Origin of the sequence: Sporanaerobacter acetigenes DSM 13106, from assembly GCF_900130025.1 — a bacterium.
Classification (GTDB): Bacteria; Bacillota; Clostridia; order Tissierellales; family Sporanaerobacteraceae; genus Sporanaerobacter; species Sporanaerobacter acetigenes.
Window position 1 is genome coordinate 57672 of sequence record NZ_FQXR01000002.1, and the last position, 230686, is coordinate 288357.

The following is a 230686-nucleotide window of genomic DNA, read 5'->3' on the forward strand; positions in this document are numbered from 1 at the left end:
TCCTCCAATAATTAAGAGAACAATCATAGCAGAAATATTCTTTACAAATATCAATAAAGTAAATACTGTTAATGCTCCTACAATACCTAACAATATGGTCTTCTTTCTTCCCAATTTCGTCCCTACAAATCCAGCAGGTATGGCAAAAATCAAAAATGAAAGGGAAAAAGAAGTTAATATCATAGAAGCTTTTCCTGGATCAATACCCAATTCATATTGACCATATAGTGAAAAGAAAGTTTCTACAGCATTGAAACCTGTAAACCAGAAAAATATTGCAAACAATATGAAAAGTAAACTTTTACTTTTATCTATATCTTTTTCTTTATTTTTGACCTTTGCTTTTTCTTCTACTATTTCAGGCTCTTTTATGAAAATATATAATAATATAAGTGCCATTGTCATGATTATGGAAGACATGTAGAAAGGATAAGCAGTTCCTTTTTTATATAGAAATCCTCCCAATCCATAAGCTATAACAGCAGCCAAACCTCCCATGAAATTTATAACTCCATTGGCTTTGCTCCTAAGATGACTAGGTGTTACATCAGGCATAAGTGCTACTGTTGGAGCTCTAAATATACTCATTGCAAAATTCATAAGTATAACAAAAGTCATGAGCATAGGTAAACTATTAGCACTAGGTATAAGAGAACAAAAAATTGCTGCCAAAGGTACTCCAATCAATAAATATGGCATTCTCCTACCAAATCTGGTATTGGTCTTGTCACTTAATGCTCCAAATATTGGTTGAAATATTACTGCAAACAAATTGTCTATAGTCATTACTGCCCCTATGAGAGTAGTGCTCTTGATATAATTTTCTAGCATTATAGGTACAAAAGAATTATAAACTGGCCATACAATACTTACTGAAAAAAATCCCAATCCTAAAACAAACGTTTTCCTGTAGTCTAATTTTTCTTGCCCCACTTAACCCACCCTTTCTATATGATGATTATAATTTATATCTAATTATTCTACATATTTTTCAATAAACCTTCATTTAAAAAAATTTCTCCCTAGGGAGAAATTTTCATATTTCATCATCTTCTTTTTTTGGATAACCTAGCCTATCTAGTACTAAATTATATCCATCTGCTCCATAATTAAGAGCTCGACTGATTCTACTTATAGTAGCTGTACTGGCACCAGTTTTAGCTTCAATTTCATTGTATGTCTTATTCATTCTAAGCATCTTGGCTACTTCAAGTCTTTGGGCAATAGATTGTATTTCTTTTACAGTGCATATATCTTCAAAAAAGCGATAACATTCTTCTAAGTTTTCAAGTTTAAGTATTGCTTCAAAAAAAGAGTCTATCTGTTCATCTTTTATTTTAGAGTTGTAACTCATCAGCACACCTCCTTTATTACTTTATTCTATTCTACTTTAACTTGAAAAAACCTTCTAAAAAATATTTTTTAACACTTTTTTAATAAAATTGGCATTTTTTCTATGAGTTATAATGAGTTATAAGAAAAAATCTAGGACATTTTATCCCAGATTTTTTTATAACTCACTTTATTTAGAACAAGCCGACAATTTCTCCATTTGACAAAATATCCATATTATTTGCAGCTGGTACTTTTGGAAGCCCTGGCATAGTCATTATATCTCCTGTAAGAACTACTAAAAATCCTGCTCCAGCAGATATTCGAATTTGCCTTACTTCTATCTTGAACCCTTTTGGCCTTCCGAGTAATTTAGGATCATCTGATAATGAATACTGAGTTTTAGCCATACAAATAGGCATCTTATCTAATCCCAATTTTTCAATTTGTTTTATATCCTTAATACATTTTTGAGTAAATTCTACTCCATCGGCTCCGTATATTTCTTTAGCAATTTTTTCTATTTTTTCTTTTACAGACAAATTCACATCATATAGTGGTATAAATTCAGAAGGGTTGCCTTCAACAACTTCAACTACTTTTCTAGCTAACTCCTCTCCACCTAGGCCACCTTTTGCCCAAACTTGTGTGAGAACTGCTTCTGCTCCCAATTCCTTACATCTATTTTTCACATATTCAACTTCAGCTTCTGTATCTGTTGGAAATTCATTTATAGCAACTACTGCAGGTACTCCATATTTTTGGACATTTTCTATATGTTTTTCTAGATTTTCAAAACCTTTTTTAAGTGCCTCTAAATTTTCTTTGTTTAGTTCTTCTTTTGGCACTCCACCATGATTTTTAAGAGCTCTAACTGTAGCCACTATAACTGCTGCATCTGGTTTTAACCCTGCAAATCTACATTTGATATCAAAGAATTTTTCTGCTCCCAAGTCAGCACCAAATCCTGCCTCTGTAACTGTATACTCAGCTAATTTCAAAGCCATTTTTGTTGCCAATACACTATTGCAACCATGAGCAATATTGGCAAATGGCCCTCCATGAATAAACACAGGAGTATTTTCCAAAGTTTGTACCAAATTTGGTTTTATAGCATCTTTAAGTAATAGAGCCAATGGTCCTGCTGCATTTAAATCTCTTGCATAAACTGGTTCCCCACTGTAATTGTAAGCTACTATGATATTGCCTATTCTTTCCTTTAAATCTTGTAGATCATCAGCCAAGCAAAGAATAGCCATAACTTCTGATGCTACAGTTATATCAAAACCATCTTCCCTTGGAACTCCATTTGGTTTTCCACCAAGACCGATAACTATATTTCTAAGGGATCTATCGTTCATGTCCATAACTCTCTTCCAAGTAATACGTCTTGGATCTATATTTAGCTGATTTCCTTGATGAATATGATTGTCTATAAGAGCTGAAAGTAAATTGTTAGCTGTAGTTATAGCATGAATATCTCCAGTAAAATGAAGATTTATATCCTCCATAGGTACTACTTGAGCATATCCTCCACCTGCAGCTCCACCCTTAACTCCAAAACATGGTCCAAGAGAAGGTTCTCTAAGAGCTGATATGGCAGTTTTGCCAATCTTGTTAAGTCCCATACTTAAACCAATATTTACAGTAGTCTTTCCTTCTCCAGCTGGAGTCGGATTTATAGCTGTAACCAATATAAGCTTTCCATTTGACTTGTCTTCCATTCTCTTTAATACATCAAGGGAAACCTTAGCTTTATATTTTCCATACAGTTCTAAATCATCTTCTTCTAGCCCTACTTTTTTAGCTACTTCTACAATAGGTGCCATTTTAGCTTCTTGTGCAATTTGAACATCAGTTTTCATCTTTTCCCTCCTTGTTCTTCCTATCTTCTTATTCCATAAGATGAGTTTCTAGTATTTGTTCTATCCTTAGTCCTTCCAGCCCCAAATAGTATTCCAAGGAATTTAATAAATATTCAAGTTTAACTGGGCCAACCAATTCGCTTCCTGTAACAGCTACTCCATAACGTTTAGCCTCCTGTTTTACAAATTCATAAGCTCTGTAAAGAGGAGTTTTGGAACAGTCAAACATATTTATTGAAACTACTACTCCATCTCTTTCAGGAAATTTAATTCCTACTGCCCTTACTGTTGAAAATCCACCACTTGGTCCTCTAAGTCCCTTTGCTATAGCTTTGGCAACGTTTACATCTTCTGTATCCAAAAACACATTGTAAGCAGTTAAACCTTCCATATCAGCGCTCACAATAGTTGCTCCTGCCTTTGGATCCAATTTCCCATCTACACTTAAATCTGGTTTTCTTTCTTCATAATTGGGATCTGTTTTTTCTTCTAACAATTTTCTAAGGCCTTCATATTGGCCTTTTCTTATGAAAGAAATGCCTTTTTTGTTTTCAGTTCTTGCATTTTCAGCAGAGTAGAAAATAGGCACTTTATATTTTTCAAATAGTTCTCTTCCTATTTCTTCTGCCAATTCTACACATTCTTCCAAAGTAATATTTTTAAATGGGAAAATAGGTATAGTGTCTTGAGCTCCAATTCTTGGATGAGTTCCTTCTTGTTTTTCCATATCTATTAACTCATAGGACTTACCTGCCATGTTTATAAGAGCTTTTTTTAGAGGCTGAGGTTCACCAATAAGAGTGACTACAGTTCTATTGAAATCATATTCCGGTTCATAACTAATTAATTTTACTCCTTCTATGTCTCTAACCTGATCTACAATAGCTTCAATGACGGGTTTTCTTCTACCTTCACTAAAATTTGGAACTGCTAAAACATATTGTTTTTGGTTAATCATGAATATACCTCCTATATTATATTTTCCCTATTAGAATAGCATAAAACTTTTTTTTAAACTTTGTAGAATAATTATAAAAATTGTTCTTTGTTTAAAAAAAGCTATATATTTATATGCCTGTTTCATAAGACTACTACTCTATAGGAGGCACATCTTCTCTTATATTCATGATAAAACCCTGATTGTATATATACTATAAAGTTTTTCAAATATCTGCTATATCATTTCTATATTTCATTCCTTGGAAATAGATTTTCCCTATCCCATTATAAACCTTTTTTCTTGCCTTTTCAAAATTTTCTCCAAGACATGTAACAGAAAGAACTCTTCCTCCATCTGTCAAAAGCTTCCCATTCACTATTTTAGTTCCATTGTGAAAAAGAATCAACTCTTTATCTAAATTTTCTACTCCAGAAATTTCTTTTCCCTTTTCATATTTTTTTGGATACCCCTCCGACGTAGCTACTACTGTTACACAACATTTATCTGACCACTTTAAATCTTCTTTTCTAATAGTTCCATCTATAGTCTTCTGGAATATATCCGCTATATCACTTTCAAGCCTAGGAAGTACTACTTCTGTTTCAGGATCTCCAAATCTTACATTGAATTCCAATACTTTTGGCCCATCTTCTGTAAGCATAAGTCCTATAAATAAAATTCCTTTATAATCAATACCTTCTTCTTCCAATCCTATTTTTATATTTTGAAGAACAGTTCTATCTATTTCTTTAAGAATATCTCTAGTCAAAGCTGGATTTGGTGAAAAACATCCTACCCCTCCTGTATTAGGACCTAAATCTCCATCATATATCTTTTTATAATCTCTAGCACTCTCCAAAGGAATAATCTTCCCATTGGACACAAGACAAAGCAAAGAAGTTTCTATTCCTGTTAAAAATTCTTCTATAATAATATTTTCCCCAGCAGAACCAAATACTTTTTCACTCATCATATCTTTTATAGACTTTTTAGCTTCTTCTTCTGACTGACAAATGACTACTCCCTTTCCTAAACAGAGTCCATCAGCTTTTATAACTAATGGATATAAAAATTCGTCAAGGCCCTTTAAGGCTTCCTCTAGATTTTTAAAGCTCCTATACTTTCCTGTAGGAATGTGGTATTTTTTCATAAATTCTTTTGAATATATTTTACTTCCCTCAAGAATAGCTCCTTCCATTCTAGGCCCAAATATTCTCAAACCTTCTTCCTCAAATCTATCAACAATTCCAGATACCAATGGATCCTCTGGACCTACAACAGTTAAGTCTATACTATTAGTCTTTGCAAAACTCAAAAGAAGTTCTATATCTTTAGGATTTATATTTACATTTTCCGCTATACTACTAGTACCTCCATTTCCTGGAGCACAATATATTTTACTTACTCTTTTGCTTTGAGCTAATTTATAACACAAAGCATGTTCTCTTCCTCCACTACCTATAACTAAAACTTTCAAATATATCCCTTCTTTCTCATAAGTTTTTAGTGTTTGAAATGTCTCATGTGAGTAAATACCATGGCAATTCCAGCTTCATCTGCTGCCTGTATAGATTCTTCATCTCTAATAGAACCTCCAGGTTGAATAACCGCAGTAACTCCTACCTTTGAAAGAGCATCTATAGAATCTCTAAAAGGGAAAAATCCATCCGATGCAATGACGCTTCCCTTTACCTTTTCCATGCCATGTTCTATAGCCTGATCTACAGCCCATATTCTATTTACTTGCCCCATGCCAATGCCTATAGTTCCACCATCTTTAGCTAATACTACTGAATTGGATTTAGTATTTTTTACAGCTTTCCAAGCAAAAAGCAAATCCTTCATTTCTTCTTCTGTTGGTTTTCTTTTAGTGACAATTTCCAATTCATCTTGAAGAAGCATCTTGTCTCTTTCTTGAATCAATATACCACCTAATACCTTTTTTACATCCCAAGATTTATAATCATTTTTCATAATATGATCTAATTTAAGTATTCTTATATTTTTCTTTGAAGATAGTATTTCCAGAGCTTTCTCTGTATATGAAGGAGCTATGACTATTTCTATAAATATTTCATTTATAAGCTCTGCAACTCTCTCATCTAATTCTCTGTTTGCTGCTATTATTCCCCCAAATATAGATACTTTGTCACATTCATAAGCTTTTTTATAAGCCTCATAAATATCTTTTCCACTTCCAATACCACAAGGATTTGTATGTTTAACCGCTACCACTGTTGGTTCCTCATATTCCTTAAGTATTTCCAATGCTCCATTGGCATCATTTATATTGTTGAAAGACAATTCTTTTCCATGAAGTTTTATAGATCCGGCAATAGTACCTTGAACGTTTCCTACCTCTCTATAAAAAGCTGCCCTTTGATGAGGATTTTCTCCATATCTCAATTCTTCTTTTCCCTCAAAAGTCATACTAAGTTTTTCAGGAAATTCCACATTATCTATTTCATTGAAATAATTTGAAATAAGGCTGTCATAATGACTTGTATATTCAAATACTTTTCTTGCCAAATGTCTCCTTGTTTCTAATGTGGTTTGTCCATTGTTTTCTAATTCATTGAGAACTTTTTTATAATCTAAAGGATCTACAACTACTGTCACATATTTATAATTTTTAGCTGCTGCTCTAATCATAGAAGGTCCGCCAATATCTATATTTTCTATTATCTCTTCATGACTGACTCCTTCTTTATTTACTGTTTCCTTGAAAGGATATAGATTGTTGACTACTAAATCTATAGGACTTATATGAAGTTTTTCAAGAGTTGCTAAATGGCAACTATTATCTCTTATATGAAGTATTCCACCATGAATATTTGGATGAAGAGTTTTCACTCTTCCATCAAAAGCTTCAGGAAATCCTGTTATATCTTGAATATCTATTACATTTATGCCTTCCCCTTCAAGAACCTTTTTAGTTCCCCCAGTAGATATTATCTCCCAACCTAAAGAAACTAATTTCCTTGAAAATTCTACAATGCCACATTTATCCCAAACACTGATTAAAGCTCTTTTCACAATATCACCTCATTATGATTACTTTTCTTCCATCTAACAATATTTTCCCATCACAAAAGTATTTTACTGCTTCAGGAAGTATTTCATGTTCTACTTTCAAAACTCTTTCCTTCAAAGACTCTACCGTATCATCATCCTTCACCTGTACTATTCTTTGAAGTATTATAGGACCTGTATCTGTACCTTCATCTACAAAGTGAACTGTAGCTCCAGAAAATTTCACACCATATTTAAGAACTTCTCTGTGAACCCTTTCTCCATAATATCCACTGCCGCAAAAACTAGGTATCAAAGATGGATGTATATTTATAATTCTTCCCTTATATTCTGTGACAAATTTCTTTGATAGTACCTTTAAATACCCTGCCAGTACCACCAGTTCTATATCTCTATTTTTAAATTCTTCTATTATAGCATCATTGTATTCTTCTTCTGTAGAATACTTTTTTCTATCCATCCAAATAGCATCTATACCTTCTCTTTTTGCCCTTACAAGACCATAGGCATCTTTTTTATTTGAAAGGACCAAGGATATTTCTCCATTTATGTATCCATTTTTTACTTTATCTATGATGCATTGAAGATTGGTACCACCACCTGAAATTAAAACTCCTATTTTTACTGGTTGCATAAGATTATTTTCTCCTCTTTTCTCTGAATTTCTCCAAGAAATACTCCTTTCTCACCTTTTGCCTTTAAAAAATTCATGACACTATCAGCTTCAGTACTATCTACGGCAAATACCATTCCTATTCCCATATTAAATGTAGAGTACATTTCGTCTCTCTCAATTTTTCCACACTGTTCTATTAAGCTAAATATATAAGGAGTTTCTATAGCCTCGATATTCACAACAGCTGTAAGTCCTTCTGGCAACATTCTAGGTATATTTTCATAAAATCCTCCGCCAGTTATATGACTTATTCCCTTTATATTGAATTTTTTTATCAAATCATACATTAGATTTGTATATATTCTAGTAGGCTTTAATAGTTCTTCTCCTAATGTGGATTGAAATTCACTGAAATATTTATCAAGACTTATCTTTTCTTTTTCGAAAAATACTTTTCTCACAAGTGAATAGCCATTGCTATGAATTCCACTAGAAGATAGTCCTATGAGAACATCTCCTTCTTGTATTTTAGAACCATCTATTATATCTTTTCTATCTACTACTCCTACTCCAAATCCTGCAATATCATATTCTCCATCCGCATAAAATCCAGGCATTTCTGCAGTTTCTCCACCGATCAGTGCACATCCCGCCTTTACACAACCATTGGCTACACCTTCTACAATACTTGCCATTTTCTCTGGAATTAATTTCCCTGTAGCTATGTAATCAAGGAAAAATAACGGTTTCGCTCCTTGACACAATACATCATTTATACACATGGCCACGCAATCTTCCCCTATAGTATTATGTTTATCCATCATGAAGGCAATCTTTAACTTTGTTCCTACTCCATCAGTTCCAGATACAAGAATTGGCTCATTGTACTCTGAAGTATTTAGTGCAAACAATCCCCCAAATCCACCTATATCCGATACAACACCTTCTATATAAGTACTCTTTATGAATTGCTTTATCATACTGACTTCTTTGTATCCTGCTTCTTTATCTACTCCAGAATCCTTATATGTCAATTTCATAGTTTTTCTCCTCTCCTATTTAATTTTTGTGTATATCCATAGGATATATTCCATTTAAACATCCAGTACAATATACTCCTTCTTCTCCTGTTCCCTTTATGAGGTCTTTAAGTGAAAGATACTCAAGGGAATCTGCTCCTATACTTTCTCTTATTTCTTCAATAGATTTTTCCACAGCTATTAGATTCTTTTTTGTAGTATCCAATCCAAAATAGCAAGGATCCATTACAGGTGGAGAAGCAATTCTTAAATGAACTTCTTTAGCTCCTGCACTTTTTAGCATTCCCACTATTCTTCTCATAGTAGTCCCCCTAACTATTGAATCATCTACAAGAACTACCCTTTTCCCTTCAACATTTTCCTTTAATACATTTAATTTTAACCTGACTCCTTGTTCTCTGAGTTCTTGAGTAGGTTCTATAAAAGTTCTTCCTATATATTTGTTTTTTATAAGGCCTTCTGCATAAGGTATCCCTGATTGTTCCGCATAGCCAATAGCCGCAACTGTTCCTGAATCTGGTGCAGAGATAACTATATCCGCCTCTGCTGGACTAGCCTTAGCTAGAAGTTTTCCCGCTTCCCTTCTTGCAAGATATACACTGACTCCATCAATTTTGCTATCAGGCCTTGCAAGATATATAAATTCAAATATACAAAACTTTTTATCATATATTTTTTCGCTTTTTATGCTTTTTATTTTTCCATCTTTTATGACTACCATTTCTCCAGGTTCTACATCTCTAAAAAATTCAGCTCCTATAGTATCTAATGCACAAGTTTCCGAACTCAATATATAATCTTTCCCAAGCTTTCCTATACAAAGAGGCCCCATTCCATAGGGATCTCTCACTCCAATGAGTCTATCTGTAGTCATGAGTATCATAGTATAGGAACCTTTTATACTCTTTAATGCATTTACAATGGCCATTTCTATATCATCTTTGTGAAATCTTGCTATCAAATTTGCTACAACTTCTGCATCTGTATCTGTAGCAAATATAGTTCCCTCGTCTTCTAATTTTTCTCTGATTTCCTCAGCATTTATTATCTTTCCACTACTTGAAATAGCTAAAGCTCCTTTTTTATATCCTACTACCAAAGGCTCTGCATTTATGCTATTGGGTTCTCCATTGGTTCCATACTTTACATGAGCTACCCCAACATTTCCTCGAAGTCTATTTATGATTTCTTCAGAAAAAACTTCATGAGCCAATCCCAAATCCTTATGATAATCTATAAAACCATTATTGTTCACTGCCATTCCTGAACTTTCTTGTCCTCTATGTTGTAGAGCATATAAGCCATAATAAAGTATTTTTGAAATATCTCTGTTCTCTGTATCATATATTCCTATTATTCCGCACATTTTTTTATCTCCTTCTCACCTTTTCATCCATTTTTTCAACTTCTTCAGATATTTCCTCTTTATATTCCTTGAGCTTCTCTCTTAAGTTTTCATATTTTATAGATAGCATTTGAACAGCCAATATTCCTGCATTTTCTCCTCCATTTATAGCTACTGTAGCAACAGGAACTCCCTTTGGCATCTGTACTGTAGAAAGGAGGGAATCTAATCCATCCATAGTAGAGGATTTCACAGGAAGACCTATAACTGGCAGTGTAGTCACTCCTGCAATGATTCCCGCTAGGTGAGCAGCCTTTCCTGCCACTGCAATGATGACTTCTATACCCTTTTCCTCAGCAGAACTAGCAAAATCCATGGCTGTAAATGGAGTCCTATGAGCCGATATAACTCTAACTTCATATTCAATCTGAAACTTCTCTAAAATACCAATCGTTTTGTCTACCACTTCTTTATCCGATATACTTCCCATAACAATAGCAACTTTCATAAATATCCCTCCTGTGTTGGCTCCGCCAAAATTTTTCATATAAGTCCGAGAAGACTTATATGAAATACCCAATTCCTGCTTCAAATATCTTCTGATCTTTTTCTCCAGGGATGTTTTTGCAGATATTTTCTCCCATTCTTTCTGAATGACCCATTTTTCCTAATACTCTTCCATCAGGGCTAGTGATTCCTTCTATTGCCTCTACTGAACCATTAGGATTTATACCTACATATTGAGTAGCTATTTGTCCATTTTCTATGAGAATAGACAATTGTTTTTCATCTGCTATAAATCTTCCTTCCCCATGAGAAACAGGTATTGTATGAATATCTCCTACCTTTGTATTGTTGAACCAAGGTGATAAATTGGAAACAACCTTTGTATTGACCATAGTAGAAACGTGACTTCCTATTTTGTTGAAAGTAAGAGTCGGTGAATCACAATCTATATCTCTTATTTCTCCATAAGGTAAAAGTCCAAGCTTTATGAGAGCCTGAAATCCATTACATATTCCAAGCATAAGTCCATCTCTGTTTTTTAGAAGATTCATCACTGCTTCGCTTATATATGGGTTTCTAAACACCGTAGCTATAAACTTTCCTGACCCTTCAGGCTCATCTCCTGCACTAAACCCACCTGGGATAGCTATTATTTGGGATTCATTTATAAGCCTTACTATCTCACTAATAGAATAGTTTATATCTTTACTATTTAAATTTCTGAATACAAAAGTTTCTACCACACCTCCAGCCTTTTCAAAAGCATTTTTTGTATCCCATTCACAATTTGTACCTGGAAATACCGGTATAAAAACCCTAGGCTTTCCAATGCTCAATTTCTTATGAATCTTGTTTCCTTTCTTGTATTCTATACATCTTGGCACTTCTTTCACTTCTTCCGTGAAAGGAAATACATCTTTAAGAGGTTCTTCCCACTTTTCAATAAGTTCATCTAATTGTATTCTCTCTTTAAGAACTTCTATATATTCACCATCTACAGTAGTACCAAGTATTTCATAATTTATTCCACTTAACAATGCATCTACATTTTCATTTTCATCTATTTCAATTAAAATAGAACCATGCTTTGGAACGAAAATTTCATTTAAAACTATTTTCTCATTGAAAACAAATCCAATCTTATTTCCAAAAGCCATTTCACTTACACATCTAGCTATACCACCGTATTTAATAGTATTGGCTGAAAGTATTTTATTCTTCCCTATCAATTCATTTATTCTAGTATAATTTCTATCCAATTCTTCAAAATCTGGCATACCCTTTTCATCTATTGCAATTGGCACAAGTACTACAAAACTTCCGCTCTTTTTAAACTCTGGTGAAACAATTTTACTTGCCTTTCCCACATTTACAGCAAAACTTATAAGAGTTGGCGGAACATTTAGATCTTTAAAAGTTCCTGACATACTGTCTTTTCCACCGATACTTGGTATAGACAATTTCTTTTGAACTAAATAAGCACCTAAAATTGCATTAAAGGGCTTTCCCCACTTTTTATCATCTTCACCTAGCTTTTCAAAATATTCTTGGAATGTAAGTCTTGTATTTTTATAATCTCCACCCAATGCCACAATTTTTCCTATAGAATCAATAACAGCATACATTCCTCCATGGAAAGGACTCCATTTTGAAATTTGAGGATCAAAACCATAAGTCATTATAGAACAAGTATCTGTTTCTCCACTATAAACAGGGATTTTCCCTGCCATACCATCTACAGGTGTAAGTTTATATTTACCTCCAAAAGGCATAAGAACTGTTCCAGCACCTATAGTATTGTCGAATTTTTCCACCAACCCTTTTTGACTACAAGTATTTAAACTAGCCATATTTAAGATAAAAGCTTCTTTTATATTGTCTAAGTTTTCTTCTACATTATTTGGTACAGTTTGAAAATAATTTTTGTTCCTTGGCTCTTCTACAAATACCTTTGTCTTTTTTCTGACTCCATTGGTATCTAAAAATTCTCTACTTATATCTACTATATTCTTTCCTCTCCACTTCATAGTGAGCCTACCATCTTCTGTAACTTCTGCTACAACTGTCACTTCAATATTTTCAGCTTTTGCATATTCTTTAAACTTATCTAAATCTTCTCTATCTATGACAACTGCCATTCTCTCTTGAGATTCAGAAATAGCAATTTCTGTTCCATCTAATCCTTCATACTTTTTAGGCACTTTATCTAAATCTATATCTAATCCATCAGAAAGCTCTCCAATAGCTACAGAAACTCCTCCGGCACCAAAATCATTACATCTTTTAATCATCTTCTTTACATTTTCATCTCTGAAAAGTCTTTGAATCTTTCTCTCTATTGGAGGATTTCCCTTCTGAACTTCTGAACCACAAGTATATATAGATTCTTCATCATGTTCTTTAGATGAACCTACTGCTCCACCTAGTCCATCTCTTCCAGTTCTTCCACCTACCAGCAAAACTATATCTCCAGGTTTTGGAATCCCTCTTATGACACTTTCCTTTGGACTGGCCCCAATGACTGCTCCAACTTCCATTCTCTTGGCAATATAATTTTCATCATATATTTCCCTTACATATCCTGTTGGAATTCCTATTTGATTTCCATAAGAACTATATCCCTTCATCGCCCCTATAGTTATCTTTCTTTGAGGCAATTTCCCAGGAAGTGTATTTTCAATTTTTTCTCTTGGATCTCCACTTCCTGTTATTCTCATAGCCTGATATACATATGCTCTCCCAGAAAGAGGATCTCTTATAGCTCCTCCAAGACAAGTTGCTGCTCCACCAAAAGGCTCTATTTCCGTTGGATGATTGTGAGTTTCATTTTTAAACATCAAAAGCCATTTTTCATTTTCTCCATCCACATCCACATCTATTTCAATACTGCAAGCATTTATTTCTTCTGATTCTTCTAAATCGTCAAGAAGTCCTTTTTTTACAAGTTCTTTTTTCTCTATAGTTCCCATATCCATAAGACAAACAGGCTTTTCCTTATCCCCATATACAAAATTTTTAGATTTTAAATATTCCTTAAAAGCCTCTTCAAATATTTCTCTATAGAAACCCTCTTCAAATTTTACATCTTTAATACTAGTCATAAAAGTTGTATGTCTACAATGATCCGACCAATAAGTATCTATTACTTTTAATTCTGTAATACTAGGATCTCTCTTTTCCTCAAGTTTAAAATACTCTTGACAGTATTTTAAATCTTCAACGTCCATGGCAAATCCTATTTTTTCTCTTAAAGCTTCAAGTTCTTCAGGGCTTTTTTCTATGAATCCATCTACTATTTCTACATCTTGAGGTTCATCCCACTTAGTATCTAGTGTGATCATATCCAAAGAAACCTCTCTGGACTCTACAGGATTTATATAATAATTCTTAACTTTTTCTAATTCCTCTTTATTTATATCTCCCTCTAAAACTACTATCTTTGAAGTAGTTATTTTATAGCCGTTCTTTCCTGTAAGTATTTCTAAACATTGAATTGCCGAATCTGCTCTTTGATCATATTGTCCTGGCAAATATTCCACTCTAAAAAAATAATCACTTTCATTTATAGGAAATGTCTCTTCATAGACCATATCTACATTAGGCTCTGAAAAAATAGTGTTTACTGCTCTTTCATAGTCTTCCTTAAGTATATTTCCTATTTGATAGTGATTTAAAATTCTAACTTTTTTAAGCCCAAATATATTAAGATTTTCTCTCAAATCCCTCAAAAGTTGTTTTGCTTCTATATTGTATCCTTCTTTTTTCTCAACGAACAATTTTCTTATATTCTCCACAGTGGCCCCTCCTCTATGCTAATTTGAATTATCTATAAATATAATATCAATATTGTTTATAATAGTCAATGGATAATTTGAATATTATTTTTTATTGTTTACTATGTAATGAACATTATGTGAATTTTGTTTATTGCTGTTTTGTATATCATGAATAATTTGAATACTCGTTTTTTATAAAAATTTTTTATAAAAAATTTTTTATCATATATTTTATGTTTTCACTTTCACAATTTTAATATAAGTGTAATTTTCTTATTTTCTTGGATATAAAGAGCCATTTATACAAAAGTATGTCTTATTTGATAAAGTTGACATTTTTTTCTGTAGTGATATTATATTGTTGAAGATATATATTACTTTTTTGTCATTATTCTTAAGATAAGGAGACCACATATGAACAGTCAAGAATACATTTATAATCTTAAAAATTCGTGGAAAGAATATTTTGATATATTTGAAGATTATAATATGCATGGGGAAAACCTTTCCATATATGCAAAGTCATTTGTTAGAAACGAAAGATATATTGCCAGTAAAAAATCTGTAATAGATGCTTATGAAAATCATGAACACTGTATCGTAAAATCTAAAGATGAAATAGCAAATGCAAATGATATTATAAATTTTGCAAACTTTCTAAAATCTCTCTCCGAAAAAATCGTCACACCTGATGATGAACACATGTCTACAATTATAAATGGAATTTACATATGTAATAAGGGCTTTAGTGATGAAGCCATTAAAATAGGCAAAAAGTTCAAATGTCATAAGACTTTTGCCTTCGGACTTAAAGGTTTTTGTGATATTCGACTTTTTCTCATAGATTTAACGGAGAATAAACTTTATACAAATAAAGATGGAAAAGCAATGAAATCCTTTTATCAGTCAATTTTAGAGAAAAGTGAATAACTATATTTTTATATGAAAATATAGTTAAATATATAGAAAGGAGGATAATTTTATAACAAAATAACGAGGAGGAAGATTAAATGAATGCTGTATGGTTAGTCATTATAGGAATTGTTTTATTTTATATCGCTTACAAGACCTATGGAAGTTATTTGGCAAACCAGTGGGGAGTAAGTGATAAAACTGAAACTCCTGCTCATACAAAAGAGGATGGAGTTGACTATGTTCCAGCTAAAGCTCCAGTGCTACTAGGACATCACTTTTCATCCATAGCTGGTGCAGGACCAATAGTAGGACCTGTTCAAGCTGCAATATTTGGATGGGCACCTGTTATGCTTTGGATTGTAATAGGTGGTATATTTTTTGGAGGAGTACATGATTTTGGTTCTATTTTTGCTTCTATAAGACATGGCGGAAAATCTATAGGTGAAATAATAGGAGCAAATATGGGCAAAAAAGGTAAGCGATTGTTTTCAATTTTTGCTTGGTTGACACTACTACTCATCATTGCTGCATTTACAAATATCACAGCTAATACTTTCGTAAGTGTTCCTTCTGCAGCTACTTCATCATTATTATTCATAGTACTAGCTATATTGTTTGGATTCTTTGTATACAGAAAAAATGTTCCACTAGGAATCAGTACAGTAATCGGCGTTATATTGTTGTTCTTATGTGTATGGCTAGGAATGGTATTCCCACTTGCACTTTCAAAAGAAGCTTGGATTTTTATATTACTTGCGTACGTTTTTGTTGCAAGTGTAGTTCCTGTATGGATATTGTTGCAGCCTAGAGATTATCTAAGTTCATTTTTGCTATATGCGTTGGTTATAGGAGCAATCATTGGAATTTTCGTTACACATCCTAGTTTGCAATTAAATCCATTTGTTGGATTCAATGTAGATAATACTCCATTATTCCCTATGCTATTTGTAACCGTAGCTTGTGGAGCAATATCTGGTTTTCACTCTCTAGTTGGTTCTGGAACCACTTCAAAACAATTGGATAAAGAAAGTGACGCAAAACTTATAGGATATGGCGGAATGCTTATAGAATGTGTTGTGGCAATAGTAGCAATCATAACTGCAGGATATATAAGCCACGGAGAATTGTCAAATCTTCTTGGCGATGGAGGACCTGTAAATGTATTCTCTCATGGTGTAGGAAACTTCATGGCAAGCTTTGGAATACCTGTTGCAACTGGTACAAGCTTTGCTGCATTGGCAGTTTCAGCTTTTGCTATGACAAGTTTGGATACTTCCACTAGATTGGCAAGATTTGTATTCCAGGAATTTTTTGAAGACTTTCAAAAAGAAGACAAAAAATCTCCACTTACAAACCGTTATGTTGCTACATTGATAACAGTTGTACTTGCTGCTATTCTATCCTTCAAGGGTTGGGATGCTATATGGCCATTGTTTGGTTCAGCTAATCAATTGTTATCGGCTTTAGCTTTGATGGCTCTTGCTGTTTGGATGAGCAACTTGGGCAAAAACAACAAAATGTTTACTATACCTATGGTATTTATGTTTGCCGTAACATTGAGTGCATTGGTTCTACTAATAAAGAACAATATTGCAAGCGGACAAATTGTACTAGTTGTATTTGGTATACTATTGTTTGTATTGGCAATAGTTCTTCTCGTAGAAGCTATAAAGAATCTATCTAAAAAGAAAGCAAAAGCATAAATGAAAAAAAGGTGAGTCAAAGGACCAATGTCATTAAGTTAAGTTTTTATGGCAAATAGAATTATGGTCAATTGAAAGTTTCCGTACTTTCAATTGACTTTTTTCTTTTCAAGTCATTATTTTGGCACACAAACAAGACAGGGATATTTCTCTGTCAAAAAAACATTTTAATTTTTAGTAATTTATGCTACTCTATAAATGAAGCTAACTACCGATTTGGTTTTGACCCTGCGACAGTCTTTTCTGCCATTTCGGATAGGCAATATATTCTTTTGAATAAGTGCTTCTACATTGGGTGGTAGCTCTGCATCTTTACATTTGAAATAGTAAAGACAAACGGATATAGCTACAGTAAAATTAACTTGATAGTTATATTTCCTGTCTTTCTGCTTTATAACTACATGGGTTGTGATTATTTCGCAGAAATTGTACATGGTAAGACGTGCAAATATTTCTTGTATGATGTAGGGCACCTTCTTTGAATGAAAATTTGTTAACCCTATAGCATATTTTAGCTCTCTAAATGATGTTTCAATACCCCATCTCATGTGATATATTTCTTTAATTGCTTCTGGGGGAAATTCATCCTTAGGAAGATTTGTAATGATAACTTCATAAGCATTCTCAGCAATAGCAAATCGAACTATTCTAAAGTTCATTTGATAATTTCCTTTATCACCAACGGGAAGATAGTCAAAGTTTTGATTTGCAGGCATAAACTTATATTTTTCTGGATTTGCCTTTATTTCTTTTGTCTGTCTCCTAGTTAGTAAAATGCTATATTTCATGTCAAATTCCTTCTCATCTGAAAGAGATAATCCAGAGGTAATTCCATTACTATTTATATCTTTTACACGTATAACATATTTCCATCCCTTCTTAGCTATATGTTCGAAAACGTTGTAACTTTCATATCCACGGTCAGCTATTAAGATGGTTTTATCTTTAATATCAGAACGATCCACCATATCTGTTAGTGCCTGAAACTTATTTTTCTTCTTGCCAGGTTGAACAATCGCATCAACATATACTCTGCTGTACAAATCGTACATAGCGTTTAAATGCAGAAGATTGAATCCTTTAGTATTCTCGGTTGCATGAAAATAACTTTCTGTATCTTTTGGATTGTGTGCAATACATAAATCTGAACCATCAACAGCTAGCATTCTGTAGCCGTCATAATAATTAGGATTGATTGAAGTTGATGTAAATTTATGAAAAAGGTACTCAAGTGCTTCTGGAAGAATCTTTTCCCGCTGTTGGACAAAGGCTGAGCAGGTAGCTGTTTTAACATCATATGAAAAATAATTCATAAGTTCAAGTTTTAAGCTATTACCTCTTTTCCCTTTATGGAATCTGCAAATTCGTTCATTAGCGAACCTCCTTAAAAAATGTATACATCTAAGGGGCTTCGCCGCATTTTTTGCTCTATTTGTCAAGTTTTTTTGAAAATATTTTGAACTTTTTTATTAAATTACATAAAAAAGAACAGGGTATGCATTTTTAACATACTCTGTTCTTAAACTTTGGTTTTAATTTCTTAACTTAATGACATTGGTCAAAGGACTCACCTTTTTTTATTTACAGTAGCCTCACTATTGCAAAAAAGCTAATTAATTAGCTTCAATAATTGTTCTCTCAATATTTTTATGTCAACGTCAATGATTTCCCATATTAAATTTAGATTTACACCTTCATAGTCATGAACTATACGATTTCTTAAACCCTTTATTTTAAACCATTGAATATCTGGATATTCAATTATATATTCCTTATCTAATTTGTTGACTAATTCACCAATTTGACTTAAATTAAATACACACGCTTCCACCATCATACTATTACTTCTAAATTCATCATAAGTAATAGTATCTGTATATTTCAATATAGAATCAATGTGATTAATTATCTTTCGAATAATCTTCAGATTTTTCATATATAACCATACCTCCATCTTCAATTTCTTGCATTATTAAAGAATCTGGTTCTATATGTGATTTATCAATTAAGTCTATGTCTACTCCCAAAGTATCAACAAGAATTTCAAGTAATCCAACAAAATCAAGTCCTCTTAACTTCCCGTTTGTATCAATATACAAATCCATATCACTATTCTTAGTAGCTTCACCTTTAGCATATGATCCAAATAATATTGCTTTATTTACAGGGTATTTGCTTAATATTGGCATTGTTTTTTCTTTTATTTTTTCAATCGAAATAATATTAGAAGTCATAATTCACACCCCTCTGGGTTTATTTAATAGCTAATCTATATACTTATTATAACATTAAATATATTAAATTTACAGTATACAATTATATATAATGCTTTTTTAGGTATATAATTTAATGTCTGTTTAAATTATATCTAGCCATTATATACTCATCTCTTATTGGTCTTATTTTCAAGTTCACCCTAACCCCTTCCTTCTTTATTTCTGCAATTTCTTATCTATTATATTATTGATATAAATTGATGTATATTCTATATCTAAAATGTCCATAAAAATTTCGTCATAGGCTTTTCCAGCTACAAATTTTGCTTCACGAATTCTACCTGCCTCTTTGAATCCCACTTTTTTATAGCATTTTATAGCTTGATTGTTGAATGAATATACCCTCAAAAAAATATTATGCAAATTCAGTATATTAAAGCCAAAGTCTAACATAAGTTTTAAGACTTCCTGACCATAACCTTTGCCCCAATAATCTTTGTTGCCAATAAATAATCCTACTTCTCCTACTCTATTTAAGTGATCTAACTCTGGAAATCCACAATTCCCAATAAGCTCATCTTTTTCTATATCTACAATAGCAAAATTATATCCACTGGTAGAAATCCTTTCTAAAATCGACTTTTCAGTTTCAAGCCCAATGAGTTGAGATGCAAATATAAGTCCTCCAGCTACTTCCATGTCATTGACCCATTCAGTATATTTTTCACAATCCTCCACATTTATTGGAGATAAGTAGCATCTTTGCCCTATGATTTTTTTAAAATACATACTGATCACCTCTTTTTATAGTTTCAAACACGATTCTACAGCAAACCAAAATAAGTTTTTTCTTATGTCACTTCTTGCATTCCAATTTCTTGAATCCCATTCTTCACAACTTACATCATCTCCACCATATAAAATTTGCCCAAACTTTATACCTCTAAATTTTGCCACCGCAAAGAAAGCCGCTGCCTCCATTTCAACGGTTACACATCCTTCTTCTTTTCTCAATTTTATCTTTTGTGGTGTTTCTCTATAAAAGGCATCTGTTGTCCAAGTCTTTGATATTAAATACTTACACTTATGGCTTCCTAAAACTTCTTTTATCACTTCTACCGCCTCTTTGTTAGCTTCCACTTCCCTGCTTGGTGGAAGATAATGATACGACACACCTTCATCTCTTACTGCTAAAACTGGTATCACAACGTGTCCAACTGCAATTTCTCTATTTAGAACCCCAGCACCACCACAGACAATAAATTTATTCATACCCATTGCTATTGCATCTTCTAACACTGCAGCAGCCATTGGTGCCCCTACTCCTGGATTAAAAACAATAACTTTATTCCCTTCAAATTCTAATTCATAAATAGGATTTTCTCCCATTTCAGATTTTAAAAAAGCTATAGGCTTTAATTTACCCTGATTCTTTAATTCCTGTAAAACATCATTAAAAAAACACATTACCCCATACTCTGGTATATCTAATTTTTTTATTATATTATGAGGTTCAATAACCGCTTCTTTCGTATCATCGAATTCTAATATTGGAAACTCCTTTTTTAACAAATCGATCCCTCCTTTGCTATTCTTTCTTACCATATATTTATATATAAAAAAACCACGGAATCACTTTTTAAATAGTGACTCCGCAGGTTTAAATTTTAATCTGCGTGTAGGAAATTTCTATGTACAAGAAACTTTCCCTGTACCGCTTAAGCACAGCTCCACTTCAATCATGCCCTAGATACACTCACTTTGTAATTGTAGGATATGTTAACACATTATATAAAAACTGTCAATGCTTAAATTGAAAATTTCATATCTCACTATATCTTATAAATCAAAAATACTAATCTGTCGAGTTGAATTTTTCTGTTCAAATGTATTAAGGTAGCTAAAAACAACATTTGGATCGTATAGTATTCCATTTTGCTTACATCTTCTATAAAATAACTCCATCAATTCTTGATTGTTTTTGCTCCTAATATCGTACATATTTCCATAAGATTGTATGTACCGTTCCTTTAATCCAGGAAATTTCTCGTCTAAAGCTCTGTAAAAATATTCTCTATTTCCATTGCGCAATGTCAGCCCCATACCAAAACAGATGATGCCCTTTACCCCAGCCTCCTCGCAATAATTTAAAATTCCATTTATATTTTCCGCCGTATCATTTATAAAGGGTAAAATCGGAGATATCCAAACTACTGTAGGAATTCCATTTTCCTTCATTACTTTTAATACTTCAAATCGCTCCTTTGTAGTAGATACATTTGGCTCTATTAATCGGCATGAATCCTCATCAAATGTGGTCAATGTCATTTGTACAACACATTTAGTCTTTTCATTAATACACTTTAAAACATCTAAATCTCTAAGTATTCTATTAGATTTGGTCTGTATAGCTAATCCGAAGTTATATTTCTCAATAAGTTGTAGACACTTCCTAGTGTGTTGTAATTGTATTTCCAATGGAATATATGGATCAGTCATAGCACCTGTACTAATCATGCACTTTTCACGTTTTCGTTTTAAAGCATCCTCCAACAACTCTATGGCATTTCTCTTGACCTCTATATCTTCAAAATCGTGTTGCATTTGATAACATCTACTTCGTGAATCACAATAAATGCATCCGTGAGAACAACCACGATACAAATTCATCCCATTTTTACTAGATAAAATCCCTTTAACTTCTACCATATGCATCTTTGTCACCTTTACTTTCATAATATTTGCTAAACATTCACACAAGTAATTCTAAATCAATATTATATCAAATTAATCCGGCCGAAGGCTATAGGCTCCAATATAAAATCTGAAAATTCTCTATATTCTTTGATTTTTACTAGACAAAGTGATAGTATATTAGTATGTACTTAAATGTTTTTATAAAAAGGGGGATTTGATATGAAAAGAAAACTAGCAGCAATACTAATGACAAGCATGTTGCTATCAGTATTCTCAATGGGGGCTTTTGCAGAAGGGGATACAAAATCACCTACAGCATCTTTTGATGAAAAGGTTACATTGAATGATGCAGGAGAAATTATGCCTATTCGTAGAATTGTCTTAAATCTTGAAGATGAAGATGGACCCTACACCATTACTAGAGTTAGACTTAGAGACATGGCTTTCGCATTAAAAGACACAGAAGCCAAATTTAATGTTGATTTTGATACGAAGGAAAAGACTATTATTATTACAACTGGAGCTACATATGAACAAATTGATTTTGATAAAAGAAAAATTGATTTAACAAACGCTAATATTAAGCCTTCATCACACAAAGTACTAGTAGATGGAAAAGAAGTTAATTTAGGTGCTTTTAATGTTGACGGAGAAACATATTGCTCCATCTCTTCCTTAAAAAAAGCATTAGGGAAAAAATTCTATGTTAGAAATATTTATGAAACCGGAGACACTCTTATAAGTTTCGAGAAAAATGATGTGGAAGAATTTAACAAAGAAGCTTTTGATGCAAAAGTCAAAGAAAAGAAAATCACATTAGTTTTTGCTGGCGCTCCATGGTGCCCATGGACTATATTCAATCTTGAAGGATTGATTCCTTTCCAAGAATACATTGACAATAACGGAATAGACGCACAAATTATAGCAATGGTACATGACCATCAAGATTATTATAAAGCAGATCTTCTAAGAAATTATCAGAAAAAATCACCTAATCCAGAAAAAGAATTAACTGATTATCCATTCTACACAGTAGGTATGACAAAAGAAGCTTGGGACCATATCAGTGAAATTGCTGAAACAGAATTGAAATACCTTCCATCAATTTTCTTTATGAATGATGAAGGAAAACTCGTTAAATATATACAAGGTGGAGATCTTGGAGACGAAGAAGAAGAGGAAGAAGAACCTGTTCCTTACGATTATATTGAAATTTATAAGGAAATCATGAAAGAATTAGAAAAAGCGAAATAAAAAAAGCTTCCATTTGAAGCATTTTGCGACAGCGAGAACCGTCCCCGCTGTCGCATTTCTATATGATTTGCAGTTGATAATTTTTAGCTTGGGTTGTAAATAATTCACTATAAAGATTGTTTTGTTTCATCAAATTGGTATGACTATCAAAAGCTTTTATCTCTCCATCTTGCAACAACAATATTTTGTCACAGAAAACTGAAGAACTCATCCTATGAGATATAAAAATAGCGGTTCGCCCTCGCACTAAGCGATGGAAGTCCTCATAAATTTCACTTTCTGCCAATGGGTCCAAAGCAGCAGTTGGTTCATCTAATATAACAAGTTCACCTTGCTTTACTACAGACCTTGCAATTGCAAGTTTTTGACGTTGCCCTCCAGAAAAATCTGTGCCATCTTCATGTATATGTTTATCCAAATAAGTATCCAACCCTTTTGGCAACTCACAAATAGCAGCTTTGATATTGGTTTCCTCTAATACCTGCCAAATTTCTTCATCGGACACATTGGTCCTTCCTGCTACTATATTTTCTCTTATAGTAAATGGAAACAGCTTATAATCTTGGAAAACAACCGCAAGTATTTTCATATACTCATCATAATCATACTCCTCTATGTTTCTGCCATTATAAAGTATCTCCCCTTCATCAGGTCGATAAAAACGGCAAATTAGTTTTACAATAGTACTTTTTCCTGCATTATTTAATCCCACAATTGATATCTTCTCGCCTTTATGAATACTAAAACTAATGTTATTTAAAATCTTTTTTTCACTTTTTGGATAAGAAAAGGATATATTGTGAAATTCCAATGTTTCAAAACTTTCAGGTACAATCTCACCATGCTTTTCTTCACTTTCAGGCAAAGCCATAAATTGAGCAAAAGGCTCTAAATAATTTAGGGATTCAATAAATTTGAAATAGCTTTCAACTGCAAACATAAATGCAGTGGAAAATTGCTGACTTGCTCCTACCAAAAGTGTAAATTCTCCTATCGTGATTTTAGTCCCAAATTGCGTGGAAAGTACACGAATTGCTCCATAGGTAAAAGTTACAAATTGTGTTAAGTGATTGAGCAAACTTTGGATTGATAATATATTTGCAATTTTAATATAAAGTTTATCAAACCATCTCATAGATTCCATATTTAAATCTGCAATTTTATCAACCATCATATCACTCATATTATAGATTCTAAAATCATTTTGCTGAGAACCATTCAAACATTGCCCAACATAATAATTATATTTACGATTTATAGGAATAACTAATTGTGTTGATTTTTGAGTTTCAATAACTATTCTATAACTAAATACTAAACTAAGTGCTGATAATACAAAGATAATTAGCAAAAATAGATAATTAAATTGAATTATAATTCCACTAATTCCAACTAGAGTAAATACTGCAGTTAAAAATTTAATCATTGAATTTACAATAACCTCTAATGCACCATATGACTGGACAGCAAAAGTAGCTCGTTCCTTTAAATCCAATATGTCTGGATCTTCCAAATAACTATAATCAATAGCAGTTATTTTTTTTGCAAATCTTTTCATAGTCCTCTGATTTAAGATTCCTTTTTGATTGTTTTGTTTGATCACAATCCATTTATTTGTTTCTAATAATACATATTTTGATACTCCTATAACTAATAGCATTTTCAAGAGATAGGAAATAGTAACCTTCTTCATAACTGCATCTATAAGCAATTTGGGTATCATTATGGTCAACAAAGTATTTAGTGCACTTGCAATAGCCCCAATAAACAACCACAAATATATGGAAGGCATAATTTCTTTTATAGTTTTATTAAATACTTTCAACACTTGCCTGTTTTTCATTTTTCTCCACCTCCTGATAATACTTTCCTTGAGTTTTAAACATATGAGCATAAAGTCCATCATAATTCAACAATTCATCATGAGTTCCTTCTTCTAACACTTTTCCGCCATCTAATAGTAGTATTCGATCACAAAAAAGAGTACTTGCTAATCTATGAGAAATAAATAATGAGGTTTTTCCTTGCATAATTTGATCAAATTCACGATAAATCTTTTCTTCGGCAAGTGCATCCAATGCTGCTGTAGGTTCATCCATAATCATCATTTGTGTTCCTTTTCTATAAAGTGCCCTTGCAATCATAAGTTTTTGATTTTCTCCACCTGACAAAACGGCACCATCTTCATTAATAATCTTTAATAGCATTTGATCTATTCCCTTTTCATACTGGCTAATTTTATCCCAAAGTCCAACTTGTCTTAAAGCCATTTCTACCCTTTTCCCATCAATATCTTTAGAACTAGCAGCTACATTTTCCTTAATCGTCACAGCCAATGGCTCAATATCTTGAAAAACCACGCCAAACAATTCATGTAAATCCTCAATACTAAACTGCGTATAATCAATATCATTAATAAGGATTCTGCCTGAAGTCGGACGATAAAGTCCCGTAAGCAATTTCACAATTGTGGTTTTCCCAGCTCCATTAACACCTACTAGTGCAAGCTTTTCTGAAGGTTCAATCTTAAATGATAAATCTTCAAAAACATATTTTTTAGAATTTGGATATTTAAAAGAAACATGTTCAAATTCCACCGATATTGGTGTACCAGGTGCATAGCTTTTATCTGATTCATCTGTAATGAAATTCATATCCAAAAAACCAATTGTATCTTTACAATAGGCAAATTCTCTATGTACATTTGCAAAGTCCTCTGTAATCTCGTTCATCATAAGTGAAAATATACTAGTTGCAGTTAAATACATAACGAATTCTGAAACTTGAAATGTCAACATACCATTGGTCGTTAATATATAGTAAGCAAATAGATCGGCAAATACCAATCCTAAAATGGACAATAATGAAAATCTTCTTTCAATTAAAAACAAATCTCTATAGATACCTTCTAGGTTTTGGATTTCATTTTCATAACTTTGTAAAAAACGATCTTGAAAATTATAAATTCGAATATCTTTTCCATAACTAAAATCTGTAGTTAGATGCCCATAGCCAAAATTTCTTCTTTCTGCTTGATTTAGCTCTTCTTTTCTTTGGTAACGTGCATCCGATATCTTTGTCAATGTCCAAAATGTAAACAATACAGATAAAAAAATTACTACTACAATCCAAAAATTAATTCGAGCTAAAATAATGGCAAGTAAAATTGCACCAAGTAATTTTGCACCCAATAGATAAACCATATGATAAATCCCTTCAATTCCATTGGTATTACTTTGAACAGCAATTATACAAGATTCCATCTCATCTGCAAATTCTGGGTTTTCATAATACTTCAAATCCATAGTCATTGTCTTATGCATCAATTTCTTCAAAAAATTCATTCGAATCAAGTTAATTTTATTATATGTCCGTCTTTCAGTCTGTGTTTTAATGATTTCTAAACAAAAACCACCCAAAGATACAAGGGCGATAATTTTTATCACTTCTCCAATTTCCACATTGCTTTTTAAAATTCTACTCGTAATCCATTCCATAGAAAAAACAGATAATACAGGAATCAAACCGCCTGATATTCCATGTAAAATCATACTCCACCAAATCTCTTTGGTGATAGGTTCAACCATCCGTTGGATGGTTTTTTTCTTAGATGCAGCTTGAATATATCTCATTTTTTACACCCCTTTTCCCATTGGTCAAATAATTCTCCCAACTTTTCAATTTTTTTATCATTCACATGATAATAAACTTTTCGTCCTTTAGTAGTCATATAAACTAGCTGTGCCTTAATTAATTGTTCCATATGATGTGACACTGTAGCGGAAGTAAGACCTACAGTACAAGCAATCTCTTTTAAATAGTGTGGTTTTTGACTTAACAGTTTCATAATATTAAATCGATTTTCTTCTCCCAAAGCCTTCATTTGTTCAACGAAAAGTTCCGCATCATGTTTTTCCTTGTTAAGTAACTCCGTAAGTTCTTCAAATAGAATACCAAAAATCATATTTGGTCTTATGGATTCATCCATAATAATTGTCATTCCTAATGTACCTTTATTTATGATTGAAAAATATAAATGGATAGACTCATCACTTGGAAAATTCCAACGTTCAGCATCTATATAATTTGCAATTGGGGTGTCTTTGACATCATCTTTTCCTGAAGAAGAAAACAATTCTACTTTGGATTTAACATAATGCTCTACGTCACTATAATATTTCAAATAAATTTTTTCGATTCTTTGAATAAGTTCAACATAAGCAGAAAATCTTTCATCTGCATGTTGAAACAAATCCATCATTTTAATTTTTTCATCATTATCTAACTCAGAAGCCATAATTTTTCCTATATAATATTCTGCATCAAATGCTCTATCCTTCACTTCTTCAAGAGCTTTTCTAGTCTCTTCCATGTCATCTAAATCTACTTGTTCTGCTTCGGCATTTATGTTTTGAAGATGATAATAACAAGCATTAAAAAATTCTGTTTTCGATAGTTCATCCACTTCCTTTGCATTGGTAAACCTAGTCACCGATTCAAAAAATCCGTAATCCTCTTGGTTTGATTGGATGCTGAATAATTCTTTCCATTCTGGATAACCTTTTAAAACATCTATTGATTCATCAAAAATCTTTACATAAAACTTAATCAAATCGCTGTATTTTTCATTGATTTCATCTTCAGATAATATAAAACGATCCTTGTTTTCAATGATATGTACAGGCTCTCCTTTTTCACGATTTAAAATTTCTCTTACAATAGCATTTGCTTCCCAATAGATATTGGGTTTATTCTCAACAATTAATTTCATTATCCTACCCCTCATAATTATATTTTTCATATTTCTTTTATTATATCCCTAAATTAGATAAATGTCAAATATAGATGTATGTATGTCTTAGATTTAAAAGGCTTCGAATTATTCTTGTGATTAAAATTGTCATAAATGAGTGAAAATTGTTTGCAATTTATAGACTTTTACAATTGTTGGTGATATAATATTAACAAGCAATTAGTAGTAAAATATATCAAAATAAATAAGGGGGATTATTATGAAACTAGTCGTATTAGGTGGCGCAGGTTCTCAAGCACTTTATGGAATTAAGGATTTAATCAATCATGGTAGCATTTTCGACGAGGTAATAATTTCATCTCGTAATATTGAAAAAAATAAGAAAATTGTAGAAAAACTCAACTCACCAATAGTGAAAGCAGCAGAAGTTGATGTTTCTGACGAAGAAGCATTATATGAACTTATAAAAGATTGTGATGTAGTTGCTAACTGTACAGGCCCTTATCATCTTCTTGCCTATAAAATTATTGAAACTACAATAAAGGCTGGTAAGCACTATGTTGACTTCTGCGATGATATTGAAGCATTCAATAAAATATTTGAATCAGACTTACCAAAAAAAGCTGAGGAAAAAGGTCTTAGCATGATAATGGGTCTTGGCGCAAGTCCAGGATTTTTATCAGTACTAGCATGTAGTGCAGAACAACGTTATTTTGATTCACTAGACGAAGCTATATTCTACTTTGCATGTGATGAAAAAGAACCAGGTGGTCCTGCAGTGCTTGGACATATGTTAGAATGTATACACAATGCTCCATATATTAAAGATGGGAAAAAATTAAATGAACCTTCATTCCGTGAAGAATGGGATTTTGACTTTGGAGAACCTTATGGTGTTCGTAAAGTCACTAGAATAGGTCATCCTGAGGTATTTACATTCCCTAAATACTCACCAGGAATTCAAAACGTATCTGTAAGGTTCAGCCTTGAACCATTTTCAGCATACGAAGGCTTTAGAGAACTTAGCTTAGCAGGTCTTACATCTACTCACCAACTTAATATCAATGGAAATCCTGTATCACCACGTGACTTTGCACTAGCTGTATTATTAGCACAAAAAGCAAGCCAACCATCAATGACAGAAGAAGAACTTAAGGAATTCTTAAAGGGAGTTACTGCATGTGCAGCCACAGAGCTACATGGCAAAAAAGATGGTAAAGATATGTCTTATATAGGAAGAGTAGCAGGAAACATGGCTCCACTTACAGCAATACCATTAATCATCGCTACTGAAATGTTAGGTAAAGGTGAAATAAATAAAAAAGGTATTATGGTAGCTGAAGAAGCTATTGAAGATGCAGATAAATTTGTAAAGGAAACAGTTAAGAGAATCCGTGACGATGGATTTGGATTTACAGTTACAGAAGAACTTACTGTTAGAGAAAAGTATTAACACAGTTTAAAAATTTGAAAAATATCTTCAAGACTAAAATTAAAGTGTGATAACAGGGATGCGACAGTAAGAACCGTCGTCCCTGCTGTCACAAAGTCTAATTAAATTCTTCATTTTATTGCATATTAAATATAAATATTTCCCATCTTTCAGCTCTAAAATATTAGGCTCTTTTTTTAAACCTATAACTCCATTATACATATTTGCCCCCGACACTAACTTTTGATCATAATGTTATCCTCTTTTCCTACCATTTTTATTATAATTAATTATCTTCTGGATTGTTCGGATTTTCCCTGTATCCTTCTAAAAGTTCATCATTCTCCATAATAAACGGCTTTGCAGTTGGCTGACCCCAAGATACATCGTACTTGTTCATAAGATAATCATTAAGTTCTATACGATTGTCAAACTTAATTGCTTGATAAGGTTCCTGAAAAGATAACTTTTCAAGGAATAATAGTTTTCCATCTTCAGTTGGAATTAAAACACCTGCATGCCCAATAAACAAATAACTATCTTCTTCAAAATGGAAGAAAACAGAAATAAGAGAAACCTTATCACTATTTAAAAATTTAATATCTTTACTCTGCCAATCATCCTTTACCTTATTAAGATGAACAGATATATCTTTTGTATTTTCTGTTGGAATAAAAGAGAATAAACTTTTAAATTGTTCTTCTTCAACTTGATTAAAAATCTTTTCCGGACTATTCTCTAAAGCATCTTTATCCATGAATAAGTGACTAGTATTTTCAGTATTTGGTTTGCCAATAAAAATCATATCTTTCATTAAATCAAAAGATGTCATTCTACAATTATAACCAACAAATTCAGGGTTTTTAGCATCCCACATTTCCTGTATTGCTACCTGATCATACTCTGGTTCAAGATTATGGATAGTTTCAAATCCATCTTTCACCAAACTTTTTCCCTCAATTGTATTATTATAATTATTAACTTTTTTAAAGAAAGAATCAATGTTTTCCGGTGCAATTCCAGCTGATTCCATAGCTTTTTTTACCTCATCTTGACTTGTTGAATCTGCCAAATTTGAATATGTTAAACTCTTTTTGTACTCTTCTTTTTTATTTATTGGTTGATTAGAGCAAGCTGTTAAAGCTACTAAGAGAATTAAAATGATTAATAAAATATTAGATAGTTTTTTCATAATTAGTTTCTCCCTCTCCTTTTTATCATGTATTATTATCCATTCTAACAGGAAAACAGGAAAAATAATTTACAATTTAATTACAACAACTTTATCTGTACAGTATAATTTGTCCACAACTCTAAAAAAACTATCTCAACTATTTAAAATTATGATATAATTTTAAATATATCTTAATTTTCGGAGGGACAAATATGGGAAATTTAAAAGAATTATTCGCCCCGAAGGATCTTACAGAAGGTCCTCCCTGGAAGCGAATAATAGAATTTGCAATACCTATGTTAATAGGAAATGTTGCTCAGCAATTATATAATACTGCTGATTCAATTATCGTAGGGAGATATGTTGGTGACAACGCCCTTGCTGCAGTTGGTAGCGCTTCTCCAATATTAAATCTTTTGCTAGTACTATTTGTAGGAATTTCTGTAGGAGCTAGTATAATGGTAGCTCAATATTTTGGGGCTAAAGATCGAGAAAAACTATCCCACACTATTGGTGTCTGTTTATCACTGACAGCTATAGCCTCAATAGCAATTATGATTATTGGACCAATTATTGCTCGTCCATTACTTTCACTTCTTAAGACACCAAAATCTATTATAGATTGGTGCACAGACTATTTAACCATTTTTTTTATTGGAATTGCAGGATTTGCTTATTTTAATATATTATCTGGAGTTTTAAGAGGACTTGGGGATTCAATCTCAGCTCTTATTTTTTTACTGATTTCTACTGCTTTAAATGTAGTACTTGATATTATCTTTGTTGCTAAGTTTAATATGGGCGTTCCTGGAGTTGCATTTGCAACTATTATTGCACAAGGTTTTTCAGCTATTCTATCCATTATAAAATTAATGAAATCTAAAAATAGTTTTGATTTAAATCTGAAAATGTTGAAACTAAATAAGGAATATTCTCATAGACTAATAAAACTTGGTTTACCATCAGGATTAACACAAGCTATTTTTTCTCTTGCAATGATTGTAGTACAATCATTAACTAATAGTTTTGGTGAAATGGTCATAGCTGCTAACGTAATTATAATGCGTGTAGATGGATTTGCCATGATGCCAAACTTCTCATTTGGTAGTGCTATGACAACATATGCTGGTCAAAATATAGGAGCTAGAAAAATGGATAGAGTAGAAAGAGGTACTAAGGAAGGTACTATGATTGCTGTAGGAATTTCTACTACAATAACTATTTTGCTTTTGATTTTCGGTAAATATCTTATGGGTGTTTTTACTGACACTAAAGAATTAGTTGATTTAAGCGTACACATGATGAGAATCCTTGCAGTAGGCTATATTGCAATGGCAATAACACAAAGTCTATCTGGTGTAATGCGTGGTGCTGGTGATACTATGACTCCAATGTGGATTTCACTATTTACAACAGTTCTTGTTCGTGTTCCAATAGCCTATGGTATTGCTTATTTGACTAGAAGTGAAGCATATCCTACAGGAAGGCCTGAATCCATTTTTATTTCTCTACTTATGTCTTGGACAATAGGAGCTATTATAACTATTATTTTCTTTAAGAAAGGTAATTGGCGTAAAAAAGGTTTCATTTGATGGATTGGCTGTTCTTATACAGGAAAGTTTCAATCTTGATCCTTTTTCAAGAAGTCTATTCGTTTTTTGTAATAGAAATAAAGATAAAATTAAAATATTAGAATGCGACAGTGAGAACCGTCCCTGCTGTCGCATCAGTGAGAACCGTCCCTGCTGTCGCATCAATTGTTAAAAACAGATTGCATATTTTTTCTTACTGCTTTTAGCAATTCTTTAGGTAATTTTTCCACTTGTTCGCCGATCATTACCCCCCGTGGTTGTTTGTATCCTTCATTCCATACGAAATTAAATATTTTTTCATTTGTTTCGCTATTTTTACCTATTTGAAATGCATATATTTCAACATTCTTAGATATCAAATCTTGTACAGCTTCTTTTGCTGCCCCTGGAAAACTTGATGCTCCATCTGTAATCTCAAAGACTATCTTTATTTGTTTGCCTTTTTTTAGTTCACTTTCCTGTATAGATGTAATGCTATTAGATATTTCCCTAAGGCAACTTGCATCGTCAGTAGCTCCATCTGTTGCATCCAATTTTACAATTGAGCGAATTATATCGCTTTTTTCTTTTTCCCTCTCCCTTTTGTCGTTAAACTCTTTAACATTATAATACTTGCTGCCAAAAAACCAAGTTTCACTTAAAACTTCTACTTTTTGATTTAATTGTTCTCCATTACTTTTCAGATACCGATTGAAATCATCTATTGACAGCAATGTCACTGCCAAAGCTTTTCTTGCTGCCTCAATTTTTGACTCATTCATTGAGCCTGAATTGTCTATCACAAAAGAAATCTCTATTCTTTCAGGCAATATATCTGTTTGAGGCTCTAGTAAATATCGGTTGAAAATCGGAAGATTTTTATAATTACCTTTTTTTTCAGCCTCCACAAAATCTGGATAATAGTCAATAAAGTTATCAATATCTAATTTTCCTTTTATTTGACCATCTTTTTTTACATTTATTTCTTTTTTGGCATCTCCTATAAGCTTTTCCCAAAATTGACGCATTTGTTCCCTTTCCAATTTCATTTTGTTTGAATAAAATTGAAACAATTGCTGATCTGTTTGACTAATCCCATAAGGAGTTAAATCCACCTTACCTTCCATGGTATTTTTTACACTTGCATTTATTTCCTCTTTTTTATCTAGCATTTCTTCTAAAATTCTTTTCTCTTCTTCCCCAGTAGATTCGAATGAATCTGGTACCTCATTTACTTCAGATTGTTCAAAAGGATTTTTATTTCCTTTAAGTTTTTCTTTTTGCTGTCCTTTTGATTTATAAAATATCATGCCATTAATTTCTTCTTTCCACAATTGTTCAAAAACTGGAAAGATAAATGAACGAATAAATTGATCTCTTTCTACAATTCCCTGATCATTATTTATCTGTCTAACTAATTGATAATGAATAAAGTCATAAAAAGGCTGGTTGAAAATTTTTCTATCAAAGGGACTTTGGGTGCATCCTTCTATTTTAGGCTCTATTTTATATAATTCAACAATTAAAAAGCTATTTGCAAAAGCTCTATGTCTAGGCATTTCAAGAATTGACTCACTGGTCTTATCTATTTTTTTCATATATAAAATGATTTTCTCGAAATTTTCTTCATCCCTATATATAGGACACATCTGCAAAACTCTTAAGAATGCTACTTGCTTATCTAATATATGTAAAAAATCAAGGACTTCTTTTGTTACATAATTCGAAATAATTTTGGGTTGATAGGCCTGATCTTTTTCTAACCCTTCCTTTTTTATCCTAGCTAGAATATAAATTGTCATCCGATCAATTTCTTTCTGCCAATCTTTTTTTCTACTGAGATATTTTTTAGTTTGCCTTTTCCAATCAGGATATAGGGCTAGCTCATAGTAGATATGCCACATAATTTGATTTTCATCTAAATTTCCATCCAAAAAGCTTTGAAGCGGCAAGTACAAAACCCCTTGGGAAGGATCTAATCGAAACCTTTCTAATTTTGGATCAGGAATATACATCAAACTAGAATCTCCTGTAAATGTAGCCAATGAGCGTTGTTCGTTTTGCAAAAATTCTTCCAAATGTTTTTTGGATTCTTCGATTAAAATTTGTTCATCAAATTCAAACATGCCTCTTCACCCCCTATTGATACAGTGGCAGATTCCACAAGTCTTTTGGTGTATTAATTCGATTAATGTCTAATAGCTTTAATTTGCCTGCTATATCCATAAGCAGATATTTTGAAATATCTAATTTTAAGACATTTGTAAAAAAAATATCTTTGATTGTAGACTCTTCATTTAGGTCCCAATTCCCAAAATTCTCCTCAAATAAGTATATCATCCCATCTTCACTTAAAACTACAGCTGTACCCTTTTTAGATTGAACATCAAACAAATTGCCCTTTAGATCATCTATCTCCATTTTTATAATTTTTTCATCTTCGTATAAGGAAAATATTTTAAGCTGTCCTTTGTTTCCTACCACTATAAGAGAATCCTTTTTGCCATCTTCATTCTCTAGAAAGCTAATTTTCCTTATTTCATCATTTAGAAAATCCATTTCTTCTGTAATAATAAACTGCTTGTTCCTATATTTGATAAAATATAATCTTCCCGTCTTTGTTCCAACTACAAAATAATCATCACTTATTTTTTCCATTGTAGCCCAATTTGAAACACTACAATATATATCCTCATGAAATATCAATTGATATTCATCTTTTTCTTTTATTATTTCGAATAAACTTAACTTTTCTTCTCCATTCTCAACTACAAATAAATCATCATTAATTGCTAAACATCTTCCAAACCCATCAAAATCAGAATCCATTCCAATCTTTTTAACTTCAATTTGTCCGTTGACATCAGGTATTTGCTCAAAATTATCACTTGAAATTAAATAGCATCCTCCTATTGCTCCAAAGAGCAAAATTTCTTTATCATTTAATTTATATATGAATGAAATTCTCTCCTTTATCTCTTTGATAGGAGCACTCCACTCCACTTCAATTCGGACATCATCGCAAATATCTATATAAAAAAATTGAACACTTCTGTCTACACTAGCTGCAATAAAAAGATTTTCATTGATCCTTGATATACTTTCTAAAAAACTATCAAATCCAAAAGCCCCCAATTGTTTTGTCGGATTTACCTCCATAAAAGTCTTTTTGATATTATCTACATAAACTCTATAATATGGAATCAATTGAGTCAATAGCTCTTCTTCTATTTGGAAAAGTTTTTCTAATTGTTCTTCGAAACCCTCATCTAAAATTCCATCTGTTTGACATTTATTTAACTTTTTTCTTAGAATTTCAACTTGATTCTTGAAATATTCTACGTCTACTGACAAATTTGTCTTCATTCTTCTCCCCCATTATCTTCTAAGTATTCAAGTAAATCTTTTGAATGCTCTAAATGAGATAATTGTTGGTCTAGTTTTTCATATTTCTTTGTATCAATTGGCAATGGATCACCAATATTATATTTAAAATCTTCCATTAATTCTTTTGGCAAAGTTTTTCTAGTGGTTCCCTTCCCAAATATTAGATGAACTACATCTAAATAACTTAAAGTTTCTATTGATGGGCGAACATAGTGATATGGGCGAGTACGAATTTCATCATATGTTGTGTTTGCTTCTCCTATACCTTTTGTCTCAATCTTCCAACCTTCTGTTTCAGAGAAAAAGCCAAAACGCACTGCTTGTGAGAGAATATAATTTTGATCGTCAGGATAAGTAATTGAACTAATGAACCCATCCCACAAAGCCTTACTCAAATCTTTTTCTTCACCTTGATTCCAATTATCTAAAACGTGCAAAATATTACGGATTGATAATACAGATTCTCGAAGTTCCACTTCATTGTCCTTCCAATTCCCCATAAAAACATTTTGAGTAACTCTACACAATTGAGAAAATCGAAACAATTCTTCCAATGTCCTCTTGGAATTAGGAATATGAATATTCCCATTTTTATCCGCCAATTGTGTTAGTATTATTCTAAAAAGTTCATTTTTTTCTGGAAACTCTTGATCTTCTAGAGAACCCATTATATTTTGTGGTACATAATTATATTCAATAGTCACAAAACGTGATTTAAATGCTGGATTTAACTCATTTGTTCCTTCATAATTGACCGTTTGAGTTGACAAATTTCCTGTACCAATAAATCCAAATCCAGGTTTAATCAAAACAGGACCAACTCCTGTAATATAGGCCGTACTTCCCGCATGACGCTGCAATATATCATTCAAAGCAATTAAATTTTGCATGGCAATCGTATTTAATTCGTCTACGATTACAGGACGGCCTTCTTTTACTGCAATCAAAATCTCTTTTTCTATTTTTTTGATTTCAGTACCAAAGGCGCTATTACTTGCTACCAATAAATCAGAAAAGCTCTTCCATATTTGAATCTTAAGCTGTAACTGCTCTTCATCAGTCATCTTCTCTAGCCTTTCTTTGTGTTCATCCATCCATTCATAAAAATCTCCTATGATCATATTTAAATAATCTGAATATGAGCCTTCAGAAAAGCTGTGTTCTAGGGATAAAGTTTTCTCTACAAACATATCTTCGTAAGTTAAATTATGTGAACCAGATATAAAAAGTGGCTGTAAAAATTCTATTTCCTCTTTGCTTCCATTAGTTAAAATATTTTTATAGTAAAGTATTCTTTCTTCATTGAATTCTCTAAATTTTTGAATAGCATCTTTTTCTGTTGCATGTGGATTTCTACAAAACCAATCCTCCATTTTGTCTTCTAATTCTCTTTGGATTTTATTTTGAATAGTAAAATCCACAGCTGCCTCAATTGCTAATTGTGTCTTCCCACTTCCTAAATGTCCCACAATATATACAGGAACACCTAAATCTAGCGAATCTATTACTTTTTGTTTTGCTTTAGCTACATAAGGTACATTTACTAAACGCTGTTGATGTTGATTTTCTATATCTCCTATCAATTGACATTTATAATAAAATTCCCATGCCTCCGGAGAGCTTTCCAAAAGCGTTTCTAATTCTTTTCCCAATTTTTTTATACAATCAACCCTATATCTTGTTGCTGAATTGCTCCCATAATGACTATAATTGTTGGTTTCACTATTTACCCTTCTTTCAAATCGGAGGAAGAACTTTTCATATTGGATTAAATTTTCAATTTCTTGTATCTTTTTGCCCATATTTGCTGTTTCTTCTTCTACATAAGCTTTATATTTTTCATAATATATATTATCTTTTTTAGAATCAAAAATAATTTTATCATCTATTTCTTCAAATCTTCTAAAAGCTTTAAAAAATGATCCCTGTTCTTCTATTTTTTTACTATTTTCATATTTCAATGATTTTAAAGCTTCCTTGCGTAAATCATCTCTATACCAAATTTGCATTTCTTCTATAGTAGGAATATAAGCTTGATTAAGATTTTTATTTTGTTCTTTCATGAAAGTTTTCTCCTTTATATAGTGTTCTATTATATTTTAAATGTATCATGTGTGAATATAAATTAAAATCCCGACTTTTTTAAATTCGGGATTTTAATCATATTATTTAATTCTAGAAAGCATTAAATAATTTTATATTCTTTCAACATTTTTTCAATTTCTGTTCCAGCTACTTGTTTTTCAATTTTACGTTTAACTAGTGGTGGCAAATCAACTTCCGGTTTTTCTCCATCTAATAAACATACACCTGCATTTAGCAAATAACGGATATCATATCTCGAATTGTATACCTCAGGAACTCCTTTTTCAACTCCAGTCAATACATATACTGCTTCCATAGCTGTACGTCCTGAGTATTCAATAGTAAATACAGTATCACGTCCTGGATCATCCAATGTTTCAGCATATTGTCCAAGGAAAGCAAAATTTACTGCATTCTTTGGTACAACATAAGGACGATCTCCAAATTCACGAGGCATAAATTGAGATGTAATAAATGGCATCATAACGGGAACTGCAGTACAGCTTTCTGCTAATTCTTCTATTTTATCTATAGGAACTCCTATATGATATAACCATTCTTTTGTAATTTCCTTGCCAGTACAATCTCTCATAGATTTCTTAATATAGTCACCAGGAACATCAGTGAACAAACCATATACCCAAACAACAACATCTTTTTCAGGTTGACCATAGTATTGTTCTTGACGATTTATGGTCCAACTCATCAACCAAGAAGAATCAACTGCTGTAACTATACCACCTGTTACAGTGCGCCCAGTATATGGAGAACGTTTTGTAATCTTTTCAATATATTCAGGAACACGTTCATCATGACAAGTTACTGTACAAGACTCCCAATTAGACTTTTCTGGATCTGTACAGAATTTATCTGGATGCCCAAACTCATCACACTGAGCTGCTATATTCTTCCACAAAGTCCAACATCCTTTTGCTTCTTTGTTAAATGGAGCTGGAGTATTGTCATCACCATATCCAGAACCTTCAGTCATAGAACCATTAGTAATGAATACCAAATCATTTTCTGTTAAATCAATAGAAATATCATTTCCATTTTTATCCCTTGCAATTATCTTATTTGCAACTTTTTTATTATCTGAAATTGAGAATTCAACATTATCAACAGTAACTCCATATTCAAATTTAGCACCATGGTCTTCCAAATATTTAACCATAGGTTTTACAAATGAAGTGTATTGATCATGACGTGAGAATTGCAAAGCTGAAAGAGTTGGTAAGCCATCAACATGATGGATGAAACGATTCATATATAATTTCATCTCTAAAGCACTATGCCAATTCTCAAAAGCAAACATTGTTCTCCATATTGTCCAGAAATCAGTGTTTAAAAGTTCCTCGGAAAAAATATCTTCAATAGCTTTATCTTGAAGTTCTTCATCTGTCATCATTGTAAAAGCAGCTAATTCTTTTGCCAAGTCTTGACCCAAATTAAATTTGCCATTGTCATAGCGTTCGCCTTGATTGTGAGTAATACGGCAATTGCTAAAGTTTGGATCATCATGGTTTGTATAATAAAAATGATCTAACACAGTCATATTTGGATCTTCTGTAGATGGTAAGGAACTAAATAAATCCCATAAAACCTCAAAATGATGTCCCTGTTCACGTCCACCACGTGCCACATAACCTGCATTTTGGCGAACTTGACCGTCCAAAGATCCTCCAGGAATATCTAATTGCTCTAAAAAAGTAATCTTGCTGCCATCCATGTGAGCATCACGAATCAAAAAACATCCAGCAGCTAAAGCACCAATTCCAGTACCAATTAAATACGCCTTCTTGTCATCAATCCCCTCAGGCTTTCTTGCATTTACCAAGGAATGATAATTCCCATTTGTAAGTGTAAGTCTTTCATCATGTGTCTTTAATTTCATTTTATCTCCCTCTTTCTTATTTTTTAATAGTCTCATAAATCTGACTATTATGCCCAAAGTTCTTTTATGTTGACTCTACCATTAGTATGCCCACATAGCATTATAAATATAATTTCTGCTTTAATTTTATGAACCCTGCTATATATAAAATTTGTTTAATCTTATAATATCGCTATTTCATATGTTTTTCATTAGACAAAATAACTGGGATGTTCAAACTTTGAACATCCCAGTTATTTTGTCTAATCTTTTAAATTAACACTTCGTTCAAGAGACAGAGCAATATTTCCATCGAAGAGCTGACCTATTCGTCTAATGACAATATTAGGATCTTCCTTCATTCCAGAAGCAACCCAACGTAATAACATTTCAGTGAGAGCACCTTGATAAAATGAGGCAATCAGTTTTTTATCTTCTTGAGTAGCTGAAATACCTTTGCTTACTTTTTCTACATATCGAATCATGACAGTGCCTGACACATTATATATATAATTCTCTAATTCTTCTCTCTGCATGGAATTATATATATGATAAATAGCTGTTCTGTTTTCTAAAGCAAACTTAGTAGCCACAAGAAAGCTTTCTTCCCAGGAAAGTGTATCATTATATTCATCAATAACTGTCTGAAGTTCTGTTTGAAAAATTTCCGATAGAAGTGCATATATATCTGTGTAGTAATAATAAAAAGTATTTCTATTGATTCCACATTCTCTAACAATATCCTTAACTGTAATTTTGTTAAGTGGATGCTCATTTAACTTCTTGATGAATACCTCACGAATCATTTCTTTGGTATATTGCTGTACCAAGTTGCCACCCCCGCAATATTTTATCTATATAAAAATTATAACATATGACAATCTATTTGCAAATGCGCCAGTAAAACTCCTTACCGGCGCATAATGCTAAATTATTTTATTTATAAAAAGGGAGACTATAATTCCTATCAAGGTATCAATTACCCTATTTAATGCAAATAATAATGGAGATGTATCCCCACCATGAGACACTGTAATACTTAAAAATACCACACAGCTAATATACGATGAACTTGCAGATTTACATAGTACATTTGTATATATAATAGGAATCAAAAATAAGCTTAAAATTAAATAGTGTAGATAGTTGAATAACTCAATATTAAAATAATTAATCCCCACTATAGCAATAAATCCATACATACCTCCAATTAGTGTTCCAATCATTCTAGATTTTCCGGTTTTAAAACTATTTTCATGATTGTTTTGCATACATAATATTGAAGCTATAGCTGAATAAAAAGGGGATGTTTTCCTGATAAAGCTCAATAAAAAACATATATATACTGCAAGAACTGTTTTAACAACCCTCATACCAGGAAATTTAATTTTCTTATTCTTCTTTGCTGTAGATTCTCCCATACTCATCCCCCTAATATTATTAAACTAAATACACTGTTTAAATAAATCATTAGTTTTAAGTGCTTTCACTAAAGTATCTCCAATAGCTGTAGGAGTTTCTGAAATATATATTCCACAATCACTCATTGTCTTTATCTTTTGTTCAGCAGTACCTTTTCCTGAAGAAATAATAGCGCCTGCATGTCCCATTCTCTTTCCTTTAGGTGCAGTCTTGCCACCAATAAATCCTACTACAGGTTTTTTCATATTTTCCTTAATCCATAGGGAAGCCTTTTCTTCTGCATTTCCTCCTATTTCTCCTATCATAACAACTCCATCAGTATTGTCATCATCATTAAACGCTTTCAATACATCAATGAAATCTGTTCCTATAATAGGATCTCCTCCAATTCCTACTACTGTAGATTGCCCTATCCCTCTTTCAGTTAATTGACGAACTGCTTCATATGTTAAGGTTCCAGAGCGAGATACTACCCCTATTCTTCCTTTCTTATGAATATATCCAGGCATAATACCAATCTTACATTCTCCTGGTGTTATTATACCAGGGCAATTCGGCCCAATCAATCTAGTTTTTTTACCTTCCAAATAATTCTTTACAATTAGCATATCCTTGATTGGAATATGCTCTGTTATACAAATTACTAATTCTAGTTCTGCGTCAACTGCCTCTAAAATTGCATCTGCAGCAAATTTTGCAGGAACATATATAATAGATGCATTTGCTTTAGTTTCGTAGGCAGCTTGTTTTACAGTGTCAAACACATTTATGCCTTCCACTTTTGTATTTCCTTTAAAAGGACTTACACCAGCAACTATATTCGTACCATATTCAATCATTTGTTTTGTATGATAAGAAGCTGTATTTCCTGTTATACCTTGAACTATTACCCTAGTAGATTCATCAACCCAAATACTCATTCTTATACCACCCCCACAAAATTATTGAACTAAACTAATTATCTTCTTAGTTCCCTCATCCATATCTTTAGCAGTAAATATATTAAGTTTTGAATCCTTTATTATTTCCATACCTAAATCCATATTTGTTCCTTCCAATCTAATTACAAGTGGAATATTTAATGCCAACTCTTTAGTTGCATTTACAATTCCCTTGGCAATAACATCACATTTCATTATTCCGCCAAATATATTGACAAAAATCCCCTTAACTCTGGAATCAGATATTATTATTTTAAATGCATTGGTTACATTTTCTTCTGTTGCTCCTCCTCCAACATCTAAAAAGTTTGCTGGTTCTCCCCCATAATACTTGATAGTATCCATTGTAGCCATTGCCAATCCTGCTCCATTAACTACACATCCAATATTGCCGTCCAAAGATATATATGACAATCCATACTTTGATGCTTCTATCTCTTTTTCATTTTCTTCACTTAAATCCCTATAATTACATATATCTCTATTTCTATATAGACCATTTTCATCAAAGTTCATTTTTGCATCTAAAGCTAACAATTGTTTATCTTCCGTTACTACTAAAGGATTTATTTCTAGCAGTGTACAATCTTTATCTACAAAACATTTATATAAATTCATAACAACCTCTACAAATTGATTTATCAACTCCTGTGGAATATTGATATTAAGGCCTATCCTCTTAGCTTGGAATTCTAATACTCCAAGTAATGGATCAATAGATTCTGTAAATATCATATCAGGCTTTTCTTTTGATATTTCTTCAATATCAGTTCCACCTTCTTCAGAAGCTATAAGAGTTATCTTTGACTTTTCTCTATCTAAAACAAAAGCTAAGTAGTATTCTTTAAAAATATCGCAACCTTCTTCAATCAAAACAGCCTTTACTTTCTTTCCTTTAGGCCCAGTTTGAGGTGTCACTAAGATTTTACCTATTAACTCTTTAGAATACTTCTTGACATCATCTATTGAATTTGCTATTTTTATACCTCCAGCCTTTCCCCTACCTCCAGCATGAATTTGTGATTTCACTACTGCAATATCAGTACCTATTCTCCAAGCAGCTCTCTCAGCATCTTCTGGATCATAAATAACTCTACCATTAGGTACTGGTATACAGAAGCTTCTCAATATCTCTTTTGCTTGATACTCATGAATATTCATACTTTTCCCTCCCATTTCTTGTAGTATAAAATGAAAAAACTCAGCAAAAATTTGCTGAGTTATTACCACGGGATTGTAGACATAAAGAAAAAAATCTTTCTATTGTTATAGAAAGAGCATTATTAATAATCAGATTAAGCACACATATTTAATACATATGAATAAATCATATGCTTAACCTACTTTTAATAGCATCTCCCCATCCTCGTGAGTAATAAACAGCTTTTCCCATTGGCAGGTCTCCTGACTTAAGAATAACAAACCTTAAACCTTCCCATACTTTTAAGTACAGTGGTAAACTTAAGGTTCTATCTATCACAGTGGCGGGACCGTGTCGGAATTCAACCGAACTTCCCTTTTAAACAATCATTAAGATTGTACCAAATGGTCACTATATTAAATTCTAAATAGATACTATCATGAAAAATTATAACTGTCAATTGATATGTCGAAAACGAAACTTTACTATACTTCTCAATGTAACTAAATCTAACAAAAATATAACAAAAATTCGAAGATAAAATCCAATAAAGAAACCATTAATACCAAATTTAGGGTTCCCAACAAGAAAATATACTAAAAGTAGTTGAATACTCATGCCTATCAATCGATTTATTGTTATAGCAGTATGTTTGTTTAGACCTTGAAGAATGCCAGAGAAAGTATGCTGTAGTGCCATAAATACAGTGCTATAGCTAAGAATTCGTAAATATTCTCCTACTTTTTTATCATTATATAGAAAAACAGCTAATGGTTCAGAGAAAAGTCTATAAAGAATAGATAATGGAATAGATATAATTAAGGTGATTTTAATAGCAAACAATATATCCGCTTTCATATTTCTATAGTTTTTCAAAGCCATTTGCTCAGATAAACTAGGAACAATATTAATAACCAGTGATTGTTAAGGGTCCTGCTATTTTTATTATTTGATTTAATATATCAATTGAATTTAATTGTATATAACAAGGATAAGAAGATTTTTTATTTTCCCTTTTATAAGCAAGTATTAGCCAAATTAATCCGAAAAACTCACCAATACTTATTCCACATATAGCTACTAAGACTCCAAATTCCAGTTCTACAGGATAAGAATAGTGGAGGAATCCTAAAACAATCAAAAACCTAGATACATTATTGATAATTTCAGAAACACTAGCTACTCCAACCTTCTTGAGTCCATAATAATATCCTCTTATAACAGAGTTAATAGATATAATAATTATTATTGGAACGAGAAAATATATAGACTGTAGCATATTTCTATTTTTAAATATTTTCTCACTGATAGGATTACTTAAACAAACAAGAATAAAGCTAAGTACAATTGAAAGGATGAAATTTAATATAATTGAAAACTTAAGTATTTGGTAAACATTTTCTTTATGATTCTTTGAATTTTCTTGTGCAACTAATTGAGATACTGCCATAGGAACTCCAGCAGTAGTTATAATCATAAATATCATAAGAACAGACATTGACATTTGAAATAGTCCCATTGCCTCTGCTCCAATTAAATTTGACAACAAAACATCATAACTAAATCCAATAAATGCTATGATGAAGTTCATTGCAGTCATTAAAATTGACCCATATACAAAGGAAGACTTTTTCAACAGATCACCTCGTCAGCTTTAGCCATATAATCATTTATATTCTTGTAAGTTTAAAGAAATACATACCTATTATTACATATATTTCAAAACCATAGTCCATAACTCCCACTTCAATTGTAAAGTTATTAATTATTAAGTTCCCAAGATTTATTGTATCAATAATCTTCTTGTATACAAACTCTACTCCACCAACTCTGGAAATAGTTTCTATAGTATCATCTTTCTCTATTGTAATGCCTAGCACATCAACCTTGTCCATTTTAAAAACAGTTCCTCCTGATCCAGTATCTATAAGTACATTGTCCAATACCATAGATTTGCCTTTATAAAAAATAGTAATTTTACAAAACGGAAATCCATATTTAAAATCTAACTTAACCATACTTTCTAACCCCAATCCAATTTCTCTCTTCTATTTTTAATTCTTTATTGTTTGTGTGATAGACATACATTTCTCTACTTTTGTCTTTTTTATGTTTTTGAGAGTATTCTTTAAGAGCATCCCTACCCTCATCAAATATATTAATCACTGAAAGTTATTCAATAACTCTTTGTCCTTCCTTAAAATATGCTTCTATGACCTCAAATAGTAACCATTTATTTGGGTGATTTACTCTTGCTTCTGACCATTTCAAAATCATCAACCTCCTTCGAAACACAAGTTCTTATTATTTATATTATACTTTATATTGAAATATTTGTCATTATAGAACGCTCGTTTTTATTGAGGTGAGCAATGTGGAAGAATTAAATTTATTTAAAAATATAATTTTCCAAGCAAGAAATACATAAATCATTGATGTCATTACCTTGACACGATGGGTTATACTTTATTTATTATATTTTGATTAAATATACTTCCTATCTTTACTTTAAAAAATTCATCTTCCCTAATCATCGCATTATAAGGCTGCGATGTAAACTCAATAATTGTGTTAACTACATGATCAAAATTAAGTTCATATCTTAATATTTTCTTACAAAAATTATCCCATCTTTTTTGCATTTCGACATCTTTAGTTAACCTTGCAATAACAGCTACAGAATCTTTTTCATATGGTGTTCCCCCACATCTAAATCATTCGAATAGTTCTTTAAAAGATAATCTGCATCAACTGTTGGACTTGTGGTAAATCCACTAATGGAATATAGTAAAAATCCACCCTTAAGAATAAGATTTTCTTTATATTTTGATTCAGAAAGTCTCCTAATAAATTCCTCTTGGCAAAATAGATTTAATAATTATTTTCGCTTTTGTCATTTTATTTCTCCCATATCAATACTGCATTTTCTAATAGTGTATCCCAATTGTTTTCCTTTTCAAAAATTTCTCTTGCATCAAAATCTGCATAGTAAATTGCGTCCACATTTTCTTTCTTATCCAATGGGAAGATAAACCTACGTTCATCACGGGTTTCTTCTTGATTAATCAACTTTCTTGTATGTGATTTTGCAAATGTTTCAGTATAATATAAAAAGATAACATTTTTTTCTTTACCGTCGATTTTGAGCGTAATAGGATGCGTAGCTGCTACAGAATAATAACTTACTCCATAATAATGAGAAACAAGCATATCGTCGTCCTGTGTTTCAATTTTAATCAACGATTCCTCATAAGGTACAACCTTATTGTGATGGAAGCTAAAAGAAAAAACTCCAAACAGGATTAAACCTGTAAGTATAATAGATAAACCTGAAATAATAAGTTTTTTATTTCTCAACTTTTTTTTGAAGCCCTTAATAAGGGGAGCTTCTTTTTCAGCTGGAATAAATATTTCTTGTTTCATTAACTTAACTTCTTTTTTACATTCTTCACAATGCTCTAAATGTTCTTCTACCATTTCCTTAGTATCATCGCTTACAACCCCATCAACATAAAGAGGTAAAATATCTTTAATTATATTACAATTGATCTCTTTCATTGTTCATCCCCTCCATATATTCAATAACTTGCTTTCTTGCTCTGTGATAAGTCACCCTTGCCCATCCAGAGCTTTTCCCAAAGAGCTTGCCTATTTTCTCAAAGGGCAATTCGCCAAACACTCGTAGAAAAAAAACTTCTTTATAGGGTTCTTCCATAGTGTGAAGAAACTGATGGATGATAAAGGCATCTTCTTCATTCACAAGATGTTCTGATATAATGACTCCCGTATCAAATATATCATCAAGTGAATCATTGCCAATTTTATTCTTTCTTTTCTTTTGATATGAAAAATAAGTGTTTTTTGCAATTGTAAATAACCAAGCTCGAATATCTTTGGAGCCATCGAAGCTATTAATGGACTTCAATGCTTTAAAAAATGCTTCTTGTGTAACTTCCTCCGCTATATTCTCATCGCCAGATAAAGACCTTATATATAAAAACACCTCCCGAAAATACAGATAATATATCTCCTCGAAGTCCATGCCTTTTCACTCCCTTCACTTATATAACTTCCGAAATATGCTTTCGTTACAATATATTTAAATGATAAATTACAAGTTTTATTCTAATATAACATAATCTCCAAAGCAGTTTATAGATATTAGCTATAATTATATTGATTGAATTATTTCTAAACAAAAAAACCAGTCAAGATTTCCGCTTTAAATCTCAACTGGCTTCCTTTTAATTAATTATAATAGCACGTTCCCAAGGAGCTGTGTCTAATATCTTTCCTTTAACGTGCACTACAAAATATATCCATACTCTTTTCCGTCTCTAGATATCCATAAAACCCAAAGGCACTGCCTTCATTGTGATAGTCAAGTATAATATTATCTGCTAATATTTCTTCCTTTCCATCAACTAGCTTTATTAGACTGTAATATCCATTGCCTTTATATCTACTAAATAATATTTCATCTTTAGATATACTTATAGGCATGAAATCGAAATAATCCCCTTTTGTTATTTTCTTTGTCTTTGAAGTTTTTATATCTACTTCGTAAATATTGTGTGGTTGATTTTCCCAATCATCATACGCCTTGTTAAAGTCCATTTCCCAAACATCCTCTAAACTTTTAGTTGCTGAATATAATAATTTTTCTCCATCTAGCGTAAAACTTGGAGTCATAGCAACCAAATCCTTATACATAAATTTAATTGTTTTATATGTTTTATCCTTATTTATGTCTACTAAGATAACTTCTTTATTCATAATCATATCCCTATTGCCACCTTCAATTAGACCAATTAAATTGTTATACTTTGGATTTATAGATAAATGGTTTTTATGAGGTAATGTTGCTATATCTGTAAACTCTGTATGTGTCTTTTCCTCCACATCATATATCCCTATGCCTATTCCATCTGCACTCAATGAAGCTGAAGCAGGTTTCTCCATAATATAAATATACTTTCCATCTTCTGTTACATCCCATATAGCAGGGTCATATCCAATCATTTCATCAGTGGATTTCCGGCCCTCTATTATTATATTTGTTGAAAATGTCTTGTTTTTTGAATCATACTCATTTAAATTTACTTCTATGATACCATTATTGACAGCAAAATCTCCTTCTCCCGTCGTCCATTTGCTTATCTTTATGCCATAAATAATATTTCTATTAGATGCTTTAAAATTATCATAGTAGTATTCGTCTAAATGTTTAGTTTTTTCTTTGGTCAATACATTAAACATTGTAAACCCTGGTTCATTAGTAGCATACACTATAGTTTTATCATCTGTCCAATCATAGGAAACAATTTTATCTGCTATTTTTTCATACTTCTTTTCTTTCATATCATATATATAAAGACTATCTTTATTGGTATAGGCTATGTAATCTCCAGATTTTGAAATAATGGGATAGCTAAATTCTTTTCCTTCATGAACTTCAGTCTCTTCTCCATTATTTAAATAAGAAAAATATAGTCCATCTTCTTTGGTATATACTATAAAAGAATCATTCTCTCCTATAGACTTGTTAGGCATATTAGCGCAAGCTACAAGAAATCCAGATACTAACACTAAAATTAAAAGAAAAATTAGAATTTTGTAACGCAAAATAGACATATTAACACCTCCAATCTAAATTTTGTTTTAATACTGGGCAACATAAAAGCCGCCACATACACAGGCGGAGTCGGATGGAAAACTAGTTTTATGGTAATTTTAGTTTCATCGAACTTTTATATTTTTTGATGTCATTCCTTTGACACGAGGAGTTATACCTAATAATGAGTTATTTGCTGATTTAGAACGAATCAAAAAATCTAAGCCTATAAGCGCATTAATTCTATCATTCGGATCAATAACACCAAAATCCAATTTGATATCTTTTAAAACTAAACTTCCAAATATTCTGTTGCAATAATTGTATGGAAGGCTCCTATATCTATTATTACATCATCTATAATAGTTGGAGGCCATTTGACTTAATTTATCTATTATTATTATCATTATGGATATACCAAGAAGTAGAAAACCTACCTTTCCCCAATTTCTCCACGTTATATTCATAACTAATGTAGTACCTATTCCACCAGCACCTATTACTCCTAGAATAGTAGAATTTCTAATATTTGATTCTAATCTGTATAATGCCAATCTAATAAATGTTGGAAATGTATGAGGTAGTAGTCCATGTCTATAAGACTGCAAATTAGTTGCTCCTGTTGTTGTTATGCTATCTTGTATGTTTTTCCCCTCATTTTCCAGTACTTCACTATACATTTTGGTAAGCACACCCGTTGTATAAATACTAAGAGCCATAGCTCCAGCCATAGGGCCTGGTCCTACTCCCCTGAAAAATATTATTGCTGTCACAATTGGCGGAAATGTCCTTAAAATATTTATAACTCCCTTTAAAAATATAGAAACTCCTTTGCTAGGTGAGGTATTGTATGCAGTTAGATATGAAAGAACTAAAGCAAATAATCCCCCCACTATTGTGGCAAATACAGCTATAAAGAAGCTTTCTAATATTCCCTCTATAAGCTTAGGAAAACAAGTGGGGTCTATTCTTATCATTCTCGATATAACATCTTTGCCCTGTCCTAATCCTAATATAAATCTATCATAGGTAATATTTAAAGATTTAAAAGCAAATAAAAATAGTATTATCAATAAAATAGGTATATAAAAAATCTTAAATACCTGAAATTTTTTATAGTTATCAATAGATTTAAATCTTATAGCTTTTTTTATAAGATATTTTCTAACAAATAAACTCAGTAAATCTATAATCAAAATTGTAAAAAACAAAATCAATATCAATGTGGATAAATTGTCATATCTAAGATGATTTAAATCTCTCCACATAATCTGGCCTATTCCTCCAGCACCTACTAATCCTAAAATAGTTGCACCGCGGATATTTGTCTCAAGTACAATAAAAAAAACAGAAATAGATAATTCCAATATATGAGGTAAAACACAATACCTTAAAACTTGTGTAGAATTAGCACCTACTGATTTAATTGAATTTAATTGATTTTCTTTAATTCCTTCAATATATTCTCTAAATAATTTTAATGATATCAAAAATGCAATGATAGTAAGGGCAACTATTCCTGAAAATTTTCCTACACTAAATATACTCACTAAAATCGCTGCCCATATTAAACTTGGTATAGTTCTAAGAAAAGAAAATACTCCGCTTAATATGGCTGATGCATACCTATTTGGAGCAATATTGTCTGCAATTAAAAGAGAAAAAGGCAATGCTACCAGTACACCTAAAATAGATGATACTATAGCAATTTGAATTGTTTCAATTAGTTTGTCAAATGCTTCTACCCCATAAGATATATTTGGCCTTAGCATTCTCTGGAAAAGATTGAACATGCTAGGTATACCTTTATGTAATTTTACAAAATCAAATTCCACCTTAAATCCAAGAAAAATCAAAATAGCAATTGCTCCTAAAAAATATAAGCTTTTATATATTTTATTCTTGGCTATATAATTCTTTAAGGAGTTCATCTCTCAAATCACCCACTTCCCCATCATAGAGAATTTTACCATTCTTAAGAGCTATAATCCTATGACAGTACTTCTTTGCCAAATTTACATCATGAAGATTAATCATTATAGTAATATTTTTCTCATCATTAATAACCTTAAAATAATCCATTATACTTTGAGAAGTAGCTATGTCTAAGCTAGATACTGGCTCATCTGCTAAAATAATCTTTGGTTCCTGACAAAGAGTCTTCGCAATAGCTACTCTTTGCTTTTGTCCTCCACTTAACTCTTCTGCCCTTTCAAACATCTTTTTACTTAAACCTACTTGTTTTAATGCATTGCTTGCACTTTCATAGTCTTCATCATTGAACAATCCAAAAAAAGACTTTAAGGAAGACTTGTATCCAAGCCTTCCAATTAACACATTGTCTATGACAGTAGACTTTTCAATTAAGTTATAATCTTGAAAAACAAATCCTATCTGTCTTCTTATATTTCTAAGCTGAGAATTATTTAGCTTTGTAATATCTACATCATCTATGTATACCTTACCACTTAGAGGTTTAACTAATAAGTTTATAGACTTCAGCAAAGTAGATTTCCCACTACCAGAAGAGCCTATTATACCTACAAATTCTCCTTGTTTAATTTCTGTATTTATATTATCTATTGCTAATGTTTTGCCATCATAGGAAACAGTTAAATCTTCTATTTTAAGCATTGCACTCACTCCTATTCGGCTTCTTTTAAGTCAATATTCATCGTCTTTGCTGTAGTTCTTATGATATCGTAATCTGAATCTGTTGCCTCTTCAAATCCATACATATTGAATAAAGTCTTTAAAAGTTCTGAACCTTCTTCAGTTTTTGCAATGTTTAATAATGCAACTTTTATCTTGTCTTTAAGCTCTTCTTCCATGTCTCCTTTAACAGTTACAGATATATTTGGGATATAATCAGTGTAGCCTAATACTTCAGTTTTTTCCATAGCTTCCGGAAAATCTTCCTTATATCTGTCTCTTGCATCTACAAAAGTAGTTGCCACATCTACGTCACCATTTAATAGCAATTGCAATGCCTTGTCATGTCCTCCAGCATATACATATTCTATATCTTTTTCTATATTTATTCCTTCTTTTATCAAATGTGCTCCTGGAAATAAATATCCAGATGTTGAAGATGGGTCTACAAAAGCTACTTTTTTACCCTTTATATCTGAAAAACTGGTTATATCGCTATCCTTTCTTACTAGAAATTGTGAACGATATTTTGCCTCTCCTGATTTGTTTAATGCTGTTAATATAACTTCTGCATTGCTTTCCTCATTTGCTAATACATAAGCAAATGGTGGAATAAAACCAAAATCAACTTGACCTGAGCCTAATCCTTCTACTACTCCTACATAATTTGTAGCAGTAAATCCTTCTACTTTAACACCTAGTTCCTTAGATAACATTTCTGTCAATGGTTCTACAGATTCTATTAATGAATCTCCATCTTTCATAGGAACAAATCCCATTCTAATGACTTCCTCTTTCTTAGATGTACAACCAACAATTGAAATAGCTAAAACTACTATTAATAATAAAGCAATTGCTCTTTTCATTTTGTACCCCCCTTACAATTTGATTTCTAATATACAATATAACAATTTCGATAAAATTGCAATACACTTTTAGAAAAAATAAAAGCATATCGGTAGTGTATGGGGTCATTTTGATAATTCTATAATATCAGTGGCTACTTTTTCAATAAATCTTCTGTCATGTTCTACTAAAATCATTGTTGGTGAGTATTCCAAAATCATATTCTCTATCTGAATTCTGGAGATTACATCAATATAATTAAGCCGTTCATCCCATATAAATAAATGTGCTTCTTCACATATGGACTTAGCCAAGAATATCTTTTTCTTTTGTCCCATACTAAAATTCTCAATAGAAATTTCAAACTGATTCCTTGAAAAACCTAGCTTTCTCAAAACAGTCAAAAATTTTGTTTTGTCTAATTGCTCTTCATTAACAAATTCATTTATATTTCCATTAACATAATTGAATTTCTGTGGAACATAGGAAATAGTAATTCCCTTTGCAATTTCAAAACTACCTTGTCAGACCAAGTAGACTTTTCCCTTGCCGACTGTTTCAACCTTCTAATTTCTTTTCTGAGCTTTTGATTTTGTTCTAATTCATATTTGTCTTCTAAGTTCTTGTTTTGCTCCCAAGTATCGTAAGTTCCCTTCTGGAGAACTATCTTGCTCTTCTCTATAGTTAATATACGGTCTACTATACTATTGATAAATTCCCTATCATGGGATACAAGTATAAATCCCTTCTTACTCTCTAAATATTTTGCAACTACATCTCTGCCATATAAGATTCTCCTTTCATAATTTGATTTTTAGCGAGAATCTGTATTTAAAAACAAAAAAGTTGAGAATAGAAAACTCTCAACTAATATTACAAAAAATACTATAATTATCTTTGTTAAATAAGTATATTGAAAGAGATTTCTCGCTAAAATGGGCACAACAAAATAGGCATTGCTCAAAGCAAAGAAAATAGTTGTGCTTATTTAATTCATTATTTAGCAAGAAATATATTCATCTGTACACCCCTTCCATATTCTTAGTTAAATTATATCATATCTTTCCCATATCTTCTAGATATAATATAATACTTACAAATATAATCTCTATTTTTCAATGTTTATAATTTCACTTGCATACTTTTTAATATAATAAATCTTCTAGTTTTTTATAGGATGTTACATTTATCCTCTTAAGACCATATAAATCTTTTGATATATTTGCATATCTATTTCTTGTGGTAAGGGTAACTTTAATATTTAGTTCTTTTAGTATCTTTTCTGTAACTCTATTATATTTTCCATAGGGATAAGCATAAACATAAGACTCAGAGCCTAATTTATCCTTTATAATCTGTATAACTTGTATTCCATCTTTTTTGATCCTAGCATAATAAGCACTTTTGTCTTCTCTTTTTCTTTTCAATACTCCATTTCCATGGCTTTTACTTTCTTTGTAATAGTGGAGATTGTAAGAATGGGGCTGTATTTCAATAAGTCCGCTATTATACATTTCTTTTGCTTCATCCCAAGAAAAATAATTGTATTTTGGGTCATTATTAAAATTTGTTTTCCCAATCCTTGAGCCTATTACAAATATAGCAGCTTTCATATTATTTTCTTTTAATATTGGATAAGCGTATTCATAATTATCCTTATAACCATCATCAAAAGTTATTATAATAGGCTTTTTAGGTAGTTTTCCCTTGCCTTCCTTGTATTTTATTAATTCTTTGAAGGATATAGTCGTATACCCTTTTTTTATTAAATACTCCATATCCCCTTTAAATCTTTCCTTGGTCACTCTAATTTTATCTGTTTTTTCTCCTTCCTCCACAATATGATGATACATGAGTATGGGAATATGCCTATTGTTCCCTGTTTGACTTATTGCCATCTTAGGAGCTAATACAACACAAGCCACCAGTACAATAATAGATAAAAATACCTTTTTTATTTTTAAGTCCCCCTTCACAAATACACGATTAGTATTTCAATCCAAATCATATACCTTGTCCTTTTTCAATTTTCATTAACTATTTGATTTATTGATATTTGTTGTGAATTTTGGAGTTTCTAGAAACATTTTAGTACCATGGTTACTAATTAAAATTATGAATTTAGAGACTACACTAATTCTGCTCTTTTAAAATCAATAATTAAATTTTCTTTATCTGCTATCTTTTCTTCTATCTCCTTATTCCAACAACATTCTTCTAACTCAATACCTTTAGCTAAATAACACATGTGATTATATAGAGGGTCCTTAACATCTTTCATATAAATAGCCATTAATTTATTACTTTTAGTTGTTATATCCCTTATATCTTCTTGTAAGAGAGTATTTGGAATCATATAATTGCTCTTTTCATCTAATTTAAAACCCAAACATCCTCGTTCATTGCCTACTATTTTTTCTGTATACAATTTACCACAAGTACTATTTGATTGAAAATCACCCACCATTTTAGCATTTTTATAAATACTCATAGTTGGTATAATAACATTCATTTTTTTAGTGGTTGTCCAAGTATCTTCAACCCCAAAATCTTCCACAGTTAATTTTCTATTTATACATTTCTCAAAGAAATCCTTACTTGATATATTATTATTAGTCTCAACTCCTGTTAAATGCAAAAATTGTCTTTTTAAGAATAGTATATCTAAATAAAAATACTGTTTTTTCTGTTTCTCATAAATTATTAACATGTTTTTATTTAACAAATTTTCTTTATATAATGCAGCAGCTTGTACTATAATTCGTAAATATTCTTTCTTGTCTTTTATTACTTCCATGTTCCTTACCCCACTATCACCTATAAATTTAAAAGGAGAGTAATAACACCGCAGCGTTATCTACTCTCCTTTAGTGGCTGATTTTTCTGTAGTCTGCCTACGCACCGACTCATTCGTTCGGTTAGTCTATTGGGTCTTTCTGTTGCCCACCAACGCACTGGCTCATTCGTCCAGTCTGTCTATCAGATTATTAACCTGTCAGCCCAGGCACTATAGATTACCATAGTAGTGTAACTTTCGTTACAAGCATAGTATACACATTTTGTTGAAAAACTATGCTTCTATTTGTAATTACATTATATGCTATTTCATAATTCTTGTCAATCAACATATTGTTATTCAGTCCGTTCTACAAAACCTACTCAAATATATCAAAATATATTTATACAAATAAATTTTGCTCAAGAAGTATCATCTTATCGATTTAATTCATCCATAATTTCTCCTGTCTTTTTTGCCTTTATAAATTTTTATTATTTAGATTTTATTCGCTTTTGCTATTTTGGCTCTCTACAAGGGTTTGCTCATAATGTAACTATTCCACTATACCGTCTACTAATCCGTATTTTCGATAAAATGCCAACCCATTTTTATTTTGTAGCATGCACAATAGAGATGCATATTCGTAGTCATTATTTGAAAAAATACTTTTAAAAGCATGGGTTAATAAGTATGTACCATATCCTAATCGCTGATAATTAGGTTTAACTACTAGTTTATCTACAATATTTCCGTTAAGCCAATAAAACCCTACAAGTTCGTTTTCTTTCCAAAAAGATTTGAAGGAATCAATAAAGTAACGTTTTGCACTTAAATCATGCATATATTCTATAGTGTCATCCAAATTATTAAATGGAACTTGAAAACTAAAAGCATTATCCAATAGTATGCAATAGTCCTTGATTAAACCTATATCAAATACATTTTCATTTAATATAAATTCATTTATTTTTTTATCAAAGTCTTTTCTATAAAGAATAAACTCTTGACAAATCCAAGGATTATCTGGATCAAATATATAATCTGTTGTATTCATCACTAACACCGCCTAATATAAATTTCTCTCGAAAAGTCTTATTATTATAGCACGTTCCCCACAAGCTGGTTCGGACTAAAATTGAGGATTTCCTTATGATTGCTGATTTAATCGGAATAAGGATCGAAATATATCCTACAGCTAAGATTCAACTTATAAATTATGTGCAATAATTCAAAAATCTATCTTTCACCTAATAACTCTAACACTTCATTAGCCATTGTCAAAATATTATGCTGAATGCCACATGCATTTTTCAAATCTTCTTTATTATACCATTTGAGTAAATTGGATTCCCCATCTTCTGGCATTGTATCAAAAGATTTTGCAGTAGCATAAAAGACAAAGTCTATATGATAATGTTCTGGATTTACTTCACCGAAAATCGTATGCATAGGATTTATTAACAATTTCTCTCCTACCAATTCGCATGAATTTTTGAGTTGGTTATTTATTGGATTGTATAGATTTATTTTTAAACCCGCTTCTTCTTGTGCTTCACGAATACATGCCTCTTCTGGCAATTCATTCAATTCAATATGTCCACCTAAAGGAAGTATCTTTTTAGCCTTTTTATGTAAATGTAATAAAACTTTATCTTTATGTACTATAAATATGGAAACTGTAAAATGTTTCTCCATGATTATGCTCCCCTCCAAAATTATATTATCAAAATTTATATAAAATCTCTTTCTAATTATATATCTTATCACTAAAGGGATTGTATCTCTATTTCTATATTTAAAGACTAAAAAATTATTTTGCGTTAGCTTTTTCTATATCTTTACAGATTCTCTATTTGTCTGAATTTTAACATCTAAATCCTTAAAACAAAATACTAAATTATAAGCATCCTCTACATTTGGGTCAATATATCCAGTATCTATAAAACCAACTTTTTTATAAAGTTTAATAGCTTTAACATCCTCCTTTTTCACACAAACTTCTACATTATCATACCTTCTCTCTACATAAAGGTAATCCAAAATTAATTTTAAGACTTTATACCCATAGCCTTTATTTTGATACTTGATATCTATTAAAAATTGCTGAAGTTCATAGCATTCAGGTTCTTCATTTATATCACGAACCATCAGCATTCCTGTAATCCTTTTTTCTTTTTTGAATTCCAAAGACCCTAGCATTATAATTTCTATAGATATATCCTCTTGCTAGAATCCCTATAGGACTAGCAACATATTTCAACTACTCTTCCGATAATTTTAATGAAGTTAATTCAGTCCAATTATTTTCATCTACATTAATTAGTGAAATATCATCTTTTTTAGTCGTTAATTTTACTGAACCATAATCATCTATGCCATTAAAGTTAAACCCTTGTTTTAACCAAAAGTTCATATTTTTTTATTAGATACATTAAGTTCGAAGTATTTAGCTCCTTTTGAAACTTCAATTTCTTTAACCATATTGAAAAAACTTGTACCTAAATCACCATTCCTACATCCTGGTAAAATACAGTAATAAAGTACCACCCCTTTCAAAATTTCATTATAAGCAAAATAGAATTTATATTGAAATGTATATTTCAAATGATTTCATGCTTATGTATATAATTATATCAATGTTTATTTATAAAAACTTCTCCATGATCTGCTATTCTTTGTTTTGATTTAACTTGGTTGTATCGTGGTTACAAATTACAAGTTACAAATTTTCTTCTTTTAAATCTTCTGGTATTTCTATTTCCTTTTCATAATAGACTTTTACCAGTATGAATATTCCATAAAGTGATGAGCTTTCAGCGGTAATAGCAAATTGGTTAAGAAATCGAAACACCCTTGAATTCTTAGGACTTTGGGAATCATTACATAATCCTGAATTCAATTCCCTCGAATTCGAGGGAATTGAAATTTTATAATATGTTGTTTACATATTACTCTATTTTTGTCTTGTAAAATTAAATTTGCAAATAAAACCATTTTAGAACTATCCCACATAAAGCAAACCTTATAACAGCTATTTCTAGCCATTATAAGGTTTTAATTTATAATTTATAATTTAAAGATTGCTCCACTTACTCCAGCCGTAGGTTGCGGACTTATAGCTCCCTTTGGGCGCTATAAGTCTCGCCAACCCTGACAGGGGTAGTAACCTACAGTACTACTCCCACTCAATCGTAGCAGGTGGTTTGCTTGTTATATCGTATACTACTCTGTTTACATGTTCTACTTCATTTACTATTCTGTTTGAAATCTTTTCTAGTACGTCTAGTGGAATTCTTGCCCAATCGGCTGTCATTCCGTCTATACTTGTTACAGCTCTAAGTCCTACTGTATAGGAATAGGTTCTTTCGTCTCCCATTACTCCTACACTTCTTATATTAGGTAGTAGGGCAAAGTATTGCCAGATTTCTCTGTCTAGCCCTGCTTTTTTGATTTCATCTCTAAAAATATAATCTGCTTCTCTTACAATTTTAAGTTTATCTTCATTTACTTCTCCCAATACTCTTATAGCAAGACCCGGGCCTGGGAATGGTTGCCTTTCTACTACTTCTTCTGAAAGTCCCAATTTTCTTCCTACTTCTCTTACTTCGTCTTTAAACAATTGTCTTAAAGGTTCTACAAGTTTAAAGTTCACATCTTCTGGTAGTCCACCTACATTGTGATGACTTTTTATAACTGAAGATTTACCTACTCCACTTTCCACTACATCTGGATAAATAGTTCCTTGAACTAGATAATCTATCCCTTCAAGTTTTCCTTGTTCTTCTTCAAATACTCTTATAAATTCTTCTCCAATAATTTTTCTCTTTCTTTCAGGATCTTCTACACCTTTTAATTTGTTTAAAAATCTTTCTCTTGCATCTACTGCTATAAGATTCATATGAAATTCTTCTCTAAATACTTTTACTACTTGTTTTGCTTCATCTTTTCTAAGTAAACCATGATCTACAAATACACAAGTCAAACTGTCCCCTATAGCTTCATGTACAAGAACTGCCGCTACAGATGAATCTACTCCACCTGAAAGAGCACAAATTGCTTTTCCATCTCTAATTTCTTCTTTGATTTCAGCAACAGTCTTATTGATAAAATCCTCCATATTCCAATTTGCATTGCAATTACATATCTTAAATAAGAAGTTTTTTATGATATCTCTCCCATTTTTCGTATGCTCAACTTCTGGATGAAATTGAACTCCATAGAGCTTCTTATCTGAACTTTCCATAGCTGCTACGGGACATATAGGAGTATTTCCTACTACTTTGAACCCTTCTGGAGCCTTTTCTATAAAATCTGTATGGCTCATCCAAGCAGTAATACTATTATCCATTCCACTGAACAATAAGCTACTATTGTCTACATTTACTTGTGTCTTTCCGTATTCTCTGGTAGTAGCTCTAGATACTTTTCCGTCCAATACTTGAGCCATTAGCTGGCTACCATAGCATATTCCCAAAATAGGAATTCCTAAATTGAATACTTCACTATCACATTTAGGAGAATCCTCTCCATATACACTAGCTGGACCACCAGAGAAAATAATCCCTTCAGGATTTTTTTCTTTTATCTTTTCAATAGGATAATTATATGGAACTATTTCGCAATAAACACTTGCCTCTCTAACTCTTCTTCCTATGAGTTGGCTATACTGGCCACCAAAATCCATTATTAAGATCAAATTAACACATCCTTCCTATCTTCTACTATAATTTGGTGCTTCTTTTGTGATGTTTATGTCATGAGGATGGTTTTCTATAAGTCCCGCTCCTGTTATCTTCACAAGTCTAGATTTTTCTTGCAATTCTTTTATATTGTGAGCGCCTACATATCCCATACCTGATCTCAATCCACCAATCAATTGATATGCTACATCTCCCAATGGTCCTCTGTATGGAACTCTTCCTTCTACTCCTTCTGGAACTAATTTTTTAGAACCTTCTTGAAAGTATCTATCCTTACTACCAGCTGCCATTGCTGCCAATGAACCCATGCCTCTATATACTTTAAATCTTCTTCCTTCATAAAGTTCTTCTTCTCCAGGACTTTCACTGGTACCTGCAAACAAGGAGCCTATCATGACTACATTAGCCCCAACAGCAATAGCTTTAGTTACATCTCCAGAATACTTTATTCCTCCATCTGCAATGATTGGAATGTCATAAGCTTTAGCTACTTCTGCACAATTCATGATTGCAGTTATTTGAGGAACACCTATACCCGTAACTACTCTAGTAGTACAAATGGAGCCAGGTCCTATACCTACCTTTACTGCATCTACTCCTGCTTTTATTAAATCCAATGTTGCTTCTCCCGTAGCTACATTTCCTGCTATTAGTTGAAGATCTGGATATTTAGATTTTATAGTTCTCACTGCCTCCATGACTCCTTCTGAATGACCATGAGCTGTATCCACTACTATTACATCTACCTTTGCTTTAACTAACGCATCTACTCTTTCCATCATATCTGCTGTAACTCCTACTGCTGCTCCAGCAAGAAGTCTTCCTGAACCATCTTTAGCTGCATTCGGATATTTAATTGATTTCTCAATGTCTTTTATTGTGATAAGACCTCTAAGCATAAAATCTTCATCAACCAATGGCAATTTTTCAATTTTGTATTTTTTCATAGTTTCCAATGCATCATCCATTGAAATATCTGTTTGAGCTGTAACTAAATTTTTCTTAGTCATTACATCATCTATTAATTTGGTAGTATCAGTTTCAAATCTAATATCCCTGTTAGTTATAATTCCTACAAGCTTTCCATCCTTGTCCGTTATAGGTACTCCAGAAATATGATATCTTTCCATAAGTTCAAGAGCATCAGAAACAGTATGAACTGGAGATAAATAAAATGGATCTGTTATGATGCCATGTTCAGATCTCTTAACTTTGTCAACTTCCATAGCTTGCTCTTCTATAGTCATATTCTTATGAATGATACCTATTCCACCTTCTCTGGCCATAGCAATAGCCATTTTCGCTTCTGTAACAGTATCCATTCCCGCACTCATAAGTGGTATGTTAAGCTTTATTTTATTAGTAAGCCATGTATTTATTTTTACTTCTTTGGGTAAAACATCAGATTTACAAGGTAACAAAAGTACATCATCAAAAGTAAGTCCTTCGCCAACAAACTCCATCAAAATTCCTCCTCTTTGTATAATTTTATCTAAATTTATATATAGTATACCACAAGACGCATGAATCTTTTCGTCCCTTTGTGATAATATTTTCTTTTAAACTTAACAAAATTTAAACCTTATGTCAAGACAATTGGTACAAATTGATTTAATTTTATTATATAATTGATTTATCAGTATAAAAGAAAGGATAAGGGGTGTTATTATGGATTTAAAAGAAGTTCAATCTGTAGCAAGAGAGAAAATGAAGGGCTATTGTAGAGTTTGCCCTGTTTGCAATGGAGTAGCCTGTGCTGGAGAAGTACCAGGAATGGGAGGTTCACTGACAGGATCTTCTTTCAAAATCAATGTAGAAGATTTAAATAAAGTTAAATTGAAATTAAAAACTATCCACGATGCCAAAAATCCAAATTTGAATTTTAAATTTTTTGATACAAATTTAGACTTTCCCATCATAACTGCACCTATAACTGGTAGTGTCTTCAATATGGGAGGAGCTCTAACTGAAAGAGAATATGTAGATAGTGCAGTAAATGGCAGCATCTCTTCAGGAACTATTGCTATGATTGGTGATTCAGCAGATTTAACTATGTATGAAGAAGGAATTAATATATTGAAAGAAGTTAATGGCAAAGGTGTTCCTATTATTAAACCAAGAGAAAATCCCTCAGTCATTCAAAATGTAAAAAAGGCTGAAAAAATAAATCCAATAGCTGTAGGAATGGATATTGATGGAGCAGGTTTAGTGACCATGGCTCTTAAAGGACAACCTGTTGGGCCAAAAACTATTGAAGAATTAAAAGAAATAGTTTCTTCAACCAATTTGCCTTTCATTCTAAAAGGAATCATGACTCCTGAAGAAGCTAAATTGGCTGTAGAAATTGGAGCAAAGGCTATAGTAGTTTCAAATCATGGTGGCAGAATACTTGATCATACTCAGTCTACTGCAAGAGTACTTCCTGAAATAAAAGAAGCTGTAGATGGACAAATAATGATACTTGTAGATGGAGGAATACGTTCTGGAGTTGATGTATTTAAGATGTTGGCTTTAGGAGCAGATGGAGTATTGATAGGTAGACCTATAGTCATTGGAGCTTTTGGAGGATATAAAGAAGGGGTTTCACTTGTTCTTAACAATATGAAAAACGAATTATATCAAGCTATGATACTCACAGGCTGTAAAGATTTAGCTTCTATTGACCGTTCAAAGATTTCAGTAGAATGGTAAAGGACTCTTTTAGGAGTCCTTTTATTTAGCCGATTTTTTGTTTTAAATCTTGAATTTCTAATTCATGTCTTCCTACTATTTCTTTTAATCTTCTATTTTCTTGTTCAATTCTTTTGTTATTTTTGATGCTTTCTTCTTTGAATTCTGTCAAAAATGCTGTCTGTTCATATACTGCATTTAGCTTCTTATCAATTTCATCTACTTTTTCTTTTACGCCTAACATGTCCTCTTTTAAGCTCGATACATTTCCTTTTACACCTGACATGTCCTCTCTTAAGCCCGATACATCTTCTTTTACGCCTAACATGTCATCTTTTAAGCTCGATACATTTCCTTTTACACCTGACATGTCCTCTCTTAAGCCCGATACATCTTCTTTTACGCCTGACATGTCTTCTTTTAAGCTCGATACATTTCCTTTTACGCCTGACATGTCTTCTTTTAAGCCCGATACATCTCCCTTTACGCCTGATATGTCTTCCCTCAATGCCTTCAATTCACTCAACACTATGGCTTGAAACTCTTCATTGGTCATTTCTATCGCCCCCAATAAATATATCTTTTAAATATTATACCATATTTAATGAAATTTTATTTATTTATATTTTCTATTTATTAAAATCTATGTAAATTATTTTCACTGCTTTCGTAGAATTTAACTACAAATTTTCATTTCATAACTATATTCTTTTAGTTTACCTTCATAGATTAATTTTAGTTTTTTACATTCTCTAAAATCTTCAGGACATACAAGGGCTGCATGTTTATGAACAATAAATATTCCACTATTGTATAATAGGGTAGCTACAAATTGAGAACAAAAATAATTATACTTTCTTTCTACCGGAACCCTTAGCATTATTCCAAATAGTCCTAACAGGTTGTAGCTATACTTGTCCTCATTCATTCTAAATTTGTTCAACTCTTTTTTTAATCTCTTATATTGAATATCATTTACCTTTAAAGAATACAATGCACATCTGGTTTCAGGAAATCTTGCATAGGTTCCATTTACAACATCCTCTTTTACAAAACCACCAATTATAGGATTTGAGGGCCTTATTCTACCAAAACTATATAGTTCATTGAGATTTTTATCTAATGAAATAGAAACATGAGTATAGGGTTCCCTTGTATATACATAAATACATCTTGATAGCAAAGAACCACTATGAGTAAGTAAAATATATATTACTTTATTATTCCTCTATTGCTAAAATTTTAAAAATAATTGAATCTAAATAGATACACTAAATCAACTTTTTATATCTATTTATTATAACGAAATTGACAAAAAAAGTACTGCAAAAAAAACAAAAGAGAATGAAATTTCATCCTCTCACTTAAATACAGTATGCTTTTTATATCATTCCAATTTATCTACGGTTAATTCATCACAGTTGAGAACATATATACAACTATCCCCATTTCCATATACTAGCTCTCCTTTAACAGCATGTTCTTCTTCTCCTTGAATTTTTTCTTCAGTAGTCTTCCATTTCACATTTCCCTTTAGCATTTCTTTAGCATCTACATAAGCATCTACTTTTACATCTGTATTTTTTCCCAATCTGATTTTTGCCCGATTTACACTATCTATAATCCAATTATCTTTAATCTCATCAGCCATCAATCTCAAATCACTGCCACCATTTATTTCAACTTTTTTATTGCATGGTAATGTAATATTGAAATCACAGGGACATACATATTGAATATTGTTGTTATAATCTGAACAATCCATAAACGAAATATATAGAACATTGTCTAATTTATTAATGACAATATATTCATCATTTAAAACTTCTTTAGCTTTTTCTCTATCATCAGTTGTTATATTAATCGAACCAGAAGAAACTACTTTGTTACTTTCTCCAGACCTAACAGTTAAACTAGTATGAAATGGTGAATTTACAACTATTTTTTCAATTTCTTTATCAACTTCAAACTCATTGCAAGGAATTTTAAACTTATAAACTTGAGAAAAAATTCTTGTATTAATTTTATCTATCATATTAGTTTCAATCAAACTATAAATTCCTAAATTTATGACAACTATCAATAAAACTATAAATATGCTAAAAAAATCATACTTTATATTCATATCTTCTTCTTTATATTTATAACTATACCACAGTATTTCTCCACCTATCAAAAATAGTATTGCAGGCCAAAATTTGATTGATAACTTTACAGCTGATACGCTTTCTATTTGCGCAATAAATATGAGCACTCCAAAGGCAATTAACACAATTCCCATAGAAATTGTTCCTACTCGTCTTTTTCGCATATATCTTCATCCCCATCCGATTTATTTTCTTTTACTTTATTTTTAGATAACAATCTAATGCCGCCAATTATAAATATTAGAGATACAATTGTAGTTTGAATATAGTTACGCATTTCATAAGGTATAAGAGGATAAAGTATTCTCTCCACAACAATTAAAATACCTATCCCAATAAATATCCAACCTACCCATTGTGATTTTATTTTTGGCAATGCAAATGAAACTTCTTCATCAGGTTTATTTCCTTCAACACAATGAAATGCATCAAAAAAACTATAAAACCAGATTAGAGGCAGTACAAATAAAAACAAACTCAAATTTAACCATCCCATAAAAAATATAGTAAAGAAAAAAGCACCCATTATAGTTAATCCCTTTTTTTGCTGTCCTAAATACATATGACCTGCTCCAGGTATTATAGATAAAGCCAAGGTAATAGCTTTTCTATTTGATTCTTTCATTTCTTCTCCGTCCTCCTCATTTATTTTTTTCCCTGTACCATCATACTCTTCAGCAATAAATTTTTTCTTTGTGGATGAAACATCTATCAATGCAATAACCCATAATACCAGCAATGAAAAAACTAATACTGCAGCAAATCCATCATTGTGAGTAACAATTGCCATCCCTGATAAACTAAAAATTAGTATGAAAAATATTAAAAGAAATACTACTCCCCTATCTCTAAAACCTAGGTAAAAGTGCGACAATCCAGGTACAAAAGATAATAAAAAAGTTATAAATCTACTTTTTTCTTTCATTTCAATCCCTCCTCAAGTTTAGATATTTGAAAATTATTGATAAAATTAGATGTTCTATTCACTATATTTTCCGATAAGCTAAATACAATATTGAATTTATCTGTTGTTTCTTTTTTAATAGTTGATTTAGCCATTTGAGGTAATACATCAACCAATCCACTGTAAAATCCACCCCAAGTCAGAATAATAGCAACTGCAGCTACTGCTACATAATAGCCAAACATATGTTTAAATGATTCTGTATATTTCTCGACTTTAACTTTTGGTTTGTATTTTATTTTTCGTATATCTTCCATTGTCCTATGGTTAAAATCAGATGAAATTGTTTCTTCAGCACTATCTATTTCCTCACTGCCTATAAGAGAGAGAAAAATTTCCATACATTCATCGCATTCATAAAGATGTTCTTCCATTTCTTTGGACTTTTCTTTTGAAAAAGCTTTTTCTTTATAAAAAATCCATTCCAATTCATCATAATGTTTCATTTTCTTCCCTCCACTTTTTTTTCAACATATTGCGTCCACGATAAAGCCTAGAAGCTATCGTCTTTGTAGTAGTACACTCCTCTCTGGCAATATCCTCATAACTTTTTTCTTGAAAATAAAATTTTATAATTACATCTTTATATATATCTGGTATATCTTCACATAATCTATGAATTTTTTCTCTACTTTCTTTTTGTATTAAAATATCTTCTGGAGTTTTATAGAAAACTAATTCCTCAACATTTACTATATTTTCAATATTATCTATTGTTTTTTCCCTATGTTTATTTATATTTTTTCTTTTCCAGTCTATAGATTTATTAGCTGCAATTTTGCCTATCCACCCTTTGAAATTCTGAGTTTTATATTCTGGAAGGGAAATATAGATTTGCAAGAAAACTTCTTGTGCTATATTTTCTGCTTCATCATGTTCCTTAATAAAATTTAATATAACAGCAAATATATATCCTTTATATCTATCTATTATTTTGGCAAATGCTTCTTCATTTCCTGATAGTGTTTGCTTTATCAGCTCCATATCCTGCTCCATATTTCCCCTCCTTTCTCTCTCACTAATTATAACGAAGTAAACAAAAAAAGTACTGCAAAAAATAAAAAAAATCTCTGAGAAAAATTTCTCAGAGATTTTTTTATTACATCATTGGCATTCCGCCACCCATGCCGCCGCCCATGCCAGCCATTGGGTCTTCTTCTTCTATATCTGCAACTGCACTTTCTGTAGTAAGAACCATTGCAGCTACTGATGAAGCATTTTGTAGAGCTGAACGAGTAACTTTTGTTGGGTCAACAATTCCAGTCTCTATCATACTTACATATCTTTCTCTCAATGCGTCAAATCCAACTCCAGTTCCTTCCGCTTTAACTTTTTCTACTACTATTGAGCCTTCAAGTCCCGCATTCGCAGCAATTTGTCTTACAGGTTCTTCTAGAGCCCTAACAATGATATTTACTCCTGTTCTTTCGTCTCCTTCAGTTTCATCTAACAATTTTGCAACAGCTGGTATACAATCTACAAGAACTGTTCCACCACCAGGAACTATACCTTCTTCAACAGCAGCTCTTGTAGCAGCTAACGCATCTTCTATTCTCAATTTTCTTTCTTTAAGCTCAGTTTCAGTAGCAGCTCCAACTTCAATTACAGCTACTCCACCAGAAAGTTTTGCAAGTCTTTCTTGTATTTTTTCTTTATCAAATTCTGATTCTGTTTCTTCAAATTGAACTTTTAATTGTTTAACTCTATTTTCTATATCAGCTTGATTTCCTTCTCCATCAACAATTGTAGTATTGTCTTTGTCAACTTTAACTTTTCTAGCTTTTCCTAACATATCAATTGTAGTATCTTTCAATTCATATCCCAATTCTTCAGATATAACTGTACCACCAGTAAGTATTGCTATATCTTGAAGCATATCTTTTCTTCTATCGCCAAATCCAGGAGCTTTAACAGCTACACAGTTAAATGTTCCTCTCAATTTATTAACTACCAATGTTGCAAGAGCTTCTCCTTCTACATCTTCGGCAATGATAAGTAATGGTCTACCTTGTTGTACTATTTGTTCAAGAACTGGTAATATTTCTTGGATATTTGCAATTTTTTTATCTGTAATAAGTATATATGGTTCATCTAATTCAGCTACCATTTTTTCAGCATCTGTCACCATATAAGGAGATACATATCCTCTATCAAATTGCATACCTTCTACTACATCTAATGTAGTCCCCATAGATCTTGATTCTTCAACTGTGATAACTCCGTCATTTCCTACTTTTTCCATAGCTTCAGCAATTAATTTTCCTATTTCTTCATCTCCAGCTGAAATAGAAGCAACTTGAGCTATAGCCTCTTTTGATTCTACTTCTTTTGAAAATCTTCTTATCTCTTCAACAGTTTTATCTACAGCTTTATGAATTCCTCTTTGAAGAATCATTGGATTTGCTCCAGCTGCAACGTTCTTAAGTCCTTCTCTTATGATTGCTTGAGCAAGTAATGTAGCAGTAGTAGTTCCATCTCCAGCTACATCATTAGTTTTTGTAGCAACTTCTTTAACAAGTTGAGCACCCATATTTTCATATGGATCTTCCAATTCTATTTCACGAGCAATTGTTACACCATCATTAGTAATAAGTGGTGCACCAAATTTTTTATCTAAAACAACATTTCTTCCCTTTGGTCCAAGGGTTACTTTAACAGTATTTGCAAGTTGATTTATACCTTTTTCCATTGAACGACGTGCATCTTCACCAAATTTTATTTCTTTAGCCATTTTACTTCACTCTCCTTTATTTTTATTCAATAACAGCTAAAACATCGTTTAACTTAATTATTGTATACTCTACTCCATCAAGTTTAACTTCAGTTCCAGCATATTTTGAGAATATAACTCTGTCTCCTACCTTTATTTGATCTTTTTTCTTTTCATCATTTACGATATCTGGGCCTACAGCCATAACTTCAGCCATCTGTGGTTGCTCTTTTGCTGAACTTGGAAGAACTATACCACTTTTAGTCTTTTCTTCAGCTTCAATCATCTTAATAACTACTCTGTCTCCTAATGGTTTAATATTCATAATCTTTGCCCTCCTTGTATTTAAATAATTATATTCTTCCGGGAATTTGTTAGCACTCGACATCATCGAGTGCTAACACCTACAATTTATATGTTACTTAATATGGATTTTGTAATCAAGTTTTAAATTTAGGCTAATTGTGCCTATTTATCTAAAGTTTCATACTTAATAATAAATATCTCACTTTTCCATTTATTATCTCTCATTTCTTAGCTTTTCCAATGTTTTTCTTTAACTATACCTTATTCTGTTTATATATATGGCTCTTATTATAACAAAATATACAATTTGAAATACTAAATACCCCATCATGACTACAAGTCCATTAGTAAATAAATTTCCCATCAATAGATTTGATAAAGATTTTAAATCAAAGAACGAATTAAGAACGCTTCCAATTTTCTAAATTCATTCCATTATAAACAACTACATCCTCTTTATTTGTACTTTTTAGTACTTTATCAAAATCTCTATCATTTAAAATTAAAACTTTTGAATATCCTACAGTAGATACTGCTATTACTTGACCGTGTATTTCTTCTTCTAATTTAAATTTCTTTGCATCTCCTCCGATATTTAAACCTATCTCATCCCATTTGGCTTTTCTATTTTCATCATTTACTTCTTCTGATTCCGTTAAGTCATTATAAGGATGATTGTAAATAACTTGATTTTCTTTAACATTTACTAATTTCTTTCCCAAAGTTTTAGCCAATCTATTATAATCAGAATTAGACATTACAAAAAATTCTTGTGGTTCCTCTCCTTCTTTAACTACTGAGCTTATACTTCTACCTTCTACTCTATAAATTTGTCTAACCTTTATATTATTATCTTCAAGTTTTCTTTCTACATTCCTTATTACCTCATTATCTGCTAATGTATCACCTTTTTGGACTATTACCATTTCATGAGCAGTTTCTAAACCAGTTATCCTAGAAACCTCTGTATAAAATGAGTATATAGTCCCTGTAGCACTAAATGTTATAGTACCTAATACAGAAGCCAAAAATAAAACTTTAGCTGTATCTTGTAACTTAAATATCATTTGAGAATAAGCTACCATATTGGTTTTCTTATAGAGTATGTTTTCATTGTTCAATATCTTGTTAGCTATTGCTACACTAAATTGAGTAAATAAAAAGTAAGTTGCAGCTATTACTATTAATACTACTGGTATCATTGCTAAAGGTACCAGTATCCCTTCCACAAACCAAGCTACAGTATAACCAATAATTAATAATACTACACCTAATATAGCTTTGCCCTTTGAAAATTCAGGTATTGTCTTAGGTACTTTGCTTGATTTTACTTGCTCAATTATTTCTTTATTCTTTATTCGAAATAACATAAAAATACTAATTATCTCAAACAAAGCAAAAAAGATTATAGTAGTTAGCCCTATTGCTTTAAAGGATATATGTAAAGGCAATTTAATGTTTAAAAATCCTTCCATTATCATAAAAAATAATTTTGAAAATACAACTCCCGTCAATATTCCTGTTGCTATAGATAAAATAGATATAAATGTGTTTTCTATAAGTAAATACTTCTTTATTTGTTTTCTAGTCATTCCATATAGAGAAAGAAGACCAAATTCTTTTCCCCTAGATTTTAAAAATATAGAAGTTGAATACCCTACAAATAATACAGAAAATATTACTATTATCACTTGGCTAATTATCATACCATTAGCTGCACCCATTTTTGCAATTGCATGGCCTTCACAAGATTTTAAATCTATCGCTGGATGAAATATGAAATTTGCAAATATAAAGAATGCCGTGACTGCAAAGGAATTACTTAAATAGTACATTATATATCTATACATATTTCCCTTAATATTTTTTAAGGCCATATTAGATATTTTCATTATATCCACCTCCAAGAAGAGATAGTGAGTCTAATATTTCCTTAAAAAATACTTGTCTATTGGATCTTTTTGCTATTTCCAAGAAAAACTTTCCATCCTTAATCATTATTATTCTATTGCAAAAACTAGCTGCAAAGGCATCATGAGTTACCATAACAATAGTAGCTTGTTTTCCCTGATTTATTTTTTCTAAGGATGACATCAAGTCAAAGGATGCTTTTGAATCTAAATTTCCAGTAGGCTCATCTGCTAGTATGATTGCAGGATTGTTGATAAGAGCTCTTGCGCAAGCAGTCCTTTGTTGCTGTCCTCCAGATATCTCATAAGTCCTTTTATTTAAGATATTGCTTATATTTAATGTAGCTGCTATATCATCTACTCTTTTCTCAATTTCCTTCATATGTAATTCTTCTAGCACTAAGGGAAGTATAATATTTTCTTTTACTGATAGTGTATCCAATAGATTAAAATCCTGAAATATAAATCCTAAATTATTTCTTCTAAAAATAGCTAGTTCATCTTCATTTAATAAGTGAGGTTTTTTCCCATTTACTAATACTTCCCCAGAAGATGGAGAATCAATAGTAGCAAGAATATTTAAAAGAGTAGTCTTGCCGCTTCCTGATGGTCCCATTACACCAACAAATTCGCCTTCCTTTATAGTCATATTGAAATCATCCAATGCTTTTACAGAAATCCCTTTTCCTTTGCTACCATATATTTTAGATAGTCCTTTAGTTTCTAATACTGTCATCTTTCTACCTCCTAAAGCAATTATATTTACTATATCTAGTATAAAAAAACAAGAGAAATCCTTCCATTGATTTCTCTTTCAATTTCAATTGAAATCTAACAATATTGTTAGATTTCATATTTAAAAATTATAAATGCTTTTACCTTGATAAAAAGTAATACACACCTTTGTGTATACCCTTTCTTCAGATTCTACATTTATACAATGACCTAGTCTGTCACATGTATCTTTAGATAAATATAATCCCATACCAGTAGATTCTGAACAACTTCTGCCATTTTCTCCTGTGAAGAAAGGGTTAAAAACTCTATCCAAATCATTTGGAGGTATTCCTACACCATTATCTTCAATAGAAAGTATAGTTTTATCGTCTTCTTTATAGAGCTTAATAACTATTGATTTATCATTACTTTCTTTCACTTTTGTATACTTTATACTATTAGATATAATCTGATTTACAACGAATTTTATCCATTTCTTATCTGTCTTCACCTTTAAATCCTCATTTGTAACTATTTTAGGATAAATTGAATTTACTATAAAGGCATTTTTATTTTCATTAACTACATTTCTTACAACATTTATTAAATCTACTTCTTCAACTATAAAATCCTTTTCAAAATCATTAACCCTTAAAGTATAAAGTGCCATTTCTAGACCATGAGACAATTTCTCTATCTCTTCTTCAATGCTTTCATAGCTCTTTTTTCTATCTTCATCAATATTTTGATCACTCTCATTTTCCAATATTAGCTTAATGACTGAAACGGGTGTTTTCATCTGATGAATCCATCTATTATTAAAATCCATTTGAGTTTTAGTCATTTTTCTATATTTATCTAATTTACTTTCATATATCATATAATTGTTAGTTAGAAGTTTCTTAAATACACTTTGCTCTTTAGTAATATTGTCAGGAATATTAAATATATATTCTAAACTCTCTCTTTCCTTTAACCCTTGATTAATGATTTTATAAAACTTTTTATTTCTACCATAATCTATAACTATTAAAACAATTAAAAATAATATTGATAATAGCAATGCATAAATAATATTTGGGTAATTAAGACTCTCTTTTCTAATTATTATATCTAACATCATTATTATGATGACTAAAAATGTATTCACAAAATAAACTACTATGAAATTCAATCTATCTTTTAAATATTGTTTAAGGTTCATATTATCACCTAGCTCCAAGTATTTGTCATGGAATAACCTTGTTCTCTTTTTGTCTTAATAGCCTCAAATATCCCTATGTCTTCCAATCTCCTTCTGAGCCTCCCGATATTTACCGACAATGTATTGTCATCAACAAAATCCATGTCGTCCCAAAGTTCTCCTAAAAGTGTGTCTCTCTCAACTATAGACTCTAAATTTGAAGCTAAAATGTATAACAATGCAAACTCTTTTTTGCTAAGCTCAACTCTTTTTTCTTTATATTCAACTATATTTTGACTTTTATATAGAAAAACTCCTTCTACCTCATATACATCCATTGAATTTCCTTTTGCATATTCTCCATATGCTCGTCTTATAGCTCCTTTTACTTTAGCTAATAAAATATCAAAAGAAAATGGCTTTGTTATATAATCATCTCCGCCATTTTCTATTGCCATAACTTGATCCATATCTGAAAATCTAGCAGATATAAATATGATAGGAACTTTAGATATACTTCTTATTTCTCTACACCAAAAGAATCCATCATAATATGGTAGATTGATATCCAAAAGAACTAAATGTGGATCCTCTTTTATGAATTCTCCTTTTATATCTGAATAATCCTCCACTATAGTTACGATATATCCGTATTTCTCCAATTTATTTTTTATAAGACTTGAAATCTTATCATCGTCTTCAATAACCATAATCTTATACATATTTTTCACCCTTTTATTACTTGCCTATTCCTAATTCTCTTGCATAATAAAATAAGTATTGTTGTGCAAATCCTGACAAGTTTCCAAATTTATCTTCCCCATATTTTTGTATCAATTTTTCATTGGTATCTTCTTTAAGATAAAAATATTCCATGACTCTTTTTACCCATACATCTACCGGAAAAGAATCATGTTTACCTATAGAAAATAAGAGTATACAATTAGATACTTTGGGACCAACGCCTTTTAATGTCATGAGTATTTCTCTTGCTTCCTCTGTAGAAAGATTTTTTAAATTGTATATATCTATCTCACCATTGGCTATGGCCTTTGAAGCAGCTATTATATATTTAGCTCTAAAACCCACCTTACAATCTTCCAGTTCTTCCACTGTAACTTTTGACAACTCCTCTTTTTGAGGAAAAGAATAATATTTTTTCCCATTATACTCTCCTAAAAAGCTTCCATATCTTTCACTTATAAGCTCAATGGATTTTTTTATCCTTGGAATTCTGTTGTTGGCAGAAATAATAAAAGAAATAGTGGTTTCAAAAGGCTCTTGATTTAAAATTCTAATACCACTTCCAAATTTCACAGCTTCATCTAGTACAGCATCGTCTTTCGAAAGTTCTTTTTTTATCTTTCCATAGTCTCTATCCAAATCAAAATAATCATACCAGATATAATTAAAATCGTCTATATTGGTATTGGAAAAAATAATTTTATCTTCTTCTTTTTTTACATTGAGTATTCTATCAAGTGCAACTCCTGTAAAGCTTCCATCATCTTCTTTGTTCCATCTAAAACACTGACCACATTCAAATATATGTACAGGTTCAAAATCAGAAACTCCTTCTAATATTACTTTATTTTTATCTTCTATTATATTGTAGTTCATTATATCACCCCGCCACATATAATACCCAATCTAGGGGTATAAAACACAACAACACAGAAGAACTGTCCCCCTGTGTTGTTAAAAAAAGCTGGTCAAATTGACCAGCTTTTTATATATTAATACCAACCTCTTAATTTCATTGTTTCTGCTACTTTCTTAACTGAATGCATATATGCAGCTTTTCTCATTGGAACATCATGTTCTTCTTTGATTGCCCAAATTGCATTAAATGCATTAACCATAGCAATTTCTTCTTTTTCTTGTACTTCTTCTTCACTCCAATAGTATCCGTATAGGTTTTGTACCCATTCAAAGTATGAAACAGTAACTCCACCAGCATTAGTCAAGATATCTGGAGTAACAGTGATTCCTCTTCTTGCAAATACTTCATCTGCATCTGGTGTCAATGGACCGTTTGCAGCTTCACAAACAAGTTTAGCATTGATCTTTTCAGCTACTTCAGCTGTAACAGCATTTTCAAGTGCAGCTGGAATCATGATATCTACATTTAATGCCCAGAATTCATCAAGAGTGATTTCTTTTGCATTTGGATATCCAACAAGATTTCCATGTTCACTCATGTACTTAGCCATATCTTTATAGTCTAGTCCATTTTCATTGTATACAGCGTAAGTTCCTTTTTCTGGAGCCCATTCTCCAACAGCTACAACTTTTGCACCTAGTCTTTGGCAATTTCTAACTGTGTTTGAGCCTACATTTCCAAATCCTTGGATTGCAACACTTGAACCTTTTAGATCCATTCCAAGTTTTTTAGCTGCTTCTCTAGCTATAACTGCTACACCAAATCCTGTAGCTTCATTTCTTCCTAATGATCCACCAAATCCAACTGGTTTACCTGTTATAACACCTATTGAGCTTTCGCCCATCAATTTATTGTATTCATCTACCATCCAAGCCATGATTTGTCCATTAGTATTTACGTCTGGAGCTGGGATATCAACTTTTTCACCTATTAGTTTATATATTCCATCTATGTAGCCCCTAGATAGTCTTTCTAGTTCGCCCTTTGACAATGATTTTGGATCTACTGTGATTCCACCTTTGCCTCCGCCATAAGGAATACCAGTTACACAACATTTAAAAGTCATCCATATTGATAGTGCTTTAACTTCGTCTGGATTTACATTTGGATGGAATCTAACTCCACCTTTTGTTGGTCCTATAGCATCGTTATGGTAAGATCTGTATCCTTTGAAAACCTTTACAGAACCATCATCCATTTTTACTGGGATTGAAACTTCAAGAAATCTTTGTGGCTCTTTTAGTATCTCATATACAGAAGGATCTAATCCTAGTGCATCACAAGCATCCTTAACTTGTTTTTGGGCATTTTCAAATGGATTAAGTTTTTCCTTTGTCATTTAAATGACCTCCCTTTAAAATTAAATGGTTTTTTGAAAACGTTTCACTATGTTGAATCAAACCCCTATTGCTTCATACAATAGAGATTATAACATAGAGCATCTTTTTTGTAAACACACGAAAAAATGAATAAAATGAGACAAAGACATCTTTGCCTCATTTTATGATTAGTTTTCGGAAACTGCCTTTATTGCTTCCATTATATCGTCTACATTGTCCAATGCTTCGATTAAAGCAGGTATTACTTCATATAAATCTCCAACTATACCATAATCAGCTACTTCAAATATTGGAGCATTTGGATCTTTGTTTATAGCTACTATGCATTTTGAATCTTGCATACCAGCTAAATGCTGAATAGCTCCTGAAATACCACAAGCAACATAAAGTCCTGGTCTAACTGTCTTTCCTGTTTGACCAACTTGATGAGGTTGATCTATCCATTGTGCATCTACAGTAGCACGGCTAGCACCTACCACTCCACCTAATTTTTCAGCTAATTCTTCAATTAGTTTAAATCCTTCTTGATTTCCTAATCCTCTACCACCAGATACAATTATAGGAGCTTCTTCTAGAGCTACTACTGGTTTATCACTCTTAACTACATCCACAACTTTAGCTTTGATATTAGCATCTGTCAATTTTGGAGCAATCTTTTCAACTGTTCCTTTCCTATCTTCAACAAGTTTTGCCTTTTCCATAACTCCAGGTCTAACTGTTGACATTTGTGGTCTGTGATTTGGACAAAGAATTGTAGCCATTAAGTTTCCACCAAATGCTGGACGAGTCATCATGAGACGTCTGTTTTCTTTGTCAACATCTAGTCTTGTACAGTCAGCTGTAAGTCCAGTATGAACTCTTGCTGATAGTCTTGGTCCCAAATCTCTACCTATATTCGTAGCACCAATAAGCAATATTTCTGGTTTCTTTTCTTCTATTAAATCATATATAACTTTTGCATATCCTTCAGTTGTATAAACATCTAAAAGTTCGCTATCTGCATAAAGTACTCTATCTGCACCATATTTTATAAGAGTTTCAGCCACATCATCAATATTATGTCCCAACAATACTGCACTTAATTCAGTTCCCAATTCATCAGCTATTTTTCTTCCTTCTCCCAATAGCTCAATAGCAACATTTAGAAGTTTCCCACCTCTTTGTTCTGCGAATACCCAAACTCCTCTATATTCGTCAACGTTTACGCCGCCTTTTCTTCCTTCTTCTTTCTCAATTGCTTTTACCGGACATTTTTCTATACATTGACCACAAGCTGTACATTTATCAGTAATGACTGCTTTTTTATCAACCATTTGAATAGCATCAAATGGGCATACTCTAATACAAGCTCCACAGCCAACACATTTTTCTTTCATGACTTTTACTGCCATAGCTACATCCTCCTTTTATATTAGAATTACAGATATTTATATAATCTTTCTCTCTTTCAGTCTTACTACTAGTGCTCTAGCAGCTTCTTTACTATTTCCTTCTAACATTTCCACAGCAGAAGCTTTTCCTTGTGGTGTGAAAGATTTGCTAACTTGAGTTGGTGATCCATCAAGACCTAGATTGTCTCTATCAACTTCATAATCATTAGCCGTCCATACAGTAACTTTGTTTTCTCTATATGCTTTATAAATTCCTTTTATTGATGGATATCTAGGTTCATTTAATTCCTTAATTGCAGTAAGTAATACTGGCATTTCTGATTCAACTACAAAATATCCATCTTCCAATGCTCTTTTAGCTCTAACTTTTCCGTCCAATATTTCTAGTTCTTCTACATAAGTAATTTGAGGAATTCCTAAATGTTCAGCAATTTGTGGACCTACTTGTGCGGTATCTCCATCAATAGCTTGTCTACCACAGAATATAATATCATAATCTCCTATGTTCTTAATAGCTCCTGCTATTGCTGTAGATGTTGCCCATGTATCAGAACCTGCAAAAGCTCTATCACTTAAAAGTATTGCTTCGTCAGCACCCATAGCCAATGCTTCTTTTAAAGCTACATCAGCTTGTGGTGGTCCCATGCTCAAAATAGTAACTTTTGTATCTGGACATGCATCTTTTATCTTCAAAGCTTCTTCTAAAGCATTTCTATCGTCAGGGTTTATAATACTTGGAACTCCTTCACGAATTAAAGTTCCTTTAACTGGATCAATTTTTACTTCATTTGTATCAGGAACTTGCTTTAAACATACTATGATATTCATAACTTCCTCCTCCTTTATTTATCTTAATAAACTACCTGCAATAACCATTTGTTGTACTTGAGAAGTACCTTCATATATTTCAGTTATCTTAGCATCTCTCATCATTCTTTCAATTGGGTAATCTTTAGTATATCCATATCCACCATGTAATTGAACACATTTAGTAGTTACATCCATAGCAGTATTTGCTGCAAACAATTTTGCCATAGCTGCTTCTTTGTTGTAAGGAAGTCCATTTGCCTTATTAAAAGCTGCTCTATAAACTAAAAATTTAGCTGCTTCAATTTCAGTTGCCATATCTGCAACCATCCATTGCAATCCTTGGAATTTAGCTATTGGTCTACCAAATTGTTTTCTTTCTTTTAAATATTTAACAGTTTCTTCTAATGCACCTTCTGCAATTCCAAGTGCTTGAGAAGCAATTCCTATTCTACCACCATCTAAAGTAGTCATAGCGATTTTAAAACCTTTTCCTAATTCTCCAAGCAAGTTTTCTTTTGGAACTACACAGTTTTGGAAAATAAGCTCTGCAGTTGAAGAGGCTCTAATTCCCATCTTATCTTCTATTTTTCCGATGCTGAATCCTGGAAAATCCTTTTCTACTATAAACGCACTTATTCCTCTAGTTCCTTTTGATCTATCTGTCATAGCAAAAACTATATATACATCTGCCTGTCCACCATTTGTGATGAATATTTTTGAACCATTAAGTATATAATTGTCTCCATCTTCCACTGCTACAGTTTGTTGTCCAGCTGCATCTGTACCTGCATTTGGTTCAGTTAATGCAAAAGCCCCCAGTTTTTCCCCTTTTGCCAAAGGTATTAAATATTTTTGTTTCTGTTCTTCTGTCCCGTATTTATATATTGGCCAACATCCCAAAGATGTATGAGCAGATAAAATAACTCCTGTAGTTGCGCATACTTTTGACAATTCTTCAACAGCTATAGCGTAAGCCAACTCATCTCCTCCAGCTCCGCCATATTCTTCAGGGAAAGGTATACCAAGCATATTGTATCTAGCCATTTTTTCTACATTTTCTCTTGGGAACCTTTCAGTTTCATCAATTTCCGCTGCAATTGGCTTTACTTCTTTTTCAGCGAAATCCCTCATTACATTTCTAACCATTTCTTGCTCTTTCGTTAAAGTGAAATTCATATTATATTTCCCTCCCTATAATATTGGCTAAATATTGTCCACATATATTATAATTCATTTCCAATTTTATTTCTACAACATTTGTTAATTATTTATCTTTGTTAATATTGTATTTTTGTCTGTTTTATATCTACATGGCAAAAAAAGCCAATATATCCCTACAAACATATGATATATTGGCCCTTTAGAGCATATAAAATTTAAATTGACTGTAGAACAAGTAAAATAATCACAATTTATACGTCATTTAGTTAACGATGTTTCCTACTAGGATTCAGTATCAAAACTAGGATGATTTTTCAAAAAATAAGACAATGTAAACAAACTTTCATTTAAATGTACATTTTCTACAACAATATCATCTGGCACTATTAAGTCAGCAGGAGCAAAATTCCATATACCTTTTATTCCACTTCTTGCATATATGTCTGCAACCTCTTGAGCATTATCTTTAGGAGTTGTTATGATTCCAATTTCTACATCATTATCCTTTATAAATTGTGACAACAAATCTACATCTCTGATTTCAATATCTCTGATTTTTAATCCAATCATTTTAGGATTTTTATCAAACAATGACAATACTTTAACTCCTGCATCTTCAAATCCCTTATAATTTGCTATAGCCTGACCTAGATTACCTGCACCAGCAATTACGGCATTGTACATTTTATCTAATCCCAATATTATGCCCAATTCTTTGTGTAAATCCTCCACATTGTAACCATAACCCTGTTGGCCAAATCCTCCGAAATTGTTTAAATCTTGTCTTATTTGAGAAGCTGTAAAACCTGTCAACTTGCTCAATTCCTGTGATGAAATTCTAGTTATTCCTTTGTTAAGAAGTTCTCCCAAATACCTATAATATTTAGGAAGTCTTCTTATGACTGTCATTGAAACTTTACTTTCCCTATCCATATTCAAACTTCCTCTCCTACCATCAAATTTTGACAAATCACTTTTTCAAATTATATCATTTCTATATTTATATGTCAATTTCAGGTAACAATTTATACCCTTTCTCTTCTATTATACCTCATTTTTTCATCTTTCTATCATTATTTATTATTTTTATATTATATTTTTTGAATATATATATTTTTTATTGAAATACTAAAAAATATAATACTCAAAGGAGGCATTTTTATGGCAAGTAAAGAGCAACTGCGAAAGGTGGCAACACACTGTGATGAGTACAATATGAAGGAAGACTTTTCTGTGGAACTGTCTTCTGACTTCAGTGTTGAAGATATAAAAAGTTGTGAAAACTGTATTCATTTCACAAGAGATCATAAATGCGATATAGACCTTGTAGATAAAGTTTTATCTAGTTTGGCAATGGAATTAGATAAAAGATAGTCCTTAATCTTTCATAGGACTATCTTTTTTGGTAAAATTAAATTAAAGTGTTTATATAGGAGTGAATAAAAATGATAGTACTATCTTGCAACAATTTATCTAAAACTTTTATAGTTGATACCATACTGGATAATATAACTTTTTCCATAAATAGTGGAGAAAAGATTGGTCTTGTAGGACTAAATGGTTCTGGAAAAACAACTCTTTTCAATATTTTAGCTGGAGAAATTTCTAAAGACAGCGGAGATATATATGTTCAAAAAGATTTAAAAATAGGATATCTAAAACAACATGTTCAAATTCAAAGTGACAAAACTGTATTTGAAGAATGCCTAGAAGTCTTTGTACCTATAATAGAAATGGAAAAAAACTTAAGAGAACTCGAAAAACAAATAAGTATAGAAGGAACAAAAGGTGAAACACAAAAACTAAATAAACTCATGGAAGAGTATTCTGATCTATTAGAAGAGTTTTCAAATAAAAATGGATATGGATTTAAGAGTGAAATAAAAGGTGTTTTAAAAGGCCTTGGTTTTTCTGATGAAGATATGGAAAAAGAAATAAACAAATTGAGTGGTGGGCAAAAAGCTAGATTGTCTTTAGGAAAACTACTTCTTGAAAAGCCTGATTTGCTTTTATTGGACGAGCCTACCAACCATTTGGATATAGAAGCTGTCACTTGGCTGGAAAAATTCCTAAAAGAATACACTGGAACTGCCCTCATCATATCCCATGACAGGTACTTTTTAGACAATGTTGTAGACAAAATATTTCAACTAGAAAATTTAACTCTTAAAACCTACAATGGGAATTATACTGAATTTATGAAAAAACGAAAAATAGAAATGGAACTTTTGAAAAAACAATATGACAATCAACAAAAGGAAATAGAAAGACAAGAAGAAATAATCAAGAGATTTTTAAGCTATGGTGGACAAAGATATATAAAACAAGCTCAAAGTAGGCAAAAACTCCTTGAAAAAATGAAAAAGGTGGACAAACCTGCAGCTGATGGGAAAAAAACAAAATTGAAATTTGAACCTAAAATAGAAAGTGGAAGAGAAGTGCTTAAAATAGATGAAGTAAGCAAATCTTTTGACGATGGTGTATTATTTAAAAATGTAAATTTCAATGTCTATAGAGGTGAAAAAGTAGGACTCATTGGGCCTAATGGAATAGGTAAAACTACTTTATTTAAAATGATATTGAAAAAAACATATCAAACTAGCGGAGATATAGCACTTGGGTCCAATGTTCATATTGGGTATTTTGATCAAGAACAGGAAAACTTAAATCCTGACAAAACTATAATTGATGAAATATGGGATGAAAACCCTGATTTAGATTATTATCAAATAAGAACTTATTTAAGTCAATTTTTATTTTTGGGTGATGATATATTTAAAGAAATAGGAGATTTAAGTGGTGGTGAAAGAAGCAGGGTATCCCTACTTAAACTTATGCTCTCTAAATCTAATTTTCTTTTAATGGACGAACCCACCAATCATTTGGACATAGACTCAAAAGAAGTTCTCGAAGGAGCTTTAGAAAGATATAATGGAACAATTTTAGTTATTTCTCATGACAGATATTTCTTAAACAAAGTGACAAATAAAATAATTGAGTTGTCTAAAGATGGCACTGAAGAATTTTTGGGGAATTATGATTATTATTTAGAAAAGAAAAATCAAGTCATAGAAGATTATGAAGAAGAAGAAACTAAAACTAAAACTCAAATGAAAATTGAAAGAAAAAAAGAAAGAGAAAAAAAAGAAAAAGAAAAAGAAAGAAAAATGGAAATTGCAAAGCTAGAAAATTTAATTGCAAATGAGGAGGAAAAAATCAAAGAAATAGATGCTCTAATGTGCAAACCCGAAATATATGATGAACCAGAAAAAGTACAGGACTTAGCCATGAAAAGAGATGAAGTTCAAAACAGATTAGATATGCTATATGAAGAATGGATTAATTTTACAGAAAGCTCATAGAAATTTTGTCCCCAACAAATCCACATCTTATTCACATTATCCACATATTTATCCACAAGTATTTTAGCTGTTTTAACTTAATTTTTTGGTTTTTTCCACATTATCCACACTTTTTCTCCCAAATTTTCATGAACTGTGTGGATAATGTGTGCAAAATTTGTTGATTATTTAAACCCTAACTCTAAATTTGGCTCTACATTTAAGTCAAAATTAGAGATATATCCACCCATATAGTTAAAATATGCAGCAGAACCTATCATGGCAGCATTGTCTGTGCATAAAATTGTTGATGGATATTTTATATCTATTCCTTCTTTATTTCCTCTTTCTAGAAACATATTTCTAAGTCCTTTATTTGCTGCTACACCACCTGCCACTACTATAGTTTTAGATTTTCTTTCAATAGCAAGTCTTATGGTTTTTTCTACAAGAACTTCTGTTGCTGCAGCTTGAAAACTTGCCGCTACATCTTCTATTGCTATTTCTTCTCCCATTTGCTTTGCATGATTTAGATAGTTTAGTACAGCAGTTTTTAATCCACTAAAACTAAAATCATAACTATCTTCTTCTAAACAAGGTCTTGGAAAATTTATTGCCTGACTATTTCCCTCTAATGACAATTTATCTATAAGAGGTCCTCCTGGATAGGGAAGCCCTAGGGATCTTGCTACTTTGTCAAAAGCTTCTCCAGCTGCATCATCTCTTGTCCTTCCTACAAGTTCATAGTCAGTATAAGAATTGGCTTGTACTAAATAAGTATGTCCTCCTGATACTACTAGACAAGTAAAAGGCGGCTCTAAGTCCTTGTGAGTGATGTAATTGGCACATATATGACCCTCTATGTGGTTTACCCCTACAAGAGGCACATCTAGTGCATAAGCTATAGCTTTAGCGCTAGATATACCTACAAGAAGTGCACCTACAAGTCCTGGTCCTCTAGTCACACCTACTATATCAATATCTTTAAATGTAATATTGGCTTCATCAAGAGCCTGTTGTATGATAGAATTCATGCTTTCTATATGTTTTCTTGAAGCAACTTCTGGCACTACTCCACCAAATTTTCTATGGATCTCAATTTGTGATGAAATAACATTTGAAAAAACTTCCCTGCCGTTTTTCAGCACTGCACAGGAAGTTTCATCACAGGAAGTCTCTATTGCTAATGTCATAATATCTTTTTTCACTATTTTTCACCTCAATCAAGTTTCTATTCTACTCTTTTCCACATGATAATTGCATCTTCATTGTTGTCAGAATAATATCCAGGTCGAATACCATATTCTTTAAACCCATATTTGTCATAAAGGGATTTTGCTACTTCATTGGTCTTTCTCACTTCCAGAGTCATAGCAACAATATTTCTGTCTCTACATATATCTATTAAACCTTCCATTATTTTATTTCCAACTCCCAGTCCTCTATATTTCTCATGAACTGCAATATTAGTCACATGTCCTTCATCTATTATGAGCCATATTCCACCATAGCCTACAACTTTTCCTTGAATTTCTGCTACTACATACTTTGCAAGCATATTTTTAGTTATTTCCAATGTAAAGGCCTCTTTAGGCCAAGGAGTAGCAAAAGAAGTCTTTTCTATATCTAAGACTTCATCTATATCTTTTTCAAGCATAGGCCTTACTAAAATGTCCATAGACATCACTACCTTTTCTTATATTCTCTTTGAGCTTGAGACTCTCTTAGATATTCTGGAACTAAATCAAAATAATTTTCTCTCTGACCTCTATTCCATTTAAGCATTGCCAACTCTCCTAAACTTGAAGCTCTAGCTCCATTTAAATGTATAGGAGCAAATATGGCCTTAGACCCCAATTTTTCACTTATACTGTCTTTATATATAGCTGTTCCATCGCCATTAAAGACAACTTTTTCTTCAAAACTTTGAACTTTTTCTATAAGTTCATCTATTTCCATTATAGTTGGTTCAAACCTATTTATAAGTATGCCATTTTCCCATTGGTATATTCCTGTAAAAACTCTATTTCTTCTTGCATCCATTATAGGGACAACTATTCCTCCAAAAGGAATATTAAATGCCAAGGCCTCCAAAGTTGATATTCCCAAAACTGGTTTATCTACAACATGGGCTAAACTCTTTATTGTAGCCAAACCAATTCTAAGTCCCGTAAAAGAACCTGGCCCTACTGCACCAGCAAATAAATCAATTTCCTCAATTTTTAAATTTAGGCTATCCATTATAACCTTTATCATAGGAATAAGTCTTTCTGAATGGGTCATGTCTTGATTTAAATTGTATTCACCTAGTACTTTTTCTTCATCTAGTACTGCACAAGTAGCTACCATACTAGATGTATCTATAGCTAATACTTTCAATCTCTCTTCAACTCCTCTATTATGCTTTTGTTTCTTTCTCCACTACCATATATATTAAGTATTCTCTCTTCATCATTGGAGCCTCTATTTATTTCTATGGTGAGTACATCTTCTGGAAGAACGTTTTTTATTTTATTTGCCCATTCTATAATAGACACTCCATTAGAATAAAAATATTCTTCAAATCCTAAATCATATATACTTTCTACTTCTTCTAGTCTATATACATCAAAATGGTATAGTGGAACTCTTCCCCTGTACTCATTTATTAGAGTAAAAGTAGGACTTGTCACATATTCCTCTACATCTAATCCTTTGGCTATGGATTTAGTCATAGTAGTTTTCCCTGCTCCTAAATCCCCTATTAGACAAATAATTTCTCCACCTTTTAATATTTTACCCAATTTGTACCCAAATTGTTCTGTATCTTTTGTATTTTTAAGTATCAATTCCATCTAAACTCAACCTTTCCATCCATAAACTATATATAATTATAGCATTCCCATAAAGTTTAAGCCATAAAAAAACTAGAGTCAAGGGGCAAATTGATATGCTCCTTAACTCTAGTTTTTATCTATGAAGTACTGGTGATACTTTTTTATATAAAAGCAATGTAATCAACGTAACTATTGCACCCTTAATCAAATTGAAAGGTGCTACTGCATATACTATAAGAGACTTTAAATCCACTACATATTTGTTAACTGCACTGCCCATAGCAACAATTTTATCTAATGGCATTCCAAACAATTTTGCATAGAAAGGTATCATTATGAAATAATTTGCAAAAGACATAACTACTGTCATAGCTATAGTACCTAAAATCATTCCAACAACTGCATTTTTCAAATTCTTTTCTTTATGATACATCCATCCTGCCACACATACAAATACACTTCCTACAACAAAGTTTGCAAGTTCCCCTACTACCATAGTGGAAGTTCCCCTTATGACAATGTGTAGTATATTTTTTATAAGTTCTATTAAAACTCCGGCCATTGGTCCTAATGCAAAAGCTCCCATAAGAGCCGGTACTTCGCTTAGGTCCATTTTCAAAAACCCTGGTGCAAACCATAGTGGAAATTCAATGAGCATAAGTACAAATGAAACAGCTGAAAGAATCCCAATTTTGGTCAACATCTTTGTTGACATCTTACCTTTTTCTTTTTTCAATTCCATAAAAAATCCCTCCAAGTATAATATTTCTCCAGGGACTTAAGAAGGATTACAAAACCCCGAAGGAAAACCTTCGGGGCAAAATATACTTTTTAAGTATACAATATCTTCTTCCATCCAGACTTTAACTGTCGGCTTTGGATTTTCACCAAATCAACCACATAAACGATATATGGCTCGCGGGCTATAACCGCCGGTGAGGAATTGCACCTCGCCCTGAAGATTATTTATTTATACCTTCATTATACAATATAAATAAAATATATGTCAACTTTTAACTTCTATAAACTACTTCTCCATTTATAATAGTTGCATAAGTCTTACAATCTATATCTTTTAGTGGATTCCCATCAAATATAACTATATCTGCATCCTTTCCCACCTCTATACTTCCAACTCTATCAGCAATTCCTATGATTTCAGCAGGATTTATAGTTATAGCTTTTAATGCTTCCATTTCATCTAATCCAGATTTAGCTGCAAGTCCAGCACAAAGAGGTAAATATTGTAGTGGAATAACTGGTGCATCTGTAATTATAGCAATTTTGACTCCTGCTTCATGAAGTATTCTTGGAGTATCAAAAGTTTGATTTCTAAGTTCTATTTTGGATCTATCAGTCAAGGATGGCCCAACAAGAGCGGGTTTGTCTTCCTCCTTCAAAATATCTGCAATAAGATGACCTTCTGTACAGTGATCAAGAGTTATATCTACATCAAATTCTTTGGCAATTCTTATAGCAGTCAATATATCATCTGCTCTATGGGCATGAGCCTTAAGTGGAATTTCTTTTTTAAGTACCTTTGTCATAGCCTCCATTTTAATATCATATTCTGGCATCTTGGATGGATCTTCTACTGCACTTTCCTTTTTCTTTAAATATTCTTGTGCTTTAAATAATGTTTCTCTCAAAATAGCTGCTGTAGCCATTCTAGTTATAGGAGATTTTTTCTGGCTCTCATAAACCCTCTTAGGATTTTCACCAAAAGCAATTTTCATAGCTACTGGTTCTTTGACAATCATATCATCTACTCTTTTTCCATAAGTCTTAACTGCTACAAACTGTCCTCCTACTACATTGGCACTTCCAGGCCCTGTAACTGCTGTGGTCACTCCTCCCATATAGGCCTCTTCAAAGGCACGATCCATAGGATTTAAACCATCAATAGCTCTCAACTGAGGAGTCACAGGATCTACCCATTCATTCCCGTCATCACCTTCAAAACCCATTCCATCTTCCCACATACCTATATGGCAATGAGCATCTATAAATCCTGGAGTAACCATTTTACCTTCTGCATCTATTACTTCTGCATCTAATGGTGCTACAATATCTTTACCTATTTCCACAATTTTTCCTTCATTTATTAATATACTTCCTCCTTCAATTACTTGTCCTTTCATAGTATAAATATAACCATTTTTTATAAGTAACATATATATTCCCCCTTGGATATAATCAACTAATATTATATCTTTTATTTTTACTTCTATCAACAGTCCTAAAAGCCTTTTCTATAGCCTGAGACAACTCTTCAATTGTATAAGGCTTTTTAAGAATGTAATCTATAGTATCAACATTATACAAATTATTTTCTAAATATCCTGTCATAAGTACAAAAGGCTTATAAGGATATTTTTCTTTTACCAATTTTGAAACTTCAATACCATTCATATTTGGCATAAAATAATCACATATTATTAAATCATATTCCTTTTCTTCAAGTCTTTTTAAAACCTTTTCTCCTTTGGTCTCTAAATCTGCATCTATATTTAATAGTGCAATAAGCTGAGAAACGGTACTGGCTACAGAATATCTGTCATCTACTACCAGTATATTTTTAGCGCTGATTTGAGCCATTTCTGGTTCTAATTCTGATTCCTTCACAATACTGCATTGTTTCACATTAGTCGAAAAAATAATAGTGAATTTACTTCCTACTCCTACTTTGCTATCCACTAATATATCTGCAGAATGATTTTCTAGTATCTTCTTTGTAGTATTTAATCCTAAACCTGTCCCTTTTGCACCTTTTGTAGTAAAAAAAGGTGCAAAAACTTTCCCAATTATTTCTTCACTCATTCCTGTTCCAGTATCTTCTATTTCTATGAAAATCTTTTCATCTTTGTCATAGCTCCTGACTGTAAGTGTTCCCCCATCTTCCATGGCATCTATTGCATTTAAAATTATATTTAATATTACTTGCCTCATTTCAAACTCATTGCAATAAATACACTTTCCCGAATTCAATTCTTCTACTACATGTATTGTAGTATTAGATTTGAAATTATTATTTTTTATTTTATATTTGGCCATATTGATGCTATCTATCAATATATCGTTAATTTTATGTAAGCCCATTTTTTGATTATAACTACCTTTAATATAGCCTTTAATTTTTCCCATCATGGCTTTTCCATCAAAAGCAGTTTTATATATAATATCTAAATAATCTTTTATTTGAGGATCAGATTCTTTTAAAATAGCCATTTGAGAATAGCCAACAATAGTACTCAAAAGATTGTTAAAATCATGAGCTAAACTTTCAGATAGTTCTCCCAATATTTTTAAATTTTCCATTCGTTTTAATTCTTCTTTATGCTCATAATCAATTTTTTCCTTCATAGACAAATTTATAAGAGAAAATTTCATGAGTCCCCAATAATCATATACATAACCCTTTTCTGCACCATCAAATATAAATGCATCGTGAATACTCAACAAACTTGCCAAATCTTTTTCAAGGAAATCATCAACAATGTATTTTACAATAATCATAATATTTTTTCTTTGGCAAAGTTTTTTCATTTCCTTTTGAAATATCAATATTTCTTCTATATCCATGCTATTTGTATAAAATTTATCCTTTGTAGCATAAACTAAAACTTTTTCAAACCCTTTCTTCCTATATTTATCAATTTCAAATTCATAAAAGTCCAAAGCCTTGTCTAAACTTAATTTGCCTCTTTCATTTAAAAATATATCCTCTGAACATACAAATACCAATTGTCCCTTTTGCAATAACTTTTCTATATCAATTTGAAAATACAATTCTAACAAATTAATATCAGGTTTTTCTTCTTTTTTGTTGTAAACATATATAACAATACCATTGTCATCTAATACACTATTCAAAAGTTTTGCAAATTGAGCAATATGAGGCTTAGCAAAATTAGAACTAATGGCACCACAAAAAAGCCCTCCAACATACTCTATTTCTCTTTCATCATCCACAATATCACCTCCGAAGAGATTAAATGTCCTTCATACTCAAAGAAATTTTCCCCTTATTTATATCTACATCCAATACTCGCACATTAACTATATCTCCCACTTTTACTACTTCCATAGGATGTTTTATAAATTTATTGCTCAATTTAGAAATGTGAACTAATCCGTCTTGTTTCACTCCAATATCCACAAAAACTCCAAAATCAACGACATTTCTTACAGTTCCTGTAAGAACCATGCCTGGTTTCAAATCCTCCATCTTCAATACATCTTTCCTAAATACAGGCTTAGGCATTTCATCTCTAGGATCTCTGCCTGGCTTTCTCAATTCTTTTATTATATCTTTTAATGTAGGTAATCCTACATCTAATTCTTTTGATAGTTTATTTAAATTCGTATCAAATAATGCATCCTCTTCCAAAATTTTTTCAGCTATATCATAAGATTCTGGATGAACTCCTGTATTGTCTAGTAAATTGTTCCCTTCAGGAATTCTTAAAAACCCAGCACATTGGACAAAAGTTTTTTCTCCCAACCCCTTAACCTTTTTTAACTCCATTCTATTTTTAAATTTGCCATTTTCTTCTCTATATTTAACTATATTTTGAGCTACACTATTAGATACTCCCGATACATATTTTAAAAGAGAAACACTTGCAGTATTTAAATCTACTCCTACAGTATTTACACAATCTTCTACTACTCCCTTAAGAGCTAAATCAAGTCTAGTCTGATTTAAATCATGTTGATATTGACCTACTCCTATATGCTTTGGTTCAATTTTTACAAGTTCAGCCAAAGGATCTTGTAGTCTTCTAGCTATAGACACGGCTCCCCTTATAGACACATCTATATTTGGAAATTCTTCATTGGCAACAATTGAAGCTGAATACACACTTGCTCCAGCTTCACTAGTTATAGCATAAGAAACCTCGTTTTTTATTTCTTGCAAGGTTTCAGCTACTACCATTTCCGTCTCCCTAGAAGCCGTTCCATTTCCTATGGAGATTATGTCTATATTAAATTTATTTATTAATTCTTTTAATTTCTCTTTAGTCTTTTCAATTTGATTTTGAGGTTCAGTAGGATACACTACCGTATAATCCAAAAGTTTTCCCGTTTCATCTACAATAGCTACTTTACAACCTGTTCTAAATCCTGGATCTATACCCATAACTATTTTACCTTTTATAGGACTTTGCAGCAAAAGAGGTTTTAAATTTCCTGAAAAAACTTTTATTCCTTCTTCTTCAGCTCTTTCAGTAAGACTAGATCTTATTTCCCTTTCTATAGAAGGATATATGAGTCTTTTGTACCCATCTTCAATGGCCTTCTCCAAATATATGGTAGTTATAGTCTTGTTATTTTTTATCATATCTTCTTTCATATAATTAAGAATTTCATCATCGGGTACATCTATTTTTACTCTTAAAATTTTTTCTCTTTCACCTCTATTTATAGCCAATATTCTATGATTAGGAATACTTTTTACTTTCTCTTTGTAGGAATAATACATTTCATACACTGATTCCTCATCTTTATCTATGCATTCTGACACTAAAATTCCCTTTTCAGCAAATATATTTCGTGCCCTCTTTCTATATTCTGCATTGTCAGAAACTATCTCTGCTATTATATCCATAGCTCCAGCAAATGCTTCATCTACACTATTCACATCTTTTTCACTATCTACAAAATCTATTGCTAAATCTTCTAAACTTCCTTTAAATATTTCTTCACTCAGTATAATATTTGCAAGAGGTTCCAATCCTCTTAACTTTGCTTTTGTTGCCCTTGTCTTTCTCTTTTGTTTATAAGGTCTATATAAATCCTCTACTCTTTGAAGAGTTTCTGATGACAATATGTCCTTTTTTAATTCTTCTGTAAGCTTTCCCTGCTCATCAATGAGACGTAGCACTTCCTCTTGTCTATTTTCCAAATTTCTTAAATACATTAGCCTTTCATTGAACTCTCTTAGTACTACATCGTCTAATTCCCCAGTTTTTTCTTTCCTATATCTTGCAATAAAGGGAATAGTATTCCCTTCATCAATAAGCTTAATGGTATTTTCTACTTGAAATCGTTTAAGTTTCAGCTCTCTAACTAAAATATTTACAATATCCAATTTGCATTCACATCCTATTCTTGTATCTAATTAATTTTAAATTCTTTGATTATTTCTGCTAATTGATTACTCATAGTTTTTAAATTCTTTGTAGACTCTTCAATTGATTCCAAATAGGCCTCTTGCTCTTCTGTACTGGCCAACACTGTTTCAGTACCTGAAGAAGTCTCTTGTGAAATTTTACTTACCAAAATTACAGCATTGTTTATATCCTCCATGCCCTTAGATAATTCCTCCAACACTTTCTTGAAATTTTCTACTGTAGTAGAAACTTTCTCTGTATGAACCATTATATCTTGGAAAGTCTCAGTAGTGTTTTCTATTGTTTCATTTCCTCTTTTTACTTCTTCTACCCCTTCCTCCATAGATTTCACTGTTAAATCAGATTTTATTTGAATTTTTTCAATAATATCTACAATATTTTTAGAAGCCTCAGCTGTTTCTTCAGCTAATTTTCTTATTTCTTCTGCAACAACAGCAAAACCTTTGCCAGCCTCTCCTGCTCTGGCTGCTTCTATAGCTGCATTTAATGCCAACAAATTGGTCTGCTTTGATATATCATTTATAAAAGAGACAATATTATTTATTTCATTGGTATAACTAATCAAACTATTCATTTCCTCTGCAGATTTATTTACCTTTGCTGAAATAGAATCCATAGTGTAAATAGTTTCTTTAATATCTTTTGAGCCATCTTGAGCTGTTTTAAATGCAGTACTCGAAGAATCTAGTATGTAAGCAAATTTTTCCTCTATTTGCCTAGTCAATTGGTTTAGGTTTTTCAATATATCAGTAGTTTTTTCCACTTCCATCATTTGCTTTTCAGTATCCTCAGCAACTTGTTCTACAACACTACTTATTTCACTGGAAGCAGATATAGTCATACCAGCATTTTGACTGAGTTCAACTGAAGATTCCTCTACACTTTGTGCTGCAGCCTGGGCACTTAGAACTAAAGTATACAATGAATCCACCATTTTGTTAAATGCTTTTTCAAGCTCACCAATTTCATTTTTGGAAGTAACTTCTACCTTCTTAGTTAAATCTCCGCTTCCTATCTCATCAACTGCCACTACCATTTTTTCTATTGGAGATGAAAATATTCTAGCTACACGCATAGATATAGCTATTATTATAAATGCAATGATTAAAGTCATCATAAGTGTCCTTCTAAGTCCTGCTTTTGCAATGCTTTCTATTTCACTTTCATTTTGCTCTAATATAAGTCCCCACCCTGTAGAAGGTACTCTAGCAAAACTTCCCAATACCTTTTCTTTGTTGTCGTTTTTATAATAAACTGAGCCTCCTTTTTCTTCTTTTAATGAGAGAACTGGCCCCTTTATATCTTTTTCTACTACATTGTACTGCTTTGCCACTTTCCCTTTGAAATCTGGATGAGCAATAATTACTCCTTGCTCGTCTATTATATAAACTACGCCTGTATCTCCAACTTTATGCTCTCCTACCATTTCAGTGAGTCCTAAAAGATTTATATTGGCTGCCACAACTCCTCTTTGAGTACCTGTTGAATCCTTCCAAGGCATAGATATAACAACCACTGGAAGTTTCCCTTCCATATAAGAATCAGATACATAATTCTCTCCTTTTTCAGCTCTTTTAAACCATTCTTCATCTTTAGAATTTTTTAATTTCCCCACCCCTATTGTAGATATATAGGGTTCCCCATTATTCTCAAACAAATGAATAGATAAAATATGACTTACATCCTTTGTAGTTGAAGAAAGAATTATTTCTCCTTTCACCTTATCCATATTGTAAAAGTCTTGAGTCTTGGTCATATTTTCTATTATCTTCATTGTATTTGTCATAAATTCATCAACTTGAGCGGAAAGAGCATAGGTAAGATGTAAATTAGAAGTTTTTATATTGTTTTTTATATCTGTACTGCTAAATTTGTAATTTAGATATCCTGTCAATAGTATTGGTATGATAGATATTAATAAAAAAATTGCAATCAATTGATTTTGAATTTTTTTGTCCGAAATATTCCTTACACTTTTATTTCCTTTTTCTAATTTAGGTTTTTTGAACTTGATTTTTTTAAAATTCTTCTCTTTTTTATCCTTTTTTCTCATCAATACCACCCCTAATATTTAGATAGTCTAAATACACATATCTTATATAGTTCTACAAGTTTTATATAATTCCTTTATTTTCATGAAAATTTTTCATGAAAAAAGCTCTTTATTTTAAAAGAGCTTTTTTCTTTAAATATTCATTTATAAATACATCCAAATCTCCATCCATTACACCGTTTATATCCCCTACTTCCGCATTCGTTCTATGATCCTTGACTAAATTATAGGGATGAAAAACATAAGATCTTATTTGAGAACCCCAAGCAATTTGTGTATATTTTCCCTGTAAATCTTCAATTTTTTCCTTATGTTCTTCTTCCTTTAGTTGAATGAGCTTAGCACTAAGCATTTTCATAGCAGTAAGCCTATTGCTATGCTGAGATCTTTCATTTTGACATTGTACAACTATTCCAGTGGGTATATGAGTGATTCTCACAGCAGAATCTGTAGTATTTACATACTGACCTCCTGCCCCACTAGATCTATAGGTATCTATTTTTAAATCTGATTCTTTTATATCTATATTTATATTGTCATCAAGCTCTGGATATACATCTACACTGGCAAAAGAAGTATGTCTTCTACCAGAGGAATCAAAAGGTGAAATCCTCACAAGCCTGTGAACGCCCTTTTCAGATTTCAAATATCCATAGGCATTAAATCCTTGTATAAGAAGAGTTACAGATTTGATGCCTCCCTCTGTGTCAGGAAGAATATCCAAGGTCTTCACAGTAAATCCTTTCTTATCTGCCCAACGAGTATACATTCTCAAAAGCATCTCAGCCCAATCCTGAGCTTCAAGTCCTCCTGCTCCAGAATGAATTGAAAGAATAGCACTATTTTTGTCATATTCCCCACTTAAGAGAGTAGCCAATTTTAAATTTTCCATCTCAGTTTTGACTTTTTCATAAGCAGTTTTTATTTCTTTTCCCAAGGAAAAATCTTCTTCCTCAAAAGCTAAATCTATGAGCACCTCTAAATCTTCTATCTCACTTTTCAAATTTTCATACTCTTCAATTTTGTCCTTTAAGTTTTTAGATTCTTGAAGAACTTTTTGAGCACTTTCTATATCTTGCCAGAAATTTTCATCTGTAGCACTGTCATCTAATTCTTGTACTCTTTTTTTAATGTTTCCAATGTCAAAGTGAAACACCCAATTCTTCAATTTGTCTTTTCATATCTTGAGTGTTTTCTCTATATACATAGATATCTTCCATTAAATCACTCCAATCTTATAAATCTTTTCCACAACATTTCTTATATTTCTTTCCACTTCCACAAGGACATGGATCATTTCTACCAATTTTTTTACCTTTAACTATTGGCTTTTGTTTAACATCTTCACCTTCCTGATTGGTTCCCATCACCTTTGCAACCCTTTTTCTTTCCATCTTGTCAGGCATTTCCACATGATACAAGAAACGAACTGTATCTTCTTGAATACTCTTTATCATTTCCTCAAACATATCAAATCCTTCCATTTGATATGCCCTCACTGGATCTTCCTGCCCGTAAGCCCTAAGTCCTATACCTTGTCTTAACTGATCCATAGCATCTATATGATCCATCCATTTATTATCTACAACTTGAAGAAGTACAATTCTTTCAATTTCTCTAAATCTTTCTTCTCCTATGCCTTCTTCTTTCTTCTTGTACAATTCCTCTGCTAATTTATATATTTCTTCTTTAAGCTCCTCATCACTAAATTTTTGAACTTTTTCAACAGTCAAAAATCCTTTAGGCAAAAATATATTTTCTAAATAATTTTCAAGTCCTTCCAAATCCCATTCTTCTGGGAATTTGCTGCCTTGAGAATACATCTCTATTGCACCATCTATTATAGTTTTAGTCATAGATATGATATACTCTCTTAAATTTTCCCCTTCCAATACCTTTTTTCTCTCTCCATATATTACTTCTCTTTGCTTGTTCATGACATCATCATATTGAAGAACATGCTTTCTTATGGCAAAATTATTTCCTTCAACTTTCATTTGTGCATTCTCAATAGTTTTATTAAGAAGTTTATGTTCCAATGGTTCATCATCTGGTAGTTTCAAACTATCTACCATTCCTTGAATTCTATCTCCACCAAATAAACGCATCAAATCATCTTCAAGAGAAATATAAAATCTGGTACTTCCTGGGTCTCCTTGACGACCTGCTCTACCTCTTAACTGATTATCTATTCGTCTTGATTCATGTCTTTCTGTACCTATAATATGAAGTCCTCCAACTTTCACTACTTCTTCATGCTCTCTATCAGTCTCATCTTTGTATTTAGCATAAAGTTTCTTATAGGTCTCTCTTGCTTCCAATATTTCTTTATCATCTGTTTCATAAAAGCTATCTACAAGAGAAATAACATGATCTGTATACTTTTTCTTTTTCATTTCTTCCTTTGCAAGATATTCTGGATTTCCTCCAAGAACTATGTCCGTACCACGTCCAGCCATATTGGTTGCAATAGTCACAGAATTTATTCTACCTGCTTGAGCAACAATTTCTGCTTCTCTTTCATGATGTTTGGCATTTAAAACTTCATGAGATATACTTTCTTTCTTGAGCATTTTGCTTAAAATTTCAGATTTCTCAATAGAAATTGTACCTACAAGTATAGGTTGACCTGTTTCGTGTCTTTCCTTTATTTCCTTTACTACTGCAATAAATTTAGCTTCTTCTGTCTTATATACGCTATCATGTAAATCTTCTCTTATAACAGGCTTATTTGTTGGAATTTCCACTACATCCATATTATATATTTCCCTAAATTCATCTTCTTCAGTTTTAGCTGTACCTGTCATACCAGAAAGTTTATCATACATTCTAAAATAATTTTGGAATGTAATAGTAGCTAATGTCTTAGATTCGCTTCTTACCTCTAAGCCTTCCTTGGCTTCAATTGCCTGATGAAGTCCATCGCTATATCGTCTACCATACATAAGCCTTCCTGTAAATTCATCTACTATGACGATTTCTCCATCCTTTGCCACATAATCTATATCCTTTTTCATGAGATATCTGGCCTTCAGTGCTTGATTTATATGATGAGCTATTTCCATATTTTCTGGATCTGCCAAATTTTCAATACCAAAGAAGCTTTCCGCCTTTTTAGTCCCCTTTTCAGTTAATGTAACAGTTCTTGCCTTTTCATCCACAACAAAATCCACTACTTCTTCTTTTATTTCTCTATCAAAAGGATCTGTAGTTCTTTCACTTGGATCTAGCTTTCTTCCTTTCAAATCCTTCACAAAAGTATCAGCTACATAATAGAGCTTTGTAGATTTATCTCCTGCACCAGATATGATAAGTGGAGTTCTAGCTTCGTCTATTAAAATACTGTCAACCTCATCAATAATGGCAAAGTTCAATGGTCTTTGAACCATCTCTTCTTTATATATAACCATATTGTCTCTTAAATAGTCAAATCCAAACTCATTGTTCGTACCATAAGTTATATCACAATTGTAGGATCTTTTTCTCTCATCATTTTCCATATCATGAAGTATACATCCTACACTTAGTCCCAAGAATTCATATATTTTACCCATCCACTCTCTATCTCTTTTTGCCAAATAGTCGTTGACTGTAACTATATGAACTCCTTTGCCTGATAAAGCATTTAAATAGGCAGGAAGAGTTGCAACAAGAGTTTTCCCTTCACCAGTTTTCATTTCTGCAATTCTTCCCTGATGAAGTATTATACCACCTAAGAGTTGTACTCTAAAATGTCTCATTCCAAGTACTCTAGATGAAGCTTCTCTTACTACTGCAAAAGCTTCAGGAAGGATATCATCCAAACTCTCACCCTTTGCCACCCTATCTTTAAACTCTGCAGTTTTCTCTCTAAGAGCCTCATCTGAAAGCTTCTTTGTTTCTTCTTCTAATTCTTCTATTTCATCTACCAATGGACTTATTTTCTTTATTTCTTTTTCAGAAAAACTACCAAATACTTTTTCAAAAAAATTTTTCATTTAAAACCACCTCTCAAAAGTGTATCTACGCATCATCTAATTTTATCACTAATTTTTTCTAGTTACAACACTTGTCAAATTCTCCCTATATAATTATATCTTGAACCACTGTACTTGTTACCAAAAAACATTATCTCCTGTATCAATGTGAAAAGGCCCAAAGAAATTATCAAATCTCCTATACTGAATATATGTGGATAAGGATAAGGCTTAGGAACTATAATTATATCTCCCAGTACTGAAAGCTTTGTACCCTGAGTTATAGTCGTATATAGTGGAAGATTTCCTTGTTCTAACAATCTGTGAAATCTTTCAAACCCTTCTAATCCTATTCCTTCCAAAAGGATTGGTCTTTTCCAGTTATTTGCTGCCATAACTGTAAAATTTAAAATTGCCCCTCCAAGTACTACCCATAGGGATTTATATCTTAAATTCATTATTATACCGATAAGCAACAGTACATAGGATATAATAGCCAATTTGTTCATATACCTAAATAGCTTATCAATATAATTGACTTCATCCATGAAATTTATAACTATCAACAAATATTGTATAATTAGTGCTGCAATCAAAAGCCACATCTTTTTAAAATTGACTTTAAATAGATTGGAAAATTTACCTCCCCTTATAAGACCTATGACAATAGATAAAATAATAAATTCAATAAACAATTCTACCCCTCCCCTTCCAATAAAAAATTGCAGGATATTTATCCTGCAATTTATATATCATATTATACTATTAAAACTCTGGTTCAATCAAGCCATAATTCCCATCTTTTCTTTTATAAATAACATTTACTTCATCAGTTTCTGCATTCATGAACATGAAAAAATTGTGTCTTAACAATTCCATTTGAAGTATTGCTTCCTCTGTATTCATTGGTTTCATAGCAAATCTTTTAGTCTTCACTATCTTAGGTTTATTTACTTCTTGATTTTCTTGTGGCAATGGTTGAATATTTTCAAATCTTATAGTTTCTCCATTTTGATATCTCTTCTGAAGTTTAGTCTTATATTTCCTGATTTGTCTTTCTAGTATATCTACTGCCTTGTCTATAGAAGTATACATATCATCACTTGACTCTTCAGCTCGAAGAATGGTTCCAGGAAGGTTTATGGTTACTTCAATGATTTTTCTATTTCTTTCCACACTATAAGTAACATTTGCCTCTACATCACTTTGAAAATACTTGTCAAGTTTCCCCAATTTCTTGTAAGTAACATCTCTAAGGGCATCTGTTATCTCCATGTTTTTACCTGTACTATTTATCTTCATAAACCCAGCTCCTTTCAGTATAAGTAGACTAGCTACTTATATTTAGTATATTATATATAATACCCACACAAAACTCACTTATAACAAAATATTTTGCAAATTAAATTTATTCAACACTATTGTATATTTATTTATATATTTATCAACAGATTTACAAAGAACCTTTGTGGATACTTTTGGAGCATTTTTGTGGATAATGTGCATAAGTCTGTGGAAAACTGTACATAATAAATTTTTGACTGTGGATAAAATTCTTGATAAATAGTGGACAAGTTTTTTTAATACAAAATTCGTCCATATATGATAATATTGATAATTGTTTGATAATTATACTTATTCTTATTGTAGTATTTAGAAAAAAGTCAAGCACTATATGTAGAAAATTAGATTAAAAAAACAACTGCTAAATTTAGCAGCTATTTTTTTTCATCAATAAGTATACTTTCATTTAAAGTCTTGTTATATCCTTTATATGCTTTTTGGCCTTTTTTTATGCTTTTTAAGTTTGCTTTTATCTTTTCAAGTCCTTTGGCCATTTCCTTGTTGTTTTCATCATCTATAAGAGAAATAGCCATAAATGTCGATTTTATTTCAATTACTACTTCTTTCAGTTCCTTTAAATTTGGATAATCTTCTATCTCCAGCTCGTCTAATTCATTTACATTGTTTTCTTTTTTAAGTTGAGAAAAACAAGTCAAAAATTGTATATTTAATTTGTCTATTCTATTGATAACATTGTCTTTTTCATCTAATATTCCATTTATCTTGTCCATATCTTCTTTATCAATATATTCTCTTTCCAATTTGGTCAAATCCAATATGACATTCAACAATTTAAGCTTTTCATTAGATATCCTTATCATTTCATCAACTAAATTTTTTTCCATTTAAACACCTACTTAGCACTATATCTAGTTTTTTTAACTTCTTTAATTGCTTCCTTCCAAGTGTCTCTTAAGTCCGTTAAGAGTTCTAATGCTTCATCTAGTGGTTTCACATCTTTTTTAATATTTCCATCTACCAATTTTTCCATCACAAAATCATATATACTTCTCAAATTTTTAGATACTTCATAGTCCATATTAAGTGAAGCATTTAACTCAATTACTATATCCTCTGCTCTAATAATGGCCTCATGAGCTTTAACTACATCACCTTTTTCTATATTTAACTTTGCAATATTTATAAATTTTATTGCACCATCATACAACATAAGGGTCAATTCTTCAGGTGTTGCGGTAAAAACTGTGTTTTGTTTGTATTGATTGAGAGCATCGTATGCCATATTCCCCATCCTTTCAACTATTTACTAGAAAACTGTTGCATAAGCCACATACTTTGCTGGTTCATACGAGAAATAGCCTTTTCCATAGCAGCAAATTGTGAATAATAACTATTCTCCTTTCTTATTAAATAATCATTTAAATCATCTATCCTCTTTTCCAATTGTAGCACATCTTTATCAATAGTACTAATGCTACCATGCTTTGTAACAAATTCTATGAGCATATTAGATTTTACATTTCTATATATATTTGAATCTTCTCCTGTACCAGACTTTTCTATTATATCCTGCATACCAGAAATAAGATTGTCATAAAGTCTTGTAACAACACCACTTTGTTGTCTTTTAGCTCTAATTTGTTCACCACTCAAATCCTTTTCTGACATATAAGAAGTAACACCTTTAAGTTTATCTTTTCCATATTCAGGTTCTTTAAAGAACAACTCCAATACTCCATTTGGATCTTTTCTTATAGCATCTTTTAGCTTAACTTCATCAATAACGAGTTTGCCACCAATAACTCCTCTTGAATACTTTTCTGTATCTATTCCTATTTGAAATAGGCGATTGAAACTTCCCTCTACATCTTTTACTTCATTATACATCCAAGTTCTTGAATTTTGCATGGTTCTAGACAATAAATCATCGCTTCTTAATAGTCCACTTTTAGCCTTTTCTTCCCAAAGCTCTATATCTTCCTTTTCCATTGCTTTTTTCTGATCTGCTGTAAGAGGTTTATAATCTCCATATCTTTTATCTGTAAGAAGTTTACTTGTCTTTTCCACCAATTCATTATAGTCATCTACAAATTGCTTTATCTTGTCATAAAAAGCATCTATATCTGTCCCTATAGTAGTAGTAAATGCTCCTATAGATTTTAAATTAAAGTCTATGCCATTTATAGTGAATTGATTGGAATCCATAATAATATTTTCTGCCCCATCAAAATTTACAACAGCAGATTTGCCAGTTTTTTCGTCACCAATGTTGTACTTTGCACCATTTACATTTAGATTAAGTGCATCAATAAAAGCTTTTCCATAACTATCAACATCCGCCGAAATCTTCAACTTTGACCCTACTCCTGTATCTTCTGTCTGCAAGAAAAATCTATCTATATTTGCATCATAGTTGGCTTTTAGCCCCAAGGATACTTCTTTTTCTCCATCTTTAACCTTTGCACTATTTATAGTTTTAACCACATCATTTAAGGAAATTTCATTTAAGGACTTTTTAATATCAGCATCTTCTACATTCCCAAATTTAAATGTTTTGATGCCATTTTTAGTTTCAATAGTAAATTTTATTATAGCATCATTTCCTAGTTCAAATTGACTTGCCAGATTTTCATTGTTTCCATTTTCAACAGTTACCTTTTCTCCACTAACAGCCTTAACTCCTTCAGCCAATTGCTTAACTTCCATCTCATAGTTCCCGTTCATAGCTTTGGATGTACTGCTAACTGTTGCAATGGTTTCATCTGATGAAGTGGCTTTCTTCACCCAAGTTAAATTTTCATAGGATCTGGATACAAAGGCTCCTGTAGATGTAGTAGTAGTTAGACCAAAATTTTTTCTACTTTTCAATATAAAATTGGCATAGTCTTTATTTAGATCATTGTATATCTCTCTTTTCCATACCAAAAGCTGCTTGTCCTGTTCTACCCTATTAAGTCTCACTTTTTCCGCTTCCATGAGACCTTTTATCATTTCTTCTGTGTCCATGCCTGATGCAAGACCTGTAATTCTCAAATTGTTGTACATAATATCACCACCTTATATCTTTTTATCAACTATAAGTCCTACCGATTCCCAAATATAAGCTACCATATCTAATATTTTTTCAGGAGGTATTTCCCTTATAACCTCATCTGTAGTTACGTCTATAACTTTAACCATTATTTGTTTTGTCTTTTCATGAATAGAAAATTCAAATCTTCTGTCATATGCAACAAATTTCTCATTTGCTGATTCTATTGCCCCAATAATTTCTTCTTCGCTATATTTTCTTTCTTCATGACCCCTTAATTGTCTATTTCCTACATCTGAACTTATAGCTTTTTCTCCATCACGAATATTCCTTTGAACTATTGATGGATCATATTGTTGATTTGAAATAGTGTTTGATACACCATTTATGTGCATGAGTATTCCCCCCTCTTATACTTCTACCATATATATCGGTTAAAATAGCCTATTCTTTAACTCTATATTTACTTTTCTTTTGCCACAACAAAATTATTACAACATACCCTATTTTGATTCCAGCTGCAATTATAGCTCCTATAGGATCTTCTTTTATGCTAACTGCTTTTGCAAAAAATAAATTGGTTATGAACTGTCCTGGAATTAATCCCAATATAGTTCCAAGTAAATAATCTACAAATTTAATAGAAGTAACCCCTGACACAAAATTAGCTATACTAAAAGGTATAAAAGGCATACTTCTCATAAAAAACACATATCCCATCCCAAACTTATCTATCTTTTCTATCACTTCATTTAATGTAACTTTTCTCTTCTTTTTATTGTATATTTTATATACAATTTTCATTGCATCTTCTTGAAACACTCTGGCTATATAAAAAGACACAATAGAACCTATCACACCAGCAATGGCTATAAAAATAAAGCCTTTAATTCCAAAAAAGAAAGCTGACAGTGCATTGAGCCAAGAAATAGGTACAAAAAATATAACTAATGCCGTTGAAATAACAGTAAAAAACACAGAAAAGTTTCTATCATCTTTGGCTGTAGAAAAAAAGTCTGTTAAACTTTCTTTATCATATATATTTATACTGGTAATAAGATAAATAAGTACAGCTATAAACGCAATTATAAGTCCTATTTTCATAGCTCTTCTTTTATTTTTCATACAAACACCCCTGATATTTTCGTTATATCTATACTTTACCTCAATTTATATTTTTTTCAACTATTTTTATTCTAACAAAAAAATTACAATTCATACCCTTGTCCTTGTGAAAAATCATTGTTATAATAATTATTATAATAGTGAAAAGGATGCAGATATGATGAAAATTGGAATGAGAGCTATCGAAGTGGAGGCGAATAATTTGGAAACTAGCTATAAGATATCTGAAACCTTACTTTTTACCGATAAAAAAAATTTTTTAATCTTTAAAAAGATCAATAAGTGTTTTGCATTTATCGTAGGAATAATACCTATAATTTGTAGCATTTTTTTATTTGTTCTTCCAAATTTATTAGTTAATCTTTTTTGCGGGTTTCTAATATATTCCCCATATTATATTGAAAAGAAATTCCATATAGTTATATTGGAAGAATTTAGATTTATGATCACTTTCCATACCATGCTCCATTCGGTATTTGGAAAAACTCTTCACTTCTATGACAAATATCCACTATATGATAGCTTTCTACACTTTCTTGGTGGAGGACTCATAGCATTGGTAGTCATAACTGTAGTATTGAGTTCAGAACTACACTATTCTAAACATACAAAACATGGTATAAAATTAAAAACAGATGTATTTACTTTTGGTTTTGTAAACACTGCAGGTGTGGCTTGGGAAATACTTGAGTTTACAGGTGATTTAATATTTAGAGGAACCCCAGGATATAGACTGGCACAAGAAGATAGCCTATTTGATACCATGACAGATTTGATAGAAAACAATTTTGGAGCACTGTTTGCCATATTTGTCTTTTGGAAATTTATAAAACACAATGAAAAGAAAGGTAGAGATATGATGCTACTTTTCAAACAAGTAATACCTGAACCTGAAAAAGCCTATTAGATATATTAAAGCCCTGATAAATATCAGGGCTTTAATATTAACTAAAATTTTGAATCATCTACATTATCAAGCCATTCTTTTATAGGTCCCATGACTTTCTTTATACATCCATCTTCAAAGGGAACTTGTAGTCCTGCATATTGGACTAATTTTGAGAAAGGCATACTTCCTCCAGCTTTGCAAAGTCTTATATAATCGTTCCAAGCCTTTTCTCTATCTTCTTTAAATTTGATAAAGAATTGTAATGCACAAACTTGAGCCAAAGTATAATCAATATAGTAGAAAGGCACTTCAAATATATGACCTTGTCTAAACCAATATCCTCCTCTATTTAAGAAATCATTGTCTTCATAATCCCTGAATGGAAGATATTTCTTTTCTATTTCTCTCCATTTAGCTCTTCTTTCACAAGGAGTAGCTTCGGGATTTTCATAGACAAAATGTTGGAATTCATCTACTGTCGCACCATAAGGAACAAAATTTACAGCTCCACTTAAGTGACTGAATTTGTATTTTTCTTCTTCCTCTTCAAAGAACAATCCCATCCAAGGCCAAGTTATAAATTCCATGCTCATAGAGTGAATTTCACATGCTTCAAGAGTTGGAGCAATATATTCTGGCACTTCAATTTCTCTACTTAAATATCCTTGAAAAGCATGACCTGCTTCATGAGTAAGTACATCTACATCTCCGCTAGTTCCATTGAAATTTGAGAATATAAATGGTGATTTATATTTTGGTATATAAGTACAATATCCCCCACTCATCTTGCCTTTTTTACTTACAAGATCCATAAGTTCTCTTTCCACCATGAATGTAAAGAACTCATTTGTTTCAGGAGAAAGTTCACTATACATTTTCTTTCCATTTTCAAGAATCCAATCAGCTTCTCCCTTTGGAGTTGCATTTCCAGTTAAAAATTCTAATGGTTCATCATAGTATTTAAATTCATCAAGTCCAAGTCTTTTTCTTTGTCTATCTTTAAGTTCAATAACCACTGGTACTAGATCCTCTTCTACTTGTTTTCTATAATTAGCTACCATTTCTTTGTTGTAGTCTGTTCTGGACATTCTAGCATATCCAAGTTCTACAAAGTTTTTGAAACCTAATTTTTTAGCCATTCCATCTCTTACTTTGACCAAGTTGTCATATATTTCATCGAATTTTCCTTCATTTTCTTCAAAAAAGCTTGTATAGGCTTCATAAGCTTTTTTTCTTTCTTCTCTATCTTTAGATTGCATAAAAGGCTGCATTTGAGAAAGATTTCTTTCTTCTCCTTCAAACATTATCTTTGCAGAAGCTATAAGTTTCGCATATTCTGATACAAGCTTATTTTCTTTGATTAAATCCTCAATTATTTCTGGTGAAAAAGTTTTAAGCTGCATTTCAGCTAAATTAAATAAATGACTTCCCCATTTTTCTTCAAGTTCACTTCTAAACTTTGAATTCACCAAAGCCTTATAGTATTTAGTCATTACTTCTTCATATAGTGGCATATTCTCATCAATAAATTCTTGTTCTTTTTCATAGAATTCATCTTCTGTATTGATTGAATGTCTTATATACACTAGATTTCCCGCAGTTTCTACTTCTTCTCTCAATACATTTATTTCTTTCATGACTTTATTTTGTTCTTCTACATTTGAAGAAGCTTCAAATTTTTCAATCAAATGAGTAAAATCTTCTCTTATCTGGTCCATATCTAGTCTCTTGTACTCATAATCTTTAAACTTAATCATCTTAATGCCCCCTCTCAATATTCATTAGTTCAATGATATCAAATTTTCTGAAAAAAGAATCATTTATTAAGAAAAAATAACAAAATTCATAAGCTTTTTCTATACATAATTGTCTATCTATCATTATTTTCTATAATGCGTTGTAGACAAGCACTTCTGTGGTAAAATTCTAATAGAATATAGATGGAGGTAATAAATAATGATCATAGATACACATTTGCACGAAAGCAAATACTCTTTTGATAGTCATTTAACCTTTAAAGAAGCTATTGAAACTGCAAAATTTGTAGGACTAGATGGAATATGTGTAACAAATCATGACAATAACTATTTGCGAAAAGAAATAGGAAATTCTGCAAAGATAAATGATATTTTAGTCATAGTTGGAGCTGAAATACTTACTTTTGAAGGAGATATACTAGTTTTTGGAGTTGACAATGTTCCAGAAAATATGCTCCATGCCAATGAATTACTTGAAATAGTTGAAAAAAATAATGGTGTAGCAATAAGTGCTCACCCTTTTAGAAACAACAATAGAGGATTGGGAGAACATATAAGAAAGGTATCAAATATTCTTTCTGGAGTAGAAGCTTTCAATGGAAGCACTTTCCCTTATCATAATCTATATGCTTATGCATTAGCCACTGAACTTAATATACCCTGCTTAGGGGCCAGTGATGCGCATGTATCTCAAAATGTGGGAAAGTATGCTACTTATTTTGATTCTACTATTCGAGATGAAGAAGATTTCATTGAAGCTGTAAAATCAAAAAACTTTTGCCCTGTTATAAGAAAAAATGGTTATTTTGAAAAAATAGACATATATACTGATTTAGAAAACACTTCATTAAAATACTCCCTATCTCAAAGATAAAAGTCCTGAAATTCAGGACTTTTTTTGTATACAATATAAAACTTTCCAAAATATATTTCAAAATATATGCAAAATATATCCAAATAGTATATAATATTATATACTATTATTTTTAGACTTGGAGGAAAATATGGGTAAGCTTGATTATGAACAAATAATGGCTATTCAAGAAAATGCTACGCGAAAACTTCTCAATTATATAGATGATTTTTTCCAAAAAGAAAAAACTATTGATTCCATTGAATTTTATTATCCAGATTTTGATGAAAGAAGAACTAGAATGGCTTTCAATGTATGGATAAGTTTAGACTATAAGACTAAATATGGCAAAAATTTTATTGAACACTTTCTCGAAGAAGAATCTCATAAACTGGATGATTTGGAAAAAGAAGTACTTATAGAAAGAAACAAATCCCACATAAGTTTATTTGAAATAAAAAATATAAATGGAGATCTTATGTATGTTGAAGATATATTTAGCAACACACATCATATAGTTTGGGAACCAGAGTTATCTCAAATTGTTGAAAAATCAGAATTGATATTTGGTAGAGTTGCAAAGGTTATTGTATATGAAAAATTTGTAGGAGATATAAGTTTTCTTCCTCTAATAGGCAAGGAAACCTTTGGAAGAGCTATATATTATGATTATAATTTGATCAGAAAAAAAGAACCTGATATTTCCATGGAAGAATATCTTAGAAAATACAGTTTAAATATCTATAAAGCATATACTGATTGTATTTATGAAATTTTAGATCTTGATGATGATGAAAGCCTACAGCTTTCAAAAGAACTAGGAGAATTTGAACAATATCTTGAAGAAAATTTAAGTGAAAATACAGTTAAAAAACATATAAAAAATCTTATTGATTTGTATGATTATTATTTATATGACAATGAACTTACCTTATATGATATAGATAAAATAAATTTTGATTCTCTTTTTAAAGAAGGCATAAATTCAGGCCTTATAAGTTCTCAAACTCAGTTCAATTCTTATATTGCCACAATTAAAAAATATATAAAGTTTTTAATTGACAATGAAGTAGAAGGAGATTATAAAAAAATCTATAATGAAATACTTGATATAAGCAAAAATAGGGAAAATTATTTTACACCAAAAACCCCTATATCTATTCCATTTAAATGGGATAGAGACCTTGATATTCCTATGAAAGACAATTTGAATTCAAAGACCATTGGTTTTTTGAAAAATTATGAAAAGTATTTGTTTAGCATAGGAAATAATGATGAAAATATTGCTCCCACATCTCCACTATTAAATCTATTTTATAAATTTTCTCTATGCTACAATATATTGTCTGTTTTAAGAAATAAACTAGTGTACTCTTCAAAAAAAGATGAATATCTAAAATTGAGCGATTGGGAAAAAGCAGCTTTATTCATAGATTATATATGGAATATATTGAGATGGAATGAACTTACTCACTCTCCTCAAAATATATTAGAACAAGACAATAGATTTGAAATAGTAGATAATTTAAGCAATTTAAATACAAATACTGTATACAATTATGAAAAAGTAAAATATAAAGATATCAAAACCCCAATTTTTGATAAATATATAATTAAGTTTTTTGATCTTATGGGTTTGTTGAATTATGATGAAAGCTCTATATTCGAAAACAATTCTGGTCCAAGTATATCTATTACGCCTCTAGGGAAAAAAGTTTTCGATGTGCTTAAAGAAGATAAAAACAAAGATGTTGAAAGTATGGGAAAAATCATTCATTTGAATCAATGGAAAAAAGGTAAATAAAAGTTTGTAGGAATCCCTACAAACTTTTTTGTTCTATATTTTTATACTCCATAAGTGCCTTTGAAAACTGATCAGGACATGAAGTATCCTTATGTCCACATTTAATACCAGAAAGTCTATCTATGGCTTCATCTACTTTCATACCATCTACAAGTCTTGAAATCCCTTGAAGGTTTCCATCACAACCCCCAATAAATTCTACATTTTTAACTTTTCCATCAACTACATCAAAATAAATATATTGACTACAAACTCCTCTGGGTGTATATTGATACATATTCACGTCTCTCCTTTTCTGTCTATTTTCTTTTATTGCCTACTCATTATAATACAACATAAAATCTTTTAAGAAAAGATATTGACAAAAACAATTGCCATAAATATAATTAATTGTAACCATTGCAAATATGAATTCATTTTAATTTATAATATTTGAAAGGAGTAATATATCCATGGAAACAAATACTTTAGAATTAAAAGAATATCTACGAAATCACTATATAAAACCATCTACCATTCGAATAAAAATACTTAAATATTTAATGGAAAATAAAACTCATCCAACAGTTGATGAAATATATGAAGCACTAACTGATGATATCCCTACTCTATCTAAAACCAGCGTATATAACACATTGGATATATTCTTAAAAAAAGGTGTTGTTGCAATCGTAACTATAGACGAAAAAGAATCCAGATATGATATAGATACTTCAATTCATGGTCATTTTAAATGCGAAAATTGTGGCAAAATATATGATTTTAAAGTGTTTGTCACTGATTTAGAAGAGGAAGGTATTGAAGACTTTGAAATAAATAAAAAAAGCATTTATTACAGTGGAATCTGTAATAAATGTAAAACACAAGGAAATGGTTCTTCTGTGTTGTAACACAGAAAGCCTCTCCCTTGTGTTTATATATCAATCATATTTTGAATCATAGAATCAAATCCAGAGCTATTGTACATAAACATAACTATATCACAATCACTATTTGCAATGATTTTTTCATAACTTATCTTAATATTTCCTATATTTCTAGGATCGACAAATTGAACTTCCCTAAATAAATCAGCAAACATTAGTGTTGTAGGTGCCTGATAAGAATCCCTAAAAATAAGGATTTTTTTATCTATCAAGGATTTGTTATTTTTTATTTTTAATATATTGCAAACATTTCCCCTAATATAAGCTCCACCATAGTCCCACTTTTTCTTATTCCTAGAAGTAGCTATAACCTTTTTTTCTTCAACTCTTTTGTCTTCTTTGCCATTATTTAAAAAGTATTCATAGTTCTGCCCTTCCAAGTAAACATATATTGGATATTCATTTTCTTTCACTATCATATTCAAATTTCTATTGTAACTACCAATGAAGTCTTTTTCATCACATTTCATGACCTTGTACTTGCTAAAATGTTCCTTTAGCTTTTCAGAAGAAATATCCAGTTCCATCTTTTCAGCCATTAATTTAAAACCTTCAAATGCTCCTGTACCATTCCAATGATGGTCAGTTTTAAAATATAATTTCTCAAGTTCTTTTCCACTAAACTTATTTGACATGGCCCCATCAATATCTAAAAATGTTATATTACTTGAATTTAATTTTGATTTAAAAGCTTCTTTATTTATATTTATATTTTCTTTATTGTCTACAAATTTAGGGTATAGGTGTTTTAACATATTAGTTTTATGAGGTGTCATGGTAAAATATACATCTTTCCCCATATCAGCACTAATCTTTGATAATTCATTAATAGTACTTGAATACTTATCTAATTCCTCTCCATTTAAAATCTTTGGAAACATTCCTAAAATCCAATTGTCATCAGCAAGATAATAATTCCCAACTACGCTCTTCTTTAATTTAGCTTCAAATATTCTATTAATTCTAATCAACTTTTCCCTAAATGCAAATTGATCATCATAATAGTTTTCAAACTTTTTTGAATACTTGCCATTTTTAAAATCTTCAATTGTTGGTTTTTTTTCAAGATTCCTATTTTCAGAAACACTCACTATCTTATCTGTATTAAATAAATTCACAAAAAAGAATGTAAATATAATAATTAAAAATGGAATTGCTACACATTTGGCTTTTCTGTTATTCATTCTGAACTCCTTCTTTATTAAAATCTAAAGTATAAAAATGGATTATAGCTAGAACCAGTCAATAAAACAATAACTATAAACATACAAATAATAAGTATCAAACTCTGAAGTTTATAAACTACACCGTTTTCTAATAAGTTTTTGTTGTTCCTCAATATAACTCTTTTAAACTTGTCCATAATAGGTGTTGAAAAGATGGCAGCTGCAACTATAATATACCAATAATCATTAATATAGATTGAAACACTATTATTAGTTATTGGGCTTGTACCAAATCCCATCATAACCTTAATAAAATCTATTCCCTGAACTATATTATCCGCCCTAAAAAATACCCATCCAATGATTACTACCAATAACAAATAAACATGCCTTAATATCTTCGGTAATTTTTTTAATGCTTTTTCTAAGAATGCCTTTTCTAATATTAGAAAAACACCATAATACAAGCCCCAAACAACAAATGTCCAATTTGCACCATGCCATAAACCAGTTAAACACCATACCACTAGTACATTCATATATAGCCTAAATTTAGATACTCTATTTCCCCCCAAGGGAATATAAACATAATCTCTAAACCAGCTTCCTAAAGATATATGCCATCGCCTCCAAAATTCAGACACTGATTGTGATATATAGGGATAATCAAAGTTTTCCAAAAAATCAAATCCAAACATCTTTCCAAGCCCTATTGCCATGTCACTATATCCGCTAAAATCAAAATATATTTGAAAAGTATAGCATACTATTCCAATCCAAGATTCAACAATAGATAAATTAGCTACATTTTTTATAAAAACTCCATCTGCCACCAATGCCAATTGATTGGCTAAAATCACTTTCTTAGATAATCCTAGCACAAATCTATTGACTCCATCAGCAAATTTATCTAGTGAATACTCCCGAATGCTAATTTGTTCGACTACAGTTTGATACCTTACTATGGGTCCTGCAACCAATTGAGGAAATAAACTCACATATAATGCTAAGTCAAAGATATTTCTTTGAACTTCAGCGTCTTTTCTATATACATCTATTACATAACTCATTATCTGAAATGTATAAAATGATATTCCCAAAGGTAAACGAATACCTTTTATTCCAAATAAAAAATCAGCATATTTAAATATAATTAGAAGGGATAAATTAAATATAATTGAGATAAGTAACAATAACTTTTTATTAGACTTAGAACTAATATCCATCTTCAGACCAATAAAATAATTAATAACTATTGAAAACAACATTAGATATATATATCTTGGTTCCCCCCATGCGTAAAAAAATAAACTTGCACCCAATAGTATATAATTTCTAAATCTATTCCCTGATAAATAATAACATACTAAAACTACAGGCAAGAATAAGAATAGAAATATTAAACTACTAAATACCATCTTCTTTTACTCCTTTATAAGTAGAAATAAATTGTCCTAGAAAAATTACATTTATCATTTTAACACTACCTTAATTTAATTACAATTAAAATTCTATGCCTTTTCTCGCCATTAGTCCAGTTGTATAATAATGTTTTACTTCTTTCATTTCTGTCACTAAATCGGCTATTTCTACTATTTCCTCTGGTGCATATCTTCCCGTCAATACTACTTCTACATGATGCTCTCTTTCTTTTATCATTTCTAAAACTTCTTCTACAGAGAAAAGTTTATAATATAGGGCTATATTTATTTCATCTAATACTACCAAATCATATTCTCCATTTTTTAAAACCTCTTTGCATATTTCAAGCCCCTCTTTAGCAACTAATATGTCTTCTTCTGTAGGATCATTGTATATAAAACAATCTCTTCCAAATTGATGTATTTCTATATTTGGCAAATAATCTACTATTTTTAATTCACTATATTCCATGCCTTTAACAAATTGACCAAAAAACACTTTCTTTCCTGCCAATGCTGCCCTCACTGAAAGGCCTAAACTTGCTGTAGTCTTTCCTTTCCCATTGCCCGTGTATACATGTACATAGCCTTTTTCCACATTATCACCTCTACTCTTATTTAATCTCATTATATACTATTATACCCAAAAAACAACTTCCGCTTTCCCATATTGACATATTGGTGTATAATATTATTAGAGACTCGAAATATTTGTTTGGAGGGGATATCTTTGGAAAATTTAAAATTAAATGATTTTACAAAGTACAAATTTCTTTCAGGTCTTAATTATTCTCCTGATGGAAAATATGTAGGATTTGTAGTTCATAGAATGGATGCAAATGAAAACAAATACTTATCAAACATTTGGATTTACAGTGTAGAGACAAAAAAATATTTTAAGCTTACTTCTCTCGATGGCGAAAAAACTTTTATATGGCTAGATAATGAAAATATTCTTTTCCCTGCCATGAGAAATCCAAAGGACAAAGAAGCACTCGAAATGGGAGAGGAATTCACAAATTATTACAAAATAAATATTCATGGCGGAGAAGCTTGTGAAGCTTTCAAAGTGCCTTTAACTGTGACTGGAATAAAAAAAGTAAATGATAAAAATTATCTAGTGACTGGGGTATACAATCACTATAAAATCCATTTAGACCAATTGGAAGGCAGTAAAAAAGAAGAAGCCATAGCTAAATTAAAAGAAGAAAAGGACTATGAAGTATTGGATGAAATACCTTTCTGGGCAAATGGAGAAGGTTTCACCAATAAAAAAAGAAATAGATTATATTTATTCAATGTAGATAGTGGAAAAGTTGAAGCTATAACTGATGAATGGACAAATGTTGAGGCTGTTAACCTCAGTAAAGATCATTCAAAAGCTCTATTTATATCTAATTCTTTCAAAGATAAAATGCCTCTAGCAGCGGATTTATATATATATGATATAACTAAAAAAGATCTTGAAAAATTAACTCATGAAGACGGATTTGCCTATGCTTATGCTGGTTTTCTAGGAAATAGTATTATTTTTGCTGGTAATGATATGAAGCATTATGGTATCAATGAAAACAATCATTTCTACATCATGAATGAAAATACAAAAGATGTGAAAAAGATAACGGATACATTTGATTTAAGTATTTGGAATTCAGTAGGTTCTGACTGTAGATATGGTGGAACTCCATCTATCCGAATAGATGAAGATTATTTATATTTTGAAACTACAGAGTGGAACTCCTCCTATATAAATAGAATAGATAAAAATGGCCATATTGATAAACTCATCACTAAAGGTGGAGCTATTGATGGCTTTGACGTACACAATGGAAAAATCCTATTTATAGGATTAAGAAATATGAAACTTCAAGAATTGTATTCTCTAGAAGATGGAGAAGAAATTCAAATTACAGATTTTAATGAATGGGTAGTTAAAACTAAAAAGATTTCTAAACCCGAAAGAATTACTTTTGAAACTGAAAATGGAACAACTATTGAAGGCTGGATACTTAAGCCTGTAAATTTTGACAAAAATAAAAAATATCCTGGCATATTAGATGTCCATGGTGGACCAAAAACTGTCTATGGTGAAGTATTCTATCATGAAATGCAATACTGGGCAAATGAAGGATATGCCGTATTTTTCTGCAATCCTAGAGGCAGTGACGGCAGAGGAAATGAATTTGCAGATATTCGTGGAAAATATGGAACTATTGACTATGATGATCTTATGATGTTTACAGATAAAATACTTGAAAAATATCCATTTATAGATGAGAAAAGAATTGGTGTGACTGGTGGCTCCTATGGTGGATTTATGACAAACTGGATAATAGGCCACACCGATAGATTTAGTGCTGCTGCAAGTCAAAGAAGTATTTCAAACTGGATTTCAAAATTCTGTACTACTGATATTGGATATTATTTTGTAGACAATGAACAAGATGGTACTCCTTGGAACAATATGGAGAAACTTTGGTTCCACTCTCCATTAAAATATGCAGACAAGGCCAAAACTCCTACATTATTTATTCATTCAGAAGAAGATTATCGTTGTTGGCTAGCAGAGGGAATTCAAATGTTCACTGCTCTAAAATATCATGGAGTAGATGCAAGACTTTGCATGTTCCATGGAGAAAATCATGAACTTAGCAGAAGTGGAAAACCAAAACATAGAATTAGAAGATTAACTGAAATCACCAATTGGATGGATAAATATCTAAAATAGATTTCCCATAAAAAAATAAATGTCGGTCAAAAATGCCGACATTTATTTTTTCTCCGCCACGGGGATATTTCGTTTGGCTGGTCATTTAGCGTCCCTCTAATGAGTGTTGCTGTGCCATTTCCATGCATCTTCTATGATCTTTTCTAAACTATTGTATTTGGGCTTCCATTGCAATTCTTTTTTAGCTTTTTCAGAAGATGCTACCAATATATGAGGATCACCTTTTCTTCTATTTCCTATTTCCACAGGGATATCTCGTCCCGTAACTTCTTTAGATTTCTCAATAACTTCTTTTACGGAAAATCCCTTTCCATTGCCTAAATTATATATTCCACTTTCGCCATCTTTTTTAAGTTTATCTAATGCTAATAAATGGGCTTGAGCCAAATCCATTACATGAATATAATCCCTTATGCAAGTTCCGTCAGGAGTATTGTAGTCATCTCCAAATATTATAATCTTTTCTCTTCTTCCTAAAGCTGTTTCCAATACAATAGGTATCAAATGCGTTTCAGGATCATGATCCTCTCCTATAACTCCACTTTCATGAGCTCCAGCAGCATTAAAATATCTAAGAGCAATATAATTTATATCTAAAGAATCACTTGCCCACTTGAGCAATTTTTCAATAGCCAATTTGCTTTCACCATAGGGATTTTCAGGACAAGTATCATCATCTTCTGTTATAGGAACATTTTTAGCTTCTCCATATACTGCAGCAGTAGATGAAAATACTATATTCTTCACTCCATGTTTTTTCATAAAACGCAAAAGAGTAATGGTTCCTCTTACATTGTTGTTGTAATAGCCTATTGGATCTTTCATACTTTCTCCAACAAGAGAATATGCAGCAAAATGAATAACAGCTTCTATTTCACTTTCTTTAAATACCCTATCTAAAAAATCCTCATCTCTAATATCTCCACAATAAAATTTTCCACCTTTAATTGCATTCTTATGACCTTTAACTAAATTATCAACAACAACTACTTCGTCTCTATTTTCCAACAATTCCATTACTGTATGGCTTCCAATATACCCTGCACCACCAGTGACCAGTATAGCCATATAAAATCACCTCCTCAAAATAGTTCTCTAGTTCCATGACCTATGCCCGTAATATAAAATTCAGGACTATATCCTACTTTTCTTTTATATAAAGTACCAACTTTATTCATAAAATTATCTACACTATCATTTTTTACAATTGCTATTGCACATCCTCCGAATCCTCCACCAGTCATTCTAGCACCTATACACCCACATTGCTCTATAGAAGCTTCTACTATAGTATCTAATTCCTTTCCTGTCACTTCATATAAATCCTTTAAGGAATTGTGAGATTCAACAAAGAGTTTACCTACTCTATCTATATCTCCACTTTGCAACGCTTTAGAAGCATTTAAAACTCTTTGGTTTTCATAAACCACATGACGAATTCTCTTTTTAATATGAGCTTCAAATATATGCTTTTCTATTTCTTCATATTCTTCTATTGAAATTTGACAGAGATTTTCTATGTCTTTATAGTTTTTAACAATATTTAAAGCTTTTTCGCATTCATTTCTCCTTTCATTGTATCTAGATTCATTTAATTTCCTTCTTTTGTTGGTATTCATAATGACTAATATATAATCTTTCATATTCATATCTATATACTCAAACTGGAGGCTGTTGCAATCTAAAAGCATTGCCTTATCTTTTTTGCCCATAGAAATAGCAAATTGGTCCATAATTCCGCATCTTACTCCTATAAACTTATTTTCTGCCTCTTGACAGAGCTTTATTAAATCAATTTTAGAAATCCTTCCGTCATTGAATAAATCGTTAATCATCTCAGCTATTAGCAATTCCAAAGATGCTGAAGAAGAAAGCCCAGCTCCATTAGGAATATTTCCCCACACTAAAATATCCATTCCTGAAATTCTATAGCCATTTTGTTTCATAAAATAAATAACTCCTTTAGGATAATTGGCCCACCCATCTTGACTTTTATAGTTTAAATCATCAATATTTATTTCTATTTTTAATTCGAAATTTTCAGAAGCAAGTCTTATATTGTTGTCATCTCTTTTTCTAACCAAACCATAAGTCCCTATTTCAAGAGCACAAGGCAATACATGACCTCCATTGTAATCAATATGTTCTCCAATTAAATTAACTCTACTAGGAGAAAAAAACTTTCTTATCTCTCCCCAACCATAAATTTCATGAAACCTATCAATTAAGCTATGCAAATCCATTTTCACACCTCATTTTAATCTGTGAATATTCTTATTTGAAAATTTTTCATATGCTTTTTTAAGCTCCAAAGCAGTATCTTCTACTCTTCTTGGATTGCAATTGGCCCAAGCTCCAGTTTCAGAAGATGCATTGTATTTTATTCTATCTGAAGATCTTAAAGGCGGATAAAATTCTACATGAAAGTGAAAATATTTATCACAATCTCCATACTCTGGTGAATTTACAGGTGCTTGATGAATTGCCATCATATAAGGAAATGGTCTATCATAAAGGGCATCAAATGTACCTGTCAAATCTCTTAAAATCTTGGCAAAATTGTTCTTTTCTCTTTCTGTAAAATCAATGATTTTACTCTTATGGACTTTAGAAACTATAAATGCTCCAAAGGGATAATCAGTAAAAAAAGGAATATAACATAGGAAATCTTCATTTTCCATGATTATTCTTTCTTGAAATTTTTCTTCTTCCATATTCATTCTGCATATTAAGCATTCATTATTTTCTATATAATAATCTTTGCAGGAGTTTAATTCCAATTGCAATTTTAAAGGCACAAATGAATATCCATATATTTGACCATGGGGATGAGGCATACTCACTCCTACTTCTTTTCCTCTATTTTCAAATGGGAAAATATATTTAATTTTTTCATCTTTAGAAAGCTCTATATACCTTTCACACCATAAATCTACAAGTTTTCTCAAATGATTTAAATCTAATTGCCATATCAATGCATCATGTTTAGGAGAATACAATACTACTTCACATTTCCCATAAGCAGGCCTTGTACTATAAAAATCGCTCCCTATCTCATCTGGTTCCATTGGTTTTTGACAAAGTGCAGGAAAATCATTGTCATACTTATACACATCATAATCTTCTGGAACTTTTCCTGATCCAGGACAAAAAGGGCACCAATCTTTAGGCATTTCAGGTCTATCTTGTCTATGAGAAGCCACCATTGTCCAATCTCTCAATAGTGGATTCCATCTAAGTTCCGCCATATTATCCCTCCTACTTTATTTTTTCTCACTACAACTATCCCTAATAACTAATTCCGTATCATAGACAATTTTTTTATTCACAATGGATTTTTTCTCTATCATATCAATGATCTCTACAGCTGCCATTCCCCCTATTTCCTCTATTTTTAAATCTATTGTTGTAATCTTTGGATGATTAATATTTGAAAGCAGTGTATTGTCACATCCAATCACAGAAATATCTTGAGGAACTCTGATTTTAAGTCGATTACAAGCATTTATCACTCCTATTGCCATTAAGTCATTACAAGCAAAAACAGCTGTACCCATATTTTTAGAATTTAAATTTTCCTCAAATATCCTTTCTGCTTTTTCAACTACCTGCAAACTATTACCATTCCCTAAAGACATTATTTTTTCATACTTAAGATTGTTATCTTTTACAAATTGCCTATATACCTTTTCCTTTAAATCATAAGATAAACTTCTATCTCCACGGACAAATACAATTTCACTATGTCCTAATTCTAATAAATACTGAAAAGCTTCCCTAGTTCCTACTTCCTCATCATAAGAAATAAAATTTCCTTTGTACTTGTTAGTATTTCCATTGATAACAATAGTGGGAATTTTCTTTGATAAATCTTCGAAATACCCATTATCCAAATTTTCCATTGAAGGATCAATAGCTATTATTCCATCCATATTCCTTGAAATAATATTATCTATCACATTCTTTTCCATAATAGGATTACCTTCTGTACTATATAAAAACATTGTAAATCCACTATTCACCAAAGTTTTATTTATTTTTTCAACTATTGTTGGAAAGAAAAGATTGGTAAGCCCTGGTACGACTATTCCCACACTAGATGTGGTTTTAAGTATTAAACTTCGTGCTATTTCATTTGGTACATATCCCAATTCCTCAATGGCCTTTTGTATTTTTTCTCTAGTTTCCGCCTTTACAGGATAATTGTTATTTATTGCACGAGATACAGTAGCAATAGAAACTCCTGCCCTCTTTGCCACATCATGTATAGTAGCTCCCATTACATATCACCTCATCTACTTAAAAAATTCCATTGCCAATATAAGAAAAACTGCCGATGTCATAGTAAAAGCATTTTCTTCAAGGCCTTCGCCTGTGAGAGCATTGTAATTTTCAGTCATTCCTCCTTGAGAAGCCATTCTACAAAATTTCCAAGCAATTTCACGAGCAAAGTCTAATTCACCCATATTGTACAATCCATCAACAATAAGCATAGTTGTAGGTGCCCAAATAGGACCCCTCCAATAGCCTTTTTCTTTATAAAGGGGACTATCTATTCTTTCCGTTGCCAATCCATATTCAGTGTGGAATTTACCTTTTTCCTTTAAATCCTCTACCAATTTTTCAGCTATATCCACAGGAAGTCTATCTCCAAGAACAATAGGCATATAAAGTAGCAAACTATTGGACTCAATGTTCTTATTGCTCCCAGCCAATTTGGCAACAAATTTTTCTCCATCATAAAAATAATCTATTAACTTATCTAGCAATTTGGAAGCTCTATCTTTCCAATATAGTGCTTCTTCTTTTTTGCCAATATTTTTAGCTAACGTAGACAATACATCCATTTGAATCACTAAATAGCTTAAAAGATCTGGACTTTTAATAGGTGGTCTTTCATTAAAAACCGTAGAATTGTCCCAGCCACAGTCATTTCCATGATTATATGCTGGTATTCCATCCTTGTCATAATCACGATATTTAAACCACCAATTAGTCCAATTGACTAAAGGCTCATAGACTTCTTCCATCTTCTTTTGGGTAATAAAATCACTTTTCTTCATCATCCAATCAATGGCCCAACCATGTATAGGAGGTTTAGTACAACTCCAACTTGCAAAGGCATCATTTATATAGTCAGGAATCAAACCACTTTCATCTTGATTGTCAAAAAATATCATTATTTGATCCCAAGCTAATTCTGGATATCTGTTTATAAGAGCCATGGCATTAAAACAATTGTCCCAACTCCATATATTTGACATATAATTTTTAGACATATATATAGCTCGTCGGGTAAGCTTTCCCTTTGGATTTACAACACATGACCAAGTAAAGTATCCTGCCAATTGTCTTCCCTTTTCTATTTCATCTGAAACTTCAACTATACTGTCCATCCAAGCATCATAGCTTTTCTTTATTTTTTCATGACAATTTTCAAAACTATCATATTCTTTTTCTTTCCAAACCGTCTCATAGGCCTCAATTAGAGCATCAAATCTATTGTTTTCATTACATAAGAAATTTGCCACAATATATTCTGATTTAACTATATTCCAAGGTGCATCTACAACAAGCTCTCCCTCTAAGGATGTAAGCAAAAGCTTTATCTGTTCTTCATAACTATTGACTTCCCACTGTTTCTTACCAACTGGTATAGCATTGTCATAGGCCTTTGTATCCACGGTCAATCTTAAACTTGTATTCTCTCCGCGAATACGCACCATATTCTCATATATACAAAATTCTACAAATCCTTTTGAGCTCTCTAGTTTGAATAAAGTAGGTTTGAAACTAGTCTTAAAAGAAACTATCTCTCCATTTTCAACTAAATCCAATCTAAAAAGTCGACTTATGAAATTGTCTCCGCCTTTTACATTTCTTATATATAATCCATCTTCTATACCATTTATATTTTCAATATAGGATATAGAAAAAGTTGAACCATAAGAACTAAAAGGTATTTCCCTTATATCAAATTCCATCTACATCACCCCTAGAATAGGGTTCCCATCTAGTATTAAATCGAAATTCTTTAGCTTTAAGTCTATGTTGTGGTAGTGGAACTGGTCCACAGCTATTGCTGCCAAGACCATGATGCTTATAATCAATATTTAATGTGATAAAATCTCTTTTGTTGAGATCTGATAGGTGTTTAGCTTTTTCTATATCCTCTGTAGTATAATAATGAGCACTAAAATTAAGATTTTCTTCAGCAATAACGGAAAAACCCATCCCTCTTTCGTCAGTAAAAGAAACCCATTTTACATCAGTTCTATTCCCATTGTCCTGAGGATATACATAAGGAGTATATAATTCATCTACGGTGCTATTATATATATTAAAAGGATTAGCTTCCTTGCTGTCAATATAAGATTCCCCTGGTCCCCTTCCATACCATTTAACTCTTGACATATATTTAGGCAATTTCATCTGCAGCCCAATCTTTGGAAAGGATTCTGGAAGTTTTCCCTTTGGATTTCCCTTTATAGATAGTTCCACATGACCACTGCCATATATCTTGTAAATATATCTGCATTCTAAAGCCCAATCTCCATTTGGTGGCGAAATAAAAGTTTTTATATTTACAATTGCCTGTTTATCATCTATATTCATCTCTACATTATCAATTCTGTGTTGTACCTGATGAATTCCCTTCTCCTTCCAATGTTTAATCATATACATATCATTGTCTATAGGAGCTCTCCAGAGATTCAACTTAGGCCCTTCCTTTAGAATATCTACTCCTTCATAATTCCAACCACATATTTGACCTTTCAGCTTGTTAAATATCAAATTAAAATTGCAACCTTTTACATATATAAATTTATAGTCTTCTTTTACATCTACATTAGGAATAGATTCTATATTTAAAACAGGTAATTTATATTCCGAAGAAAGTTTAAATTGTTCCCAAGCAACTACATGACCTTTATTTGCCCAAGGAGTATCTACAGCTAAAACAAATTCAATATTTAGCCACAAATCCGTACTTAAATTATATTTTTTCTCGAAATCAAAAGGTATTGTAACTACTTTGCTTTCATGAGCTTCAATACGAGGCATATTAAATATTCCACTTTGAAGTACTTTTCCATCCCCTGAAATATTCCAAGCTAAATTCAAATGGTCCAAGGATATAAAATCATATATGTTTTTAACCTTTACTTGCCCTTTGCTTAAATCGATCTCTTCCACCTTTACAGGTTCAATTATCTTCTTGTATTGGACTAATCCTGGTGTAGGAGTTCTATCTGGTCTTAACAGTCCATCACAGCAAAAATTTGAATTGTTGGGTTCATCTCCAAAATCTCCACCATAGGCAAAATATTCTCTGCCATCCTCTGTATATCTCCTAATACCATGGTCAACCCATTCCCACACAAATCCACCTTGGAGTCTCTTGTACTTATAGAAAATATCCCAATACTCTTTAAGCCCTCCTGGCCCATTTCCCATGGCATGGGCATATTCACAGAGAATATGGGGTTTATCCATATTTTCTTTTTTCCCATACTCCTCCATCTTTTCATGAGAAGAATACATAGTACTCACCACATCTGCTACTTCTACGTCAAAATCTCCTTCATAATGAACTAATCTAGTATAGTCCCTATCATGACACCAATTTGTCATTGCCTTGAAATTCGAGCCAAAACCTGATTCATTGCCCAAGGACCACATTATGATAGAAGGGTGATTTTTGTCCCTTTCAACCATTCTCTCTATTCTATCAATATAGGCCTTCTCCCATGCTGGATCTTTGCTTATTTGACTGATGTCTCCCATTAGCTCAAATCCATGACATTCCAAATCAGCCTCATCTATTACATATAGCCCATACTTATCACAAAGTTCATAAAATCTTGGATGATTTGGATAATGAGAAGTACGAACAGCATTTATATTGTGTTTTTTCATTAGTATTACATCTTGTTCCATAGAGTGAAAAGGTACAGCTCTTCCTAAATCAGTATGTATTTCATGGCGATTAACTCCCTTTAGCATTATGGGTACACCGTTTACAAGAAAATTTCCATCCTTAACTTCCACAGTCCTAAAACCTATCTTTGAAGGCACAACTTCTAAAATATTTCCTTTTAAATCTTCAAGTATCATAAGCAAATTGTACAAATATGGAGATTCTGCAGACCACTTGCAAGGCTTATTTACTGGTATATCTATTGACACTGTTTTCTCACATTGAAAAGACAAATCTAAATCTATAGCTGTTTCTCCAACTTTTGACAAATTCTCATCAAACAAGATATATCGAAGCTTGCAATCTCTATACTCTATAGAATCCACATTGGCCAATTTAGTTTCTATATTTAGTATTCCATCTTCATAATTTTCATCAAGCTGAGTCTTTACAAAAAAGTCTTCAACATGAACCTTTTCCCTGGCAATAAGGGATACATCTCTAAATATACCGCTTAACCACCACATATCCTGATCTTCTAAATAACTGCCATCCGTCCACTGATATACTCTTACAGCTAAAAGATTTTCACCGATATTTATGTATGGAGTTATATCAAACTCTGAAGGCATTCTGCTTCCCTGACTATATCCTACTTCCTTGCCATTTATCCATAGATGAAATCCACTGTCTACTCCTTCAAATCTAAGAATGACTTGCAGACCATTCCAATCTTCAGGTACATAAAAATTTCTTCTATAACAACCAGTAGGATTTTCCGATGGCACTCTTGGAGGATCAACAGGAAATGGATATATCAAATCTGTATAATGAGGATAACCATATCCTTGCAGCTGCCAGTTCCCAGGAACTCTAATATCATCCCAATCTCTTGAATCAAAATCTTTCTCATAGAAATTCTGCGGAGACTCTTCTGGAGTACTGGAATAGTGAAACTTCCACATACCATTCAGAAGTTTGAGTCCCTTTCTATTTTTATTTTTTAAATTAAGGGCAGAATCTACATCTTTATAAGAAGTAAAATATGCCCTGCTATCTAATCTATTACGATGTAAAACCTCCAAATTGTCCCAATCTCTTAATTTTGACATTTCTCAGCCCCCTCATAAATGATGGTATCAGTCTATAGTAAACGTTTTCTATACATAGAATATCATTTTAACCAAACTAAATCAACATAGAATATCAAAAAACAAAGGCTTTGAAATTTTCAAAGCCTTTGTTTTCAAATATTTAATTTAAGAAATAAAAACTCTTATTTCCAAATCAGATATAGGATAAGAAGAACATGGGTGGAAATATCCGTACTCTTTGTCTGCACTTCTTCTACCATCATTCTTTTTGTTTACATATACATTTCCCTTTTCAAGCTTAGATCTGCAAAAACCACATTCCCCGGATCTACAGTTGGAATCCTGCTTGATTCCAGCTCTTTCTAGGGCTACTAATACAGTTTCTCTAGAATTTGCAGGTATTTCTACACTTTCACATCCCATATTTACTTTTATCTTATAAGTTTTGTTTTTAGCCTTTTCAGGGAAGTCTGCCATTCTATATATATCAGGATCTTCTCCACATACCTCTTTTCTATATCTCTTTTCTGGAATGCCAAGTTTTGCTATTTCTTTATCTATAAAGTTGTACATAGCTCCTGGACCACATACATAATATGTGGTGTTTTTAGGATCAGAATATTTTTTGATGACTTCTGCATTTATAAATCCTTTTTCCCCATCCCAATTTTCTTCATCACTCAATATATTTACAACTTTTACTTTGCCTTTGCTCTTCTTTGCCAATTCTTCTAGTTCTTCATAAAAGATAATATCATTTTTAAATCTACTTCCATAAAGTATAGTCAAATTCATATCTAATTTTCCATTGACTATTTCTTTAGCCATAGATTTAAAAGGTGTAATTCCAGAACCTCCAGCCATAGCGACTACATTTTTAGCATCTCTTAAAGGTTCATAATAGAAATGTCCCAATGGCATATTAGCTGTAACTAAAGTCCCTACCTTCCAATTTTCAAAGATATACTCCGACACAAGTCCTCCTGGTTTTACCTTCATAGTCACTTCTACATATGGATTTTTGCCCAAAGTTTCATATGGAGATGAAGATATGGTATATGGTCTTGTGACAAAAGAATCTCCTATATTCAATTTAAAGCTAATATATTGTCCTGCCTGAAAATAAGGAATATCAGGCCCTTCATTTTTTACAAATCTATAAGTCTTTGTAGAAGGGGTTTCATCTACTATACTATCTACTTTTAAATGCAATTCACTTGGATGTAGTTTGTTGGCAAGTTCTTTTATTGGATCATGACCCATAGGTATAGAAGGTGCCTTGGCAATTTGAGCTTTTCTCATTTCAATTATTCTTCCAGTACCCTTTATATCCTTGAAAAATCCTCTAACCTTTACCATCATCTATTCCCCCCTTTTCCTCATATCTTTTAATATTTCACCAGCAGCTTTTCTTCCAGAGGTAATATTTGGTGCATACCCATTGCCTATAGAAGCATGAGCTCCTGCAAATTCCAATCCTTTTATATATCTTTCTTCTCTCTCTGTAGACATTCTCGCTACTATAGAATCCCATACCTGATGTTCATATCCATATACTGAACCATTCCAAGAACCAGTATATCTAGCTATAGTAGGAGGAGCGGCTATTTCCACTTCTTCAATATGTTCAAACAAATTAACTCCTATAGAATCTCCCATCATCTTAATCATAGACTTAGCCATTCTTCTCTTTACATCATGATATTCTTCTGGTTTCACATCTAACCAGCCATCGGGCTTAGGTAAACAAGTAATACTCATCTCTGTTATACCTTCAGGGAAACAATCCTTAGCTGCATTGTTTAAAATTATAGTAGTTATATATTTTGGTGGATCTATGGTCTTGTAATTTTCCCATATTTCATCTGTATCCATAGTGCTTCCAACAAAATAACTATAATCAGGCAATTTCAATTCTTCAGGAGTTCCTCTAAGTGCAAGATATACAACAAAAGCAGTCACTCCTATATTTCTTGCATTGGTAAGCTTTATAGCTTCCTTTGGAACTGCATCCAGCGGCTCAATCATGCTTGTATATACCTTGTTTGGATAAGAACCAGAAACAACATAATCTGACTTTATCACATCTCCAGAAGCAGTTCTCACTCCAACTACTTTGTTATCTTCAACCAATATCTTATCAACCCTAGTCCTATATTCAATTTGTCCACCCAATTCTCTAACTCTCTTATCCGCTGCTACACTTAGAGCATGAGAATTGTTTCTACAAACTACAGCTCCACCTTCAAAATAATCTGCCATCAAATAAGCCCATACTGTAAATGAAAGTCTACTTAATGGTACCCCTACATAAATCCAGTAAGGCGAAATAATGTGAATTGCCCTTTCAGGAAGATCAAAAGTATCTATAACTTCTTGTGCACTATATCCTGTAGTTTTTACAAAAGATTCATGTTGCTTTAGTAATTCCTTTTTGCTTAATTTATCTGCTCCACCAATTTCACCAAAATAATTTATACTATCTGTTACTTCTTTGCAAACTCTCATAAGTTCCGTCATTTTTTCTCTAGTTCCTGGTACTTCCTTCTCAACTACATCTATCATATTTTCTATACCATAAGGCATCACTACATCAATATTTTCATTAGGTAAAATAAGTCTATATGCCTCTGGTACTTGTAGCCATTCTACATCTACTCCAGCTTCATCCATAAATGTTCTTACCTTTCTTGGATGTTGTTCTGTTCCTACACTTTGCAATTCATGAAGAGTCGCCTCAAATTCATAAGGCCCCCTGACAAAACTTGTAGCTAATCCACCAGGCAAATTGTGCTGCTCAAGTATGAGAACCTTTTTCCCAGCCATACCCATTTGAAGGCCAGCAGAAAGTCCGCCAAGACTAGCTCCAATGATGATTGCATCATAGGAATCTTTATACTTTGCCATAATACTCCCCCCATTTTTTGAAAATTTCGAATCTAATAATCCTTATCTTAATTTTATAGTATTGTATTTTAGTGTCAAAAAAGTAACAAGCTCTAAATTTAGAGCTTGCCTTTATTTAACTTCAAGACATATTTACAGCCATTTTTCACTATAGCCTTTACATTCAAGGGTTTATACATAATTCTATTGTCAGCCCATCTTGAACATAAAAATAACCAGCCACGAGACCGCCACGGGGACGTTTCGTTTGGCTGGTCATTTACCTTCCCTGTAGTTGGCTTCTCGTGGCTTTCCTCTTAATATACTATCTTTATCTCTTCTCCGCACTTAGTACATTTCCCATTGTTTATCCCAACTATTTTTCCAGATAAATCTCTATCAACTATTTTGTTGTTGCAATTTGGACAGTAGGTATTTAAATCAATTCCCCACACATTCCCTATGTACACATAATTCAAATATTCTCTAGCTATATCTTTAGCCTTTGTAAGAACATCATAGCTTGTTGGTGGTTTGGACATTTTATATGCTGGATGATATCTAGTCAAATGAAGAGGAATATCTTCATCTATTTCTGAAATCCATTTGGAAAGCTTTTGTATTTCATCCAAAGAATCATTTTCTCCTTCTATTATAAGGGTTGTAATTTCCACCCAAGTAGATTTTCTACTTATTTCTATTGTATCCAAAACTGATGAGAGTTTACCTTTGCACAATCTATTGTAATATCTTTCATCAAAAGATTTCAAATCTATATTCATAGCATCTATATACGGTAAAATTTCCTCTAAAGGCTCTTTCTCAATATATCCATTAGTAACTAATGCATTTTTTAGTCTCTGCTTTTTTACCATTTTAGACATATACAGTACATATTCATACCAAATGGAAGGCTCATTGTATGTGTAGGCAATACCTATGGAACCGCGGGATTTTGCAAGACTTAACAAATCTTCATCTTGAATTTCAATAGATACTGGTTCTTCATGAGCTATCTCCCAATTTTGACAGAACTCACATTTTAAATTGCATCCAAAACTGCCAATTGAAAAAATTTTGCTACCCGGACAAAAATGATACAAAGGCTTTTTTTCTATCGGGTCAAAAGCATAGGATGTTATCTTTCCATAATTCAATGTATATAGTTTTCCGCCTTCATTTTTTCTTGCTTTGCATATCCCAACATCTTTGTCCTCTATAATACATCCATGAGGACATAAGCTGCATTTTACCTTATTGTCCTCTAATGGAGTATAATATAAAGCTTCTTTAAGTTTCATTTCAACTCACCTACTATATATGTCTTTCTACTTTAAATCTCTCCATACTATAGCTTTCATCAGGGCTTATTCCTGCCTTCTTTAAAGCTATATTTACCTGTTCTTCTGGAGTTTCTATGCCTTCCAGATTTGGAAGAAGAAGACCCCTTCTCATACCTTTGCTGACGATAACGCCATATTTTTTTACATCAAGTTCTTCTATGGAATCAATGTTTTCTGGTTTTCTTAGTACATCTACTGAATATACGATTTTGTCTAATTCACTTTCTTCTACTGGCAAAAATCTTGGATCCTCAACTCCAGCACTCACTGCATTTCTAATTATCTCCATAGCTATATTTTCTTTGGTGGGTTCTATAGTGCCAATGCATCCTCTTAGCATAGAGTCCTCTTTTAATGATACAAATACCCCACTTCTATTCTCTAAAAGTTCCTCATTTAAGTTTTTAGGAACATCCATTATTTCTCCGTACTTTAGATAGTATTCTAAACTCTTTCTAGCTAATCTTACATATTCATCTTCTTTTTCTCTTATATTATTTATTTCTTCTTTTTTTGCCATTTCTATATTATCCAACAATCTATACTCTTCTCCTCCTTCAGATAATGACACCTTAGCTGTACAGTATCCTACTCCAAAGGGACCTTCATAGGAATAAACTTCTGTTTTCTTCTTAAATCCATCTAAAAATCCCGACATAATTATAAAAGATCTTAGTCCACATTCACCAGCCCCTTCGGCCAATTCCAAATCAAAATTTGCTATTCCTTCAAAATCACTATTTTTGAGAAATTCAACTATCTTTCTATCAAACACTCTTCCCTTAGGACTATAACCAGATGGAGCACTTTTATTTAATCTGTGGGATAGATCTCCACTTGCTATAAACACAACTCTTTCATCTGACGCTAAAACTGCTTCTTGAACAAGAGTACCAAATCTGTAGAGTTCAGTTGGAGACAAAAGTCCATAGGTTATATGAACCAATTTATAATCCCTATATTCTTTATTGACAAAATATAGTGGAACTAATGCTCCATGATCTACATGAAAATCCACATCACCATACATAGATGAAAAGTTTTTATCCACTTTAGCCATTAGGATATCTTCTTTTTCCGCTCTATTTGCTATATCTTCAACAAGAGATTTATTATTTTGAAATGTAAATTCTAAATCAGATCTGCCAAAATTCCAAAAACTGCCCGTAAGAGTTTTCTCATAAGAAATAGCAATTGCATCACTAAACAAAGGCCCATGAGGAGTCACAAGTATTATTGTAGATGGACTTTCCTCTTTAATGTCTAGTGCCATCTTTTTAACTCCATCAAGAGTTTCTCTTGCTAATTTTTCCTCCCCTCTCCCAATTTCCTCAACGATTATAGGAGGATGTGGAGAAACATAAGCTCCTAATATTTTTCCCATCTAATTTCACCCCTAATAATTTTTTAGATTTATCTGTCATAATCACCATCGGGACGGTAATCGACCAGCCAAGCGAAACGTCCCCGTGGAGGCTATCTTGAAAGCTTAATTGTCTTGGTCTTTGTATCCATAGTACACATTGTCCCCAGTGGGATTGTCGCCATAGGATGGCAATGTCCTGACTTTATATTGTACATTACAGGCTTTTTATATCCTCTCAAAACATCTTTTAGCATTTCTTCCGTTGTATAATTCTCGTCCGATTTATTTGTACAATTTGTAAATTCACCAAATATTATTCCTTTTGCATCCTCTAATTTCCCTGAGTATTTCAACTGATACATCATTCTATCAAGTCTTTCTACGCTTTCATTTACATCTTCAATAAAAAGTATTTTCCCCTTCGTATCCACCTCATAGGGAGTACCAATCATAGAAGTAAGCAATGCCAAATTGCCACCTACAATGATTCCCTTGCTAGAACCTTCTACCATAGTTTTAAAATCTTCTCCAGATGGATTTTCAAATATCAATTCATCTTCCATATTTAAAGCCTTCTCAAAACTTATTTTTGTAAAATCATCAAAATTGTTGAGCATATCAGATTCAACCATAGGTCCATGGAAAACTACCATGCCACATTTTTGATTGAAGTTTACATTTAGATTTGTAATATCACTGTATCCAACAAATATTTTAGGATTTGCAGCTATCAAATCAAAATCCAGTTTATCCATTGTATGAGAACTGGTATCTCCACCTCTTATGCACCAGATGGCTTTTACCCTTTTGTCAGCAAACATCTCATTTATTTCTTTTGCTCTTTCTTCTCCAGTACCTGCAGAATAACCGTGAATAGACAGATAAGTACATTTTCCCATTTTTACCTTGTATCCCATATCCTCAACAAGTTTTTTGCAAGCATCTGCTTTTTCTTTTGATACAGGAGAAGAGGGTGCTACAATAGCAATTCTATCACCTTTTCTCAACTTCTCCGGAAAAATCACAATTTTCACACTCCTTTGGTGGCATGGGGACGTTTTGTTTGCCACCATGCTATCCTATTATAATTTCGCACACTTTCTCTATTTCTTCCTTTTTTAGTCCTACTGAACTTGGCAAATTTATACCTCTTTTGCCCAATTCTTCTGTGACGGTTAAATCTCCGTGTCTACAGTTTTTATATGGTATCATCTCATGAACTGGTTCAAAAAATGGTCTAGTCTCAATATCATTTTCAGAAAAAGCTTTTATAAGTTCATCTCTACTCATTCTAAAATCATCTTCCACTACTATAGAATATAGCCAAAACACATTTTTTGCCCACTCCTTTTCTACAGGAAGTGTTATCCCATTTACATCCTTTAAAAACTCATCATAATATTTTCTATGTTCTCTTTTTTTCAATATAAACTCATCTAAATTTTCCAATTGAGCACAGCCCATACTAGCATTTATATTGGGGAGCCTAAAATTGTATCCTATATCCGTATAGCTAAATCCATTGTTTTCATGGAATACTCTAGCTTGAGTTGATAAAAACTTGGCTTTTTTTCCCAATTCCACATCATTGGTGACTAACATTCCTCCACCACCAGTAGTCATAAGTTTATTTGCATTAAAACTAAAACATCCCATATGCCCAATACTTCCTATAGAATTTCCCTTGTACAAAGAACCCAATCCTTCTGTAGCATCTTCTATTACATACAAATTGTACTTACTTGCCAATTCCATTAAACTATCCATATCTACAGGATGGCCATATAGATGGACTGGCATAATAGCCTTAGTCCTTGGAGTTATGAGTTCTTCTACCTTTTTTACATCCATGGAAAAAGTATCTCTGCATACATCTACAAATACAGGCTCTGCCCCTACATATTTTATAGGATTCACTGTAGCTATATATGTAAGAGATGGTACTATAACCTCATCCCCTTCTTTTATTCCTAAAACTCTCAAAGCCAAGTGAAGAGCACTAGTCCCATTGGGAGTAACTACTCCCCTATTTGCCCCTACAAATTTTTTAAAATCCTTTTCAAATCTATCTACAAAACTTCCTATTCCGCCAACTGCATTGTTGTTTAAACATTCCTCTATATATTTCCACTCGTTTCCCTTAATTTCTGCTACACACAAAGGTATCATAAAATCAACTCCTATGAATAATTTTAGTTGAGCAAACTCATATCCAATTCTCTATTCACTAAAAACTCCAATTTTTCCTTCATATCTTCAAATAATGGAGCTATTTCACCATAAAGTATCTCTGGAACAAAATTTAAATCATCGCTAGCCAATATATCTTGAAAATCCACCATTATCTCCCTCAGCTCATATGTGTCTTTTATATATAAATTCCACAATTCATAATCATTAACTATATATTTAAGTTCATTGTCAGCATCTAATGTTTCAGTGGCATCTAATATCCATTTTATTTTTTCGAACAAATCCACAAGCTTTGCCCAAGTCCCCTCTGTAGCATCATTGTAAAATTCATTAGCTAACACTTGAATTTTAGGGACATACTCTTCCATAGTCTCTATAATATATACAATCAGATCTTTTGCCAATTCCCTTGGAGTTTTAGTGAAAACTTTTACTTCCTTTATATCATAAATATTTTCATTGAAATAATCATAAAAATCCTCATAGATATGTTTCCCATCAACCTCCAAATGACTTAGAGCATATTTTTCATCTGAAAGTATATTGTCTACATCCTCAAATATATTGTCTATATACTTTTTTTCATTTTTGTATTCTAATATCTTATCAAGAATATATATTTTCATTAAAATTACCTCCATGATAATTGTATATATATCTTGGACAATTGTAAATCTTTTTTAAAAACTATTTTCATAAAACCCTTTACATTTATACATCATTCATTATAAAATATAGCTTAACTTATATTTTAATTTCCAGCAATCAGGGTATGATTGTATTAAATGAATACAAAGATTTAAGAGGTGATTTTATGATTTCGCAAAGCATTTTAAGGAAAAAATCCATCAAATTTTTAGAGTATATGGGAATCTATCCAGATGATTGTGAAACTGAAGAAGAATTGGATGAATATATAGATACCCTTTCCATATTAGAATTTGAGGCAGAAGAAAATGGCGGATTAATCTATGAATTTGACGATGAATCCTATATAGTCATTAATTTCATAGATGGAGAATATTTGATAGCTCCTGTAGAATAGGTGCATATAAAGTCCTTTGATCTTTAAGATCAAAGGACTTCTTTGTTTGTCACCTTGCTACCTTTCCAAAGCTTGTTCTAAATCTTCTATTATATCTCTATAATCCTCAAGACCAACGGATATTCTAATCATGCTTTCTGTAAGTCCAAATTCTATCAACTTTTCATGAGGGTATCCTCTATGAGTCATGGCTGCTGGAAATTCCACTAATGTTTCGCAATCTCCCAAACTAACTGCCAACTGAGCCAATTTCAAGTTTTCCACAAATTTTTTGGCTTCTTCCATTCCACCATCTATTTCGAAGCTTATCATGGCTCCAAATCCATTCATCTGTTTTTTAGCTATTTCATGACCCCCAAAACTTTCAATACCAGGATACATAACTTTCTTTACCTTTTTGTGAGACTGGAGAAAATTTGCTACTTTCATTGCATTTTCTTCATGTTGCCTCATTCTAACCCCAAGGGTTTTAAGTCCTCTCAAAAGTAACCATGCATTGAAAGGACTCATGACTCCACCAAATTCACACATATAATCAAATTTTAAATAATTTATATAGTCTGCATCTTTAGCTATTGCAACTCCACCTACTACATCTCCATGACCACATATGTATTTTGTAGCACTATGAACTACCACATCCGCTCCCAACAGTAGTGGATTTTGGAAATATGGAGAAGCAAAAGTATTGTCTACAACTACTTTTATACTTCTCTCCTTTGCTATTTCCACTACCCCTTTTATGTCTATAATTGATAAATTGGGATTGGATGGAGTTTCAAAATATATAACCTTTGTGTTTTCATCTATGGAAGCTTTTAATTCTTCCAATTTCCCGAGATCCACCATTTTATATTCCACATTATATTGAGGCAAAATATTGGTAACTACATTGTAGCTTGAACCATAAAGAGTCCTATGAACTATGACTTTGTCATCTGGTTTTAAAAGAGAAAACAAAACTGAACTAATAGCTGCCATTCCCGATGCAAAAGCTACAGCTCCAGCTCCAAATTCCAACTCAACCATTCTATTTTCAAACAATCTTAGCGTTGGATTGTTTCCCCTAGTATATACATAATCATCTGACTGAAAACTCATTACCTTCTCTACATGTTCTATATCGTCAAATACAAAAGTTGATGTTTGAAATATTGGTGGATTTAGAGCATTGTTTGGATTTTTTCCCGAACTTCCACCATGTATTGTTTTAGTATCAAAATGGTAATTTTTATTTTTGTCCATAAATTTTCCTCCATTCTATTTAACTAATGAAGAATTTCTACATTTCTTTATATTTTCCTTCTTTTAAGTCAATTATTGCACATAATAAAAATGTAAAAGGTGGCAAACAAACACTCTCATTGCCACCTTCAAAATTATTTATTTAATTGATTCAGCAATTTTTATATTTTCGTTTTTCCCAAAACTAGTGTACATTAAGTATCTTACATCATTTGCTTCCCAAACAATTCCCTCATCTCCTACAATAGCTTCTTTACCATTTACCTTTACTTTTTCGACATTGTTAAAAAAGGTTTCACTGGATGATTCTTCACATATATAAGTTTGAAATATAGATATTGGTTCTTCTGTTTTGTTATTTATATAATATACACCGCACCCTCCATCAAAAATCTCTCCATTGTCTTCTTTATAAAACTCAGCATAATCAAATTCAAATCCTTCTGGCAAATAAGTTGGTAACTTTACATCAAAACAAGTATATCCATTTAATTTCTTAGGATCTTTAACGATTACATCATCAACTGGATTCTCTTCTGCATTTTTCTCCATATTTTCTTTTTGTACTGCTTCTGTTATCAATGTTCCATCAGAATCTACGCCAAAAACTTTTTCTCCATTTTCATTATACATTTCATCTTTATTAGCTAATGTAATCTTTTCTATTACATTCCCATCTTTATCAAATACTTTTCCTTTGGCTGCTTCAGGTAGTTCTTGATCCTTCCATTTAATATCTTGGTTTTCAAATATTGTTATATTGCTTAAAGATAAAGATTTAATAATTTTGTCTACTAATTCTTGTGCAAAAGCTGTTTGCATAGTTATTGTCAATGCACATAATATAGATGCAGCTATGATTCCTGTTTTTCTCATCTTAACTGTCCTTTTCATATTTTCGTCCCCCTTATTTTTGATAGTACTTAAGATATTGTCAAATTCTTCATTAATATCTTCTGGTATTTTATTTAGTTCTTTCTTAAATTTTTCTTTCATCTTAGCATCAAATAATTCATCATTATTCGTCATAATTAATAATCCTCCCCTAATATTTTTCTTAGTTTCAATCTAGCTCTACTAAGTCTTGATTTAACTGTCCCTTTTGAAATATTTAAAATCTCTGATATATCTCTAACCGAAATATCTTCAAAATAGAATAATGTAATCAATATTCGTAATTCCTCATCTAATGAATTTATTGCTCTAACTAAATCCATATTTTCATAATCATCAGTATATTTTTCACCTATATCCCCAATATTCTCATCTAAAGAAATATTTCTTTTGTTTTTCCTCAATATTTCATTGCACTCATTGATTAAAATTCTTATCAACCAAGTTTTAAAATACTCATCTTTTTCTAAAGTATGAATATTTTGAAATGCTTTCATCAATGTATTTTGAATGGCATCTTTTACATCTTCTTCATTTTTTAAAATTCCCCTAGCCACTCTATAAATGTTTAATCTATTTTGATCTATAAGTGCTAAAAACGCTTCATTATCTCCTTTCTTTGCTTTATATACTTCTGTGTTCCTTCTACGTTTTGAAAATGATGTCAGTTCCATTTTATCCTCCTACTCCTCTTTTACTTAGCTAAGTATTACACTTATTAGATGGATAACAATCGAATATGGTTCTCTATATTTTAATTTCATACAAAAACACTAAATCTATAAACAGCATTTTGTAAACTACTATTCTGTAAAAATTTTATTTTGCTTCTTTTAAATCAATTATTACACATAATATAAATAATGATAAACAAAATATATTATCATCAATAGAAAATGTAGTATAATATATTTGGAAATTAAATCTAATTTAGGAGTTGGGTGAAATGGAAGAGATAAAAAAATTTATAGCGGATAATATAGAAAAATATAAGTATAAAGGTGTTGTTGTGGGAATCAGCGGAGGAATTGATTCTGCTGTAGTAGGAAAACTACTTAAAGACTCATTGGGAAGAGACAAAGTTTTGGGTTTGATACTTCCTGAAAGGGACACTGCCAAAGATACAGTTGAAGATGCAATTCTTGTATGTGATTATATTGGAATCGAATATAAAATAATTGACTTGACTGGAGTCATAAGAAAAATAGGGGTTTATTCTTTAAAGCCTCCTGCTTTTCCTTTCCCAAAGGCCATTCAAAATAGATATTCTAAAAATGTATGGACTTCTCAAGAAAATCCTTTTATACAGGACTTGACTACTCAAGGAGATAAAAGTTTTTCTGAAAGCCTTGCATATTACAGAGCAAAACCAAGAATCAGAACAATAACGCTATACTTTGAAGCTGAAAAGAGAGGATATGCTGTAGCTGGATGTACCAACAAAACCGAAGAAATGACTGGATTTTATACAAAATGGGGAGATGAAGCCTGTGATATTGAGCCAATAAGGCATCTATATAAAACTGAAGTATTTGAACTTGCAAGAAAATTAAATATTCCTCAAAAAATAATTGACAAGAAACCCAGTCCTGATATTGCACCAGGAATCACCGATGAATTTGCCCTTGGAATTGAATATGAGGAATTGGACAGAATACTTATGAAAATAGAAAACAATGAAGATCTGTCAAATGAAAATCAAAGTAGCGTAGAGAAAGTAAAAGAAATGCTTGAGAATAGGAAATATAGAGAAGTAAGACAATTGCATCTTTAGAAAACTAGAATTAGTAAAAGATTTGCCTGAAGAAGAAGGGTCATTTGATGCAAAAATAACCGTCCCCAGCGCATGTCTTAAATTTCATCTACAAAATGCTTATGCAAACTGCCTTCTACTTCTACTCCTAGTTTCTTAATAGTTTCATCCAAAGCCTTTAATGTGATATATAATTTTTCTTCATAACAATTCTCTCCCATATGACCTATTCTTATAACTTTATCTTTTAGAAAATCAAATGCTCCTGCAATCATTATATTATGTTCTTCTATCATGGAGTTGTATATATCTTTAAACAATACTCCTTCAGGAACCAACATAGTTGTAACTGTACTTGAATATCCATCTAAAGGATAAAGTTTCAAACCAGATTTTAGTATAGCAGTTCTCACAGCTTCTCCAATTTTCTTGTGTCTTTCTACATAATCATTTTTCCCTGAAATTCTATCTACTGCACAATTTAACCCATATATATCACTTATTGGTTGAGTATAAGGAAACCATTTTTCCTCATACCAATTCTTCCATATTGACAGATTACAATAAAAAGAAGCAATTGGAGTATGCCTATTGAGCATGATTTCATAGGCTTTTTCGCTTATGCTCAAAATAGTTAATCCTGGAGGTGCAGATATACATTTTTGACTTCCTCCCAATACTATATCCATTTGCCATTTGTCTACTTCTACTGGTTCTCCTCCTATTGCCGACACTGCATCTACCACAGAAACTATTCCATATTCTTTAAGCAATGGACATATCTTATCTACAGGATTGGTAATTCCTGAAGGAGTTTCACAATAAACTACTGTAGCTAATTTAAAATCATGGTTATTTTCTAGAAATTTTTTTAATTTTTCTACATCAATGGCTCTTCTTCTATCTCCTTCAAAATAAACTACTTCTCCTCCATAGATTTTAACAAAATCTCCAAAACCTCTTCCAAATATACCATTTTCAATACAAAGAACCCTATCTCCAGGTTCTATAAGAGAGGCACAAGCTGCTTCCAAGCCCAATATTCCTTCTCCACTCAATATAAGTACATCTTCTTTAGTATTTAATAGTTTCTTAATTTTATCACAAGTTTCTCTATAGTACTCGAAGAAATTCACATCTAAATCTGGATTAGTTATATTTTCTGCCATAGCCTTTCTCACATCTTCATGAACCTGTGTTGGTCCCGGAGTCATTATAAATGGAATTTTCATCTTTAAATCCCTCCTATTATTGTATCCATACGTTTTCGAAGTGTGTGTATTGCATTTTTATATTATCATTACAGTTTATTTTTGTCAACAAGATACAAAAAACAGGAGGAGACTGACTCCTTGTGTTGTTTTATTTATTTACCTTATATTCCTTTCCATTTACTATAATACTTTCAACTGCATCTACATCTATCAATTCTCCAAAGGTTATAGTATTTGTAAATTCCTTCTTATTTTGATCTCTAGAAAATCCATGACTCGCATCAGGAAAATCCACATGAGGATTTTTATTAGTTTTATATGATAAATCTCTAATATCTCCATTTTTATATTTTAGCTTAATATTAGGTATTGGAATTGTACTAGTAGTTTCAATCTCTTTCCCTTTAAGGTTCATGCCCAAATTGGAAAGCTTTATTTCTGTAACATAATATTTGTTATTTATAATTTGTGGATTTTCAACAACAATGTTCCTTATATTATTGTCATTATTATTTCCTATATTAAAAAACACTTTTAATTTCTTATTAAAAATAGTTTCTTTTCCACTATTTTTATCCCTTAATCCTTCTAAAATTAATTCTGCATTCTTCCCCATTAAATCTCTATTTGACTTAACTTCAAATAAATAGTATGCTTTATTTTTTAAATTGTCCGGTCCATTTATTTTTTTGCTCCCCATACTCATAAACCCCATGCCATCTAATTTCTCTGTATTTATAGTTATTATAGGGAGTACATCTCCAAATCTTTCACCATTTTTATTTTCTAAAGATATTACAAAATAATTTTGATTTCCATCGGATAATAAACTTTCCACTGTAAATATAATATCGGCATCAGATGTAGTAGCTACTACATCTTGTATATTTTTTTCTGTAATTTTAGCGTCTTCGCCAAATATCCATTTAAAAATTTCTGGTTTACTAATTGCAAATACCGTTGTACTTATTACAAATATAATAATAACTGCAGCCCAAGCACTTTTGAAAGATTTCTTTATCTTTTTCTTACCTTTCTCTTTTTCTGAATTCATATCCTTATTAATCTCTTCAAAAACCCGTTTCTTTACACTTCTTAAAGATGTATTACCCAATGAAATATTTTTAATTTCTATATCTTGATATTCTTTAGGATTTAAATCATCAAACAAATCTCTCACACTAACCTTCACCATAAAGTCCCCTTTCTATGACCATATTTTTCAACTTTTCTCTACTTCTAAACAATTTTGTTTTTACAGTAGATTCATTTATGTTTAATTCCTCCGCAATATCCTTAACTTTTTCATAAAAAAAATAATATCGTATAATAATTTCTTTATCTGGTTCTTCAAGATTTGACACACATTCATTTAATATTTGAGATAACTCATCATTCAAAACTTTCTTTTCAACCTCATTGTTTCCAATAAAAATAATTTCTTCATCTAATGACAAATTCATATTTTTTATTGCCTTCAATCGATTTTTAGCTACATTTCTTGCTATTGCAGCTATATATGGTTTTAGTTCTTTATATGTGGGATCTATTTTATGTGCATTGTTCCATAAAGATATAAATACATCTGCACATATTTCTTCTATGTCTTCAATTTCTATAAAATCTGCTGTAATATTATAAACTATAGTAAATGCATAATTATAATACTTATCAATTAGCATTTCCAAAGATTTTTGTTCTCCTTTTTTAATCCCCCTTATAAGACTCTTATCCCCCATTTACATTTCTCCTTTCCTTTGGTAGCTATCCATCTATATATACAACAAAAGTATCTACTTGGTTTCATATTCTTAAAAATTTATTTTATATAAAAAAAATAGATGCACGAGAAACTGTTCCAAGTGCAGCTATCCATTTTCTATAATTTAGTGTTTTTTCAGCAAATCTTCTTAGTATAGATTTAATCAAAGACATTACTAATTCATTTTTTAAGTAGTGCAATATTGCACTACTTAAAATTTTAATGAAAACCTATGTTTCCAATGGTTTTGCAGCATCTTTCTATTTTGTTCAGTATAAATATGCCTAAAAATATACTTATGCCCATAGAAAGTATCAATATCAACTGTTCTGTGTGTATAGGTAACAAAGTTTGAGTTCCTAAGAGTATTCCCCTTATAGAATCAAATCCATAGGTCAGAGGAATAATCAACGATACTGCCAAAATTCCTTTTGGAAGAACAGTTACAGGAAATTCTGATCCACATATCATATTTAACGTAGCATTGGTTATATCTATTATATTGTTGGCATTGTTGGTTATGAGAACCAAACCAGCTATCCCAAATCCCAAACCATACAGTCCTATAAGGAGCGGAATGAGAGTTGCTATCGAAGAAAGTATACTGCCACTTATACTGAATCCAAACAACAACCATATAAGAAATGCCACTATGAGGGTACTAACAGTAGTAGAAACTAGTGAAAAAATAGATCTTCCAACAAGTTGCACCCAAAGAGGAACCGGGGTAAGCCAATTGGATTCAATGACTCCTACATCCATTTCATTTTTTAAAGAAAATCCCATACTCCAAAGCACTGCACTTACAAAGCTTGCTACTATACTTCCCATTACTAAAAAGCCCATATAGTCAGTTGTCCCAGTATATTGAGCAAATCCAATATTTTCCCCACCTATTTGAAAAGATTTAGACAAAAAATACACTGGAACAACCCAAATAATAGGCTCTAATATACTCAATATTGCATTGACACGATAGCTAAAAAATATTTTCATATCTTTTTTAAAAATAGCACCTATTGCCATCATATAAGTTTTAAATTTATTCCTGTTCATTTTGTATCCCCCCTTAGTATTGGCCCAATGATCCAGAACTTTTTACTCTTTTTTGTGTATAGTTAAAGGCCAATAAACCTAATATCATGAGTATAGCTCCAAATATGAGAAGTATAAAAATTTCACTTTTTATATCCCCTACGCTTGCTCCTTCTGTAATAACTGCTCGCAAAGCATTTATGCTATAAGTTATAGGTATAAATTTAGATACATTTCTCATCCAATTTGGTAAAACTGCCAAAGGATAAGTTATTCCACAAAAAACCATGATCATTCCTCTTACCAAAAACACCATAGAATTTGCTTCTTTGGTCCACATAACAAGACTTGCAAATATGAAACCAATTCCATAAACTGCAGGTATAGATACCAAAAGAACCAACAAAGCTAAAAGAGGACTCCCTACAAAATGAAAATTATATACCAATTTAAACTCTAATACTATGATTGGAATATATGCTATGCCAAAAATCATATTGAAAAGTGAATATCCCAAAAGCAAACTAATTTTAGGCACTGGGCAAAGCCAGTTTGATTCTAGTGTCCCCCTTACTTGTTCAACTCTAAGGCTGGTACCAAAAGACCAAAGTATAGAATTCATCCATGACCACATGAGAGTACCTATGAGCATATATGTTTTGTAATCACTAGTTCCTGTCAAAGTAGCAAAAGAAACTAATGAACTAGTATCTGTCCCAGATAGTGCTTTTGCAGTAAATACATATCCAATGGGCAACAGTATAGACCATATGAGCATGGAAATAAACCAAGTAGGATATCTAAATGCTATCTTCAATTCTTTCTTAAAAACTGCACCCATGGCAGTAAAAATAGATGGTTTTTTTAGTGTAGCCTCCATTTTAAAGCCTCCTATTCCCTTAAAGATTTTCCTGTAAGATTTATGAATACATCTTCTAGAGTAGGTTCTTCAACTCTAAAGTTAATAATCTTTATACCTGAAGATATGGTACTGGTGATTAAATTGCTAATGGTTTCACTTCCATTGGAAACATGAACTTTAACTTCGAAATTTTGTGTATTTTCATTAAATTTTGAAGTTACATTTTCTATTGCTGGTATTGTTTTGATTTCTTCAAGTACATCTTTAGTCCAATTGTTCAATTCAAGATTTATTATATTGGTCTTGTTTAAATTGTTCTTCAAATTTTGAGGGGTATCCAATGCTATGATTTTTCCATGATCGATTATGCCAATTCTATCACTCAATTGATCTGCTTCTTCCATGTAGTGAGTAGTTAAAAAAATAGTTCTTCCTTCTTCTTTTATTTCAAGTATTATTTCTCTTAGATTTCTAGCAGATTGAGGGTCTAATCCGGAAGTTGGTTCATCTAGTATCAAAATATTGGGTTCAGCAATCAAAGCTTTCGCAAGAGCAACCCTTTGCTTCATTCCAGTGGAATATTTTTCTACTGTTTCATCTGCTCTCTTATCTAATTCTAGTCTCTTAAGTAGATAATCTGTTTTTTCTTTTGCTTTTTTCCCTGTAATCCCATGCATAGCTGCAAAGTATTCTAAATTTTCCCTACCAGTCAACTTCCAATATGTACTTCGCTCTCCTGCCAATACTGTTCCTATATTAGTTAAAGCTTTGATAGGATTTTCAACTACATTTTCACCATTTACAAGAATAGTACCTGATGTAGGTCTCAACAATGTAGAAATCATTTTTATAGTTGTAGTCTTCCCAGCACCATTGGGCCCAAGAAATCCAAATATCTCACCTTTTTTTACATCAAAATTTATATTATCCACAGCAACAAATATCTCTTTTTCTTTGTTTTTTCTCTTCCAAAAATGTTCATTCTTTTTCTTTACTTGAAATTCTTTCCTGAGATCGTTTACCTCAATAGCATAGTCCAACATATTAAGCACCCCTTTCAAAATATGAGTTTTAACCAAGAACTCAATTATATAACGAGCCACAACAAAAAATTGTCCAAATTATATTCCATATGGTCAATTCTGTAATGCCATGAAATATTATCTATGCTTAAATAATACCCAACAAAATCTAAAAAGTCAATATGAAAATTAAATTATTTAATTTAATAATTAATATAATTAATTTTTAGATTAAATAATTTAAAATGTAAGGGGCCAATTTCTCTAATCTTGATGCAAAAAAAGGTGGCAAACGAAACGTTGCCACCCTTGCAACCTGTCTATTCAACTACAGATATGAATTTTTTTGTTGTAAATATATAAAATATGCCATATACAATTGCAAATACAACTATGCTTATAATTGTTGGTACAATTAAACTATAATTCATCAGATCACTCAATACTGAAATAGCAACAGTACTGTGAATTGCTCCAACTATGAGTGGAAGTATAAAAAAGATTCCCACCTGTTTTGAAACTGATTTGTATATCTCAAAATCTGTAGTTCCCAATTTCTTGAGTATTTCATATTTGTTTTTATCTCTGAAGGATTCGCTCAAGGTCTTGAAATAGATTATACTACCAGTAGCAAATACAAATACAAGAGATAAAAAAGCACCTACAAAATAAATAATTCCTGCAAAATCATAAAATGTTGCACCAGCTACCCAATAGCCATATAGATTAGATTCCCTCGGAAGTGTTTCAGCTAATTTGAAAATTAAATCTTTTGTATCATCTGGATTATCCAATATAATCCCATTGAACCCACTTTCATCAAATTGTGATTTCAATACTTCATATTCCTCGTTGTTTACAACTATGCAAGGAAAAGACACCCCATTACCTAAAAGAGGAACTTTGGTATTAATTTTTATATTATATTTCTCATCTCCTATAGCAATACTTTTCTGTTTTTCTAATGTAGACATCATTGTTTTGGGTCTTTCTATATATATTGCTTCACCTTTTGCTAAATTGAATTTAGATGTTATTTTTTCTCCATTCTCAACTTTTAAATCTGACAATATATTTTCAAAATCAGAAAACTTCAATACTACAACTTCACGATCAGGTACATATAAGAAATTAGCCTTTTCTTTAAGTTCTACTTTATGATTTGAATTTTCCACGATTTCATCTACTTTTTTTATTTCTTCTTCATCATTAGAAATATAAGAAATAGTATAGGGAACTTCTATTTTGTGGTTTTCCCCCACATAATATTTAAGAGAGCTAACTGTTCCAAAACAAGTTATACAAGTTGTTATTAAAACTGCTACTGCTGCAAGGGTTCTATAATTGTTTTTTATTCTAAAAGCTATGTTTGAAACACTTATGATATTTACCCCTTTATAAAGATAACTTTTTTTGTTTATATAATGCCTTATGACCATGGAGAAAAAAGAGCCAAATAGCCAATAAGTTCCCCATACAATAAGAAGTACTGTAACTAAAAAAGTTATATCAAAACCCAATTTTTCATAGTTAACTGCAATAAAATATGCTACACCAATAATTATTATTGAAGCAATTCCTTTAAAGTAATTAACTTTTGGAAGTTCTTCTTCTTTTTTTAATGAATTTAACAAATCAATTAAATTAGTTCTTACGATATCAAAATATCCTTTTAAAAATGTAATAGTCAAAATAATTGAATAGGCAATAATTGTTCCAACAATAGCTTTTTTTGATATGAAAAACTTAATTGTCATATCTAAAAGAGCTACTTTTGCAAGTATCATCATGAACAATTTACTAAATAATATTCCAACTATTAATCCAATAGCTAAAGATAATATCCCAAGTAATAGCCCTTCAGAAGCAAAGATAAGTGCTATTTTATAGTTGTCAATTCCCATAAAAGCATAAACACCTATTTCCTTTTTCCTTTGGCTTAAGAAAAAATTGCTGGAATATGCTATGAAAAATATCAAAAACATTATCATAAGCATGGAAGCCGTATAGGATGTCCCTTCAACATAAGTTGATACTTCTTTAAATTCTAAAAATTGAGGATTGTATCTCATAGACAAAAAATTGTAATAAGCAGCTACAGAAAAAATCATTGCCATCAGATACAAGCTGTAGGTCTTTATATTTCTTTTGAAATTCATGATGGCTATTTTAAAAGAACTCATCTACTCCACCTCCCATAGAACCAAGAAAATCAATTATCCTCTTGAAGAATTCTTTTCTAGATGAATCTTTGTCTATTCTTGCATGAATTTTTCCATCCTTAATAAACAAGATCCTCTTGGTATAGCTGGCTGCAAATGCATCATGAGTAACCATGATAATAGTTGTGTTGAATTCTTCATTCATTTGCGATAAGCATTGCAACAATTCTTGAGAAGACTTTGAATCCAATGCTCCAGTAGGTTCATCTGCAAAAACTATGGAAGGAGAAGTAATGAGTGCCCTTGCTGCTGCTACTCTCTGCTTTTGCCCTCCCGACAATTGATAGGGATATTTTTTCAAATGCTCTTTTAATCCAAAAAATTTGCTTAAGTCTTCTATCTTTTCATTTATTTCTCTTATATCTACTTTTGAAAGAGCAAGGGGCAAAGCCATATTGTCCTCAATAGACATACTGTCCAACAAGTTAAAATCTTGAAATATAAAACCTATATTATTTCGTCTAAATATGGAAAGCTCCTTGTTTTCCATATTTAAAATACTATTTCCTTCATAATATATTTCTCCAGAAGTAGGTCTATCAATAGTAGATAGCATATTTAAAAGTGTAGTTTTTCCTGCTCCAGATGGTCCCATTATTCCTAAAAATTCACCCTTATATACTTTTAAGTCAATATCATCTACAGCTATAAAAGTCATTCCTTTTGAGCCATATTCTTTTCTTAAATTTTTCGTTTCAAGTACCACATCCATTTTCTAACCTCCTATATCATTTGAAAAATCTCTCTTGATCTAAGAGAGATTTTTTATTTAGTATTTGTCTATATTCTAGTATTTTCCCTGTCTGTATGCCATCATTTATAGTGACAATATAGGATTTAACATTACATCTTTGTCACATTGAAATAATCAGCTATTTTATAAAAAGTTATTTTAAATTCTGTGTATTGTGATACTTGAGAAGATACTTCTATATTGAAATTTAGCCTACTTGCAATCTTTTTACATATATAAAGTCCCATACCTGTGGATTTGGTTGTTTTTCTTCCATTATCCCCTGTAAATCCCCTGTCAAAAATTCTTTCTATATCTTTAGGAGGTATGCCCATACCATTGTCTTTTATAAAAAGTTTTATACTTTCTTCATCTTCCCTTGCAAAAATTTTAATTTTCCCATGCATATCGGTATATTTGCAAGCATTGTTTATTATTTGATCCAATACATAAAAAGTCCACTTGCTATCTGCAAATACACTAAAATCTAAATTATCCATTTCTACTTCTATCTTTTTAGATATAAAAGAATTCATATTGTTTTTAATTACACTTTTGACTAATGTATATAAATTTATTTCTTCTATTGCAAAGTCTTCGGAATAGCTTGAAGCCCTGCTAGTATACAGTACTTGATTGGTGAGAAAATTTATTCTTTCTAATTCCCCTCTCAATTCTTCTGAAATATCATATAGTTCTTCTTCCTCAATTTTATCAGCTATAAGCTCACATACAGATAAAGGTATCTTAATCTCGTGAACCCATTTTGTTATATAATCATTTATCTCTTCTAAATCCTCTTTCAATTCTTTGGTTTCTCTCAATTTTTCTTCATTCTTGAAATCTATTGTCTCTCTTATAAGGACTTGTTCCAATTTTTCACCATTGGGGAGAAAATCATCAATATCTTCTTTATTATAGAGAGCATTTCTAAAATTCTTGTAGCTATTTTTCCATTTTATATAGTGTAGGATTAAAAACAATAAAGAAATAGAGAAAATAAGTATATTCATATACAAAATATCGCCTATAGACTTATTCAAAGCTGTACTGCTTATAAGTATTAGATTAATCGTACATATTACTCCTATAAAATAAAGAATTGTCCAAAGTGAATCTTTTATGTATTTAAAGAAACTCATGGTATCATATATCCTTGAGATTTTTTAGTGACTATAAAATCCTTAAGTCCCACATCTTCCAGCCTTTTCCTAAGTCTATTTACATTTACAGTCAAAGTGTTTTCACTTATAAAATACTCACTTTCCCAAAGCACTCTCATGATTCTATCCCGGGATATTATCTTGCCTTTGTTTTTCATAAGAAGTTGAAGTATTTTAAATTCATTCTTGGTCAATTCTATTTTCTCCTCCTCATAGACAAGTGTTCCATCATTTATGTTTAAAATAGCTCCACGACATTCTATTATACTGACTTCATTTTCTCCATAAGAATAAGTTCTTCTTATGACAGCTTGTATTTTGGCTAATAATATATCCATGGAAAATGGTTTTGTCACAAAATCATCTCCCCCCATATTGACCGCCATTATTATATCCATATTGCTGTCCCTTGAAGATAGAAATATAATTGGAACTTTAGACATACTCCTTATTTTTTGACACCAATAAAATCCATCAAAAGAAGGCAAATTTATATCCATAATGACTAAATGAGGATTATATTTTGCAAATTCCTCCAATACATTTTCAAAGTTTTCAATAGAAAACGTATCATATCCCCATTTAGAAATACCTTGTTTTATATTGTCACAAAGAATTTTGTCATCCTCAACTATAAGTATCTTGTACACAATATCACCTCATGACTATACTTTTGGTCAATCCCTCTAATCTTGATGCAAAAAGAACCGTCCCCAGTGCATCAATTGATTACGAATCCGGCGCTTGGATTTATTACTTGACCTGTTATGAGTTTGGCTTCTTCTGTTGACAAGAAGTATATTACATCTGCTATGTCTTCTGGTTTTGCAATTACTTCAAGAGGTGTGTCATATCTGAGGCTTTCAAGAACTTCTTTATCAACACCTGCAATCATATCTGTATATACTGCTCCTGGTGCAACAGCATTTACCGATATATTTGAAGGACCTAGTTCTTTTGCCAAAGCCTTGGTGAAACTTATGACTGCTCCCTTTGTTGCAGAATAATGCACTTCACAAGAGGCTCCCACAAGTCCCCATATGGATGCAAGATTTATGATCCTTCCTGATTTTTCACTGATCATTCTTGGAACGACACATTGGCAACAATTGAACATTCCGCCTATATTTACATCAAAAATTCTTTTCCATCGTTCTACTGTGATATCTGTAAATAAAGTCATATCAGCTATACCTGCATTGTTCACAAGTACATCAATATTCCTAAATTTTTTATACCCTTCTTCAAACATCTTCTCAACTTGAGTTCTATCAGAAACATCAGCTTTTATGGCTATGGCATTGGCGCCAGATGAAAGCAATTCTTCTACCAATGAAAGAGCTTTATCTTCACTTTTATAGAAATTTACAATGACATTGTATCCTTCTTTTGCAAATTTTTTGGCAGTGGCTCTCCCAATTCCTCTAGAAGAACCTGTAATCAAAACTGTTTTTTTCATACTATCAGACTCCCTAAAATATATTTTCATTTAACAATTATATCACATTTCACAAATACCTATTATATAATCCAAAATCTTAATTACATAAAATTCATAGTCTAAGTACAAACTGCATACTTATTAAATATGGCATTCATTTATTATGGCAATGAAAAACATGTAGGAAACCTTTCTTGAAACTCATTAATGGAAAGTTTTATATTAAGGAAGAATAGAACTTTCCTATGGGTTGCAAGTATATTTAGAATATTCAAAAAATGAATTAAGGGGGAGTGTTGGAATGAAAAGAAAGTTAGCATTACTATTGGCATTGGTGCTTCTACTGACTGTTTTCACTGCAGGCTGTGGCAAAAAAGAAAACCCTGCTGTTGTGGAAGAAGAAACTGAAGAACCAATGGAAGAAGACACAAATACTGAACCTACTGAACCTATGGGACAAATAACTATCGGGAATACGACAGAATTGACTGGTGACTGGGAACCTTATTTTCAAAACAATGCAGCAGACTATGATATTTACAATTTCATTACTGGATATGACACCGTTGACATGACTTTTGATGGTAAATACTTAATAAATGACACCGTAGTAGAAAAACATGAAATTACAGAAAATGATGATGGTTCTAAAACCTATACCTTTACTATCAAAGATGGTCTTACTTATGACGATGGAAGCCCTATTACAGCTCTTGACTACGTTGCATACTATATGTTCTGGTCATCACCTGTAGTTGGTGAAATGGGTGGAGACAATACTAGCGGTCAATATCTCAAGGGATGGAAAGAATATTCAACAGGAAAGGCAAAAGAATTTACTGGTGTTAATTTAATTGATGAAAAAACTTTTGCTTTTACTATTGATGCAGAAAATCTTCCTTATTTTTTCGAACTAACTCTTGTAAGTGTTTCACCTCTAAAATTGTCTTTCTGGACTGATGACACTGTAGAAATTAAAGATGATGGCAACGGCTGTTATACTTCTTCAAACTTCACTGTAGAAAATTTTGAAGAAAGAATCAATAAAGCAAGATTCGAAAGCTATCCTTCAACTGGACCATATAAAGTAACAAGCTATGATGAAGCATCTAAAACTGCAGTTCTTGAAGTAAATGATAAATTCCTTGGAAATTATGAAGGCAGAAAACCATTGATTAAAACAGTTATTTATAAGAAAGTTACCAATGAAACAGCTATGGATGAATTGGCTACAGGAGGAGCTGACTTGTTGTCTGGTATGGCCAGCGGTGATGAAATCAACGCAGGACTTGACCTTGTAGAAAAAGGCGGATATAACTTTACTGAATATCCTCGTGCTGGGTATGGTAAATTGGAATTGATATGTGACCATGGTCCTACTGAAGATGTGAATGTTCGTAAAGCAATTGCTCATCTTATAGATAGAAATGATTTTGCTAAAGCTTTCACTGGTGGCTTTGGTACCGTAGTTAATGGACCTTATGGTGAAGCTATGTGGTTCTATCAAGAAACAAAGGCTGATTTAAACAGTAAATTAAATCAATATCCATACAGCCCTGAAAAAGCAATTGCACTTTTAGAAGAAAGTGGATGGATATATGATGAAAATGGAAATGAATATAAAGAAGGTATCCGCTATAAAAAACTAGAAGATGGTACATTGATGCCACTTATTATAGAATGGGCTTCTTCTGAACAAAATGATGTATCTGACTTATTGGTTATAAAATTGCAAGAAAATCCTGATGTGGCTGCTGCAGGTATGAAAATCAATCAAACTGTTATGACCTTTGGAGAACTGTTAAATTACTTATATCGTGATGGCTCTAAAGATGCTAAATATGGAGTACCTACTTATCATATGTTTAATTTAGGATCTGGTTTTACACCAAGATATGACCGATCCACAGATTATACAACAGATCCAGATCTACTTAAACAAGGATTAAACAGCAACCATATTATAGACAAAGATCTAGAAAAATATGCCAAAGAAATGGTCCTAACAGATCCTGAAGATAAAGATGGATTTAAAACAAAATTTGTAGACTTTATTGTTAGATGGAATGAATTGTTGCCAGATATACCACTATATTCAAATATATATCATGACTTCTATACTGATAAACTTAAAAATTACAATATGAACTCCCTTATCAAAATACCTGACGCAATTCTTTACTCATATGTAGCAGAATAGTCACTCTTTAAAATAATGACTGATGGAAATAGGGTATGAAAATACCCTATTTCTACATAATTACAAGCACTTCATTGTACTAAATTCTATATTTTTAACAGTTAAAACAATAGTAGATTAAAAATTTAGGATAAGGAGGTAATAAAATGGTTAAATACATTTGTAAAAGAATTTTATATATGATATTTGTGTTTTTTGTCATGTCTCTTGTTCTATTTTTCTTATACAATTTAATTCCTGGCGATCCAGCAAGAGCTCAACTAGAACCCATAAAAGATACTTTGACACCAGAAGAATACCAATTTAGATATGCGCAAGCAAGAAAACAACTTGGTCTAGATGACCCTACTATCATAAGATATGGAAAATGGATGAAGGGTGTTTTGAAAGGGGACTTTGGTATGTCCTCTGTTTATAAGCAACCAGTTAAAGGTGTAGTGACAGTACCTCTAAGAAATACTGTATTTATAAATATATTTGTTATAGCTTTAGTCCTTCTCATAACCATACCTTTGGGAATTCGTACTGCTGTAAGGAAACATTCTGGATTTGATAAAACTATACAGGTTTTAACTGTAGTTGGCTATAGTATCCCTATATTCATTATAGCATTGTTGTTTATTTTCATTTTTGCAGTAAAACTACAATGGTTTCCAGTCAGCGGAATGACTACACCTAATTTTAAAGGAACAGAATTTGAACATTTTCTAGATACTATGTATCACTTGGCATTACCTATAATCATACTCGTTGTAACTTCTTTAGCTGGAGTCACCAGATATGTAAGAGCAGCAATGATAGATGCCTTAAGTATGGATTATATAAAAACAGCTAGAGCAAAAGGCTTGAAAGAAAAAGTAGTTATTTATTCTCATGCATGGAAGAATGCACTTCTTCCTGTTATAACCTTAATCATTGCATGGATTATGAGTGTATTTTCGGGTTCATTAGTTATTGAAAGAATGTTCAATTTACATGGTATGGGAAATTTTTATATCAATGCATTAAACAATCAAGACTACAATGTGGCACTGGCAATACAATTGTTCTATATTATAATAGCTCTTTTAAGCAATTTAGTCACTGATATAAGTTATGGATTTGTAGATCCCCGTGTCAGAATAGATCAATAACAGGAGGAGATAATTTTTATGGATGCAAAACAAATTAGTAATAAAAAGAAAAATAAGAAGAAAAAATCTTTTTCTCATCTTCTGTTTATGAATCTCTTTGGAGGAAAAGAGAAGATGACAATGCTTGAAGAGGAAGACATACAAAGTCCTTGGCAAACTGTTCGTTCTACATTTAGAGACGATAAAGTTGCTATGACGGCTTTAATTACCTTTTTAGTGATACTTGCCATAGTTTTAATCGGGCCATTAGCAATACCTATTGATTTGTCCTTTTCCGAAACTACTCAGCAAAATATAGCTCCTGGACTTGACCTTATGAAACTTCCACAAGATTTAGATGGAAAAGTTGAACAAATTGCTATTGGGCCTACATTTAGTATAGGTGTATCTACGGATGGAAAAGTATATACTTGGGGAAAAACAAAAATAAACAAAAATACCGATTTAAAAGATATTCCTGCAAATATGGGAAAAGTCGTAAAAGTCGCTGCTGGATTTGATCATGCACTAGCTTTAAATGAAGATGGAGAAATATTTGCATGGGGGAACAATCGTCAAAAACAAGCTTCTATTCCCGTTGAATTGATTCGCGGCAAAAAAGTTGTAGATATTGTTGCTGGATATCAAAATTCAGCTATTCTCACTGATGACGGCTGCTTATATTATGTAGGCAATTCCACAAATAATGATTTCAACGAATTTCATCCTTATCAAGGCCAATTGAAAAAAGTAGTAGCCACTTCTGATACATTGATGGGGCTGACCTCTGATGGACAAGTAGTGCATCTTGGAACTCAGATAAACTCTTATACAAACATACCCCAAAATATGGGAAATATAGTAGATATAGCTACTACTGCTTCTACTGTAGCTACTATAAATGATGAAGGAAAGGTATTTGTCTGGGGAAATCTTAGTTCAAAGGGTGAAGGTAAAATACCAGATGTAAAAGATAAAATAGTATCACTACAAGGAGGAAGATATCACTATACTGCAGTGACTGAAACTGGTGAAGTTGTCTCTTGGGGTTCAAATTATTACAAACAATCAACAATTCCAAAAGAAGTCTCTGAATCAAAAATATCCAAAGTTTATACTGGCTTTTATCAAAATTATGCAATCACTACAGAAGGTAAAGTTTTGACTTGGGGACTAAATGGATATCCCTTTGGAAGTGATGAATTAGGTAGAGATATCTTCACAAGACTATTAAATGGTGGACGTATGTCTATAACAATAGGTGCTGTTGCTGTAATCATTTCTACAATCATTGGTGTAATTGTAGGTGGCATATCTGGTTTCTCTGGAGGAAAAGTAGATATGGTTCTACAAAGAATATCAGAGATGGTAGCTTCTTTGCCATTTTTACCTTTTGCGATGATTTTGTCAGCTTTAATTGGAAACTCCATGACATCAAGACAGAGAGTTGTGCTGATTATGATTATTTTAGGGCTACTATCATGGCCCGGACTTCAAAGATTGGTTCGTGCACAAGTTCTTTCGGTTCGTGAACAAGAATATGTAGTTGCCGCTAAATCTATTGGTGTTAAACGAAGACATATTATATTTAAGCACATTTTGCCAAATGTAATATCAGTAATTATTGTTTCGGCTACATTGTCTTTTGCAAGTAGTATGTTGACTGAAGCTACATTGTCTTATTTAGGATTTGGTGTGCAAGCTCCTCTACCAACTTGGGGCAATATGTTATATGGAGCAAATAATAGTATAGTTATCCAAAATTATTGGTGGAGATGGGTTTTTGCTTCTATTGTATTGAGTATAAGTGTGGTTTCTATTAACTCAATAGGTGATGGCTTACGAGATGCAATTGATCCAAAATCTCAAGAACGTTAGGGGGAAAATTAAATGGCTTTGTTAGAAGTTAAAAATTTGCATACTTATTTTACAACAAAAAAAGGCATCGTAAAGGCAGTAAACGATGTTTCCTATAGTGTTGAATCCGGCAAGACCCTCGGCATTGTAGGTGAAAGTGGTTGTGGAAAAAGTGTTTCAGCAATGAGTATTATAAAGCTTTTGGACGGAAATGGATATATAGCTAATGGTGAAATTTTATTTAATGGAAAAAATCTAGTAAATGTTCCTATAGAGAAAATGACAGAAATAAGAGGAAATGATATTTCTGTTATTTTTCAAGAACCTATGACTTCTTTAAATCCTGTATTTACTGTTGAAAAGCAAATTTCTGAACCACTGATTATTCATCAAAGAATGAATAAAAAAGAAGCAGCAAAAAAAGTAGTTGAAATGCTCCATATGGTTAAAATACCAAATCCAGAGGCTGTTGCCAAGCAATATCCTCATCAACTTTCAGGAGGTATGAGACAAAGAGTTATGATAGCCATGGCTCTTGCATGTGTACCAAAACTCTTGATTGCAGATGAACCTACAACTGCACTGGATGTAACTATTCAGGCACAAATTTTGAAATTGATGAATGAATTGAAATCTAAAATTGATACTTCTATTTTGTTTATTACTCATGATTTAGGTGTTATAAATAAAATGGCTGATGATGTAGCTGTAATGTATTGTGGCCAAGTAGTAGAAAATGCACCCGTAAGAACTATATTTGGGAAAGATGCATCTTATTCTCATCCATATACTGAAGGATTGTTGACATCAATTCCTAGATTGGATACACCTCCAGGAGTTCGTTTAGATGTAATTCCAGGAGCAGTACCCCATCCTTTAAAATTGCCTGAAGGTTGTAAATTTGCTCCTAGATGCAAATATGCTACGGATAGATGTAAAAAAGAAGAACCTGATTTGATAAAAGTAGAAAAAGATCATCTAATTCGTTGCTTTTATCCACAGAAAGAGGTGAGAACTCATGCTTGAAAATAAAGAAGATAAAAAAGTATTAATCCGTGTGGAACACTTAAAAAAATATTTTCCTCTAAAGAAAAAATCCGTATTTGATTCCGAGCAATTGTATGTAAAAGCTAATGAGGACATAACTCTAAATATTTATGAAGGTGAAACCTTAGGTCTAGTCGGTGAAAGTGGATGTGGCAAATCTACATTGGGTAGAACTCTTTTACAATTATATAATCAAACTGATGGGCGTACTATATATTATGGCAGGGATATTGATGATTTTGCACCAAAATATGTTTTGGATATTTTAAAAAATTTATCTTCACAACGTCATAAATTAAGAGAATTAGAAAAAAAACAAGAAGATATTGAAAAAATATATGATAGCTTAGAAGAAGGTCCTGAAAAGTATCGTACTTTAGAGAAACTTCGTTTAGCTGAAAAAGAAGCTCGACTTCTATACCTTGATTTAGCTCAATTGATTGGAGGATTTATGGTAGCTGAAGATTTAAATCCTGTATCATATATTTTAGTCAAACAACACAGCTATGCTATAGAAGCACGAAAACTTAAAAATAAAATAAACGAGATGGAGATAGAATTAGAAGCAACTAAATCTCTATTGAAAGAACAAAACAAATCTCAAAAAGATATTAAAAAAGAAACTGATAAATATTTGGCTACAATTAAAAATATGAAAAATGAACTCGCTGGGATTGAAAAAGATTTAAATATTATCAATACAGATATTCAAAAAATATTGGATAAGTATCGCAATCATCCTGATTTTGAAAAACACGAATCATATAAAGATAAAGGTATCAACCTTGCTAGATTGACTGAGGAAGAAATGAGACTTCTTAGAAAAGACTTACAACTTATATTCCAAGACCCTTATTCTTCTTTGAATCCAAGACTTACTGTAGGGCAGATAATATCTGAAGGTTTGTATTCTCATAAGATATTTGCAAAGAAGGATAGAAATATACAAGATTATATTTTAAAAACTATGGACAATTGTGGCTTAGCTCCTTATTTCGTTCATCGTTATCCTCATCAATTTTCTGGAGGACAAAGACAACGTATAGGAATAGCTCGTTCCATAGCATTGAGTCCAAAATTTATCGTATGTGATGAAGCAGTATCTGCCCTAGATGTATCTATTCAATCTCAAATATTAAATCTATTGTTGGATTTAAAAGAACAGAAAAACTTGACCTATTTATTTATTTCTCATGATTTAAGCGTCATTAAATATATAAGTGACAGAGTAGGAGTTATGTATGTGGGAAATATCATAGAACTAGCAGAAACTGAAGAACTTTATGAACACCCTATGCATCCATATACTGAAGCACTTCTTTTGGCAATACCTACTACTGATGTTGATGACAACAGAGAAATTCAAGTTCTTGAAGGCGATGTTCCAAGCCCTATTAAACCACCTTCTGGATGTAAATTCCATACTCGCTGCAAATATGCTACTGATATATGTAAAATGGTTGTGCCAAAATGGGAAGAAGCTCGTCCTGGGCATTTTGTAGCATGTCACCATAAACTCAATATAGAAAAGGAAAAACAGAAAGGTCTTGATGTAATATGATTTTTCAAAGAAAAGTGGATGCTACTATGGATTGGCTCAAAGAAAAAAATGATTCAGAACTTGATATAGAACAAGAACCTATTGAATTGGAAAAAAACGATATGCTAGCTTTGTTTCTTTCAGCCTTCTTAGTTTTTAGTCCATTTCTTCTAGTATTGATTGGAATCCTAATTTGGAGCTATAGCTTTTGAAGTCCCCTAATATTGGTTTTTATACTTTTTGGTAAAAAGAGAAAAAATCGGCACTTGCCTAGTGTCGATTTTTTCTTTTTTGTAGCTGATTACATTTTTCTTCCTCCATGCATTACCTTTCCTGTGATAAGTCCTTCTTTTTCATCATGACCAATTCTAAGCTCCCAAAATATAGGAAATCTCTCGCTTATCTCTACTTTTATGATTTCAGGAGCAGCAAAAGCTATTATTTGAAAGTTCAATTTATCGGCAATTTCAAACACTGGGTCCAATATATGTTTAGCCGAGGCCTTTCCAAATGGATTGTCAAGAACCAAAACAGTCCAAGGATTTTCATTTCCAATATGTCTTTTTTTATAGTTCATGAGCATCATTATGACAAAAGTATTTATAGAAAGTGTCTGTCCCCCACTTCCTTCTGGCATATCTCCTTCCCCTTTGTTGATAGCTTCCCAAGTAGTATAATAGTAGTCCCTTGGTTTTCTATACTTAAATTCATTTTGCTCTGTCATCTTATATACCATAAGTATTGGATACTTCCCTTGAAGGGCCTTGGAAAATATAACCTTATCGCTCATTATTTCCTCAAGTTTTTTGTCGTCAATATCCTCAATATTTTCATTTTCACTAAACGCTTTTTCTATGGCTTCCACAAAATATTCCTTCAACAAAAACAATACATCTTCTTCCTCTTTGGGAAGTCTTTCTTCTCCTTTAAGTTTCACAAGAGGGAAGGAATATCCCTTTTCATTTATATAGACCATTCCCGAAACCATTTCTCTTAATGATTCTACTATCTTCAAAACCCGCTTTGAAGCTCTGATAGCCCATTGTTCTCTTGCCTGTTCTGCCTTTTCTTTATCACTTGAAAGAGTATTTAGTTCTATTTGAAAATAGTTTTTCATACTTCCAAAGGATTCTAAATTGGCTTTGAATTTACTTATCTCCACTTTCTGCATTTCATTTAATATCCTTGCCTTTAGAACCTCATCATAGACTTTAGTTTCAACAATTTCCTTAAAAGCCTTTAAATATTCCTTCCCTTTTTCAATTTCTCTACTCAAATCATCCTCACTCTTTTTGTATCTTCTGATCCACTCTTCTACTTCTATTTGTGGATTTTTCATAAACTTTTCCTTCAATATTTTGTTCATCTTTCCCTTGTGAAAATCTATTTCCTTATAACCATCAAGTTGCAAGCTATATCCATGTATTTGATTTTTGTATTCTTTTCTTTCTTCCAATATTTTTTCTGCCTGAACTAAATATTGTTTATTCTCTTTATATTCTTTTTCTATATACATACTCTTTTCTAAAAGGTCTAAATCTGCCCAAATTTCAGGGGCCCTGCCAAAATTTTTCTGTATCCTCTTTCCAAGCTTTATAAAGCTTTTTTGCTTTTCTTCTAAGCTTCCAACTAGTCTATCCTTTTCAGATTTCAAACTGTTGTATTCATATTCATAAGCTTTTAAATTTTTCTTTACCTCTTCAAGTCTAATGACTATTTCATTTAGGGATAATTTCAAACTCTCATATTTTCCCCAAAGCACATCTATTTTTTCTAAATCTTTTCTCCGAATTTCGATTTTCTCAAGGAAATGGTCTATATCTTTTTGAATAAGCTTTATTTCACCATTTCTCTTTTCAATATCCTCTGCCAATGCACTTCTTTCCCGTAAATCTATAAATATGTCCCCTTCCCATATTTCATATAGAGGCATAGAATTCATTTCTAAATCTTTGATTTCATTGAAATCAACTTTGGCTTCAGGTATTGCCTTTTTTATACTTTCAAGCTTATTTTCAATTTCAATTTTCCATTTTTCATATTCTAAATTGTTGGATTCTCTCATGCTTTTCTTAAATTCTATGTCTTTTTCTACACTCTTAAGCTTTTCTATTACCTCTTTAAGCTTTTCTAAATTCTCATTGTAAATTTTCTCTTCTGCATCGGCAATTGTCTTTTCTTCTACATACTTTTTCAATTCAGCTAAATTGTCTTTATATTTTTCCACTTCAACTCTAGAACTCTTAAGTTCACTAATCATTATATTTAATAGCTTTTCTTCCTCATACAATTGAACTTTTAATTTACCTTCTTTTCTTTCTAGTTCTTCAAGTATAGCCCTATGGTCAACAATTTCACTTTGAATTTCAATGGAATTTTTGCCAAATTTCCAACTTTTTATATCCCCAATTAAATTGTTAATTTCCTCAACTCTTTCTTTGAAACTATCTATAGTTTCTTCTATGCTATTATATTCCCTGTCTATATTGTCAATCCATTCAATATATTTTTCATTGTAAATAAAATCAAAACCCTTGTTGTATACTGTGTTGAACTCTTTTTCATGATTTCCCATATTTGCCCTTAAGTATATAGGAACTAGATTGCGTGCTAAAAAGTCCCTGTCAATAGTCTTTTCTATTACCTTCCAGTCTTCTTCATTTCCAATAACTAAACCGTATATAAATGAAGGATTAACTTTGAGTATTTCTTGTATTTCTTCTTTCTTCATTCCATTTAAAAATTCCATACCTGTTTGAACATTTATACCAACAGATATAATTTTTTCTTTTAAGTCCAATATGTCCTTGTTGGGTATCCAGTACTCTCTATCTCTGTTTAAAGATTTATCTATATTACTTTCCCAAAGATTTTTATTGAGTTCTTCTATTTTATTTTTCTTTTCATCTAAAACCAATTCCAAACTATATAATTTTTCATCAATCCAAGAAGAAGATATATCTTCTTTTACACTATCAAGACCCAATTCCCAGCATATTCTCTTTTTTAAATCTATTTCAATTTTTTCTATAATATCAAACTCTTTTTTAAGCTCTTTTATCTTTCTCTTTTCATTTTCTTTTTCTATTTCAATTTTATTTCTTCCAATTCCCAATTGATTTTTATTTTCTCTTTTTTCTTCAATTTTCATCTCAAGACTTTCTACTTTTCTCATTTGGTTTTCATATCTACTTTTTATATCATCTAAAAGTTTTTCTGGAAAACTCATACTGAAAGGATCAAATATATTTGAAAGTCTTTCATATTCCCTTTGATTTTCTTCCTTTCTTAAAGAAAATTTATTTATTTCTTTTTCTATGCCTTTTTCTGCTTCTCTTATCTTAGACTTTTGAGTGCATATATTTTCGATCTTTCTATTAAGATAATTGTCATAGCCACAATGTTTATTTGAAATATCTTCCCACTTAATCTTCAAATTTTCCCATTTTTCTTTTATTCCTACATCTAGTTCTTCCAACCTTTTCTTGGTATCGTCTAGCTCTAAAGTATCCATAAGCCTTTGCTTTTCATCTGTCTTTTCTTTAAGTAAAAGCTCAATTTCATTTACTTCATACAATATCTTGTTTATTTCATATAGCTTCTTTAAATACTTTTCTTCTGCTATTTTTTCTTCTGCTTCAACTATATCTATATCCAGTGCTTTATTCTTTTCTTGAATTTTTTCTATTTCTCTATTTACTTCAGCATATTCTAAATTTTCCCTTTGAAATAACAACTCTTCTTGTTTTTCTTTGCTTTTTATTATTTCATTTTTCCACTTTTCAATGTCCTTTTCTACATTTTTTTCTCCATCTTTCAGAATAAAATAGAGATCATTTCCATCAACAACACATCTTTCTTTTATATCTAAAAATTTTGAACCTATCTCCGCATTTCCCATAAGAGGATTTATAGCTATGGCAAGTTCTCTAAAATCCCCTTCCCGCTTCAGTAGTATGGGCAAATTCTTGGTTATATACAAATTGCTCTTAAACATTTCTTTAAGACCATCACTTTCATATTCATAATTCTTCATATTCTCAGATATAGCTGGAAGTATGAGATTGTCAAAAATCGCCTTATTGTCTGTGGCTTTTTGAAAATAGTCACCTACTCCTCCTTCTACTTTGTTTATAACCTTTAAAATTTCCCATTCAGATCTATAAATTCCCCATCTTTTCATATATTCATAAAAATTTGAATCAAGCCTTTTTGCACTGCTTTGAGAATATTTCACAAAATCCCTTCTATTATCTTCTATGAATTTTTCAAACACTTCCATTTCTACAGCCTTTTCATTTTCTCTGTCATAAACAGGTATATTTTCTAAAGTATAAAATCCATTGTTTTCGTGTTCATAAGTATATAGAAAATAGTTTAAACCTATCTTCTCATCTTCATCTTCATTTTTCCCTACATTTTTCTTATAGGCTTTCATGCATATTCCTGTAATAAGATACTTTTCCTCGGGTGTATCCAATTTCCACTCCAATAGTACATGGAATGTGTAAGGATTTAATCTGCCCTTTTGATCATAAAACATAGAACTTATTTTGTTTCCATTGTTTTTTCCCCATCTAGTTTCAGGCATCATTATTTGAAATATAAGTTGCATCATAACTCCTTTGCCCCCACCATTCTTTAATGTAAAAAGAGTATGATCGGGAATTTCATCTTTGGTCAAATCATATATGGAATTTTCATGCTCTTTTTTAAATCCATCATATTTACAACCTACAAGCCTAATTTTAGAAATCCTTGGCATATTCTAACCCTCCTTTGTATCCTCTATAAGACCCATTATTTCCTCATACCGTTCTTGACTGTGATATAAATAATTAAGCCTTTCATAAAGCTCATCTTTAGGTATTATCCTAGATTCTTTCATCATATCTATAATGAGTCCTTCATCTTTTAAGGGTTTTAAAGCTTCATGAATAAATCCAAGTCTTGTATCTGTAGATTTACTGAATGGAAGTTCTTCACTATTTGATGGCTTTGAATGTGAAAGTTCCACAGTCCACAAAGTATATATATCATCAATAGCTAAGGCCCAATCTTTTGAAAAATTTTCTTCTTCATCATTTCGCTTTTCCCAGGATTCAATAGTTTTAGTGATGATATCTTCCAATTTGTAATAGGAAATACCATCTTCTTCTGCCCTAATTCTTATGAACTTTTCTTTATCAATTTCTGACAGAAACACGCATATAATAATATTTGCCAGATAAAAATATTTTTTCTTTTTAAGCCCCTTGTACTTTTCTTTCATATGAGTATAAGAAGTAGCAAAAATAGAATTGTCGGGATTGCTGACTAAATGTACATTTCCCCCAGTATGAAAAACTAAAAGTCCAGCCTCATCTGCCATGGTCTTGACAATTTCTCTCACTTCAAGATTTTCAATATATTCATTTCCCAAAGTATCATTTATAGGCACTATTTTGCTTTTTAAAAGATAGAAAAAAACTTGAGAAGCCTTTTGTATGTTTTCATTTGAATAGCTCATTTTAATTTTCCTCCACATATATTGTATAAGGTGATATATATACTTCACTCCACAAAAGTGGAGATTTACCTGTTTCAACAATACTTTTTATACTCTTGCCATAGAGGTTTTTATACTTTTCATCACCTTCACATAGCAAACTAAAAAGTTTCAATCTCTCATCTATTCCCTCAAAGTTTTCAACCAAAACCACTTCTGATATGACAAACATCATGAAAAGTTCAATATTCTCTCTTTGGCTCAACCATTTTTCTTTTTCTTCATCACTTATTTTGTTTAGTTCTTCTATAGAAAACTCTCCTCTTTCAAGAAGTGCATCAAATATATCCTTCCACAATTCCACAATCTGCTGCCAATCAGTTTCTTCTGTAAAATAAATTTTTTCTTCATCATCTTCTTCATCTTCCACTACATCTTGAGAATAATTTTTAACCATTTGCTCATCCCAAGCCCACTCTAGTGGAAATATAAAATCAAGCTTTGGAGAAAAAAGTGGAGACAATATATATTTCAATTGGTCAAAGTCTTTAAGCCCATTTTTCACTAAAGTATTTTTCCATATATCATTTTTAAAACTCACATTGGAACTCTTCCAAAAACTTTCTGGATACTTAACTCTTACTTCCATCTCATAAGCTATATTTTCCATAACTATTTTAGCTAAATTGTCATGGAGCACTCTAGCCTTTTCTAGATTTTCAAACATAACTTTAGCTTCATACTTTTTATCATCAGGAAGGGAATCATATCTACTCTTCCATGAAAACATCTCATCAAACACTTTTTGTTCATCTTCAAATTGTCTTTTTATCTCTTCTGTATTTTTGGTATTTCTCTTTCTATCAAAAAACATAGTTTGAGGATCTCTTATCATATCTTGTTTATACTCTTTTTCCCTTCTTATGAGGGTTCTGACTCTAGCTATAAGATTGTCCACACTACTTTGAGCCTTGGTGAAATTTCCCGTCTTTATGAGTTGAAGAGTATAAAACTGTTCTACATCAAATCCAAATTCCTCTAGTATCTCTCTCGTTATAAAAATCATCTCCTGAGATTCTGGAGACAGCATGTATACAGTTGAACCACCTTCTTCCCAATGACTGTGTTCTCTATCTATTTTTAAGTATCTAAATACATATTCTTCTCTACTTCCACTTTGTTCATTGTAAATAGTTGAACTAAAATATTCTTGTTTGTTTGGATCCCTATACCACAAAGTGCCATCTACAATTCTCTCAATATTTTCTTTTGAAGTTTCTATTTTCATATCCCTCAATATATCTTCTACAATATGAATCATATCAGTTCTACTTCTATTTGGATTTTCAGTTAATTCTCTCTTAAATATATTAAGTAGTAAAAGAAAACATATCTCATGAGAAAACTCATTGAGTTCTCCTACGTCCATGCCTGTCCCCAGCATCCTCATAACTTCAATCTTTTTCATTCTGTCAAAAAAACCATTTTCAATTGACATATCATCTATCACCTTTCAATATGTACTCATAATTTATGAGCTCTTGAGGAATTCTTCTATCTTCATTCCATAAATTTTTTAGCATTTCCCCATACTCATCCAAAAAACGAGCATGAAATTCATCTAATACAAAATTTAAATCCCTGATATTTTTTCTTTGACCAACACAAGGATACTTTCTACTTCCAATTTTTAAAAGTTGCATATAAGCTTTAATTTGCAAATTTATATTTAAATCTTTATATCTTTCTTTAAAACTTCTATATATCATAAATCCTTCAGGATCAATATCCCCAAAATACAGTATTTCTAGTTCCAAAGGAGAAACCAATTCTTCTATAAAAGAAAAGCTATTTATTATCTTTTTGCCTTGACCAAATATGAGCAACTCAGGTAAATCCCCAAATATATCTATTCCCATTTCGCATGCCCTTTTATATGAGAAAAAAGTAGAATGATTTTCAAGAATTATAACCTTTTTTATCTTATCTATTCCTCTCTTCCAATATATAAACATTTCACCATACTTTTTCATCTTTAAGTCTTCATAATCTAAACTTAATCTTGTAAGTATTTTGTTATCAATTTTATCTTTTCTTTTGGAATATAGAAATTTTTCATCATAAAATAATTCCAAAGATCTTTCTTCCAAACTTGCCCATTCTCTATTGTCTCTTTCTTTCAAAAAACTATAGATATTTCTCATATATTCCCATTCTACGCTATTTTCATATTCTGGATGCCTTTCATAATATCTAAAGTCTAAAAGATCTGACATTTTAAGCATCTCATTTTTATCCCACTGACCAAAGCTTTCTTTTTGGATTATTTCCCACTTTGTTTTAAGTGGAGGATTCATCCCATTATAATTTGAACTCTTTATAGCCCTAATCTTTCCCTCATCTACAGCTTTTAAAATTCCAGCATATAATTCTAAATATCCACCGTTTTTTTCATATCCACTTTTCCCACCATATATATGTATGATATAATCCTCTAATTCATCAAGTTCAAATCTCTTTCTTTTATTCTTCTCTATATAATTTTTTATAAATTTGGTCACATTGTTATACACCCTATCACCACCTGTCAATTTTATATTCTACATAAAATCATAAAATCCTTGCATATTCAAAACTCTACTAAAAAATAATTAAGGAGCGGTCAATGCCGCCCCTACGCTTTTTTGTTCTCCCAATATTTTGTTGCACTATCATATATATGGTCTAAAGACATATCTTCGAATATTTCTTTTTCAATTTCTAAATAATCTTCATTTCCATATTCATCAATTTGTCTTATGAATCTCAAAAACCCTGAATATCCCAATTCTCTAATAAGTGCTTTGGAACCCTTTTCAATTATTTCTTTATCAGTAAACTTACTCTTTTCATTCGATAACATCAATAAGCATCTCCTTTCTAATAAAATCCATTGGATTAAATAATTTTATATGGTCCAATTCTTTATCTAATCTATTGCCAATTATGGTTGCAATTAACTTATCATCGGATGTTATGAAATAGTCGCATTTGCCATATACTGAAGAAGCTAAATGTAATGCGTCCTTTTCCTTTGCATTGGATTTAGCCATAATTGATTTCGCCAATTTTCTAATTTCTTCACTTGGTTCTATAGTATACTTAGCCAGTGTAGAAAGTGTTTTTATATATGTTTTTCTATTATTATACGGGTTCATACTATTTCCAAATTCAAGTATAAAAGACCAAACCAATTCATATTTTTCTTTCTCAATAAGCTCAAAAATTATATCTATAGCCATTGTTTCAAACCTTATTCTCATTTGAGTCTGATCATCAAAAACTCTATTGTATATATTCATATCAAAATAGATTTTCATATTTCTTCTCTCCAGTTATTATCAACTATTTTCTATATTTAAATTATATCATAATTTGTAATTTCATATACATATATATTCAGAGCTATACTAAAAAATAATTAGAGCGGTCAATTGTAAACTCATTCATCTTCCTCCTCTACCATACAACGCTTTGACCCTCACCTCCTGGTTGTTAAGACACTTACATGTAAGTCATTTGCCAAGATTCGAATTTACATATAGCTATATATAAACACTATACTGTTGTCAATAGATAAAAAGTATAATATTTATATATAAAATTTTAAGTTTTTGATAGATTTGTTGTTACTCTTTCGAAGTATTAAATGAAGGAATAAATATCTACATGTAGAAATTTAATTTAAAAGAAGGTGGTGCCATTGAAGATAACAGAAGAAAATTTTGTTGAACAAATGAAGAAGGGAAATGAAAAGGCCTTGGAATATGTCATTGACAATTATGCCTGGGTTCTTAAAACAGTTTTAAAGAAGCATCTCTTCTATCTTATGGATTTTTATGAGGAATGTATGAATGACTGTCTCCTTGCCATTTGGAAAAACATTGACTATTATGAGCCTGAAAAATCCAGCTTTAAAAATTGGATAGGAGGAATTGCAAAATATAAATCCATAGATTATATAAGGAAATACTTAAAGGACACAGAAAATGAAAATATAGAAGATGTAACCATATCTGTAGAAGATAATACCCTAAAAAAAATTCTCCAAAATGAAGTCAGTGAACAAACCGAGAAAATCCTCCAAAGTTTATCAGAAGAAGATAGAGAAATTTTTAAAAAACTTTACTTTGAAGATAAAAATATAGATGAAATATCTAAGGATACAGGTCTTAAAAAGTCCATCCTCTATAACAGGCTTTCAAGAGGAAAAAAGAAAATTCGTCATGAATGTGATGTTGAAGGAGGTTTTAAAAATGAAGGACTCTAAAGCTATTTATGAGCTTTTAAATGAAGTGGATTTTAATATTGAAAATTATGAAAAAGAGGATTTAAGTGATATAGAAAAACAGAAATTGAAAAAAAGTTTTAGAAAAAATACTAAGAAAAAGTTTAATGTTAAAAGATTTGGAGCTATTGCAGCTGCAATAGTATTGTCTGTAGGTGTTTTAAGTAGAACAAACTTTGGGAAAAAAGCTTTCGCTGCTACTCAATCAAAAATTTCAGAAATATCTTATTCTATAGGAAAAGCTCTTAATATTGAGAAAAATATTGAACCTTATGCAAATGTAGTTAATCAAGTAGTAGAAAACAATGGAATAGGAGTGAAACTCTCCGATGTAATCATTGATAAAGATGAGCTTATATTCTCTACAATTCTTGAAACGAATGAACCTGTAGATGAATTTCGCTTTAATTATGATATCTTTATTAATGGAAAGAGACTAAACTTTTACAGCGCTAGTGGTAGCTCTCAAGGAATTAATAATTCTAAAACCCTATTTGTTAACACGTATTCCACAGAAGCTAAAGATATTGAGCTTACAAAAAATATGGATATAAAAATTGTATTAAGTAATTTTAATTATTATATATGGAATTCTCAAGGTAATGCGATCGAAGAAGAAGGAAATGTACAAGAAAACTGGGAATTTGAATTTACTGCAAATGGCAAAGAATTGATGGCAAATACTTATCAAGTTCCATTAGATTATTCTTTCAAAATAGACAATCAACAATGTACTTTGGAAGAATTTAGATACAATCCTGTAAATCAAAAAATATATGCAAAAATAAAAGGTGAATCTGAAGATGTATATGATATTAAGTTGATGGGACATGACAATTTGGAAAACAAAGTGAATTTTTATCTTATTAGACAGTCAGAAGAAAATTTAGTATTTAAATATTTAAGTTTAAATAATGATTTATCTGATAAAATCACATCCATTACTCTAACCCCCTATGCTGCAAAATTTCCTAGAGAATCAGGAAGAATGAGTAATGATTATAAACAAATTGGGGAAGAGTTCACAATTTATCTAAAATAATATTTAAATGGCGAGATTACCTCGCCATTTTTTTATACATATAATTTTTCCAAACGGTAATTTATTCCTTTCCCCTGTTTTTGGTTGACAATCCGTTCATTTATTCTTATAATGTTAAATATGTAAAAAAGCTACACTTGCTGAATCCTGAATTTTCCAGGTACGGAGGAACCACTAAGGGGTTAATCCATATTGTCTATGGTAGGGAACCTTCTATCCCGAACCCGTCAGCTAACTTCGGAAGCAGAACAAGGAAGGAGTGTATTTACTTATGAAAACAAGTTTAAAGAAGGTTTTTCCCATATTCCTCTTACTAGTGCTAATCTTTTCCAACATGACAAGTGTTCATGCTGCTCAAACTAATACTTATATAAACTTAAAAATGGGCAGTAGAGGTGAAAAAGTATCCACTTTGCAAAAAGCCCTAAACAAAAAAGGCTTTTCAGCTGGAAAAGTTGATGGTATCTATGGCAAAAACACCAGAAATGCTGTGATTAATTTTCAAAAGGCTAATAAAATTGCTGTTGACGGTATAGCCGGCAAACAAACTCAATCATTGTTGTATTCAACACCAACAGTTTCTCGTGGGACAAGTCTTGGTAGAGATACTGGTTCAACAGATTTGTATTGGCTTTCTAGAATAATCAACGCTGAATCAGGAGGAGAACCGTACAGTGGAAAAGTAGCTGTAGGTAGTGTAATACTAAATAGAGTAGCATCAAGCGCTTTCCCAAATACTGTGAAAGGTGTAATATTTGAATACTATCAAAACATTCCTCAATTTAGCCCTGTTGCAGAAGGAACTATCTACAATACTCCATCACAAGAAAGTATAAATGCAGCAAAAGAAGCAATTAGTGGACAAAAACCAGTAGGAAATTCTACTTATTTTTTCAATCCTAAAAAAGCAGAAGGCAAATGGATTATCAAAAACAAAACGTATGTAGCCAAAATTGGTGAGCATGTATTTTACAAATAGAAGAAGCAATGATAGATGCCAAAGGCCACTGAAAAAATATTTTTTCAGTGGCCTGTTGCTTTTATGCCATGAATATTTTCATATCGTCTTCCACATTTGTGATTCCTGCTATTCCAAAGTTTTCAACCAATACATTGACTACATTTGGTGAAAGAAATGCTGGTAGAGTTGGTCCTAGATGAATATTCTTAACTCCTAGATACAACAGTCCAAGAAGTACTATAACAGCTTTTTGTTCATACCATGCAATATTGTATGCTATTGGCAATTCATTTACATCTTCAAGTTTAAATATTTCCTTCAATTTAAGTGCTATAAGTGCTAATGAATATGAATCGTTGCATTGCCCTGCATCAAACACTCTTGGAATCCCGTTTATATCTCCAAGATCTAATTTGTTGTATTTATATTTTGCACATCCTGCGGTAAGAATGACTGTATCCTTTGGAAGAGCCGTTGCAAATTCTGTATAATAATCCCTTGATTTCATTCTTCCATCACAACCAGCCATTACAAAGAACTTCTTTATTGCTCCAGTCTTTACAGCTTCTACAATTTGATCAGCCAATGCAAATACTTGATTGTGAGCAAATCCTCCAACAATTTTACCTGTTTCAATTTCAGTAGGTGCTGGCAATTTCTTTGCATGTTCAATTATTTCAGAAAAATCTTTTGCTTGTCCATCTACTCTATCAGGTATATGTTTAAATCCCGGATAACCTGTTGAACCTGTAGTATAAACTCTATCTGCATATGAGCTATTAGGTGCAGGTGGTACTATACAATTAGTTGTAAATAGTATTGGACCATTGAATTTTTCAAATTCTTCTTTTTGTTTCCACCAAGCATTTCCGTAATTTCCTGCAAAATGAGGATATTTCTTAAATGCTGGATAATAATGAGCTGGCAACATTTCTCCATGAGTATATACATCTACTCCAGTACCTTCAGTTTGTTTTAAAAGTTCTTCCATATCCTTCAAATCATGACCTGATATAAGTATTGCTGGATTGTTTCTAACTCCTATATTTACCTCTGTGATTTCTGGATTTCCATAAGTCTCAGTATTGGCCTTGTCTAATAATGCCATAGTATCTACACCATATTTACCTGTTTCCAATGTAAGTGCTACAAGTTCATCTACTGTAAGACTATCATCCAATGTAGCTACTAAAGCTTTTCTCATAAATTTGTATATATTTTCATCTTCAAAACCTAAATTTACTGCATGTTCTACATAAGCAGCCATTCCCTTTACTCCATAAGTGATTAATTCTCTAAGAGAACGAATATCTTCATTTTCCGTTGCCAATACTCCAACTTGTACGCTATCAGCCTTAGCTTCAAAGGCTTCAACTGTTTCTCCATACCATGTAGCTGAATCATGAAGATTTTCTAACTCTACTCCCTTTTCCTTTAATTGAGCTTTAAGTTCTTCTCTCAATTCAAGAGCTTCTCGAATTTTTTTAACAAATCTATCCTTATCAAAATTTGCATTTGTTATTGTCATAAATAGTCCATCTACCAACATCTTATTTACTTCTGGTATATTCATCCCAATTTCGTCAGCCTTTAATCCCAATATTGATATTCCCTTTAATGTGTAAATCAATAAATCTTGTAAATTTGCCACATCAGAAGTCTTTCCACATACCCCTTGCATTGTACAGCCTTTTCCCTTAGCTGTTTCTTGACATTGATAACAAAACATACTCATTTTTCTACCTCCTCAATATTTTTCTCTATGAAACTATATTAGTATACATTCTCTTTAATTTCGGTAACAATTGTTACACCTTTCTAGTTTTTCTCCATTTCTCAAACTATTTCTCATCTGTTGAATGACGCTGTCCATCTTTTCCAATTGAAATAGTACTTCTTTTTCTTCATCACTAATCTCTATGATGTCTTTTATTCCACCATTTTTTATGACAATTCTCCTATCACCCATAAGAGCTAAAATTGGGTCATGAGTCGCCATAAGGACAACTTTGTCACTACTTACCAATAGATGTAGTGCTTTCTTTCTGTCAATACCCGCATTTTCAATTTCATCAATCAAAACTATAGGGGATGAACTCAAAATTGCTGTGTCTGCAATCATTAGAGCCCTTGACTGGCCACCACTTAAGCTAGTTATAGGGGTATTTAAATCAAATTTTTCCCCCGCCAAATTGTTTGCCTCCTCTATAATGTTTTTCACAACTTCCTCTTCATTTTCTACCATTCTACTTTTGGCGTGAAGAATTAAAAATTCATGAACAGTCAAGTCCATGACAAAATTCATATTTTGTGAAAGTTGAGCTACAAGTCTATTGTTGGAAGAAAATCTCCACTTTTTATCTGGTACTTCATCATTTATGAGAATAGTCCTTCCTGTAGGAGTGTCATTTTGAGCTGCCCACTCAATATCTGCCAACAATCTACTCTTTCCTGAACCAGTAGGACCTACAATAGAAATGATCTCTCCACTTTTTATACTTATCTTTTCAAACCCTTCCTTATTTCCACTTTTATCTCGACCTGCCAATATAGTTAGACTCTTAACAGAAGTTTCTTCTTTTATTCCAAGAAACTCTACCATTTGATTTATATATAAATTTAGTCCTTCCATTAGAACTTCAGTATCAATAGCCCATTGTTCTTTTTCTTCTTCGGTGAAATGTTCTAAATACTCCTTAAAACTATAGTCTTCGTAGCCATCTACATTTAGCTTATTGGCAGCAAAATAGTCTATTATAAAAGGATATTTTTGTTTTAATTCTCCTATTTTAATTGAATTCACCTTATTTTTCATCTTCATCACCTAATTTCATCTTTCTTATATTCCCCATTTGATATGCTTCACCAATTCTTGTTTCTCCAAGACAATAAGAACACAATGCTGATGGCATAGGAAATTTCAATTCTCTTCCTTGTACTGTATCTATCTTTTCATCTTCATCATAAAGAAGAGTGCTGAGTTCATAGGCGCCTTGTCCTGTGAGTCCATTTATATGCATAGATATGGCCCTTGGATTTACAGAATTTACTCTTGATAAAAACACTTCCCTTTCTGCTTGAGAAACTATATCTCCTTTTGTAATAACTACAATATCAGCAGATTTAAGCATTGGCCCTATTTTTTTGGGAGTATTTATCCCACTTAAATTGTCAATGACACAAACTGATTTGATTCCCTTTATATAAGGTGAACATCTATTGCAAAGTCCTGCACTTTCTGTGATGAGTAAATCCAAATCAAGCTTTCTTCCCCACTGAACCACCTCTTCAATATTGCTTACAAAAAAGTGGTCTGGGCAAAGAGAACCAGATAGTCCTTTTTTCACAGGCACATTTGCCTTTTCGTACAATATATCATCATCTGTATAAAGGCAGTCAAATTTAACAACCCCTACAGAAATATCTCTCATTTTTAATGCTTCAATAGTCTTTAATATTATAGAAGTCTTCCCTGAAGAAGGAGGACCTGAAAACGTAACTAAATTCATATTATCTCTCCTCTACGGCTCTATTAAATATATTCTCGCATTTATGAATCAACTCTCCAATATTGTTTGAATTTATATAATCCCAACCAAGCCACATATATTTATGTTCCTTTGAAATCATATTATCTACCTCTGGATGGGTACTTGGAAATCTTCCATTGTGAGCTAATATTTCTCCAACAGCTTTTGATGAAAAGAATTCTACAAAAGGTTTCACCTTTTCACTATTTGAATTCTTAGAAAGCAAGAATATAGGACTTATAATAGCTCCATCAGAAGGCCAAACAGCCACCATAGGACTACCCCTTTTAATCATCTTGGTGAAAAAGTAAGGCATGATTGTAACTGCTGGTTTTTCCGAACTCTTCATATGAGACTTAACCATTTCAGAAGGATGCATTCCTCTTTGAAGTGATTTCCCCAACTTTTCTATTCCCTCTTCCCCATATTTCTTATATATATTAAGTAATATAGAATTGAACAAATCAAAATCTCCAATAGGCAAGCTCACTGTATTTTCGAATTCAGGACTTAAAATATCCTCCCAACTTCTTGGCATTTCTCTTCCATTTAACTCTTCCGTATTCAGAAGAAATACTGCTGGAACTACTCCTATAATAGAATACTGCCTAGCTGGATCTTTTAAATCAATATATTCATTGTCAAAATCAGAATTGAAACGATCAAATCCAGTCATATCTTTAAATACACCTTTAGATTTAAACTTTCCCATAAGATTTGTATCAAAGAAAAGATCAAAACCAGCGGAAATGAAAATATCCGACAATACTTCTTCAGTTTCAGCCTTTTCCAATGCATCCTTTATCCAATCCACACCAGCTGAAGCTGATTTAAGTTCATAATCCACAGATATATTTAAGCTTTTTCCTTCTTCCTCCATCCATTTACCGAAAGCATCCATAAGTGGAATCCTCACAGGGCAAGGAAGCACTCCATCAATTTTCACATCCGCATCCATATTTCTATTTGACAAAATCAAACTTTCATCCACAGTTTTTCTGTTTTCCTCAATTATTTCCACCATTCTATCCACAAAAGTGTCAATATTTATCTTCTTCATAGCTAATGCCATTTTTAAAGAAATAGTCTTTCCCATAGTTTTTCTCATTGATTCATCCTTCATATGTTCAAATCCATTAGAAGCAAACAAATCCAACAGCTCTGGATATTTTTCAGTTATATCATAAATAGAATCATTCTCATTAAAATACCTTCCCATCTTCCATCCTCCTTCATAAATCTAGTATTAGTCTACCCCCTTTTTCACATAATTTCGGTAACAAATGTTACAGCTGTAAAGACAAAAAAACAGCCATGAGGGTCTGGTTTCCCCTCATGGCCATTCTAATGGCACAAATCGTACCATTCACAGTCTCCACAGATATCTTGGAAGGCTTCTTCTGTCAACTTTTCCTTTAATCTTTCTAATAAATAGCTATAAGTATATTCTCCTGGAGCAATTTCTAGATGCTCTAATACCTTTTTGTCCATGGTTATTACCTTTTCATCAGATTCACATTTTGCTCCATCTATATTGTGAGGACAATACTTGCAGACATGATCATTGCCCTCAATTATTCTTATAATTTGGTCTTTATTTTCCCTTAAGCTTCGGACTACAGTATCCATATTTTCCACAAATTCTTCACTATAGCCCTTTCCTATATAGGACTGTATGCATAATAGATGATGAGGTCTTAAATGTATTTTGCTTGAGTTTATGAAATTTCTAAATATCAATTTATTTTGAAATAGCTTGTCCCTATTGTCCAATTCATTTATGAAGTGCTCTTTAAACTTTGGATCTTCTTTAGAAAATTCATCCCCCATATCTTCTACATCTTTTACCCCATATTCTGGATGAAATTGAGTGCCCCAAATAGGCAAATCTTTGTACTGAAAAGCATGAACAGAACAATTCCTATTTCTAGCTATTACTCTGAAATCCTCATTTAAATCAAATACTTCATCATAATGAGCTACACAGCATATAGGTGCATCTATCCCCTTAAATAGCTCATTGTCAGCAATATCTATTTTGGCAAAACCTATTTCTGGATTTGCAGTTTTCCTTATATGCTCCACTCCCAACAGAGTTTTCACAAGGAATTGATGCCCATAGCATATTCCCAATATAGCTTTTTGGTTTTTAACAAAATGGAGTATTATATTTTTTAAATCTTCATCCCAAGAATTGTCATCTAATGTAGATGCTCCTGAACCAGATATGATGAGATGAGTATATTTGCTTAAATCAGGGATACTTTTCGCATCTCTTACCCTGAAAATATCATATTCCACAGGCAAGTCTTCTAAATGCTTTGCCATAGCTTTGTTGAAATCATTGACACTCTTTTCCTCTATAAGACAGTTAAGTATAAGTAGCATATTTTCTCCTTTCTACCTGGATAGCCCATTATTTTAATTTGAATTCCATAGTCACAGGATTGTGGTCGGTGTATTTGAAGTCAAAGGAATGTCCTTTGACATTTAGTACTTCCACATTGTCAGAAACTAAATATCCATCTATGACAGCAGTAAAGTTTACATCTTTTACATAAGGTGTAGCATCTGTTCTAGTAGTTGGCACATTTTTATCTGCTACCCACTGGAATTCATCAGGTTTGAAATCTTCTGGTATCTTCTGCAGCCAATCAGGCCACTGTTCCATAGTTTTAAATATTGTAGGGTCTGTAGTTGGTATCAAATGATTCCAGTCTCCCCCTACTATTATATAATTGCCCTTCTCATATTCACTCATTATATATTCTTTCAAAAAACCAAGTTGCTTAACTCTTATTTTCCCACCTTTGTCAAAAGCAGAAAGATGAGTGTTTACCAAAACCAATTCCTTTCCATTGTTTAAAGGAATCCTGCTTTCTAAAAAACATCTGTCCAATTCAGCCAATTGGCGAGGCCAGCTTTCTTTCCCTGGCAATTGATATCTAGTAGCACTATCTATATTGTACTTAGACAATGTAACCAATCCTGCTGAATTTACATTGCCATGAGGCCTAAATACAGGAACTGGAACCCAAAGGGTTTTATAATTTATTGCAAAACTTGATGAATAATCCTCAAAGTTTTTCTTTAAATGCTCGTACTGATCTATGCAAAAACTCCTTGTAGCATCAGTATCGACTTCTTGTACAAATATGAATGAAGAATTGCTGTCTATTAAAAAATCAGTTATCCCATTTAAGTTTTCCAAAGTCTTTTCTTTGCTTGAAGAACGAGAGCCTGTCCCTCCATCCATGAAAAAGTCTTGCTCACTATCCATTCCACAATACCCTATATTATAGGTAGTGATTGAAAACGTTTCTCCTGCAGATATAGCCTCATCTTGATTGTTTTCCACTTCCAAAGGTATGGTATCTTCTGGTTTATAATCAGTAATAGTCATAGCTAATAAATAAACCAAAAATACACACACAAATATCCCTACAATCCATCCCAATATCTTAAAAAATTTCTTCATAAAAATCCCCCTATTCTCATTATCTAATCAAAAGGTCGGAACTATAACCCCTCCGACCCCTGACATCATCTCAAAGTTAGCACCTCGCCGCCCAACCCCGGGACGCTATTTGACCAGCCAAACGAAACGTCCCCATGGCGGTTTATGCCAATTTTTGTCCGCAATTAGGGCAGAAGTTTGCTCCTTCTGTTTTTGCTCCACAGTTTGGGCAAAAATTTGGTTTTTTGTTGCTATTTGAATTGCTATTCGAATTGTTGTTCATGTTTTCCATCATTTCTTTGGCTATGTTCATTCCCATCATCATTCCTGCCATATCAGCAGCAGTTCCTCCACCTTTGACTTTTCCAGATGATATGCCATCTACCATGGATACTTGTTGATATTTGCCTAGATCTCCAATCATGCTATGAGATGCAGTTTTATTTATCATATCTTGAATTTCCTCAGGATAATTAAAGCTCATGATATTGAATCCTGTTATAGTCATGCCATCATCTATTATTTTCATGTCTAAATCTTCTTTGATTCCCCTGCCAATTTCAGAAGCATTGGCTTGAAGATTGAACATATCCTTTCCCTCTTTTGAAATCCACTTCATGAGTAATTCATCTAAAACTGCAGTAATCCTTATTTTCACATCTTCTACTAAATAACTATTCTTTACCCCTGCAATTTTGTCAATCAACGCTACATAGTCATTGACTTTAAAAGTAAATGTACCATTGGAACGAACTGGCATACCACCTGGCAATTGAGGAGTTGGAATATTTATAGCATTTTTAGTTCCCCATTTTACTACAAATTCTTTAGTGTTTACAAACAATACTTCTGCTCTCATGCCAGTATTAAATCCAAATTTAAAACCCTTAAGAGTAGATAAAAAAGGAATTATTTGAGTTTCAATATCGTACTCACCTTCATCTTGAAATATTCCTTCAATTTTGCCATTATATAAAAATATAGCATCTTGCCCAGGACGAATGATGAGCTTGCTTCCCTTCTTTATTTCATCATTGTTCCATTTCCAAAAAATCATATCATCTCTAAATTCTTTCCATTCAACTACATTTGCAAATTGGTTTTTAAAAAGTGCCATATTATCATTCCTTTCGTTTAATTGTATTAGAAACTACCTCTGCTACCACTATGGGAGTGTCCACCTGATGTCACTCCTCCACCTCCACTATGACCACCACCGCCACTGGAATGATTTCCATTGTCTGATGGCTTTCTACGTTTTGCAACTGAGGTTCGTATATAATTGTCCCTTCTTTGAAGAACTCTTGTAGTGTTGAAATCTTCATAAGTTCCCCCATTTACAGTGACCTTGCCTCCTGAATTATAAACCATAATTCCAACTGCAATTCCTGCTATAATCAAGGAAACAATCAATTGAAACCAATTATTAAATAAAATATTTTCAGGATCCACTCCAGGACGTATTCCCATATATTTATAGGAAGTTTTTATGAATGTATGAAATGCCCTATAGTAGTCTCCCTCTGACAATGCAGGTGTTATTTTATATCTTATTTCATCTAATCTATAATCATCTAAATACTCTTCTCCTTTATAAACCCCTGCCAAATACACTTCCCTATGCTCCATATCCACAGTCAATATAGCACAATTGCCATTGGGCTTATCATATCCTAAAGCTTTTTCATCATAAAAATCTTCCATATATTTTACTACATCTTTTTTCTCTGTATCATCTGTAGTTAGGACTATGAAATCCGTTTGCCTTCTTGAACTATATTTTTCAGCTAATATTTCAAGTTCCTCTACTTCTTCGCCAGTTAATAGTCCTGCCAAATCATAAATTCTCTGTTTTTTATCGCCACTTGCCTTTAAAGCATTTGATATAAAGGGAATTAGAAGTACAATACATAAAAGAATAATCGTTAAAACTTTCTTTTTTCTCACCATAATCCCCCTCCTATTGCAATTGAAATAAGCTTAAGTATTATAAATGAAAACCCAGCTATTCCACCAAACCAAGCAGCAACTTTTTTATAGCTTATAGGAGGTTTACCTACTACTTTTCCCGTTTGACCATTCATAGCAAAAACATGCTCTGAATCTTCATAGTCATAATACACCATCCATACAGGAAGTAAAGTGTAATAAGCATTTTTCTTGGATGTATCAATATGCTTATTTGTAAATCTAACTGATGAATATCCCATAATGGTAGAATTTATATAGGACTGTATATAATTTTCAATTTTGTCCTTAGCTCTTGGTAGCATTCGGGATTCATCGTAATTGTACTTTTCTGCAATATACCCAGCTAAATATGGGGTTTTGAATTCTTTTAAGTCAGTATAATTGTAAGGCTCCAATTTATCCATTAGTTCATCATTCATTTTTTCGGATGCATCTACTGGCACCTTTATATAATCAAGATTTATATCTCGATACACATCATAATATCTAGTTTCTGTATAAATATAATCTCCGCTAGTATATTCTCTAATTTTGGTACCAACAGCATTTACTTCGACTCTACTGTTTAAATCATATAGCCAGAAAGGAACATACATCCCTGTAATCTTCTTGACCCTATCAGCAGTCATAAAACCTTTTGGAGTTAAAAGTCCATTTTTGCACCAAGACTTAAAGGCCTCTTCAGCTTGTTTTTTACTGATTTTAAAAGGAATAACTTTAGATGGAGCCATGGTTCCTGAAAGTCTATCTCCAAGAACTACTGCTGCTCCACAAAAGCTACAAGTAGTAGCTGTAGTTTCTGCTTCAGTGATTATGACTGCCCCGCAATTTTTACAATGATATTCTTTTCCATCCTCTTCTGAAAAAGTACGAGTTATAAACTCATCTGAAAAACCTTCTATATCATCTTCTCTTCCACAACTATTGCATTTAAGTTTCCCAGTATTGCTATCAAAGACCATATCAGAACCACAATTAGGACATTTATAATGTATAAGCATAGCAATTCACCTCACAATTGGGATAAAAGCTGTAGATAAATCTACAGCTTTTGTATTATTAATTATTTTTTAATTTTGCCTTTAGAGCCTCTAGCTCATCATCTATACTCGTGTCAACATCATCATATTTAGCTGCCAATTCTTCTATATCATCTTTTTTGCCATCATTTAATTCTGCCATTGCCTCTGCTTCATCTAATGCTTTGTTTACCCTTTCTTCCATTCTGTCAAAAGCCGATATAGATTTACTTGAATCATCTATTGAAGAACCTATTTTATTTATTCTATCTTGAGTTCTTGCTACTGCCATTTTTCCTTTAAGCATAGCTCTTCTAGATTCCAATTCATCAATATCACTTACAAGTTTGTCATGCATTTGTCTCATTCTTGTAGAATTAGAAGCTGCCAATTCATATGCTTTTGTCAATTCACTTTCTTTTTTCGTAAATTCAGCCTTTTTCTCTAAAAATTTTCTTGCATCGTCTTCATTTCCTGCTTCCAATGCTTTCACTGCATACTTTTCCATCTTAGCAATTTCTTCTCTACATTCATCTAATTGTCTTTTAGCTCTCTTTTCCTCTGCCATTATGGAAGCTGTTTCAGCTTTTACTTTTCCTAAATCACTATTTAGATCCCTTAAATATTGGTCTATCATCTTTTCTGGATTTTCAGCCTTATCTAACATTGCATTTATATTGCTAGACATAATATCTTTAAATCTTGATAAAATACCCATTGTATTTACCCCCTCTATATTGGATTACAAAAATTATATCACACTAGGCTAGAATATTGAACTCATATTTAGTCCATACCAATATTTATTCGGAAATTTTAATATTATAACTAGCAATAATTATAAATGTAAAATGCCACGGGGCTCCCCGTGGCTAGCTATTTAGCTAATTCTAATATCCAATTAATCCAACTTGAAATTGTCTGTGCTCTTCTTTTGAATGTTTCTTCAGATCCTATTCTATATAAATTTGATTTTTTCATTATCTCTACAATATCACTCTTTTCAGGCATTTTCTCTACTTTAAAATACTCTTTTAAGACTTTATTGAAGGCACTGTGTTTAAGTATTAGTTCTACAAATTTAAGCTGTCTTAACTTTAAATTCATATTAAAAAGTCTTTTTCCTTCATCAGTTAAAAAATAAACTATATTTTCATTTTCTCTTCTTTTATCTATTACTCCTAAATACCTGCCCGCATCAGTATAATAATTAGTTTGTCTTGGGTCAAAATCATAGGTAGTAGTTATTTCTTCTTTTGTCATATCATTTGTATATAATAATTCCAACAAGTTTATCAATCTTTTCATATTATCTGCTTGTGGAAATGGAATCCTTGGTTCTTCTATTACCTGCACTTCATTTAGAATAGACTTTATATCATCTAGCTTCACATCAAATTGTTCTAATGTATAATTTTTTTGTTTTGTCAAAATTAACGAATTATAATTGCAAGTATCCAAAAATTCATACTCATACAATGTAAAAATACCATTAGAATACACCATGAAAATTGGCCTTATTGCCTTTGCTATTTTGCTGTTCCACAATCTATAAGGATAATATAACTGCCTAATGAGAAAATCATCTGAAATGGAATTTTTAGCCTCTATTAGTGCAAGACTTTCTTTTCCCTCAAAACCACCATCAATTTCTATTTGAGAATTTGAAACTTTAACTTCCACAGATTTATTTGTATTAGTATTATTGATATAAAAAGAAAATTTATCTGAGCTCATTCTTCCATTAACAGTAGGCAAGATTTTATCATCTTGAAAAAAATCTGACAATATACCTGATACAAAAGCACAATTTATAGCCATTGATTCGGAAGTTATATTTTTATAATCAATGCTTTCTATATATTCTGGAAAAACAATATTGGTTACTTCAGTATTCATTTCATCAAATTCTTTATAGGCCTCAAATTGAGAAATAACATAATTTCCCCTGGTTACAGGAAGAATGGATAAATGATTTTCTCTAAATAACTTTGGCAAATTAATCTTATGATCAAATTTAGTGGCCAATCTAGCTTCCCTAAACTCATTGATTTGAATTGATGAAATTTCAAAAAATCCTTTTTTCTCTATTTCATTTAAAATATTATATTTAGTAAAAAGTTTACTCCAAGCTAAATCATTTTTAGTTTCACTCATAATTCATCACCAACACTTCATTTACTTCTCCTCTCTTGTTGCCTTTTGAATTTATTGACCTTTTAGCTTGAACTATTTCTATCCTATAATCCTTGTATAGATCTAATATAAATTGAGTTTCAGAATTGGAAAGTAAAAACTTAACACCTCTATTATTTAGATTATCACATAGGTCTTTTAGTCTTTTTTGTTCTGCTTTGTCAAAACCACCTTTATCATAGCCTGTAAAACTGCTAGTATCACTAATAGGATCATAAGGTGGATCAAAATAAATAAAACTGCCTTTTCTACACCCTTTAACTGCTTCTTCGAAGTCACAACATTTAAAAATTATGTTTGCAGTATTAAAATAATTGCTTACAGCTCTTAAAGTCGTTTCATTCACAATATTGGGGTTTTTGTATCTCCCAAAAGGTACGTTAAATTGGCCTTGAGAATTTACCCTAAATAATCCATTGTAACAGGTTTTATTTAGATAATGTATCCTAGAAGCTCTTTCAACAGGAGTCAACTCATTGTATTTTTGAATGTCTCTATCCAATTCTCTAATTTTATAAAAATAATCTGGTTCGTTTTTATGCTTTTTCAAATCTTCTATCAAATCTTCCACATTGTTTTTTATCACTTGATATAAATTCATAAGCTCCTCATTTATATCATTAACTACTGCTTTATGAGGCTGTAAGTGAAAAAACACTGCTCCTCCACCTAGAAATGGCTCATAATAAGTTGAATAATTGGAAGGTAGATATTTATCAATTTCAGAAATTAACTGTCTTTTGCCCCCCACCCATTTGACAACAGGCATTACAAATTCATCTTTATCCAATTTGATCCTCTCCTAATAAATACTAATTTTTAAACTTTGGTTTCCTAAATACAAACAAATACTCATGAGCTATTAAAAGAAAATTATATCGTACACTTTTCTCATACCAAAAACTTGTAGTATTGCAATTGTGTTGCTCCTTGATAATGATTTCCTTTAATAAAAATCCAGTTTCTAAATACTTCTCCATCACATTAAATCCCAATGGTACTATATGTTTAGACTTTCTTGTATCTCCCATTAATATTGCACAATATTTATCTTCTTTTAAAACTCTAAAGCATTCTCTGACCACAGCTCCCATTTCATATATAAATTCGTCCACATCATAATTTGATAAATCACCTTTTATTCCCTGACTATATTTAATTATATTTGAATATGGTGGATGTGTGCAAATCAAATCGATACTATTGTCGGGTACAAAGTATAAATTTCTAGCATCTCCGTTATAAATTCTAGGTTCATAATCTCTATTTTTATCAAAATTTAAGCTTTTTTTCGCTATTTTAATTGTTTCAGGATTAATCTCAACTCCTATTCCTTTTCTTTGTAATAATTTCGTTTCAATTAAAGTAGTGCCACTACCCATAAATTGATCTAAAACTATATCATCTTTTTGGGAATACCTGCTAATAATATTTCTGGGCACATATGGAGACCAATTTCCCCTGTATTCTCCATTATGAGTAGCCCAATTTCCTCTTTCAGGAAAATTCCATATAGTTGTAGCTTCTAGCTTGAAATTTTTAGGTTCCCAATTCATTCTCTCTCCCCCTATTTTCACCTTCTTATCGATCAATATACTTAAGGAATATATATGTATTTCCATTCGACATATATTTGGAAAATCCTCTAATATATTAAAATTGCATAGATTTAATTTTTAATTTATAATTATTATGTAAACTTATTATGTAAACTAAATTTGTTTTTTCCCCTCTTCTTGCATAAATTTTAGGATAAAAAAAATACTATTACAAAGGAGGTTAAAAAGGTGAAAAATACTGAAGAATTTAAACCCTATATACCTGCAGACAAGGTACTGCCTGAATTTTCCCCAACTGCAATCATTGTTGGTATTCTTATGTCCATAGTATTTGGTGCTGCTAATGCTTATATAGGCTTAAGAGTTGGTATGACCATTAGTGCATCTATACCAGCAGCAGTTATTTCCATGGGAATAATTCGTGGTATCATGAAGAGAGATTCTATACTAGAAAATAATATGGTTCAAACCATAGGTTCAGCTGGAGAATCTCTTGCATCAGGTGCAATATTTACACTTCCTGCACTGTTTATTTGGTCACAAGAACTTGGAATGGCAGAACCAAGCATGCTTAGAATCACAGTCATTGCTCTTGTAGGTGGAATTTTAGGAGCATTTCTTATGCTGCCACTTAGAAAAGCACTCATAGTTAATGAGCATGGTACTCTACCTTATCCAGAAGGAACAGCTTGTGCCGAAGTATTGAAAGCTGGAGAAACTGGAGGGGCTAAAGCAAAAACAGTATTTGCAGGGCTTGGAATAGGTTCATTGTACAAATTTATAGCTGATGGACTAAAACTTTTCCCAAGTGAAATTGAATGGTCAATAAAAGGATACAAAGGAGCAGCAATTGGTGCTGATGTACTTCCTGCACTTCTAGGAGTTGGGTTCATTGTTGGACCTAAAATTTCAAAATTCATGCTTTCTGGTGCAGTTTTAGGTTGGTTAGTTATCATACCGCTTATGACTCATCTAGGTCAATTTATAACAGAAGCTATTTATCCTGCAGCAATACCTTTGTCACAGCTAGATTATTGGGGCATATGGAACTATTATATAAGATATATTGGTGCTGGAGCAGTAGCTTTTGGAGGAATATTAAGCCTTATCAAATCATTGCCTTTGATATTTACAACTTTTAAAGAAGCAATGAGTGGACTTAAAGCTGGAGCTAATGACAAATCAGCTTTAAGAACAGAACAAGATATTCCAATAAAAATAGCATTTTTAGGAGTTTTAGCTATAGTAATATTTATAGGTGCAACACCTATTATACCTGTTGGAATTCCAGGTGCATTCATTATTGCTATATTTGGTTTCTTCTTTGCAACAGTTTCAGCAAGACTTGTAGGACTAGTAGGAAGCAGCAACAACCCTGTGTCTGGTATGACTATAGCTACACTTCTTATCACAAGTATTATATTTAAATCCATAGGATTTGATGGAGAAGAAGGAATGATTGGTGCTCTATCTGTAGGAGCAGTTATATGTATCATTGCAGCAATGGCTGGCGATATGTCCCAGGACCTAAAAACTGGTTTCTTGGTTGGAGCAACTCCTAAAAAGCAGCAATTGGGAGAACTTGTTGGAGTAGTTGCATCAGCATTAGTCATAGGATATGTATTGGTACTTCTAAACAAGGCATGGGGATTTGGTTCATCAGAACTTCCTGCACCTCAAGCAACTCTTATGAGACTTGTTATTGAAGGTGTTATGAATGGAAATCTTCCTTGGGCTCTTGTATTTACAGGAGTAGCCATTGGAGTAGTTGTTGAACTATTGGGAATTCAAATACTTCCTTTTGCAGTAGGTCTATATCTCCCAATTCACTTGAGTACACCTATAATGCTTGGAGGAGTTTTAAGAGGAATACTAGACAGAAGAAAAGCAAAAAATGGTGCAAACATAAAAGCTATTGATGAAAAAATTGACAGTGGAGTATTGTACTCTTCTGGTCTTATAGCTGGAGAAGGGCTTATAGGAATTATACTTGCTATACTTGCAGTCATTCCAGCTGGAGTAGATACTGAGGGTAATCCATTGAGTGTACTAGGAAGAATTGCCTTTGGAAATGAAATGCTAGGAAAATATGGGGCATTGGCATTCTTTGGGCTTTTGACTATATCCCTTTTAAAATACTCTTTTTGGAAAAAGGGAGAAAAAAATTGATATTACCTCGGGACTATAAATCCCGAGGTAATATCAATCTCATCTTTATTCATCAAGGCATAAACCATATCTTTCTATTGCACTTTCTAAAATAGCCCCTAAAAATTCAGATGGAGCCATTCCTTGTGCCTTTGCTGAATAACCCATATATCCATGATGAATTTCAATATTTCCATCTTTATCTTTTCTAGAATCCATGGTAAGCCCTGCAAATGTGTTTATCTCCAAGAAATATGGTATACCATCTTTTCCTACAATCATGTCAATTCTTGAATAATCTTTTGCATTTAAAGCTTTGTATATACTCAAAGCTGCATCTTTAATCTCTTTTTCCTTTTCTGACGAAAATTTAGCTGGGCAAGTTATTATCTCATTGTCATACATCTTATGTTCAAAAGTATTGGTTTTAGCAGAATTGTATCCAATCTCCACAATAGGCAGTACTATGGGATCATAATAGCCTATTACTCCAACAGTTATTTCCCTACCTTCTATAAATTCCTCTATCAATGCTGCTTGACCTATGTCTTCAGTGATTTTCCTTACTACTCTAGGCAAATCTTCATATTTATAAATAATATTTTCTTCATCAATTCCAGCACTTCCTCTTCCACTGATTGGTTTAACAAATAGTGGATACTTCAAATCTATCCTTGGTATTTTATCGGCATCTTTAACTATAACAAATTTTGATGTATGCAAACCATTGTATGCTATAATTTCTTTTCTAATAGCCTTGTTTAAAGGCACAAGATCAATACCAGAGCCAACATATGGTATTCCAAAAGTTTCTAAAAAAGCAAGTTCTTTTGTACTAGAAACATTAAATATCATATCTACATTTTCTCTTTCAATATCCTTCCATGTCTCCATAGGATCCTTTTTCCATTCTAGCATGCAAACATCATATCCAGCATTCTTTAAAGCACCATAATGATGACGAGCTTCTTCATACGCATCATCATAAGTCTCATCAGGTTTGAGCTTCATCTGTTGCTCAACATTCCTAAATTTTCTCCAAAATATACCAATTTTCACATATATGCCTCCTCTTTAACAAATACACAAAAACTCCGCTCAAAGAATGTCAATAAATACCATTTAACAAAATGTGCATTAAAAATTCCATAGTCAATTCAATCTATGGATAAATTAAATTAATATAATACATCATATAAAATAATCTATTTAAAAGGAATTGTACAAAAATTATGAGAAGAAGATCATAGAAAATATACAACTTGTACAAGCTAAAATAACCCAAGCAACAATTTCTATTATATCAAATTTAAAAAGTATTGCAAATAATCTAAGAATAAAGACAAATGTTCTATATCATTCCAAGTTGATTTCTTGCAACAATTAAATTAAAATATTATCTGTAATCTTTTTATATGGGAGCTGAAATTATGGAACTTACAAAGTTAAATGGGAATACTTATTACATTGAAAACAATACAAATATAGGAGTATTTACATACAAAAACAAAAACTGTTTACTTGTAGATACGGGTTTCACCAATACAGTGGCAAGAAAGATTGAGGAAGTCTTAAAGTCCAATGGGCTTCACCCAAAATATATAATAAATACCCACAATCATCTAGATCACTGTGGGGGAAATGTATATCTAACTGAAAATTATCCTGGATGTATCACATATACTTCAGAAAAAGAAAAGCTCTTTATGGAAAATGTTGAACTTCATCCTTCAATACTATTTGGAGGAATTGCTCCAAAAGGAAATGGCGTGACAAAAAAAATAAAGGTTGATGATACTCTTTCCATAGGAATAAATAAAATAAATGATGAAAAGCTTGAGATAATACCTCTAAAAGGCCATTCTATAGAACAAATTGGTGTCATCACTCCTGATAGAGTATGTTTTCTTGGAGACAGTATTTTTAGCACAGCTATTCTTGAAAAATATTCTATACCATATCTATATAGTGTTGAAGAAGAATTAAAGACTCTTGAATATATAAAGGAAATAGATGCAGATATATTTGTACTGGGGCATTCTGAAACTACATTTTCTAAAGAAGAAATTGTAGCTTTAGCACAAAAAAATATCAATCATATAAATAAACTCCTTGAAGAATATTTAACTGTACTTGAACAGCCTCAAACAAAAGAAGATTTACTTCAAAATATAATCATATTAAATGAAATAGACAACACAGACTATATACAACATCATCTATATCTATCTTCTACCTCTGCTTTCATAGCAATATTATATGATAGAGGTTATATTGAAAGCTATATAGAAGACGGAAAATTGTATTATTTCACAAAATAAAGGATTCAAACATCCCTTCCATAATTGTTATATGAAAATTGGGCAAAATATATTATATGACAAAAAGGATGGGATGGATTTGAAGCTTAAAGACAATTTCTATCATAAATATAAAAATAAAAGATGGTTTGAATTTTTAGATGAGCTCTTATATAGGATAAAAGATGATGAAGTTCCTGCTATAGGAGGACAATTGACATATTTTTTAATATTATCTATTGTTCCTTTTTTGATGTTTTTTCTGAATTTGTTGAAATATACTTCTATTAGTGGATTAGAAATATCAGACAATATACTTATAACAATTCCATTAGAAACCCAAGCTCTATTTGAAAATATCATAAAAGAAACAATAAACTCAAGCTCCGAAACCTTATTGTCTTTCAGTATACTGCTTTCCATTTGGACTGGTTCTCTAGGTATAAATTCCATGATAAAGGCCATCAATAGAGCCTACAACGTAGAGACAAAAAGGCCTTATTGGAGAGCAAGAGCCTTATCTATTATATTCACCATCGTATTGGCCTTCTTGCTTGTATTGGTATTGGCAATGCTTGTATTCGGAAAAATCATTGGTGAAAAAATCTTCACAAAGTTTGGAGCCACCCACGTTTTTTACCATATATGGGAATTCTTGAGGATGATCATCCCTATTGTAGCTATGATCACAATATTCGCTCTTTTATATAAATTGAGTCCTCCTCATGAGGAAAATTTAAATTTAAAATTTAATGAAACCCTTCCTGGAGCAATATTTGCATCCTTGGGATGGATTATAGCCTCTATGATATTTTCCTTTTATGCAAACAACTTTGGAAATTATTCTAAAATTTATGGTAGCTTAGGTGGAATCATTATATTGTTGATATGGCTTTATATAGCAAATATAGTAATAATTTTAGGTGGAGAAATAAACGGAACTTATACATATTTTAAGAAGAAAAAATAAGGGTGGGTTTATATTTAAGATAAATGGGTATATATAAAACAAATTTATAGAAATAGGAGGTATAGTTATGAAAGATTTTCTTAAAAAAACTAAAATAAGTTTTATTTCAATGGCAATAATATATATTCTATTTGGTCTAATGTTTATGATACATCCAGATACCACCAACAAAGTTATTGTAATAATCTTAGGTATACTCATAAGTATATATGGAATTTCCAAAATATTTGCCCATGTAAATGCTGAAGAATTCGAAAAATTGCAAGGCTTTAGTCTAGGTACTGGTATTATTGCTTTATTGATAGGAATTTATTTTCTTATAAAACCACAAACAATAGTTTCTATACTTGGTGCGATTTTAGGATTTTTCTTATTCTTCCATGGTGCAATAAACTTCCAACATGCTGTCAATTTAAAAGGTATGAATTATGAAAAATGGTGGATTTCTGCTATATTTGGAATTGTATCCATATGTTTTGGTTTTTATGGAGTTATGAATCCTACAACTATATCTCCTGCCTTTCCTATAACTATTGGTCTAGGAATGGTATTGAGCGGAATAAGTGATATATTTATGATTACTAAAATTTCATCTTATTTTAAATAATGATGACAAAAACGTCAGCTTATATTTAGGTACAAGCTGACGTTTTTATTTTTTCCCCAATATTTAAATTTAGAAATACTTTCAAACTGACAAATCACTGAAGTTTATCTAAAATTATCTTTATGGAACTTACTAAAGAATTTTATATTCTATAAAAGCCCTTTATATTTATTTTATTTTCCTCAATTATCCTCTTTATATCCTCTTCATCTTCTTTTTTATACATAATAGATATTCCACAACTTGTAGATAATTTTCTAGGTGTTGGGGATATAGTATATTTTATGCCATTTTTTTTGAGGAAAGATTCCAATTCTAAGCCGTGAGAATAATTGTGAAAAAGAATGTAGTTTTTTCCCAAATTAGATCATCTCCAAAAATGCTTCCACCCTTGTTTTAATTTGACCAGTATCGCCTTCTGAATAATCTGTCTCTATCATTATGACTGGTATATTGCTATCTTTCAATGCCTTTTCTACTTTGTTGTATTCAACTCCATAAGTATGGCAAAAAGACAAATTATAGTTGATAACTCCATCTACATTATATTCTTTTGCATATCTTAAAACGTCCTCTATTCGCCCTTCATTTGGTGTAAAACAAGCACAGTTTACTCCCATGTACCTATCAGCTAAATTTTTTAGTATTTCATCCATAGTCTCTCCATCTTCAGCTACTTCATTTTCAAAGTATCTAGTACCTGTACAAGTCTCTTCTACTACTATTTCTGCATCCAATCCTTCTACTATAGAATGTAATTTCCAATTTGGCAATGCCATAGGAGTTCCTGTCACCATTATTCTTTTTTTCCCACTTGGTTTCATAGTTTTAACCCTTTCTTCTAGTTCATCACACAACTCATTTACTTTTTCAATAAACCTTTTTGGATCATCATAAAAGGCAATCTGAGAAATAAGCAAAGAATCAAGTCCACTTATAGGTGAAGGTGTGTTTTTTCTCAAGTCATAAAGTCTCTTTAATGCTCTTCTCTTTCTATTATTGATTATTACAGCTTCTTTAAGAGCTTCAACAGTCACCTTATTTCCAGTAAGTTCTTCTATTCTCTCAATAAGCAATTTTATTTCCTCTACCCAAAGTTCATAATTCTGAGTTCTTTTCATTTGAGGCAACTCCATTACATGAACTGGAGTATAGTCATTTAAAATCTCCCAAGCTTTTTTCTTCCCATCGCAAGTAGTCTCTCCAATTAACAAATCACAAGATTGAAAATATGGACAAGTTCTACTAACTTTTGCTCCAGTAAAAGCTTTGATAAGTGGGCACAAATTCTTTGGCAAAACCTTTTCCCCATCTTCAATCCAAAACTGACTTCCACCACACAACCCTACACTTATAGCATTCGCTGCCAATATAATTTCATCAGGTACAAATACACAAAATGTTCCTATTACCTTTCTGCCTTCTTTTCTAGCATTTTCAAGCTCCATTATTCTAGCACCATGAACTTCTGCTACTACATAATTGAAATAATTCATTCCTTCAGGTCTGTTTTCTTGCTTCAAATAAATTTCTCCAAATTGTTCAGGCAAAGCAGAACATAAAATATCATGTTTCTCAAGATCAACATTTAATCCTTTCCACATTTCTCTGTAATCACCCATTTTTGTCCCCCCATAAAATTTATTTAAAGATATTATATCATTCTATTTTTATTCAAATATGCACTATAAAAAAATATGATAGTAATCTTAATATTTATAGGATATATATATAATTAGCTATCCATTAAAAAATATATCCTTCTTTTCTAAATTGCAAAAAAACAATAATTAAAATTTTACTTGACACAATTTAATATATTTACTATAATGGCAAATATATTATAAAAACTTTGACTGAGAAAGAGTAAGAATGACTATTATTTACAGAGAGCTACCGGTTGGTGAGAGGTGCAAAGAAAAGCATTCTGAATACATCTCAAGAGTTGCACATCAAAAGGGGTAATCCCAAGTAGACTGTGTCGGTATCCTGCACCCGTTATAGTGCTAAAGTATCGTGTAAATTTATGCACCGTACTTGAAAAGGTTGATATTGTAAAGTATCAATAAATTAAGGTGGTAACACGGGGAATATCCCGTCCTTTGAAAATTCAAAGGACGGGTTTTTTTTATGACCCATAGGAAAGTTCTAGTTTTCCTTAATATAAAACTTTCCGAAATGGGTTTCAAAAAAGGCTTCCTTGATTTTTAATACTTCCATTGGAAACCTTTTTTATTCTAATGAAAGGGAGATGATGCTATGGATTCTGACTATTATTATAAAAATATAAAATCTCATGAAAGCGAAAGAAAAAAAATATTATTCAAATCGGAGGGATGACTAAATGTCAAATATCAAATTTTTCAGTGAGGAACAAATACCACTTGAGATGCATAAAGTACGTATAGTGCAAAAATTAGAACTTCCAACTGTGGAACGCCGTTTTGAGGCTATAACTGAAGCGGGCAACAATACATTTCTTCTTAAAAATAGAGATATATTTCTTGATATGCTAACAGACAGCGGTGTAAATGCAATGAGTGATAGACAACAAGCCGCTATGCTTATAGCAGATGATAGTTATGCAGGAAGTGAAACCTTTATAAGACTTGAAAGTAAACTTAGAGAAATATTCGGTATGAAGTTTTTTCTGCCAACCCATCAGGGAAGAGCATGTGAAAATATTATCTCACAAGTATTAGTAAAACCTGGTTCAATTGTACCTATGAACTATCATTTTACTACAACAAAATCTCACATAAATTTAAATGGAGGACGAGTTGAGGAAATAATAAACGATACTGGCCTTGAAATTAAAAGCAACAACCCATTCAAGGGAAATATGGATATTGATAAACTAGAGAACCTTATAAAAAAACACGGCTCGGATAAAATTGCTTTTGTTAGAATGGAAGCTGGTACAAATCTCATTGGTGGACAGCCATTTTCTCTTGAAAATCTAAGTGAAGTTCGCAAAATATGTGATAAATATGGCATTTTACTTGTACTCGATGCAAGTCTACTTTCTGACAATCTATACTTCATTAAAACTCGAGAAGAAAAGTTCAAATCTATGAGCATAAGAGAAATCACCCGCAAATTGGCTTCACTTTGTGATGTTATTTATTTTTCTGGTCGTAAACTAGGATGTGCACGGGGTGGCGGCATATGTACCAAAAATGAAGATGTTTTTATAAAAATGCGTGAGCTTGTACCTCTTTACGAAGGATTTCTTACTTATGGCGGCATGTCTGTAAGGGAAATGGAAGCCTTGACTATTGGTCTTGAAGAAACAATGGATGAAAATATAATCAATCAAGGGCCTCAATTTATTTCTTTTATGGTCAATGAACTTGACAAAAAAGGTGTCCCCGTTGTAACACCAGCCGGTGGCCTTGGCTGTCATATAAATGCTATGGAATTTGTTGACCATATACCTCAACAAGAATACCCTGCTGGAGCACTTGCAGTAGCTCTTTACATTGCAAGTGGTGTTCGAGGTATGGAACGTGGAACATTGTCAGAACAGAGAAACCCAGATGGAAGTGAAGTATTCTCAAATATGGAACTTTTGAGATTAGCTATGCCAAGAAGAGTATTTACTCTTTCACAAGTTAAATATGCAGTTGATCGCATACTTTGGCTATATGAAAACCGTAAGCTTATAGAAGGACTCAAATTTATAGATGAACCAAAAATTTTACGTTTCTTCTTTGGAAGACTAGAACCTGTTTCCAATTGGCAAGAAAACTTAGTTAAAAAATTCAAAGAAGACTTTGGTGATAGCTTATAAAAAAACTAGGGCTTTCCACTACCATGGTAGTGGAAAGCCCTAGTTCATAAAAATTATTCTTCTATAAAATAATATGAATTCAGTAGATAAAACTCATTATACTTTACAGCCATTCTCCACAGACTGTTTTTAACAGTAGCAATAGATGTTCCCCCTCTATTATATTTTTCGATACTATTAAAAAAATAGTTTTTTTCTTTATCTGTTGCTACTTCTTTAAAATAACCCCAAAGGTGTAAAGCTGCATTTATAGAGTTTCCTTTAGTACTTTTTTTCTCCATTGAATCTTCTACCAAATCATAAAAATCCATAACTGAATAATTGTCTTTATCTTTAAGCAATTTCCGAATCTCCACATAATTTGATGGTGCATTTTCAAGAATTTTGTACTTATACCTGCTCCATTCAATTTCAAGATTTTTGGTGGATTTGTCGGAAGAAGTACAATTTATACATTTAATAGCCGAAATATTCTTGTCCTTAACCTCAAGCATGATGTCAATATCCTTTGTCTCTAATCCCTCATAAAAACTCATGAATTGCCTTATACCTATGGTTTTTGAATGAGAACCAGGTTTTTTTAATGGATCTTGCTGTGAATAATGAATCTTTTGGCAGCCATCTTTTTTCTTCCAAGTTTTTCTACATTCATCAATCCAATAATATTCATCTTTCTCTTCATCTGGAGGATTTATCCTATTGTGCAAATTGTCAAAAATAACAGGTATATTTAAAACATGACCAATCTCCAATACATCATTTATATTGTAGGATTTGTCATCATTCTCTATGACAATTCGTTTTTTAACTTTGTCATCTAGTTTTTTATAATTCTCTATAAATCTCTCTATAGCCTGATTTTTGTCATCATAAATTCCGCCTATATGTAAAACAATCTTATGGTCCTCTCCCACTCTGAGGCTATCTAATACTTGAGTATGATAATTTAAATCTTCAATAGCCTTTTTGACAACCTCCTCTTTAGGAGAATTGATAACAGTATACTGACCAGGGTGTGTAGAAACCCTCATACCGCTTTTTTGTATTTTTTCCCCAATACTTTGGAACTTCTCTTTAAATATTTCCCACCATTTAAATTTATTTATAGGACTTGAACCAAAAGGTATTATATTAGAGCTAATTCTAAAGAGCTTAATATCATTTTCAATATTATAATCAATTACATTTTCAAGAGAATTTAAATTGTAAGAAGTTAACTCCAACAGTTTTTCTGGACTTGCATTTTTAAGCATACAACTTTTCTCTTTTGTATTTAGAACCCCAACAGCTAAACAAGCATATCCTATACCCATATAAATCCCCTTTCTTAATGCAGTATTCTTATTATACCTAAAATAAAATAGCTTAATCAAAATTAACTAGCAAAGAACAATTTTCCCTCATAAAAAAATAAAGGCTCATATAATTTAGAGCCTTTATTTTTAAACACAGTGCTTTCATTTCCTCATTTTTCTAATATTTAAACTTAGAAATACTTCCAATCATATCTTCAGCTAGTTTTGCTAAATTCTCACTTGCATCAGCTATTTCATTCATAGCAGCATTTTGTTCTTCTACTGAAGCCGAAGCCTCCTCTGTACCAGCTGCGTTTTCTTGTGATATAGCAGACAAGTTTTCTATTGCAGAAATAATTTCTGTTTTTTGGTTTTCCATTTCTACTTCTATTTTATTTAATTCATCCAATATACCTGCGATACTGTCGATTGAATCCGATATACCATCAAACTTGGTCTTTGTCTCATATACACTATTTGTCTGGTCTAATACTATTTTCCCTACTTCCTCCATTGTACTTACCGCTGAATTCGTTTTGTTGGATAATTCACGAATTACTTCTGATATTTCATCTGTAAAAGCATTAGATTGTTCTGCCAATTTTCTTATTTCATCTGCAACAACTGCAAACCCTCTTCCTTCCTCTCCTGCTCTAGCTGCTTCAATAGCTGCATTCAATGACAAAAGGCTTGTCTGTTCTGCAATACTTTTTATCATTTGACTTGCCCCACTTATTTTATCAGCACTTATATTAGCCTCAACTATAACATCGTTTACTTGCTTTGAAGCTCTTTCACTATTTTTAGTCTTCTCTACCAAAATATCCAGTATTTTTAGACCCTCATTTTTCAAAAGTTCTACTTTTCCCAAGGCAGTATTGAGTTCCACCATCATATTTTGGTTTTCTCCTATTTTATCTCCTAAAATAGATACTCCCGTAGCTCCTTGCTCTGTTTCCCTAGCTTGGTCACTAGCACCTTTTGCTATTTCTTCTATGGTTCTTGCTATTTCATCAGAAGCTATTGTCGTTTGATTGATTATAGATGAAAGTTCTTCAGAAGAAGCTGACAAATCGCTAGAACTATCTGAAATTGTCTTTATGAAATTTACTAAATTCAGTCTGATAGTCTTAAAAACATTAGCCAAAGAACCTATTTCATCTTGTCTTTTCAAAAGTTTCTCAGGGACATCTTGAGTTAAATCCAAATTTCCAATTTTTTCGCCGTAGTTTTCCAAATCTTTTATAGGCTTAGTTATACTTTTAGTGATTAAAAATATTAAAACTACCATTATAGCTATTCCACCAATATAGATAATTGTTAACGCATTTTTAACTCTCCCCACATCTTCCATGAACTCTCCTTTATCTATACAGGCAGCAACAGACCAACCATTTGCTGATACTGGATAATATCCAACATATTTATCTATTCCTTTATCCTTATAAGTTCCAACACCACTTTCTTGATTTACCATACTTTGTGCTATTTTCCCAAGTTCTCCGCCAGATTCATCAAGTCTGGTTTTCAAAACATACTCACTATTTGGATGGTAAACAGTTTCCCCTTTTTGGCTCAATAAAAATAAATAACCAGTTTTCCCAATAGTATAACTTTCCATAATAGATGGCAATTCATCAATCATCAAATCAATGCCAACTGCCCCAACATTTTTTCCAGCATTATCATATATGGCTTGTACAACACTTACAACCATCTTTCCTGTAACTGAATCCACATAAGGCTCTGTAAATAAAATTTTCCCTTTTTCTAGTTTTAAAACTTCAGTATACCAATCCTTACTGTTTATATCCCATTCATTAGGGCAATCCCATTCATTGTTAGTGACCAAATAATTTGCATCCTTCAATGCCACCCACACCAATGCCAAATTTTCATCTGTACCTTGTATTTTATTTATAGCCTTTACTACATCAGTGTACTCTTCATTTGTCCTAACTTCATCTCTTGTCTTTACCCCATTCATATACTTAATTATATCTTGATTTGTATGTATTTGTTCTAGCAGAACTCCGTATCCGGAAAAGAACTCACTTATCTGATTAGCTGCTGCCTTTGCCTCGCTTTCCAAATTCTTGTAATTTAGTTCAGTAACAATTCCAATAGTTCTTTTTTCAATTATGAAACCAGAAGAAATAAAAATAATTAAAACACATAAAATAATAGAGGATAATATTTTGATAAAAAGACCCTTGTTTCTACCCACTTTCATAAAAAAACACCACCTTTTTTAAATTTTTTGTCGATTATAGTCGATTTTTACCCTTTATTTTATATCTTAACCTATTATGTTAAATTATCCAAGCAATATTTTTAAGTCAACTATCTATTTCTTCTTGTATAAAATTCATTTTTTTTAGCCACTATTTTTTCACCATTTTTAACTTCCTCATCTTGAGCTTTATCCAATTTATTTTCTACATAGGAAATATGTCCTTCTTTCACTAGACAATTGATACTTTTAAGGCTAACTCCTGTTTCTGTAATAATTTCTAAAATAGTAGCATCAGGATATTTACTTATATATTCTAAAATTAAATCAAGTTCTTTCTCAGTCTTTTCAAAGCAATCTTCACAATACGCTCTCCCATTCTTGGGAAACATTTTCCCGCATCTACCACATATTTCATATGCCATAAAATCACCTCATTTAAACTATATAATTTGTAATAAGCACTTCAACTGTAGAATTTTTATCCCTGTTTTTAGTTTGATAATTGGAATTTGAATAGTCATTGTTTAAGTAATGAACTATATACTTATCTTTATTTGAAATAATCCAATTGTATAAAATTTCATTTTTCTTATTCTTACTTTCCATGACGTTTGATAGAGCAAACTTTATTCCTTTTGAATTCAATTTGTCTAAAAACCTTAGCAAATCCTTTTCATGTTCTTTGCTCCATCCACCTTGCTCATTGTAACTGGCGGTAGTTATTAAATAAGGAGGATCTGCGTAGACAAAGCTCAAATCTTCAACTTCCTCAACACTGATATTTGAAAAATCTTTTGCAATAAATTCATAATCTTTTTCATGAATTCTATCAATAAATTTAATGAGCTTTTCTCTCATTTTAATATTAAAATCTCTTTTCCCAACAGGTAAATTAAATTTACCCCTTTTGTTGAATCTAATTTGATTGTTGAAACTAAATACTATCAATACATAAAAAATCATATCATAATAAAAACTATCTTCCCTTCTTTTGTTGTATATATCTCTCAAATGCAGATATCTTTCCTTGTTGTATTTCCCAAGTCCACTACTACTGCTAGAACCATAATAGCTATAGCCATGCTTTGACGAATTGGACAATTCAAACTTTTCTATGATAGTATCAATTTCATTTAAAATTTCATCTTTTTCATGTTCTTTAAAGGCATTTAAGAGCCTTATGAGGCTTAGCTCTTTATCAACAAATTTCACATTCTTGCAATCTACATTTATTCCCACATTACATCCACCACAAAAAAGATCCATCATATTGTCTATATTTTCTGGAAACAGTGGTTTTATCTGATCCAACAATTTATACTTTCCACCAGTATAATTTAGCGGTGAAGCTACTATGTCAAAGGTTTTGCATAAAAACAATCTTTCTTTATGATCATCAATTCTAGATTTTCCAGCAGTAAACGCACCATAGTCCTTTTCAAATATTTGAACTTCTCCTCTTTTTCTTAAAATAGAAAGTATTTCTTTATCGGTAATCCTAGCATTTGACCTATCATGACCTTTGTTTCCCATATTGCTATAAGATATAAGAATATATTTAACATCTAATTTCTCAATTAAATCTTTAAAAACTTGAGGAGCTCTCCTTGTACAATAGCTACTCTTTATATTTTCTCGATTCATCTTAGCAGCTACACCAAAAACTTCAGGTTTTTCCCATCTTGCAACATTTTCTAGAAGATGATAAGCATCTGAATACTGCCTGGAATTGTAAGGAGGATCAACATAGGCTATGTCAGCTTTCACATTTCTTACAAGTTCATTAGAATCTGTATTGTAGATTTGATTTTTACCCATATTTTCTTTTATATTTGGAAACTTAAGCACCAATTCATCATTATATTCTTTCGTTTTCCTATAGGCATCATAATGCCCACAGGTACTTGCAATTCTATCTATGGCATATATAAGGGAAGATATGAGTATACATTCTTCTCTTTTATTTATCTCTCCATTTTTAGATAGAATAGCAATTTCTTCTCTTATGTATCCAATTTTTTTGGAAGCTTCCTGACTAAAATACTTTCCTCCAAAATTTTCAGACATATAATTCTCTTCTTTTATAATAGAAATATTGTTCCATTTGTCTATAATTCTCATAAGCTTTCCTTGGTTAAACTCATCATCACTAAAAAAAGCATAATGGATGACATAATTGCTATATAATAAATCATTAGTTATCAAATTAAATTCCCTAAAAGCATCAGCCACCACTCCAGTACCACTAAAAACATCAAAAAAAGAACTACAATTTTCGCAATTGTCTTCTACAACTTTTTTTATAAAGGGAATAAGTCTATACTTATTCCCCAAATACCTTCTATTGTTTAATTCAAAATATTCTCCTCTCAATTCTATCACCTTTTTTTCACTTTACCATTGTTCTTATTATACCTAAAGTCAAATAGCTAGTAAAGTGCAGTTTCCCTTCACAAAAAAGTAAAGGCCCTATATAATGTAGAGCCTTTACCGATCAATCATATTTTTCAGGTTTGTATTGCTTTGGCAATGCTTTAATTAGAAAATATACCAATAGACATGAACCAATTTTATCTAGCAAATTATTTATTATTTTAGGTATAAAAGAGGAGACAAAGATACTATTTCCACTTTCCTTTAACCAAATAAACAAGAAATCAAGACCTGTCCCTGTCAAGCCTCCATATACCCATATGCCAATAGGAGTTCCTATCAGTGGGCAAACAATACTCAATATAAGTCCAGTAATAAGAGCTGTTGTGAAATTAAATTTAAATTTTCTACCTATAAATCCAACTATAAGACCAACTGCTACGCTGACTATTAAAAAAGGAATATCTTTAGGACTAAAAATAATTCCAGTAAGTAAATTTGTAAGTCCACCTACTGCTGCTCCATACCAAGGTCCAAAGTAAACTGCTATGAATATAGTACCTATAGTATCTAAATAAAGCGGCAATTTCAAACCACTAGTCACTATGCCCAAAACAATATTTAGAGCTATTGCAATAGCACACATAAGCATAATATTAAGCTTTTTATTTCTCATTTTTCCACCTCCTAAGATCATTTCCATTCTAATTATAATTTCATTTGCTTATAAACTCCAATTGATGTTTTGAATACGTGAAAATGCGTTCATTATATTTATCTATAGTGACACTAGTTAAAGATATATGATACAATTAAATGGAAACAATTTTAAATTGGAGCTGATTTTATGGAAAGAGGAAAAAATCTTGTATTAGTAAGTCATTGCATATTAAATCAAAATAGTGTAGTAAAACCATTAGCAAGGGCTAGAGGTGCCTTCCCTATTGTCAACAAACTTTTAGAATCTGGAGTAGGAATTATACAACTTCCTTGCCCAGAATTTAAATATCTAGGTCCCGAAAGAAAACCCATGACTAAAGAAGAATATGATACCAAGGAATATAGAAGACTATGCAAGGAACTTTTTCTACCAGTTCTATCCGAATTAAAACAATACATATCTTCTGACTATGAAATTCTCGGCATCATCGGAATAAATGAAAGTCCCACTTGCAGCATATCAGGAAAAAGAGGAGTTTTCATGCAAGAGATATTTAAAATATTAGAAGAAGAAAATATATATTTGAAATACTTTGAAATTCCCACTGACTACAGCGAAAAAAATAACTATATAAAATCTTTTCATTTTATATGATATAATCATGAATTAATCCACAAGTAACCTCTGCTTATATATTTAAATCTGGGTATACATTGTGGAAATGGGTATTATTATAAAAAAGGAGTGTGTATATATGAATAAACTATTTTCACATATTAATATTAAAAATCTTGAATTAAAAAATCGTATTGTAATGGCTCCTATGTGTATGGTCATGGCTGATGAAAAGGGATATGCCAAAGACTGGCATGAAATTCACTATGCTACTCGTGCCATAGGAGGCACTGGGCTTATAATTTTAGAGGCAACAGCAGTAGAGAGCAGAGGCAGAATAAAAGATGGAGATTTGGGAATTTGGGACAATTCTCATATAGAAGGATTATCAAAAATAGTAAACAGTTCCAAAGCCCTTGGAGCAAAAGTTGGAATCCAATTAGCTCATGCTGGAAGAAAATGTACAGCAAAATCTGAAACCATCATTGCTCCATCTCCTATAGCTTTTGACGATAGCTACTCTACTCCAGAAGAAATGACCAAAGACGATATAAAAGCTGTGATAAATTCCTTTAAAGAAGGAGCCAGAAGGGCTAATGAAGCTGGTTTTGATGCTATTGAAATACATGGAGCTCATGGGTATTTGATAAATGAATTTTTATCTCCCCTTACCAATAAAAGAAGAGATGAATATGGAGGCTCTCTAGAAAACAGAACCAAATTCTTAATAGAAATAATAAAAGAAGTCAAAACTGTATGGCCTGAAAACAAACCTATAATATTGAGAGTTTCCGGTGAAGAATATGCAGAGTCCGGAAATCATCCAGAAGATTTGGTAAATATCATAAATCTAGTAAAAAATGAAGGTATAGATATAATAAATGTAAGCTCTGGAGGAGTAGTTCCTGCTGATATTGATATATATCCTGGATATCAAGTGACCTTTGCAGAAACAATCAAAAAAGGAACTGAACTACCCGTTATCACTGGAGGATTAATTACAGAACCAGAAATGGCTGAAGAAATTCTTAAAAACAATAGAGCAGATTTCATATTCTTAGGAAGAGAATTGTTGAGAAATCCTTACTGGCCTCTAGAAGCTGCCAAAAAACTAAATCAAGACATAGAATGGCCTTATCCCTATAGAAGGGCTAAAAATTAACACTTATAAAATGGGACGAAAGCAACAAATTCGTCCCATTTTGTTTATCATAGTTTTTGAGACAGTGAGAACCGTCCCCGTTGTAGCAAATTAGGAGCAGTATAGTACCCATGGAGCCCAGATATTATGCTGTTTTCTCCTATTCTAGTATATAATCCTGCAAATTTTTCATTATACAAAAACAGTCCAGTAATAGTTCCAAACTCTTTTATTTTCAACTTGCCATCTTCAAACACCACAAATTTGATTTTATATGGCTCAAAGAATTCTTGAAACAAATAATCTTTCCCAAAAACCTCATCCAATTTTTTGCTCCAATCCTCATAAGTAAAATCCTTTCCTGCATAAACACCTTTGGAACCATAGGAATCCTTGGGTTTCAATATATAATCATCTTTGTGCTTTAACACCTTTTCATATACACTCCTACTTCCCTTAAATTCTTCAGTATATGGAATATGCTTTTTAATAAAATTTCTTTCTTCATCTGTCAAAAACTCTAAAGTATCCTCATCATAGAGTATCTTAAAAATTATCTTATTGTGCATTATTTGAGACTTCATAGAACCAATCATGCAAACTGCCCCATTCCTATACGCTTCTATCAAATCACTTATTTCAGAGCTTTTCTCTATAAATTCCCTCGTAACTATTCTCCTATAAATCATATCTATATTCATATCTTCATAATACAATTTCCCATCAATATATTTTAATTCCCTGGGATCCACTATTTCCGCCCTATAACCTCTTTTTATATAAGCTTTCTTGAATTCCTCAAATTCATAAGGAGTTCCACTTTCTTTAAAATCCACAATTGCCACATTGGGCCTAGCAATTGCATTGTTATATTTCTTAAATATATCTATACTTTCGTCCACCCATTTATATATGAGCTCAAAATATTCTATATCATATTTTTCCCTCATCTTTTTTACTGCTTTTGATTCTAATAGTATTCTTGCCAGTGTATTGTCTTCATTCATAGCTGAAGAACCATCTGTATTAAACTCACAAAATTTAAAATCATCATTTCCACCATAGAAAATATCAAATCTTCCTATGGGAACATTTATATCATATCCTTGATCCATAAGTATTAGTTCTTCCAACAATTGGGGATATCCAAATTTTTTTCTGTATTGGGGAGATTCTATATACTTTTGAGTCACTTTATCTGTTATAGACATAAGAATTCTTCCTATCTCATTGAATCTTTCAACATCGGATTGTGTATAAAATATAGGCTCATATAAAAAAGGCACTGGCTCACCCTTATATATAGCTGTTGAATTGGCAACAGCTTCTATAGCCTTTTCATAATCATCACGATATTTATCCACATCTTTCTTAATTATATCTATATACTCATCAGTTAATCTCTTCATGTCCATTGTCCTTCACCTCAATTAAATTATTCAAAATACACCAGTCCAATGCTTTCTTTTTACCTAAATAAGCTCTTTTCTCTGTTTTCCCTCTTGGAGTCATCTTTTCATTAAACATTTCTTCCAATGGCAAAATATACTTCAACTCATTTTCTCTTAAGCCACTCTTAGAAAGTTCTATAAGCCTTTTGCCTATTTCATATACAGTTTCATCTCTTAACTTCCCATAAAGTCCCTTTTCAACAATATCCTTTTTAGCCTTATTTACATCTTCTATACTTATATCATCAACATATTCATATATTTTGTTTAAATTTTCTTCATCATATATAATGCCCTTCCATAGTGCAACTGCTGAAAAATTCAATGGATATGGTACCCCATCCATCATCCTTATTTCTATATACTTTTTTGCTCTTACATCTGGGAAAAACATAGTGAGAATATGTTCTAATTCCTGTGTAGAATATTTATCTGGATCAAATATATCTTTGGTAAGTTTATCTTTAGTAAAATAAACTTCTTTTCCATTATCAATAAATATTGGAGGTCTATTTAATATATATTCTGCATATTTTTCATATCCAAAAGACTTATCCAAAGCCACATCTACAATTCCACATCTATCTTTGTCACAGTTTTCCCATATATATGATCTTAAACTTGACTTATCCCATACACCACCTTCAAAATAATAAGCATTGTCAAACATTTGGTATATAACTGGAGAAATCGCACTAGCTACCCTGAACTTTTTCACAAAATCCTTTTCACTATTATAATCAACAGACAATTGTAGTGAAGCTGTTCCTTTCATCATATTGTGAGCATGGGTTCCCTTGTCTTTAAAATATTCATACATATATGAATATCTCTTTTTAGGTATAATTTTTATATCGGAAATACTACTTTCTGGTTGATAACCAGTAGTGATTAATGCTTGATTTTTTCTATCAAGAATAGGAAGCACTTCATTTAAAAAATTAAAATAATCTCTTTCTAAATCAAAAATATGCTTTTCTGGTCTTATGCTTAACTCAAACTGGCTGCCTGGTTCAAGGGTAATAGTCGTTCCATTCTTTTTAAGTCCAAGAATATTGTCCCCTTCATAAATTCCCTCCCAGCCATATTGCAACATTTGCTCTAATGTATCTACCGTACCTTTTTCTTCATAATATGAAATAGTTCTAAAGCTATCTTTATCTATAATGAAATGCTCAATTTCCAATCCCATTTTAAAATCTTTAATTTCCTTTTCATTATCCTCAAAATATTTAGCAATTGCTTTTACTTGTCTTTCATAATCCATTTAAATCATCTCACTTTCAATAGACTAATATTATATATACCCATAAAATTAGATAAAAAAAGTATAATTTCCCCCATAAAAAAACAATAGTCTTAATGATAAAACTATTGTTTTTTGCTACTATGCTATATAGTTTGTAGAATTTGCACAACACCTCAATCTCCTTGTGTCATTACCAAGCCCCACAATATTTAATAGTTGTACTTGCATTTTGTGTCCCCATTTTCATACATTCTTTAATTTCCTTCCCGCTCAAAACGCCAAACAAAAATCCTGCTATATAGGAATCTCCTGCTCCCATAGCATCTACTACTTCACATGGAATAGCCTTCTCATATACGAACCTTGTACCATCATAACATATACTTCCCTTTTCTCCCAAGGTCACAATGATCAATTTAGGACCTTTTCTATAATTCTTTTTTATATATTCCCTTATAAAACCATCATCTCCACCATCATAAGAAAAAAAAGCATAATCCACATCATAAATTGTCTTTTCAACAATAGGAGAATCCAATTTGTTTGCAAAATCAAAGGCAATGGGAATACCTCTTTCCTTTATTTTGTAAAGGTCTTCTTCAATCATTCCCCACAATCCTGAAACAACCATGTCATGAGCTTTAAAAAACTCTATGTCCTCGTCACTAATTTTAAAATCTTTCATGACTCCTTCTTCATAATCTCCCAATATCCTCTCTCCACCTACAAGCTCCACATGAGTAATAGCAGTTTCCCCAGGAAGAATTTTTATATTAGAAACATTCACACCCTTGTTTCTAATAGCATCTATCATAAACTTTCCATACTCATCATCTCCTACTACACCTGTATAAGAAGCTTCTCCCCCCAATCTTTTGAAATAAACCGCTACATTGACAGGATTGCCTCCTGGAAATGCTTTCTCGAGATTTTCATATAAATCTATACAATTGTCACCAACAGCAGCAATTTTCATTTTGTCCATACCTCTCTTTCCTCATTGCTAATATTCTACCAATCCACCATAATATCTTCTATCATCTGGATTGTGATCCTTGTTTATTGAAAGATAATAATAGAAATATTCTAATGGAACAAATAGTATCAATGGATCAAGCATTGGATGTAGTCCACTATTGTAATCTTTAATATCAAATACAATTACATCTTCCGTAAACTTTTTCACAAATTTAATAGTTCTTTCTGTAGTATGTCTTGACTCATCATTTCCTAAAATAAATACATAAGGCACACCTTTCGCAACTACTTCCAAAGGACCATGTCTAAATTCAGCTGCATTTAGTACACTCCCATGAGTCCAAGTAAATTCAAGCATAGTTATAATTCCTTCTTTACATGCCAATGGCAAAAGGGGCCCAGAAGCTACTGTATATATAAAAGACCAATTACTTGCTCTAGTAGCCAATTCTTTAGATTTTTCCTCTGTAGAGATTACCAATTCAGCTAAAATATCAGGTAGTTTCTTCATATCTTCCAATATAGAATCTATTTCTTTGTGAGTCCCTTTTAAGTTCATGTATTTACAAGCAATATAATAGCTAACCAAAAGATGCATTTCCCATATACATTCTCCACCATATCCAAAGACATTTTCTGCTGCAGCAGCCAATTTGGAACCAGTAAAATTGCGAGTCACTCCTAAAGTCAATGCTCCTCTTTTTCTTGCAATGCGGATAGAATTTACCACTTCTTCTGTTTCTCCAGAATCTGAAACCCCTATGACCATTGTATTTTTATCTAATTTAAACGGGGTATGATCTAAAAAATCAAATCCACTAAAAGCACTACATGGGATATCAGAGTATTTGTCAAACAGCATCTTTCCAGTTTGACAGGCACATAGTGGTGAACCACAAGCTACAAAATAAATCCTGTCTATGTCCCTTTCTACCATTGTATTTATTATTTCATCTAATTTTGGAAAACCACTTTCCATCAAATTTTTAACTTCACTGACCATATTTTCAGTCACTAAAAAATCAACTTTACTCTTATCAAGATTTAACATATGTATTCCTCCAATCCTTTCCCATGGCAAGGGGAAAACACAACACCTCTGTCCCCTTGTGTTTGTCATAATCTAGCTCAATTTCTAAATTTCTATCTCCTATAATCATAATCCAAAAAATATTATTTGCCAAATTTATAGCTTGAATTCTATCATCAGCAATATTCATACTCTGACTGGATATTTCACTGGTTTCTGAAGTTTTAATACTTAATCTATCGCAATTTTTCGTAAAAATAATATATACTTTTTCTACTTTTTCTTTTTCCACAACTTTAACCAATGGCTTTTCAAGAATTGCCGATAAAAAATCCTTAGACTCATATAAAATATCCGTATGATTTCCCTCAAGTACTACACTTTCCCCACCTAAATTGCCCAATGTACTAAAGGTAGTCACCGTTCCATCTCCACAATTTGTTTTATACACTCTTATAGGTTTCCCATCTTCCCATTTGACCTTGTCTTTATTATTCTCATCTATTAAAAATTCCTTATTGGTATAAATTCCTTCTCCGCTTACAATAAATAATTTATCTTTTTTTATAGTTTTCTCTTCCAATCTATTTAAAAACACATTGTTTACAGACATGTTTTTTATAGGAATATCCTTTCTCATCCCATTTTTTTCATAAAACAAATAATTCCCATATCCATAGCTAGGCAACAAATCCCTCACAACTGGGAACATTTTTCTTAAAGCCTGTATATGATTTATACTTTTGAATAAATAATAATAAAGCATAAATCCAATTTTTAGTGCATTATAAAAAACATTGTTCTCTATTTTGGAATAAGGAAGTTTCCCTCCACTCCAAAAATAATAAGCATTCACAGTGCCTAAATTTGGAGTACCAATCATTATCAATTTATCAACTGAAAAAGGATTAAAATAATTCATATAAGCCCTTCCCAGCAATCCTCCTAAACTGTGCCCTATAAGTATTACCTTATCCTTTTTAGTCTTTTCTTTGATTTTTTCTATATCTAAAAACAAATACTTATCTACTGCTTCTAATACAGGCTTCTTCCAATCATAATAAGAAATAAACAAATTTGAACCTTCTATATAACCCATTGCATTTAATATTTCGATAAAAGGTCTATAGGCCTTTTCTGCAAATCCAAAAGAAAATTCTCCCGTCCCTTTTATCACATCATCACCCAATGAACCAAAAAGTCCTGGTATAAAAACAATAGGATAATCCATAACCTACACCCTCCTTATTGCTTTTATACCAGGATATTCATTATACCTTGTTTTTATAAATCAAATCTTCATATTCATTTATAAATACAAGACGTTGCCCAAAGTCACCATATATTTTTTGCAAATATATTTTCTTGTAACAGTAAATATTTCTAAATGTCTATTACTAAAACTTTTTCATTACACATATATAAAATTTAACTGCTTCTATAACTTTATTTGATGGTATTCTTTCATTGTTCCCATGTATAAGTTTTCTTTCTACAGAATCAAGCTCCATTGCTGAAAACCTATAAACATTTTCACTAATTTGGGTATAGCTTCTCGAATCACTACAAGCCAACATCAAATATGGAGAAACTATAGTTTCTGGCCATACTTGTCTTACACTTTCCTCCAACAAATACCATGCCTCAGTATTAATTTCAGAAAAAGGATTAACTTTCACAACCTTCAATGCTTCTACAGACACTTTATCATCTTTAATACGTTTTTTTAATCCATTTATTATACTATCTTCAGTATCTCCTTCCATTATTCTCACATCCCCTTCAATACTTGCATAAGGCGGGAATACATTGACTGCTTTACTTGCCTCCATTTTAGTTAATGCTATTGTAGATCTAAATAATGCATTTAATTCTCCTCCCTTTTTCCTCGTTATAAGATCTAAAAGAGGCCTGAAAAAAGAAATATTGGCAAATATAATCTTTAACCCAAATGTTGAATGACGTCCTAAGATGTTGAACATATCTTTTGCCGGTTCAGATAAGTGATATTTAAAAGGATTTTTTTCTATTCTCACAACACTTCTAGCTAATCTTCCAATAGGAGTAATTGCTGGTGGAGAAGAGGCATGCCCTCCTTGAGTTTTCGTAGATATTTTAACATGCATTTTCCCCTTTTCTCCAGTACCTACAAGAGCACATTTCCCCTTGACCCCAGGTATAGCCCCTTCAACAATAGCACCACCTTCATCTAACACCATAAATGGTTTAACTCCATTGCTTTCCAAAAAACTAACTATACTCTCTGTACTCCGTCCATCTATTTCTTCCTCTCCAGAAAATGAAAGATAAATATCATTTTCTGGTTCAAATCCATCTGATATCAATTTCTCTGCTGCTTCCATTATTCCACACAATGTTCCCTTTGTATCTAATGTTCCTCTCCCCCATATATAACCATCCTCAATCAGACCAGAAAAAGGTTCTTTTTCCCATTGTTTCTCATTTACAGGAACTACATCATAATGCGCCATAAAAACAACAGGTTTGTCTGATCTCTTACCTTTCCAATGATAAAGTACCCCAGTTCTACCAATATTATATAATTTGCATTTATTATTTACAGCTGGATATTTTTCTTTTAACAATTCTCGAAATTTTTCAAACTCTTTTTCGTCTTCTAAAGATTCATCCTTATAAGAAACAGTTTTGCACTTAATCATTTCAACAAAATTTTCTATTATTGTACTTTCATCTAGCTCAACATCAAAAGGCTCAACTTCTTTTTGCTTTAGCGGTTTGAACCTAATTGCCCTTATTATTAAAATCAAAAATAAAATTATCAATGCAAAAAAAATATATCTTAAAATTTTAATCATCTCCCCATTATAACTTTATTCTTTAAAGATAACCTTTTTTGTATAATATTCTTGATACAGAAAGAGCTACTATTGCTCCCACAGGAACCATGACACTAACTGCACTAGAAAGAGAAGGTATCGATATAAATAAAATAAGCATAAAAATTAAAGGAGCTGCAGCTATCTTCCAATTCTTGGAAACAAATACTACTGCTAATGCCCCAAACAATGATGGTAAAATATTTTCAAATGCTGGAGCTATAGCTTCCGATTCTAAAATTGGCCTAATTTTGGTTAAAAGTAAAACTCCAACAAAAATAATTATTGTAGTTACAATAGAAGAAACCGCTATTGATATGGTCGAAATAACTTCTCCTTCTTCTGTACCTGGTTTTACTTTAGCAGACTCCATAGCATTCAATGCACATGGCACTTTAAGATTTGTTAAATTTCCTGTAACAAAACCCAAATATGACCCTCCTGAACCAAGCATAGGAGCAAAAGTAAATGCTTCAATTGCCCCTACAGTCCAAAATACAGGTGCTACTCCCAATAATCCCTTTAGCAAAAATTTTGGTTCTGGCCATGCCTTATAATAAATGCTTACTGCTGTAGGATAAAGAATAAACATAAGTATCGCAAAAGAACACCAAGTTCTTCCCCATATATGTACGCTTTCATTATAGTCTCTCTTTTTCATCTTTTGCCCTCCTATCGAATCAAATTTGTAATTGGTACGGACAAAGCCATTGCTCCAATCATACTTATAGGCAATGCATAATCCTCTAACCACTTAGCTTTATGCACTTTGACAAAATAACCACATACTATCATGATTATGGAAGAAACAATCATCACAAAAACAGGTATCCAGCCTTCAAGCCCTAATTTAACATCTGAAAAAATCATACCTAAAAATGCCGATATCATTCCCATAAAAATTGATGTTATAAAAATTTCTCCCCATTTTTTATCTCGATTCTGGATTTTATTGATTCTACCTTGAATTTTCTTTAGAAAAAATGTCACAACTATAAGACCCGACAATATACCTAAAGTCATAACCCAAGCAATAGTAGAATATACTTTTGGATCTTCTATTGGTTGTGAAATTGAAATCCCTAGAGAAGCTGCAGTAGATGTAGCTGCTGGCAATTCATATGTCAATGCTCCTAAGACGCTTAATCTAAGCCACGGCAAAGCTAGTCCTAAAAATTTTGATAAGGTAATAACTCCCAAAATGATGGAAATAGCCGGTGCTATAGTAAATACCGCACTGCTTTTAACAATTCTTTTAAGTACTTCTACTTCTATTCCAAGTTCTTTAGCTCTTTTCCAAGCTTTTATCATAAAAAATATAGACTGCATAATAACAAATATGATAATTATACCTGCTATGGTGAAAAGGAACATACTGTTAGGATCAAATTGTCTCATTAAAGCACCTCCAATTTATTAAATCACATTAGTCTTATAAAAATCTATTCTATTATTTCACCTCCTAACATTCGAAATGTTTTTAATTGTGTCTATATTCTACACCTTTCTACAAATATCCTCTATTTTGTATATTATTTTAATTTCAAAGTAAAGACTTGCCCAAATTCCTCATAAAAAAACAATAGTCTTAATAATAAAACTATTGTTTTTTGCCACTATAATTCCTTTCCACAGGATTTACAAAATTTTGCATCCTCATCATTTAATGCACCGCATGCTCTGCATTTAATTTTTATTATCTCTTTTACCTCACTCTCACCTTTTCTACTGCTCATATCCTTAACCATATCAATATTTTCTATAGTATCATTTATCATTCCGCCTTTAGCTGCACTATAAGGTTTTAAATCTTCTCTAGCCTTTTCTGGATCTAATAGAAGTCCTGAACCTGCTGTACCTTCGGCACCAATACTCATAAGTATATTACCTACAATTATACAAATCATCCCAATCACTGGCCTTACAACAAAACTTGAAGGACTCATGGGTATCATATCTACAAAAAAGCTAGATATAAACAATATAAATCCAACAACCACAAGGACTAATCCTATATAATAGGTAAATTTTCTTTCTTTTGAAATTTTATTGGACATTTTCTAACCCCCTTATAGTCAACTTCTTTGCTATATTATATCACAAAAATCCTAGTTTAGAATCCACATAAAATTTGCGACAGTGAAACTACCGCATACTCATCTATTTTTTATAATGACTATCCTTATATCTTCATAAGATATATCATCTGGCAATGCATCTTTAATTGGCTTTAGTCTTTCTGCCCCTATTTCATTTATTATAGATAATATTCTTTCTTCCCTTTCTGAATCTACAAATCTAGACCAATCTACTGTTTGACCATTATTGTGACATTTTTCCAAATGTCCTAAAATAGTTCCCACTGTTAAATCCCTTTTATTAGCTATTTCTTCTAAAGATAATCCTTCTAAATAATAATCATAGGTATCTTTATTGTCCCCTTGAATTTTTCTTGGCACTTCTGTGACTTTTCGTTCTATTTTAGAATTGTCTATCCCTTTATTTTCAGTATAATTTTTAATAATTTCTATAAATTGTTCCCCATAGGATTCATATTTTTTAGTACCTACTCCTTTTATTTTTAAAAATTCCTCTCTGTTCTTAGGAAAATAGGTAGCCATTTCCTTTAAGCTGGAATCGTGAAATATAATGAATGGAGCTATGGAATTTTCTTTGGCTATTTCATATCTCAATTCCCTTAGTTCTTCAAATAATTCTTTCTCATAGTTTTCTTCAATATAATCTAAATCTACAGTTCTCCTTACATTGTTCTTTCTTTCGCTTAATTGTTTTATTTCAATTAAATCTTTTTTATGATAAACCTTATCCTCTCCATTTAACACTAAAGCTGACTTTTGTGTCAGTTTTAAAACTGGATATTCATCTGCCGTCATATGAATATAATCCATAGATACTAATACCATAATCATTTCCTTTATAGTAGCTTCTGTATATTCCTCCATAATCCCATAGGTGGATAATTTATCTAAACCTAAATCTAGTATTCTCTTATTTTTAGAGCCTCTTAGGATTTGTGCTATTATAGTAGAACCAAACTTTTCCCTTGCTCTATAGATACAAGATAATATTTTCTGAGCTTCTATAGTAATATCAACCATTTCTGATTGGCTTAGACAATTGCCGCAATTGTTACACTTCTCCTCTTCTATTTCCTCCCCAAAATAATTTAATATACTATTTCTCAAACATTCATTTGTATTGCAATAATCTATTAGATATTGAAGATTTGTATATAATAATCTTTCCCTTTCAGGCGAATAAGTACTATTTTGAATTAGATATTTTTGTTTTACAATATCCTGAGGAGAATAAAGCAATATGCAATCACTAGGTTCCCCATCTCTTCCTGCTCTACCCGCCTCTTGATAATAGGCTTCCATATTTTTAGGCATATTATAATGAATGACAAATCTTACATCTGGCTTGTCTATTCCCATTCCAAAAGCATTCGTAGCTACCATTATTCTTGCACGATTAAATATAAAATCCTCCTGATTTTGCCTACGAACTTCATCGTTCATTCCTCCATGGTAGGCTATGGCATCTATGTCTTTTCCCTGTAATTTTTTTGTTAGAGATTCTACAGTTTTTCTAGTAGCACAGTAGATTATTCCAGATTCCTCTTTGTAATTATTCTCAAGATAATCAAATAGATAATCAAGTTTTTTTCTGGGCTTTACTACCTGATAAAATAAATTAGGCCTATCAAATCCTATTATTGAAATCAACGGTTCCCTTAATCCTATTAAATCCTGTATTTCCTCTACTACCTCTTTTGTAGCTGTGGCAGTATAAGCAGACACTACTGGCCTATTATCTAGAGAATTAATAAATTTAGGTATTTCCAAATAACTAGGTCTAAAATCATGGCCCCATTGACTTATACAATGGGCCTCATCTATGGCTACCATAGATATATTTATTTCCTTTACTAATTTCGAGAATATATATGTATTAAGTCTCTCTGGTGCTATATAGATTATTTTATATTTATTTTCCCTTATTTCCCTCAATCTAGTGGCAAATTCCCCTTGATTTAGAGTACTATTTATAAAGGTTCCAGCTATTCCTATCTCTTTTAAGGAATCTACTTGATCCTTCATCAAAGATATTAGAGGAGATATGACTATAGTGATTCCGTCCATTAAAATTGCAGGAAGTTGATAACAAAGAGACTTCCCGCCACCTGTAGGCATTACCCCTAATACATCTCTTCCTTCTAAGCTTCCCCTAATTAATTTTTCTTGACCTTTTCTAAACTCTTCATAGCCAAAATAATCTTTCAATACACCATATATATCCATACCCATCCCCGTCCCCCTAAATTTTCTAATCCAGTTTAAAATATATTATACCACTATTTCATGACACAAGGGTACAGTTCTCCTGTGTTGTTCATAAAAAGAGTTAGAGGAAAATCTCCTAACTCCTTTGATATATTGTGATTCCAACTCTATTGCTATGGACAAGTAAAGCTTCAATATTTATATTTTTCCCTACCAAAGCTAAATCTATATCAGATCCATTTTTATAGTTTCCTTTTGCTCGAGAACCATAAAGCACTACTTTTTCAATTTTCTAATTCTTCCATCTTGATTCTTAACTTTTCAAACTGTTCAAAATATCGACCTTTCACAAGAGTAATAATATCATCTGCTATACTTTCGTCAGTTCCATTACATATTGAAGATGGCTAAGTGTTTAGCAGCATACGCATATATATTATGTCATAAAAAAATCCCTTCGAACTCTTATATTTCTAAATCAGATCTGCATATCTAAGTTTAGAATCCACATCAATGTCCATTTCACTTATGGAATTGTAGATTAGAACCTTCAAATATCCTATAGGATTTCTAATCTCCCGCATTCTACTAGCTTCTTTAAATTTATTCACAGCATGTTCTATAGCAAAAAAATTCAACCGTTTGACATCATTTTCAGCTATTTTAGCCGGAATATAATTGTCCCCAATTTTTATTCTTTTGCTATTTTCAATATCAAGTAGCAATAGCTTTATAGCATGATCTGCTGCTACTTGATACTTTTCATCTATAGCATGGAGTTCACAATTTTTTATGATTTTTTTGTACCTTTCCTGAAAATCTTCATAAGATGGGTTTCTTCCATCAATCCCTCTATCGTCTTTTAACAATTTTTCGTGATAGATAGATTGATTAGAAATCTCTGTAGAAGTCTTTGTAGTAATCTCTGGTAATGGTGAGTTCATATTGGTTCTTTCCATTGGTTCATTTTGTATATCATTGTCGTCTCCTTTTGAACCTATCATAGTATCATTTTTATCCAATGTAGCATCATTTTCTTCATCTTTTATCATCTTTTCAAGCTCTTCATAATTGATGGTATACCAAAGGGTCCTATCCATTTGATATACATTAAAATTGTCAACTATTATCAAATTCATATCTCTTAACCTTTTGAAAGTTCTCTTTATAGTTGAATTGCTCCAAAAAGGAAATTCCTCATGCCACTCATCAATAGTATTGTAAGTCCAGTATCTTCCCTCGTGAAAATTTCTATTGTTTTTCTTATTTATCTCAATCCAATAATGCACCTGCTGCAATATTAAAGCCTCATTTAGTCCCAATACTACTGCCAATTCTTTATCTAATACCAATGGATGTAGATTTAAAATTGTCATATCAATATCCCCCTTTTTCTTCAATACTCTAGTATCAATATATAATTGAAGAAGAATTTTGCAAAATGAGGACTTGGATAAAGTCAACATAAAAATAAGCCCTACTTTGCGTAGAGCCACTGTATATTAATATTATCACCTTATCCTTATTCCAATAAATCAAATAAACAATATTCATTTTTAAATATCAATTTATTATTGTCAAACAACTTACTTATAATTACCTCTTCTGCAGAACCCTCTGGTATCCATATTACATGACCTGTTTTTAATGACTCTTCTAACTTTAAATATTCTTGCATATATATTCCTCTAATGCTTTGATATTTAATGCTTTAGGTGCTGTTCCTTTAATATAATTTGAAAGTATAACATCACTCTTTTTCAATTCACTTCTTTCTATCACTTTTGAATACCTACGGATTTCTGTAAAATAGTTCTCGTTTCTAACTAACACATATATATTATCCATTCTATAAAATGAATCCAAAACTTCTGCATAATGTGTTGTAAAAATTAGGCATGCACCTCTTTTATTTATTTCTTTATTGTTGAATATATTAATAATCATTTTCACTAATTCCTTATTCAGATGATTTTCTAGTTCATCTATTATCAAATATCCGCCATTTCTTAATGCAGTCATTGCATTTCTTATGATTTTTTGACCTTTTATAGTTCCAGATGATATAATTTCCTCCAATCCAATAACACTTGATTGAATTTTAACTTCGCTATTTTTAAATTCTATATCAACTCCATCCTCTCCTTTAATTTTCTCAAGCCTTTTAAGATTTTCATCAAAAACATTTAAAACACTTTTATCCACTATCCCTTGGACAGGATTTATTTTATCTTTGAAATTCTCAAACATCGTATTTACTGTAGCTCCTGAATCTTTTGTTGCAGTAATAACAATACTATTGTCATCTTTTAGCATTCCTAGCAATTTTCTATCTAATTTACTTCTTCTCTTTTCTGTACAGTTTTCATTTTCTGTGAAATCAAATATATTGCTCTTAGAAGTAACATTGGATTTTGCCTTACTCTTTAATACTTCATCCTCATAATAAAAATATACTTCCCCTTCTATGTTTCTTCTATATTTTATTTTAGACTCTAATTTAAACATCTTATTATCTTTATAAAAATATACTGTCATAATTATCCCATTTTTTTCAGTTTCCTCATTTAAAAACATTGGTGGTACCAAATTGCCTTCGTTCAATCCCTTATGATTTAGCACTACTTCCATAGCTAGATTTAACAATTTAATTGAAGTAGTTTTCCCCACAGCATTAATACCAATAATAGACATAGTTTATTGTTTAAAAGTATAATGCAATTATATTTTTCATAGGTTCCAAATGATTTACACTACTTAAAAATACTAGCTGTATATTATACTATATACTATTACAGAAAATTCCATGCTTTTAAGCAACCTCTATTTCTACAATTTTTAAATCACAAACGGCAAAATTTAAAAGAGCTAGAGGAAAATCCTTCTAGCTCTTTTAAATATATTAAGGTAAGGTTCGAATGAATTCGAACCTAAGGTGAATAGTAGCATGTAGCTTCGATTTCAATCGAAAGTTTCCACTAGGGGTAATATTTAGCAAAAATTGCAGTTATATATGCAATAAATAAAAGTTGCACATATAACTGCAAGTATAATACGATGCCATCAAATACCTACATCTATCTTTTGGTTACTACTATATCACTTTTATACGATAACAAAGTTCCTATATTTTCTTTCCACAGGACTTCTTCATCTTTTAAACAAAAAGTATTATACTTAAAAAATTAGTTCTTTTCATATCAAACTTTTTTTAAAAAAACCTTCCAAAATAGCCTATATCCTTATTTTCTAATTTTCCAATTATAGTAGCCCTGTCTAAAAATAAATTTCTCATTTCACAGCTTGTCTCTGGCAACAAAGTACATGAATGACAAGCTGCTAAGTTTAATGAATTTAGACCTTGTCCCCCCGATTGAATACATAAAGGATCGGATGAACACCATCTAGCTTGATCTAATGCCTTTTTAATGGTCTTTTCTAAATTTTTTCCTCCGCCTTGACTTACCAACCCACCTAGACTCCCTTCTGAATCTGGAGATGCAGTATATATTAAAACTCCCTCCATTTCATACTTTCTATTTTCATAGACTTGAGTAGTATATATACGTTCTTTTAATGCAGAAGCTGAATACCCACATTGCAAAGTTATTTGTCTGATCAATAGATGAGAAAATGTATGAAGTAGAACATACCTAGGAGAAAATTTATTGCATTTAAATTTAGCTCTTTCCTTATTATGCTCCAATATTTCTATCCTTTTTATAACTTGGTCATTTTCTTCCCATTTTCTTATCCTTTCTTTATTAAATTTGATAAATATACCTTCACCCCAAAATTCAACTGCTGGCAACCAGTTTTTTCTTTTATTGCTTAAAGGTGCTACCTTGCTATTATCATTTTCAAATTCATCGCCCGGCTTTATTCTTCTAAACCCAGTTAAAACTACTACTTCTTTTATCTTCTTTGCCAATACTATCTGATCAATATACCCTATTAGCGATTCAGGAATTTCTTCTGTTTCCGTAACAAAATCCAAGCTATTATTATCGCCCAAGGAAAAAGCCTTATATTCATCCATCATTATATTCGCCTCAGATTTTGGGCTATCATCCTTATAATTATTTATACGATATATTATCTGCTCCTTTATTTCTTCTTTAGAATATTTAAGCTTTTTACCTATTTGGCTAAATTCTATAAAAAATTGTAATTTGTTTTCATCTTTTATATCTAATTCTCTAAGCTGACTATCATACTTGTTTAATTCCTTTTGAATAGCATCGCTCCAAGGTGGAATAGACAACGCACTTATAAGATTAGGATAATATATATTGGTACTACCTCGTTGAACTGTTCTAAGTGGCTCTGTGCATAAATTTTTATCTTTATCTCTTAACCATGGTCTATTTCCACTACACGGATATCCTTTCAATGAATTCTTTGAAAAACTATATTTCATGCTCCTACTTCTCCCACAGGTTTTACACCATATTACAATACTATCAAGTCCTCCAGTTTCTTTCCTATAAAACAAACGTAAATCTGGATTTTCACAATCAGTTTCTCCCTGATGAACCCACCAATCATAAGGAAAATCTTCTATATGCCCATTTTCACAGGCTACAACAAATCTTGAAGGAATTAAACTTCTATTTCCACATATGGGACACTTCAATACATTGTTAAACTTAAAAATCTTATAGTTCCCAATCTTACCACAACTTTCTCTTGAACATATTAAAGTTTCTGGAAATCGAAAAGCCGGTATATCTCTTGACTTTGCATAAGGATTACTTAATGTTTTATCTTGAGTTTGTGGTTTAACAAAATAATCTACTTCTAATAATTTTTGAAGATTGACTTCCTGTATTATATATTCTTCATCATGCTCATTTTTCCAAAAATCTGTTCCAGCTATTATCACAGAAGCTTTGGGGAGATCTACCAATGAACCACAGCCAAAAGTGGTTATCATTTGAGTCTGTCTAACTTCACCTACTACTTTTTTTGTTTTCTTTTTATTTGAATACAAGTTCATTCTAATCATCCTCCAAATATATATTACATTGAAGATCAACATTCCTCATGGAATTTAATGTCCTAAAAGCAACATCTTCCTCATGGCTTGTCCCCAAAAGAGGCTTCCCTCTTCCATATTTATCATAGGATAAAACTTCACTGTTTTTTACCTCAGTTTCCCAAAGCTCTTTAATCATTTCTATTTCTTCTATAGTTTCATAATAATCTTTTGTTTTTCCTACAACTTTTTCTGCTCTTTCTATTATATAGTCTTCTATTTCTTTTAGATTTTCATCATCAGCCCTAAAATTATCTGCATCATCCCTTCCCCGTAAATAAGATACAGTTTGACGACACATGCTTATATACGTAGCATGTAATGCCTTATTTCTTGCTCCCATAGAAAAAGGTGTCAAACTATTTGGCTCTACATATTTATATATGGACGAATGGAAATCATTAAATTGTTCATAATGAGATCTTTCTCTAGTTCTAGATGTATTATATATAACCACTACCAATCCTGGGTTTTGTCTACCTACTCTGCTAGAAGCTTGAATGTATTCTGAATTAGATTTAGGCTGACCAGTCATAGCCATTAGCCCTAGCCTATCTATATCTATCCCTACAGATATCATATTAGATGCTAGTACATAGTCAAAAGCATTAGAATCATCTTCTTTATAGCTATTCTCTAGCCCCTTTAATATTTCAGCTATCTTGGCTGAACTTTTCCTACTCGTTAGTTCTTCTAAAGTATCACATCTCTCTTTAGATGTAAAAGTTGGAGTCAAATCTTTAAATTTTTTATTGTATAAAAAAGAATATCTTTCTTGAACATTGTCATATACCTGATTTACTGCCGCACCTAGTTCTCGCAAACTATTAAAATATCCAAGTATAGTCCAATAATTATCTATTACTTCAGGTCTATATCCCGCGTCTATTAAATATCTAGTTGCAAATTGCAAACATCCATATACTCTTATCAATATAGTTGTAGGAGTTTTACTTGGGGATAATATGCCTATATATTTTCTTCCAGGCTTTTCTTCTAAATTTGCCTCTATTGCAAAATAGGAATCTTTAATGTCTATTCCTTGAGAAGGGAACAATCTACAATCCCTACCATATAAGGCCAATACTTGGGACTCTGCATTCCCAATGGTTGCCGTAGAAGCAATTAACTTTGGTTTTTTACTATCTTTCATACAAAAATAATCTATAGCTGTCTCATATAATCCAGTTATAGTTCCCAAGGGTCCTGTAATCAGATGAAGTTCATCTTGTATTATAAGTTCTGGAGAATCATAATCTGTATTAATTCCAAATATATTCCCCATTTTAGGCTCCCATGTCATTCTTGCAAACTTATCTACTGTAGATATAATCAATGTTGGTTTTTTCTCATATATATCATCATCGATTAAATAGATGGGCGCCCCTCTATTGTTTCTACACTCACTATTAGGGCAGTATATTGTCATTCCATCTTCGTTTATCATGTAATCAGATGGTTTAATCTGACTACCACATATAGGACATTCTAATAATTGGCAAGGGTTTCCATCCCCCTCTTTTAATACATTAAGCCCATCAGAATTTATTTTATCTAAATTTATTCTAGCAACATCTAAAGTATTAGGAGTCATCCCGCTTCCTACAAATAATCCAATACTAATTTTTTCTTTTCCTAAAAGCTCTTCTTTTTCTTCTCTTATCTCATCACAACAACAAATTAGAGCCGCAGCTCTCTCAAATTGTTGTATAGTCAATAATCTAAGAGTATATCTCATAATAACCGTTACCCCTGCTCCTTTGTCTTTATACTTTATTCTCCTTAAAAATATGACAAATGCAGCTACTCCCAAATAGGCTTCAGTTTTCCCTCCACCTGTAGGAAACCAAAGTATGTCAACTATATTCCTATAATCACTATTTTGATTAGCCATAGAATCAATTTCTAACAATATAAATGCTAATTGAAATGGATACCAGTTTATTTCTTCATAGTTGATATTTTTGCCTTTTTTCTTTAAATAATAAACCCTTTGCCTTAACATGGCTTCATTGGCTAGTTGAAAAGCAGAAAATATATCCTTGTCCTCCAACAATTCTATCCCTTTTTTTATTCTATTAGATGTTTCTTTACACATTTTAAGATTCTTTATAGCCATATGTTGCAGCCTATCTTCTACTGCTTTAGATTTTATTTTTTGTTCTCCTATCCATTCATCGTAAGATTCTACCAATTCTAGCAATTTACTGATAACTTCCTTTTGAGAACCATTTGCTAAAAATTTCATCTCCACCACTTTGGTATTTACCTTTAACTGTGGTTTCATCTGTTTAAGTTCAAAGGAAGGAATGAAACTAGATTTTACTTTATAACATCCATATTCATTGGTTTCATAAGCTACTGCACAGCCATGACCTATGGCATAATTCTTATTGTTTCCATATAACATATCCAAATTTTGCTGTTCTTCACTTTCTTCTACTTGTACTAGCATCCTTTTAGTTGCAAATATTGGAGATTTCTCATCTACTGCCATAATATCCATGCCTACTTGAAAAAAAGAATTGGAATCATCTTTTACCATGTTTTTTTGACCTATATATGTGTTAACTAAAACTACAGTTATTGTTTTAGACTTATCTTCATAAACATTATGCAAATGTACTTGTAGGGATAATCCCTCATCTACTTCTATTTCTTTAACTATATTAATATCTTCTAATTTAATGGTTCTTTCTTCCTTATGGACTATTCTCTTCCATTTTTGTTTCTTAATAAACTTTTCTTCCCCATCCTTATTTATGATTTCAGTCTCTTCGTTCATATGATATTTACTATACTGTATTTTTACTTTTATTTTATCTACTCCTGCCTTTATTGTAGTAGATATGGCAAAAGAAGAAGGTTTGTATAAATTGCTAAAAGATATGCCATCTTCTATATCCATAGGCATATCTTGCCCTTCTTCAAAATTTGCTACTTCTTTCAAATCCTTAATTTCATCAATATCAAATTCATCTATCTCTATATCTTTCGGAAACAGTATGCCTATTGAATAATATAGAGATGGACTTTCATCTATAATTTCATCTTCTTTTACCGGTCCATAAAGATCTTTCCTAATTAAATCTTCAATAAAATTCCTAGCCTCATAATATTCATCAAATTTCATCTTTCAACCTCCTAATATGTAGTTTTATATCTACACTTTCCAAATCCAGTTAAAGTGATACCATTCCAAAGACCCCTTGAAATATATTCATTAGATTCTTCCATTATAGATTCTCTATCTAAAACATAAGTACATATTTCATCAATATAAACATCTGTAATAGTTGGAGGAAAAAATTTTGCTTCCTTGCTGGGTATTCTATAATTTTCCCTAAGTACGCCATAAAATTCAGCCAAAAACTCATTGGACATTTTCCCTATTTTTATATCTTCATGATAAATATCATATCCTACTGCCATCCCATTTTTTTCAACTAATCTTAAAACCACCTCGTCATTTTTAGCTATATTATTTAATATATATTTTTGATTAAATTCTACATCTGATTTTAACCCTAAAAATGTATCTGATACAAAACTTAATGTATCTATATCTTTTTCCCTACCTACTTCTATTGATACAAGCGTGTGTTTTTTCTTATTAAAATTCCAATAAGTTTCATACCATCGACCCCTGCCATTATTGTCATTTGACTTTTTAATACGATTTCTTTCTCCCAAACTAATTGTATACATTTCTTCCCTTGGTCTAGTCAATGCTACATAATATATCTTATTTTCATCTTCTATATTTTCTGAATCTTCTTCCACAAATATGTTATCATTCAACAGTATTACTCTTTCGAATTCTCGACCTTTTGCTCTGTGAATGGTAGAAACCTCCACTTTACTTTCCCGATTTATGCAAAGGTTTTCATACATGTGCTTTTTATATGATAATTTAAACGACAACTCTTCTACATCCAATTTTGAAGATTTTCCTTCTTCTATCTCCTTTAAAATATCCCATCTATGTTGAACTTCATTTTCTTCCAAATTCAATATAAATTTGCACTTCTCATTAAATTTTTGATAAGATATAAGTTTTTCACTGCCACTAAAGCATTCTCCTATCCATCTGTCCAATACTTTAAAATTCGCTGATTTTAACAATTTATGTCCTATCCCCTGATTGCTTAATTGATTTGAAACCTTCAATGCTTGTCCATTGTTTCTACATAGAAAACTAATTTTATCATGTTTAAAATTTTCTATAGTATTACTTATTTTATAAGTCTTACCTAAATGCTTAAATGAATCTAGTCTTTCTAGAATTAATTCTTTTTGCCTTGTTGATGAATCTTCTAATATAGATTCTCTTATCTCTTCAGTTATCATTGCTAAATTTTGTTCTTGTCTAAAATTATGTTTTAACTCATAACATTTCAAATCTTCTAAATAACTTGTAAGTATCCAATTATAAAAAGCATTAGTATCCATTTCATTGAGTTTATCTTTTACTTGATAATTGTAAATTGATTGACAAGTATCTCCAAATAGAGTAAAACCACAATTAGATGTTTCTAATATGGTTTTAACTAGACGAGCCCTCACTCCTACTAAATCTTGTATTTCATCTATTATAATATGTTTATAATTCATAAGAACATCTGGATTTTTCTTCATCAATTCTATAGCTATTTCTATCCTCTCATCATATTCTTTTCCTTTCAAATCCATTTCTGGTTCTAAGAATTTAATCAAATAAGTAGCAAAAGAATCAAATGTTCTTACATCTAACATATTTAATCTATATAAATTTCTATCCTGGAATACATTTTTAGACAATCTATCGTTGATTTCTCCTATGGCTGTTCTAGAAAAGCAAAGTACCATAAGTTCTTGTGGCTCTACAGATTGTTCTTCTACTGTTATATACTTGATTCTATTTATCAAAGTATGAGTTTTACCTGTCCCTGGTCCTGCATTTACAAATATTCTATCTTCTACTGAAGATGTAACTATTCTTTCCTGTTCTACTTCCTCTCCTCTTACTAGGGGAATCATATCTTTTGTTTCTATTGAAATTGCCTTTTTCTGTATGATTTCTTCAATTTCTACATCATCTTTTCTTGGCAAAGGCCCTATATGTGCTTCCTGTATTGTAGCCGAAATTTCCGCTTTTACTTCTTCATCTTTAATTCTTCTTATTGTTGCCAAATTAATTATATCTTCTTCTTTTTCTTCTTCTATGGGCAAATCCTCCCTTATATCTTCTATATCTTTTTTTGATAATTCAGGTCTACACGTATAAAAAATTTTGCAATCTATATTTTCACATCTGCATTCCCAATGCAATTCTCCATTTTTATCTTCCACCAATCCATAAGGAATTTCATCCTTGTTATAGCTACAACTAGCACCCTTCTCCATTATTTCTCTTTGATTTGGAGTCAAATCACTATATTCATTTAATGAGCCATAATAGATAAGAGATTTAATAGCCTCTTTATCAAGTACATGCTTATGAAAGTTTTTATCCTTATCTAGTTCTCTTGTTCTAACATATATATTGCTCTTTAAAGTTAAATTTGATCTTTTCATTTTACATCACCACTTATTTTGGGTAGTTTATAATAAAACTTTATATTCGGATACTCATATTCTTCTATATACTTATCTCCTAAATGATTACTTTTTATCTTAGATTTAAAAATTAAATCTTCATCTATATACGATTTCATTTTAATATTTTCATTTGAAAAACCTTTGGCTTTTATAGCTAATGTATCCAATACCTTCTTCCCTTTAGTAGATGGGTCTATCTTGTTATCAGAAAAAAGGAATACTGCACTATTTGAATCGTCTACTAATGCAAATTGATGTTCTATTGAATCTTGAGTTGGTACTATACTATCTTTTTTTACTATTGGGAAAAAACTATTATCGCTTAACAACACCCCCAAGTCCTGATTAATTCTAAATTGCCCTGGATCCATATTTAATAAAGCAGCCCCTTCGGCTACATTCCATTCTGGTTCATCGGGTAAAATTATATCTAAATCTTCGCCCCACAATTGTCTTATTCTTTCATGAAGCGGTCTTAAGTTGCTGCTACCGCCAACCATTATTAATCCCGTTATTTCCTTCATATTCATTCCTGCCATATTTACAGTTTCCTTTAATGTTTCTATAGCCTTTTCCACAAAAGGACTTATCAATTCAGAAAAAGTATCTATATCTAATGGAATATTAAAAGCCCCCAAATCTCCATATTTCATCAAGCTAATATTTCTTACATCTTCATAAGTAAATGTCTTTTTAATATCTTCGCATAAAGTAATCAGCCTATCTTGATCTTTCTTATCCATTTCCTCAAAGGCAATATTTAAATTTTTCTTTTGAGACACTTTTGAATGAACCCATTTAGCTAGCAATATATCAATATCGTCTCCGCCCAACTTTATTCCATTAATTGCCCTTTCATATAAATTACCACTATGAAGCTCCACTATGGATATGTCTAAAGTTCCTCCACCCCAATCAAATACTGCTAATTTAGAATGTCCTTTCACTTCATCATAATTTTTAAATATAGCAGCTGTAGCCTCATTTATAAAACCGTTTATTTCAATACCTGCACTTTCAATACCCTTTCTTATGCTCTTGCGTTTAGATGATGGAAGTCCTATAGGTATAGACACTACTGCTTTTTTTATCTGTTTATTATAATATCTTTCTATTTTTTGACTAATCGATGTAAATATTTGAGCTATTACAAGCTCCGGAGTCCATATTTCACCCCCTATATCCCATCTTTTATCTGTTCCTATGTAGGTTTTTACAGAACTTATAATTTCACAGCTTTCCGATAACTCTCTTCTCTTTATTTTAACTTCTTCTCCAAAATAAACTTCTTTTGAAATTCTATCTATTGCTAACAATGTAGGAAATGGCCTTTCTCCATCTTCACCAAGCTTGTTTATATTGAAATATCCTCCAGATTTGCTTATACCTACTACCGAACTATTTGTTGTACCAAAATCTATCCCAAAACGCTCCTGGCTATATAGCATTTTTATTCCTCCTTAAAACTCTACTCCCTGTTTTGATAATTCTTCAAATATTTCTTTAACCTTCATTTTCATTATTTCTCCCATATCTTCATCTACTTTTTCATCCTTTATGTCCTCAAATTCCTTATAATAAATTCTTAAGTTTGAACCTAATGTTTTTTTAAATCCGTCTACTGTAGATTTTTTCATAATCTCGCTATTTGCAAATACATCCTCTACCTGTTGCTGATATTTTTCTTCTTTTTCTTTTAACTCTTTTATCATCTCTTTTAATTTATTATTCTCTATGCTTAATTCTTCCTTCTTTTCTATTTCGATTTTATTTGTTTTGATTAAGTTATCTAATTGATTTTGTAATTTATTATTTTCTAATTTTATCTTTTCATATTCAGTTCTATAAAAAGATAAATTTGCTGTTACTTTTTCTAACTCTTTATCCTTAATTAAAAATCCTTTTTCCATTTCTTTTATACTATCTATCATTTGATTAAATATATCTTTATCTTGGAAAATTTCCTTAACAATATCAATTTCTTCTTTAGGTTTATCAGATTCTTTAGGTTCTATATCTTTTCCATAAACTGCAACCATATCATTATCTTCAAATAAAATCTTCTTTAAATCTTCTGGCCAACTTTCAATATAACTATTTATATTCTCCATCTCTTTAGCATTTAGGTTGAATCTAGTTTTAAAAGATTTAAACCATTTTAATATTTCTAATTGATATTTCGAATCTATTTCCATTTTAAGATCCAATTTAGGAAATACTGTATTTCTAAAAATTTCATCTATATAAACTAAATACTCTTCTATGAAAATGTACTTTGACATCTCTATATTATAAAATTTAGGATTTACAGCTATAACAAAATCTTGATAAGTATAATTTATTATTTGAGAATTAACCCCTGATTTGCTGGATTTTATTGCTACCTTGCAAGTTTGTCCTAATACTTTCAAACTTTGCTCTATACCTAAATCCTGATTGAATATTTCCCTAGAAAGGATAAGACCTCTTTTTAAGGCCGTATTGCTGTTGTTCTTTTTAAATTCAGGTTGTTCCAAAAATCTTTGTATTTTTCTATCCTTTTCATCTTTTTTTAAACTTTTTAGATGACGCATAAAAGATTCCATTCCATATTCCGGGCCAATTTTAAACAAATATTCATAAATTAATTCATTATCTTCATTTAACATTTTAGTTGAAATGTCAATGAATTTTTTCCCATCAGTTTTACTTAATCTACTGTTTTTTTTCTGCTTTTCATATAATAGTTCTAATTCCTGTTTCATAAAATATTCCTCCCTTTTATATATTGAAATCTTTCAATATTTCTCCCTTTTCAGGAGATATAGGTATATATTTATATAGTTTTTTCAACTGTTCTTCGTAAACATTGTCCTTATTTCCCTTTTTAATTTCTATTTTATTTAATAACAACAATTCTATCCAACTATTGTTATCCGTTTTCTTGTCATGAATTATATAATTTAAATTTCTTATCATTTTTTTATCTTCCTCTAAAAATGGGATGAAATTTAATTTCTTTTCCTCAATTAAATGTGACAAAATAACCTCCTTATCATAAATTATAGAATGATAATTTTTGTATGTATTTATTATGTCTGTAAAATTTCCTTCTACATATTTATCTAGTTCATCCGCTATTATATTGATTCTAAAATTCTTTAAATATAATAAACAAATCAATATTTGCTTGAGCTCTTCTACTATCTCATTTGAACCCTCTACATTCTGCAAAATAACAATAGAATTTTCATTATTGTTTCTATAAAGTCTCCACGCTCTTGTGAGAATTCTCCCTTCAGGTAATGAGGCTATATAGCTATTATAAAATAGACTTTTTTCATCCAATACTTCTTCTTTCCATTCTTCATAAAATTCATCTTTAGACAAACGTTTTCCTCTACCTGTCCTGTCATGACCTCCAAGTTCAAACATCTGATTTCCCCCTATCCAAATCCTCTTTTCTATAGGCAATAAAAAAACATATTTGAAAAATATCTATGCCTATATTTTTAAATATCTACAATATACTTCGACATGAGTGTGGAAAATCCTTGTCATTTTATGAAACATTTATGAAAAAATAGCCCTACATAAGTAGAGCTTTGTACATTCATCAATTTATATTTTTTGCTATATTTTCATTTCTCCAGTAAATGCTTCACCTTTAGTATTGTAAGTTAAGTTGAATACCATATCTGATAACCACCTTTTAAATGATGGATTATCTTTAAATTGCTTATAAAGTTCCATGTTATCTGCCATCATATTCATTACAGCTTTATCTAATGCTCTTTCGCTTTCAATTCTTGCATTCTGTTTATCCGAGTTTTTCATGGCATTTTGATAAGCTACATCTTTAGAAACTGCTGCTGGAATACTTGCAATATGTTTCTTGACTTGGTCTTCATCTTTCCAGTCAATATTACCCCACATATCATGAAAGCTATCTAAAATATTACTAAGTAAATCCATTTCAGGCTCACTCATACCTCCACTACCGCCTGTTGGAATAGGGTCTAGAGAATACTCCGCTTGCTCTTCCAGTATTATTGTCATAGTTTGTTTAACTTCCGCCCTATAACTATCTAAATCAATGGCTTCTAAAATGCCTTTTGACAAATCTTCCTCCTTTGGAGAAGGTAATTTGGGAATTAGCAAGTTTAAAAATAGAGCTAATTTTTCCCATTCAGGATTTCCATAAGGTAAAATTGCACCTAAAAATCCATAAGTTCTAACGAATGCTTTTGCACTACCTTTAAAACTTACTTGCTCATCTTCTTCTAGACTTTCATATATACTAACACATGTATCTAAAATAGGGTCTAATCTATCTCTATCGGCACCATTAAGATATAAATCTACTAGTGTATCAACATGATAGTCTGTATACACTTGATGCTGTTCCATTTCAGAAACAAGATCATATAATTTGTTAGGATCTGTTTCATCAGAAAGAATGGTTGTTGTATAATAAGTTTCAAAAGCCTTCTTAATAGTATCAGTATCATTTGCAAAATCTAATACGAAGGTATCTACTTTTCCTGGATATGCTCTGTTTAGCCTTGATAATGTTTGTACTGCTTTAATGTCCGTCAATACTTTATCCACATACATAGTATGTAATAGTGGCTCATCAAATCCTGTTTGAAATTTATTTGCTACTATCAAAAACCTATATGGATCCTTTTTAAATTCCGATTCTATTTTATTGCTAGGAAATCCGTTAATTGTTGTTTCATTTAATACTTTTCCTTTATATTCCTTGTCTCCTGAAAATGCAACTATTGCTTTATATTGACTCTTTCTCCTTTTAAGACACTTTGTTATAGCATAATAATATTCTATAGCTCTTTCAATACTACTTGTAACTACCATAGCGCGAGCCTTCCCACCAATTTTACCTTTTGCTATTATCTGTTCATGAAAATGTGTCACCATAATATCTGCCTTTTGTTCTATTGCATAGGAATTTGACTCTACATAGTTTCTTAGTTTCTTTTGTGATTTTTTCTTATCAAACATAGGGTCATCTTCTATTATTTTCGCAATTTTATAATAACTCTTGATAGGTGTATAATATTTTAGTACATCTAAAATAAATCCTTCTTCTATAGCTTGCTTCATGGTATATATGTGGAATGGTTTGTATTGTACTTCATTTCCATTTGGCACTGGTACACCAAACATCTCAAGAGTTTTATTTTTAGGAGTAGCTGTAAATGCAAAATAGCTTGCATTTTTAAGCATCTTTCTTCCTTCCATAAGTTTAATGATTTTATCTTCTACTGTTTCCTCTTCATCACTAGTATACTCTCCAGATAAAGCCATATTCATCTTTGCCGACATACTTCCACTTTGACTTGAATGAGCTTCATCAATAATAATTGCAAATTTGTTTCCCTTATGTTCTGTTCCTATTTCATCTAATATATAGGGGAACTTATGAACAGTTGTTATGATGATTTTTTTACCTTGAGTAATAAGTTTTTTTAAGTCACCTGAGCTTTCAGCATGACCTACTGTGTTTTTTACCTGCATAAATTGTTTTATGGTATTTTTAATTTGTTTATCAAGATTTATTCTATCTGTAACCACAATTATAGAATCAAATATAGGCTTCCCATCCTTCTCAAGTCCTACAAGTTGATGAGCTGTCCATGCAATTGAATTGGACTTGCCACTTCCTGCACTATGCTGAATTAAATACTTCTGACCTGCTCCTTTTTCTTTTACATCAGCTAATAAAGCTTTAACCGCTGAAAGCTGATGACATCTAGGAAATACCTGTTTATACTTCTTTTTCCTTGTGGTTTCGTCTTCTTCAACAACTACCTGTGCATAATTTTCTATAATATTGGCAAGTTCCTCTTTTGCAAAAATCTCTTTCCATAAATAATCTGTCTTGATACCATTAGGGTTAGGGGGATTACCCGCTCCCCCATTATATCCCTTATTAAAAGGCAGAAACCACGACTGCTTCCTATCTAATTTTGTGCAAAACTTTACTTCATTGTCATCTACTGCAAAATGGACCATACAACGCTTAAATTGAAATAATAACTCCCTTGGGTCTCTATCTAGTTTATATTGCTGAACTGCATCATCAACATTTTGTTTGGTAAGTCTATTTTTAAGCTCACAAGTAATTATTGGTAATCCATTTATAAAGATAGCAAAGTCAAGAGCCAACTGGGTATTGTCCTTAGAATACATAAGCTGTCTTGTAACACTAAAAATATTCTTGTCAAACATTTCTTTTGCTTTAATATTCTTCTCAGAAGGTGTCATGTAGAACATAATAAGATTTGCAGGATAAAAACTAATACCTTTCCTTAAAACATCAATGATTCCACGTTTAGTTATTTCACCTTGAAGTCTGTTTAAAAACTGCCCTTTCTTGTGGTCACTATTCAATATTCCTATTCTCTCTACTTCTTCTGGCTGAGTTTCCTTTAAAAATCTAATAAGGCGAGTCTCATCCACCGCATAATCTTTATTGTAATCCTCATTTGTTCCTAGTTCATACCCATTGTTATTCACTAAATAATCCACAATTAAAGTTTCTAATCCTGACTCTTTAGTATTAGTTGGCATACACTATTCCTCCCCCATTTTTATTTCTTCCTCAATATCTCCTTCCTCTAAATCCTCAAAGTCTTCTTCTATCCCCTCAATTGTATCTTCAACTTCTATGTGACGTACATCAACCTTGCCTGTAACAACATCAGAAATAAGAGTTGTACGGTATTCGGCTATAAGGTCAATTTCTTTTTGTATTTTTTGAATTGTAATGTCTATATCGCAAGACTTAGCTTTAATATAACTAGCGATTTCCAGCTGTTGTTCTTTTGGCGGTATAATTATATTAGTGTCATGAATATGTTGATAGCTAAGACCAAACCTTGTCACTCCTTTTGCTTTAACTTTGTATTGATTAGCTACATAATCAGATAAAAATGCATTATATATGAACTCACTAATTAAATTTGGAGAGTTTACCCTTATAATAGCTAAATGATAGCCGCACAATACATTTATCAACTCTTCATCTACATATGCTGGTACTCCAATATCATCCCATGACTCAGAATCTTTAGTAATAATAATATCTCCATGTAAAAGAGTATAGTTTTGTATCTCATTATCAGTCGCAGTTGCTACCATAAAATCTAAATCATTTGTAATATAGTTATTCTTATATACATCTACATAATTACATAGTCTTACATTTTTTTGATTTTCATAACTTTTTTTATCAAGACCACTTAAAACGATTTTTGATATTTGTGATAATCTCCTAACTTCCCACCCCTCAGGAATATCCCCAAGCCATTCAATACCCGAAGTTTTCATTTTAACATTAGGTTCTAATCCTTTTGTAACAGCTTCATTGATGATTGCTTGTTTTAATTCTTTTAAAAGTTCAATCTGTTTTTTTCTAGTTTTAATGAACTTATTTATTTTTGAAAGTTTGCTGTCTAGGTATCTAACAATTTGGTCCTGTTCTTCTTTTGGTGGTAATGGAAGTTCTAAATTTTTTAATAATTCTATAGGAATACGCATTCTATGTGCTAGTATCCCTTTCCCATATTTTGTTAATTCCCTTTGCAAGGATGTCATTCTAAAAACATTTTCATAATACCTTACGTTAAAATCCTCATAATTTCTATTTTTTAAAACATAATATACAGGACTTAATGCTCCATTATATTTTGAACGCCCTACAGAACCTATAATTACATTCATAGAATTCATTACAATATCATCTTTATATACTAAATTATAACGTTCTATATCTTCTGAATGCTTATTACCAACGTTCCCTTTTTCACTATAAGGAACCACTCCTTTATTTCTCATAACTGACAATATATTTCTTTCTTTTTTATCAATATTTTTTTCTTTCCTTTCTTCAAAAACAAAACGTAATTTTGTAATTTCCCAATGTGCAGGATACTTCCCAATATAATTTGCTTCACTTTCAAAGTAGTCTTCATAAGGTTTTAATCTACTATCCATATCCTTAACCCCCTATGATTTCATCTAACAATCCATCAGTTTCTGCTTCCAATACTTTAATATCTGCTACAATTTCCTCTATACTACGAAGTTTAACTGGTTTATAGAAATATTTTGTAAAACTAATTTCATAACCTATCTGTGTTTTACTGCTATCTATCCAAGCGTCAGGAGCATAAGGTAATACTTCATTTTCAAAGAATTTCTCAATTCCCCCGTCATAATTTAGTGAAATTTGTTCTGTATCTCTTAAATCTGTATCTGTTTCAAACTCTACTATATCATTTTCCAACTTAAACTTGCCATTTATCGTATCTTCCTTTTCTTTCTTTAATACTTTTCCAATTACCTTTTCAGCCTTTTCATCTATAATTGCAAAGAAATTCCTAATAAGCCTTATCCTCTTAATTAGTAACTTTTCTCCCTTTTTCTTTGCAATATCCTTTAAAAGTTCTTCAAACTCATTATAATTATAAAAAACATCTTTATCTGATTCGTTGTATAAGTTATATACTAAGCTATAAGCTGTTGAGTCTTTTGCTTCTTCTGCTACTTTTTTAAATACTTCTAATTTTTCATTGTTTATTTCTACCTTTAATCTTAATGGTCTTTCAACTGTTATTTTCCAATATCCAAATTCCTCATTATTAAATATTTTACTATACTCATTTTCTTCAAATCCTAGATAAATATCCACTATCTGTTCTCTGATTTCTTTTGTTAATTCACAATTTTTATTCCCTAAATTCTTTCTAAGGGGTGATTTTAAATTTGTCGCATCTATAAGTTGAACTTTCCCTTTTCTTCTTTTTTCTTTTCTATTAGTAACTACCCAAATATAAGTTGCGATGCCTGTATTATAGAACATATTGTCAGGCAATGCTATGATAGCTTCAAGATAATCACTCTCGATTATATATCTTCTTAAATTACTTTCTCCTTGTCCAGCATCTCCTGTAAATAATGATGAACCTTATGTACTTCTGCTATTCTACTGCCTAAATCTGTACTATGCTTCATTTTAGCTATATTGTTAGCCAAAAACAAAAGTTGCCCATCGCTTATTCTTGGAATCATTTTGAATTCGGGGTCACCCTTAAAATTAACAACAAATCTAGGGTCTGTAATATCATCCTTGCCACCTAATCTGTCAGCATCTGTCTTCCACGATTTACCGTAAGGCGGATTTGACAACATAAAGTCAAATTCTACTGTTGCATTTGCATCATTTGATAATGTAGAACCATAATAAATATTATTGGCTTGCTTACCGTCACCTTTTAGCAACATATCTGCTTTTGCTATGGCATAAGTTTCAGGATTTATTTCTTGCCCATAAAGATGTATAGATACCTGTTTATTGTTTTCTTTTGCAAGTTTAGAAAGTTTTCCCTCTGCTATAGTAAGCATGCCTCCCGTGCCACAGGCTCCATCATAACAAAGATAGGTCCCATCTTTAATTTCATCTTTTACGGGCATAAAAACTACATCTGACATGAGCTCTATAACATCTCTTGGCGTAAAGTGTTCTCCAGCCTCTTCATTATTCTCTTCATTAAATTTTCGAATCAATTCTTCAAATATTACCCCCATAGTATGATTATCAAGTCCAGGCAATCTTACTTGCCCTTGGTCATCTAATACAGGATTGGGACTTAAATTAATA

The 230686-nt window shown here is 31.6% G+C and carries 200 protein-coding genes, 1 pseudogene, 3 riboswitches and 1 other annotated feature (2 of these 205 only partly in view); of the genes and pseudogenes, 33 read left to right on the plus strand and 168 right to left on the minus strand.

Annotated elements, in window-relative coordinates:
• From BUA21_RS00320 to BUA21_RS00370, 11 genes are all read right to left on the minus strand, one after another.
• Positions 1-933, minus strand: the 5' portion of a protein-coding gene (locus BUA21_RS00320; protein WP_072742543.1) for an SLC45 family MFS transporter. The gene continues 297 nt to the left of window position 1, outside the view; 933 of the gene's 1230 nt are visible here — the first part of the coding sequence; it begins with the start codon at positions 931-933; its stop codon lies beyond the left edge, outside the window.
• Between the two features lie 103 nt (positions 934-1036).
• Positions 1037-1354 carry a YerC/YecD family TrpR-related protein gene (locus BUA21_RS00325; protein WP_072742544.1) on the minus strand — a complete coding sequence of 106 codons (318 nt, stop codon included), beginning with the start codon at positions 1352-1354 and terminating at the stop codon, positions 1037-1039.
• A 172-nt stretch (positions 1355-1526) separates the two neighbouring features.
• A complete protein-coding gene (locus BUA21_RS00330) occupies positions 1527-3197 on the minus strand; it encodes a formate--tetrahydrofolate ligase (RefSeq protein ID WP_072742545.1) in 1671 nt (556 codons plus the stop codon).
• A gap of 28 nt (positions 3198-3225) precedes the next feature.
• Positions 3226-4155 carry a glutamate formimidoyltransferase gene (gene ftcD, locus BUA21_RS00335; RefSeq protein ID WP_072742546.1) on the minus strand — a complete coding sequence of 310 codons (930 nt, stop codon included), beginning with the start codon at positions 4153-4155 and terminating at the stop codon, positions 3226-3228.
• 205 nt (positions 4156-4360) lie between these two features.
• Positions 4361-5614, minus strand: a complete 1254-nt coding sequence (gene purD / locus BUA21_RS00340) for a phosphoribosylamine--glycine ligase (protein ID WP_072742547.1) — start codon at positions 5612-5614, stop codon at positions 4361-4363.
• A 26-nt stretch (positions 5615-5640) separates the two neighbouring features.
• On the minus strand, positions 5641-7173 hold the full coding sequence (gene purH / locus BUA21_RS00345) for a bifunctional phosphoribosylaminoimidazolecarboxamide formyltransferase/IMP cyclohydrolase (protein WP_200796482.1): 1533 nt from the start codon (positions 7171-7173) through the stop codon (positions 5641-5643).
• 4 nt (positions 7174-7177) lie between these two features.
• Positions 7178-7804, minus strand: coding sequence for a phosphoribosylglycinamide formyltransferase (purN, locus tag BUA21_RS00350; protein WP_072742549.1), 627 nt, complete (start codon positions 7802-7804; stop codon positions 7178-7180).
• Entirely contained in the window at positions 7792-8826 is a 1035-nt protein-coding gene (gene purM / locus BUA21_RS00355) for a phosphoribosylformylglycinamidine cyclo-ligase (protein WP_072742550.1), read from the minus strand. The genes purN and purM overlap by 13 nt, the downstream gene beginning before the upstream one ends.
• 19 nt (positions 8827-8845) lie before the next feature.
• On the minus strand, positions 8846-10192 hold the full coding sequence (purF, locus tag BUA21_RS00360; RefSeq protein ID WP_072742551.1) for an amidophosphoribosyltransferase: 1347 nt from the start codon (positions 10190-10192) through the stop codon (positions 8846-8848).
• A 4-nt stretch (positions 10193-10196) separates the two neighbouring features.
• Positions 10197-10679, minus strand: a complete 483-nt coding sequence (gene purE, locus BUA21_RS00365) for a 5-(carboxyamino)imidazole ribonucleotide mutase (protein WP_072742552.1) — start codon at positions 10677-10679, stop codon at positions 10197-10199.
• Positions 10680-10734: 55 nt separating this feature from the next.
• The gene (locus BUA21_RS00370) at positions 10735-14472 is read right to left on the minus strand and encodes a phosphoribosylformylglycinamidine synthase (protein WP_072742553.1); all 3738 of its coding nucleotides are present in this window, start codon (positions 14470-14472) and stop codon (positions 10735-10737) included.
• A gap of 396 nt (positions 14473-14868) precedes the next feature.
• On the opposite strand from BUA21_RS00370, the gene BUA21_RS00375 reads away from it, so the two are divergent.
• Entirely contained in the window at positions 14869-15384 is a 516-nt protein-coding gene (locus tag BUA21_RS00375) for a hypothetical protein (RefSeq protein ID WP_072742554.1), read from the plus strand.
• 80 nt (positions 15385-15464) lie between these two features.
• Positions 15465-17072, plus strand: a complete 1608-nt coding sequence (locus BUA21_RS00380; RefSeq protein ID WP_072742555.1) for a carbon starvation CstA family protein — start codon at positions 15465-15467, stop codon at positions 17070-17072.
• Between the two features lie 182 nt (positions 17073-17254).
• Here the strand turns inward: BUA21_RS00380 and BUA21_RS00385 are convergent, their stop codons facing one another.
• The 6 genes from BUA21_RS00385 to BUA21_RS00410 all read right to left on the minus strand — a co-directional run bounded on the left by BUA21_RS00385 (position 17255) and on the right by BUA21_RS00410 (position 22024).
• On the minus strand, positions 17255-18385 hold the full coding sequence (locus BUA21_RS00385; protein WP_072742556.1) for an IS4 family transposase: 1131 nt from the start codon (positions 18383-18385) through the stop codon (positions 17255-17257).
• Positions 18386-18681: 296 nt separating this feature from the next.
• The gene (locus BUA21_RS00390; RefSeq protein WP_072742557.1) at positions 18682-19008 is read right to left on the minus strand and encodes a HepT-like ribonuclease domain-containing protein; all 327 of its coding nucleotides are present in this window, start codon (positions 19006-19008) and stop codon (positions 18682-18684) included.
• A complete protein-coding gene (locus tag BUA21_RS00395; RefSeq protein ID WP_072742558.1) occupies positions 18974-19306 on the minus strand; it encodes a nucleotidyltransferase family protein in 333 nt (110 codons plus the stop codon). Before BUA21_RS00395 ends, BUA21_RS00390 begins: the two co-directional genes overlap by 35 nt.
• A gap of 198 nt (positions 19307-19504) precedes the next feature.
• Positions 19505-20077 (minus strand): GNAT family N-acetyltransferase, encoded by a 573-nt coding sequence (locus BUA21_RS00400; protein WP_072742559.1) that lies wholly within the window; start codon positions 20075-20077, stop codon positions 19505-19507.
• A gap of 15 nt (positions 20078-20092) precedes the next feature.
• Positions 20093-20860: a nucleoside phosphorylase gene (locus BUA21_RS00405; RefSeq protein WP_200796483.1), complete on the minus strand. Its 768-nt coding sequence runs from the start codon at positions 20858-20860 to the stop codon at positions 20093-20095.
• Between the two features lie 267 nt (positions 20861-21127).
• Positions 21128-22024, minus strand: a complete 897-nt coding sequence (locus BUA21_RS00410; protein ID WP_233242562.1) for an SPL family radical SAM protein — start codon at positions 22022-22024, stop codon at positions 21128-21130.
• A 180-nt stretch (positions 22025-22204) separates the two neighbouring features.
• Between BUA21_RS00410 and BUA21_RS00415 the strand changes: the two genes are divergently transcribed.
• A complete protein-coding gene (locus BUA21_RS00415) occupies positions 22205-23239 on the plus strand; it encodes a hypothetical protein (protein ID WP_072742561.1) in 1035 nt (344 codons plus the stop codon).
• Between the two features lie 58 nt (positions 23240-23297).
• Here the strand turns inward: BUA21_RS00415 and BUA21_RS00420 are convergent, their stop codons facing one another.
• Genes BUA21_RS00420 through BUA21_RS00430 form a run of 3 tightly spaced genes read right to left on the minus strand, consistent with a single transcriptional unit; the run spans position 23298 to position 28010 of the window.
• Positions 23298-25082, minus strand: a complete 1785-nt coding sequence (locus BUA21_RS00420; protein WP_072742562.1) for an ABC transporter ATP-binding protein — start codon at positions 25080-25082, stop codon at positions 23298-23300.
• Positions 25051-26871, minus strand: coding sequence for an ABC transporter ATP-binding protein (locus tag BUA21_RS00425; protein WP_072742563.1), 1821 nt, complete (start codon positions 26869-26871; stop codon positions 25051-25053). Before BUA21_RS00425 ends, BUA21_RS00420 begins: the two co-directional genes overlap by 32 nt.
• Entirely contained in the window at positions 26868-28010 is a 1143-nt protein-coding gene (locus BUA21_RS00430; protein ID WP_072742564.1) for an ArsR/SmtB family transcription factor, read from the minus strand. The genes BUA21_RS00425 and BUA21_RS00430 overlap by 4 nt, the downstream gene beginning before the upstream one ends.
• A gap of 241 nt (positions 28011-28251) precedes the next feature.
• On the opposite strand from BUA21_RS00430, the gene BUA21_RS00435 reads away from it, so the two are divergent.
• On the plus strand, positions 28252-29445 hold the full coding sequence (locus tag BUA21_RS00435) for a saccharopine dehydrogenase family protein (RefSeq protein ID WP_072742565.1): 1194 nt from the start codon (positions 28252-28254) through the stop codon (positions 29443-29445).
• Positions 29446-29710: 265 nt separating this feature from the next.
• Here BUA21_RS00435 and BUA21_RS00440 read toward each other — a convergent pair whose 3' ends face one another.
• A complete protein-coding gene (locus BUA21_RS00440; protein ID WP_072742566.1) occupies positions 29711-30616 on the minus strand; it encodes a DUF4300 family protein in 906 nt (301 codons plus the stop codon).
• Between the two features lie 194 nt (positions 30617-30810).
• Between BUA21_RS00440 and BUA21_RS00445 the strand changes: the two genes are divergently transcribed.
• Positions 30811-32190: an MATE family efflux transporter gene (locus BUA21_RS00445; RefSeq protein ID WP_072742567.1), complete on the plus strand. Its 1380-nt coding sequence runs from the start codon at positions 30811-30813 to the stop codon at positions 32188-32190.
• A gap of 4 nt (positions 32191-32194) precedes the next feature.
• A complete protein-coding gene (tnpB, locus tag BUA21_RS15310; protein WP_159429079.1) occupies positions 32195-32362 on the plus strand; it encodes an IS66 family insertion sequence element accessory protein TnpB in 168 nt (55 codons plus the stop codon).
• Here the strand turns inward: tnpB and BUA21_RS00455 are convergent.
• From BUA21_RS00455 to BUA21_RS14610, 26 genes are all read right to left on the minus strand, one after another.
• Entirely contained in the window at positions 32352-34295 is a 1944-nt protein-coding gene (locus BUA21_RS00455) for a vWA domain-containing protein (protein ID WP_072742568.1), read from the minus strand. The two genes, tnpB and BUA21_RS00455, sit on opposite strands and share 11 nt — an antisense overlap.
• Before the next feature lie 13 nt (positions 34296-34308).
• Complete coding sequence (locus BUA21_RS00460; RefSeq protein WP_072742569.1) at positions 34309-35535, minus strand: hypothetical protein; 1227 nt, start codon at positions 35533-35535, stop codon at positions 34309-34311.
• Positions 35532-37619, minus strand: coding sequence for a P-loop NTPase family protein (locus BUA21_RS00465; protein ID WP_072742570.1), 2088 nt, complete (start codon positions 37617-37619; stop codon positions 35532-35534). Before BUA21_RS00465 ends, BUA21_RS00460 begins: the two co-directional genes overlap by 4 nt.
• A gap of 122 nt (positions 37620-37741) precedes the next feature.
• On the minus strand, positions 37742-39535 hold the full coding sequence (locus BUA21_RS00470) for an oleate hydratase (RefSeq protein WP_072742571.1): 1794 nt from the start codon (positions 39533-39535) through the stop codon (positions 37742-37744).
• 242 nt (positions 39536-39777) lie between these two features.
• Positions 39778-40320 (minus strand): TetR-like C-terminal domain-containing protein, encoded by a 543-nt coding sequence (locus tag BUA21_RS00475; protein WP_199228916.1) that lies wholly within the window; start codon positions 40318-40320, stop codon positions 39778-39780.
• Between the two features lie 120 nt (positions 40321-40440).
• Positions 40441-40935: an FUSC family protein gene (locus tag BUA21_RS00480; protein ID WP_072742573.1), complete on the minus strand. Its 495-nt coding sequence runs from the start codon at positions 40933-40935 to the stop codon at positions 40441-40443.
• 24 nt (positions 40936-40959) lie between these two features.
• Positions 40960-41856 carry a succinate--CoA ligase subunit alpha gene (sucD, locus tag BUA21_RS00485; protein ID WP_072742574.1) on the minus strand — a complete coding sequence of 299 codons (897 nt, stop codon included), beginning with the start codon at positions 41854-41856 and terminating at the stop codon, positions 40960-40962.
• A 21-nt stretch (positions 41857-41877) separates the two neighbouring features.
• Positions 41878-43038, minus strand: coding sequence for an ADP-forming succinate--CoA ligase subunit beta (gene sucC, locus BUA21_RS00490; RefSeq protein WP_072742575.1), 1161 nt, complete (start codon positions 43036-43038; stop codon positions 41878-41880).
• 216 nt (positions 43039-43254) lie between these two features.
• A riboswitch (cobalamin riboswitch) is annotated at positions 43255-43438 on the minus strand.
• A gap of 36 nt (positions 43439-43474) precedes the next feature.
• Positions 43475-43894 (minus strand): MATE family efflux transporter, encoded by a 420-nt coding sequence (locus BUA21_RS00495; protein ID WP_159429080.1) that lies wholly within the window; start codon positions 43892-43894, stop codon positions 43475-43477.
• A gap of 31 nt (positions 43895-43925) precedes the next feature.
• Complete coding sequence (locus BUA21_RS00500; RefSeq protein ID WP_072742577.1) at positions 43926-44654, minus strand: oligosaccharide flippase family protein; 729 nt, start codon at positions 44652-44654, stop codon at positions 43926-43928.
• 34 nt (positions 44655-44688) lie between these two features.
• Positions 44689-45036 (minus strand): retropepsin-like aspartic protease, encoded by a 348-nt coding sequence (locus BUA21_RS00505; RefSeq protein WP_072742578.1) that lies wholly within the window; start codon positions 45034-45036, stop codon positions 44689-44691.
• On the minus strand, positions 45029-45184 hold the full coding sequence (locus tag BUA21_RS14835) for a hypothetical protein (RefSeq protein WP_200796484.1): 156 nt from the start codon (positions 45182-45184) through the stop codon (positions 45029-45031). The genes BUA21_RS00505 and BUA21_RS14835 overlap by 8 nt, the downstream gene beginning before the upstream one ends.
• A 293-nt stretch (positions 45185-45477) precedes the next feature.
• Entirely contained in the window at positions 45478-45660 is a 183-nt protein-coding gene (locus tag BUA21_RS15010) for a hypothetical protein (protein ID WP_072742579.1), read from the minus strand.
• A 256-nt stretch (positions 45661-45916) separates the two neighbouring features.
• Positions 45917-46576, minus strand: coding sequence for a zf-HC2 domain-containing protein (locus tag BUA21_RS00520; protein ID WP_072742580.1), 660 nt, complete (start codon positions 46574-46576; stop codon positions 45917-45919).
• Complete coding sequence (locus BUA21_RS00525; RefSeq protein ID WP_072742581.1) at positions 46557-47060, minus strand: RNA polymerase sigma factor; 504 nt, start codon at positions 47058-47060, stop codon at positions 46557-46559. Before BUA21_RS00525 ends, BUA21_RS00520 begins: the two co-directional genes overlap by 20 nt.
• A 254-nt stretch (positions 47061-47314) precedes the next feature.
• Positions 47315-48652 (minus strand): TolB-like translocation protein, encoded by a 1338-nt coding sequence (locus tag BUA21_RS00530; protein WP_072742582.1) that lies wholly within the window; start codon positions 48650-48652, stop codon positions 47315-47317.
• A gap of 333 nt (positions 48653-48985) precedes the next feature.
• Positions 48986-50563 carry a phosphonate ABC transporter, permease protein PhnE gene (phnE, locus tag BUA21_RS00535; protein ID WP_072742583.1) on the minus strand — a complete coding sequence of 526 codons (1578 nt, stop codon included), beginning with the start codon at positions 50561-50563 and terminating at the stop codon, positions 48986-48988.
• Positions 50529-51266, minus strand: coding sequence for a phosphonate ABC transporter ATP-binding protein (phnC, locus tag BUA21_RS00540; protein WP_072742584.1), 738 nt, complete (start codon positions 51264-51266; stop codon positions 50529-50531). The genes phnE and phnC overlap by 35 nt, the downstream gene beginning before the upstream one ends.
• A gap of 11 nt (positions 51267-51277) precedes the next feature.
• A complete protein-coding gene (locus BUA21_RS00545) occupies positions 51278-52150 on the minus strand; it encodes a phosphate/phosphite/phosphonate ABC transporter substrate-binding protein (RefSeq protein ID WP_072742585.1) in 873 nt (290 codons plus the stop codon).
• 105 nt (positions 52151-52255) lie between these two features.
• The gene (locus BUA21_RS00550; protein ID WP_084604076.1) at positions 52256-52639 is read right to left on the minus strand and encodes an ATP-binding cassette domain-containing protein; all 384 of its coding nucleotides are present in this window, start codon (positions 52637-52639) and stop codon (positions 52256-52258) included.
• Between the two features lie 636 nt (positions 52640-53275).
• Positions 53276-54106: a polysaccharide deacetylase family protein gene (locus tag BUA21_RS00555; protein ID WP_072742587.1), complete on the minus strand. Its 831-nt coding sequence runs from the start codon at positions 54104-54106 to the stop codon at positions 53276-53278.
• Between the two features lie 152 nt (positions 54107-54258).
• Complete coding sequence (locus BUA21_RS00560; protein ID WP_072742588.1) at positions 54259-54927, minus strand: PBECR4 domain-containing protein; 669 nt, start codon at positions 54925-54927, stop codon at positions 54259-54261.
• Positions 54928-55462: 535 nt separating this feature from the next.
• Positions 55463-55963, minus strand: a complete 501-nt coding sequence (locus BUA21_RS00565; RefSeq protein WP_072742589.1) for a GNAT family N-acetyltransferase — start codon at positions 55961-55963, stop codon at positions 55463-55465.
• 182 nt (positions 55964-56145) lie between these two features.
• A complete protein-coding gene (locus BUA21_RS00570; protein ID WP_072742590.1) occupies positions 56146-56604 on the minus strand; it encodes an NUDIX hydrolase in 459 nt (152 codons plus the stop codon).
• A 135-nt stretch (positions 56605-56739) separates the two neighbouring features.
• Positions 56740-57096 carry a GNAT family N-acetyltransferase gene (locus BUA21_RS00575; protein ID WP_159429081.1) on the minus strand — a complete coding sequence of 119 codons (357 nt, stop codon included), beginning with the start codon at positions 57094-57096 and terminating at the stop codon, positions 56740-56742.
• Positions 57097-57169: 73 nt separating this feature from the next.
• Positions 57170-57322: a hypothetical protein gene (locus BUA21_RS14610; protein ID WP_158281609.1), complete on the minus strand. Its 153-nt coding sequence runs from the start codon at positions 57320-57322 to the stop codon at positions 57170-57172.
• Between the two features lie 400 nt (positions 57323-57722).
• Between BUA21_RS14610 and BUA21_RS15015 the strand changes: the two are divergent.
• A pseudogene (locus BUA21_RS15015) lies at positions 57723-57833 on the plus strand (KilA-N domain-containing protein); the annotation flags it as partial.
• A 251-nt stretch (positions 57834-58084) separates the two neighbouring features.
• Here the strand turns inward: BUA21_RS15015 and guaA are convergent.
• Positions 58085-59593, minus strand: coding sequence for a glutamine-hydrolyzing GMP synthase (gene guaA, locus BUA21_RS00590; protein ID WP_072742915.1), 1509 nt, complete (start codon positions 59591-59593; stop codon positions 58085-58087).
• A gap of 27 nt (positions 59594-59620) precedes the next feature.
• Entirely contained in the window at positions 59621-61072 is a 1452-nt protein-coding gene (gene guaB / locus BUA21_RS00595) for an IMP dehydrogenase (RefSeq protein ID WP_072742593.1), read from the minus strand.
• Between the two features lie 205 nt (positions 61073-61277).
• On the opposite strand from guaB, the gene BUA21_RS00600 reads away from it, so the two are divergent.
• Complete coding sequence (locus BUA21_RS00600; RefSeq protein ID WP_072742594.1) at positions 61278-62300, plus strand: alpha-hydroxy-acid oxidizing protein; 1023 nt, start codon at positions 61278-61280, stop codon at positions 62298-62300.
• Between the two features lie 25 nt (positions 62301-62325).
• Here the strand turns inward: BUA21_RS00600 and BUA21_RS00605 are convergent, their stop codons facing one another.
• The 18 genes from BUA21_RS00605 to BUA21_RS00690 all read right to left on the minus strand — a co-directional run bounded on the left by BUA21_RS00605 (position 62326) and on the right by BUA21_RS00690 (position 79514).
• Positions 62326-62835: a coiled-coil domain-containing protein gene (locus BUA21_RS00605; protein ID WP_072742595.1), complete on the minus strand. Its 510-nt coding sequence runs from the start codon at positions 62833-62835 to the stop codon at positions 62326-62328.
• 120 nt (positions 62836-62955) lie between these two features.
• Positions 62956-63462, minus strand: a complete 507-nt coding sequence (locus BUA21_RS00610) for a hypothetical protein (RefSeq protein WP_234973662.1) — start codon at positions 63460-63462, stop codon at positions 62956-62958.
• 204 nt (positions 63463-63666) lie between these two features.
• Complete coding sequence (locus BUA21_RS00615) at positions 63667-64590, minus strand: hypothetical protein (RefSeq protein ID WP_072742597.1); 924 nt, start codon at positions 64588-64590, stop codon at positions 63667-63669.
• On the minus strand, positions 64572-65351 hold the full coding sequence (locus tag BUA21_RS00620) for a hypothetical protein (RefSeq protein ID WP_072742598.1): 780 nt from the start codon (positions 65349-65351) through the stop codon (positions 64572-64574). Before BUA21_RS00620 ends, BUA21_RS00615 begins: the two co-directional genes overlap by 19 nt.
• A complete protein-coding gene (locus BUA21_RS00625; protein ID WP_072742599.1) occupies positions 65348-65836 on the minus strand; it encodes a hypothetical protein in 489 nt (162 codons plus the stop codon). Before BUA21_RS00625 ends, BUA21_RS00620 begins: the two co-directional genes overlap by 4 nt.
• The gene (locus BUA21_RS00630) at positions 65823-66386 is read right to left on the minus strand and encodes an RNA polymerase sigma factor (protein WP_084604077.1); all 564 of its coding nucleotides are present in this window, start codon (positions 66384-66386) and stop codon (positions 65823-65825) included. The genes BUA21_RS00625 and BUA21_RS00630 overlap by 14 nt, the downstream gene beginning before the upstream one ends.
• A gap of 103 nt (positions 66387-66489) precedes the next feature.
• A complete protein-coding gene (groL, locus tag BUA21_RS00635; protein WP_072742600.1) occupies positions 66490-68121 on the minus strand; it encodes a chaperonin GroEL in 1632 nt (543 codons plus the stop codon).
• Between the two features lie 22 nt (positions 68122-68143).
• Positions 68144-68425, minus strand: a complete 282-nt coding sequence (locus tag BUA21_RS00640) for a co-chaperone GroES (RefSeq protein WP_072742601.1) — start codon at positions 68423-68425, stop codon at positions 68144-68146.
• Positions 68426-68807: 382 nt separating this feature from the next.
• Positions 68808-70298 (minus strand): ABC transporter permease, encoded by a 1491-nt coding sequence (locus tag BUA21_RS00645; RefSeq protein ID WP_072742602.1) that lies wholly within the window; start codon positions 70296-70298, stop codon positions 68808-68810.
• On the minus strand, positions 70285-71052 hold the full coding sequence (locus BUA21_RS00650) for an ABC transporter ATP-binding protein (protein ID WP_072742603.1): 768 nt from the start codon (positions 71050-71052) through the stop codon (positions 70285-70287). Before BUA21_RS00650 ends, BUA21_RS00645 begins: the two co-directional genes overlap by 14 nt.
• Positions 71053-71172: 120 nt before the next feature.
• Positions 71173-72237, minus strand: coding sequence for a sensor histidine kinase (locus BUA21_RS00655; protein WP_072742604.1), 1065 nt, complete (start codon positions 72235-72237; stop codon positions 71173-71175).
• 8 nt (positions 72238-72245) lie between these two features.
• Positions 72246-72938, minus strand: coding sequence for a response regulator transcription factor (locus BUA21_RS00660; RefSeq protein WP_072742605.1), 693 nt, complete (start codon positions 72936-72938; stop codon positions 72246-72248).
• Positions 72939-72954: 16 nt separating this feature from the next.
• Positions 72955-73836 carry a DNA-3-methyladenine glycosylase family protein gene (locus tag BUA21_RS00665; protein WP_072742606.1) on the minus strand — a complete coding sequence of 294 codons (882 nt, stop codon included), beginning with the start codon at positions 73834-73836 and terminating at the stop codon, positions 72955-72957.
• A gap of 116 nt (positions 73837-73952) precedes the next feature.
• On the minus strand, positions 73953-75218 hold the full coding sequence (locus BUA21_RS00670) for a Glu/Leu/Phe/Val family dehydrogenase (protein ID WP_072742607.1): 1266 nt from the start codon (positions 75216-75218) through the stop codon (positions 73953-73955).
• A 168-nt stretch (positions 75219-75386) separates the two neighbouring features.
• A complete protein-coding gene (locus BUA21_RS00675) occupies positions 75387-76610 on the minus strand; it encodes an electron transfer flavoprotein subunit alpha (protein WP_072742608.1) in 1224 nt (407 codons plus the stop codon).
• 36 nt (positions 76611-76646) lie between these two features.
• Complete coding sequence (locus BUA21_RS00680) at positions 76647-77438, minus strand: electron transfer flavoprotein subunit beta/FixA family protein (RefSeq protein ID WP_072742609.1); 792 nt, start codon at positions 77436-77438, stop codon at positions 76647-76649.
• Between the two features lie 18 nt (positions 77439-77456).
• Positions 77457-78596 (minus strand): acyl-CoA dehydrogenase, encoded by a 1140-nt coding sequence (locus BUA21_RS00685; protein WP_072742610.1) that lies wholly within the window; start codon positions 78594-78596, stop codon positions 77457-77459.
• A gap of 267 nt (positions 78597-78863) precedes the next feature.
• A complete protein-coding gene (locus tag BUA21_RS00690; protein ID WP_072742918.1) occupies positions 78864-79514 on the minus strand; it encodes a redox-sensing transcriptional repressor Rex in 651 nt (216 codons plus the stop codon).
• Positions 79515-79742: 228 nt separating this feature from the next.
• Between BUA21_RS00690 and BUA21_RS00695 the strand changes: the two genes are divergently transcribed.
• Together BUA21_RS00695 and BUA21_RS00700 are read left to right on the plus strand one after the other, a co-directional pair.
• Positions 79743-79955, plus strand: a complete 213-nt coding sequence (locus tag BUA21_RS00695) for a hypothetical protein (RefSeq protein ID WP_072742611.1) — start codon at positions 79743-79745, stop codon at positions 79953-79955.
• 71 nt (positions 79956-80026) lie between these two features.
• Positions 80027-81943 carry an ABC-F family ATP-binding cassette domain-containing protein gene (locus BUA21_RS00700; RefSeq protein ID WP_072742612.1) on the plus strand — a complete coding sequence of 639 codons (1917 nt, stop codon included), beginning with the start codon at positions 80027-80029 and terminating at the stop codon, positions 81941-81943.
• Positions 81944-82107: 164 nt separating this feature from the next.
• Here the strand turns inward: BUA21_RS00700 and tsaD are convergent, their stop codons facing one another.
• The 18 genes from tsaD to BUA21_RS00790 form a co-directional block, all read right to left on the minus strand.
• The gene (gene tsaD / locus BUA21_RS00705; protein ID WP_072742920.1) at positions 82108-83115 is read right to left on the minus strand and encodes a tRNA (adenosine(37)-N6)-threonylcarbamoyltransferase complex transferase subunit TsaD; all 1008 of its coding nucleotides are present in this window, start codon (positions 83113-83115) and stop codon (positions 82108-82110) included.
• 38 nt (positions 83116-83153) lie between these two features.
• A complete protein-coding gene (rimI, locus tag BUA21_RS14845) occupies positions 83154-83600 on the minus strand; it encodes a ribosomal protein S18-alanine N-acetyltransferase (RefSeq protein WP_072742613.1) in 447 nt (148 codons plus the stop codon).
• A gap of 8 nt (positions 83601-83608) precedes the next feature.
• On the minus strand, positions 83609-84301 hold the full coding sequence (gene tsaB / locus BUA21_RS00715) for a tRNA (adenosine(37)-N6)-threonylcarbamoyltransferase complex dimerization subunit type 1 TsaB (RefSeq protein WP_072742614.1): 693 nt from the start codon (positions 84299-84301) through the stop codon (positions 83609-83611).
• Entirely contained in the window at positions 84298-84756 is a 459-nt protein-coding gene (gene tsaE, locus BUA21_RS00720; protein WP_072742615.1) for a tRNA (adenosine(37)-N6)-threonylcarbamoyltransferase complex ATPase subunit type 1 TsaE, read from the minus strand. The genes tsaB and tsaE overlap by 4 nt, the downstream gene beginning before the upstream one ends.
• Positions 84757-84871: 115 nt before the next feature.
• Entirely contained in the window at positions 84872-85480 is a 609-nt protein-coding gene (locus BUA21_RS00725) for an ECF transporter S component (RefSeq protein ID WP_072742616.1), read from the minus strand.
• A 98-nt stretch (positions 85481-85578) separates the two neighbouring features.
• A riboswitch (FMN riboswitch) is annotated at positions 85579-85705 on the minus strand.
• 46 nt (positions 85706-85751) lie between these two features.
• A complete protein-coding gene (locus tag BUA21_RS00730; protein WP_072742922.1) occupies positions 85752-86912 on the minus strand; it encodes an amidohydrolase in 1161 nt (386 codons plus the stop codon).
• 22 nt (positions 86913-86934) lie between these two features.
• Complete coding sequence (locus BUA21_RS00735) at positions 86935-88710, minus strand: ATP-binding response regulator (protein ID WP_072742617.1); 1776 nt, start codon at positions 88708-88710, stop codon at positions 86935-86937.
• A 19-nt stretch (positions 88711-88729) separates the two neighbouring features.
• Positions 88730-90832, minus strand: a complete 2103-nt coding sequence (locus tag BUA21_RS00740) for a Tex family protein (RefSeq protein WP_072742618.1) — start codon at positions 90830-90832, stop codon at positions 88730-88732.
• 26 nt (positions 90833-90858) lie between these two features.
• The gene (locus tag BUA21_RS00745; RefSeq protein WP_072742619.1) at positions 90859-92928 is read right to left on the minus strand and encodes a methyl-accepting chemotaxis protein; all 2070 of its coding nucleotides are present in this window, start codon (positions 92926-92928) and stop codon (positions 90859-90861) included.
• Positions 92929-93037: 109 nt separating this feature from the next.
• Positions 93038-94148 (minus strand): peptide chain release factor 2 gene (gene prfB, locus BUA21_RS00750; protein ID WP_233242561.1). Its coding sequence is split into 2 segments (ribosomal slippage): positions 93038-94072 and positions 94074-94148, totalling 1110 coding nucleotides; the frame shifts between segments, so codons are not numbered across the junction.
• A 15-nt stretch (positions 94149-94163) separates the two neighbouring features.
• On the minus strand, positions 94164-96905 hold the full coding sequence (gene secA, locus BUA21_RS00755; RefSeq protein WP_072742621.1) for a preprotein translocase subunit SecA: 2742 nt from the start codon (positions 96903-96905) through the stop codon (positions 94164-94166).
• A 74-nt stretch (positions 96906-96979) separates the two neighbouring features.
• Entirely contained in the window at positions 96980-97579 is a 600-nt protein-coding gene (locus BUA21_RS00760) for a DUF5317 domain-containing protein (protein WP_072742622.1), read from the minus strand.
• Between the two features lie 70 nt (positions 97580-97649).
• Entirely contained in the window at positions 97650-98186 is a 537-nt protein-coding gene (gene hpf / locus BUA21_RS00765; RefSeq protein WP_072742623.1) for a ribosome hibernation-promoting factor, HPF/YfiA family, read from the minus strand.
• Between the two features lie 416 nt (positions 98187-98602).
• Complete coding sequence (locus BUA21_RS00770) at positions 98603-99073, minus strand: flagellar protein FlgN (RefSeq protein WP_072742624.1); 471 nt, start codon at positions 99071-99073, stop codon at positions 98603-98605.
• An 8-nt stretch (positions 99074-99081) separates the two neighbouring features.
• Positions 99082-99471 (minus strand): flagellar export chaperone FliS, encoded by a 390-nt coding sequence (fliS, locus tag BUA21_RS00775; protein WP_072742625.1) that lies wholly within the window; start codon positions 99469-99471, stop codon positions 99082-99084.
• A 17-nt stretch (positions 99472-99488) separates the two neighbouring features.
• Entirely contained in the window at positions 99489-101234 is a 1746-nt protein-coding gene (fliD, locus tag BUA21_RS00780) for a flagellar filament capping protein FliD (RefSeq protein WP_072742626.1), read from the minus strand.
• Between the two features lie 12 nt (positions 101235-101246).
• Positions 101247-101615 (minus strand): flagellar protein FlaG, encoded by a 369-nt coding sequence (locus tag BUA21_RS00785; RefSeq protein WP_072742627.1) that lies wholly within the window; start codon positions 101613-101615, stop codon positions 101247-101249.
• Between the two features lie 49 nt (positions 101616-101664).
• Complete coding sequence (locus BUA21_RS00790; RefSeq protein ID WP_072742628.1) at positions 101665-102345, minus strand: TVP38/TMEM64 family protein; 681 nt, start codon at positions 102343-102345, stop codon at positions 101665-101667.
• Positions 102346-102505: 160 nt separating this feature from the next.
• Between BUA21_RS00790 and BUA21_RS00795 the strand changes: the two genes are divergently transcribed.
• Positions 102506-103252, plus strand: a complete 747-nt coding sequence (locus tag BUA21_RS00795; RefSeq protein WP_072742629.1) for a hypothetical protein — start codon at positions 102506-102508, stop codon at positions 103250-103252.
• Between the two features lie 41 nt (positions 103253-103293).
• Here the strand turns inward: BUA21_RS00795 and BUA21_RS00800 are convergent, their stop codons facing one another.
• Entirely contained in the window at positions 103294-104991 is a 1698-nt protein-coding gene (locus BUA21_RS00800; RefSeq protein ID WP_200796486.1) for a M3 family oligoendopeptidase, read from the minus strand.
• A gap of 199 nt (positions 104992-105190) precedes the next feature.
• On the opposite strand from BUA21_RS00800, the gene BUA21_RS00805 reads away from it, so the two are divergent.
• Together BUA21_RS00805 and BUA21_RS00810 are read left to right on the plus strand one after the other, a co-directional pair.
• Positions 105191-105865, plus strand: a complete 675-nt coding sequence (locus BUA21_RS00805; protein WP_072742630.1) for a PHP-associated domain-containing protein — start codon at positions 105191-105193, stop codon at positions 105863-105865.
• A gap of 130 nt (positions 105866-105995) precedes the next feature.
• Positions 105996-107648, plus strand: coding sequence for a hypothetical protein (locus BUA21_RS00810; RefSeq protein ID WP_072742631.1), 1653 nt, complete (start codon positions 105996-105998; stop codon positions 107646-107648).
• 16 nt (positions 107649-107664) lie between these two features.
• Here the strand turns inward: BUA21_RS00810 and BUA21_RS00815 are convergent, their stop codons facing one another.
• A complete protein-coding gene (locus BUA21_RS00815) occupies positions 107665-107925 on the minus strand; it encodes a TIGR03905 family TSCPD domain-containing protein (protein WP_072742632.1) in 261 nt (86 codons plus the stop codon).
• Between the two features lie 175 nt (positions 107926-108100).
• On the opposite strand from BUA21_RS00815, the gene BUA21_RS00820 reads away from it, so the two are divergent.
• Positions 108101-108538 (plus strand): Fur family transcriptional regulator, encoded by a 438-nt coding sequence (locus BUA21_RS00820; protein ID WP_072742633.1) that lies wholly within the window; start codon positions 108101-108103, stop codon positions 108536-108538.
• A gap of 23 nt (positions 108539-108561) precedes the next feature.
• Here the strand turns inward: BUA21_RS00820 and BUA21_RS00825 are convergent, their stop codons facing one another.
• The 3 genes from BUA21_RS00825 to cobO form a co-directional block, all read right to left on the minus strand.
• Positions 108562-109758: an alginate O-acetyltransferase AlgX-related protein gene (locus BUA21_RS00825; protein WP_072742634.1), complete on the minus strand. Its 1197-nt coding sequence runs from the start codon at positions 109756-109758 to the stop codon at positions 108562-108564.
• A gap of 17 nt (positions 109759-109775) precedes the next feature.
• The gene (locus tag BUA21_RS00830) at positions 109776-111005 is read right to left on the minus strand and encodes an MBOAT family O-acyltransferase (protein ID WP_234973663.1); all 1230 of its coding nucleotides are present in this window, start codon (positions 111003-111005) and stop codon (positions 109776-109778) included.
• A gap of 238 nt (positions 111006-111243) precedes the next feature.
• The gene (gene cobO / locus BUA21_RS00835) at positions 111244-111759 is read right to left on the minus strand and encodes a cob(I)yrinic acid a,c-diamide adenosyltransferase (RefSeq protein WP_199228908.1); all 516 of its coding nucleotides are present in this window, start codon (positions 111757-111759) and stop codon (positions 111244-111246) included.
• A 132-nt stretch (positions 111760-111891) separates the two neighbouring features.
• On the opposite strand from cobO, the gene BUA21_RS00840 reads away from it, so the two are divergent.
• Positions 111892-113889 (plus strand): alpha/beta hydrolase family protein, encoded by a 1998-nt coding sequence (locus BUA21_RS00840; protein WP_072742637.1) that lies wholly within the window; start codon positions 111892-111894, stop codon positions 113887-113889.
• A 96-nt stretch (positions 113890-113985) separates the two neighbouring features.
• Here the strand turns inward: BUA21_RS00840 and galE are convergent, their stop codons facing one another.
• From galE to BUA21_RS00905, 13 genes are all read right to left on the minus strand, one after another.
• The gene (gene galE, locus BUA21_RS00845) at positions 113986-114957 is read right to left on the minus strand and encodes a UDP-glucose 4-epimerase GalE (protein WP_072742638.1); all 972 of its coding nucleotides are present in this window, start codon (positions 114955-114957) and stop codon (positions 113986-113988) included.
• Between the two features lie 14 nt (positions 114958-114971).
• Positions 114972-116132, minus strand: coding sequence for a galactokinase (locus BUA21_RS00850; protein ID WP_072742639.1), 1161 nt, complete (start codon positions 116130-116132; stop codon positions 114972-114974).
• 9 nt (positions 116133-116141) lie between these two features.
• Positions 116142-117137: a galactose-1-phosphate uridylyltransferase gene (galT, locus tag BUA21_RS00855; RefSeq protein ID WP_072742640.1), complete on the minus strand. Its 996-nt coding sequence runs from the start codon at positions 117135-117137 to the stop codon at positions 116142-116144.
• 15 nt (positions 117138-117152) lie between these two features.
• The gene (locus BUA21_RS00860) at positions 117153-118169 is read right to left on the minus strand and encodes a LacI family DNA-binding transcriptional regulator (protein ID WP_072742641.1); all 1017 of its coding nucleotides are present in this window, start codon (positions 118167-118169) and stop codon (positions 117153-117155) included.
• Positions 118170-118184: 15 nt separating this feature from the next.
• Positions 118185-119873 (minus strand): amylo-alpha-1,6-glucosidase, encoded by a 1689-nt coding sequence (locus BUA21_RS00865; RefSeq protein ID WP_072742642.1) that lies wholly within the window; start codon positions 119871-119873, stop codon positions 118185-118187.
• The gene (ebgA, locus tag BUA21_RS00870; protein WP_072742643.1) at positions 119863-122922 is read right to left on the minus strand and encodes a beta-galactosidase subunit alpha; all 3060 of its coding nucleotides are present in this window, start codon (positions 122920-122922) and stop codon (positions 119863-119865) included. Before ebgA ends, BUA21_RS00865 begins: the two co-directional genes overlap by 11 nt.
• Positions 122923-123069: 147 nt before the next feature.
• Entirely contained in the window at positions 123070-124266 is a 1197-nt protein-coding gene (locus BUA21_RS00875) for an iron-sulfur cluster-binding domain-containing protein (RefSeq protein WP_084604078.1), read from the minus strand.
• Complete coding sequence (locus BUA21_RS00880) at positions 124267-125811, minus strand: phytoene desaturase family protein (RefSeq protein WP_072742644.1); 1545 nt, start codon at positions 125809-125811, stop codon at positions 124267-124269.
• Positions 125812-126107: 296 nt separating this feature from the next.
• Positions 126108-127091 (minus strand): AmmeMemoRadiSam system radical SAM enzyme, encoded by a 984-nt coding sequence (gene amrS / locus BUA21_RS00885; RefSeq protein ID WP_072742645.1) that lies wholly within the window; start codon positions 127089-127091, stop codon positions 126108-126110.
• Positions 127092-127104: 13 nt separating this feature from the next.
• Complete coding sequence (gene amrA / locus BUA21_RS00890; RefSeq protein WP_072742646.1) at positions 127105-128517, minus strand: AmmeMemoRadiSam system protein A; 1413 nt, start codon at positions 128515-128517, stop codon at positions 127105-127107.
• Between the two features lie 92 nt (positions 128518-128609).
• Positions 128610-129524, minus strand: a complete 915-nt coding sequence (locus BUA21_RS00895; RefSeq protein ID WP_072742647.1) for a S66 peptidase family protein — start codon at positions 129522-129524, stop codon at positions 128610-128612.
• Between the two features lie 49 nt (positions 129525-129573).
• Entirely contained in the window at positions 129574-130668 is a 1095-nt protein-coding gene (locus BUA21_RS00900; protein WP_072742648.1) for an aminotransferase class I/II-fold pyridoxal phosphate-dependent enzyme, read from the minus strand.
• A 23-nt stretch (positions 130669-130691) separates the two neighbouring features.
• Positions 130692-131318, minus strand: a complete 627-nt coding sequence (locus tag BUA21_RS00905; protein ID WP_072742649.1) for a hypothetical protein — start codon at positions 131316-131318, stop codon at positions 130692-130694.
• A gap of 188 nt (positions 131319-131506) precedes the next feature.
• Between BUA21_RS00905 and BUA21_RS00910 the strand changes: the two genes are divergently transcribed.
• Complete coding sequence (locus tag BUA21_RS00910) at positions 131507-131737, plus strand: hypothetical protein (RefSeq protein ID WP_072742650.1); 231 nt, start codon at positions 131507-131509, stop codon at positions 131735-131737.
• A gap of 57 nt (positions 131738-131794) precedes the next feature.
• Here the strand turns inward: BUA21_RS00910 and BUA21_RS00915 are convergent, their stop codons facing one another.
• The 3 genes from BUA21_RS00915 to BUA21_RS00925 all read right to left on the minus strand — a co-directional run bounded on the left by BUA21_RS00915 (position 131795) and on the right by BUA21_RS00925 (position 134550).
• Positions 131795-132982: a trans-sulfuration enzyme family protein gene (locus tag BUA21_RS00915; protein ID WP_072742651.1), complete on the minus strand. Its 1188-nt coding sequence runs from the start codon at positions 132980-132982 to the stop codon at positions 131795-131797.
• Between the two features lie 138 nt (positions 132983-133120).
• Positions 133121-134011 (minus strand): DUF4367 domain-containing protein, encoded by an 891-nt coding sequence (locus BUA21_RS00920; RefSeq protein WP_072742652.1) that lies wholly within the window; start codon positions 134009-134011, stop codon positions 133121-133123.
• A 2-nt stretch (positions 134012-134013) separates the two neighbouring features.
• The gene (locus tag BUA21_RS00925; protein WP_072742653.1) at positions 134014-134550 is read right to left on the minus strand and encodes an RNA polymerase sigma factor; all 537 of its coding nucleotides are present in this window, start codon (positions 134548-134550) and stop codon (positions 134014-134016) included.
• Positions 134551-134822: 272 nt separating this feature from the next.
• Here BUA21_RS00925 and nadE point away from each other — a divergent pair, with 272 nt between their 5' ends.
• The gene (nadE, locus tag BUA21_RS00930; RefSeq protein ID WP_072742654.1) at positions 134823-135650 is read left to right on the plus strand and encodes an NAD(+) synthase; all 828 of its coding nucleotides are present in this window, start codon (positions 134823-134825) and stop codon (positions 135648-135650) included.
• A 77-nt stretch (positions 135651-135727) separates the two neighbouring features.
• On the opposite strand, the gene BUA21_RS00935 is transcribed toward nadE, so the two are convergent.
• The 11 genes from BUA21_RS00935 to ymfI form a co-directional block, all read right to left on the minus strand.
• On the minus strand, positions 135728-136861 hold the full coding sequence (locus BUA21_RS00935; RefSeq protein WP_072742655.1) for a pyridoxal-phosphate-dependent aminotransferase family protein: 1134 nt from the start codon (positions 136859-136861) through the stop codon (positions 135728-135730).
• A 130-nt stretch (positions 136862-136991) separates the two neighbouring features.
• Entirely contained in the window at positions 136992-138038 is a 1047-nt protein-coding gene (locus tag BUA21_RS00940; RefSeq protein ID WP_132995270.1) for a DUF4179 domain-containing protein, read from the minus strand.
• Complete coding sequence (locus BUA21_RS00945) at positions 138025-138582, minus strand: RNA polymerase sigma factor (protein ID WP_072742657.1); 558 nt, start codon at positions 138580-138582, stop codon at positions 138025-138027. Before BUA21_RS00945 ends, BUA21_RS00940 begins: the two co-directional genes overlap by 14 nt.
• 242 nt (positions 138583-138824) lie before the next feature.
• Positions 138825-139661, minus strand: a complete 837-nt coding sequence (locus tag BUA21_RS00950; protein WP_072742658.1) for an ABC transporter permease — start codon at positions 139659-139661, stop codon at positions 138825-138827.
• Positions 139662-139674: 13 nt separating this feature from the next.
• Positions 139675-140520: an ABC transporter permease gene (locus BUA21_RS00955; RefSeq protein WP_072742659.1), complete on the minus strand. Its 846-nt coding sequence runs from the start codon at positions 140518-140520 to the stop codon at positions 139675-139677.
• 11 nt (positions 140521-140531) lie between these two features.
• A complete protein-coding gene (locus BUA21_RS00960; protein WP_072742660.1) occupies positions 140532-141545 on the minus strand; it encodes an ABC transporter ATP-binding protein in 1014 nt (337 codons plus the stop codon).
• Positions 141546-141844: 299 nt separating this feature from the next.
• Entirely contained in the window at positions 141845-143707 is a 1863-nt protein-coding gene (locus BUA21_RS00965) for an FtsX-like permease family protein (RefSeq protein ID WP_072742661.1), read from the minus strand.
• The gene (locus BUA21_RS00970; protein WP_072742662.1) at positions 143694-144458 is read right to left on the minus strand and encodes an ABC transporter ATP-binding protein; all 765 of its coding nucleotides are present in this window, start codon (positions 144456-144458) and stop codon (positions 143694-143696) included. The genes BUA21_RS00965 and BUA21_RS00970 overlap by 14 nt, the downstream gene beginning before the upstream one ends.
• 131 nt (positions 144459-144589) lie before the next feature.
• Positions 144590-145621, minus strand: a complete 1032-nt coding sequence (locus tag BUA21_RS00975) for a sensor histidine kinase (RefSeq protein ID WP_072742663.1) — start codon at positions 145619-145621, stop codon at positions 144590-144592.
• Positions 145618-146292: a response regulator transcription factor gene (locus tag BUA21_RS00980; RefSeq protein ID WP_072742664.1), complete on the minus strand. Its 675-nt coding sequence runs from the start codon at positions 146290-146292 to the stop codon at positions 145618-145620. Before BUA21_RS00980 ends, BUA21_RS00975 begins: the two co-directional genes overlap by 4 nt.
• A 71-nt stretch (positions 146293-146363) precedes the next feature.
• Positions 146364-147101 carry an elongation factor P 5-aminopentanone reductase gene (gene ymfI / locus BUA21_RS00985; protein WP_084604079.1) on the minus strand — a complete coding sequence of 246 codons (738 nt, stop codon included), beginning with the start codon at positions 147099-147101 and terminating at the stop codon, positions 146364-146366.
• 283 nt (positions 147102-147384) lie between these two features.
• Here ymfI and BUA21_RS00990 point away from each other — a divergent pair, with 283 nt between their 5' ends.
• From BUA21_RS00990 to BUA21_RS14850, 6 genes are all read left to right on the plus strand, one after another.
• Positions 147385-149283, plus strand: a complete 1899-nt coding sequence (locus BUA21_RS00990) for an ABC transporter substrate-binding protein (protein WP_072742666.1) — start codon at positions 147385-147387, stop codon at positions 149281-149283.
• 146 nt (positions 149284-149429) lie between these two features.
• Entirely contained in the window at positions 149430-150416 is a 987-nt protein-coding gene (locus tag BUA21_RS00995; protein ID WP_072742667.1) for an ABC transporter permease, read from the plus strand.
• 18 nt (positions 150417-150434) lie between these two features.
• Positions 150435-152273, plus strand: a complete 1839-nt coding sequence (locus tag BUA21_RS01000; RefSeq protein WP_084604080.1) for an ABC transporter permease subunit — start codon at positions 150435-150437, stop codon at positions 152271-152273.
• Between the two features lie 12 nt (positions 152274-152285).
• Positions 152286-153278 (plus strand): ABC transporter ATP-binding protein, encoded by a 993-nt coding sequence (locus BUA21_RS01005; protein WP_072742668.1) that lies wholly within the window; start codon positions 152286-152288, stop codon positions 153276-153278.
• A complete protein-coding gene (locus tag BUA21_RS01010) occupies positions 153271-154860 on the plus strand; it encodes an ABC transporter ATP-binding protein (RefSeq protein WP_072742669.1) in 1590 nt (529 codons plus the stop codon). The genes BUA21_RS01005 and BUA21_RS01010 overlap by 8 nt, the downstream gene beginning before the upstream one ends.
• A 26-nt stretch (positions 154861-154886) precedes the next feature.
• Positions 154887-155051: a hypothetical protein gene (locus BUA21_RS14850; protein WP_199228906.1), complete on the plus strand. Its 165-nt coding sequence runs from the start codon at positions 154887-154889 to the stop codon at positions 155049-155051.
• 89 nt (positions 155052-155140) lie between these two features.
• Here BUA21_RS14850 and BUA21_RS01020 read toward each other — a convergent pair whose 3' ends face one another.
• From BUA21_RS01020 to BUA21_RS01045, 6 genes are all read right to left on the minus strand, one after another.
• A complete protein-coding gene (locus BUA21_RS01020) occupies positions 155141-159604 on the minus strand; it encodes a coiled-coil domain-containing protein (RefSeq protein ID WP_072742671.1) in 4464 nt (1487 codons plus the stop codon).
• Between the two features lie 3 nt (positions 159605-159607).
• On the minus strand, positions 159608-160348 hold the full coding sequence (locus BUA21_RS01025; RefSeq protein WP_072742672.1) for a DUF6063 family protein: 741 nt from the start codon (positions 160346-160348) through the stop codon (positions 159608-159610).
• Between the two features lies 1 nt (position 160349).
• The gene (locus BUA21_RS01030) at positions 160350-161795 is read right to left on the minus strand and encodes a hypothetical protein (protein WP_200796488.1); all 1446 of its coding nucleotides are present in this window, start codon (positions 161793-161795) and stop codon (positions 160350-160352) included.
• 31 nt (positions 161796-161826) lie between these two features.
• Positions 161827-162900: a Wadjet anti-phage system protein JetD domain-containing protein gene (locus BUA21_RS01035; RefSeq protein ID WP_072742673.1), complete on the minus strand. Its 1074-nt coding sequence runs from the start codon at positions 162898-162900 to the stop codon at positions 161827-161829.
• Positions 162901-163001: 101 nt separating this feature from the next.
• Positions 163002-163229 carry a hypothetical protein gene (locus BUA21_RS01040; RefSeq protein WP_072742674.1) on the minus strand — a complete coding sequence of 76 codons (228 nt, stop codon included), beginning with the start codon at positions 163227-163229 and terminating at the stop codon, positions 163002-163004.
• Complete coding sequence (locus tag BUA21_RS01045) at positions 163216-163686, minus strand: PIN domain-containing protein (protein ID WP_072742675.1); 471 nt, start codon at positions 163684-163686, stop codon at positions 163216-163218. The genes BUA21_RS01040 and BUA21_RS01045 overlap by 14 nt, the downstream gene beginning before the upstream one ends.
• Positions 163687-164069: 383 nt before the next feature.
• Here BUA21_RS01045 and BUA21_RS01050 point away from each other — a divergent pair, with 383 nt between their 5' ends.
• The 3 genes from BUA21_RS01050 (at position 164070) to BUA21_RS01060 (ending at position 166675) form a co-directional block, all read left to right on the plus strand.
• Positions 164070-164636 (plus strand): sigma-70 family RNA polymerase sigma factor, encoded by a 567-nt coding sequence (locus BUA21_RS01050; RefSeq protein ID WP_072742676.1) that lies wholly within the window; start codon positions 164070-164072, stop codon positions 164634-164636.
• Entirely contained in the window at positions 164623-165696 is a 1074-nt protein-coding gene (locus BUA21_RS01055; RefSeq protein WP_072742677.1) for a DUF4179 domain-containing protein, read from the plus strand. Before BUA21_RS01050 ends, BUA21_RS01055 begins: the two co-directional genes overlap by 14 nt.
• A gap of 128 nt (positions 165697-165824) precedes the next feature.
• A riboswitch (cyclic di-AMP (ydaO/yuaA leader) is annotated at positions 165825-165957 on the plus strand.
• A gap of 10 nt (positions 165958-165967) precedes the next feature.
• The gene (locus BUA21_RS01060) at positions 165968-166675 is read left to right on the plus strand and encodes a cell wall hydrolase (RefSeq protein ID WP_072742678.1); all 708 of its coding nucleotides are present in this window, start codon (positions 165968-165970) and stop codon (positions 166673-166675) included.
• A 61-nt stretch (positions 166676-166736) separates the two neighbouring features.
• Here the strand turns inward: BUA21_RS01060 and hcp are convergent, their stop codons facing one another.
• From hcp to BUA21_RS01130, 13 genes are all read right to left on the minus strand, one after another.
• Positions 166737-168392, minus strand: coding sequence for a hydroxylamine reductase (gene hcp, locus BUA21_RS01065; protein WP_072742679.1), 1656 nt, complete (start codon positions 168390-168392; stop codon positions 166737-166739).
• 54 nt (positions 168393-168446) lie between these two features.
• On the minus strand, positions 168447-169478 hold the full coding sequence (locus tag BUA21_RS01070) for an ATP-binding cassette domain-containing protein (RefSeq protein ID WP_072742680.1): 1032 nt from the start codon (positions 169476-169478) through the stop codon (positions 168447-168449).
• On the minus strand, positions 169462-170166 hold the full coding sequence (locus BUA21_RS01075; RefSeq protein WP_072742681.1) for a GTP-binding protein: 705 nt from the start codon (positions 170164-170166) through the stop codon (positions 169462-169464). The genes BUA21_RS01070 and BUA21_RS01075 overlap by 17 nt, the downstream gene beginning before the upstream one ends.
• 1 nt (position 170167) lies before the next feature.
• Entirely contained in the window at positions 170168-171406 is a 1239-nt protein-coding gene (locus tag BUA21_RS01080; RefSeq protein ID WP_072742682.1) for an ABC transporter substrate-binding protein, read from the minus strand.
• Positions 171407-171531: 125 nt separating this feature from the next.
• Complete coding sequence (locus BUA21_RS14415) at positions 171532-172575, minus strand: DUF1284 domain-containing protein (protein WP_084604081.1); 1044 nt, start codon at positions 172573-172575, stop codon at positions 171532-171534.
• A gap of 28 nt (positions 172576-172603) precedes the next feature.
• The gene (locus tag BUA21_RS01095; RefSeq protein WP_072742683.1) at positions 172604-173665 is read right to left on the minus strand and encodes an endonuclease/exonuclease/phosphatase family protein; all 1062 of its coding nucleotides are present in this window, start codon (positions 173663-173665) and stop codon (positions 172604-172606) included.
• Between the two features lie 142 nt (positions 173666-173807).
• Positions 173808-174761, minus strand: coding sequence for an SPFH domain-containing protein (locus BUA21_RS01100; RefSeq protein ID WP_072742684.1), 954 nt, complete (start codon positions 174759-174761; stop codon positions 173808-173810).
• A gap of 26 nt (positions 174762-174787) precedes the next feature.
• On the minus strand, positions 174788-175594 hold the full coding sequence (locus tag BUA21_RS01105; RefSeq protein ID WP_072742685.1) for a TPM domain-containing protein: 807 nt from the start codon (positions 175592-175594) through the stop codon (positions 174788-174790).
• Positions 175588-176616: a TFIIB-type zinc ribbon-containing protein gene (locus BUA21_RS01110; RefSeq protein ID WP_072742686.1), complete on the minus strand. Its 1029-nt coding sequence runs from the start codon at positions 176614-176616 to the stop codon at positions 175588-175590. The genes BUA21_RS01105 and BUA21_RS01110 overlap by 7 nt, the downstream gene beginning before the upstream one ends.
• A 58-nt stretch (positions 176617-176674) precedes the next feature.
• Positions 176675-177352, minus strand: a complete 678-nt coding sequence (locus tag BUA21_RS01115; RefSeq protein ID WP_072742687.1) for a PspA/IM30 family protein — start codon at positions 177350-177352, stop codon at positions 176675-176677.
• Between the two features lie 158 nt (positions 177353-177510).
• On the minus strand, positions 177511-178791 hold the full coding sequence (locus BUA21_RS01120; RefSeq protein ID WP_072742688.1) for a type II restriction enzyme: 1281 nt from the start codon (positions 178789-178791) through the stop codon (positions 177511-177513).
• A complete protein-coding gene (locus BUA21_RS01125; RefSeq protein WP_143147115.1) occupies positions 178784-179620 on the minus strand; it encodes a DNA adenine methylase in 837 nt (278 codons plus the stop codon). Before BUA21_RS01125 ends, BUA21_RS01120 begins: the two co-directional genes overlap by 8 nt.
• 22 nt (positions 179621-179642) lie before the next feature.
• Complete coding sequence (locus BUA21_RS01130) at positions 179643-180386, minus strand: TRM11 family SAM-dependent methyltransferase (protein ID WP_072742689.1); 744 nt, start codon at positions 180384-180386, stop codon at positions 179643-179645.
• Positions 180387-180617: 231 nt separating this feature from the next.
• Here BUA21_RS01130 and BUA21_RS01135 point away from each other — a divergent pair, with 231 nt between their 5' ends.
• Positions 180618-182558: an OPT family oligopeptide transporter gene (locus BUA21_RS01135; protein WP_143147116.1), complete on the plus strand. Its 1941-nt coding sequence runs from the start codon at positions 180618-180620 to the stop codon at positions 182556-182558.
• Between the two features lie 45 nt (positions 182559-182603).
• Here the strand turns inward: BUA21_RS01135 and BUA21_RS01140 are convergent, their stop codons facing one another.
• The gene (locus tag BUA21_RS01140; RefSeq protein ID WP_072742691.1) at positions 182604-183596 is read right to left on the minus strand and encodes a D-alanine--D-alanine ligase family protein; all 993 of its coding nucleotides are present in this window, start codon (positions 183594-183596) and stop codon (positions 182604-182606) included.
• Positions 183597-183967: 371 nt separating this feature from the next.
• Between BUA21_RS01140 and BUA21_RS01145 the strand changes: the two genes are divergently transcribed.
• The 3 genes from BUA21_RS01145 to BUA21_RS01155 all read left to right on the plus strand — a co-directional run bounded on the left by BUA21_RS01145 (position 183968) and on the right by BUA21_RS01155 (position 186414).
• Entirely contained in the window at positions 183968-184858 is an 891-nt protein-coding gene (locus BUA21_RS01145; RefSeq protein WP_072742692.1) for an MBL fold metallo-hydrolase, read from the plus strand.
• Between the two features lie 31 nt (positions 184859-184889).
• Positions 184890-185807, plus strand: a complete 918-nt coding sequence (locus BUA21_RS01150; protein WP_084604082.1) for a YihY/virulence factor BrkB family protein — start codon at positions 184890-184892, stop codon at positions 185805-185807.
• A 67-nt stretch (positions 185808-185874) separates the two neighbouring features.
• Entirely contained in the window at positions 185875-186414 is a 540-nt protein-coding gene (locus BUA21_RS01155; RefSeq protein WP_072742693.1) for an HdeD family acid-resistance protein, read from the plus strand.
• Between the two features lie 142 nt (positions 186415-186556).
• Here the strand turns inward: BUA21_RS01155 and BUA21_RS01160 are convergent, their stop codons facing one another.
• Both BUA21_RS01160 and BUA21_RS01165 read right to left on the minus strand, forming a co-directional pair.
• A complete protein-coding gene (locus BUA21_RS01160) occupies positions 186557-186775 on the minus strand; it encodes a DUF3343 domain-containing protein (RefSeq protein ID WP_072742694.1) in 219 nt (72 codons plus the stop codon).
• 1 nt (position 186776) lies between these two features.
• Positions 186777-188036: a double-cubane-cluster-containing anaerobic reductase gene (locus BUA21_RS01165; RefSeq protein ID WP_072742695.1), complete on the minus strand. Its 1260-nt coding sequence runs from the start codon at positions 188034-188036 to the stop codon at positions 186777-186779.
• Between the two features lie 221 nt (positions 188037-188257).
• Positions 188258-188520, plus strand: a binding site (T-box leader).
• 238 nt (positions 188521-188758) lie between these two features.
• On the opposite strand from BUA21_RS01165, the gene BUA21_RS01170 reads away from it, so the two are divergent.
• Positions 188759-190207: a tryptophanase gene (locus BUA21_RS01170; RefSeq protein ID WP_072742696.1), complete on the plus strand. Its 1449-nt coding sequence runs from the start codon at positions 188759-188761 to the stop codon at positions 190205-190207.
• Positions 190208-190260: 53 nt separating this feature from the next.
• On the opposite strand, the gene uvsE is transcribed toward BUA21_RS01170, so the two are convergent.
• The 5 genes from uvsE to BUA21_RS01195 form a co-directional block, all read right to left on the minus strand.
• Positions 190261-191520, minus strand: coding sequence for a UV DNA damage repair endonuclease UvsE (gene uvsE / locus BUA21_RS01175; protein WP_072742697.1), 1260 nt, complete (start codon positions 191518-191520; stop codon positions 190261-190263).
• Positions 191521-191680: 160 nt separating this feature from the next.
• The gene (locus BUA21_RS01180) at positions 191681-193735 is read right to left on the minus strand and encodes a methyl-accepting chemotaxis protein (protein ID WP_072742698.1); all 2055 of its coding nucleotides are present in this window, start codon (positions 193733-193735) and stop codon (positions 191681-191683) included.
• Between the two features lie 110 nt (positions 193736-193845).
• On the minus strand, positions 193846-194160 hold the full coding sequence (locus BUA21_RS01185; protein ID WP_072742699.1) for a hypothetical protein: 315 nt from the start codon (positions 194158-194160) through the stop codon (positions 193846-193848).
• A gap of 13 nt (positions 194161-194173) precedes the next feature.
• The gene (locus BUA21_RS01190) at positions 194174-196120 is read right to left on the minus strand and encodes a Dam family site-specific DNA-(adenine-N6)-methyltransferase (RefSeq protein ID WP_072742700.1); all 1947 of its coding nucleotides are present in this window, start codon (positions 196118-196120) and stop codon (positions 194174-194176) included.
• A gap of 112 nt (positions 196121-196232) precedes the next feature.
• Positions 196233-196787 (minus strand): CD3073 family putative ECF transporter S component, encoded by a 555-nt coding sequence (locus BUA21_RS01195; protein WP_072742701.1) that lies wholly within the window; start codon positions 196785-196787, stop codon positions 196233-196235.
• Between the two features lie 171 nt (positions 196788-196958).
• On the opposite strand from BUA21_RS01195, the gene BUA21_RS01200 reads away from it, so the two are divergent.
• A complete protein-coding gene (locus tag BUA21_RS01200; protein ID WP_072742702.1) occupies positions 196959-197426 on the plus strand; it encodes a CD3072 family TudS-related putative desulfidase in 468 nt (155 codons plus the stop codon).
• 100 nt (positions 197427-197526) lie between these two features.
• The gene (gene namA, locus BUA21_RS01205; RefSeq protein ID WP_072742703.1) at positions 197527-198549 is read left to right on the plus strand and encodes an NADPH dehydrogenase NamA; all 1023 of its coding nucleotides are present in this window, start codon (positions 197527-197529) and stop codon (positions 198547-198549) included.
• Between the two features lie 47 nt (positions 198550-198596).
• Here the strand turns inward: namA and BUA21_RS01210 are convergent, their stop codons facing one another.
• The 24 genes from BUA21_RS01210 to BUA21_RS14860 all read right to left on the minus strand — a co-directional run.
• Positions 198597-199943: a glutathionylspermidine synthase family protein gene (locus tag BUA21_RS01210; protein WP_084604083.1), complete on the minus strand. Its 1347-nt coding sequence runs from the start codon at positions 199941-199943 to the stop codon at positions 198597-198599.
• On the minus strand, positions 199921-201246 hold the full coding sequence (locus BUA21_RS01215; protein ID WP_072742704.1) for a glutamate--cysteine ligase: 1326 nt from the start codon (positions 201244-201246) through the stop codon (positions 199921-199923). The genes BUA21_RS01210 and BUA21_RS01215 overlap by 23 nt, the downstream gene beginning before the upstream one ends.
• A gap of 172 nt (positions 201247-201418) precedes the next feature.
• Positions 201419-202213, minus strand: a complete 795-nt coding sequence (gene frlD / locus BUA21_RS01220; protein ID WP_072742705.1) for a fructoselysine 6-kinase — start codon at positions 202211-202213, stop codon at positions 201419-201421.
• An 18-nt stretch (positions 202214-202231) separates the two neighbouring features.
• On the minus strand, positions 202232-203257 hold the full coding sequence (gene frlB, locus BUA21_RS01225) for a fructoselysine 6-phosphate deglycase (protein WP_072742706.1): 1026 nt from the start codon (positions 203255-203257) through the stop codon (positions 202232-202234).
• Positions 203244-204467, minus strand: coding sequence for an esterase/lipase family protein (locus BUA21_RS01230; protein WP_072742707.1), 1224 nt, complete (start codon positions 204465-204467; stop codon positions 203244-203246). The genes frlB and BUA21_RS01230 overlap by 14 nt, the downstream gene beginning before the upstream one ends.
• Before the next feature lie 166 nt (positions 204468-204633).
• Positions 204634-206073: a M20/M25/M40 family metallo-hydrolase gene (locus tag BUA21_RS01235; RefSeq protein WP_072742708.1), complete on the minus strand. Its 1440-nt coding sequence runs from the start codon at positions 206071-206073 to the stop codon at positions 204634-204636.
• Between the two features lie 22 nt (positions 206074-206095).
• A complete protein-coding gene (locus tag BUA21_RS01240) occupies positions 206096-206755 on the minus strand; it encodes a hypothetical protein (RefSeq protein WP_072742709.1) in 660 nt (219 codons plus the stop codon).
• An 11-nt stretch (positions 206756-206766) separates the two neighbouring features.
• The gene (locus BUA21_RS01245; RefSeq protein WP_072742710.1) at positions 206767-207492 is read right to left on the minus strand and encodes a DUF5058 family protein; all 726 of its coding nucleotides are present in this window, start codon (positions 207490-207492) and stop codon (positions 206767-206769) included.
• Positions 207493-207710: 218 nt separating this feature from the next.
• Positions 207711-208151 carry a zinc ribbon domain-containing protein gene (locus tag BUA21_RS01250; protein ID WP_072742711.1) on the minus strand — a complete coding sequence of 147 codons (441 nt, stop codon included), beginning with the start codon at positions 208149-208151 and terminating at the stop codon, positions 207711-207713.
• A 99-nt stretch (positions 208152-208250) separates the two neighbouring features.
• Entirely contained in the window at positions 208251-210425 is a 2175-nt protein-coding gene (gene recQ, locus BUA21_RS01255) for a DNA helicase RecQ (protein WP_234973664.1), read from the minus strand.
• Positions 210426-210537: 112 nt separating this feature from the next.
• Entirely contained in the window at positions 210538-210690 is a 153-nt protein-coding gene (locus BUA21_RS01260; protein WP_084604084.1) for a nucleotidyltransferase domain-containing protein, read from the minus strand.
• A 184-nt stretch (positions 210691-210874) separates the two neighbouring features.
• The gene (locus BUA21_RS01265) at positions 210875-211777 is read right to left on the minus strand and encodes a hypothetical protein (protein ID WP_072742712.1); all 903 of its coding nucleotides are present in this window, start codon (positions 211775-211777) and stop codon (positions 210875-210877) included.
• Positions 211778-211923: 146 nt separating this feature from the next.
• Positions 211924-212079: a hypothetical protein gene (locus BUA21_RS14620; protein ID WP_159429082.1), complete on the minus strand. Its 156-nt coding sequence runs from the start codon at positions 212077-212079 to the stop codon at positions 211924-211926.
• The gene (locus BUA21_RS01270) at positions 212064-213095 is read right to left on the minus strand and encodes an AAA family ATPase (protein WP_072742713.1); all 1032 of its coding nucleotides are present in this window, start codon (positions 213093-213095) and stop codon (positions 212064-212066) included. Before BUA21_RS01270 ends, BUA21_RS14620 begins: the two co-directional genes overlap by 16 nt.
• A gap of 517 nt (positions 213096-213612) precedes the next feature.
• Positions 213613-215400, minus strand: a complete 1788-nt coding sequence (gene drmB / locus BUA21_RS01275; RefSeq protein ID WP_072742714.1) for a DUF1998 domain-containing protein — start codon at positions 215398-215400, stop codon at positions 213613-213615.
• Between the two features lies 1 nt (position 215401).
• Positions 215402-218572, minus strand: coding sequence for a helicase-related protein (locus BUA21_RS01280; protein WP_072742715.1), 3171 nt, complete (start codon positions 218570-218572; stop codon positions 215402-215404).
• A gap of 11 nt (positions 218573-218583) precedes the next feature.
• Positions 218584-220995, minus strand: a complete 2412-nt coding sequence (locus BUA21_RS01285; RefSeq protein ID WP_072742716.1) for a UvrD-helicase domain-containing protein — start codon at positions 220993-220995, stop codon at positions 218584-218586.
• On the minus strand, positions 220992-222467 hold the full coding sequence (locus BUA21_RS01290; RefSeq protein ID WP_072742717.1) for an Hsp70 family protein: 1476 nt from the start codon (positions 222465-222467) through the stop codon (positions 220992-220994). The genes BUA21_RS01285 and BUA21_RS01290 overlap by 4 nt, the downstream gene beginning before the upstream one ends.
• A 12-nt stretch (positions 222468-222479) precedes the next feature.
• Complete coding sequence (locus BUA21_RS01295) at positions 222480-223763, minus strand: hypothetical protein (RefSeq protein ID WP_072742718.1); 1284 nt, start codon at positions 223761-223763, stop codon at positions 222480-222482.
• 16 nt (positions 223764-223779) lie between these two features.
• Positions 223780-224433 carry a hypothetical protein gene (locus BUA21_RS01300; RefSeq protein ID WP_072742719.1) on the minus strand — a complete coding sequence of 218 codons (654 nt, stop codon included), beginning with the start codon at positions 224431-224433 and terminating at the stop codon, positions 223780-223782.
• Positions 224434-224631: 198 nt separating this feature from the next.
• The gene (locus BUA21_RS01305; protein WP_072742720.1) at positions 224632-227595 is read right to left on the minus strand and encodes a type I restriction endonuclease subunit R; all 2964 of its coding nucleotides are present in this window, start codon (positions 227593-227595) and stop codon (positions 224632-224634) included.
• Positions 227596-227598: 3 nt separating this feature from the next.
• Positions 227599-229020 (minus strand): restriction endonuclease subunit S, encoded by a 1422-nt coding sequence (locus BUA21_RS01310; RefSeq protein ID WP_072742721.1) that lies wholly within the window; start codon positions 229018-229020, stop codon positions 227599-227601.
• Between the two features lie 4 nt (positions 229021-229024).
• On the minus strand, positions 229025-229936 hold the full coding sequence (locus tag BUA21_RS14855) for an N-6 DNA methylase (protein WP_200796492.1): 912 nt from the start codon (positions 229934-229936) through the stop codon (positions 229025-229027).
• Between the two features lie 8 nt (positions 229937-229944).
• Positions 229945-230686, minus strand: the 3' portion of a protein-coding gene (locus BUA21_RS14860) for a type I restriction-modification system subunit M (RefSeq protein WP_200796490.1). 446 nt of this gene lie beyond the right edge of the window; 742 of the gene's 1188 nt are visible here — the last part of the coding sequence; its start codon lies off the right edge, out of view — the gene reads right to left on this strand; it ends in the stop codon at positions 229945-229947.

Coding starts and splice junctions, on each gene's coding strand:
- BUA21_RS00325 (WP_072742544.1), bottom strand. CDS start 1,354: ATGAGTTACAACTCTAAAATAAAAGATGAACAGATAGACTCTTTTTTT.
- BUA21_RS00330 (WP_072742545.1), bottom strand. CDS start 3,197: ATGAAAACTGATGTTCAAATTGCACAAGAAGCTAAAATGGCACCTATT.
- ftcD (WP_072742546.1), bottom strand. CDS start 4,155: ATGATTAACCAAAAACAATATGTTTTAGCAGTTCCAAATTTTAGTGAA.
- purN (WP_072742549.1), bottom strand. CDS start 7,804: ATGCAACCAGTAAAAATAGGAGTTTTAATTTCAGGTGGTGGTACCAAT.
- purM (WP_072742550.1), bottom strand. CDS start 8,826: ATGAAATTGACATATAAGGATTCTGGAGTAGATAAAGAAGCAGGATAC.
- purF (WP_072742551.1), bottom strand. CDS start 10,192: ATGTGCGGAATAATAGGAATATATGATACAGAGAACAGAGATATTTCA.
- purE (WP_072742552.1), bottom strand. CDS start 10,679: ATGAAAGTTGCTATTGTTATGGGAAGTATATCGGATAAAGAAGTGGTA.
- BUA21_RS00375 (WP_072742554.1), top strand. CDS start 14,869: ATGAACAGTCAAGAATACATTTATAATCTTAAAAATTCGTGGAAAGAA.
- BUA21_RS00380 (WP_072742555.1), top strand. CDS start 15,465: ATGAATGCTGTATGGTTAGTCATTATAGGAATTGTTTTATTTTATATC.
- BUA21_RS00385 (WP_072742556.1), bottom strand. CDS start 18,385: ATGAATTATTTTTCATATGATGTTAAAACAGCTACCTGCTCAGCCTTT.
- BUA21_RS00390 (WP_072742557.1), bottom strand. CDS start 19,008: ATGAAAAATCTGAAGATTATTCGAAAGATAATTAATCACATTGATTCT.
- BUA21_RS00395 (WP_072742558.1), bottom strand. CDS start 19,306: ATGACTTCTAATATTATTTCGATTGAAAAAATAAAAGAAAAAACAATG.
- BUA21_RS00400 (WP_072742559.1), bottom strand. CDS start 20,077: ATGTATTTTAAAAAAATCATAGGGCAAAGATGCTACTTATCTCCAATA.
- BUA21_RS00410 (WP_233242562.1), bottom strand. CDS start 22,024: ATGAAAGTAAAGGTGACAAAGATGCATATGGTAGAAGTTAAAGGGATT.
- BUA21_RS00415 (WP_072742561.1), top strand. CDS start 22,205: ATGAAAAGAAAACTAGCAGCAATACTAATGACAAGCATGTTGCTATCA.
- BUA21_RS00420 (WP_072742562.1), bottom strand. CDS start 25,082: ATGAAAAACAGGCAAGTGTTGAAAGTATTTAATAAAACTATAAAAGAA.
- BUA21_RS00425 (WP_072742563.1), bottom strand. CDS start 26,871: ATGAGATATATTCAAGCTGCATCTAAGAAAAAAACCATCCAACGGATG.
- BUA21_RS00430 (WP_072742564.1), bottom strand. CDS start 28,010: ATGAAATTAATTGTTGAGAATAAACCCAATATCTATTGGGAAGCAAAT.
- BUA21_RS00435 (WP_072742565.1), top strand. CDS start 28,252: ATGAAACTAGTCGTATTAGGTGGCGCAGGTTCTCAAGCACTTTATGGA.
- BUA21_RS00440 (WP_072742566.1), bottom strand. CDS start 30,616: ATGAAAAAACTATCTAATATTTTATTAATCATTTTAATTCTCTTAGTA.
- BUA21_RS00445 (WP_072742567.1), top strand. CDS start 30,811: ATGGGAAATTTAAAAGAATTATTCGCCCCGAAGGATCTTACAGAAGGT.
- BUA21_RS00455 (WP_072742568.1), bottom strand. CDS start 34,295: ATGTTTGAATTTGATGAACAAATTTTAATCGAAGAATCCAAAAAACAT.
- BUA21_RS00460 (WP_072742569.1), bottom strand. CDS start 35,535: ATGAAGACAAATTTGTCAGTAGACGTAGAATATTTCAAGAATCAAGTT.
- BUA21_RS00465 (WP_072742570.1), bottom strand. CDS start 37,619: ATGAAAGAACAAAATAAAAATCTTAATCAAGCTTATATTCCTACTATA.
- BUA21_RS00470 (WP_072742571.1), bottom strand. CDS start 39,535: ATGAAATTAAAGACACATGATGAAAGACTTACACTTACAAATGGGAAT.
- BUA21_RS00475 (WP_199228916.1), bottom strand. CDS start 40,320: ATGATTCGTGAGGTATTCATCAAGAAGTTAAATGAGCATCCACTTAAC.
- BUA21_RS00480 (WP_072742573.1), bottom strand. CDS start 40,935: ATGGGAGAATCTACAGCAAAGAAGAATAAGAAAATTAAATTTCCTGGT.
- sucD (WP_072742574.1), bottom strand. CDS start 41,856: ATGAGTATTTGGGTTGATGAATCTACTAGGGTAATAGTTCAAGGTATA.
- sucC (WP_072742575.1), bottom strand. CDS start 43,038: ATGAATATTCATGAGTATCAAGCAAAAGAGATATTGAGAAGCTTCTGT.
- BUA21_RS00505 (WP_072742578.1), bottom strand. CDS start 45,036: ATGGTTAAGTTAGATTTTAAATATGGATTTCCGTTTTGTAAAATTACT.
- BUA21_RS15010 (WP_072742579.1), bottom strand. CDS start 45,660: ATGCAAAAAAGATGGGATAATTTTTGTAAGAAAATATTAAGATATGAA.
- BUA21_RS00520 (WP_072742580.1), bottom strand. CDS start 46,576: ATGAAAGAGATCAATTGTAATATAATTAAAGATATTTTACCTCTTTAT.
- BUA21_RS00525 (WP_072742581.1), bottom strand. CDS start 47,060: ATGGACTTCGAGGAGATATATTATCTGTATTTTCGGGAGGTGTTTTTA.
- BUA21_RS00530 (WP_072742582.1), bottom strand. CDS start 48,652: ATGTCTATTTTGCGTTACAAAATTCTAATTTTTCTTTTAATTTTAGTG.
- phnE (WP_072742583.1), bottom strand. CDS start 50,563: ATGAACTCCTTAAAGAATTATATAGCCAAGAATAAAATATATAAAAGC.
- phnC (WP_072742584.1), bottom strand. CDS start 51,266: ATGCTTAAAATAGAAGATTTAACTGTTTCCTATGATGGCAAAACATTA.
- BUA21_RS00545 (WP_072742585.1), bottom strand. CDS start 52,150: ATGAAAAGAGCAATTGCTTTATTATTAATAGTAGTTTTAGCTATTTCA.
- BUA21_RS00560 (WP_072742588.1), bottom strand. CDS start 54,927: ATGGAAGTAATAAAAGACAAGAAAGAATATTTACGAATTATAGTACAA.
- BUA21_RS00565 (WP_072742589.1), bottom strand. CDS start 55,963: ATGAATACAACAGATTATATATTTGATCCAGATAATCCTTGGATTTGT.
- BUA21_RS00570 (WP_072742590.1), bottom strand. CDS start 56,604: ATGGAGAAACATTTTACAGTTTCCATATTTATAGTACATAAAGATAAA.
- BUA21_RS14610 (WP_158281609.1), bottom strand. CDS start 57,322: ATGAACTTTTGGTTAAAACAAGGGTTTAACTTTAATGGCATAGATGAT.
- guaA (WP_072742915.1), bottom strand. CDS start 59,593: ATGGATTTTGGTGGCCAGTATAGCCAACTCATAGGAAGAAGAGTTAGA.
- guaB (WP_072742593.1), bottom strand. CDS start 61,072: ATGGAGTTTGTTGGCGAAGGACTTACTTTTGATGATGTACTTTTGTTA.
- BUA21_RS00600 (WP_072742594.1), top strand. CDS start 61,278: ATGGATTTAAAAGAAGTTCAATCTGTAGCAAGAGAGAAAATGAAGGGC.
- BUA21_RS00605 (WP_072742595.1), bottom strand. CDS start 62,835: ATGACCAATGAAGAGTTTCAAGCCATAGTGTTGAGTGAATTGAAGGCA.
- BUA21_RS00615 (WP_072742597.1), bottom strand. CDS start 64,590: ATGCGAAAAAGACGAGTAGGAACAATTTCTATGGGAATTGTGTTAATT.
- BUA21_RS00620 (WP_072742598.1), bottom strand. CDS start 65,351: ATGAAAGAAAAAAGTAGATTTATAACTTTTTTATTATCTTTTGTACCT.
- BUA21_RS00625 (WP_072742599.1), bottom strand. CDS start 65,836: ATGAAACATTATGATGAATTGGAATGGATTTTTTATAAAGAAAAAGCT.
- BUA21_RS00630 (WP_084604077.1), bottom strand. CDS start 66,386: ATGGAGCAGGATATGGAGCTGATAAAGCAAACACTATCAGGAAATGAA.
- groL (WP_072742600.1), bottom strand. CDS start 68,121: ATGGCTAAAGAAATAAAATTTGGTGAAGATGCACGTCGTTCAATGGAA.
- BUA21_RS00640 (WP_072742601.1), bottom strand. CDS start 68,425: ATGAATATTAAACCATTAGGAGACAGAGTAGTTATTAAGATGATTGAA.
- BUA21_RS00645 (WP_072742602.1), bottom strand. CDS start 70,298: ATGAAAATATCTAATATGGCCTTAAAAAATATTAAGGGAAATATGTAT.
- BUA21_RS00650 (WP_072742603.1), bottom strand. CDS start 71,052: ATGACAGTATTAGAAACTAAAGGACTATCTAAAATATATGGTAGCAAA.
- BUA21_RS00655 (WP_072742604.1), bottom strand. CDS start 72,237: ATGAACCTTAAACAATATTTAAAAGATAGATTGAATTTCATAGTAGTT.
- BUA21_RS00660 (WP_072742605.1), bottom strand. CDS start 72,938: ATGTATAAGATTATGGTTATTGAAGACGATGATAAGATTTCAAGTCTT.
- BUA21_RS00665 (WP_072742606.1), bottom strand. CDS start 73,836: ATGAACTACAATATAATAGAAGATAAAAATAAAGTAATATTAGAAGGA.
- BUA21_RS00670 (WP_072742607.1), bottom strand. CDS start 75,218: ATGACAAAGGAAAAACTTAATCCATTTGAAAATGCCCAAAAACAAGTT.
- BUA21_RS00675 (WP_072742608.1), bottom strand. CDS start 76,610: ATGGCAGTAAAAGTCATGAAAGAAAAATGTGTTGGCTGTGGAGCTTGT.
- BUA21_RS00680 (WP_072742609.1), bottom strand. CDS start 77,438: ATGAATATCATAGTATGTTTAAAGCAAGTTCCTGATACAAATGAAGTA.
- BUA21_RS00685 (WP_072742610.1), bottom strand. CDS start 78,596: ATGAATTTCACTTTAACGAAAGAGCAAGAAATGGTTAGAAATGTAATG.
- BUA21_RS00690 (WP_072742918.1), bottom strand. CDS start 79,514: ATGGATAGGGAAAGTAAAGTTTCAATGACAGTCATAAGAAGACTTCCT.
- BUA21_RS00695 (WP_072742611.1), top strand. CDS start 79,743: ATGGCAAGTAAAGAGCAACTGCGAAAGGTGGCAACACACTGTGATGAG.
- BUA21_RS00700 (WP_072742612.1), top strand. CDS start 80,027: ATGATAGTACTATCTTGCAACAATTTATCTAAAACTTTTATAGTTGAT.
- tsaD (WP_072742920.1), bottom strand. CDS start 83,115: ATGACATTAGCAATAGAGACTTCCTGTGATGAAACTTCCTGTGCAGTG.
- rimI (WP_072742613.1), bottom strand. CDS start 83,600: ATGGACATTTTAGTAAGGCCTATGCTTGAAAAAGATATAGATGAAGTC.
- tsaE (WP_072742615.1), bottom strand. CDS start 84,756: ATGGAATTGATACTTAAAAATACAAAAGATACAGAACAATTTGGGTAC.
- BUA21_RS00725 (WP_072742616.1), bottom strand. CDS start 85,480: ATGGAATTGAAAAAAGAAAAAGGTAAGATGTCAACAAAGATGTTGACC.
- BUA21_RS00730 (WP_072742922.1), bottom strand. CDS start 86,912: ATGTTACTTATAAAAAATGGTTATATTTATACTATGAAAGGACAAGTA.
- BUA21_RS00745 (WP_072742619.1), bottom strand. CDS start 92,928: ATGAGAAAAAAGGATAAAAAAGAGAAGAATTTTAAAAAAATCAAGTTC.
- secA (WP_072742621.1), bottom strand. CDS start 96,905: ATGAAAAATTTTTTTGAAAAAGTATTTGGTAGTTTTTCTGAAAAAGAA.
- hpf (WP_072742623.1), bottom strand. CDS start 98,186: ATGAAGATAAATAGTACAGGTAAAAACATGGAGATAACAGATGCCCTT.
- BUA21_RS00770 (WP_072742624.1), bottom strand. CDS start 99,073: ATGGAAAAAAATTTAGTTGATGAAATGATAAGGATATCTAATGAAAAG.
- fliS (WP_072742625.1), bottom strand. CDS start 99,471: ATGGCATACGATGCTCTCAATCAATACAAACAAAACACAGTTTTTACC.
- fliD (WP_072742626.1), bottom strand. CDS start 101,234: ATGTACAACAATTTGAGAATTACAGGTCTTGCATCAGGCATGGACACA.
- BUA21_RS00785 (WP_072742627.1), bottom strand. CDS start 101,615: ATGCACATAAATGGTGTATCAAACACTATTTCAAATCAACAATATGAT.
- BUA21_RS00790 (WP_072742628.1), bottom strand. CDS start 102,345: ATGAAAAATAAAAGAAGAGCTATGAAAATAGGACTTATAATTGCGTTT.
- BUA21_RS00795 (WP_072742629.1), top strand. CDS start 102,506: ATGAAAATTGGAATGAGAGCTATCGAAGTGGAGGCGAATAATTTGGAA.
- BUA21_RS00800 (WP_200796486.1), bottom strand. CDS start 104,991: ATGATTAAGTTTAAAGATTATGAGTACAAGAGACTAGATATGGACCAG.
- BUA21_RS00805 (WP_072742630.1), top strand. CDS start 105,191: ATGATCATAGATACACATTTGCACGAAAGCAAATACTCTTTTGATAGT.
- BUA21_RS00810 (WP_072742631.1), top strand. CDS start 105,996: ATGGGTAAGCTTGATTATGAACAAATAATGGCTATTCAAGAAAATGCT.
- BUA21_RS00815 (WP_072742632.1), bottom strand. CDS start 107,925: ATGTATCAATATACACCCAGAGGAGTTTGTAGTCAATATATTTATTTT.
- BUA21_RS00820 (WP_072742633.1), top strand. CDS start 108,101: ATGGAAACAAATACTTTAGAATTAAAAGAATATCTACGAAATCACTAT.
- BUA21_RS00825 (WP_072742634.1), bottom strand. CDS start 109,758: ATGAATAACAGAAAAGCCAAATGTGTAGCAATTCCATTTTTAATTATT.
- galE (WP_072742638.1), bottom strand. CDS start 114,957: ATGGCTATACTGGTCACTGGTGGTGCAGGGTATATTGGAAGCCATACA.
- BUA21_RS00850 (WP_072742639.1), bottom strand. CDS start 116,132: ATGGATTTGCATAGCTTAATTGATAGGTTTCATGAAATTTATGGTTGG.
- galT (WP_072742640.1), bottom strand. CDS start 117,137: ATGGCGGAACTTAGATGGAATCCACTATTGAGAGATTGGACAATGGTG.
- BUA21_RS00860 (WP_072742641.1), bottom strand. CDS start 118,169: ATGGGAGCTACTATACATGATGTGGCAAAGAGGGCAGGAGTTTCTATT.
- BUA21_RS00865 (WP_072742642.1), bottom strand. CDS start 119,873: ATGGAATTTGATATAAGGGAAATACCTTTTAGTTCTTATGGTTCAACT.
- ebgA (WP_072742643.1), bottom strand. CDS start 122,922: ATGTCAAAATTAAGAGATTGGGACAATTTGGAGGTTTTACATCGTAAT.
- BUA21_RS00875 (WP_084604078.1), bottom strand. CDS start 124,266: ATGATGGTAAAGGTTAGAGGATTTTTCAAGGATATAAAGGGTACTGGA.
- BUA21_RS00880 (WP_072742644.1), bottom strand. CDS start 125,811: ATGGCAAAGTATAAAGATTCCTATGATGCAATCATCATTGGAGCTAGT.
- amrS (WP_072742645.1), bottom strand. CDS start 127,091: ATGAAACTTAAAGAAGCTTTATATTATACTCCATTAGAGGACAATAAG.
- amrA (WP_072742646.1), bottom strand. CDS start 128,517: ATGGGAAAAATATTAGGAGCTTATGTTTCTCCACATCCTCCTATAATC.
- BUA21_RS00900 (WP_072742648.1), bottom strand. CDS start 130,668: ATGATACCTTTGTGTGTAGCAGAAATTAAGGGAAACGAGTGGAAATAT.
- BUA21_RS00905 (WP_072742649.1), bottom strand. CDS start 131,318: ATGAAAATATATATTCTTGATAAGATATTAGAATACAAAAATGAAAAA.
- BUA21_RS00910 (WP_072742650.1), top strand. CDS start 131,507: ATGATTTCGCAAAGCATTTTAAGGAAAAAATCCATCAAATTTTTAGAG.
- BUA21_RS00915 (WP_072742651.1), bottom strand. CDS start 132,982: ATGGACAAAAATAAAAATTACCATTTTGATACTAAAACAATACATGGT.
- BUA21_RS00920 (WP_072742652.1), bottom strand. CDS start 134,011: ATGACGAATAATGATGAATTATTTGATGCTAAGATGAAAGAAAAATTT.
- BUA21_RS00925 (WP_072742653.1), bottom strand. CDS start 134,550: ATGGAACTGACATCATTTTCAAAACGTAGAAGGAACACAGAAGTATAT.
- nadE (WP_072742654.1), top strand. CDS start 134,823: ATGGAAGAGATAAAAAAATTTATAGCGGATAATATAGAAAAATATAAG.
- BUA21_RS00935 (WP_072742655.1), bottom strand. CDS start 136,861: ATGAAAATTCCATTTATAATGACTCCGGGACCAACACAGGTTCATGAA.
- BUA21_RS00940 (WP_132995270.1), bottom strand. CDS start 138,038: ATGGTGAAGGTTAGTGTGAGAGATTTGTTTGATGATTTAAATCCTAAA.
- BUA21_RS00945 (WP_072742657.1), bottom strand. CDS start 138,582: ATGGGGGATAAGAGTCTTATAAGGGGGATTAAAAAAGGAGAACAAAAA.
- BUA21_RS00950 (WP_072742658.1), bottom strand. CDS start 139,661: ATGAACAGGAATAAATTTAAAACTTATATGATGGCAATAGGTGCTATT.
- BUA21_RS00955 (WP_072742659.1), bottom strand. CDS start 140,520: ATGGAGGCTACACTAAAAAAACCATCTATTTTTACTGCCATGGGTGCA.
- BUA21_RS00960 (WP_072742660.1), bottom strand. CDS start 141,545: ATGTTGGACTATGCTATTGAGGTAAACGATCTCAGGAAAGAATTTCAA.
- BUA21_RS00965 (WP_072742661.1), bottom strand. CDS start 143,707: ATGAGTTCTTTTAAAATAGCCATCATGAATTTCAAAAGAAATATAAAG.
- BUA21_RS00970 (WP_072742662.1), bottom strand. CDS start 144,458: ATGGATGTGGTACTTGAAACGAAAAATTTAAGAAAAGAATATGGCTCA.
- BUA21_RS00975 (WP_072742663.1), bottom strand. CDS start 145,621: ATGAGTTTCTTTAAATACATAAAAGATTCACTTTGGACAATTCTTTAT.
- ymfI (WP_084604079.1), bottom strand. CDS start 147,101: ATGAAAAAAACAGTTTTGATTACAGGTTCTTCTAGAGGAATTGGGAGA.
- BUA21_RS00990 (WP_072742666.1), top strand. CDS start 147,385: ATGAAAAGAAAGTTAGCATTACTATTGGCATTGGTGCTTCTACTGACT.
- BUA21_RS00995 (WP_072742667.1), top strand. CDS start 149,430: ATGGTTAAATACATTTGTAAAAGAATTTTATATATGATATTTGTGTTT.
- BUA21_RS01000 (WP_084604080.1), top strand. CDS start 150,435: ATGGATGCAAAACAAATTAGTAATAAAAAGAAAAATAAGAAGAAAAAA.
- BUA21_RS01005 (WP_072742668.1), top strand. CDS start 152,286: ATGGCTTTGTTAGAAGTTAAAAATTTGCATACTTATTTTACAACAAAA.
- BUA21_RS01010 (WP_072742669.1), top strand. CDS start 153,271: ATGCTTGAAAATAAAGAAGATAAAAAAGTATTAATCCGTGTGGAACAC.
- BUA21_RS14850 (WP_199228906.1), top strand. CDS start 154,887: ATGGATTGGCTCAAAGAAAAAAATGATTCAGAACTTGATATAGAACAA.
- BUA21_RS01020 (WP_072742671.1), bottom strand. CDS start 159,604: ATGCCAAGGATTTCTAAAATTAGGCTTGTAGGTTGTAAATATGATGGA.
- BUA21_RS01025 (WP_072742672.1), bottom strand. CDS start 160,348: ATGAGCTATTCAAATGAAAACATACAAAAGGCTTCTCAAGTTTTTTTC.
- BUA21_RS01030 (WP_200796488.1), bottom strand. CDS start 161,795: ATGAAAAAGATTGAAGTTATGAGGATGCTGGGGACAGGCATGGACGTA.
- BUA21_RS01040 (WP_072742674.1), bottom strand. CDS start 163,229: ATGTTATCGAATGAAAAGAGTAAGTTTACTGATAAAGAAATAATTGAA.
- BUA21_RS01045 (WP_072742675.1), bottom strand. CDS start 163,686: ATGAAAATCTATTTTGATATGAATATATACAATAGAGTTTTTGATGAT.
- BUA21_RS01055 (WP_072742677.1), top strand. CDS start 164,623: ATGAAGGACTCTAAAGCTATTTATGAGCTTTTAAATGAAGTGGATTTT.
- BUA21_RS01060 (WP_072742678.1), top strand. CDS start 165,968: ATGAAAACAAGTTTAAAGAAGGTTTTTCCCATATTCCTCTTACTAGTG.
- hcp (WP_072742679.1), bottom strand. CDS start 168,392: ATGAGTATGTTTTGTTATCAATGTCAAGAAACAGCTAAGGGAAAAGGC.
- BUA21_RS01070 (WP_072742680.1), bottom strand. CDS start 169,478: ATGAAGATGAAAAATAAGGTGAATTCAATTAAAATAGGAGAATTAAAA.
- BUA21_RS01075 (WP_072742681.1), bottom strand. CDS start 170,166: ATGAATTTAGTTACGTTTTCAGGTCCTCCTTCTTCAGGGAAGACTTCT.
- BUA21_RS01080 (WP_072742682.1), bottom strand. CDS start 171,406: ATGGGAAGGTATTTTAATGAGAATGATTCTATTTATGATATAACTGAA.
- BUA21_RS14415 (WP_084604081.1), bottom strand. CDS start 172,575: ATGCTACTTATACTTAACTGTCTTATAGAGGAAAAGAGTGTCAATGAT.
- BUA21_RS01095 (WP_072742683.1), bottom strand. CDS start 173,665: ATGAAGAAATTTTTTAAGATATTGGGATGGATTGTAGGGATATTTGTG.
- BUA21_RS01100 (WP_072742684.1), bottom strand. CDS start 174,761: ATGGCACTTTTTAAAAACCAATTTGCAAATGTAGTTGAATGGAAAGAA.
- BUA21_RS01105 (WP_072742685.1), bottom strand. CDS start 175,594: ATGGTGAGAAAAAAGAAAGTTTTAACGATTATTCTTTTATGTATTGTA.
- BUA21_RS01110 (WP_072742686.1), bottom strand. CDS start 176,616: ATGCTTATACATTATAAATGTCCTAATTGTGGTTCTGATATGGTCTTT.
- BUA21_RS01115 (WP_072742687.1), bottom strand. CDS start 177,352: ATGGGTATTTTATCAAGATTTAAAGATATTATGTCTAGCAATATAAAT.
- BUA21_RS01120 (WP_072742688.1), bottom strand. CDS start 178,791: ATGAGTGAAACTAAAAATGATTTAGCTTGGAGTAAACTTTTTACTAAA.
- BUA21_RS01130 (WP_072742689.1), bottom strand. CDS start 180,386: ATGAATTGGGAACCTAAAAATTTCAAGCTAGAAGCTACAACTATATGG.
- BUA21_RS01145 (WP_072742692.1), top strand. CDS start 183,968: ATGGAACTTACAAAGTTAAATGGGAATACTTATTACATTGAAAACAAT.
- BUA21_RS01150 (WP_084604082.1), top strand. CDS start 184,890: ATGAAAATTGGGCAAAATATATTATATGACAAAAAGGATGGGATGGAT.
- BUA21_RS01155 (WP_072742693.1), top strand. CDS start 185,875: ATGAAAGATTTTCTTAAAAAAACTAAAATAAGTTTTATTTCAATGGCA.
- BUA21_RS01165 (WP_072742695.1), bottom strand. CDS start 188,036: ATGGGTGATTACAGAGAAATGTGGAAAGGATTAAATGTTGATCTTGAG.
- BUA21_RS01170 (WP_072742696.1), top strand. CDS start 188,759: ATGTCAAATATCAAATTTTTCAGTGAGGAACAAATACCACTTGAGATG.
- uvsE (WP_072742697.1), bottom strand. CDS start 191,520: ATGGGTATAGGATATGCTTGTTTAGCTGTTGGGGTTCTAAATACAAAA.
- BUA21_RS01180 (WP_072742698.1), bottom strand. CDS start 193,735: ATGAAAGTGGGTAGAAACAAGGGTCTTTTTATCAAAATATTATCCTCT.
- BUA21_RS01185 (WP_072742699.1), bottom strand. CDS start 194,160: ATGGCATATGAAATATGTGGTAGATGCGGGAAAATGTTTCCCAAGAAT.
- BUA21_RS01195 (WP_072742701.1), bottom strand. CDS start 196,787: ATGAGAAATAAAAAGCTTAATATTATGCTTATGTGTGCTATTGCAATA.
- BUA21_RS01200 (WP_072742702.1), top strand. CDS start 196,959: ATGGAAAGAGGAAAAAATCTTGTATTAGTAAGTCATTGCATATTAAAT.
- namA (WP_072742703.1), top strand. CDS start 197,527: ATGAATAAACTATTTTCACATATTAATATTAAAAATCTTGAATTAAAA.
- BUA21_RS01210 (WP_084604083.1), bottom strand. CDS start 199,943: ATGGACATGAAGAGATTAACTGATGAGTATATAGATATAATTAAGAAA.
- BUA21_RS01215 (WP_072742704.1), bottom strand. CDS start 201,246: ATGGATTATGAAAGACAAGTAAAAGCAATTGCTAAATATTTTGAGGAT.
- frlD (WP_072742705.1), bottom strand. CDS start 202,213: ATGGACAAAATGAAAATTGCTGCTGTTGGTGACAATTGTATAGATTTA.
- frlB (WP_072742706.1), bottom strand. CDS start 203,257: ATGTTAAATCTTGATAAGAGTAAAGTTGATTTTTTAGTGACTGAAAAT.
- BUA21_RS01230 (WP_072742707.1), bottom strand. CDS start 204,467: ATGGATTATCCTATTGTTTTTATACCAGGACTTTTTGGTTCATTGGGT.
- BUA21_RS01235 (WP_072742708.1), bottom strand. CDS start 206,073: ATGATTAAAATTTTAAGATATATTTTTTTTGCATTGATAATTTTATTT.
- BUA21_RS01240 (WP_072742709.1), bottom strand. CDS start 206,755: ATGAAAAAGAGAGACTATAATGAAAGCGTACATATATGGGGAAGAACT.
- BUA21_RS01245 (WP_072742710.1), bottom strand. CDS start 207,492: ATGAGACAATTTGATCCTAACAGTATGTTCCTTTTCACCATAGCAGGT.
- BUA21_RS01250 (WP_072742711.1), bottom strand. CDS start 208,151: ATGTCCAATAAAATTTCAAAAGAAAGAAAATTTACCTATTATATAGGA.
- recQ (WP_234973664.1), bottom strand. CDS start 210,425: ATGGGTATGGATATATATGGTGTATTGAAAGATTATTTTGGCTATGAA.
- BUA21_RS01265 (WP_072742712.1), bottom strand. CDS start 211,777: ATGACAATTTTAAATCTACATCCATTGGTATTAGATAAAGAATTGGCA.
- BUA21_RS14620 (WP_159429082.1), bottom strand. CDS start 212,079: ATGCAAGAATATTTAAAGTTAGAAGAGTCATTAAAAACAGGTCATGTA.
- BUA21_RS01270 (WP_072742713.1), bottom strand. CDS start 213,095: ATGTCTATTATTGGTATTAATGCTGTGGGGAAAACTACTTCAATTAAA.
- drmB (WP_072742714.1), bottom strand. CDS start 215,400: ATGAACTTGTATTCAAATAAAAAGAAAACAAAAAAAGTAGTAGGTGAA.
- BUA21_RS01280 (WP_072742715.1), bottom strand. CDS start 218,572: ATGAAATTTGATGAATATTATGAGGCTAGGAATTTTATTGAAGATTTA.
- BUA21_RS01285 (WP_072742716.1), bottom strand. CDS start 220,995: ATGAAAAGATCAAATTTAACTTTAAAGAGCAATATATATGTTAGAACA.
- BUA21_RS01290 (WP_072742717.1), bottom strand. CDS start 222,467: ATGCTATATAGCCAGGAGCGTTTTGGGATAGATTTTGGTACAACAAAT.
- BUA21_RS01295 (WP_072742718.1), bottom strand. CDS start 223,763: ATGAAACAGGAATTAGAACTATTATATGAAAAGCAGAAAAAAAACAGT.
- BUA21_RS01300 (WP_072742719.1), bottom strand. CDS start 224,433: ATGTTTGAACTTGGAGGTCATGACAGGACAGGTAGAGGAAAACGTTTG.
- BUA21_RS01305 (WP_072742720.1), bottom strand. CDS start 227,595: ATGCCAACTAATACTAAAGAGTCAGGATTAGAAACTTTAATTGTGGAT.
- BUA21_RS01310 (WP_072742721.1), bottom strand. CDS start 229,020: ATGGATAGTAGATTAAAACCTTATGAAGACTACTTTGAAAGTGAAGCA.